Genomic DNA, 229,903 nt, shown 5'->3' with positions numbered 1-229,903 from the left:
TGTCCGAGAAGTTGATGAAGAACTGTGAGTTGGCCGAGTTCGGATTCATCGAGCGGGCAGCCCCCAGCGTGCCGCGATCATGCGGAATACGCGAGAATTCTGCGGGAAGGTCGTCATATTCGGACCCGCCGGTGCCTGCGCGGCCCGGATTGTAGTCTTTTTCCATATTCGCATTCGCCACGTCGCCGGTTTGCGCCATGAAACCGTCGATCACGCGGTGGAAGGCCACGTTGTCATAGGCACCGTCGCGGGCCAGCTGTTTCATACGCTCGGAATGCTTCGGCGCGATTTCGGGCATCAGCTCGATAACAACGGGACCATCCTTCAATTCGATGATGATGGTGTTCTCGGGGTCTTTATATTCGGCCATGAGGTCCTCCTGGATTTGGCCCGCAATCTACACGACAGGGCCGCTATGGAAAGCCGAAACCTTCGTTTTTCGTTTTCACGCCTTCTCACGCGCGGGTCATGTCCGGTGATTGCGTGTGTTGACGCCATTTCATGGACGGTGCAAGTTGCAGCACAACGGGCACCCCATCCCCTGATTTGGTGCCGGAATGAGGAGATAACGCATGGCATGGAAAACCCTCGACGATCTGGAACTGGAGGGCAAGGTTGCCCTTGTTCGCGTCGATATCAACGTTCCGGTCGAGGACGGACGTGTGACGGATACCACGCGGATCGACAAGATCGTTCCGACCGTCAAGGATATTCTGGCCAAAGGCGGGAAGCCCGTCCTTCTGGCCCATTTCGGCCGCCCCAAAGGAAAAGTCGTGCCGGAAATGAGCCTGAAACCGCTGGTTCCGGCGCTTGAGGCCGCATTGGGCGTTCCGGTGCATTTTGCCGAGGATTGCATTGGCGGTCCGGCCAAGCGGGCTGTGGCGGCCCTGCCTGCGGGCGAGGTTTTGCTGCTGGAAAACACCCGTTTCCACGAGGGCGAGGAAAAGAACGACCGCGAGCTGGCGGCGGCGATGGGCGCGCTTGGATCGGTCTATATCAATGACGCTTTCTCGGCGGCCCACCGTGCGCATGCCTCGACCGAGGCTCTGGCCCGTGTTCTGCCCAGTGCTGCGGGGCGTCTGATGGAAGCGGAGCTGAAGGCGCTGGAGGCCGCGCTGGGGGATCCGGAGCGTCCGGTGACAGCGGTTGTCGGCGGGGCGAAAGTGTCGACCAAGCTGGATCTGCTGGGCAATCTGGTGAGCAAGGTGGACAATCTGGTCATCGGTGGCGGCATGGCCAATACCTTCCTCGTGGCGCAAGGCATTTCTGTCGGAACCTCGCTGGCCGAGCGCGATATGGCGCAGACTGCTCTGGAGATTCTCGAAAAGGCGAAATCTGCCGGTTGTACGATTGTGCTGCCCTCGGATGTGGTCGTTGCCCGCGAGTTCAAGGCCAATGCGCCGCATGAGACCGTTGCCGCCGATGCCTGCCCCGAGGATGCGATGATCCTTGATGCGGGTCCCGAGGCCGTGGCTCGGATCTCGAAGGTCTTTGCAGAATCGCGCACGCTGATCTGGAACGGCCCGCTGGGGGCTTTCGAGATTACGCCCTTTGATGCGGCCACCAATGCCGCGGCTGCCAAAGCCGCAGAGTTGACGCAGGCGGGGCAGCTGATTTCGGTGGCGGGTGGCGGGGACACCGTGGCCGCCCTGAACAAGGCCGGTGCGGCGGAGAAATTCAGCTATATCTCCACCGCAGGCGGTGCCTTCCTTGAATGGATGGAGGGCAAGGTTCTGCCGGGGGTGGAAGCTTTGGAAGACTGATCCGGTCAATAGGGACACTGGAAACGGGGTGGCTTGCGGGCCGCCCCGTTTTCTTTTCACGGTGCCGCCTGACGGGCGAAGCGGGGGGATTTCTGGCCGCTTTCCGCGCAGCAGACCAACAAAATGAAATAATCCAAGTCGGTTAGCGCCACCAAGATTGTCTAACCCCGCGCATCGCGCTAGGTCTGGAACTGGCCCACAATTCAGTCTCCGTATCGGAGGGAGAGATATATGCCGAACGCGCAACAAACCGAACAGATTTCCAAGGGCGAGGGTTTCATCGCCGCGCTCGATCAGTCGGGCGGTTCGACGCCGAAGGCTCTGCGCCTTTACGGTATCGAGGAAAGCGAATATTCCAACGACACCGAGATGTTCGATCTGATCCACAAAATGCGGACCCGCATTATCAAATCCCCCGCGTTTTCCAGCGGTAAGGTGATCGGTGCGATCCTGTTCGAACAGACGATGGACCGCGAGATCGATGGTATTGCGACCGCGACCTACCTCAACGAGAAATGTGGCGTTGTGCCCTTCCTGAAGATCGACAAGGGTCTGGAAGCGGAAGAGAACGGTGTGCAGCTTCTCAAGCCCATTCCGGGTGTGGACGCGCTGCTGGACCGCGCCCGTGAAGCGGGTATTTTCGGCACCAAGGAACGCTCCGTCATTTCTGCGGCCAATCAGGCCGGGATCGCGGCGGTTGTCGCGCAGCAATTCGATCTGGCTGCGACCGTGATCAAACATGGTCTGATGCCGATCATCGAGCCGGAAGTCACGATTTCGATTTCCGACAAGGCCGAGGCCGAAGCCATCCTGCGCAGCGAGATCCTCAAGCATCTCGATGCTCTGCCTGCCGATCAGCAGGTGATGCTGAAACTGTCGCTGCCGACGGTTGCGAATTTCTACAAGCCGCTGGTGGATCATCCGCGCGTGCTGAAGGTCGTGGCGCTGTCGGGCGGTTATGCGCGCGATGAGGCCAATGCGATCCTGTCGAAGAATGACGGGATGATCGCCTCGTTCTCGCGTGCCCTGACCGAAGGGATGTCGGATAAACAATCCGATGCGGAATTCGATGCCGCACTTGCCTCGGCCATCGACAGCATCCATGCCGCCTCGCTGGCGCATGAACCGGCCTGAGGTCGTCCTGTTTTGGAAATGAGAGAGGCGGGGCCGTAAGCGGCTCCGCCTTTTTCGTTTCGAGGTTTGAAAGTGAGGGGGCTGTCTGCCCCCTCTTGGGCCTGCGGCCCAATTCACCCCCGAGGATATTTCGGGCAGCTGGATGCCGGATGGAAAAAGGCGCCTTGTGGGGCGCCTTTGATTTTTAGCCGATTTGTACGAGGGCGTGGCGTTTTTTGCCCGCCGAGAGTTTGACCGGCGTTTCGAAGTCGGATGCGGTGAACATGCGGCCTGCTTCGGTGCAGGTCTCGTCATTCACTTTCAGGCCGCCTTCGCCAATTAGCCGCTTGCCGTCCTTGCCGGTTTTGGCAAGGCCCGAGCGTGTGACAAGCTGGGCAAGGCTGATGCCGTCGCCCAGTTCGTCCGCCGAGAGGGTCAGCGTAGGCAGATCATCGCCGGTGCCGCCCTTCTCGAAGACTTCGCGCGCGGTGGCTTCGGCGGCGGCGGCGGCTTCGGCGCCATGCAGGAGGGTGGTCACCTCGCGGGCGAGGATGATTTTGCCCTCGTTGATTTCCGAGCCTTGCAGCGCGGCCAGACGGTCGCATTCCTCGACCGGAAGTTCGGTGTAAAGCTTGAGGAAGCGGCCCACATCGGCGTCCGTGGTGTTGCGCCAGAACTGCCAGAATTCATAGGGGCTGAGCATCTCGGCATTGAGCCACATCGCGCCGCCTTGGGATTTGCCCATCTTGCGGCCGTCGGAGGTGGTCAGGAGCGGTGTGGTGAGGCCGAAGATCTCGTGGTCGAGCACGCGGCGCGTCAGGTCGATCCCGTTGATGATATTGCCCCATTGGTCCGAGCCGCCCATCTGAAGCGCGCAATCATAGCGGCGGTTCAGTTCGAGGAAGTCATAGGCCTGCAGGATCATGTAGTTGAATTCGAGGAAGGACAGCGATTGTTCACGGTCCAGACGCGATTTCACCGATTCAAACGACAGCATGCGGTTGACCGAGAAATGCCGCCCGATATCGCGCAGGAACTCGAGGTAGTTCAGGCTGTCGAGCCATTCGGCATTGTTGAGCATCAGCGCGCCATTGCCGTCTTCTTCGTAATCGAGGTAGCGGGCAAAAACTTTCTGCATGCCGTCGATATTGGCCTGGATCTGCTCCGGCCCCAGAAGCGGGCGTTCATCCGAGCGGAAGGAGGGGTCGCCCACTTTTGTCGTGCCGCCGCCCATCAGGGTGATCGGCTTATGGCCGCATTTCTGGAACCAGCGCAGCAGCATGATGTTGAGCAGGTGGCCCACATGCAGCGAGGCGGCCGTGGCGTCATAGCCGATATAGGCAGTGACCGTCCCGGAATAGAGTTTCTGGTCCAGCTCCTGCAGGTCGGTGCAGTCGGCCAGGAATCCGCGCTCGATAATGGTGCGCAGGAAGTCCGATTTGGGATGGTATGTCATCTGGCTTGTTCCTTTCTTATGGGCATGCGTATATCCTTGTGTCACGTAAAGGGGAAGCCATGTTGAAAGCAGGTCCTGTCTGGGCAGTGGGCGCGATGTCGGGCACGTCACTTGATGGCGTGGATGCGGCGTTGCTATTGACCGATGGTCTGCGGATTCTGGATTTCGGGCGCTCCGATTACCGGCCCTATAGCGAGGCCGAGCGGGGCGTTCTGCACAGCGCATTGGGGGCATGGCAGGGAGAGGCTGCGGTCGAGCCTGCCGCAGAGGTCGTCGAGACGGCGCATGCCGAAATTCTCAGTGCCTTTTCCGAGGCCGAGATCGTGGGCTTTCATGGCCAGACGCTGGCGCATGAGCCGCGCGGGCGGGGGACCCATCAGGCAGGCGATGGGGCGGTGCTGGCGGAGGTGCTGGGCAAGCCTGTGGTCTGGGATTTCCGCACGGCGGATGTCCGGCTTGGCGGGCAGGGGGCACCGCTTGTGCCCTATTTCCATTTTGCCTGCGCCAAATGGGCGGGGCTGGACGCGCCTTGTGTCTTTCTCAATCTGGGCGGGGTCGGCAATGTCACATGGGTCGATCCGCGCCGCGCCGCCCCCGAGGAGGAGGCAGCGGTGCTGGCCTTCGATACCGGCCCTGCCAATGCTCCCATCAATGACCTGATGCGGCTGCGCTTCAATCTCGGTCAGGATGAAGGTGGCGCGCTTGCCGCGCAGGGCAAGGTTGACGAGGCGGTTGTCGAGGCGTTTCTTGCCCATCCGTATTTTCTGAAAATACCGCCGAAATCTCTGGACCGGAACGATTTTCATGGCGTGCTGGAACTGGTTTCGGGGCTGGGCGATGCCGATGCGGCGGCCACGTTGACGGCCTGTTCTGCGGCATCGGTCGCCCGCGGGTTCGAGCATTTCAGGGAGATGCCGCAACATCTCTATCTCTGCGGCGGCGGGCGGCTGAACGAGGCGCTGGTGGCAGAGATCGCGAGGCGTGTGCCCTGTGCGGTGGCCCCTGTCGAGGATCTGGGGCTGGATGGCGATATGCTGGAGGCGCAGGCGTTTGCCTATCTGGCCGTCAGGGTGGCGCGGGGGCTGCCGACCTCGGGTCCGGCGACCACGGGTGTTGCTGCGCAAGTCGGGGGCGGGCAGATCAACTACCCCGTGTAAAGGCGCGATTTTCCGGCAACAGAATTAATCATTCATTAACACCTTCGGGATCTCGGGTTTGTGAGCCCGCGTGATCGGCATAAATTTGCCCGGCTTTTCAACGATAAAAATACGTAAAGGCCGAGTGGATGAACAAGTTTATGATTTTGTTGCCCTTTCTTCTTTGGGGGTGTGGGCACACACCCGAGATCGCCTCGCGCATCGCGCCGCCCAATTTCCTGCCACATCTTCCCGATCTTCCCGCTTTGCCCGATCTTCCCAGACCGGCCCTGATGGCGGGGCAGGAGGCTCCGGGCTATATCTATAACGGCCAGATGATCACCTTCTCGGAGATCGATCACGACTTCGACGAAGACGCGCCTGCGGGCGAGAATTATGCGCAGGCGCGCGGCCTATGCAGCGATCACGGTTTCGATTTTGTCGAATACTGGGGGGTCACGGATACGGGGCAGCGGTTTTTCTGCACCAACTGATCAGCCGCGCGCGATGTCGAACCCTTCGGGCGCCAGCGTGAAGCCCTCGAAGCGGAAGCCGGGGGAAACGGTGCAGCTGACAAGGCTATAGCTGCCTGTGCTGCGGGCGGCCTGCCAGTGATGGGGCGGCACAATCACCTGTGGGCGGTCGCCCGACAGAATGTCGGGGCCAAGCCGGTGGTCGGTTGCAGGCCCCGCGTCGCTGGCCGAAAGCGACAGCGTCAGCGGTGCCCCTGCATGCCAGAGCCAGATTTCGGTGGAATCGATCCTGTGCCAGTGGCTGGTCTCTCCGGCTTTCAGCAGGAAATAGATGCAGGTGCCCGCAGCACGGCCCGTGCCCTCGGCGATCCATGTCTGGCGGTAATGGCCCCCTTCGGGATGGGGGGCCAGATCCAGGGTTTTGATGATTTGATCGGCAATGCTCATGATGCGATTGGGCCGCGGGACGGGCGTGCTGTCAAGCGCGACAGGCGCATTTGCGTCAGGGCGACACCGAGGATCGTGATGGCCGTGCCGAGGATCTGCAGCGGCGCGGGGGCTCGGCCGATGCCCCAGCCGATCAGCATGGCAAAGACCGGCACGAGATTGAACAGGATCGCCGTGCGCGCCACGCCCCGTCCTGCAATCGCGATCGTCCAGAAAATATAGGCCAGCGCCGAGCCCACGATCCCCATCCAGAGCGAGGCCAGCAGCGCGTCGGGAGCGGCCCGCCACGCGGCGCGGAGCGGGTTTCCCTCTGTCAGCGACGTCAGCACCAAGGCAATCGTGCCGAACAGCATGGTCCAGCTTGAGATGGCCAATGGCGAGGCGTCCTTTACGAAGCGTTTGCACCCCACACCATAGGCCGCCCACGCCAGAGAGCCTGCAAAGATCACCAGATCTCCCGGTGTCAGCATTGCCCCTATCGTCGCGAAATGGCCACGGCCAAGCACCAGCGCCACCCCGAACAGGCTCAGCGCCATACCGCAGAAGGTTTGTACCGCAGGCCATTTGCGCGTCAGAAGGCTTTCCAGAAGCGTCGAACTAAGCGGCGTTGTGGCCATGATCAGAGCCCCCGTCAGCGGGCTGGAGCTTTGCAGCCCGATACAGAGCGCGGCATTGAACCCTGCCACCCCCAGAATGCCCAATGCGGGGAAGGCCAGAAGATTGCGGCGCAACGGGGCCAGTGCCAGCCCCTCGGTGCAGGCCAGAAGGGTCATGATGGCGATGGTCGCAATGACAAATCGCAGGCTGGCGGCGGTCAGGGGGGCAAGGCTTTCAAGCGCGATGCGGGTGGCGTCGAAATTGCTGGCCCAGAAGGCGGTGGCCAGAATGCCCAGAAGAAGCGGTCGTTGCATGGGATGTCCTTTCGATCCCCCCGCGCGGCTTTGGCGGGAGGCTGGGAAACGGGAGTGGACGCGACCGGTGCGTGGGGGCAAACTAGCCAGACAAATGCTTTCCGTCTTGCGCGAAAGTGACCTGTCAGGTTTCCGAAAGCGGAAACCTCTGGTCAAACAAACTTGGCCAAAAGAAAAGGCGCGGACAGTGCCGCGCCTTTGGATCTTACCGGAGAGACCGGATTATTTCAGGATCGAGCGGCCCGCGTAGATTGCGGTCTCGCCCAGCATTTCCTCGATGCGGATCAGCTGGTTGTATTTCGCCAACCGGTCCGAACGTGCCAGCGAGCCGGTTTTGATCTGGCCGCAGTTGGTGGCCACGGCGAGGTCTGCGATGGTCGCATCCTCGGTCTCGCCCGAGCGGTGCGACATGACGTTGGTGTAGCGTGCGCGGTGCGCCATATCGACGGCGGCCAGCGTCTCGGTCAGCGAGCCGATCTGGTTCACTTTCACCAGCATGGAGTTTGCCACGCCCTGCTTGATGCCATCGGCCAGACGCTTGGGGTTGGTCACGAAGAGATCGTCGCCCACAAGCTGGATCTTGCCCCCCAGCTTCTCGGTCAGGATCTTCCAGCCCGCCCAGTCATCTTCCGCCATACCGTCTTCGATCGAGATGATCGGATATTCGTTGCACAGCTTGACCAGATATTCGGCGTTTTCTTCCGAGGTCAGCGAAAGGCCCTCGCCCTTCATCTCGTATTTGCCGTTCTTGTAATATTCGGTCGAGGCGCAATCCATCGCCAGATAGATATCCTCGCCCGGCTTATAGCCTGCTTTCTCGATGGATTTCAGGATCACATCCAGCGCTTCCTTGGTCGAGGACAGGTTCGGCGCAAAGCCACCCTCATCGCCCAAGCCGGTCGATAGACCCATCGCGGTCAGCTCTTTTTTCAGCGTGTGGAAGACTTCCGAACCCATGCGCACCGCGTCGCGGATGTTTTCGGCCGAGACCGGCATGATCATGAATTCCTGGATGTCGATCGGGTTGTCGGCATGTTCGCCGCCGTTGATGATATTCATCATCGGAACCGGCAGAACGCGGGCCGAGGTGCCACCGACATAGCGGTAAAGCGGCTGGGTGGTATAATCGGCGGCAGCTTTCGCGCAGGCCAGCGACACACCGAGAATGGCGTTCGCACCAAGGCGGCTTTTGTTCTCGGTGCCGTCAAGTTCGATCATGGCATTGTCAATCTCGACCTGCTCGGTCACATCGGCGCCAACCAGTGCTTCGGCGATCTCGCCATTGACGGCGGCAACCGCGTCAAGCACGCCTTTGCCCATGTAGCGCGACTTGTCGCCATCGCGCTTTTCAACGGCTTCATGCGCGCCGGTCGAGGCCCCCGAGGGAACAGCCGCACGACCCATGGTGCCGTCTTCCAAAATCACGTCGACCTCGACGGTCGGATTGCCGCGGCTGTCGAGGATCTCGCGCGCGTGGATGTCGATGATGGTGCTCATTATACTCTCTTCCCTTGTCATTGCACTTTGGTGCTGTATGGGCCGTGCCAAGCTATATCCTTGGGCGGCAGTGGTGAAAAGGGCGTTGTTACCGCTAACGGCGCTGTTAGCGACGCAACTTGATGAAATTTCTGAAATGCTCCCGTGACGGGGCGACATGCGCAGCCCGCATGAAGCGGCCGCGCAGGGCCGGTCCGCCGGCGCGGCGTGCTTTTGCGATCAGCGTCTGCGACGCAGCCCGCCGATATCGGCCCAGATCGGCAGGTGGTCGGAGGCACGGCGGGTCAGCTGCGTGTCATGCACCGACATATGGGTGATATGGGCGCGGTTGCAGGTGACGATTCGATCCAGTTTGCCGACCGGTGCGACCGAAGGGTAGGTCGCGCCGGGCGCATGGACGGTAAACCCGCCCAGGGCCTCGAAGCCGTTGCGGCCCGACCATTCGTTGAAATCACCGATGGCCAGTGCAGGCGACGGAGAGGCGGCCAGCATTTCCTTGGCAATCCGCGTCCATTGCGCACGGCGGTCGGTGCGGCGTAGCCCCAGATGGGCGGCAAAGATCGAGAAGGGCAGATCCTCCTCGGCCTTGAGGCTCAGATGCAAGGCTCCGCGCGGCTCCAGCCCCGGCAGTTCGATCCCTGTGCAGGACAGCATCTCGACCCCGCGCTTGACCAGAAACGCCTGCCCGTGCCAGCCCAGACTGTCGGGGCCGGTGCGGGGTTGCTCGATGGTGCGGAAGTCGGTTTCGGCCTCGATCAGGCTTGCCGACAGGGCCGCAGGGCGCGCGCCGCGCCGCCTGTCGACTTCCTGCAACGCGATGACATCGGCATCGAGCGTATTGAGGACATCGATGATGCGATGCGGATCCCGACGGCGATCAACACCGACGCATTTGTGGATATTGTACGAGGCTATTCGGAGAGTCATTGGTTATCAGCATGCCTATCTTGAGGCCCGATATAGAATGCCGGTTCTGTTTGTCACCCTGTCTGCGGAAAAAAATCTCGTTTCGTGGCGGATTGATCCGAAATTTTTTGTGATCGCGTGGGGTCGGGCGGCACTGCGGTCTTTCCGAACCGGTGGAGTTGTCCCATATTTCGCGTATGACACGCAAGACGCCCCTCGATATCGCCCGTATGCAGCCTTGGCCGGTCAAGGTCATCTGGGGGATGCTGGCCTTTGAATTCCTGCTTGCGCTGTTCGAGCGTCAGTGGCCGCTGGCGGGGGTGGCCCTGTTTACCTTCGTGCTGACTCTGGTGCCGCTTTATGTCAGCTCGCGCATCGGGATCTCGATGCCCACGGCGCTGGTCGTGGCGGTGACGGGCTTTATCTTCGCCACCATCTTCCTCGGTGAGGCATTCGATTTCTACAACCGTTTCTGGTGGTGGGATATCGCGCTGCATGGGGGCTCGGCGCTTGGCTTCGGGCTGGTGGGATTTGTGTTCGTTTTCATGCTGTTCGAAGGGGACCGCTATGCCGCTCCCCGTTGGGCGATGGCGCTGATCGCCTTTTCCTTCGCGGTGACGATCGGGGCGCTATGGGAGATTTTCGAATTCGGCATGGACCAGATTTTCGGCACGAATATGCAGAAATCGGGCCTGATGGATACGATGGGCGATCTGATCGTCGATGTGATCGGTGGCGCATTGGGGGCTTTGGCGGGCTGGGCCTATCTTTACGGGCGCGGCCCCGGCTTTACCCGTGCCTTCTTCGAGGATTTCGTGACCCGCAACCGCCGCTTTTTCCGCAAGATCGGTAAGCGGCGGCGCGGGCGCGGGCGCTAGGATCAGGTGCCGCAGAAGGTGCGGATGACCCGTTCCGAAAGCGCGGGCGCTGCCTCGAAAGCGGCAAATTCAGGGGCCTCGCCATAGGGCTGCGCCAGAGCCTTCATAAGCGTCTCGAAGCGGGTCAGGTCGCCATCTTCTGCGGCCATAATCGCGGCTTCAACGCGGTGGTTGCGCGGAATACGGAGCGGATTGGCGGCGGCCATCACGCCCTGCGGGTCCGCCTCCTGCGCCAGACGTGTCTGCCAGCGCGGGGTCCAGGTCTCCAGCAGCGCTGGATCGCTGAGTTCCTGTGCCGCATCCCCGCCGCGTCGCAAGGCGGTAAAGCTGCGGGTGAAATCGCCCTGTCCCTGTGCCAGGGCCGTCAGGAAGTCCTGAATCAGCGGAAGATCTTCGGGCTGTGCCTCGGCGATACCGATCTTGCGACCGAAGCGGCCCAGCCATTCGGCCTGATAAAGCGGTGTGAAGGTGTTGATGGCTGCGGTCGCCTGTTCCACTGCGGCCTCCTGTGGCCCCATCAGGGGCACGAGACAGGTGGCGAATTGCGCCAGATTCCACAGCGCGACCTGCGGCTGCGCGCCATAGGCATAGCGGCCATACTGGTCGATGGAACTGAACACCATCTCGGGATGGTAGATATCGCTGAAGGCGCAGGGGCCGTAATCGATGGTCTCGCCGGAAACTGCCATATTATCGGTATTCATCACGCCGTGAATGAAGCCGAGGCTCATCCATCCGGCGATAAGGCGCGCCTGCGCCGCGACAACGGCCTGTAGCAGATCCAGCGCGTTCTCGCAGTCGGGATAGAGCTTGGCGATGACATGATCGGTCAGGATCTGGAGCGCCTCGACATCGCCACGGGCCGCGAAATACTGGAACGTGCCGACGCGGACATGGCTGCGGGCCACCCGCGCCAGCACCGCCCCCCGCCGCCGCTTCATATCGCGCAGGAGAGTGTCGCCGGTAAAGGCCGCTCCCAAGGCGCGGGTGGTGGGCAGGCCAAGGGCGGCCATTGCCTCGGAGACCACATATTCGCGGAGCACGGGGCCAACCCATGCCCGACCGTCGCCACGGCGCGAGAAGGGCGTGGGGCCTGCTCCTTTGAGCTGGATGTCATAACTGCCCTGCGGTGTGGTGACCTCGCCAAGCAGCACCGCACGGCCATCGCCCAGTTGCGGCACCCAGCCGCCAAACTGGTGGCCCGCATAGGCCTGAGCAATCGGCTGGGCGCCTTCGGGCAGGTGGTTGCCCGCCAGCATGGCCACGCCCTCGGGGCTGCGCAGGAAATCGGGGGCGATGCCAAGCTGGCGGGCCAGCGCGTCATTGACGGCAATCAGCGCGGGCGCAGAGACCGGCGTGGGGGCTTGCGGCGCGAAAAACCGCTCGGGCAGATTGGCATAGCTATTGGTGAAGGGAATGGGATGGGATGCGGTCATGGGGCCTCCTGTTGACGCAGATATAGGGGCAAGGCCGCCTTTCGGGAACCCCGCGCGTTTTCGGGAACTTCTTGCGGGCCATCCCGTTGGCGTTGCGCAGGCAGCAAGAGGAGAGAGGCGATGGGGAATGCGTTCCGGACCGGCCAGTGGGTCACGTGGAGCTGGGGGCAGGGCGAGGCCAGGGGCAAGATTGCCAGCCGCCATGAGACGCGGGTAGAGCGCCAGATCGATGGCAGCACGATCACCCGCAATGGCAGCGCCGAAAATCCCGCCTACGAGATCCATCAGGAGGATGGGGCGCGGGTGCTCAAGCTTGGCTCCGAACTGGAGGCGGGGTGAATGGCAGGGGCGGCATCAGCCAGCCCGCAGGAGACGTCATTGCAGGCGGCCTGCGGACCGCAGATGAAAATGCGGGCTGCGCCGGAAGATCTGCCAGAGGGGCTGTGCTTTTACCCCGACAGCCGTCCCGGCATCGCGCGCAGGCGCTGCGGGCGCGGGTTCAGCTACACGCTGCCCGACGGCACCACGCTGGCCCGTGGCCCCGAACGCGCACGTATCGAGGCTCTGGGCATTCCGCCCGCCTATGAGGAGGTCTGGATCTCGCCGCGCGAGAACGGGCATTTACAGGCCACGGGGCTGGATGCTCGCACGCGCAAGCAATACCGCTATCATCCGCTCTGGTCCGAGGCGCGGGCGGCAGAGAAATTCGAGACCCTGACCGGTTTCGGCCATGCCTTGCCGCGTATCCGGCGCGCGGTCACCCGTGATCTGGCCGAGGGGCCGGGCGAGATGTCCTTCGCCCTTGCCGCGGCGGTGCTGCTGATCGACCGTCTGGCGATGCGCGTGGGCAATGCGGCCTATACGCAGGCCAATGGCAGCTACGGGGCGCTGACCCTGCGCCGTCGCCAGATGCGGCTTTGCGAGGACGGGCTGCGATTGAGCTATACCGCCAAAGGCGGCAAGAAAATACGCCGGCGCCTGACCGACCGCAAGCTGCTGAAAGTGCTTGATCAGGCGCGCGATTTACCGGGGGCGGAGCTGATCACCTGGATCGACGAGGACGGAGCGCCACGCGCGCTCGGCTCTGACCAGCTGAATGCCTATCTCTCTGACTTGGGTCAGGGAAATTTCACGGCCAAAACCTTCCGCACATGGTCCGGCAGCCTTGCCGCTTTCGAGGCCGCCGAGGCGGGCGGGCGGACGATCAAGGCGCTTTCCGGCGCGGCGGCCGCGCGTCTGAACAACACCCCGACAGTGGCGCGCAACAGCTATATCCACCCGAAGGTGATTGCCTTGGCCGAGGCGGGGCGGTTGCCCGATCTGGAGCCCGTCAAGCTGCGCGGGCTGTCTGCGGCAGAGGCCCGTCTGCTGGCCTTGCTGGAAAGCCCTGAAACGCGAGGCTAGAGGCGGGCGATCCGGTCCCGTATCAGGGCAAAGAAGGCATCGCGCCTGACCTCGTTCATGAACATCACATTGGGGGCGCGTGACGTGACGCGCCACCAGTCGGCCACGGTCATGCCCAATGTCAGGGGCGAAAGCACCTCGACCTCGACATTGATATGGCGCCCCGCAAAAAGGCTCGGGTCGATGAGGTAGCCGATGGTGCAGGGGTCGTGCAAAGGCGCGCCTTGCGATCCGTATTTCTCCTTGTCGAAACGCTCGAAGAAATCGGTCCAGGAGGCCACAGCCTCGCCCAGCAAGGTGCCAAGATCGCGCAGGCTCTGCACCCAGTCGGCCGAGGTCAGGGCCTTATGGGTCACATCCAGCGGCATCATGGTGATCGGAACGCCGGAGGCCAGCACGATCTGCGCCGCCTCGGGATCGACATAGATGTTGAACTCGGCCGTGGGGGTGATGTTGCCGACCTCGAAATAGGCCCCGCCCATCAGCACGATCTCCTGAATTTTACAGGCCAGTTCGGGGGCGCGGCGCAGCGCGGTTGCGATATTGGTCAACGGGCCCACCGGCACCAGCGTGATGCTGGCATCCGCCGCATTGCGCAGGGTCTGCACGATGAAATCCACCGCATGCATCTCCTGCACGGGCATCGTGGGGGCGGGCAGGTCGATCCCGTCAAGCCCCGTTTTGCCATGCACATGTTCGGCGGTGATCAGGGGCCGCGCGAGTGGCGCGTCGCAGCCCGCAAAAATCTTCACCTCCCGTCGGCCGGCCAGTTCGCAGATCTTGCGCGCATTGGTGACGGTCAGCTCCAGCGGCACATTCCCCGCAACGCAGGTGATCCCCAGAACCTCCAGTTCCGGACTGGCCAGCGCCAAGAGGATGGCCACCGCATCGTCTTGCCCCGGATCAGTGTCGATGATGATCTTGCGTGTCATGCCCTGCACTCCTTTTGGAAGCAGAGTGCGGGGCGTCTGCGGGAATGTCCAGCGGGCAGGCGGATCTGCGGCAACGGGTCTGCGGGGCCAGACCCGTCAGAACAGGCCCGCCCGGACAGACGCGCCGCTTGGCTCAACCGTCGAAATTCACCGCTTCGATCAGCTTGAGCGCAGCGGGGCGCATTTTCGCGATCTCGACAAGATCCAGCCCGTCGGGGGTGAAGCCCCCCCAGCTTTTGACCAGTTCCGAAGGGGCCACGCCCTCTTTTACCGGAAATTCGTGATTGGTTTCGGCATAGATATGCTGCGCCTCGTCCGAGACCAGAAACTCCATCAGCGCCCGCGCGTCGTCCTTGTTCGGGGCGGATCTGGTCATGGCGACGCCCGAAATGTTCATATGGGTGCCACCGCCCTCGAAGACCGGAAAGCGGATCGACACGCTCTCGGCCCATTCGGCGCTTTCGGCATTGGCCAGCATCTGGCCCATGTAATAGGTGTTGCCCAGACTGATATCGCACTGCCCCGCCCAGATGGATTTCACCTGGCTGCTGTCATTGCCCGAGGGTTTCAGGGCCAGATTGGCCTTGAGACCGGTCAGCCAGTCGCGGGTGGCTGCTTCGCCATGATGGATCATATAGGCGGCGGTCAGCGCGACGTTGTAATCCGAGGTGAAGGGACGGGTGCAGATGCGGCCTTTCCATTTCGGATCGGCGAGATCCTCATAGGTGGTGATTTCGCCCTCGGCCACGCGCTCTTTCGAGGCGTAGATGATCCGTGCGCGCGAGGTCAGGCCGAACCACTGATGATCGGGGTCGCGGAAGGCGGGCGGGATCGCCTCATCCAGCGCGGGGTCCGCGACCGGCTGCGTGACACCGCCATCCACCACCTGCGTCAGGCGGGCGATATCGACCGTCATCACCAGATCGGCGGGCGAGCGCCGCCCCTCGGCCTGCAGACGCTCGACCATGCCCTGCGCGATATAGGCCACATTGACCTTGATGCCGGTTTTCGCGGTGAACGCATCCAGAAGCGGTTGCACCAGTTCCGGCTGGCGGTGCGAATAGATATTCACATCGGCCAAAGCGGGCAGCGGCAGGACTGCCAGAACGGGCGCAAGCAAAGAAAACGGGCGCATGGGAAACCTCCTATAGACCGTCCGAGATATGCCAATTCCGTGATCACCGGTCAATGGTTGATCATTTTGATCAAGGAAACGGGCCGGTTTCGCGGGCGCAGGAGGGCGTGATATATCCATGCAACAGTTTCGCGGGAAATTGATTGCAGGAGTGGCAAGTTTGGCGATCTGCTTTAATATCTGCGCAAATTATCGACGGGCCGCGCGATGCGGAACCAAGAACGAGGGAATCATACCGTGACCCAGATCACTGCAAAAATCGCCGCAGCTTCGGTTGCCTTGCTGCCGCTTCTGGCTCCTGTTGCACAGGCCGAAACCAGCCAGTCCGAAGGGTATAATTTCTCGACCCCGCGCGTTTCGACGCAATCCTCCGGCGCCGGAATGAAGTTCACGCTTGGCGCGGGTGTTTCGGTCAGCCCGGAATATCCGGGATCGGATGATTACACCGCAGGCCCCGATATGGTGTTCCGCATCCATGCGCTGCAATATGGCGGCCTGACCTATGGCAATCCGGATCCCTATGCCGAGAAATCGGGCCTCGGGGTCTCGGGGTCGTTCCGCTATATCGGCAAGCGCGATTCCAGCGATTATGACGAGCTTGCCGGTCTGAGCGATGTGGACGCCTCGTTGGAAATGGGGCTGGGGCTGAGCTATGACACCGATTATTACAAGGTTTACAGCGATGTGCGTTATGGCGTTATCGGTCATAACACCTGGGTCGGGGAGGTCGGTGCCGATCTCAAATTGCATCCGACCGAGCGCCTGACCCTGACCATGGGGCCGCGCGCCTTCTGGGGCACGGAACGTTATGCGCAAACCTATTACGGCGTGTCGGCGGCGGAAGCCGCAGCCTCGGCTGCCGCAGGCGGTTCGCTGACGGCCTTCGATCCCGATGGGGGATTCTTGTCCGCCGGTGTGGAATTCGGTGCCAAATACCGCTTTGACGGCGGCTGGGGTGTTGAAGGCTCGGTGCGCTATGACAAGCTGATGAACGATGCCAAAGACAGCCCGATCACCAAAGCCGGTTCGGACGAGCAGTGGAGCATGAAGTTCGATGTCACCCGCGTCTTCACGCTTGGCGCGATGTAACGGCATCGGCCTTTGAAACGGCAAAGCCGGTCCTTCGGGGCCGGCTTTTTATTTTGGTAAAGGATTTCTTTGCTTCTTGTCCCGATACTGCAGCCAAGTTCATAGGACAGGGCAGCAGAATGCGTGCAATCAGATATAGCGATACCCGTGCGGAGTTTTTGACCTTTTTCGAAAAGGGGCATTTCGTCAAGGCGCTGCACTTTCTTCAGGATCTTGCCGCACTTCACGGGGACACGCCCGAGTATATCCTCGATCTGGCCGAAACCTTCTGGCAGCTCGGGGAGGAAGGCAAGGCGCTGGAACTGCTGCGTATTCTGGTTGAACGGTTCCCGAAATTCTCTGCCGGCTGGTTCATTCTCGGACAGCGTCTCATGAATTATGGCGCGACCGAAGAGGGGCGCATGTGTTTTTCCCAAGCGCTGGAGATCGAGCCGCAATCGGTCGTTTTGCGCGCGACGATCGGGCAGATCGACCCCGTTAGCCCGAACAGCGCGCAGGCCCGCTATCTGAAAAAATCGCTCCAGACAGATCTGCCGGCTTCGGTCAAAAGCGAAGTCCTGCAAGCGCTTGCACGGGCCGAGGAATGTTATGGCAGTCCGGCCAAAGCGTTCGGCTACTGGAAGCAGATGAACCGGCTGATCAAGGGCGAGTTCGATGTGGACCAGCTTGCGCGCTATGTCGACCTGCTCGACGAGATTGCCGCCGATCTTCCCAGCGCCGATCCTGCCTGGCAAATGCCGAAGGTTGTCTTTATCTGCGGCATGCCGCGTTCCGGCACCACCATCACCGAGACCTTGCTGGCGCAGCATCCCGACACGTTCGCGATGGGGGAGCATCTGTGTCTGTGCGGTCCGGCCCTGCTGTCCGGGCTGCCGGATTTCTCGCATACCGATGTCGCGCGGCTGGAAAAACTGCGCAAGCTCGACCGCCCTATGGTCGAGCAGCTGCGCTGGCATTTTTTAGGCAGTCTTCCCAAACACACCCCCGCCGGTAAGGTTCTGGTGACCAAAATGCCCGCGGATGCGTTCAGCCTCTGGGTGGCGCGGGCAGTGCTGCCCGATCTGCGGATCCTGCATATGGAGCGGCACCCGATGGATGTGGGGCTGTCGAATTTCAAGCTCCACTTTACCACCCTTGTGCCCTATCACACCCATCTCGACAAGATCGGCGGGGTCATGCGGCAGACATGGCGGATGCGCGATATCAACAAACGGATTTTCGGCGACCGGATGCGGGTGCAATCCTACCGCGCACTGGTCGAGGATCGTGAGGCCCAGATGGGCGAGATCCTGTCTTTTGCGGGTCTTTCAGCCGCATCCGACACTCCGGCCACGACCGAAGAGGTGCGTTCGGTCCGCACCGCGTCGGTGATGCAGGTGCGCGAAGGGGTCAATACCAAGGGGCTTGATAAATGGCGTATCTATGAACGCCAGCTTGCGCCGCTTCTTCAGGCACTGGGGGGGCAGGCGGCTGTGGCGGATTGGGAAGCGCAGGACCGCGCGCGGAGCTTCCGTTTGCCTTAAGGAAAAGGCCCCTTAGGGGGCCTCTGCCGTTTCCAGCTTTTCCAAAGCGTCCATCCAAAGCGCTTCGGCACGGTCCATCGCCTCGCGCAGCTCCGCATATTTGCGGTTCCATGTTTCAAGCTCTCCGGCGCGCCCGTCCTCATACAGCGCGGGATCGGCAAGTTTGGTGGACAGCTTTCCGGCCATTTCCTCCAGCTTCTGTACCCGTTCCTCGCATTTGCGGACCTCCGAACGCAGCGCCAGCACCTGTTCGCGTGGTGCGCGTTTGGGCTTGGGTTTGGGCGCTTCGGGGGCGGCGTCCTTTTTGGGCGGGGTCAGAAGCTCTTGCCGGTAGGCATCAAGATCGGCCTCATAGGGGGCCACGCGCCCTTCCTTTACCAGCCAGAGCCGGTCGGCCACCATCGACAAAAGATGCATATCGTGGCTGACCAGAATCACCGCGCCGGTATAGGTGTTCAGCGCCTCGGTCAGTGCCTCGCGGCTTTCGATATCAAGGTGGTTGGTCGGTTCGTCGAGGATCAGCATATGCGGCGCGTCGATGGTTGACAGCAGCAGCGACAGCCGTGCTTTCTGCCCCCCCGACAGCCGCCCGACCTCGGTTTCGGCCTGATCCGCGCCCAGCCCGAAGCCCGCAAGCCGTGCGCGCAGCTTCGATTGCCCCTCATCGGGGCGGATGCGTTGCAGATGCAGCAGCGGCGAGGCCCCCAGATCCAGCTCGTCCACCTGATGCTGCGCGAAATAGCCGATGCGCAGCTTGGAAGATTTCACCATCGAGCCGGTCATCGGCGCAAGCTTTCCTGCCAGCAATTTCGACAACGTCGATTTGCCCTCGCCATTGCGCCCCAGCAGGGCGATCCGGTCGTCCTGATCGATGCGCAGGTTCAGCCGTTGCAGCACCGCGCGGCCGTCATAGCCCACAGAGCCCCCTTCAAGGGCAACGATCGGCGGGGAAAGCTGTTCGGGTTCGGGAAAGGTGAAAACCTGTTTGGCCGCATCTTCGGGAGCGGTGATGGTTTCCATCTTCTCCAGCATCTTCACGCGGGCCTGCGCCTGTTTGGCCTTGCTGGCCTTGGCCTTGAAGCGGTCGACGAATTTCTGCAGATGGGCGCGGCGCTCGTCCTGCTTTTTGGCCGCCGAGGCCTGCTGTTCGCGATTGGCGGCACGCTGGCGCACGAAACTGTCATAGCCGCCCGAATAGAGCGTCAGCTTCTTGCCCTCCAGATGCAGGATCGAGCCGACCGCGCGGTTGAGGAGCCCGCGGTCGTGGCTGATGATGATCACCGTATGGGGGTATTTCGCCAGATATTGCTCGAGCCAGAGCGCCCCTTCGAGGTCGAGATAGTTGGTCGGTTCGTCCAGCAGCAACAGGTCCGGCTGGGCAAAAAGCACCCCCGCCAGCGCCACACGCATCCGCCAGCCGCCCGAGAAATCGGAGCAGGGCATCAGCTGTTGCTCGGCGTCAAAGCCCAGGCCCTTCAGGATGGACGAGGCGCGTCCTTCCGCCGACCATGCATCGATATCGGCCAGTCGGGTCTGGATCTCGGCAATGCGGGCCGGATCGGTGGCGGTTTCGGCCTCGGCCAGAAGTCCTGACCGTTCGGTATCTGCCGCCAGCACCGTATCAAGCAGGCTGGTCGCGGAGGAAGGCACCTCCTGCGCCACACCGCCCACCTTGGCGCGCGAGGGCAGCGAGATATCGCCCTTTTCCAGAACGGCCTGTCCGCGGATCAGCCGGAACAGCGTGGTTTTCCCCGCACCATTGGGGCCGACAAGGCCGACTTTATGGCCGTCGGGGATGGTGGCGGAGGCATCCTCGAACAGAGGACGGCCTTCGATGGAATAGGTGATATCGGAAATTTTCAACATGCCCGAGCCATGCCGAAAGCCGGGCGGCGCGTCAACGGAAATCTCGTTGGCCTGCCGGTTGTCGGGGCGCGGCGGATGTCAGGCGGGTGCGGCCAGCAGCACGATGGCGATAAAATGCGTCACGGCGGCGGCCAGCACATGGCCATGCCAGATCGCGCGCGAAAAGGGGATGCGCTCGATCACATGGAAAACCGTGCCTGCGGTATAAATCAGGCCGCCCGTCACGATCAGGATCACGGCCGTCAGCGGCAGGGAGGTGACAATCGGGTAGCTCGCGACCAAGCCGATCCAGCCCATCGCGAGATACATCACAAATCCCAGACGGTGCCAGCGGTTGAAAAAGCCAAGCTTCATCACCAGCCCGATGCCCGCAATCACCCAAGAGGCAATCGCCAGCGCCCATCCGGTCCGGCCCTCAAGGCCCAGCAGGGCCATCGGGGTATAGGTGCCGGCGATGAGCAGATAGATCGCGGCATGGTCGAAGCGGCGCAGAACGGCGCGGGTCGGGGCGTGAAGCGTCAGGTTATAGGCTGCGGAAAAACCGAAGCTGGCCAGCAATCCGCCCGCGTAAATGGCCAGAGGCCAGATATGGGTGACAGGGCCGGTGAGTGCCGCCCAGACCAGCAGTCCGCTGATCCCCGCAATCACGGTGACCAGCCCCAACACATGCATGACCCCGTCGGCGACATGTTCGCGCAGACTATGGGGCAGTCTGTATCTGTTCATGAGAGACATCCCGAATGGCTTCGCATCTGCAGCATAGCGCATATCGGGTGACATGGGGATGACACGGAGCGTTTCACACCCTTAGCACGGATGTTCACGCGAATGTGGCCTTATCCTTCGGCAGATATCCCGAAAATCGCGATCGCCGCGCCCAGCACCGCAAGCCCCGCATAGCGCAGGCGTTGCCCGCCTTGGGCCCGCAGCGCCGCCAAGGCCGACTGGAGTGCGTAATAGGCCGCAAAGGCGCGCGAGGCATAGGAGATGATCGCGAACAGATCGACCGTCCATGTCAGCGCGATGCCAAGGGCCACCAGCATGACATAGGCAAAGCCCGGACGCAGGCGGTTATGGCTCAGCTCTGCGGCCAGCCCGCCCGCGCCGCCGGTATCGGCCACCGCTGCCGAAAACTGTGCCGCAAGTGCTGCGGCCACCAGCATGACCGGCAGGATCGGTGCGACCACCCGCATCATTTCGATAATGGCGGTTTCGGTCAGCTTCATCTCGCCGGGCGGGAAGACATAGGCCAGAAGCACGATATACACCATATAGATCCCCGCCGAGAGCCATTGCGCCAGCTTCATCGCACGGATGCGGGTCGGGGCATCATAGTTGCGCCCCATATAGCGGGCGGTCTCGAAGCCCTGCACGGTGACAATCAGACCAAAGCCCAACCGGACCGCTTCCAGCGGCCCCAGATCGGGCGGCAGCAGATAGAGCGTGCCTTTCGAGGTTTCCGACAGGAAATAGACCGCCAGCCCCAGCAGCAGTCCCGCAATGATGGCCAGTTTCAGCGAGACACTGGCATATTCCATCCGCTCGAGCCGTTTGAACCCGCCCGACAGGCCCGCCGCCGCAATCACCACAAACACCACCGTGGTCACGATTTTGGCGTTCAGGCTGGTGTCCCACGGGGTCAGCGACACGGCGAAAGCCCCGAAAAGATTGAGGTAATAGGCGACAGAGATCACATAGGCGACCCCGAGCGCCACCGAAGACAGGGTTTCAAGCCCGCGAATGCCATGCGCGGGGGCCGTCTCGTGTTCGAGGCAGGCGATATTGTGACGGATCGCGCTGCCGAAGGCCCATGCAAGAAGGCAAAGCGCGGCCATGACCGCCGGGGCCAGCCAGCCATAACGGACCTGAAGGATCGGTCCCAGAACCAGAAAGCCCGAACCGATGATCGAGGCCAGCGGCGTGATCATTGCCCGCCATCCGGGGCGCGCGCGCATCCTCGGCCAGAACATGAACAGGCCCATAGCGGCGGCGAAGGCGAGGATGGCAATATCGAGTATCATATCGCCTATCTGGGCCGCGTGGGGGCGGAAGGAAAGGGGTTTTTATACCTCGGGGCTGGCCATTGCGCGCCAGTGTTCAATTCGTGCTGCAATATCAGGCCCATGTGTGGCAATCGCATCCTGCGCGAGCTTGAGCCGGTCCACCGCCTTTTCCAGCCGCGCCGAGATTTTCCGGATCTCGCTTTCGAGGATCGGGCAGAGTGTCTCGTTTTGCGAGATTTTACGGCGGCGGAGCAACCGGTCCAGATGGGTCTGCCACATCTCGACGGTGCGCATCTGGGCATGCAGCGTATCGGCCAAAACCTTGGCATGGGTGGTTTCGGCGCGAATAATCGCTTCGACAGATCTGTTTTTAAGCTCGGCGCTGCGCAGGCTTTCAAACCGGCTTCTCTGACCGTAGCCGGGCTGGTTGATCCCGCCCATCACAGGCGTGTCTATGCCACCGGATTCCGGCATAATCGCGATTTTGAACCCATATGTCACCGAACTGCCTACTCTGTATCACGAGACCTGCGCCTCATTGGGTATAGTTAACACAACAACTGTTGCGTGCAGTGGTTAACAGATCGTTAATCCGCGGGCAGAGCGTTACGTTCATATCAGAATTTTCTGATATATGACATCAAAGCCACGCCCCGGGGTCTGAAAAGGGGCCTCCATACAGCCCATAAAAAAAGCCGCCCTCGGCGGGGCGGCTTTCGCGGGCTTGCAAGGGTGGGATCAGAACCCGGCCTTGATCTTTTCGAACTCAGCCAGCTGACGTTCGCGCATCTGCGGGTCATTGGGGGTCTGGGCAAGGATCGGGGCATCGACATGGCCAAGACCTGCGGCATCCAGATCCTCTTTCGAGAACTGCTCCATCGCCTTGACGTTGGTATGGCCATATCCGATGGCCTCCATCAGGGCAGGGGCTGCCGCGGGGGCCAGCCACGAATTGATGAAGTCATAGGCCTGATCTTCCGAACCGGGGCCATCCTTGAGGTTGACATAGCCGCAGAAGAAGGTGGACGAGCCTTCTTTCGGGGCGCGCTGGAAGGCCACCGGATAGCCATCGGCCTTGAGATAGGTCACGCCATCATTCCACGACCACGAAATGAGCACTTCGCCCGACGCCATGGTCTGGGCCTGTTCCGAAGGGTCGGTCCAGTAGGATTGCACATTCTGGTGGGCTTTGCGCAGCCATGCCGCCGCTGCCTGGAACTGGTCTTCGGTCACATTGGTCCAGTCCGACACGCCGGTGGCCAGATAGGCCAGCGCCCAGACATCATCCGAGCTGTCGGGCAGCGAGATACGGCCCTGATATTTCGGGTTCAGGAAGACATCCAGAGAGGCCACATCCTCGGCAGGCACTTTCTCGGGATTATAGGCGATGGCGGTCGCGCCCCAGTCGGTGGGGATATACCACACGCCCTGATCATCCTTGAAGATCTTGGAATTGAGGAATTTCGGGTCGATATCCTTGAAGGCGGGAATGCGCGAGACGTCCCACGGCTCGATCAGACCGGCATCGCGATATTTCGACACCATCTGCGAACAGGGATGGGCTACATCGGCTTTGAAGCCCGAGGCAAGCTTCTGGTAGGCCTCGTCGTCATCGCCGTAGAAGGTATAGCTGGGGCCGGCGCCATATTTCTGGGCATATTGCGCAAACAGGCCCGGCACTTCAAAGCCCGACCAGTCAAAGACCAGAAGATCGGGGCTTTCAGCCTGTGCCTGCAGACCGATCAGACAGGCCGCGCCTGCGAGCAGAGAGGTGAAATGTTTCATGGAAGTCCCTGTTTTATGTGTTCTCCCCCGACGCTAAAACGCAGCGTCCGACGCGACAAGAGGGATTTTCACATTGCCGTGCCGCGTCGTGAGCGGGTTTGGGGGCTGGACGTGGGTCATTTGCCAGCTATTTAGCCCTTTCAATGGCTTGACGGAGGGATTCATGGGGTTGAAACCGGTTATTCTATGGCTCAGACGCGATTTCCGTCTGCATGATCATCCGGCGATGGTGGCTGCCGAAAAAACTGGCGCTCCCGTGATCTGCGTCTTCATCCATGACGAGATCGTGGCCGGAACGGGGGCTGCGGCCAAATGGCGCTGGGGGGAGGCCATCGCCAGTTTTGCGGCACGGCTTGAGGAGATCGGGAGCCGTCTGATCCTGCGCAAGGGGGCGGCGCTGGAGGTCCTGCAGGGGCTGGTGCAGGAGACGGGGGCCACGCAGGTGCACTGGTCGCGCGCCTATGATCCGGCCTCGATTGCGCGCGACAGGGCGGTGAAGGCGGCTTTGAGGGAGGGCGGCATCGGGGCGCATAGCCATAAGGGCCATCTGATGTTCGAGCCGTGGGATGTCGCCACCGGCAAGGGCGAGCCCTACAAGGTCTACACCCCCTATTGGAATGCCGTGAAGGGACGCGGGGTGGACACCCCCTGTGACACGGTGCGCGCGCTGGCCGCGCCCGAGACATGGCCGGACAGCGAGACTCTGGCTTCATGGCAGATGGGGGCGCAGATGCGGCGCGGGGGGCCTGTGCTGGCGGAACATGCCTGCATTGGCGAGGCCTCGGCCCAAGGGCGCATGGCCTCTTTCTTCGGGAACAAGATTGACGATTATAAGACTGCCCGCGATCAGGTCGACCAGAAGGGCACCTCGAACCTGTCGGAGAATCTGACCTATGGCGAGATCAGCCCGCGCAGCCTCTGGCATAGCGGCTGGGCGCGTATGGAAGCCGGTAGTGCGGGGGCCGAGACCTTTCTGAAGGAACTCGTCTGGCGCGAATTCGCATGGCATCTGCTCTATCATTTCCCCACGCTCGATCACGAGAACTGGCGGGCCGAGTGGAACGGCTTCGGCTGGCGGCGCGACAATAACGATGCCGAGGCGTGGCGGCGCGGTCGTACGGGCGAGCCCTTTGTGGATGCCGCGATGCGCGAGATGTTCGTCACCGGCCAGATGCATAACCGTGCGCGGATGATCGTGGCCTCTTACCTCACCAAGCATCTGATGACCGATTGGCGGGTGGGGCTGCGCTGGTTCGAGGACTGCCTGACCGATTGGGATCCCGCCTCGAATGCGATGGGTTGGCAATGGGTGGCGGGCTGCGGCCCCGATGCCGCGCCCTATTTCCGCGTGTTCAATCCCGAGACGCAGGCCCAGAAATTCGACCCCGATGGCCGCTACCGCCGCGCCTGGATCGCCGAAGGACAGCCGCAGCCCGGCAAAACGGCGCTGCAATATTTCGATGCGATCCCGAAATCATGGCGGATGTCTGCGGATGACCGTTATCCGCCGCGGCTGGTGGATCTGAAAGAAGGGCGCGAAAAGGCGCTTGCGGCCTATGAGAGGCATAAAAAAGGCTAGGCTTTCCCGCGCCTTTCCAATTTTGGACATATTCCTGCGCGATGGTGCTGCCGATCTTGGTGACGGGCAGGGGGCGCGCGATGCAGCGTATCGGCTATGACAATGCAAGGGCGCGGATGCCAACCGCCTCGCGGGCGGTTGCCGCGCTCGCGCTGGGGGGGGTGGCCTGGGCCTGTGCCGAAGCGGCGCTTGGCCTTCTGCCCGTGTCCACCGTGACCAAGGGATATGTGCCGGTGCTTGGGCTGACGGGGCTTCTGGGCGGCTGGTACGGGCTGGGCCGCGAAACGCTGCGCACGCCCTACCGTACCGTGCTGGCGGGGCTGCGGATGGCGCTTTATCTGGCAGCGATGACGGTGGTCTATCTGGGCGCACTCGATATGTTCCGTCATGCGCATATGGTCAAAAGCACCAATGTTTTCGGCGCTTTGCTGGATGGTCTCAGCTTCGGGTTGCGGGCTGCGGGGGAATTACTTTCTGTTGACATGCTTGGCATGGTCATTGTGGGTTGCGTTACCGCTGCTATCTTGACATGGCTGACACAGCGGCGCTGGTCCTGACCCTCGGTCCGGCAGGCCACGCCCCTCCGGCTGGCAAGACTTGATAAGGTGATCGCGTGACCAAAACGTATTTCTTCTACGGAACCCTTAGCTATCCGCCCTTGCTGGAACGCGTTCTGGGCCGGATGCCGAATATGCGCCCCGCTTTTCTGGATGGCTACGAGCCGCGCGTGGCGCGCCGCAATGGCGAAGACCTGCCCTTTCCCATTCTGGTGCCCTCGGATCTGGGCGTTCCCGGCATTCTGATCGATACCGAAACTCCCGAAGAGGATGCCCGCCTTTACGCCTATGAGGGCGGATATTGCCTGCATGCCTGCGATGTCAGTGCCGATGGAATTGGCGGCACGGTTCGGGCGCAGGTCTTTTTGCCGGACGAGGGCGCGTGGCAGACGGGTGGCGCATGGGACCTTGCCGACTGGGCCGAGACTTGGGGCGAGCTGGCGACCGAGGCTGTCGAGGATACGATGGCCAGCCTGCAGGATCTGGATTTCGACCAGATCTATGACCGCCGCGAGGCCATGATGGTGCGGGCTGCGGCGCGTGTGCGCGCCCGCGAGACCGGCCCCGCCACACTCCGGCGCCGTGCGGAACGCGGCGATATCGTCGTGTCCGACCGGCGTATGCCCTATGCCAAGTTCTTCTCGGTCGAGGATTACCGGCTACAATTCCGCAAATTCTCGGGTGCGCTGTCCGCCCCGATGGAGCGCGCGGTTTTCGTGTCCTGCGATGCGGCGGTGGTGCTGCCCTATGATCCGGTGCGCGACAGGGTGCTGCTGATCGAACAGTTCCGCGTGGGGCCGATGGCGCGCGGCGATGGCAATCCGTGGCTTCTCGAGGCGATTGCGGGCCGTGTCGATCCGCTGGAAACCCCCGAGCAGACCGCCTTGCGCGAGGCGCAGGAAGAGGCGCATCTGAGCCTGCGCAAGCTGGTGCCTGCCGCGCAGTATTATTCCTCTCCCGGTGCCAAAAGCGAATATGTCTATAGCTATATCGGGATCGCTGACCTGACGGATGATGCCGCCGCGCCGGGGGGGCTGGCGGAGGAGGGCGAGGATATCCGCCCGCATCTGGTCAGCTTCGACGAGATGGTGGCGCTTCTGGATGCGGGCGAGCTGAACAATTCGATGGTCGTGATCTGCGCGCAGGCCCTGATCCGCCACCGCGATGCCCTGCGCGCCGAATTCGGCCAAGCCTAGGGCGATCCCGTCCGGACGCGGCGGCCAAGCCCGAGACCCGAGGCCCGTGCAAAGGGGGGGGCTGCCTGTCCCTGCATGCGGGCTACGTTCGGGGGCCATGCACGGGAGGGGGCACGGGTGGATAAGGACATTTACACAGCTTTGGCAAAGCGGCCTTGACGGCGGTCCGCCTTTTGCAAGGACCACGAACGCGCGTTTTGCAAATTGCCGATTTCGCGCGAGAATTTTCGCCTAAATTCGGCTTGAGGGCCCGCTTGCGCGACGAATATGACTTGAGGCCGCCAATCGCCCGTCCTAAGTCTGGGGCCGACAAGTGGCGCTGCAATCGATTGGAGAAGATCATGAGAGTATGCGAGGATCTGGCACAGGCGGTAGGGAATACGCCCCTGATCAAGCTGAAAAAAGCTTCCGAGCTGACCGGCTGTGAGATCTTGGGGAAGGCCGAATTCCTGAACCCCGGCCAATCGGTGAAAGACCGCGCGGCGCTGTTTATCATCCGGGATGCGGTCGCACGCGGCCAGCTCAAGCCGGGTGGCACGATTGTGGAAGGCACGGCGGGCAATACCGGCATCGGTCTGGCACTGGTCGGGGCCTCGATGGGGTTCAAGACCGTGATCGTGATCCCCGAGACCCAGTCTCAGGAAAAGAAAGACATGATCCGCCTTGCAGGTGCCGAGCTGGTGCAGGTGCCTGCCGCCCCCTACAAGAACCCCAATAACTATGTCCATTACTCGCGCCGTCTGGCCGAGGCGCTGGCCAAGACCGACCCCAACGGGGTGATCTGGGCAAACCAGTTCGACAATACCGCCAACCGCGAGGCCCATATCCAGACCACCGGTCCGGAAATCTGGGACCAGACGGGGGGCCGTGTGGATGGCTTTATCTGTTCGGTCGGCTCGGGCGGTACTTTTGCGGGCACGGGCATGGCGTTGCAGCCCAAGGGCGTGAAGATCGGCCTTGCCGATCCCGATGGCGCCTCGCTGCACAGCTTCTACACCACAGGCGAATTGAAAGCCGAGGGCTCGTCGATCACCGAGGGCATCGGTCAGGGGCGCATCACCGCAAATCTCGACGGGTTCACCCCGGATATGTCCTATAACGTGCATGATGACGAAGCCCTGCCGATCATCTTCGATCTGCTGCAGGAAGAGGGGCTGTGCCTTGGCGGGTCTTCCGGCGTCAATATCGCCGGTGCGATCCACATGGCGAAAGAGATGGGGCCGGGCCACCGGATCGTCACGATCCTGTGCGACTATGGCAACCGCTACCAGTCCAAGCTGTTCAATCCCGAATTCCTCAAAGAGAAATCCCTGCCGGTTCCCGAATGGCTGGACCGCGCCCCCGCAGCGATGCCCGAGGTTTTCGAGGGATGATACAACAGGTCCTGCGCGCTGCCGCCACCGTCTTCTTCCTTTTGGTCGCAGGCATGGTCTGGGCGCAGGACCAAACTGCCCCTGATTATAAATCATGGGAAAAATTTGCCGCATCTGCCCAGACCTCGATCAATCAGGATACGGCGCAGATCAGCGAACAGGATCTGGAAGACCTGCGAGCAACGCTGGTCACATGGCGCGATAAATTCAATGCCGCCCGTGACACGAATGCCAGCCAGATCAAGACGATACGCGACCAGATTGAAGCTTTGGGTCCGGCACCTGCCGAAGGCGACAGCGAAGACGCGGCCATTGCCAAACGCCGCAGCGACCTGAATGACCAGCTTTCCAAATTGCAGGCCCCGTCGATCACCGCCACCGAGGCGGCCACACGCGCCGACGGGCTGATCCGCTCGCTTGATAGCGAGCTGCGCAGCCGGTCGACGGACAAGCTGCTGCGGCTGTCGCCGTCGCCGCTCAATCCGGTCAACTGGGCCTCGGCGCTGAAAGTGGCAGGGCAGTTGACGGGCAAGCTGTATGAGGAAAGCAAGGCCCAGCTTGAGGGCACCACCCGCTTCGAGGAACTGCGCGAGAATGGTCCGGTAATTGCCGGTCTTGTGCTGGTGGCCCTGGTGCTGCTGGGGCGCGGGCGGCGCTGGATGGAGGATCTGTCGCAATGGCTGCTGGGCCGGTCTTCCATGCGGGCGCGGATGGTGATCGAGATGATCGTCTCGGTGGGGCAGATCCTTGTGCCGCTGGGCGGGATCGTGCTGCTGTTGCAGGCGCTGCAGATTTCGGGACTGTTCGGCGCGACATGGCAGGATTTCCTGCGTGTTCTGGCGGGCGTGGCCACCGTCACGCTGTTCTCGGCATGGCTGGCGGGGCGGTTGTTCCCGTGGAATGACCGGCAGGCCAGCCCGTTCAACCTGCTCAGCGAACGCCGCGCGGAAGGGCGCCTGCTGGTGGTGTCGATGGGCTTCCTGCAGGCCCTGTGGGACCCGTTCGGCCATTGGGTTGTCGAACAGGCGATGGCGCTGACACGCGCCTCGGTCAGCTCTGCAACGGCGGATGCGGCCAGCACAGCGGCCACACAGCTTGATGCGGCGCTGGCGGCGCTGACCCTGCCGTTGCAGATCTTGGCGGGGCTTGCGCTGTTCCGCACGGGGGCGGTGCTGCGCCGCCATGTGCGCAATGAAGACAAGCAGTCGGTTGACCGTGCCTTCGGTGACAGCCTGATCCTGCTGATCGGCAATGCGGTGATCGTTGTGGCGGTTGTCGGCCCGCTTCTGGGGGCGATCGGCTATGTCAATGCGGCCAACCAGCTGATCTGGCCGATGATCAAATCGCTGTTCCTTGCGGGGCTGGTGCTGACCCTGCAGCGCTTTGTCGCCGAGGTCTATGTGGTGCTGACCAAGCGCGAGGATGACGGGCGCGACAGTCTTGTGCCGATTCTGATGGGGTTTGTGCTGGTGTTGCTGGCGCTGCCGGTTCTGGCGCTGAACTGGGGCGCAAGGGTGGAAGACCTGAGCGAGGTCTGGACCACGTTCAGCAACGGGTTCGATATGGGCGGGGTGCGGATTTCTCCGAGCATCTTCCTTGTGTTGGCCATCGTTTTTGCCATCGGCTATGCGATCACCCGTGGGGTGCAGGCGGCCCTGCGCAGCACCATCCTGCCCAAGACCAATATCGATAAGGGCGGGCAGAACGCGATCCTGTCGGGCATCGGCTATATCGGTATTTTCCTCGCGGCTCTGGTGGCGATCTCTTCTGCGGGGATCGACCTCAGCTCGCTTGCCATCGTGGCGGGGGCATTGTCGGTGGGGGTGGGCTTTGGTCTGCAGACCATCGTGCAGAATTTCGTCTCGGGCATCATCTTGCTGATCGAACGCCCGATTTCGGAAGGCGACTGGATCGAGGTCGGCACGCAGATGGGGGTCGTCAAGGCGATCTCGGTGCGTTCGACGCGTATCGAGACCTTCGACCGGACCGAAGTGATCGTGCCCAATGCCGATCTGATTTCGGGTCAGGTGACCAACTGGACGCGCGGCAATATGACGGGGCGGCTGATCGTGCCGGTGGGCGTGGCCTATGGCACCGATACCCGCAGGATCGAGAAACTCCTGATGGAGATCGCCGAGGACCAGCCGACAGTGATGATGGACCCCGCGCCCAATGTGGTGTTCGTGGGGTTCGGGGCCGATAGCCTGAATTTCGAAATCCGGATGATCCTGTCGGATGTGAATTTCAAGCTGCGCGTGATGTCCGAGGTGAACCATCAGATTGCCGCCCGCTTTACCCGTGAGGGGATCGAGATTCCCTTCGCGCAGCGCGATCTCTGGCTGCGCAACCCCGAGGCGCTTTCGGGGCGCTACGAGGACCGGCCGGCGCGTTGGCGTGATACGGAGGAGGAAGGCCATAGCCGCCGCGAGGCCAAGCTGAAAGAGAACGAGACGCCGCATGATCTTGGGCAGCCGATGCCCGGTGAAGGGTTCGAGGATGCCGATGCGGATGGTGGTGGGGACGCCCGCTGAGCCGCGCGGCTCAGCTGGGGGACGCCTCCGTAAGGGCTGCAATATCTGGACCGGAACATGAAAACCGGAGGCCGTCCCGCCTCCGGTTTTTGTCTTTCTGTGGGGTGAGGGAAAGCGTTTCTTCTGTTCCGGCTTGTCCCCCGAAACGTGAACAGGCCCCACGGATGGGGCCTGTCGACGGGCAAGGACCGGTAACGGTCAGTGATAATGTTTGTTGCGCGATTGCTTGCCCAGACCGGGATTGAAGCTGTTGGTCGGGTCGCAGTCGCAATAATGCGCGGCCAGAGCGGGTTTGGCTTTGTAGAGATGCCCGACATTGTGCTCTGCGGGATATTCTGCGCCCCGTTGGTCGAGGATTTCCAGCATCTTGGCTTTCAGCGCGTGAGAATCCACGCCCTTCTTCACGACATAGTCCTGATGCAGGACATGGCAGAAGAAATGCCCGTAATAGAGCTTGTGCTCGATCTGGGCATCCAGTTCGGGGGGCAGATGCTCGAACCAGTCCTCGTCATTGCGGCGCAGGGCGATGTCGAGCGGCAGGATATCGGCCACGTCCTTTTCATGCAGGGCCATATACCGCACAGCCGCACCCGCTGCCGCAAAGCGGTGCAGACCGGCGATTTTCGTCTCGCGGGCATCGCATTCGAAGAAATCCGCATCCTTGCCGTCGCAGAGTTCGGAGAGCGTTTTCTGTGCCGCTTCGATCCCCTCATCGCGCATCTTCAGGATCAGATGGTGCTCGAAGCGGTGGCGATATTCGGTCAGGCGCTTGGGCAGGATCGCGGGCCAGAGATTGGCGACAAGTTGCAGGAATTTGTCGGTCAGGTGGCGGGTGGGGCCGAAGCGGTTCAGCCGCCCGTCAATGGCCCCTTTCAGCGCGAAGAATTGCGGCAGGCGGTCGGTGCCCAGCTTGTCGATGGCCAGCACCGTATCCTTGCCGTATTTCTCGGTGATATCATAGGCATCGCGGTGCATATATTCGCCGGAGATCGGCAGTACGGGGAAGTCTTTGAGGATGATCCGCCGCAGTTTTGTCAGCGTTTCGGTCGAATTGGTGCCGATATAGAATGTCTTCTGCCGTGCCGGGCGCGCGAAACTGTCCAGACGCACGGCGAAAACCGCAAGTTTTCCCGCACAGCCCGAGGCTTCATAGAGCCGCCCCGGATCGGCATTGAACCGCGCGGGGGTGTCAGCTTCGATATCGCGGACGCGCTCGGCATAGCCCTGATCGGAGGCATGGCGATTGCCTTCATGGTCGATCGCGCCCCAGTCGCCCTTCTCGACACGGGTCAGAATCTCTTCAGGTGTCGTGCCAAGGTCGATCCCTAAGTGATTAATAAGGTGTAAATTTCCTTCGGCATCAAGCTGGGCGAAAAGCGCCATTTCCGTGTAGGACGGGCCGCGTTCGACCAGCGCGCCGCCGGAGTTGTTGCACACGCCGCCAATCACCGAGGCCCCGATACAGCTGGAGCCGATCACCGAATGCGGGTCGCGGCCTTTCGGGTCCAGCGCCTTTTCCAGACGGAACAGCGTCGCCCCCGGCAGGGCGACCACCTGCCGCCCGTCATCCAGCAGGTGCACACGGTCCATCCGCCGCGTCGAGATGATCACCACCTCGCGGTCATAGCTCCCCTTGGGGGTGGAACCTTCGGTCAGGCCGGTATTCGAGGATTGCATGATGATGATTTTATCGGCCTTCACGCAGGCCTGAATCACCTTCCACTGTTCCAGCACGCTGCCGGGGCGGACAACGGCCAGCGCCTCGCCTTCGCCCGAACGGTATCCCCGCCGGAACCGTTCGGTTGCGCGGGGATCGGTCAGGACATGACGATGGCCGACGATGGATTGGAGTTCGGAAATTAGGGATGTATCGGCCATCATAAGGGTCCTTCCAGTACAGGGTCGCGACGAATTGTCTCAGACAATAGGCGGGCAAGGCGGCTGCGTCACCTCAAAAATGCGATATTGGTAAGAAAACTGATCCAATATGGGAAAGGCTGCTTTGGAAATGGCAGATCCTCTTGACCGATGCGGCGAAAACCGCGACAGGCGATGACATGATACCGACAGACCGCCTGCACCAGATCCGCGACCGATACGGTTATCTCGAAGCCCAGCTTTCGAGCGGGCCGGACCCTGCCGAAATCGCGCGGATTTCCCGTGAATATTCCGAGCTGAAGCCCGTGGTCGAGCAGATCGAGAACTGGCTTCAGGCGCAGGCCGATCTGGCCGAGGCCGAGGGCTGGCTTGCCGATCCGGAGATGAAGGATCTGGCCGAGGAAGAAGTGCCGCTGCTGCGCAAGAAGCTGCCCGAGCTGGAGCAGGCTCTGCGTCTGGCGTTGCTGCCCAAGGATGCCGCCGATGCGCGTCCGGCCATTGTCGAGATCCGGCCCGGAACAGGGGGCGACGAAGCGGCCCTTTTTGCGGGCGACCTGCTGCGCATGTATCAGCGCTATGCCGACATTCGAGGCTGGCGGGTCGAGATACTGGATTATGCCGAAACCGAACTTGGCGGCATCAAGGAAGTGATGCTGCGGATCGAGGGCGAGGGTGTTTTTGCCCGTCTGAAATACGAATCGGGCGTGCATCGCGTGCAACGCGTGCCGGAAACCGAAGCCGGTGGCCGTATCCATACCTCCGCCGCGACCGTCGCGGTGCTGCCCGAGGCCGAGGAGGTCGATATCGACATTCCGGCTTCGGATATCCGGATCGATACGATGCGGTCGTCGGGGGCCGGTGGCCAGCACGTCAATACCACCGATTCTGCCGTGCGGATCACCCATTTGCCCACCGGTCTTGTGGTGACCTCTTCGGAAAAATCCCAGCACCAGAACCGTGCCAATGCGATGGCCGTGCTGCGGGCAAGGCTTTATGATATGGAGCGCGCGCGCATGGATGCGGAGCGCTCTGCCGCGCGTAAGGGGCAGGTGGGCTCCGGTGACCGCTCCGAGCGCATCCGCACCTATAATTTCCCGCAAGGGCGGCTGACCGATCACCGCATCAATCTGACGCTATACGCGCTGAGCCAGATCATGGGCGGTGATCTGGACGAGGTGATCGACGCACTGGTGGCGGATGATCAGGCGGCCCGACTGGCCGAGATGGAGGGGTAAGGCGCATGCAGGGCGGTGTATTGTTGCGCGAGGCCGTGACCAAGCTGCGGGAGGCGGGGATCGCATCGGCTGCGGGGGATGCGCGACGCCTGCTGGCCCATGCGCTGCGGGTCTCGCCCGAGCGGCTGACGCTTGCGCTGCATGATCCCGTGGCCGAGGAAGCGCAGGCCAGATTTGCCCGCTTTCTGGCGGCGCGCATGGACTTCCAGCCGGTGTCGCAGATCACGGGGGCGCGGCTGTTCTGGGGGCGCAAATTCAAGGTCACTCAGGATACGCTCGACCCGCGTCCCGAGACCGAAATTCTGGTAGAGCGCGCCTTGCAGCAGCCTTTCCGGAACGTGCTGGATCTGGGCACGGGCACGGGCTGTATTCTGCTGAGCTGTCTGGCGGAAATGCCCAAAGCCACGGGCGTCGGGGTGGATCTTTCGCCGCAGGCTCTGGCGGTTGCGCAAAGCAATGCCGATAATCTGGGCCTGAGCGAGCGGGTGCGCTTGACGGTCTCCGACTGGTTCGATGCGGTGGATGGCATGTTCGATCTGATCGTCTCCAACCCGCCTTATATCGCGCAGGACGAGATGGCCGGTCTGGCGCGCGACGTGCTGGATTGGGAGCCGCATAGCGCCTTGACGCCGGGGGGCGACGGTCTGTCGGCCTATGCCAAGATCGCGCGCGGCCTGCTGGTGCATCTGGCCCCCGGGGGGCGCATCCTGTTCGAGATCGGGCCGACTCAAGGGGCTGCGGTTTGCGGCTTCCTGGCCGAGATCGGTCTTGACGGCTGCCGGATATGGCCCGATCTTGACGGGCGGGACCGTGTTGTGGAGGCGCGGCGTCCGCTTTAGGCCGGACTCCGGCCCTGAAATATGCCGATCCGCCAGTGTCCTGTGGCTCGTCTTCACTAAAACTTCACGATATTTCGGCGACAATACCCCGAAAAAAGAGCATAAAGGGAAAATCTAGCTTGCGAGATCCGTCGTGACGTGCTTATCAGGGGACGTGCACGGAGAAACAAGTTTCCCGGCATGGCTCAGCTTAACACTGCGGGCTTGGTTGAAGGGCATAGACCCCTTATGCAACCAGACTGTCCCGCGCGGCCCGGTTGGATCGTGACGGATCTGGCCTAGACCTTGTCAAAACCGCTCGCTTTTAAAGGCGGATAAATTGAACGAAAGCAGATGAGATCATCCAAATCACGTTCGCGTTCCAAGTCGAACCGGCAGCGTTCCATCGGGAATATCATCAACCGGGTTTTTGAAAGCTCGGGTCCTGAGGGCAAGGTCCGCGGGACGCCCCAGCAAATCATCGATAAATATCTTGGTCTTGCACGGGATGCGCAGCTGTCGAACGACCGCGTGGCAGAGCAGAACTTTCTGCAGCATGCCGAGCATTACACCCGCCTTTTGCACGAGGCGCAGCGCGAGATGGCGCAGCGTCAGCCCAACGGGCAGGGCAACGGTAACCAGAACGGCGCAGGCCAGGGCAATGGCCCGTCCGGTGCCGATATGGACCAGCCCGCGCAGGCGGCGATGTCCGATGCCGCTTCCAGCCAGAATGACGGCTATGCCCAAGCGTCCGCTCCGGCCACTCCGCAGGGGGAAACCGGCGGGTGGCGCAAGCGCGACACCGCACGCGATGTCGAGCGGGTAGAGGCCGAGGATTCCAATCTGGTCGAGACGCCCGAAAGCCGCAGCGATCTGCGTGTCAGCCGCGAGAGCGAGCCTGCGCCGGTCGCAAGCGCCGAGCCGCAGCCGGAACGCCAGCCCGAGCCAGCCGCAGCCCCTGCGGCCGAAGAGGCCCCTGATGCGGCTGAAAAGCCCAAGCGTCCGCGTAAGCCGCGCGCCAAAAAGGCCGACACCGCCGATGGTGAAAAGCCCAAAGCGCCGCGCAACCGTCGCAAGCCGAAAGCGGCAAGCGAAGAGGGCAATGGCGAGGCCGGTCCCTCCGAGGATACTCCGAAAGCGGCAAACGGCTAAGTTACGAGACTGACAGAAAAACCGCCCGTGCAGCAGATCTGCGCGGGCGGTTTTTTATGGTCTGTGCGGTCAGTTTGTTTCGAGGCTGCGGGCGAGGCGGCACCATTCCTCGATCGTGACCCGTTCGGCGCGTTGGGTGGGCGGGATGCCGACCGCTTCCAGCTTGGCCTCGATATCGGGCGCGACAGATTTCAGCGAGGCACGCAGCATCTTGCGGCGCTGGTTGAAGCCCGCCGCTACAACGCGCGACAGAATCTTGGCATCCGCCGGATAGCGCGGCTCGGGCAGGGCTTTCAGATGCACCACGGCAGAATGCACTTTGGGCGCGGGGGTGAAGGCCTCGGGCGGCAGCGACATCACAATGCGTGCGGTGGTGCGCCATTGCGCCAGAATGGCGAGCCGTCCGTAATGGTTGTCGCCCGGCTGTGCGACGATCCGTTCGGCCACCTCGCGCTGGAACATCAGTGTGAGGCTGTCCCATTGCGGCGGCCAGTCCTTCGGCGTCAGCCAGCGCACCAGCAGTTCGGTGCCCACGTTATAGGGCAGGTTCGCGGCAATCTTGTAGGGCGTGCGCAGATGCGCCGTCACATCGACTTCGAGCGCGTCGCCATTGATCACCTCAAGGCGGCCCGGATAATGGTCGGCGATCTCGGCCAGTACGGGCATACAGCGCGGGTCTTTCTCGACAGCCAGCACCTTGCGCGCCCCCTCGGCCAGAAGCCCGCGAGTCAGACCGCCGGGGCCGGGGCCGACCTCAAGCACATCATGCCCGTCAAGATTGCCCGCCGCACGCGCGATTTTGGCGGTCAGGTTGAGGTCGAGCAGGAAGTTCTGGCCAAGCTGCTTTTTCGCGACCAGTTCATGGTCACGGATTACATCCCGCAGAGGCGGAAGCCCGTCTATCGCTGCCATTGCTCTATCCTGTCTGTCTTCATATGCAAAAGGTCCGGATGCGGCATCCGGACCTGTCAGGGGATATGTGAGCCGCGCGCGCGAGGCAAGCCTCTCGCTGCGCCTCGAAGGGGTCATCCGCGCGCGCGACCCATCGTATCGGCCATTTCCAACGCGGCGATCAGGCTGGCGGGGCTGGCTTCGCCCGTGCCCGCGATATTGAAGGCGGTGCCATGATCGGGCGAGGTGCGGACAAAGGGCAGGCCCAGCGTGACATTGACGCCCGCATCGAAGGCCAGCGTCTTGATCGGGATCAGGGCCTGATCGTGATAGGCGCAGATCGCCGCATCATACTGGCTGCGGGCGGCTTTGTGGAACATGGTATCGGCGGGCAGAGGGCCGGTCAGCGCATAGCCCTCGGCCTTGAGCCCCGCAATCTCGCGGATCATCCAGTCCTGTTCCTCGCGTCCCATCGCGCCGCCTTCGCCCGCATGGGGGTTCAGACCCGCAATGGCAATCTGCGGATTTTCCAGCCCGAAATCCCGCGTCAGCCCTTCATGGGTAATGCGCACGACCTGCCGCAGCACTTCGGGGGTGAAGGCGGTGGGCACATCTGCCAAAGCGATATGGATCGTGGCAGGCACGACGCGCAGCTCGTGGCAGGCCAGCATCATCGCAACCTTACACCCGCCCGCCAGATGGGCCAGATATTCGGTATGGCCGGGGAAGGCAAAATTGGCCCCGTCCTTGAGCACTTTCTTGTTGATCGGTGCGGTGCACAGGGCCGAGCCCTCGCCGCGCATCACCAGATCGACACCGCGCGCGATCACATCGATCACCGAGCGGGCATTGTCCAGGTCGGGGGTGCCGGGAATGGCGGCTTTGGGAAAGTCATGCACCAACACGGGCATTGCCGTGCCGGCATGGGTGATGGCCTCGGCCGGAGTGCCGATCTCGCGGATCTTGGTGCCCCGCGGCAGATGTGCGGGGTCGCCAAGCCATGCAAAGGGAAGCCTTGCGCCAAGCGCCTCCCATGCTTTGACGGCGATTTCCGGACCAATTCCGGAAGGTTCACCACAGGTGAGAATGACAGGTGCTTGAGGCATGGGATTTACCCCCTATTTCCAATATGTTGGAGCGTCAGATAAGTCTGGCGCCACCAAAATCAAGGCCGTGTGATTACGGCTGCGTCGCGCAGATCGGCCAAAAGACCATCCGCCTGAATCTGGATCTGGCGGTTTTCAAGGCTGGTCATGGCCGCGTCACGGTTGGGGGTCTCGACCTTGCCATCTTCGCCCTTGCGGCTCATTTCGCGGCTGCACAGCATCAAAAGCGCGCTATTGCCGCCCTGTTGCAGCACCTGATATTCGCCCGGGTCCAGACTGGACAGCCCCACCGAGATGTCGCGCGGCAGGCTGTCGGGGGTGCCGCTTTCACGCAGCAGACGGCTGGCGGGCAATGTGCGCGCCAAGGGATAAAGCGCATCGCAGCTATGCGGGCTGGCCTGCACCTGACCCAGACGGGTTGCTACTTCCTCGCTGCCCGTCGCGCCCAGCGTGTAAAGCGCATATTCCACCGTTTGCGGGCTGGCCTGTTTTGCCCCGTTCTCGTCGATTGCGCGCAGGCGGAACACGGCCACGGCATTCGGGATCTTGATCGGGCCGGTGGCCTGACCGGGTTTCAGCGCCAGAATACGGGCGCGCAGGGGGCCGGGCAGGTTGGCCACGGGCATCCAGTCGATGGCACCACCGTTCTCGCGCGAGCGCGAGGCCGAAACATGGCTGGCGATATCGGCAAATTGTGCCGCACTCCCGCGGGTGGCCTGTTCGGCAAGCTGCATGGCCTCCTGTTCATGCCCTTCCGTCGGGATGATCAGCTCGGAGAGCAGCACGCGTGTGCCCTGACCCCGTTGGGATTCGGGGGCAAGCGCGCGGTTGATCTGCAGATCGGAAATCGAGATCCGCCCGCCGAACTGCGCGCGCACGACCTGACGCCACAACAGACCGGACTTGGTGAAATCGCGGAAGGTTTCCTCGTCCACGCCTTCCTGACCGATTGCCGCGATGAACTGCTTGGCGCTGAGATTGGCCCGCGAGGCGAATTCTTCCATGCCTTTCTGGACCGCCGCATCCGAGACGCTCAGCCCCAGACGCTTGGCTTCCCATGTTTGCAGACGATCCGAGATCAGCGCGTCGATCGCCGCCTGATGGGGGTCGGATTCGGTGGTGCCCAGCACCTCGATCATCCGCTCGCGCTGGCTGATTTCATAGGCAGAGATTCCCAGACCGTTGACGGTGATCACCGGCGAGAACATGCCGCCCTGCGCAAAGGCCGAACCGGCAGGTCCCATGAGGGCAAGCGCCAGAACCGAGACACAGCCGAGCCGCGTTACCTTGCTGCGCAATGCGTTGAAGCCTTTGCTTTTCGCCATGCCTGAAAGTGCCGTCATCATTATACCTGCTTTGTCGTCATTGGCCGCGATACGCAATCTGCATCGGGCGTCTGTCTTACCTTACACAGACCTTACTGGCCGAGGTTCCGTCATTGGCACCGCCAAATCCGGCCAAAGCCACGGAAAGTCCGACGCTTGTTTCGGGGTCCACATTAGTCGAGGAAGTGAAGCGGCGCGAGAGGGAAAGATCGACGCTCACGCAATCATTTACCCATGTCACGCCCAGTTTCGCCTTTGCCGCCCGCTCTGCGATAAGGTCGTAGCGGGCATCGAATGTGCCCGACCAGCCGCGCCCCCAATGCCATGCGCTGTCAAGCTGCAATTCGGAGATATCCTCCGAGGTGCCCGCCAGAATGGCGCTGTCCATCCACAGATAGCCCGCCGCCAGATCATAGGTCGCGCCCGAATAGGCAAGGCGCAGCTCTTCGCGGGTGGTGTTGAAATCATCGTCGAACTGCGCACGGTTCGACACGGTCAGTCCGCCCGAGGTTTGCAGGTTGCTGGCCAGAAGCCAGTCCGAGCTATTGCCCGAAAGCGAGCTTTCCGACGAGAACTGTTCGAGATCCTGCGCATAGAACACGCGCCCGACAGTGGTACCCAAAGACCATCCCGCCGCGTCATAGCGGGTATAGCTGACGCCGACATTGGCGCGCAGGCCGCGTTCGCGTGCATCCAGCCCCGGATAGCGCGACAGGCTGAACAGGTTGCCTTCGTCGAACTCGCGCAGCGTGCTGTCCTCGTTGGGCGCGCGGGTGAGGTTGTTGGGGGCCCAGACGATCTGCGCGATGGGCTCGATCACATGGGCCGCGCGACCGGTGCTGCGGGTCCAGGGCCAGCGCAATTCGGTGGCAAGCTGCGGCTGGGCGCGCAGGATGGTATCGTCATAGGAGTCATCCTGACGGATCACGAAGGCATCGGCGGCAAGCTGGGCCTGCGTGCTGGCCATGATGCCGTAAGACAGCAGCCAGTTGCGCCGCCAGTTGGCGGTCAGCGAGCTGCGGGTCATGTCGCGCCCGTCGGGAATATCGTCCCAATCCGGCCCGTCCGTGGTCGAGCTGGAATTGCGGCGGAAGGTCTCAAGATCCCAGCTTGCCGTCAGCTCGCCGCCGATACGGGCAGGGTGATAGACCCGTGTCCATTCCGCATCGCCTGCCAGCATCGGCTCGGTATTGTTGTCCTCGTCCTCGCGCAGCGAATGGGTGCGACCGGCGCGGGCCCAGATCAGCTCGTCCGAGCGGACCCGTTCAAGGGTCAGCCCCGACCACAGCCGGTCGGCATCGCTGACATCGTAATTCAGCAGATAGGCATCATCGGACACCATCCGCAGTTGCAGGCCCAGCTTGAAATCATCGGGCAGGGTGAAGCTGCCATCGGCAAAGAGATAGCCGCGATTGGCCCCTTTGATGATGCTGTCATTGCTGAAGGCACCGGAAATGCTGATCTCGCCGTCATTGAAGGCGCGGCGGTAGCGCAGCCCCAGCGTGCGGGTCCAACCGCTGGAGATATAGGGCTCGACCAGCAGATCCTGACTGGGATCGATCGCGAAGAAATACGGGATCTTTATGCCCATCCCCAGACTGGAGGTGCTGCGGAAGCTCGGGGCCAGAAAGCCCGACATGCGCGTGACGGTGGGGTCGGGCAGGCGCAGCTTTGGCACCCAGACCAGCGGCACACCGGCGACGCGGAACTGCGCATCCTCGAAGCTCAGCTTACGCTCCTGCGCGTTATGGGTGATCTTGCGGGCGCGGATTTCCCACAGGGGGCGTTCACCGACCACGCAGATATTGCATGACGAGGCCACCACATTGGTCATGGTGGTGACATTGCCGTTCTCGCGCTCGATCTTGGCGGCGGCAAGCTGCAATTCGCGCGCCATCACCATGCGCGCGCCCAACAGGATGCCATGTTGCAGATCGCGCGAGAGTTCGGCCTGATCGGCCACGATCACCGCACCGGCCTCCTGCGGCTCGGTCAGGCGGATCGGCCCGTCCATCTTGATCGTATCGGCCTTCTGGTCATAGGTGACGCGCTTGGCCGTGACGCGGTTGCCCTCGTAATAGATCTCCACCGCGCCTTCCGCGACCAGCGTGTCAGACCCCGAAAGCGAGATCCGGTCGGCCATCAGGCTGGCGGGCACATTGCTCAGGCTGTTCTGCGAGGCGTTGCTGTCTTGCGCGTAGCCGCTTGCCACAAGGCCGAAAGTGCCAAGCGCCGTGCCAAGGGTGAGGGCGGCGAGCAGCGTCCTTGCAGGAGAGCAGGTCTTGGGCAGGGTCATGGCTCAGCCATCCTCCAGATGCAAAAGCAGGGCAATCGAAAACATCAGTGCAATCACCGGCGGTGCCCATGCCGCCAGCAGAACCGGAATCTGGCCGCTATCGCCCAGAACCTGCGCGACATTGCGCAGGAAGAACACCGCCAGACCGGAGACCAGCGCCAGCAGCACCCGCTGGCCGATGCCGCCGAACCGCGTCGGGCGCATGGTGAAGGAGGCCGCCAGAAGCACCATTGCCACCATCATCAGCGGCTGTGCAAGTTCCATCTCGAACCAGACGCGGTGGCGCAATGCCGAAAACCCTGCCGCGTCCAGCGTTTTGATGAAGGCGGGCAGCTTCCACAGCGGAATGGCCGAGGGCGCGCCGAAGCTGTCGCGGATCGAGGAGGCGGTCAGACTGGTGGCGATGGTCAGTTGCGACGAGGTGGTGGCGTCGCGCTCGGGATTGGTCGAACTGCCAAGCGGCCAGTCCTTGGCGTTGAACAGCCGCCATTGGGCGGTCTCCAGAATGGCACGGTCGGCCACCACGCGGCGCACGGCATTGCTGTCGCTGTCAAGGATCAGGAAGCTGACATCATAAAGGGTGGTCGCATCGCCATTGGCCCGCGCCGCCGAGATCACGGCCTGTCCGGTGCGGATCTTGCCGCTGCTGTCCTTATAGGTCGCGCTCTGGCGCATCCAGACGCCGTTGCGCCCGACCGAGACGGTGGTCTGCATGCCGACATCGCTGCGCAGTTCGTCATAGCGGTTGGACGTGGCCGAGACCAGCGGATTGCCGACGCTGATCAGCAACCCGCCCAGCACCAGAGCCGTCAGAACGGGGCTGACCAGAATGCCAAGCGCCGACCGGCCCGAGGCGCGCATCACCACAAGCTCCGAGCTTCTGGCAAGGTTGAGAAACAGCACGACCGCCGCAAGCAGCATGATCAGCGGCATGATCGTGTAAAGCGTTTCGGGGATATTGAGCAGCGACAGCAGCACCGCCCGCCCGAAGCTTGCCTCGGCATCGAGCTTGCGGACCTCTTCCACCAGCCCGACCAGAAACAGGATGCCCCAGAAACTGGCCAGCACCAGCAGGAAGCTGCGCAGGAAACGGCGGGCAACATAGCGACCAAGGATCATGCGGCACCTTTTGCGGCCAGACGCCGTCCGGTGAATTTCCGGCGCGCGGAGAGATGCAAAAGAAGGAGACTGGCCAGCACCCCGACGGCGGCAGGCGCAAAGAGCACCGGCCAGAGGTCGGGTCGGCTGCGCGCGATGGTCTCGGTGACATTGGTCAGCACCTGCACCAGCACCAGAATGACCACCGCCAGCGTGATCTGCCGCCAGATGCCGAAGCGCGAGAAGCTGCCCACCATCAGCGCGGCAAAGCCCACAAGGGCGGCCACAGGCGCCAGCAGCGGCTGCACGAAGCGCATTTTCAGCTCCAGCCCCAGTTCGGTCGCGCTTTTGCCGGTTTCCTCCAGCACGCTTTGCGGCGCGCGCAGCAATTCGAGGCTGGAGATCTGTTCGAGCTTGCGGTCCACCTCGGTCGAGCCCTGAATGAGGCTGCTCAGGTCATAGGTGAAGTTCGAGAACCGCGTGACCGAAAGATTGCGCCCCTCGGTGCGCAGGCTTTGCGCGATACCGTCGAAAAGCACCAGTTTCGGCCCGTTATCGGTGCGCACGATAACCGCCTTCTTGGCCAGATAGCTCATCCGGTTGGTGGGGGTGCGGCTGTCCCAGAGATAGAAATCCTGCAATTCGCCATTATCGCTGATCGCGCGGATATAGATCGAAATGCCGTCGACCGGATGCTGGAACCGTCCCGGTGTCAGCAGGCTGGCGGTCACATTCTCGGCCAGCTGTGCCTGCCGCGTGGCCAGTTGTGCGCGCGATTGCGGCACCAGAAAATGGGTCAGCACCGCCATCATCAGCCCGACCAGCAGCCCGAAGACCAGAACCGGACGGGCCAGCCGCCAGGGCGAGGCTCCGGTGGCCTGCATGGCCACCAGCTCGGATTCGCTCGACAGGCGGTTGAGGGTGTAGACCGTGGCCGCGAAGGCGGCAATCGGCAGCACCACGCGGATCACATAAGGCAGGGTCAGCGCGGTGAATTCCAGCACCACAAGCGCGGTCTGGCCATCCGAGATAAGCTGTTCGAACAGGCTGACCGCCCGGTTGACCCAGTAGATCGAGACCAGAATAAGGGCGAAAAACCCGAAGATCGCCAAGAATTGCGACAAAAGATATCGGTCCAGCCGGCTCACAGTGCTGCTCTTTACTCCTGATCACGCCGCGCTGAACGCGGTCTTGTCTCTGTCTCTATCGTCTTGCGGGGCGCTGGAAAAGCCCGCATTCCGAATTTCCCCGCCAAGCGGGTCTTTTGCCGTGCAGGAATCCGCCCGTGGCTTTCCAAATCCCTTATAGCTTTGTAGGGTCGGGCCAGTCGAGCATATTGGACCATAGGAACAACACAGATGACCGAACCCCTTGCCATCAGCTTTACTGAAACCGATCTGGAGACCGTGGTCGAGGCCAGCGGTGTCGTTGTCGTCTTTGCCGAAAGCGGGCGCAATCTGGGGCTTGCGGGGCGGCGGGTCAACCGTCTGACGCATGGCGCGCTTAAACGTGCCGTCGAGTCGGAGACCTTTGCCAAGCTGGATCACGGATCGGCGCTGCGGCTGGAATGGCCGGCGGGAATGGCTGCGGAGCTGGTGTTGCTGGTATCGCTGCCGCGGCGCTGCGAAATTTCGGTGGCGCGCAAGGCAGGGGCGACGATTGCCCGTGCGCTGGGGGCCAAGGGGGGGCTGGTGCTGGCAGAAAGCCATGCCCGCGCGGCCGAGGTTTCCTTTGGTCTGGCGCTCAGGGCCTACCGCTTCAATTATCATAGCGCCGAGACGCCCGCTTACGGGCCGGTGCGTTTCATGGCCAACAACCCCGAGAAACTGGCGCAGGAGGCACAGCCGCTGGCCGCGCTGGCCGAGGGGGTGTTTTTCACCCGTGATCTGGTCAATGAACCGGCCAATATCCTGACCACCTCCGATTTTGCCGCCCGTCTGGCGGCTATGCAGGAACTGGGGCTGGATGTCGAGATTCTCGAAGAGGCCGATCTCGAGGCGCTGGGAATGCGGGCGCTGCTGGCGGTGGGGCAAGGCTCGGAAAGCCCCTCGAAGGTTGTGGTGATGAAATGGAATGGCGGCGCCGAGGAGCCGCCTCTGGCGCTGATCGGCAAGGGCGTGGTGTTTGACACCGGCGGGATCTCTCTCAAGCCCGGTGCCGGTATGGAAGAGATGACGATGGATATGGGCGGTGCGGGCACGGTGGCGGGCGTGATGCGCACGCTGGCGCTGCGCAAGGCGCGGGCCAATGTCGTGGGGATCGTCGGGCTTGTCGAGAATATGCCCGATGGCCGCGCCCAGCGTCCGGGCGATATCGTGACCTCGGCCAAGGGTGTGACCATCGAGGTCATCAATACCGATGCCGAGGGGCGTCTCGTTCTGGCCGATGTGCTGTGGTATGCACAAGAGCATTTCGCCCCGCGCGCCATGATCGATCTGGCCACTCTGACGGGCGCGGTGATCGTGGGGCTCGGTCATGACAATGCGGGGGTTTTCAGCAATGACGACGGTTTCGCGGGCGATCTGTTGAAAGCGGCGAAGCAAGAGGGAGAGGGTGCATGGCCGCTGCCATTGCAGCCCTCTTATGACCGGCTGATCAAATCGCGGCTGGCCGATATCAAGAATTCTGCCGGACGTCCGGCAGGTGCGATCACCGCCGCCACCTTCCTCAAGCATTTTGTTGCGCCGGAGGTGCCGTGGTGCCATATCGATATCGCAGGCGTGGCGCTGCCGCCCACGGAAACGGAGCTTGCGCCGAAAGGCCCGACCGGCTGGGGCGTGATGACCCTCAACCGTCTGATTGCTGATAAGTTCGAGGGCTGAAGCATGGGCGCTGCGCTGTTTTATCACGTCACCGAAAGCTCGGTCGCGGAGGTTGTCGTCAACCTTCTTGGCCGCGCCTTGGAACAGGGCTGGAAGATAGAATTGCGCGGCACCCTGCCGGACCGGATGCACTGGTATGACCGCAGCCTGTGGGAAATGGGCGGGGCGGAGAGCTTTCTGCCGCATGGTCTGGCGGGGGGCGCGCAAGATGCCCTGCAACCGGTCCTGCTGACCACGGCCAGCCAGCCCGCCAAGGCCGGGCGTGACGCGGTGTTGAGCATCGACGGCGCAGAGGTGGTGCCCGAAGAGCTGGAGCGCCACGAGCGGGTCTGGATCCTGTTTGACGGGCATGACCACGAGGCGCTCTCGCGGGCGCGGGTACAGTGGAAGCAGTTTACTGCTGCAGGTGCGAAGGCGCAGTACTGGTCGGAAGAGTCCGGCCGGTGGCAAAAGAAGAGCGAAAGCGGATAAATCATCCTTGAGTTGTTCTCAATATAACGCCAAGTTTATGGTTTTATGGATAAATTGATCTGATATTGGCGAAAATGTGCCTTTTATTTGCACCTTTGGCGGGAATTTGCTGCATCGCCGCATTCCCGACGTTACGCTCCTCTTGATCCGTTGCCTGCCGCCCCGACATGATGATGGAACCACATTGCATCATCCGTCATTTGCGAGGCCTCCCCATGCCCATCCGATCCGCATTCCGTCGTCACCTCTCTGTCCGTGCCATGCGTCTTTTCACCTCGCATCGGCGTGCCCCCGAGGCGGATCGCTGGCTGGGGATCGTGCTGGCCGTAATCGCCGGATCGCTGAATGCCGGTGTCTTTCTGATGATGAGCCAATATGCCTCGCATATGACGGGGCATCTGTCCCAACTGGCGGGCAGCCTTGTCGGTGCCAATCTTTCGCTGGTGCTGCTCAGTTTCTGCGTGCTGTTTTTGTTTGTGGCAGGGGCGGCGCTGGCCTCGGCGATGATCGCGCGGGGCTTTGCCCGCCATTCTCGCCTGACCTATTATATGCCGCTGGCCTTGCAGGGGATCTTGCTGGCCGTGCTGGCCACCGCCGAATTCTTGCCGCAGCCTTGGGAAGGGCATCTGGGGCTGGGTCTGCTGGCCTTTATCATGGGGCTGCAAAACGCCACCATCACCCGGATCTCCGGCGCACGTATCCGCACCACCCATGCGACGGGCCTGCTGACCGATATGGGCATCGAGATCGGGCGCGGGCTGTACGGGCGGGGCCGTGACAGCGGCGATGACGGTTATGACCATGCGCGGCTCATGCTGTTCGTGCAGCTTGTCGCGGCCTTTGTTCTAGGCGGGATCATGGGCGGGCTGGGGCATGGGGCCTTTGGCTGGGCTTTTGCCTTCCTGCCGGCTGTGGTCCTTTTGGGGATTTCGGCGCTGACGGCCCCGCGTGCCCTGCGCGCGGTCGGACAGGGGGCGGCCTGACCCGTTTCGGGCCCTCTCTGCCGCGCGCTTGCGCCAAGCACCGTTCTGCCTGCGCTTTGGGAGCTTGGTGGGGGAGAGCGGGTAAAATCTGTCATGCGGGGCTGTTTTGGCCCCGCTTTTGCATCCGCTAACCAACTGCCGCCTTTCCAAACAGCCGGTTTCATCCTATGGGGGCTGCGCAAGGAGACAGGTGATGACAGAAAAATTCAGCTTCGAGCTTCAGGCCACGGATGGCGCGGCGCGCAAGGGTGTGATCCATACGCCGCGCGGCGATATCCGCACGCCCGCCTTCATGCCGGTGGGCACGGCGGCAACCGTCAAGGCGATGATGCCGGAATCGGTGGCCGCGACGGGCGCCGATATCCTGCTGGGCAATACCTATCACCTGATGCTGCGCCCGACGGCGGAACGTGTGGCCGCCCTTGGCGGATTGCATAAGTTCATGAACTGGCAAAAACCCATCCTGACGGATTCGGGCGGGTTTCAGGTCATGTCGCTGGCGGGGCTGCGCAAGCTGACCGAAGAGGGGGTGACCTTCTCCAGCCATGTCGACGGGTCGAAACATATGCTCAGCCCCGAGCGGTCGATGGAGATCCAGAAGCTTCTTGGCTCGGACATTGTCATGTGTTTCGACGAATGCCCCGCGCTGCCTGCGACCGATAAGGAAGTGGCCCGTGCGATGGAACTGTCGATGCGGTGGGCTGTGCGGTCCAAGGAGGCCTTTGGCGACCGTCCGGGACATGCGCTGTTTGGCATCATGCAGGGCGGCGTCACGCAAGAGCTGCGCGAGCAATCTGCCAAGGCCCTGACCGATATCGGCTTTGACGGCTATGCCATCGGCGGTCTGGCCGTGGGCGAGGGGCAGGAGGCGATGTTCGGCGTGCTGGATTACGCCACCGGTTTCCTGCCCGAGGACCGTCCGCGCTATCTGATGGGCGTCGGCAAGCCCGATGACATCGTGGGTGCGGTTGAACGCGGTGTGGATATGATGGATTGCGTGTTGCCCTCGCGCTCGGGTCGGACGGGGCAGGCATGGACCCGCCACGGTCAGATCAACATCAAGAACTCGCGCCACCGAGATGACCCGCGGCCTCTGGATGAAAACTGCGGCTGCCCTGCCTGCCGCAATTATTCGCGCGCCTATCTGCATCACGTCTTCCGCGCGAACGAGATGATCTCGGGGATGCTGCTGACATGGCACAACCTGCATTACTATCAGGATCTGATGCAGGGCATGCGCGATGCGATCGAGGCGGGGACCTTCAAGGCCTATGTCGCCGATTTCCACGCTAAACGTGCCGAAGGCGATATCGAACCGCTTTGAGGTCATAAAAAGGGGGGCTTCGGCCCCCTTTGTTCTGGTCTTCAGGATCGGATGATCAGCTGTAATCCAGCACCCGCAGATCGGCGGCGCGGCCTTCGGTCAGGATCAGCCGCCCGTTCGGCAGGTCGTTTTCCTCGACGCGGCGGGTGATTTCCGCCGGATCGATGCCGCGTTTTTCCCAGCGGCGGATCAGGCGGGCGCGCAGTTCGTCTTCGGGCACATGCAGGCGGATCGTCAGGTCGAATAGCGGAAACAGATCGCGCCAGCCTGCACGGGTCAGCAAAAGATAATTGCCCTCGACAAGGATGAAGCGGGTCCGTGCCTCGATCTCGTCACCATCGGGGATCACGCGGTCGCGGTCGCGGTCGAAGGTCGGCACATGCAGGGCCTGACCGGCGGTGCGGGCCTGCTGCAAAAGCGCGGCGAAGCCCTCGGTGTCGAAGGTTTCGGGGGCGCCTTTGCGTCCGCGCAGGCCCCGCGCGTCCAGCCAGTCATTCGAGCGGTGGAAGCCGTCCATTGGCAGGATGGCGGCACAGGCGGCAGTATGGGCATTGAGCTTTTCGCAGATCTCGCGCGCCAGCCGCGATTTGCCAGACCCCGGCGCACCGGCAACCGCCACCAGAACCCGCGCCCCTTCGATCTGGCGGATATGGCCCGCCAGATCGGCACGGTCGACGCGCAGCTCCGAATGCATGAACGCGCCCCAATCGCCCATCGGGCCGTCGCGCTGGATCGTGTTGTCTTCGGTGCGCGTTGCCATTGTCTGCCCTTTCCTGCACTCGCCGTTCTGGCGGGGATCAGCCCATTGCGGCGACAAGTGCGCCCAGAGTGGCGACCGGATCTTCGCTCTTCCAGATCTCGTCCCCAAAGGCGAACCAGTCAGAGACCGGCGCGAACTGCCTGACCAGATCCAGCGTCAGCGCGCCTTCGGCCACCACCGGCACCTCGATCATTTCGGACCACCATTGGAAGAGGTCGAATTCGGCGCGCTCGCCCGTGCCAAGGGCGCTTTCGCCGATCGGGCCGAAACAGACATAATCGGCGCCGGCTTCACCGGCATTCATCCCGTCATGGCGCGAATTGCCGCAATAGGCCCCGACAATGGCATCCTCGCCCAGTTCCTTGCGGGCATGGCGGATCGAACGGGCCCCATCGGTCAGGTGCACGCCGTCCAGCCCGTGGCGTTCGACCAGATGGATATGGCTGTCGATCACCAGCGCCACGTCGCGGGCATGGGCGAGTTCGCGGATGGCATCGGCGATGCGGCCCAGCTCCAGCTCGTCTTTCGAGGCATGGCACAGGCGGATACAGGCGATCTCATGCGCCTCCAGAACGGCCTTGAGTTTGGGCAGGAATGTCTCCGGCTCGAAGCTCGTGGGCGTCAGCAGGTAGATTTGCGGGCGATCTTCGTCTGCCATGATATATCCTTGACTGCGGAGGCCTTTGCAGGCCGGAATGAGGTGTTTGCGTTCTCATAGCGCAGGCGGCGCTTGCTTGAAAGAGCTTTGCGTTGTGCTTATGGAAGGCTCTGCAAAAGGAGCCCGTGATGATTGACCAGCCTGCCGACCCCAGTAACGCCCCGAAATCCAGCCAGCCGCATATCGTGCTGGTGCGTCCGCAGATGGGCGAGAATATCGGAGCGGCCGCGCGGGCGATGCTGAATTTCACGCTGTCCAAAATGCGGATCGTCGAGCCGCGCGACGGCTGGCCCAACCCGAAGGCTGTGGCGATGGCCTCGGGGGCGGCGGGTCGTGTGCTGGATCATGCGGGGGTGTTTGACAGCGTGGCGGAGGCTGTGGCCGATTGCGATTTCGTTTTTGCCACCACGGCGCGGGGGCGCGAGCTGCCCAAGCCCATCTATACCCCCGAGACCGCGATGATCGAGGCGCATCGCCGGATTCAGGCAGGGCAGAAGGTGGCCGTGATGTTCGGCCCCGAGCGCACGGGGCTGGAAAATGACGATATCATCCGCGCCAATGCCATCATCACCATTCCGACCAATCCCGAGTTCTTTTCCCTCAACCTTGGTCAGGCTGTGCTGTTGACCTCCTACGAGTATTCGCGCCATGTTCTGGAGGCGGAAGATATTGCAGAAGGTCTGGCGGGCCATGAACCGGCCAGCGCGGGCGATGTCGAGGCGTGGGGCGATCACATCGAAGGGCGTCTGGAGGAGGCAGGCTTTTTCTATCCGCCCGAGAAAGCCCCGATGATGAAGCGCAATATGCGCAATATGTGGACGCGCTTCGCGATGACGCGCTCCGAGGTCCAGACGCTGCACGGGGCGCTCAGGCAGCTTCTGCGTGGTAAGGGCTAGGACGACAAAGGCTGTAACCGGCCCGGATGTGGCCCCGACGAAAGGACTGCCGTGACCGCTTCCCTGCTTTCGATGCTTGTCCATCCGGCCTTCTGGGCGGTTCTTTGCGTGCTGGCGCTGGTCTTTGATCTGGGCGTGCATGTCTGGATGATGCATCTGGGGCGGCAGGGGCGTCTTCAGGCGATGTTTGACGGGCTGTCACGCTGGCAGGCGCGGGGGCTGCATCTGGGGCTGCTGGTTTCGGGCAAGCTGATGGTGTTCTTCGGGGGCTGTACGGCGGTGGCTATGCTGCACCAGATCCTTTAGGCGCATCTGTCGCCCCTCGCACAGCCTCTGGGCCGGGCCCGCGCCGCCTCTTGCGGGCATCGACGATGCGGGCATCCGGCCACTCTCCACGCGCGGGTCTCCGCGCGCGGGCGCGCCCGGGCAGGGGTCACCTTCGCGATAGGCTGCGGCAATCGGCGGAATGATGCTTGAACGCGCCCGCCCGCGCGCCTAGTTTGCGCGGCGACTGAAGGAGAGCCCCGATGAGCCAGAAACGCAGCATCTTCGAGGATGTGGCCCAGCCCACCCAAACCCGCGCCGAGCCGAAAGGCGGCATGATCGACCGCCAGCCGAAAGGGGCGCGTAAATGGATCCGCGCCTGGCTGATCGTGATTTTTGCGCTGGTCGTGTGCATGATCGCCTTGGGCGGCGCGACCCGCCTGACCGATAGCGGGCTGTCGATCACCGAATGGAAGCCGATCTCGGGGGCGCTGCCGCCGATGAATGAGGCCCAATGGCAGGCCGAATTCGAGAATTACAAACAGATCCCGCAATATGCGCTGATCAACCCGAATATGACGCTGGAAGGCTTCAAGGGCATCTTCTGGTGGGAATGGGCGCATCGCAACCTTGGCCGCCTGATCGGCATGGTCTGGGCGCTTGGTTTCCTCGGGTTTCTGGTCACGGGCCGCATCCCCAAGGGGTGGGTGCCGAAGCTTCTGGGGCTGGGAGCGCTTGGCGGGCTGCAAGGCGCGATTGGCTGGTGGATGGTGTCTTCGGGGCTGGGCGGACAGATGATCGCCGTGGCCTCCTACCGGCTGGCCACCCATCTGGGCATCGCCTTTATCATTCTGGGCACGATCGCATGGTTCTGCCTGCAGCTTTCGCGTCGCGAGGGCGAGCTGTTGCAGGCCCGCCGCATGGGCGAGCGCAAACTGTTCGGCATGGCCACGGGCGTGATGCATCTGGCCTTCTTGCAGATCCTTCTGGGCGCGCTGGTTGCCGGAATCGATGCGGGGCGCGGTTATATCGACTGGCCGTGGATGAATGGCGAGTTCTTCCCTTCGGATGCGCTGAATTACGACCCTCTGTGGCGCAATTTCTTCGAGAACCCCGGCATGGTGCAATTCGTGCACCGGATGGTGGCCTATACGCTGTTCGTGTTTGGCATGGTGGTTGTGCTCAAGGCGCGTAAATCGGCCCATCCCAATACCAAGGGCGCGTTCATGGCGATGGGGGCGATGCTTCTGTGTCAGGTGATCCTTGGGATTGTGACGGTGATGCATGCGGCCCCGATGCCACTTGGGCTTGCGCATCAGTTCGGCGCTGTGATCTTGTGGGTGTTGATCATCCGTGCGCGTTTCCATGCGCGTTATCCGGTGGTGCAATCCGTCAGAGGAGCCTGACCCAATGTCTGCCTATCAAGACCTTACCGCCCATCTGCGCGAAACCGCAGCCCTCGAGAAGATCGCCCAGCGGCTGTCTTGGGATCAGGAAACGGTGATGCCGCGCGGGGCTGCCGATGACCGCGCGGAAGAGACGGGGGCGTTGGAGGCAATCCTGCATGCCCGCCGCACCGACCCGCGGATCTCGGACTGGCTGGTGCGGGCCGAGGCGCGCAACGAGACAGAGGCGCGGGTGCTGGATATGGTCGCGCGCGACTATAACCGCGCGATGCGTATTCCGGCGCGTCTGGCCGCAGAAATCGCGCGGCTGACCTCGCTCAGCCAGGGCATCTGGGCGGATGCGCGCGCCGCCGAAGATCCGTCGGCTTTTCTGCCGACCTTCGAGGAGGTCGTGCGGCTCAAGCGCGAAGAGGCGCAGGCGCTATCGGACGGGCGCGACCCCTATGATGCGCTGCTGGAAGCCTATGAGCCCGGCACCTCGGCCAAGGACATCGGCAAGGTCTTCGACCGGATGCGCCCGCGTCTGGTGGATCTTTGCGACCGCGTGGCGGGGTCGTCCGTCAAGCCCGCAGCGCTTGACCACACCTTCCCCGAGCAGGCGCAGATGCGGCTGTCGCGGATCTGTGCCTCGGCTTTCGGCTATGACTGGACGCGGGGACGGATGGATATTGCCGTGCATCCGTTCTCGACCGGATCGGGCAATGATGTGCGCATCACCACCCGCGTGGTCGAACGTGATCCCTTCAACAATATCTATTCGACGATCCATGAAACGGGCCATGCCTGCTATGAGCAGGCCATCGATCCCGCCTATAATTTCACGCCGCTTGGGGCGGGTGTGTCGATGGGCGTGCATGAATCCCAAAGCCGGATCTATGAAAACCAGCTGGGCCGCTCGCGCGCCTTTACCGGCTGGCTCTACCAGCGCATGACCGAGATGTTTGGCGATTTCGGTGTGTCTGATGCTGACGCCTTCTTTGCCACTGTCAACCGCGTGGCGCCGGGCTATATCCGCACCGAGGCCGACGAGCTGCATTACAACCTGCATATCATGATGCGCTTCGATCTGGAGCGGGACCTGATTTCCGGCAAGCTGGAGGTGACCGACCTTGAAGAGGCATGGAACACCCGCTTCAAAGCCGATTTCGGGCTGACGGTCGATAAGCCCTCGCATGGCTTCCTGCAGGATGTGCATTGGCCGGTGGGGCTGTTCGGCTATTTCCCGACCTATGCTCTGGGCAATCTCTATGCGGGCTGCCTGATGAAGGCGATCCGTGGCGCGGTGCCCGATCTGGACGGGGCGCTGGCCGAGGGGCATACCGCGCCCGCCACCGACTGGCTGCGCGAGAACCTGCAGCGTCACGGGGGGCTACGTCCGCCGGTCGAGACCATCACCACCGCCTGCGGGACAGCCCCTGACGAGACCGCGCTGCTGGATTATCTCGAAGAGAAGTTCTCGGCCATCTACAAACTCTGATCTTTTCCGGTTTGTAAGCAAATGTAACAGAGCCGGCATTTTTTGCCGGCTTTTTCGTGGTTTTGCGCCACAGACCAAAGGCGACCCTTCGTCCGCCGCTTGACCTTGCCCTGTCTCACATCATGTGAACGGACAGATATCCGACACATGAAAAGCAGATCAGGCAAGCGCCGGACATTACGGCGCAGGAGGGGAATATGGCGGAAATTTCGGATGACGGGGTGATGTCCGGCAGGCTTTTGATGATCGCCTGCACAGCGGCCTTGGGCGGTTTTCTGTTCGGCTATGACAGCTCGATCATCAATGGCGCGGTGGATGCCGTGCGCGATGGCTTCGGACTTTCGGCCTCGGGCATCGGCTTTACGGTCTCCTGCGCGCTTCTGGGCGCTATGGCGGGGGCTTGGTATGCGGGGGTGTGCTCAGACAGGTTCGGGCGGGTGAAGACGATGATCATCGCCTCCGCGCTTCTGTCCATCTCCGCGCTTGGCTCGGGGCTGGCTTTCGGCCAGTGGGATCTGATCCTGTGGCGCTTTGTCGGCGGGATCGGGGTGGGCTTCGCCTCGGTGATCGCGCCCGCCTATATCGCGGAAGTTGCCCCCAAGGACGAGCGGGGCCGCCTTGGCACCATGCAGCAGATGGCCATTGTCTCGGGCATCTTCGTGGCGCTTCTGGTCAGCGCGATTGTCGCCCGTGTGGCCGGTGGCGCGGCGGGGACGCTTTGGATGGGAATGGAAGCATGGCGCTGGATGTTCCTTTCGGAACTGATTCCGGCGGTGCTTTATGGTGTGCTGGCGCTGCGTCTGCCGGAAAGCCCGCGTTATCTGGTGGAGAAAGACCGCATCAGCGAGGCGCGTGACATCCTCGAGACGATCGTCGGCGTTCGTCGCGTGCGTCTGGACAGCAAGATTGCCAAGATCCGCGAGACCATGAAGCGCGAGGACAGCAAGAGTTTCCGCGACCTCACCGGCGGGGCGTTCTTCTTCCGCCCCATCGTCTGGGTCGGCATCCTGATCGCGGTGTTCCAGCAGTTGGTCGGGATCAATGTGATCTTCTACTATTCCACCACGCTCTGGCAGTCGGTCGGTTTTCAGGAAAGCGACAGCTTCATGATTTCGGTCTTCTCGTCGGTCGTGAATATCGTGGCGACGATCATCGCGATCCTGCTGATCGACCGTCTGGGGCGCAAGACGCTGCTGCTTTGGGGTTCGGGGCTGATGACCGTCTCGCTTGGGGTGATGGCACTGGCCTTCAACCATGCGGTGGTCACGGCAGATAGCGTCTCGCTGCCCGCGCCTTGGGGTCCGGTGGCGCTGGTGATGGCCAATGTCTTCATCATCGGCTTTGGCGCCAGCTGGGGTCCGGTCATGTGGGTTCTCTTGGGCGAGATGTTCCCCAATAAGATCCGCGGCATGGCGCTTGGCGTGGGGGGCGCGGCGAATTGGCTGGCCAATTTCGTGGTGTCGACCACATTCCCCGTATTGGCCGCAATCGGACTGGATCTGGCCTATAGCCTCTATGCGGGCTTTGCGCTGATCTCCTTCTTCATCGTCTGGAAGATGGTGTCGGAGACGCGCGGTATGAGCCTTGAGGATATGGTCGAGGGCAAGCCTTCAGGCCAAATCCCCGAGGCCGAACGGGTCGCAGGAGAATAAGCTGAGACCGCCCTTCGGGGCGGTTTTTCATTGGCGCGGCGTAAGGGTCAGCCAGATGCCGTTTTTGCTGCGCACGGTCAGCTGGGCGGCAGGCCGGGGCGGGCGCTCGGGCAGGGCGGTCAGGTGGAAGTCGCGCAGGATCATCGACAGGAGCAGCACGCCCTCGGCCATCGCAAATCCCGCACCGGGGCAGACGCGCGCACCGGCTGAAAAGGGGATATAGGCCTGACGCGCGCAGCTTTTGCCGTTTTCCGTCTCCCAGCGGGACGGGTCAAAGCCATCGGGATTGTCCCACAGCAATTCATGGCGGTGCAGATGCCAAGGCGAGATCACCACCTGCGATCCGCGTTTAACGGGGCGCTTGCGGAAGGTCTCGGGGCAGGTGGTCTCGCGCACGAACATTGGCACGGGCGGATATAGCCGCATGGCCTCGCGGAAGACGGCGCGCGACAGTCTCAGCTGTTTCAGCAGCGCCATATCGGGGGTGGCGGTCGCAGGCAGGCAGCGCGCCTCCTCGGCCAGTGTTTCCTGCCACTCGGGATGGGTCGCCAGCAGATAGAGCGCCCAAGCCAGCGCCGAGGCCGAGGTCTCATGCCCCGCAAGAAAGAAGATCGCCACCTGATCGACCATCTCATCGGTGCTGAAACGGGTGCCGGTTTCGGGATCGGTCATGGTCATGATCTTGGTCGCCAGATCATTGGGGGCCACGCCCTGCGCGATTTCTTCGGCGCGGCGGCGTGTGAGATCTTCGATCAAGCGCCGGATCTGGGTCGCCGTTTCGCGGGTCTGGCGCGAATGCGGGCGCGGCAGCCAGCGCGGCAAGGGCAGAAGGGCCGCCAGATTGACCACAGGGGCCGACATCTGATGGGCGCGGAAGGCGGTAAATACCTGCGCGGCAGTGCGGTCCTCGATCGGTAGCGAAAACAATGTGCGAAAGATGACATCTGCCGCCACATGCGAGGTTTCCGGTTCTATATCAATAGGCTGTCCGGCACTCTTGTGAAGGCGCTTCAGGCAGTTCAACCCTGCTTGCCACATATCGGGCAGGCTCTGATGCAGCTTGCCGCCCTCGAAGGCGGGGTCGATGATGCGGCGCTGGCGGGCCCAGACCGCACCATTCGTCACAAAGACCGAATTGCGCAGCAAAGGGGCCAGACCTTCGCGGATACGGTCGGATTTCGGAAAATCCTGCGGGCGGGCGCGCAGCACCAGATCCACCAGCTCGGGCGTGTTGCACAGATAGGACCGGAAGAAGGGCGTGCGGAATTCCGCCATCTTGGCGCGATAAAGCCGTGCCGGTTGCGCCGAGAGGATATCCTGTTTGAACAGCCGGATATAGCGCCAGAGCGAGACCTTATCGGGGCGCGGTGCGGGTTTCGGCGGGGTCATGACATGGACCGGAAGCGGTTGACGGGCGTGGCAAGCCTGCTGGGCGAAGGTGCGCGCGTGGCATAGCGTTGGGCCAAGGTCAGCGGGCCTGCGGTGATGCGGAAGTAATCATAATCCTGCACGCGATCAAAGGCGCATAAGTATTGGAAATGCAATCTGAAAAAGCGCCGGCGCTCAGCCTTCCAGCGCGCCTCGCTCAGGCTTTGCCGGAATGCGGCCGAGAAGATCAGGGGGCCGGTCTGTCGGGCGGGGGCAACCCCGCTGACCCCTGCCGGATCGCAAAGCGCGAAACAGCAGCCGTCGCCCATAGCCGTGACATCCACCCAAGTGACCCTGTGGCTGGCGGCAAGCCTGTGCAGGTCGCCACGCAGCCGCTCTGCCTTGGGCAGGAAGCTGACCATCGGCACGACATGGCCAAGCGTCAACAGGGCCAGAGGCGTGTCAGAGGCGGGCGCGCGCCGGTCCAGCTCTGCCAGAACCGAGATTGCCACATGCGCTCCCGAACTATGGCCGATCACCAGCACCTCGTCCCAATCCTCGTGCAGGGCATGGGCGATCCGGTCTGCGAATTGCTGGATGCGGCTGTCGAGCGTTGCGGGATAGGCCCCGTTCCAGCGGGCGGTGAAGGCATAATCATGCAGCAGGTAATAGGCATAGAAGCGGTTATCATGGGCGCGAAACCAGCGCAGGATCACGCCCAGCACCGCGCCCGCAGGCAAAAGCGCCAGCAAGGCGAGCGGGTGTCGGCCAAGCCCCAGCGCCTCGCCCGCCCAGAATGTGGCCCCATAGACCGCCGTGGCCGCCAGAAGGCCCAGCAGCAACTGGGTCAGCAACGCCACCACCGGATAAAGCGCGGCAATCACCGGCCCAAGGCGGAGCCGCATCAGGCGGAACAGCGCCGCGCTGCCGATATAGCGCCACGCGGTCTGGACCAGTTGCAGATAGGTGGCGGCGATAGAGCGCCCCATCGACGCGCGCACGATATCCGACCAGAGCAGCACCTCGATCACCGCCTCGACCTGTTGCCCGTCTTGCGTCGAACTTACCTGCCAGCCGTATTTGCCCGCGCTTCCACTGGCTTTCTGGCTGATCTCGTACCCCGAGATCGCTGCCTGCTGGGCGCTTTCGCGGCGATAGAGCTCGCGGTAGCGGCGCGGCGGAAACGGATCATAGCCGGGGATGTAGAACACCCGCCGCCTGCGCAGCCCCTGATCTTGTGATTGCTGGTGCACCATTGACCCTGCCTGATCTCTTTGCGGCACGATAGCGCCTAAATCCTGCGAAAGTAAGAATTATTGCAGGCGGCCCGAAGGCGGGGCCGATGGCGACTTTGATCCCGTGCCCGTCCATTTCGCAACATTCCGGCGGATGGTCTCGACCCGCAGGCGGGTCTCGGGATGGGTCATCAGCCATGCGGGGGTGCTGCGTGGTCCCTGCCGGGTCAGGGCATCGAGCTTTTCGAAAAGCCGGATTTGCGGCTCGGCCCCGTAGCCCGCCTTGATCATCAGCGCGGTGGCGAATTCATCGGCCTCGTATTCGTCCTGCTGGCTGAGGCGCGCGGCCAAAGCCCGCGTGGCCAGATTGGCCAGCAGCGGACCGAGAAACGGCACCATCCGCCCCAGAACCGAAAAGATCAGCATCCGCACAAGGTTCTGTCCCGCGAAGTCGATCATCCGCCGCTTCGAATGCCCCAGTGCCACATGCCCCAGCTCATGCGCGATGACCGAGAGTAACTCTTCGGTGCCGACCTCGCCGCTTTCGTAGCGCCGCAGGAAGCCGCGTGTCAGGAATACCCGCCCGTCCGGCGCGGCAAGGCCGTTGATCGTGGGCACTTCCTGCACATAGACCGGAATGGCGCGCAACTCCATCGCGGCGGCCAGTCGGTCGACCCCTGCCAGCAACAAAGGGTCCTTCAGGCGTGTCGCGCTTTTATCAAGGCGCCGCGCAAGGGACCATGCGGAGACCTGCCACATCACCACTGCGGCCAGCACCGGCAGCAGAAGAACCAGAAGCCGTATCATTCGGACACCTGCGGTAGGCCCTCGACGGGGACCTCCGGCAGCATTCCCTCAGCATCAGAGATCTGATGCGGTGCCTTGCGGCGGACACTGCGCCATAGCCAGCGCCCCAGAAAAATCGCGACCGTGGCGGCGGCAATCGTGCCGATGATGCTGCCCGCCAGATCCGACGCCGCCGAGAGATTGGTCCCGAACACCATGCCCAGCCCGATATAGAGCGAGACCCAGACGCTTTCGCCCGCAACCGAGGCCAGCCAGAAGCGGTGGCGCGGATAACGGGCGGTGCCTGCGGCAAAGTTGACATAGGGGCCAAGCGGCGAGAACAGCCAGCGCGACAGGAAGATCGCCCAGCCGCCATTGCGGTCCAGACGGGTCAGCGCCTTGGCCATAAGGCGCGCGCGCTTGCTTTCGGGTTCGGGCAGGTGGCGGGCCACGATCCGCCCGATAGCATAGCCCAGCCTGTCACCGCAGACCGCCCCCAGCAGCGCCGCCGGAAACAGTGACCACAGATCCAGATCGCCCGAGGCCACAAAGGCGCCGCCTGCCAGCATCACGAGCGAGGCGGGCACGGGCAGGGCAAGGCAACTGCCGAAGGTAACCAGTGCAATCAGCCACGGCCCCCAAAGAGGAAGCAGCGCCAGAAGCTGGTCTGTCAGCTGCGCCATCATGGGCTCTGCTCCGCGCGGACCATAGCGGGCAGACCTGTTTTTAAACGGTCAATCAAGACGGATACCGGTACTCCTTCCGCGCGCGCCAGATCGCGCAATCTCGGTTTATGCCCCAGCTCGGTCTGATCGGACAGATCCAGCAGGACCTCAACCCGATCCTGCGGCAGGTCCCATGAGCGGGCAATATAACGCGGTGTCATCCAGCTTTCCGGCGTTCTTTCGTGATGCCCCGGATCGGCCCAGTAAACCGCGCGGTCGATCGTGTGCCAGGCAAAGACCGCCGTCAGGCCGACCGCCAGAACGAAGACCAGCGAGAGTAGCCGATGGCGGCACCAGATACGGTGGCAGCGGATGAGATTGGAGTTCATGAGAGTGCCTTTACCCCTTGGGAGATACCGTCCAAGGTCAGGGGATACATCTGGTTTTCGAAGATCTGCCGGATCATCTGGGTGGAGTGGGTCCGGGCCCACAGAGACTGCGGCGCGGGGTTGAGCCAGATATGGCGCGGCCATTGCTGGCGGGCGCGCTCCAGCCAGATCTGGCCCGGCTCGTCGTTCCAATGTTCATTGGCGCCACCCGCAACCGCGATTTCATATGGCGACATGGCCGCATCGCCGACAAAGATGCAGCGGTAATCGTTGCCATACTGGTGCAGGATGTCCCATGTCGACAGCCGCTCCGTGAAGCGGCGGCGGTTCTCTGTCCAGACATATTCGTAAAGACAGTTATGGAAATAGAAGTGACGGAACTGCCGGAACTCGGTTTTCAGGGCCGAAAACAGCTCGTCCACCAAGGTGATATGGTCATCCATCGAGCCGCCCACATCCAGAAACAGCAACAGTTTCACACCGTTGCGCCGCTCGGGACGGGTTTTGACATCGATATAGCCCGCATCGGCGGAGGCGCGGATCGTGTTGGGCAGGTCCAGCTCGGTGGTGGTGCCCTCGCGCACCCATTGCCGCAAACGACGCAACGCGATTTTCATATTGCGCGTGCCAAGATCGAGACCATCATCGAAATCCCGAAATTCCCGCTTGTCCCAGACCTTTACGGCACGTCTTTCACGCGATCTATCTTGCCCGATCCGCACCCCTTCGGGATTATAGCCATAGGCCCCGAAGGGGGACCGACCCGCCGTGCCGATCCATTTGCTGCCCCCCTGATGACGGTCTTTCTGTTCGGCCAGACGCGCGCGCAGGGTGTTCATCAGCTCTTCGAAACTCCCCGCACCCTCCATCAAGGCCTTTTCCTGCGGGCTGAGCGTGGCCTCGGCAAGGGCTGTCAGCCACTCTTCAGGCAGATCGAAGGCGGTAAGGACATCGTCTAAAGAAAGCGTCTCAAGTCCTTGAAAAGTGGCAGAGAAAGCTTTGTCGAACCGGTCGATATGGGCTTCGTTCTTTACCAGCGCGCTGCGGGCGAAATAATAGAACGCCTCGCTGTCATACAGACATAAACCGCGCGAGAGACCTTCCAGAAAGGCCAGATATTCCCGCAAGGATACGGGCACCTGATGCTGGCGGAGGCAAAGAAGGAAGGGACGGAACATCTCGGGTATCTTTATGGGCGGGTCGGGAGCCAGTGTGGCATATCCGGTTGCAAAAGACAGCCGTAATAGACGGGGCCGCTACAGGAAAATGCAGCGGCCCCGTCGGGATCATTCCGCGAAAGCCATCATCGCGCCGCCGCTCTGTCCCAGCGTTTTTTGCGCCTGCTTGCGGATCGTTTGCAGCTCGTAGGCCAGCTTTCCGTTGCCCGAAGCGCTGGAATTCTGCAATCCGCGTGTGCTGAGGCGGATGGCCTGATCGGCGCGTCCGGACCCCAGCGCAAAGGTCGCAAGCTGCATATCGGTATGCGCTGTCTGCATATAGGCCCGTGGCGTGATCGCAAAATATTCGCTGGCTTTCAGATAGGCCTGAAGCGCCTGATTGGGATCATTGGGCGACAGCCGTCCCAGAAGATACCATGCAAACCCCATGCGGGTATCCGTCCAGCCCTGCGCCGCCGCGATCTGGATCGCCTGCCGCGCCGCCGCCTGCCGACGACCGGCCCCGCCCGAGGCCATCGCGCGGTTCACGGCATCCTCGTAACTGCGCGGTGTCGGGTCCGACAGCACGCGGCTGAACTGCCCGCCCGAGGGATTGATCCGCGACAGCACAGCGGGCAGCGCCGCCATGACTTCGGGCTGGCTCATGCCCGAATGCAGTGCCGGATCATACCAGGCCCGCAGGATCGTCATGTCATGACGGGTGAGGGTGGAGACGAAGTTATCATCATTCCAGACCGAATCCGGAATGCGATACAGATCGTTCAGCGGCCCGAGCCCCTGACTGATTTCCTCGTTCAGGCAGTCATGCAGCTCTTGCGCGGACACATCTGCCGGAATGAACACCGCCGCACGGGTCCGCTGCTTCACGCGTGTCCAGTCCGAGACCGCGGAACGCCGCGTTTTGCGGTATTCCTCCCAGGAGGTGACATTGGGCGTCACGAAACAGGCGACACTTGGCACCAGGCTGCGCATCTCGCGTCGTGGCACAAATTCGACCGTTATCCTGTTGGAATTACCGGTTTTAGCCGAAATCGGTATGCCCGCTTCGCGTTGTAGCCGCGAGATCAGCGTGCCCAGCTCGCTGGGCGCTCGCGCCGGAACCTTGCCGGTGAGAACCACCGAAATCGGCCCCTCGAAACGCGTGAACTGTGCCAGAGGCCGCCCCGATTCAAGTTCGAACCCGAGTTCGAGGAAATCGGTGGCAAGCTGGCTGTTGCTGGCCATATTGCTGGATGACACACGCGGCGCGACCTGTCGTGACAGGTCATCATGCGAGGCCGCAAATGCGGCAGTTGAAGCCCGCGCGGATGGCGTGACTTTCGGGTGATCGACCGTGCATCCCGAAAGAAGCGCAGCCGTCGTGCCAGCGGTCAGACCCGCTAGAACACGTTTTGTAAAGTTGCTCTTGGGCATAGCCAATGAGCGCAGTGGACACGACCCCTCGTGTCTCACTGCATTACGCAGAAATTGGAACCGCATGGCAGTGCGTTCCCCCAGTTATTTTACCCCACTACACGCTAAAACGTGCATCTTCGTGAGTAAACGTTTGGTTTACGATTGTATAAACTTTAAGGCAAATTTGGACGAAATCCGTCGGTCGCATCTTCATTTTGCCGCAATGAGACCATCTTTTCCGATGATGCCCCTGAAATCGAGGGTTTTGGTCACATTCCCGCCATAAAGCCCTTTGATCCTTGGGTGAAATCTTGGCAATTCAACGGTTTGTTTCTCAAACTTAAGCTAATATTTAACGATCAGAGCCATAGATTTCCGCTTTTTCACGGGATGCAGGCTGGCCGTTTTATGAGCAAGCTCAAAATGTTCCGTTTACGTTCCTGATGGGCCTTCAGAATCAAGACGTTCATTCCCGCCCGAACAGGCTGCCATCAAGTGCGGGCGGGAATGAGAGCGCTTCGACGGATCGCGTAATGGGGTGAAGAGCGACGCCGGAACGCTTTACGTAAGGAGAAGATCGCGCATATCGGTTACGGTATTATAAACATGCTTATTGTGAGTTGATCTTTCCTGTTAAAATACAATTAAAGGTTTAGTTTCCCTAGGGGCCGGAAGTCAAGCGGTGCCTGCGGATCGTTTGCGCAAACAAAAACGCGCCCGAAAGGGGGCGCGTTTTTTCTCACTGTGAAAGCCTGCTCAGCCGCGGCCACGATAGGGCGGAACGCCCTGATCGGGGATCCAGACGCCCTCGGGCTGGGGGCCGGTCTGGAAGAAGACGTCAATCGGAATGCCGCCGCGCGGATACCAGTAGCCACCAATGCGCAACCATTCGGGGTCCAGTGTTTCGGCAAGGCGCTTGCCGATGCCGACGGTGCAGGCTTCGTGGAAATCGCCATGATTGCGGAACGATCCCAGAAAGAGCTTGAGCGATTTCGACTCTACCAGCCAGTCGCGCGGAATATAGTCGATCACCAGATGCGCGAAATCGGGCTGCCCTGTCATCGGGCAGAGCGAGGTGAATTCGGGGGCGACAAAGCGCACGGTATAGCGCGTGCCGGGATGCGGGTTGGGCACGCGTTCCAGAACCGCCTGATCGGGCGAGAGCGGCAGCTTGGTCTCGCCGCCGAGCTGTGTGAGATGGCTATAGATGTCTTCGGTCATGTCAGATCTCCTGTTGGTCTTTTTCTACGGGATGGGCGGCTGAATGGGAATATCGCAGCGCGGCCTATTCGTGATTCGATGCGCGGACCCGCGGATCGCGCCTGAGGATCACGCAAGAGATCCGGAGCCGGACAGGCCACTGCCGCATTCGGGGCCGTATCCAGTGTCATTTCAGGTGTAGACGGTCTGGCTATTCGCGGGGCGGATTTGCTTTGGCTCTCTTGATACTCCGGAGGGGAGTGGATAGATTGGAGGCAACTTGAAATCGGAGGGCGTGACCATGACGCCCAAGCGTCCCAGGGCTGCGGGCGCGTTCCCGAATATATCGGTAGAGCACCCCGTGCGCCCGAGTCCAGACTCCAACGAGCTTTATGCTGCGCTGGATCTGGGCACCAATAGCTGCCGCATGCTGATTGCCCGTCCGAAGGGCTCTCAGTTCCATGTGGTCGACAGCTTCTCGAAAGCTGTCCAACTCGGTCAGGGGCTGGAAGCCTCGGGTCGGCTGTCGCGCTCTGCGATGGCGCGAACGGTGCAGGCGTTGCAGATCTGCCGCCGCAAGATCGAGAAACACCGCGTCAAGCGGATGCGGTTGGTGGCCACCGAGGCCTGCCGCCGCGCCCGCAACGCGCGTGACTTCATCCGCTATGTCCGGCGCGAGACCGGCCTGCCGCTGGAGATCATTCCGGCGGAAGAAGAGGCCCGCCTTGCGGTGATTTCTTGCGGATCTTTGGTGCGGCCCAATACCGAGCAGGTGCTGGTGGTCGATATCGGGGGCGGCTCGACGGAACTCGTGTGGATCGACCTCGAGGATGTCCCGCCCGGAGATCGGGCGCGGGCCATCATGCGGCTGGCGAACGGATTTGACCAAAGCAACATGCCGGGGCCTGCCGCGCGGGTGGTCGACTGGATTTCGGTGCCTTTGGGGGTGGCCACGCTGAAGGACCAATATGGCGATGTCGAGGATGATGCGGCGCGCTTTGCCCTTATGAGCTGGTTTTTCGAGGAAAAGCTTGCCGATTTCACGCCCTATGCCTCGGGCAGCCCGCAGGAAGGCTTCCAGATTATCGGCACCTCGGGCACGGTCACCACGGTTGCTGCTTGCCATCTGGGCCTGCGTCGCTATGACCGCAATCGGGTTGACGGGCTGATGATGAACACCTCGGAGATTGACGGGGTGATCCGGTCCTTCCTGCGGCTTGGGCCTGACGGGCGGCGGCTTGACCCGCGCATCGGGCGGGACCGTCATTCGCTGATCATGTCGGGGGCGGCAATCCTGCAGGCCCTGATGCGGGTCTGGCCCACCAACCAGCTTTCCGTGGCCGACCGTGGCCTGCGCGAGGGCCTGTTATATGCACAGATGGCCGCCGATGGCGTCCTTGAAGAACTGGAGTAGAGTATGGTCAAGACACCTACGGGCAAGAACACCTCGGGTCGGGGCCAGCGCGATCTGCGCGTGCGGGTCAAAACGGCAAAGGGCCGCAAGCTGAGTTCGACGCTCTGGCTTGAGCGCCAGTTGAACGACCCCTATGTCGCGCGGGCGCGCAAGGAAGGCTATCGCGGGCGGGCGGCGTTCAAGATCCTCGAGCTTGATGACAAATACCGCTTCCTCGTGCCGGGGGCGCGGGTGGTTGACCTTGGCTGTGCGCCGGGGGGCTGGTGTCAGGTGGCGGTCAAGCGTGTGAACGCGCTTGGCGAGAAATCGGGCAAGAAGGTGGGCACCGTTCTGGGCGTCGATCTGCAGGAGGTCGATGCGATTGCGGGGGCCGAAGTGCACCAGCTGGATTTCCTTTCCGAGGGTGCTGACGATAAGGTGAAGGCGTGGCTGGGCGGGACGGCCCATGTGGTGATGTCCGATATGGCGGCGGCTTCATCGGGGCACCAGAACACCGACCACCTGCGCATCATCGCCTTATGCGAAGCGGCCGCCTATTTTGCCTTCGATGTGCTGGAAGAGGGCGGCACCTTTGTGGCTAAGGTCTTGGCAGGTGGGGCAGAAAACGAATTGCTGACCATCTTGAAAAAGAATTTTACGAAGGTTGCCAATGTCAAACCTCCGGCGTCCCGCTCGGATAGTTCGGAGAAGTTCGTGGTGGCGCAAGGCTTCCGCGGCAAGCGCCATGAAGGCGAGGATGACGAAGACGGAGAGCTTTGATCTCCTTGACTTCGGGTCTGAGCGGCGCCCATTGCTCAGACAGCGTTTGCATTGAAAAGCGCTTCCGGCCTATCCTTCGCTTGTGCAGGGAAGAGAGGGGAGGCTTTTCAATTTGCGTATTATGCAAGAGTCCATGAAAGACCGTCATAGCGATCGTATTCAGGCTGTGATTGCGTCGAATTCTGCGGCAGGACGTTCGGGCGTCGCTGCAAGCTGGCGCCGTTCGTTTATTCACCACAAACTGGACCCTTCGGTTGCACCGGGCCGCGAACGCCTGACATCCAACGAGATTCGTGACCGGCAGGAGATCGTCGGCCCGATGATCCGGCTGGCGGCCTCGCATCTGGACCGGCTCGCCGCGACCGTGGCCGATAGCGGTTGTAGTGTCTTTCTGTCGGATGCGCATGGTGTCGTGCTGGATGAACGTATCCGCAGCGCCGATATCGACGGGTTCCAGTCCTGCAATCTGGTCACCGGCACCGATTGGTCGGAGCAGGCCGAAGGCACCAATGGCATCGGCACCTGTGTGGCCGAGGAACGCCCCGTCACGATCTGGCGCGAGGATCATTTCCGCGAGAGCAATACCGTGCTGTGCTGTAGCGGGGCCCCGATTTTCGGACCGAGCGGGCTGTTGTCGGGGGTGATTGATGTCAGCTCCGCGCGTCTGGATCTGGATGCCTCTTATGCGCGGCTGCTGGCGGTCAGCGTTCAGGACACCGCGCAGCGAATCGAGACGGCGCTGTTCCGGTCGCAATATTCCGATGCGCGGATCGTGTCGCTGGCCGAAGAGGAAAGCGGTGGCCAGAGCGTGGCGTTGCTGGCGCTTGACCGCGATGATCTGGTGGTTGGGGCAACCCGCGCGGCACGGCGCAGGCTGAACCTGAACTGCGGTGTGCTGGGGACGATTCCCGCCGCCGATCTGCTGGATCTGGCCCCCAAACAGGGGCTGGATGCCGCCCAGCGGGCCGAGATGTCGCGTGCTCTGGCGCGCAGCGGGGGCAATGTGACCGCTGCCGCCCGTGCCTTGGGGATCGGGCGCGCAACCTTTTATCGCAAGGCAAAATTTCTGGGCCTGAAGGTCTGACGCGGCCGCGTGTCTGACCGCGTGTCTGGCGGCGGGCAGAAGGCGGGCTGTCTCACCTGTGAGACATCTACGACTTTCTTCCTATGCATAGCGCCTATGCAAAGCGGTTGTTTGTTGTAAAGATACATCCAGACCGGCGCATATGCCGGAGTTCTTTGGGAGGAGACAAAAATGGCCAATGATCTGGCATCCGAATTCAAAGGCGTGATGGTTTCGCCTTTCCGTCAGCGTTATGACAACTTCATCAACGGTCAGTTCAAAGCTCCGAATGCGGGCCGTTATTTCGAGAACATCACGCCCCTCACCGGCGGTGTGATCGGCGAGATCGCCCGCTCCGACGCTTCGGACGTCGATGACGCGCTTGATGCCGCCCATGCCGCAAAAGAGGCTTGGGGTCACAAAACCTCGCCCGCGCAGCGCGCCGCTGTCCTGCTGGCCATCGCGGACCGCATGGAAGCCAATCTCGAACTGCTGGCAACGGCAGAGACCTGGGATAACGGCAAGCCGATCCGTGAAACCCGCGCGGCAGACGTTCCGCTGGCCATCGACCACTTCCGCTACTTCGCAGGCGTCCTGCGCAGCCAGGAAGGCACCATGTCCGAGATCGACGAGGACACCGTGGCCTATCACTTCCACGAGCCGCTGGGCGTTGTCGGCCAGATCATCCCGTGGAACTTCCCGCTGCTGATGGCGGCATGGAAAATGGCACCGGCACTGGCGGCAGGCAACTGTATCGTTCTGAAGCCGGCAGAGCAGACCCCCGCGACCATCATGGTCTTCGCGGAACTGGTCGCCGACATCCTTCCGCCGGGCGTGCTGAACATCGTCAACGGGTTCGGCCTCGAAGCCGGTAAGCCGCTGGCGTCGTCCAAGCGTATCTCGAAGATCGCCTTCACCGGTGAAACCACCACCGGCCGTCTGATCATGCAATACGCGTCGGAAAACCTCATTCCGGTGACGCTGGAGCTGGGCGGCAAATCGCCGAACATCTTCTTCTCCGACGTCTGCCGCGAAGATGACGCTTTCTTCGACAAGGCGATCGAGGGCTTCGTTCTCTTCGCGCTGAACCAAGGCGAGGTCTGCACCTGCCCGTCGCGTGCGCTGATCCAGGAAGACATCTACGAGCAGTTCATGGAGCGCGCCATCAAGCGCACCCAGGCGATCATCCAGGGCGACCCGCGTGATGCGGCGACCATGATCGGTGCGCAGGCTTCGGCCGAGCAGAAAGAGAAGATCCTGTCCTATATGGATATCGGTCGTAAGGAAGGCGCGGAAGTGCTGACCGGCGGTGCGGCGGCAGAAATGTCGGGCGAGCTGGCCAATGGCTACTACATCCAGCCGACCATTCTGCGCGGTCACAACAAGATGCGCGTCTTCCAGGAAGAGATCTTCGGACCGGTTGTCTCGGTGACCACCTTCAAGGATGCCAATGAGGCGCTTGAAATCGCCAATGACACGCTCTTCGGTCTGGGTGCGGGCGTCTGGTCGCGCGATGCGAACACCTGCTACCGCTTCGGTCGCAACATCCAAGCGGGCCGCGTCTGGGTCAATAACTACCACGCCTATCCGGCGCATGCGGCCTTCGGTGGCTACAAGCAGTCCGGTATCGGCCGCGAGACCCACAAGATGATGCTCGACCACTACCAGCAGACCAAGAACATGCTGGTCAGCTACAACCCGAACAAGCTGGGCTTCTTCTAAGCGCCGCTTGAGGGTAAAATGTTCCGGATCGCCCGGCCCGTGAGGGTCGGGCGGTCTGCCAAGAAGGGAAAGAGCATGACACAGGTCAGCGCAACCGAACCCGCCCTGACGCTTTTGGCGGAGATCGTGGCCGAGCATGGTCCGGTTCTGTTTCACCAATCCGGCGGGTGCTGTGATGGCTCTGCGCCGATGTGCTATCCGCAGGGCGAATTCCGGCTTGGCGAGAATGACGTGAAGCTGGGCGAGATCGGCGGAATGCCCGTTTACATGTCCGGCAGTCAATACGAGGGCTGGAAGCATACGGACCTGATCATCGATGCGATCCCCGGTCTGGGTGGCGGCCAGTTCAGCCTTGATAACGGGCGCCCGATGCGGTTTCTGACGCGCTCCGATATCTGTCGCCTGCCCGAAGACTAGGCAGCGCGGCCCGGAAATGCACGTTTGGCGAAAGTAAGTTTTCGTCATAACGGGGTTGGGCTGAAAACTGTTAAATGCTTGTTAACTGTTTCATGTAACCTCCTGACTGTAACCAGTTGAAACTGGCTTGCAGTAGGGAGGAAGTGTGTATGTACCAGTCCCGTATCTTGTCGCGGGAGAGTGCGACAGATCCTGTCTTGGAGGATGACCGGTCCTGTGTGGATCGCGAGACCCGTTCCCATGACGATCATGGCCGCGCTTTGCGCCAGATTACCCATCATACCCGCCGTATTCAGGCGACAGAGCTGCATGTCGATGCGCAGCGCCGCAAGATCAGCCTTGAGTTGGGGCTGATACAGCAGGGGCTAGGGCTGGGCATGGGCACGAAACGCTAGGTCACGCGAGACCTGCGCCCCTAGGGGCGTGGTGTTTCTGGTTCTTTCCGGAGCCATGCCTCCGTTGAACATGCTCCCTGAAAGGGCCGGGCAGGCAGGGGAACGCCTTGGCAGAGCCTTTTTGCAAGGTGTTCGCCAAAGAGACCCGCCAAGGGCGGGGGCAGCCGTTTCCCTCTCTATCGCCACTGGAGTGATATCCGGTCAAGCGCGTTGAAGGGCGCAAGATGTAAGGGCTGGCTCATTGCTCTGCGCTATGCCGAGGGCAAAATGGCCGAGGTGTCAGGGCCTTGTCTGCCGGAAATGACTGGGCGTGCTCCCGGTCTGGCTATGGAAACTGCGCGCGAAATAGGTCTGGCTGCGGAACCCCAGCCGCGCGGCGATGTCCTTGATGGGCATGTCGGTATCGTGCAGCAGTTTGCGGGCCTCGTAAAGCCGCCGCTCCTGCAGCAGATCCGAAGCCGGACGGCCACAGGCATCACGGCAGGCACGCGACAGATGGGTGGGCGTGACCCGCAGCTTCATCGCGTAATCCGAAACGCTTTGGGTCGCGCGGAAGTCGCGCTCCACAAGGGCGGTGAAACGGTTGACCAGTTGCCGCGTGGCCTTGCCGCGCAGATCGTCGCGCGGTGACAGCGCGATCTGACGCTCCAGCCAGACCGATAGCAGGCCGAGATAATGCTGGGCGGCGCGGGGTGCGGCGGGTCTGGTAGAGCACGTCTCGCGCCCGAGATTGTCCAGCAGGCCCGTCAGTTCGCTCTGGTCCTGAAGGTCGCGTATACGCAGGTGGTGGGGATGCGCCGGAAAGGAGGGATCGTGATCTTGCCCGAGAAACAGTACAAGCCCTTGTGTTGTATTGCTGATTTCCAGCCCATGCATGATACCGGCTGGCAGATAAAGCGCGTTATGGGCCCCATAGCCTCGTTGGATGCCGCCGATTGTCACACGGCCCTGACCGCGGGTGATCCAGTAAAGGCAGGGTTCGGACAGGGCGCGCAGGGCCTCCATCCGCCAGCGTCCGGCCTGCGACAGATGCGCGATGGGCTCCAGCCGGTAGGGCGGCGGCGCAGAGGATGTGCCGGAGAGCGGGGGAGAGCGGAGATCTGGGGGATCAATCGGTAAAGAACGTCCGGTTGCAGAAAACGGCCTTGCAGAAAAAATTGCCATAACAAACTCCGAGCACTCGGATACACCCCGTCTGGAAGACTAAGACCGGTGTCGCGCTTTGACCAAGCGTTTTTTGCATTTCGGCAGGGCTGGGAGGTCAGCGGCGCGGTATCTTGTGCCAGAGCTTCATCCGGCTACGAAACCATGTGCGCTGGCGTTTGGCATATTGGCGCGAGGCCGCCTGCGCCAGTGCGCGCGCCTCCTCTAGCGTCAGGCGACTCAGCAGATGTTCCACCAGTTCGGGCGCACCGATGGCTTTGGCCCAGAGCGCCTGCGGGTCCCAATAGGGCAGCGCGGCGCGGGCCTCGTCGATTGCGCCCTGTTCCAGCATCAGATCGAACCGGCGGTCGATCCGCTTGGCAAGCCAGTCGCGATCGGCCTCGATCACCAGACAATGGGCCTGATCACGCGGCAGCAGAGGCGGCGGGGTGTCATCCTGCCATGCGGCCAGTCCGCGCCCTGTGCTGCGCTGCACCTCCCATGCGCGCTGGATGCGCATCGGGTTGAGCGTATCGATGCGGGCGGCAGTGGCGGGGTCCAGCTCGGCCAGAAGGGCTTCGGCGCCTTCGGTTGCGCGCCGCTGGTTGGCTTCAAGCCGGATGGCCTCCGGCGTTGCGGGAATATCGGCCAGCCCCTCGGTCAGCGCGCTCAGATAAAGGCCCGTGCCGCCAACGATGATCGGGCGCGGCCCGCCCGCACGATGCGCGTCAAGGATCTGCGCCACCTCCCGCAACCAGTGCCCGACCGAGTAGTTTTCTCCCGGTGTCTTATGGCCGTAAAGCAGGTGAGGGGCCTCGGCCTCTTCTGCGGGGCTCGGGCGGGCCGATAACACGCGCCAGCAGGACCAGACCTGAAGCGCATCGGCATTCACCACCACGCCCCCTTGCGCCTTGGCAATCGCGATCGCCAGCGCCGATTTTCCGCTCGCAGTCGCGCCCCCAATCACAACCGGACGATTTTCTTCAAGATTTTCCACGATATCGCCCGTCTGCACGAAGTTACCTCAAGTCGGATGTTACCAAATATCGCCGAAACCGCCATTCGGCGCATTTCCCGAGTTGAACCCGACGCGCATTTGCGACATTTTGCGCCCCGATGACAACTGACAAATGAGGAACCCGAGATGTCTGCGGACCAACACCCGGCAGCGAAGTATAAACGTGTCCTCTTGAAAATCTCGGGGGAAGCCCTGATGGGCGACCAAGGCTACGGCCTGCACCCGCCAACCGTTGCCCGTATCGCCAGCGAAGTGAAATCCGTCCATGATCTGGGCGTCGAGATCTGCATGGTGATTGGCGGCGGCAATATTTTCCGCGGTCTGGCAGGCTCGGCCCAAGGCATGGAGCGCACCACCGCCGACTATATGGGAATGCTGGCCACCGTGATGAACGCGCTTGGTATGCAGGCGCAGCTTGAGGCGCTTGGTATCCATACCCGTGTGATCTCGGCCATCCCGATGGATGAGGTCTGCGAGCCCTATATCCGCCGCCGTGCCGTGCGCCACCTCGAGAAGAAACGCATCTGCATTTTCGCGGCCGGCACCGGCAACCCCTATTTCACCACCGATACCGCCGCGACGCTGCGCGCCAACGAGATGAACTGCGAAGCCATTTTCATGGGCAAGAACGGGGTCGACGGGGTCTATGACAAAGATCCGAAGAAATTCGACGATGCCAAACGCTATGACCATGTGACCTATGACGAGGTGCTGCAAAAGAACCTCAAGGTGATGGATGCCTCGGCGATTGCGCTGGCACGCGACAATAACTTGCCGATTATCGTCTTCCCGCTGGACGAGCCGGGCGGCTTCAAGGGGATACTGGCAGGTCAGGGGACCTATACGCGCGTGCAGGGCTGACCCGCCCGCACCCGCGCGGCCTATACATTTGCGTGATTGCGCGCTAGATACTGTTCAAGCAAGACAAAGAAGCAGACGGAGACGACATGTCTGACGATTTCGAAATCGACACCGATGATCTGGAGCGCCGCATGGAAGGCGCAATGGGCGCGCTGAAAACCGAATTTGCCTCGCTGCGCACCGGTCGTGCGGCGGGCTCCATGCTCGACCCGATCACGGTTGATGCCTATGGTCAAATCACCCCCATCAACCAGCTTGGCACGGTCAACGTGCCCGAGCCGCGCATGGTCACCATCAATGTCTGGGACAAGGGCATGGTCGGCAAGGTTGAAAAGGCCATCCGCGAATCCGGTCTGGGCATCAACCCGCAGCTCAACGGCACCATCATCATGCTGCCGATCCCCGAGCTGAACGAGGAACGCCGCCGCGAGCTGACCAAAGTGGCCGCCTCCTATGCGGAATCCGCGCGTGTGGCCGTGCGCAACGTGCGCCGCGACGGGATGGACCAGATCAAGAAAGCCAAGGGCAATGGCATGTCGGAAGACGATGTGAAGCTCTGGGAAGGCGAAGTTCAGGACCTGACCAACAAATATACGGCGATGGTCGACAAGGCGCTTGAGGGCAAGCAAGCCGAGATTATGCAGGTCTGAGCCTCGACGGAATGCAGTGCGAAAGGCGGCCCAAATGGCGCTGAGCAAGCGAAAGCAGGGCAAGGACCTGTCGGCTTCGACGCAAGGTGGCGACATCGATTACGGTGTACGCCATGTTGCCATCATTATGGATGGCAACGGGCGTTGGGCCAAAAACCGGGGCTGGCCGCGTCTGGCCGGTCACCGGCGCGGTGCGGAACGGATCAAGGAAATCACCAAGATCTGTCCCTCGCTCGGCGTGCGCTACCTGACGGTCTATGCGTTTTCGACAGAGAACTGGAAACGCTCGACCGAGGAAGTGCTGGGCCTTATGGCCATTTTCTCGCGCTATATCGAGAAAGAGGCGGATTCGCTTTCGGCGCTTGGTGTCAGGATGCGCTTTATCGGTGCGCGCGGGCGGCTGGATGGCAAGCTGGCGCGGCTGATGGCCAGTATCGAAGACCGCACGAAACATAATGACCGCCTGACCATGACGGTGGCGATCAATTATGGCGGACGGCATGAACTGGGCCGTGCGGCAGCGCAGATGGCGCGGGATTTTGCTGCCGGTCTGATTTCCGAGGAGGCGCTGACAGCCGCCGCAGAGGCCACGCTTGAGGCCCGCCTCGATACGGCGGGGCTGCCCGATCCGGATCTGGTGATCCGCACCTCCGGCGAGACCCGTACTTCGAATTTCCTGCCTTGGCAGGCCGCTTATGCGGAATATGAATTCACCCAGACACTCTGGCCCGATTTCACACCGGCAGAGCTGGAAGGGATTTTGGCGCGGTTCGGCAATCGCGACCGGCGCTTTGGCGGGGTGAAGGCATGACCCAGACGGCTGGACGCTGGGGGGATCTGCGCAAGCGGGTCGCATCCGCGATTGTCATGGCGGCGATCGGCGCGGTCGCGGTGGGCTGGGGCGGTCTGGCCTTTGCCACCGTCTGCTGCATCGTGACGGGACTGATGATCTGGGAGCTGTCGGCGATGACGGCCCCCGACCGCACCACACGCGCCATCCTTCTGGGGCTGATCGCAGCGGGGACGCTGGCGCTGATCCTGTTCATGCATTCGCCCTTCTACCTGCCGCTTCTGATCCTGCCGCCCATCGCGGGGCTCTGGCGTCCGCGCCGCGACCGGCGCTTTTTCACCAGCTATGCGCTGGCGATCATGCTGACGGGCTACGGGCTTGTGGCTCTGCGTGAAGGGCAGGGTGTGGGGGCGATCACCTGGATCATCTGTGTGGTCGTGGTTTCCGACGTGTTGGGCTATTTCGTGGGCCGCATGGTTGGCGGGCCGAAATTCTGGCCCAAGATCAGCCCCAAGAAAACATGGTCCGGCACCGTGGCAGGCTGGGTCGGGGCGCTGGTTCTCGGCTTCGGCTTTGTGCAGCTGGGCGGAGGCGCCGCACTGATCTGGATGTCCCCGCTTCTGGCCTTTGCCGGTCAGCTGGGCGATATTTTCGAGAGCTGGCTGAAGCGGCGCTCGGCGGTCAAGGACAGCTCGTCGCTGATCCCCGGTCACGGGGGGGTGCTGGACCGTTTCGACGCGCTGATCGGCGTGGTGCTGGTGCTTCTTCTTCTTGCACAATTCGGAGAGCTGCCGCTGACGGCAGCCGGTTAAACAATGCGCATTTCAGTTTTCGGGTCGACGGGGTCTATTGGCGAAAGCACTTTCGATCTCTTGCAGCGATCCGATCATCAGGTCGTGGCGCTGACGGGCGGGCGCAATGTGCGGCGTCTGGCCGAACAGGCCATCGCGCTGAAGGCCGAACTGGCGGTGACCGCCTATGACGACTGTCTTCCCGCGCTGCGCGAGGCGCTTGCAGGCACCGGCATCGAGACCGCCGCAGGTACACGGGCCCTGATCGAGGCTGCCGAGCGCCCTGCCGACTGGGTGATGTCGGCGATCGTGGGGGCTGCGGGTCTTGCACCGGGGTTCCGCGCCCTGAAACAGGGGGCCACGCTTGCGCTGGCCAATAAGGAAAGCCTGGTGACCGCAGGGCCTTTGCTTCTGGCCGAGGCCGAGCGTCACGGTGCGCGCATCCTGCCTGTCGATAGCGAGCATTCTGCCGTGTTTCAGGCGCTGGTGGGCGAGGATATCTCGGCGGTCGAGCGCATTATCATCACCGCTTCGGGCGGGGCGTTCCGTGACTGGCCGATGGAAAAGCTGGCCACCGCGACGGTGGCGCAGGCCTCCAGCCACCCGAACTGGAATATGGGGCAGCGGATCACCATCGATTCCGCCTCGATGTTCAACAAGGCGCTGGAAATCATCGAAACGCGCGAGTTTTTCCGCGTGGCTCCCGAGAAGATCGAGGTGCTTGTCCATCCCGAAAGTATGGTGCACGCGCTGGTCGGGTTTCGCGACGGGGCGCTGATGGCGCATATGGGCGCGCCCGATATGCGCCATGCCATCGGCTATGCGCTCAACTGGCCCGAACGGGCCGAGCTGCCTGTCGAGCGTCTGGATCTGGCCAAGCTCGGTGCGCTGACCTTCCGTGCGCCCGATGCCGCGCGCTATCCGGCGCTGCGGCTGGCCTATGAGGTCATGGAGATCGGCGGCACGGCGGGGGCGGCCTTCAACGCCGCCAAAGAGATCGCGCTTGACGGGTTTATCGATGGCCGGATCGGTTTTCTGGATATGGCCACCGTGGTCGAAGAGGTGCTGGACGAGATGTCGGCACGTCAGGGGCTTTGCAATTCGGCGCTAAGTCTGGATACCATCGCTTATACCGATGCCGAGGCCCGTGCGCTGGCGTCGCATTACCTGACCAAAGTCACCAACTGACGTAAAGCAAGGAATTGATCGCGTGGATTTGCTGCCGGATCTGGGGAATTTCGTCTTTACGGTCGTGAGCTTCGTGGTCGCCCTGTCGATCATCGTCACGATCCATGAATTCGGGCATTATATCATCGGACGCTGGTCGGGGATCAAGGCCGAGGTGTTCTCGCTGGGCTTCGGGCCGCGTCTGATCTCGCGCACCGACAAGCATGGCACACGCTGGCAGATCGCGGCGCTTCCCTTTGGCGGCTATGTCAAGTTTCTGGGCGATGCCAATGCGGCCTCGGCCAAGGCCAATGACGCGGAAATGGCGCAGCTCAGCCCCGAAGAGCGCCGTCACACCATGCATGGCGCGCCGCTCTGGGCGCGGGCGGCGACGGTGATCGCGGGGCCGCTGTTCAATTTCATTCTGTCCATCGCGGTGATTGCGGGGCTGATGCTCTACACCGGCACCGCCACCGATAAGCCGGTGATCGGGACGCTGTTCGAGCTGCCTGAAGGCACGGGCGATCTGCAAAGCGGCGACCAGATCCTGTCGGTTGCGGGCAAGGCCACGCCCGATTACCCCGCATTCAGCGAGGCGCTGGATACGGCGCCCACCGGTCCGGTGCTGCCGATGCAGGTGGACCGCAACGGCCAGACGATCGATCTGGACGGGCCGCAGCTTTTCCCGCCGCGCTTTACCGGCGTGACCCCCAAATCCGCCTCTTATGCAGCAGGGCTGGGCGAGGGCGATGTGGTTACCTCGATTGACGGCACGCCGGTCTGGACCTTCGAGGATCTGCGGCAGGCGGTCGCGGGTTCGAATGGCCGGACACTGAAGCTGACGGTCTGGCATCCGGCAACGAAAGAGACCACCGAGGTGGCCCTGACCCCCAAACGCACCGATATTCCCGCGCCCGATGGCGGCTTCGAGACGCGCTGGATGATTGGCGCGACCGGCGGGTTTGTCTTTGCCCCCGAAACCCGCCCGACGCGGCTGGGCGAGGCGCTGAACGGAGCGGTAAGCCAGACATGGGGCATCGTCACGCAATCGGTCTCGGGGCTGGCCAATATGGTGGCGGGCAATATTTCCTCGTGCAACCTGCAAGGGGCCATCGGCATCGCGCAGGGCTCTGCGGCGGCGGCCAAATCGGGGCTGGAGAATTTCATCTGGTTCATTGCGGTGCTCTCGACCGCCGTGGGCTTTCTGAACCTCTTCCCGATCCCCGCCCTGGATGGGGGGCATCTGATGTTCTATTGCTATGAGGCGATCGTCGGCAAACCGCCCTCAGACCGCATTATGAACGTGCTGATGTCGATCGGGATCGCCGCTGTGCTGAGCCTGATGGTCTTCGGTCTGTCCAACGACATTTTCTGCCCCTGATTGACGGGAACCGGCCAAGGCTCGGGCGCTGGGGCAGCCGAAGCGCCGAATTGATGAAAACCGTCTGGACAAAGGGGTTCTTCGCTTTGACAACCCCTCACAGACTCGGTATCGACAGATTAACAAAGAAGGCTGCCGAAAGGGTGGAGAGGGCGATGTTGAACAGGCAAGAAGGCCGGCAAGGTCTTGGACAAATTTCCGGTATTCTCGCACCAGCGGCCCTGTCGCTTGCTGTGGCACTGACAAGCGTGGCACTGCCGGACTCGGTTCTGGCGCAAAGCTACAGCTTCTCGTCGGTGTCGATCTCGGGCAACGAGCGCGTGGACAACGCCACCGTTCTGGGCACCGCAGGCATCAAGGCGGGCGAAAGCCTCAGCGCGGGCCAGCTCAATGAAGCCTATCAGAAGCTGCAATCCTCGGGTCTGTTCGAGAAGGTCGATCTGGAGCCGCAAGGCAGCACGCTGAAGATCACTGTGCAGGAATATCCGACGATCAACGTGATCAGCTTCGAGGGCAACCAGCGGATGAAGGACGAGGCGCTTGCCAAGATCGTCCAGTCGCAAAGCCGCCGTGTCTATAGCCCCGCCACCGTCGAGGCCGATGCCCAGCTGATCGCCGAAGCCTATGCTCAGGGCGGTCGCGTCAATGCCCGCGTCGAGCCCAAGGTCATCCGCCGCTCCAATAACCGCGTGGATATCGCCTTCGAGATCAAGGAAGGCAAGGTCACCGAGATCGAGCGGATCTCCTTCACCGGCAACCATGCCTTCTCGGATCGCCGTCTGCGTCAGGTCCTGCAAACCAAACAGGCGGGCATCCTGCGGGCGTTCATCCAGCGCGATACGTTCGTGGCCGACCGCGTCAATGTGGATCGCCAGCTGCTGACCGATTTCTACCGCTCGCGCGGCTATCCGGATGTGCAGGTCAATGGTGTCTCCTCCGAGATGACCCGCGAACGCGACGCCTTCTTCATGACTTTCAATATCAGCGAAGGCCAGCAGTTCAAATTCGGCAAGATCTCGACCGTCTCCGAAGTGAACGGGGTAAGCGCGGACGAGTATTCCAAGCTGAGCAAGATCCGCGCGGGCGCGATCTACACGCCCACCGCCATCGATCTGGCCGTGACGCGGATGGAAGAGAAAGCCCGTCAGGCCGGTCTGAACTTCGTTCGGGTCGATCCGCGTGTGACCCGCAACCCGCGCACCGGTACGCTGGATGTGCAGTTCGCGCTGGTCAAGGGTCCGCGTATCTTTATCGAGCGCATCGATATCGAGGGCAATACCGCGACGCTGGACCGTGTGATCCGTCGTGAATTCCACTCGGTCGAAGGCGACCCCTATAACCCGCGCGAGATCAAGCGCTCCGCCGAGCGTATCCGCGCCTTGGGCTATTTCTCGAATGCCGATGTGAACACCCGCAAGGGCACCAATGATGATCAGGTCATTGTTGACGTGAACGTGACCGAGCAGCCGACCGGCTCGCTGACCTTCGGTGCAAGCTATGGCGCCTCTGCCGGTTTCGGGATCAATGCCTCGCTGAACGAGCGCAACTTCCTCGGGCGTGGCCAGCAGCTTTCGATCGGCATCGGGACGACCTCGGATAACCAGACCTCGGTGATCAGCTTCACCGAACCCTATCTCTTCGGGCGCGATCTGGCGGCAACGGGGCGGCTGTTCTATAGCACCACCGATAACGACAATTCCGATTACTCGACCATGCGTGCGGGCATCCAGCCCTCGATCGAGTTCCCCGTGGCCGAGAATGCGCGCCTGAAACTGCGCTACGAGTTCAGCCGCGAAGAGCTGTCCGATGTGGACACCTATGATGCAAGCGAGGCAACCGGCTCGTCGCCGATCCTGTCGCGCGAAGAGGGGGCCCGCTACAAATCGGCGGTGGGATATACCTATACCTTCGACACCACGGAGACCAATATCGACCCGCGCTACAGCTATCTGCTGCGCTTCGATCAGGAATTCGCGGGTCTGGGCGGCGATGTCGAGGCGGTGACGACCACGGTTCTGGGCCGCGCACAGCGCAAGGTCTGGAATGACGAGGTGACGCTGCGTGCCGAGCTGGAAGGCGGCGCGATCATTGCCTCCTCCGGTAACACCACCATTCTGGACCGCTTCACCGGAAACGGCAAAATCCGCGGCTTCGAATCCAACGGGATCGGCCCGCGCGATACGGCCGCGCCCAACGAAGACGCGCTTGGCGGGAAATATTTCGCAGTCGCCCGCCTCGAGGCGCAGTTCCCGCTGGGTCTGCCCGAGGAATATAAGCTGGGGGGCGCGGTCTTCCTTGATGCCGGCTCTGTCTGGGGTCTGGACGATACCGATGGTGTCGAAGAGGTCGATGACGGGTTCCACCTGCGCTCGGCCATCGGTGTCTCGCTTCTGTGGGACAGCTTCATCGGCCCGCTGCGTCTGAACTTCTCCAAGGCCATCGTCAAAGAGGATTACGACGAAGAGCAGAACTTCGACCTGACCGTGTCGACGAAGTTCTGATCCGATGCGATGGGCGTGGTATAGGGCGGGTGCTTCGCGGATGATCGGTGCTGCGGCGCTGTTTGTCCTGCCCGCCTGTATCCTGCCGGTTGCTGTCATGGCGCAGGACGCCAAAGGGGTCACCGTCTCGCGCGATGGGGCGGTGGCGGCCAATATGCCGATCCTGACGCTTGACTGGGAAGAGCTTTACCAGAAATCGGCCTGGGCGCGGCGCGTGAAGCAGCAGCTTGCGCAAGAATCGACGCGGCTCGCAGCCGAAAACAAGCGCATCGCCGATGATCTGATCGAGGAAGAGAAGACGCTGACGCGGCGGCGTGCCACCATGACCCCCGAGGCTTTCCGAAGTGCGGCCGATGCGTTTGACGAAAAGGCCACCGGCATCCGTGCGGCGCAAAAGGCCAAGGCCGAGGCGCTGGCCCGTCAGGTCGAGGCCGAGCAACAGGCCTTCCTGAAGGCGGCGCTGCCATTGCTGGATGATCTGCTGCAGCAGAAGGGCGCGCAGATCGTCATCGACCGGCGGGTGATCATCCGTGGCCTTGCGCAGATCGACGTGACCGATGACATGCTGGAAATCGTCGATAGCAAGCTGGGCACCGGAGAGCCGCAGCCCGTGCCGAAAGAGCTGGGCGGGGATGCGCCCGATCCGCCTGCACAGCCTGCGCCGGCGCCAAATTCCGGCACCGCGCCCGATCTTCTGGAGGAAGAGCCGCTGCCATCCGGTCCGAGCGCGCCATAAACGGCCGACCACCCGCAATCCGGAGGCGGGTATCGCTTTCGCTTTTCTTGCAAAGTTCTGATTGGCTTGCTAATCCATGCTCCCGGCCTCATTGGCTAACTATGTCGTCGGCAAAAGATAAAAGGGACAGAAAATGACCGAAGCCGCCCCCTATACCGAGGCCGATCTGGCGCTCATCAAACGCATGCTGCCGCATCGCTATCCGTTCCTGCTGGTGGACAAGGTCATTGACATTGTCCCGATGGAAAGCGGCGTTGGCATCAAATGTGTCACGTCCAACGAACCGCATTTCGAAGGCCATTTCCCGCAAGAGCCGGTGATGCCTGGGGTGCTGATCGTGGAAGCGATGGCACAGACCGCTGCTGTGATCACGGGCATTTCGAAGAACCTGATCGACAAGGATATGTCGGTGTATTTCATGTCGATGGATGGTGTGAAATTCCGCCGCAAGGTCGTGCCCGGTGATGTGCTGCGCATGGAGCTGACGCTCAAGCGTGGCGGTGGCAAGGTCTGGAAGTTCGAGGGCCGCGCGCTGGTTGATGGCGAGCTGGCCTGCGAGGCGCAGCTGACCGCCATGATGGCGACGGCGAAGTAAGGAGACAGGCATGGCGATCGATCCTACCGCCGAGATCCACGCATCTTCCATCGTGGAAGAGGGGGCCGTCATCGGCCCGGGCTGCAAGATCGGTCCTTTCTGTCTTATCGGCTCCGAAGTGGTTCTTGCGGCCAATGTCACGCTCAAGAGCCATATCGTGGTCACCGGTGCGACCGAGATCGGCGAGGGGACAGAAGTGTTTCCCTTCGCCTCTCTGGGACAGATCCCGCAGGATCTGAAATTCAAGGGCGAGAAAACGCGGCTGGTTATCGGCAAGCGGAACCGCATCCGTGAATATGTGACGATGAATACCGGCACCGAAGGCGGTGGCGGTCTGACCAAGGTGGGCGATGACGGGCTGTTCATGTCGTCCTGCCATGTCGGCCATGACTGCATCATCGGTGACCGGGTGATCTTGGTCAATTCGGTCGCTGTGGCGGGGCATTGCCATATTGATGACGATGCGATTGTCGGCGGGCTTTCGGGGGTGCACCAATGGGTGCGGATCGGGCGCGGTGCTATGATCGGGGCGCTGTCGATGGTGGCCGCCGATGTCATGCCCAATGCGCTGGTTGCCGGTCCACGGGCACAGGTCGAGGGGATGAACCTTGTAGGACTGCGCCGCCGTGGCACGGACCGCACCGAAATCAATGCCTTGCGCGATCTTTATAAGGCGTTGGGCGAGGGTAATTTCCGCGAGGTGGCCCGCGAACATAACGAGGCCGGACCGGAGAGTGAACTTGTGCGTGAAGTGCTTGATTTTATTCTGGGACCGTCGGATCGTTCGTTCCTGACGCCGCAACATAAATAAGGCCCGAAAGAGGATGGACGGACAGATGAACCCCAAGACGATTGCGCTGATCGCCGGTCAGGGAGCCGCACCGAAGCTGCTGGCGCAGGCTGTGCCGGGGCTGACGGTCTGCGAGATGGACGGGTTCCCCTGCGAGATCGGCGGCGAAGAGGTAATCCGCTTCCGCTTCGAGCGGCTGGTGCCCTTTCTCGACGAGCTTGTCGGGCGCGGGATCACCCATGTGGTCTTCGCGGGCGCGCTGAGCCGCCCGAAGATCGAACCCGAGATGTTCGATCTGAAAACCGCGCAACTTGTGCCGCGGATGCTGGGGGCTATGCAGCAGGGCGATGATGCCACGCTGCGCGCGGTCATCGAGCTGTTTGCCGAATGGGACATCCAGACGCTGGGCATTCACGAACTTCTACCGCAGCTTCTGCCGCCTGCCGGATTGCGCCTCGGCGCGATTTCCGAACGCGACGAGAAAGACGCCGCGCGGGCGGCGGCGATTGTCGCGGCGATGGGCGCTGTGGATGTGGGGCAGGGTTGCGTTGTGTCGAACGGGCTCTGTCTTGCGGTTGAGGCCCAGCCAGGCACCGATGCGATGCTGGATTTTGTCAGCCTGCACAAGGCACTGAACCCCGGTGGCGGGGTCTTCTACAAGGCGCCGAAGCCGGGTCAGGACCGCCGGATCGACCTGCCGGTGATCGGTCCGCAAACCGTGGCGCGGGTCGCCAATGCGGGGCTTGCGGGGATTGTCATCGAAGCCGGCGGTGTGATGGTGCTGGATCAGGCCGCCACGGCGGATGCCGCGACCAAAGCCGGAATCTTCCTCTGGGTGCGCCCCTGATGCGGGTGTTCGTCATCGCGGGCGAACCGTCGGGCGACAAGCTTGGCGGCGCGTTGATGGCAGGGTTGAAATCGCTGGTGCCCGAGATTTCTTTCACGGGGATCGGCGGGGTGCATATGGAAGAAGAGGGGCTCGGGAGCCGCTTCCCGATGGAAGAGCTTTCGGTGATGGGGATCGCCGAAATCCTGCCCAAATACCGCGAACTCAAGCGCCGGATCCGTGAAACCGCCGAGGCCATTCTGGCGGAGGCGCCGGATGTGGTGATTTCGATCGACAGTCCCGATTTCTGCCTGCGCGTCCACAAGATCGTCAAAGCGACGCGTCCCGCCCAGAAGGTCGTGCATTATGTCGCGCCCTCGGTCTGGGCATGGCGGGCAGGGCGCGCGGCCAAGATGGCGAAGACCGTCGATCATGTTCTGGCGCTTTTACCGTTCGAGCCGCCCTATATGGAAGCGGCGGGGATGAGCTGCGATTTTGTCGGGCATCCGGTGGTGACCGAACCGCGTGCCACCGCCGAAGAGGCCGCAGCCTTCCGCGAAACCCATATGATCGGCCCGAACCAGCCCTTGGTGCTGTGTCTGCCCGGATCGCGCAAATCCGAAGTTGCGCGTCTGGGGGCACGGTTTGACGAGGCGCTGATGCAGCTACGCGACCGCGAGCCGGGCCTGCGGGTGGTGGTGCCGACGGTGCGGGGGGTCTCGAAATTCGTGCGGCAGATGACGGCCCGCTGGCCGGTTGCGCCCATCGTTGTCGAAGCCAGCGAGGACAAGCGCGCGGCTTTTGCCGCGGCCGATCTGGCGCTGGCGGCCTCGGGCACGGTCTCGCTGGAACTGGCCGCCAACCGCACGCCGATGGTGATTGCCTATGATGCCTCGCGCATCACATGGCATATCGTCTGGAATATGATGAAAATCGACACGGTAACCTTGGTCAATCTGGTCTCTGACACCCGTCAGGTGCCCGAATTTCTTGGCCCCAACTGTCAGCCGCGTCTGATTTCGGAAAAGCTGTTGCAGCTGCTGGAAGATCGCGAGGCCCGCGCCGGTCAGATCGCGGCGATGGAGCTGACCATGCAGCGTCTGGGCGAGGGGGGCGATCCTCCCGGTCTGCGCGCGGCGCGCTCGGTGCTGGGCTTTCTGGATCGCGCCTGAACGGATTCGGGTTTGATTGGGCCATAGACCTGCCAAACGGGAAAGGTCTCGGCCCTGAACGTCCTCGGCTTTGCCCGCATCCCTCTTCCCTATGGGCGCGGGATTACATCGACCGCTTGCGTGGTCGTGGCCCCGCCCATAGACCGTAGTGCGCCGCGCACGGGGGCCACATCGGCATAATCGCGCCCGTAGCCCACCACGATATAATCGGTCCCCGCGAACTGGTTATTGGTCGGGTCGAACTCGACCCAGCCCATTTCCGATCCCGCCCATGCCCGCACCCAGGCATGCATCGCATCGGCCCCTTCCAGCCGCTCCTGTCCGGGCGGGGGATTGGTGCGCAGAAACCCCGACACATAGCCTGCCGGAATGCCAACCCCGCGCAGCGCGGTGATCATGATATGGGCGAAATCCTGACAGACCCCGCGCCGTGCGGTGAAGGCTTCGGTAGCGGATGTGTCGACGGTGGTGGCGCTTGCATCAAATTCCATCTCGCGGTGCAGAGCATGGCCGATCGCCTCGATGGCCTCAAGGGTGCTCATCTCGCGGATCAGGCAGTCCTGCCCGAAAGCGGTAATGGCGGGGCTGCGCAGGATACGCGCCGACGGTTGGGTGAAATGATGCGGCGCGAGGGGGGCAAGGCTTGCCTGCTGCGCCAGCTCGCGCGGGAGAGTCTGCAGGCTTGCCGAGACATCCATCGCGCGCGGATCCTCTTTGCGCTCGACCTTGGCTGTGACCTCGAACCGCAGCGCCGAGACAGGGCGCGCCCATGCCACCTGACTGGCGGATGTGCCGAAATAATCGGTGAGATCATGGCGCTCGTCAGGGCGGGGCGTAACGACAAGGGCGGCGGCCTGCACCTCTTGCAGACCCGCCAGCCGCGCAGGCATCAGCCGCAGCATATTGCGGGCGCGATCCGTGGGGTAATCGTAATGGTATTCGATGACAAGTTTCAGATCATAGAACATCGGTCATCTCAGATAGGCGGTGGTCAGAAGGTCGGAGACCTGTCCCAATTCATGGCGCAGGTGGCGCAGGCGCTCGGGGGTCAGATCGTCGGGTTCGGCACAGCTGAATTCGGTTTCAAGCTGCATCAGCGCCCGCATCAGCGCATTGGGGCGGCCATGATCCATCGCATGGGGCATCCGCCGCGCCAGATCGCACATGCGCGTCATCAGAAAGGCCAGCGCGCGCGGGTTGTCGCCATCCAGCGCCAGCAGGTCCAGCACGGTGTCGCGGCTGGTTTCCACGCGGAAGCGCCGTTGATGGGTGATCACGCTGTCACAGACCTCGACCGCCAGATCCAGCCCGCCTTCGGGGCTGTCGGGGGCGGCGTAGAGTTCCAGCAGGGTGGTCGTGGCATCAGCGCGTTCCAGCGCCCGCCCGAAGGACAGGAAATGCCATGCGGAAAAGCGATACATATTCTCGTGCACCAGCCCCGAAAAACCGGTGATCTTGCGCAGGAAAACCGACATGGCGCGGGCGGCATCATCGCCCGGCTTTGCGGTTTTCTGCAAGCGCCGCGCCGTGGACAGAAGATCGCTAAGCGCGTTCCAGCCATCGGTGGAGAACCGGTCGCGCACCTTGGCCGCACAGCCCTGCGCCATCTCGAAACGTCCCAGAAGCGTGTCGGGGATCGCTTTCTCGAATGTATAGCCCACCGAGGCAAGGTAGCTGCGCATCAGCTTGAGCCGCGGATCGGCGCTGTTTCCGGTGGCCGCCAGCCGCAGATGATAGGCGCGAAGCAGACGGATCGCGTCCTCGGTCCGTTCGATATAGCGGCCCAGCCAATAAAGGTTGTCGGCAGCGCGTGCCGGCAGAATGCCCGGATCGCTGCGCAGGAAACGGCCGGTCTTTTCGGGGGCAAGGCTCTCTTGCGAGACCGGATGATCGGCCACGATCCAGACATCGGCCACCGAGCCGCCCCGCTGCATGGCCAGCGCCGTGGGGTCTTCGGAGCGTCCGATACGGGCATAGCCGCCATGCAGGAAGCGCCAGCCGGTTTCGGTGCGCGCGGCAAAGACCCGCACGGTCATCGGGCGGGGGGTGATCTGCGCCTCTCCTGCGGCATTGCGCGACCATGCAGGCGTGGTGGATAGCGTCACGGCTTCCTGTCCCACAAGGCTGCGGCCTTCCTCTTCAAGCCATTTTGTCACCGACTCACGGGCCGAGCCGCGAAACTGCCCGCCCAGAGCCGTGGTGGCATTCAGGTCAAAGGGCAGGTTCACCGCATAGGCGGAGCCGATCATCATCCGCTTGGCATTGGCGTTGACATAGGCACGGGCATCGGCGGCCCCGCACCACCATGTCGCGATATTGGGCAGGGTCAGCGGTTTGCCGGTCAGCACCTCGCAGATGCGCGGCAGGAAAGCCAGCATGGCGCGCATCTCCAGAATGCCCGATCCCAGCGCATTGGCCATACCAAGATGGCCCTGCCGGATGGCCTCCATCAGCCCCGGCGTGCCGATCTGGCTGGTCTCGTCCAATTCGATCGGATCGGCAAATCCGGCATCGATCCGCCGCCAGAGCGCCCCGAGCGGCTGTGGCCCCGAGATGGTGCGCACTTTGGCCCGCCCGTCCTCGACGACAATATCTTCCCCCTCCAGCAGCGGGATGCCCAGATAGCGGGCGATATAGGTATGTTCGTAATAGGCTTCGTTCGAGGGGCCGGGGGTCAGGATTGCCGGTGTCGCGCGCAGGTGCTCGCGATCTTCGGCCAGCCGTTCGGACGCTTGCAGAAAGGCCCCGAAAAATCCGGCATGACGATGGATATAGGCGCGCGGGAACCGTTCGGGAAAGGCGCGCCCCGTGGCCATGCGGTTTTCCAGCGCGAACCCCGCCCCTGAGGTCGCCTGTGTCCGATCGCCCAGCACAAACCACGACCCGTCCGGAGAGCGCCCGATCTCGAAGGCCAGAAAATGCAGGTAATGCCCGCCCTTGGGCTTTACCCCCACCATCGGGCGCAGGAATTGCCTGGACCCCGCGATCAGTTCTGCGGGCAGGTGGCCTTGCGTCACCAGATCGGCAGGCCCGTAAAGATCGGCCATCACCTGTTCCAGAAGATCGGCACGCTGGGTCAGCCCCTCGCAGATACCGCGCCATTCCGCCTCGTGCAGGATGACCGGAATATGGCTGAGCGGCCAGCTACGTTCGGTCAGCGGGTCATTGGAATATTGCCGGTAGAACACGCCCGCATCGCGCAGATACAGATCGGCGCGTTCGAAACGGGCCTCGATCTCCTCGGGCGAGAGCCGCAGGAACCGCTCGACAAAGCGGCGCCAGACCGGTCGCATCCGGCCTGTCGCGTCGAAAAGCTCGTCCGCCACCCCCTTTACGGGTGTATACCCTGCCAGCAGCGGGCTGGCAGGCGGGTTTGGTCTATCGGCCATCGCTTCGCCCTAAATGTTCTGCGCCTAGATCAGCCCGACTGGGCGGCGCAGGTCAAGCGTGAGCGGAAATTCGGGGTGGGGCTGTTCCACCTTTGGCACATAGGCGCCGGGTGTGTGGCCGAAGGGCTGGAAGCGCGCGAGACGCCGCGCCTCGGCCTCATTGGCATTGACGGGGAAAGTGTCATAATTGCGCCCGCCCGGATGGGCCACGTTATAGGTGCAGCCGCCAATCGCACGGTTCGACCAAGTGTCATAGATGTCAAAGACCAGAGGCGCATTGGTGGGCAGCGTCGGATGCAGCGATTCCGGCGGTTTCCACGCCTTATAGCGCACCCCCGCGACCGAAGTTCCCGAGGTGCCCGTGGGGGTCATCGGCATGAAGCGCCCGTTACAGGTGACCTTATAGCGGTCCTGATGCAGAGAGGTCATCTTGACCTGCATCCGCTCGACCGAGCTGTCGGTATAGCGGACGGTACCGCCAATCGCGCCGGTCTCGCCCAGCACATGCCACGGCTCCAGCGCCTGTTTCAACTCCAGATGGACGCCCTCGACGGTGATCTGCCCGCAGAAGGGGAAACGGAATTCTTCCTGCGCCACAAACCACGCGGGATCGAAGTCATAGCCATGCAGGCTGAGGTCTTCCAGTAGCGAGAGGAAATCCTGCCAGATGAAATGCGGCAGCATAAAGCGGTCATGCAGCACGGTGCCCCAGCGCACGGGACGGCCCTCAATGGGCGATTTCCACGCGCGGGCAATGATCGCGCGGATCAGAAGCTGCTGGGCCAGCGACATGCGCGGATGGGGCGGCATCTCGAAGCCGCGGAATTCGACAAGCCCCAGACGCCCCGTGGGACCATCGGGGGAATAGAGCTTGTCGATGCAGATCTCGGCGCGGTGGGTATTGCCCGTCACATCGATCAGGATATTGCGCAAGAGGCGGTCGGTCAGCCAAGGCGGCACCGACATATGCGGCTGGATCTGGTGGAGCGCGATCTCAAGCTCGTAAAGACTGTCATGGCGGGCCTCGTCGATCCGTGGCGCCTGCGAGGTCGGGCCGATGAACATGCCCGAGAAGAGATAGCTGAGCGAGGGGTGACGCTGCCACGTCAGGATCAGCGATTTCAACAGATCAGGGCGACGCAGGAAGGGGCTGTCATTGGGGGTCTCGCCCCCCACCACCACATGGTTGCCGCCACCCGTGCCGGTATGACGCCCGTCGATCATGAATTTATCAGCCCCAAGCCGCGAGAGGCGGGCCTCTTCATAGATCGCTTCGGTCGTGGCCACGCAATCCTCCCATGAATGGGCGGGATGGATATTGACCTCGATCACGCCCGGATCGGGGGCCACGCGGATCACATTGAGACGCGGGTCATTTGGCGGCGCATAGCCCTCGATATGGACCTTCAGCCCCAGATTGGCGGCGGCGGCTTCGGCGGCCCGCAGAAGGTCTAGGTAATCCTCCAGCCAGACCACAGGCGGCATGAAGACACATAGCCGCCCGTCGCGCGGCTCGACCGAAAGGGCGGTGCGCACGAAACCGTCGATCTCGGGCGAGCCCTGCGGAACAAAGCCCTGCGTCACAGGCTCGGACGGGATGAAAGAGGCCATCGGCTGGCTGAGCCGTTCGGCCGGTTTCACCGGATCGCGCTTGGGCAGGGGCGGGCGCGGAATCGTCGGATCGGCGGGGTTGTGATAGGGGTATTGCGCAGCGCTCAGATGCGGCAGAGAGGCCAGCGGCAGGCGGTAGCCTGCGGGGCTGTCACCGGGTGCCAGCAGCATCGCACCGCGCCGCAGCTTCCATTGTTCAGAGCGCCAACCCGCACCGCCCGCCTTGGCCTGCCAACGCTGGACCGGCAGCACAAAGGCCGTGGGCGTGGTCAAGCCGCGATCAAAGACGCGGGCGATGCGGTGGCGCGCCTCGGCATCTTCCAGTTTCGAATTCTTGGGCGTCACATTCTCGGGCAGCTGGGCTTCTTTCACCAGCCATTCGGCAGGGTCCTCATAGGCGGGGATGACATAGTTTTCATCGACATCCAGCTGATGGGCGATCTCGCGCATCAGTTCTTGTGCCTGATGGGGCGTGGCATCCTGCGAGGTGCCTTCGGGGGCGATCAGGTCATTATTGGACCAGACCGGCTGGCCATCATGGCGCCAGTAAAGCGAAAACGTCCAGCGCGGCAGGGTCTCGCCCGGATACCATTTGCCCTGACCGTAATGCAGGAAGCCACCGGGGGCAAAACGCGATTGCAGCTTGCGGATCAGCACATCGGCGCGGTCGCGTTTTTGCGGGCCGACGGCGGCGGTATTCCATTCCTCGGACTGGAAGTCATCAATCGACACAAAGGTCGGCTCGCCGCCCATCGTCAGGCGCACATCGCTTGCGACAAGATCGCGGTCAACCTGTTTGCCCAGATCATTCAGCGCGTCCCAAGCCTCGTCGGAAAACGGCTTGGTGATCCGGGGATGTTCGGCCACGCGCGTGACCTGCATGTCGAAATCGAACGCGACCTTGGGCGTGCCATCGGCGGTGAAGCCCCCCGCAATCGGCGCGGCGGTGCGGTAATGGGGGGTGGCCGCCAGCGGGATATGGCTTTCGCCCGTCATCAACCCCGAGGTGGGGTCCAGCCCGATCCAGCCCGCGCCGGGCAGATAGACCTCGACCCAGGCGTGCAGATCGGTGAAATCATGCTCGGTCCCCGAAGGGCCATCCAGCGCCTTTACATCGGGTTTCAGCTGGATCAGATAGCCCGAGACGAAGCGCGCGGCAAAGCCCAACTGACGCAGCACCTGCACCAGAAGCCAGCTGCTGTCACGGCAGGAGCCCGACTTCAGCGTGAGCGTTTCCTCGGGCGTCTGCACGCCCGGTTCCAGCCGGATGGTGTAATCGACAAGGCCGGAAATCTGCGTATTCAGCCCGACCAGAAAATCCACCGTACGGGTCTTCTTGCGCGGAATGCTGGCGACAAAGGCATCCAGCAGCTTGGTGCTTTTTTCGGGCGTGCGATAGACTGCCAGATCGGCGGCATAATCGGCGGGGTAGTCGAAGGGCCAATGCTCGGCGGATTCCTCGACGAAGAAATCGAACGGGTTATAGACCGTCATATCGGCCACAAGATCGACCTCGATCTTGAATTCGCGCACGGGCTCAGGGAAGACAAAACGCGCCAGCCAGTTGCCATAGGGGTCCTGCTGGAGGTTCACGAAATGCTCGGCAGGCGTCACTTTGAGCGAATGCGAAATCACCTTGGTACGCGAATGGGGCGCAGGCCGCAGCCGGATGATCTGTGGCCCAAGCATGACATTTCTGTCGTATTTGTAATGGGTAAGATGATGAATGGATGCATAGATCGCCATGACGCGCTGTCCTTCCAAGGCTGTTAAGACAACCTAGGCAAGCCATGCGCGCAAGGGCCAGCGATTTCGGCGGGCCGCTGGAAGTTTCCCGCCGCCCGCCGGTGTGCGATTATTTTTTAGGCAAATTCAGATCAGTGCCATAAGGCCGATCCAGCCCATGATTTCGGCCACTTGCTGGCTGGCCCCCAAGACGTCGCCGGTCTGGCCGCTGATCTGGCGCCGCGCCACGATGGCGACAGCCCCGCCGCCTGCCAGAACGCATAGCGCCACAACCGGTGCCATCCAGCCGGTCAGGCTCAGCCCCAGCGCGCCATAGAGCAGCGCCAGTGTCAGTGCCGACCGTGGTACCCCATGCGCGGCATGGCCCATCCCGTCCGTGCGGGCAACCGGCATGACATGCTGCCACAGCGCGATCTGTGCCCGCGAGGCCATCGACAGCGCGATCAGGGCTGCCGCCGCCAGATGCGGCCCGTGGGTGTAAAGCGTGGCAATCCCGCAGGCGCGCAGACCATAGGCCAGCACCAGCGCGGTCACCCCGTAGCTGCCGATCCGGCTGTCACGCATGATCTCCAGCTTCTTCTCGCGGTCGCGCCCGCCGCCCAACCCGTCGGCCAGATCGGCCAGCCCGTCCTCATGCAGCGCCCCTGTAAGAAAGGTCAGCGCAACCAGACAAATCAGCGCGGCGGCAAAGGCGGGCAGCCCCAGAAGGGCCGATAGCCAGAGGCTGAGCGCACCGCCAACCCCGATGACCAGACCGGCAATCGGATAGGCCCAGACCGTATGTCCCAGACTGATCCGTTCTTCGGGCAGGCGCCCTGCGGGCAGGCGCGACAACAGCATGATGGCAAGTTGCAGCTCGGCCAGACGTGCGCGGATCATTGTGCGGACACCGCCGGTTCTTCCGCCCCGTCGACCCCCGCTTCGGCAAAGGTGGCCATTCCGTTATGGCATTCCAGCGCCGAGCGCAGGATCCCCAGCGAAAGGGCCGCGCCCGTGCCCTCGCCAAGGCGCATGTCGAAATTGAGGATCGGTTGTTTATCAAGCGCCGCCAGCAGCTTGCGATGGCCCGGCTCGACGCTGACATGCCCCACAAGGCAATGCGCCAGAAGGGCGGGGTCTACGCCGTGAAGCGGGGCCGCCGACGCGGTGCAGATAAACCCGTCCAGCAGCACGGGGATACGATACATCCGCGCCGCCAGCACCGCACCGCAGATCGCGGCCTGTTCACGCCCGCCCAGTGCCGCCAGAATATGTTTGGCAGACAGTCCCTTATGGCGCTCCAGCCCGCGGCTGATGGCCGAGACCTTGCGCATCACGCCCGCATCATCCGATCCGGTGCCGCGCCCGACCCAATCGCCGACCTCACCGCCAAACAGGGCCGCCGCCAGCGCCGCGGCAATGGTCGAGTTGCCGATCCCCATCTCGCCCAGAATCAGCACATCCGCTTCGGGGTCCACCGCCGCCGCCCCGCGATTGAGCGCGTCCAGCGTTTCGGCCTCGGTCATGGCTGGCGCTTGCGTAAAATCCGCCGTGGGCGTGTCCAGATCCAGCGCCACAGCCGAAAGTTCGGCCCCGTTGGCACGGCAAAGCTGGTTGATCGCCGCCCCGCCATGTTTGTAATTGGCCACCATCTGCGCGGTCACCGATTGCGGGAAGGGATTCACCCCTTGGGCACAAACCCCATGATTTCCGGCAAAAACAAGGGCCTGCGCCTTGCGGATATGCGGGCGCTCGCGGCGTTGCCAGCCCGCCATGAAGATCGCCAGATCCTCCAGCCGCCCCAAAGACCCCGGCGGCTTGGTCAGCTGTTCCTGACGGGACTTGGCCAGATCGGCCGCAGCATGATCGAAGACCGGCAGCTTGTCGGCCAGAACGTCCAGTTCGGACAGGGCGGAAAGAGGAAAGAGGCTCATTGCGGTTTGACCTTTAACGCATAGCCGCAGGTGACCAGATAGACCTCGTCTGCTAGCGCGGCTATTTTTTGATTAACGTGCCCCTGCGCGTCTCTGAAACGGCGCGCAAGAGCGTTTTCGGGGACGATTCCCATACCAACCTCGTTGGTGACAAAAACCACCGGAGATGTCAGGCGAGACAAAGTGGCAAGAAGCGCGTCCAGCTCCTGCGCCAGATCGCGGTCTTCCATCATCAGATTGGTCAGCCACATGGTCAGGCAATCGACAAGGCGCGGGGCGGTGCCATCTGTCTCGCGCAGGGCTCGGGCAAGATCGATCGGGGCTTCGATATCGCGCCAGCCCGTCACGCGGCGGGCACGGTGTTCATCGACACGCTCCTGTGTCTCGTCGTCCCAGATTCGGGCGGTGGCAATATAGATCGCGGGGGAGCCAAGGCGCTGTGCCTGCTCCTCTGCAAGGCGGGATTTGCCCGAACGGGCCCCGCCGGTCATTAGTATGATCTTGCTCATCGAGCGATGACAAAGCAGAAAAGGGCTGAAAAGCAAAGAGGAAGATTCATGTCGATCACGCCCGCGTCAGAGGCGACCGAGCTGGTTCTGATCCGGCACGCGCCTGTTATCGGGGATGGCTGCGTCTATGGGCGGCGCGATCTGGCAGCCTGCCTGCCCGCGCCCGAGCAGCTGGCGCGGATCGCCCTGACGGTGGGGGCGGTGGACCGGATCGTGGCCAGTCCCGCGCTGCGCTGCCAGCAGACAGCCAAAGCGCTTTGGCCCACAGAACCGATCACCCTGAACGCCGATCTGTGGGAGCAGGATCTGGGGGCATGGGAAGGGCGCGCCTATGCCGAGCTGCCCGATCTGGGGCCGCTGCCGCTAAAGGATCTGGCGGCGCATCGCCCCCCTGACGGGGAAAGCTTTCTGGATCTGGGGCAGCGGGTCATCCGCGCGATCGACACGCTCGCGGCGTCACCGGGGCGGATTGCGGTGGTCGCCCATGCGGGCAGTATCCGTGCGGTTCTGGGCTGGGCCACAGGCGCGCTGCAGGGTGGATTGCGCTTTGGCATCGACCCTTTGTCGCTCAGCCATGTGACAGTCCTGCGGCCCGAGGGAGCGGTGATTACCGCCGTGAACCGATGCGTCTGAGCGACCGCCCGATGCCGCGCCACGCCGCCGTTCGGGTCAGTGGCCATTTCGGGGAATTCCTGCAGGGGCGGCTCGGGCCTTCAGGGCCGGTGGCGCTGGTGTCGGTGCCTTGCGCGCCACTACAGGCGGTGCTTTCGGTGCAGCCGTCCCGCGTCTTCGGGCTGCATGATCCGATACGGCTTTTGCCACGTGACGCGCTGCGCCGGCTTGGACAGTTGCTGCGCCCGTTACGGGGTGGCCCGCTACGGGGAGGCAGGCTTCGGGGGCGGCTTAGGCTGGCCACCAATATGCTGCCCGGCGCGGGGACGGGGGCCTCGACTGCGGCCTTGGTGGCGGTGATTCGCTATCTGGCCCCCTGGCTGGCCCCGCAGGAGGTCATGCGGATCTGCTGGCAGATCGAGGGGGCAACCGACCCGCTGGCCTTTGCCGAACCCGCAGCGCAGCTTTGGGCTTCGCGCTTGGGGCAGGGGCTGGTGCCGCTTCCGGCCCCGCCGCCGATGCGCATCATTGGCGGGCTCTGGGGTGGGCCCGAACGGACCGATCCGGCAGATAGCCACTTTGCCGATCTCTGCGATCTGGTGCCACAATGGCACGGCGCGGCGCAGCGGGGCGACTTGCCGGAGATTGCCCGTCTGGCATCGTTGAGTGCGGCGCGCACGGCAGCCATCCGGGGCCCGACCGCCGATCCTACCGCACAGATTGCAAGCCAGCTTTCCTGCCTCGGCTATCTGCGCGCGCATACCGGTTCTGCCCGCGGGCTGATCCTCGAGCGGACGGCGCCGCCTGCGCAACGTCAGGCGGCACATGACAAATTGCGTGCGGCAGGATATGGGCGGGTGATGGAATTCACCCTTGGGGCCATGTCGCCGCAAGACGGGCGGAGAGAATGATGACAGGCGCGCTTTTGATGGTGATCGGGCTGGTGGCGGATGGCCTCTTTGGCTGGCCGCAGGCCGTGTTCCGCCGCATCGGTCATCCGGTCACATGGATCGGGGCCCTGATCAGCGCGCTCGAGCCGCGTCTGAACCGGTGCCACTGGTCCGACCGGCAGCGGTTCTGGTGCGGGGTGACGACCTCTGTTCTGGTGATCGGGGTCACCACGGGCATGGCCTGTCTTGTGCAATGGATGCTGCCCGAGACGTGGATCGGCACGCTTTTGCTGGGGCTATGCGCGTGGCCGCTGATCGCGGCGCGTTCGATGTATAGCCATGTGGCCGCTGTGGCGCGCCCGCTTTGTGCGGGCGATCTGCCGCAGGCACGGATTGCGGTGTCGATGATCGTCGGGCGCGATCCCTCCCGTCTGGACAGGGCGGGGGTCGCCCGTGCCGCCCTCGAGAGCCTCGCCGAGAACACCTCCGACGGGATTGTGGCACCGGTCTTCTGGGGTGTCGTGCTGGGCCTGCCGGGGATTGCGGCCTATAAGGCGATCAATACGCTGGATTCCATGATCGGCCATCGCAACGCGCGGTATGAGTGGTTTGGCAAATTTGCGGCGCGGCTGGATGATCTGGTCAATCTTGCGCCTGCACGGCTGAGCGGGGGGCTTTTTGCGCTGGTTTCCGCGCCGATGCGCGCGCTGCGGGTGATGCGCCGTGATGCGGGGCTGCACCGTTCGCCCAATGCGGGCTGGCCCGAAGCCGCTTTGGCCGCAGGGCTTCAGGTGCGCCTGTCCGGTCCGCGCATCTATGGCACCCATATGGCCGACGAGCCTTTCGTGAATGCCGCGGCCCCCGATCCCGTGCCGCAGGATCTGCAACGCGGATTGCGGCTTTATCTGCGGGCGATGGGGCTTATGGGGCTCTGTCTTCTTGCTCTGGCCTTTGTCTGAAACGGCCCCTGTTCTGAAAGGTATCCTATGCGCGATCACGGCGGAAATCTCGATCAGGCGATGGCCATATTCGGGGGCGATGACTGGATCGATCTCTCGACCGGCATCAATCGCGTGCCTTATCCCGTGCCCGCTCTGCCGTCGCAGGCCTATACCGATCTGCCGACGCGCAGCGCGATGGAGGGCCTTCTGGCCGTGGCGCGCCGGACCTATGGCCTGAAAGACGCCGCGATTGCCGCGCTGGCCGGTGCGCAGGCCGCCATCCAGACCCTGCCGCATATCATCGGCGGGCCGAAACGGGCGCGGGTGCTTGGCCCGACCTATAACGAACATGCTGCCAGCCTGCGACAGGCGGGCTGGGAGGTGCAGGAGGTCACCACGATCGCAGAGCTGCGCGGGGCCGATCTGGCGGTTGTGGTCAACCCCAACAACCCCGACGGGCAGAGCCATCCCGCCACGACATTACTGGCGCTGCGTCAGAAGGTCGGCGCGCTGGTGGTCGATGAAAGCTTTGCCGATCCGCGCCCCGATCTGTCAGTGGTGGCCCATCTTGGTGCGCCGGATCTGTTCGTGCTGCGGTCCTTCGGGAAATTCTACGGTCTGGCCGGGCTGCGCTTGGGCTTTGTGCTGGGGGCAGAGGCCCAGATTGCGCAGATCCGGCAGATGGCGGGTCCGTGGCCGGTTTGCGGTGCGGCGCTGGCGATCGGGCAGCAGGCGCTGGCCGATACCCGCTGGCAGCAACAGACCTGCGCGCGGCTGCATGAGGATGTCATCCGTATGGACAGCCTCGCACAGCGCGCGGGCTGGCAACGGGCGGGCGGGGCCGAACTGTTCCGGCTATACGAGACCCCCGATGCCACAGGCGCGCAGACCTGCCTTGCACGCGCGCGCATCTGGAGCCGGATTTTCCCGTGGCATCCGCGCTGGATCAGGCTGGGCCTGCCCGGTTCCGCGCAGGAATGGGCACGGTTGGAGGCGGTCCTAACGGGCGAGGGCCAGTAGCCCCGCCACATCCAGATGCGCTTCCAGATGGTCGGCAAGCCGGTCAAGCGTCGCCTCGACCAGCGCGCCGTGATTCATGCCGCTAGACTGTGCCCCCAGCGCGCGCAGCCATGCGCTGCGGAACCCGTCATCACCGAACATCCCGTGCAGATAGCTGCCGCTGACCCGTCCATCCGCCGATATCGCCCCCTCGGGCGTGCCCTCGACATAGGCAAAGGGGCGCGCCCTATCGGGGCCATCACTGCGCCCGATATGGATTTCATAGCCGGAAAACATCGCGCCCGAGGCGGCATGACGGGCGCTGACGCGGGTCAGGCGCTTTTGCGCCACCATCTGCGTATCGACCTCCAGAAAGCCCAGCCCCGCCTCGGTGCCCGCAGGCCCTTCCAGCCCGTGCGGGTCCTGAATGCTGCGGCCAAGCATCTGGTATCCCCCGCAAATCCCCAGAATATGCCCGCCGCGCCGCAGATGGGCCTGCAGGTCGATATCCCAGCCTTGCGCGCGCAGGAAGGCCAGATCGCCGCGCGTCGATTTCGATCCGGGCAGAATCACCAGATCGGTGTCTCCGGGCAGGGCCTGACCGGCCCGCAGGATCGAGACCTGAACCGAAGGCTCCTGCATCAGGGGATCGAGATCATCGAAATTGGCAATGCGCGACAGCCCCAGACAGACCACTTTCAGCCCCGCCCCTTGCGAGACTTTCGGCAAGTCCAGAGCATCCTCGGCAGGGAGGCGACCGGCCTCGGCAAACCACGGCAGAACGCCGAACCCGCGCCATCCGGTACGTGTCTCGATCAGCCGGTAGCCCTCATCGAAAAGCCGTGGATCTCCGCGGAACTTGTTGATCAGGAAGCCGGCAATCTGCGCCGCATCCTGCGCGGACAGAACGGCCTGTGTGCCCACGATCTGCGCGATGACCCCGCCGCGGTCAATATCGCCCGCCAGCACCACCGGCACATCCGCGGCACAGGCAAAGCCCATATTGGCAATGTCATTGGCGCGCAGATTGACCTCGGCAGGGCTGCCCGCGCCCTCGACGATCACCAGATCATGGCGGGCGCGCAAACGGTTGAAACTGTCCAGAACCGCGCCCATCAGGGACGGTTTCAGCGCGGCATAGTCCCGCGCGCGCACGGTGGTCAGGCGCTGGCCCTGCACCACGACCTGCGATCCCGTCTCGCTTTCGGGCTTGAGCAGGACAGGGTTCATATCGGTGACGGGCTCCAGCCCGCAGGCCAGTGCCTGAAGCGCCTGCGCCCGACCGATTTCGCCACCATCCGCCGTGACCGCTGCGTTATTGGACATGTTCTGCGGCTTGAACGGGGCCACCGTCAGCCCGCGCCGCCGTGCGGCCCTGCAAAGCCCTGCCACCAGCATCGATTTGCCGACATTGGAGCCCGCGCCCTGAATCATCAGCGCCACCATCACGCAGCCCTCCGGCCTGTCACGTCACGCTGCGCCGCGCCAGGGCAGCCCCGTCCCCAAGCCGCCGAGCACGGGCGGGACTGCACCGCATCTCGACCAAGACAGTGGCAGCTGGCTTCGGGAAATGCGGTGCGCCCACCTTCTGCCAGCTTCGGGACCCTGCCGAATGTGGCAGGAGCATCATGGCGTAACATCGTTAAAATAACCTTGTTTTCCCTCATCCCGAAAGCCCCGCATGTAAACTGGTCCGGCAGGGCTTCCCAAGGACGATGCGTCAAGCAAGCCTTTTCGCAAAAACGGCCCGCGATCGTTCAGAATTCCACGCCTTTCTGGCCCTTGATCCCCGAGCGGAACGGGTGCTTGACCAAGGTCATCTCGGTGACCAGATCGGCGACCTCGATCAGCGCGTCCTTGGCATTGCGCCCCGTCAGCGCCACATGGGTCATCGGCGGTTTCTCGTCGCGCAGGAAGGTCACGACCTCGTCGATATCCAGATAGTCATAGCGCAGCGCGATATTGATCTCGTCCAGCAGCACGAAACGGATTTCCGGATTGCGGATCAGCTCTTTCGCTTTTTCCCACCCGCGCTTGGCCATCGCGACATCTCGGGCGCGGTCCTGCGTTTCCCAAGTGAAACCTTCCCCCATCGCGTAGAACTGGCAGATATTGGAGAAATGCTCTTCGATCAGACGACGTTCGCCCGTATCCCATGCGCCCTTGATGAACTGCACGACAGCGCAGGGCATTTCATGGGCGATACAGCGCAAGATCATCCCGAAACCGGCAGAGGATTTGCCCTTACCTGCGCCGGTATTGACGATGATCAGACCTTTTTCGCCTTCCTTGGTGGCCATGATCTTGTCACGGGCGGCCTTCTTCTTGGCCATCTTGCTGGCATGGCGGTCGGCCATATCTTCGGGCGAGGGGGTCGTTTGCGATGTCTCGGGCATCGGGATCTCCTTCCTTGACAAAGGCGGGGCACTCACGTCTTTTAGCCCTGCGTTCAGGTTCCTGTCTATGACAGGTGAAAAGGGAATGCGATAGGGACGGTGCGACACGGTCCCAAGCGCAGCCGCCCCCGCGACCGTGACCGAAGAGGCCGCATGCCACTGGAGCCATCCGGGAAGGCGCGACCGGCAGGAGGAGACTCTCTTCCTGACTTCGCAAGCCGGGAGACCTGCCTGAGACGCGGATGAGAACGGGCGATCGGGGTGTGTCGTGGCCGGACGGAAGGGGAAACCGGTGGTTTCGGCTTTCGGCCAGTGCTATGCGCCCTGTAAGGGAGAGCATATGACAGATGTAACCGTGACAATCTGCACCACCTGCCGCCGCGCAGGGGACGAGGCCGATCCGCGTCCGGGAACGCGGTTGCATCAGGCGCTGCAGCACGCCGACCTGCCGCAGGGCGTAAAGGTGCGGGCTGCCGAATGTCTTTCGGCCTGCACGCGGTCCTGTTCGATGGTTCTGGCCGGAGGGGCGCAGCGTTGGACCTATGTCTATGGCGATCTCGATCCCGATCTGCATCTTGAGGATATCCTTAGCGGGATCCGCGCCTATAAGGACACCACCGATGGTCTGGTGCCTTGGCGCGCACGCCCGGTAATCTTTCGCAAACAATCCATTGCGCGTATTCCGCCGCAAAATGATCCGCAGGAGTGATCAATGACCAATCTCGCAAAGGTTCCGGTAACGGTTGTCACAGGGTTTCTGGGCGCGGGCAAAACCACGCTGATCCGCCATCTGATGCAAAACCCGCAAGGCCGCCGTCTGGCCGTGCTGGTCAATGAATTCGGCACCGCAGGGGTGGATGGGGATATCCTCAAATCCTGCGCCGATGAAAACTGCCCCGAGAATAACATCCTCGAACTGGCCAATGGCTGCATCTGCTGCACCGTGGCCGATGAATTCATTCCCACCATCGAACGCCTTCTGGCGCTGCCTGAAACCCCCGACCATATCCTGATCGAGACCTCGGGGCTGGCGCTGCCCAAACCGCTTCTGAAAGCCTTCGACTGGCCTGCGATCCGTTCGCGGATCACGGTGGACGGGGTGATCGCGCTGGCGGATGCCGAGGCTGTCGCCTCCGGCCAGTTCGCGCCCGATCTGGGAGCGGTCGATGCACAGCGCGCCGCCGATCCCTCGCTTGATCATGAAACGCCGCTGTCGGAGGTCTTCGAGGACCAGATCGCCTGCGCCGATATCGTGCTTCTGTCCAAAGCCGATCTGGCGGGCGAGGAGGGGCTGGCAAAAGCCCGTGCCGTCATCGAGGCCGAGGCCCCGCGCAAGCTGCCGATCCTGCCGATGACCGAAGGCGAAATCGACCCGCAGGTTATCTTGGGGCTGAATGCGGCGGCGGAAGACGACCTTGAGGCGCGCCCGTCCCATCATGACGGCCACCACGACCATGAACATGACGATTTCGACACGATTGTCGTGGATCTGGGCGAGATCGAGGATATCGCAGGGCTTGAGGCACGCATGATCGCGATGGCGGAGGATCTCAATATCCTGCGGATGAAAGGCTATCTGGCGGTGAAGGGCAAGCCGATGCGCTATCTGGTGCAGGCGGTGGGCACCCGCCTGCGCGGCCAGTTCGACCAGCCTTGGGGCAGCCGTCCGCGTGCCTCGCAGCTGGTGGTGATTGCCGAGCATGATCATATCGACCGTGCGGCGATCGAAACCGCTTTGGGACTGGTATCGGCCTAAATCATGCATGTCGTCTTTCGCGAAACTCACGGGCTTGATCAATCCGATCAGCCGCAGGATCTGGCGCAGGCCCCTGCGGATCTGGTGGTGCTGTCTTTTTCCGATAGTGATCTGGGCGCGTTCGCGGCAGGCTGGAAACGTGCGCAGGGGGGCAGCCCGCTGCCCTCTTGCCGACTGGCCAATCTGGTCGCGCTGAAACATCCGCTTTCGGTCGATACCTATGTCGAACAGACCCTTTCGGGGGCAAAGGGCGTGCTTGTGCGGTTGATTGGTGGCGAAAGCTACTGGCCTTACGGGCTGGCCTGCCTGCAGGATCTGGCGCGGCGCAAGGGCATCGCACTGGCGGTCCTGCCTGCGGATGGGCGCGAGGATGCGCGCCTTGATGCGCTTTCCACGCTGCCGGTCTCGACATTGCGGCGCTTGCAGGCGCTGTGCGATGCGGGCGGGGCGGTGGCCGCACAGGCCGCGCTGGCCCAGCTTGCTCTGGCTGCGGGGCTGTATGCGGGGCCGGTGGCGGGGCTGAAATCGGTGCCCGATTACGGGTTCTACCTGCCCGAAAAGGGCGTTATTGCGCCGCCCGAGGACACCGGGCCGGTGGCCTTTGTGACCTTCTACCGGTCCTATCTGACGGCGGCCGATACCGCCCCTGTCGATGCCTTGATCGAAGCGCTTCGGGCGCGGGGATTTGCAGCTTTCGGGGTCTTTGTGCCCTCCCTGAAAGCGGCGGGTGTGCCGGATTGGCTGCGCGGTGAGATTGCGCGGCTCAAACCGGTTGCAATCGTTAATGCCACCGCGTTTTCGGCGCAGGGTGCCGAAGGTGGCTCGCCCTTGGATCAGGCCGATGTGCCGGTGGTGCAGGTGGCGCTTTCCACCGCGCAGCGCCGCGATTGGGCCGCCTCCGAGCGCGGTCTCGCCCCTTCGGATCTGGCGATGCATGTTGTGCTGCCCGAGGTGGATGGCCGCCTGTTTGGTGGCGTGATCTCATTCAAAAGCCCCGGCAAACGCGATCCGGATCTGCAATATTCCCGTTTCGCCCATCGCCCCGATCTGGGGCGGGTCGCGCAGGTTGCCGAACGGGTTCTGGCGCTGTATCGGCTCGGTCAGATGCCTGCCGCGCAAAAACGTCTGGCCTTCGTGCTTTCGACCTATCCGGGCAAGAGCTACCAGATTGCCCATGCGGTGGGGCTGGATGCCTTGGCCTCGGTGGAACATCTGGTGGCGACGCTTGCGGAAGAGGGATATCCCCTGACCAAAGTCAGCGATCTGGGCGCCGTCTTGCAGCATGCCGTGCTGCACTATTCGCTGGATGACTATCGGCTGGCGCTGGCCAATCTGCCCGACAGTCTGCGCGATGATCTGGCCGAGGCATGGGGTGCCCCCGAGGACGACCCCGCCTGCCGCAACGGGCAGTTCCAGTTTCCGGCGATCCGCTGTGGTAAGGGGGTCGTGGCGTTGCAGCCCGAACGCGCCGATCGTGCCTCGCGCGAGACGGATTATCACGATCTGTCACGCGTGCCACGTCATGCCTATGTGGCCTTCTATCTCTGGCTGCGTGGCCAGACCGATGCGGTCCTCCATATGGGCGCACATGGCACGGTTGAATGGCTGCCCGGGAAATCTGTCGCCTTATCAGAAGCTTGCTGGCCAGAGGCCCTGCTGGCCGCCTGTCCTGTCATCTATCCGTTTATCGTGAATGATCCGGGCGAGGCCGCACAGGCCAAGCGTCGCATCGGCGCTGTAACGATTGGCCATGTACCGCCGCCCTTGGCGCAGACCGCGATGCCTGAAAACCTGATGCGGCTGGAGGCGTTGATGGATGAATATTCCACCGCCGACGGGTTGGACCCCGCCCGCCGCGACCGCCTTATTGCCGATATCCGTGCCGAGGCACAGGGGCGCGGGGTAGAGGCCGATCTGGGGATCGCAGAGGCCGCCTCGGCCGCCGAGGCGATCACCCGTCTGGATGCGTTCGTCTGCGACATCAAGGAAAGCCAATATGCCGAAGGGCTGCATGTGTTTGGCACCGGCGCCTGCGGCACGGCGGAGACGCAAGGGGTGATCCGCGCGCTGGCGGGGCGTTTCGTGCCGCCCGGTCCTTCGGGCAGTCCGCATCGGGGGCGGGCGGATGTGCTGCCGACGGGGCGCAATCTCTTTACCACCGATCCGCGCGCAGTGCCGTCGCGGGCGGCCTATACCCAAGGGGTCAAGCTGGCCGAAGAGCTGATCCGCCGTCACCTGCAGGATCACGGGGATTGGCCACAGGGGCTGGTTGTCGATCTGTGGGGGTCGGCCACGATGCGCACCGCAGGCGAAGAATTTGCGATGGCGCTGCATCTTGCCGGTATCAAACCGGTTTGGGATAGCAATTCCGAACGGGTTTCGGGGTTCGAGCTGCTGCCGCTGGCCTTGCTTAACCGTCCGCGGATCGATGTGACCTTGCGGGTGTCAGGGTTGTTCCGTGACGTGTTTCCGGGGTTGGCGCAGCTTTTCGAACTGGCGGCAGAGGCTTTGGCACAGCGCGAGGAAGCGGCAGAAGACAATCCCTATCGGGCCAGAACCCCGCGCGTTTTCGGCCCCAAACCCGGTCTTTACGGGTTGAATATGGGAGAGGCGCTTGAGGATTATTCCGATGAGGGGCGTGTGATGGCGGGGGAGGCATGGCTGAATGCTTCGTCCCATGCGATTGATGCCAAAGGAAATATCATGCCCGCCCGTGCGGCACTCGAGATGCGGCTGGCAGAGGCGGATACATTCGTGCATCTGCAGGATCTGCCCGAGACGGATCTTCTTGTGGCTTCGGATTATGCCGCGCATGAGGCGGGCTTTGCGGCGGCAATGGCGCGTCTGGGGCAGGCGGCCCCGAAATCCTACCATCTGGATGCCACCCGTCCCGATCAGCCCCGTGCCCGTGCCTTGACGGAAGAAATCGCCCGTGTGGTGCGGGCGCGCGCCGCCAATCCGGATTGGGCCGATAGCATGATGCAGCACGGCTTTCGTGGCGGGGCTGAAATTGCCGCGACACTGGATCATCTTGCCGCGTTCGCGCATCTGTCACGCGCTGTGCCGAGCCATCTGTTCGACCTCTATTTCGAGGCCACTCTGGGCCGCAGCGAGGTGGTCGATTTCCTTGAAAAGGACAATCCGCAGGCACTGGCGGCGATGTGGGATAGGTTTCGGGCCTTGTCTGATGCTAACCTCTGGGTTACGCGGCGCAATTCGATTCAGGATGCGCTGGCTCAAACCGCTTTGGGAGCAGATGAATGACACAGGCCACAGGGCAGCCGCAGGCCCCGCAAGGCAATGCAGCGCAGATCAGGGGGTGGTGCCCCGGTGCCCATAGACCGATGCTGTCGGGCGACGGGCTGGTGGTGCGGGTCCGGCCTTGGTACGGGCGGCTGACGAAAGGGCAGGCAGGGGCGCTGGCGGGCCTGTCCGCGCAATTCGGCAACGGTCTCATCGACCTGTCCTCGCGCGGCAACCTGCAGCTGCGGGGGATCCGGCCCGAAGATCACGAGGCCGTGCTGAAGGCGCTGGCACCGTTGGGGCTGCTTGATCATTCGCTGGCTGCCGAGACGCGGCGCAATGTCATCACCCAGCCCTTCTGGCAGATGGGCGATCTGACCCAGCGGCTTGGCGATGCGCTGAGCGCGGCGCTGGCCGGTGAGGACGGCCCCGCGCTTCCGGCGAAATTCGGCTTTGCGGTGGATTGCGGCGAGGTGCCCCTGTTGCAGGACGCCTCTGCCGATATCCGGCTCGAACGCGGGCAGGCGGGGTTGATCTGCCGTGCGGACGGGGCCAGCGCCGGACGTCCCGTGACCGTGCAAACGGCTGTGGCGGCCTGTCTGGAGATGGCCGAATGGTTTCTGTCCAGCGGCGGCATGACCGAAGGGCGTGGCCGGATGCACCGGCATCTGGCGCAGGGGGCGGATCTGCCGCCTGCATGGCGCGAAAGCCCCAAACAGAAGGGGGCGGCGCCCCCCGCTCCGGAGCTTTTGCCACAGGGCGCGTTTTTTGGCGTGGCCTTCGGGCAGATCAGGGCCGAGGAACTGGCCGAGATTGCCAGCTATGGCAAGCTGCGTCTGACGCCGTGGCGCATGGTTCTTGTCGAGCAGGCCCGTGAATTTCCGCATATTGCCAGTGCTGTGACCAGGGCCGATGATCCGCGCCTGCGGATGTCTGCCTGCACGGGCGCGCCTGCCTGCCCGCAAGGTCTCAGCCCGACACGGCCTCTGGCACAGAAGATCGCCAGACAGGGCCTGCCGGCTGGCGGGCACCTGCATATCTCGGGCTGCACCAAGGGCTGTGCCCACCCGCAAGACTGCGACATGGTGGCGGTGGCGACCGCCAGCGGATGGGCCTTTGGCCGGAACTGCCGGAGTTCGGCGCTGGCTGCGGGGCATTTGAGTGAAACCGAATTGACCAAAGAAATCAGAGAAGGCGCGGGGGACTAATGCCGCATTTATACGAAACCGACGGGGCCAAAATCTACGCGGAGAGCTTTGCGACGATCCGTGCCGAGGCCGATCTGGCACGGTTTGACACGGATGAAGAACCGGTTGTGGTGCGGATGATCCACGCCGCGGGGCTGGTGGGGCTGGAACGCGATGTGATATTTTCGCCGGGCATGGCCAGCATTGCCCGCGCCGCCCTTCAGGCGGGGGCCCCGATCCTGTGTGATGCGCGGATGGTCTCGGAAGGCATCACCCGCGCGCGGTTGCCTGCGCAAAACGAGGTGATCTGCACCTTGCACAGCCCCGATATCGTCGAGCGTGCGAAGGCGATGGGCAATACGCGTTCGGCGGCGGCGCTGGAGCTGTGGCGCCCGCATCTGGCCGGTGCGGTGGTGGCCATCGGCAATGCGCCCACGGCCCTGTTCCATCTGCTCAATATGCTGGAAGACCCCGACTGCCCGCGTCCGGCGGCGATTATCGGCTGCCCTGTCGGCTTTGTGGGGGCGGCGGAATCCAAAGAGGCACTGATGCAGGATCTGCCCGTGCCCTCGGTCATCGTGCGCGGACGCTTGGGAGGCTCGGCGATTACCGTGGCGGCCGTCAACGCGCTGGCCAGCCGGAAGGAATAAGATGGGCAAGCTTGTCTGTGTGGGGCTGGGCCCCGGCGATCCCGATCTGATGTCGGTTCGGGCGCATCGTCTGGTGGGAGCGGCCCGTCATGTCGCCTATTTCCGCAAGAAGGGGCGGATGGGGCAGGCGCGCCGCATCGTCGAGGGCCTGTTGCCGGACGGGGTCACCGAATATCCGATGGATTATCCGGTGACGGTCGAGATCCCTTTTACCGACCCCGAATATAACCGCCTGCTTTCGGAATTTTACGACGATTGGGCCGAGCGCCTTGCCATGCTATGTCAGGGGCAGGATGTGATCGTGCTCTGCGAGGGCGACCCCTTCTTCTACGGCTCGTTCATGCATCTCTATACCCGCCTCAAGGACCGTATTCCCGTTGAGGTGGTGCCCGGAATTACGGGGATGTCGGGCTGTTGGACGGCGACCGGCGCGCCGATCACATGGGGCGATGATGTGTTGACCGTTGCGATGGCGACCCTGCCCGAGGCCGATCTGGCGGCACGGATCGCGCAGACCGACGCGCTTGTGGTGATGAAGATCGGACGCAATCTGCCGAAGCTGACCCGCGCGTTGCAGAGCGCCGGTAAATTCGGGGATGCGTGGATCGTCACGCATGGCACGATGGACAACCAGACCGTGCGACGGCTTGACGAGGTCACCGGCGAGGTGCCCTATTTCTCGATTGTTGTGGTGCATGGGCAGGGGCGCAGACCATGAGCGGCTGGTTGCAAGTGGCGGGGCTTGGCCCCGGTGACGAGGATCTGGTGACGCCACAAGTGCAGGCCGCGCTGTCCGAGGCCACCGATATCATCGGCTATATTCCCTATGTCCGCCGCGTGCCCGACCGTGCGGGGCTGACCAAGCATGAAAGCGACAATCGGGTCGAGCTGGACCGCGCCCGCCATGCGCTGGAACTGGCCGCCAAGGGCGCGCGGGTGGTGATTGTCTCCTCCGGCGATCCGGGGGTGTTTGCAATGGCTTCGGCGCTGTTCGAGGCCCTTGAGGCGGGGCCGCAGGGCTGGCAGGATCTCGATATCCGTATCCTGCCGGGCATTACAGCGATGCTGGCGGCCAGTGCGCGGATCGGGGCACCGATGGGGCATGATTTCTGCGCCATCAACCTGTCGGATAACCTCAAACCGTGGCCGATCATCGAGAAGCGGCTGCGGCTTGCGGCACAGGCCGGATTTTCGATGGGCTTCTACAATCCGCGTTCGGCCTCGCGCCCGCACCAGTTCGGTCAGGCTTTGGCGATCCTGCGCGAAGAGTTGCCCGCAACGGTGCCGGTTTCCTTTGCGCGCAATGTCTCGCGCCCTGACGAACGGATTGTGACGGTGCCTCTGGGGCAGGCCCGTGAAGACATGGCCGATATGCGCACCGTCGTGATTCTGGGCACCGCCGAAACACGGCAGGTCGGGCGGTTCACCTATACGCCGCGCTCCTATCCCGAGGCATCCTGAACGCCATGATCTCCCGCGGCCCCTGCACCGGTGCTTTCAAGCCAGCCCAGAACGTCATCGGCGTGATGGAAGATCCGGCGCCCTGCAAGTTTGGGGCGTTCGATCATGATCACCGGAATCTGCAACTGCCGGGCCGCCTCGATTTTGGCTTCCGCCCCGCGTCCTCCGGCGTTTTTGGCCACCACAAGCGTGATGCGATGCTTGGACATCAGAGCCAGATCCTGCGCCGTCTCGAACGGTCCGCGTGCCAGCACGACCTGCGCATCGGGCAGCGGCAGCGGATCGGTGGGCGGATCGACAAGACGCAGCAGGTAATGATGCTGGGGCGCCCCAGCGAAAGCCGCAAGGTTCTGCCGTCCGATCGCCAGAAAAATGCGGCCGGGCGTGGCGGGCAGCGCGGCGGCGGCGGCTTCCATATCGGGCACGGATCGCCAGCGGTCGCGCTGCCCCGCCTGCCAGGGCAGCCGCTCGAAGCTGCACAGTTGCACAGATTCTGCCGCACAGGCATGCAGGGCGTGGCGGCTCATCTGCGCGGCAAAAGGATGGGTCGCGTCGATGACATGGGTGATGGTCTCGTGCCGCAAATAGTGGCGCAGCCCTTCGATACCGCCAAATCCGCCCACCCGAAGCGGCAGCGGCTGCGCCACCGGCGCGCGGGTGCGACCGGCATAGGAATATACCGCGCTCTGGCCCGAAACGGCCAGAAGGCGCGCCATTTCAGCGGCTTCGGTGGTGCCACCCAGAAGAAGGATACGGGACATGGGTAAGCCTTGGCTGCACATAATCGGTTTGGGCGAGGATGGACCAGCGGGACTGTCGGATGCAAGCCGCGAAATTCTGGCACGCGCGGCGGTCATTTTCGGCGGGCCGCGCCATCTGGAGCTGGTGGGGGCGGGGGCGCGCGGGCGCGCGTGGCCGATCCCCTTCGATCTGGCCCCCGTTCTGGCGCTGCGCGAGGGACGGCCTGCAGATCTGGAGGTGGTGGTTCTGGCGTCGGGCGATCCGTTCTGGCACGGGGCGGGCGGATCTCTGGTGCGCCATCTGTCGCCGCAGGACTGGATCTGCCATCCGGCGGTCTCGTCAGTGTCATGGGCTGCGGCGCGGCTGGGCTGGCGGCTGGAAGAGGTGACAAGCTTCGGTCTGCATGCCGCTCCGCTGGCCCGCATGCGCGCGGATTTGCAGCAGGGCGCGAAGTTGGTCGTGACGTTGCGCGGCGGTGCACAGGTGCCCGACCTCGGGGCCTATCTGACGGGCTTGGGCTTCGGGGCGTCGGAGCTGACGGTCTTCGAGGCGCTGGGGGGGGCGAGAGAGCGCCGTCACCGGATGCGCGCCGATCAGGTGGCAGGTCATTTCGGCGCACCGGTTCTGGTGGCGATTGCCGTTGCGGGCGGGCGGGGCCTGCCGCGTGGCTTCGGCCTGCCCGATGATCTTTTTACCCATCACGGCCAGATCACCAAACGCCCCGTTCGGGCGCTGACGCTTTCGGCGCTGGCCCCGCGTATGGGCGAAAGGCTCTGGGATCTGGGGGCGGGATGCGGCTCTATCTCGGTGGAATGGGCTTTGGCAGGCGGGCAGGCCAGCGCGCTGGAGCCGCGCCCGGACAGGCTGGCGCAGATCGGACAGAACGCCGCGCAATTCGGTGTCGAGCACCGTATCGATATCCATGAAGGGCACTGGCCCCAGACCCTGCCATCTGCCGCCCCCGATGCCGTTTTTATCGGCGGCGGGCTGTCGCGCGAAGGGTTCGAAGCGCTTTGGGCGCGGATACCCGCAGGCACACGTCTGGTGGGCAATGCGGTGACGCTGGAAAGCGAGGCGCTGTATCTGGCGCTTCAGGCCGAATGTGGCGGGCATCTGCTGCGGGTCGAACTGGCCGAAGAGGCCCCGCTGGGGCGCATGCGTGGCTGGAACAGGGCACGACCGATCCTGCAATGGAGTGCCATCAGATGACGCGGGTGCTGGGAGTGGGGCTGCAATCGCGTGCCGAAAGCGCGGCCCTCGCGGCGCTTCTTGATGCCGCCCGCGAAGCTGCGCCCGATATGCTGGCGATCCTTGCGGATAAGGCCGATCATCCCGCGCTTCAGACCGTGCTTCAGGCCGTGCAAGCCGCTGGTTTGCCGGTCTGCCTGATTGCGCGCAGCCGTTTGAACGGGGTTGCGACCCCCACATATTCGGCCCGCGTGGCCGAGAGGTTCGGCACCGGCTCGGTGGCCGAGGCACTGGCGCTTGTGGCGGCAGGGCCGGAGGCGCGGATCGTGCAGCCAAGGGCCATCTCGCCCTGCGGCACAATGACGACCGCCCTTGCCGACAGCCTGAAGGGAGAGAAGAAGGAATGACCGTTTATTTCATCGGCGCGGGCCCGGGGGCCGCCGACCTGATTACCTTGCGCGGGCGCGATCTGATTGCCGCCTGTCCGGTCTGCCTCTATGCCGGATCGCTGGTGCCCGAGGCGCTGCTTGCGCATTGCCCGAGCGGCGCGCGGATCATCAATACCGCTCCGCTGTCACTGGACGAGATCATCGCCGAACTCCGTAAGGCGCATCAGGCCGGGCAGGATGTGGCGCGGCTTCATTCGGGGGACCTGTCGATCTGGTCGGCGATGGGCGAACAGCTGCGCCGTCTGCGTGCCGAAGCCATCCCCTACGAGATCTGCCCCGGCGTGCCCAGCTTTGCGGCGGCGGCGGCGGCACTTGAAACCGAACTGACCCTGCCCGGTGTCGCGCAATCGCTGGTGCTGACGCGCACCTCGGGCCGCGCCTCGCCCATGCCGGAAAACGAGACGCTGGAGACCTTTGCACGCAGCGGCGCGACCTTGGCGATCCATCTGTCGGTGCATGTGCTTGACGAGGTCGTCGCGCGGCTGACCCCGTTTTACGGGGCGGATTGTCCGGTGGCCGTGGTCTGGCGCGCAAGCTGGCCCGACCAGCAGATCCTGCGCTCGCATCTGGGCGAGGTGATTGCCGCCAGCGACGGGTTGCGCGGGCGCACGGCACTTATTCTGGTGGGGCGGAGCCTTGCGCAGGAAGGCTTTGCCGAGAGCTGCCTTTACGCGGGCGATTACGACCGCCGCTACCGCCCCGTGGGCACCGCGCCGCGCTTTCCGGAGGGGCAGGAATGATCCCCGACGGGCTGATCGTCTCGGCCACCGGATCGGGCACTGGCAAAACCACGCTGACATTGGGCTTGCTCCGCGCCTTCCGGCGGGCGGGCGTGGTGGTCCGCCCGTTCAAGGCGGGGCCGGATTACATCGATCCGGGCTTTCATCATGCGGCCGCGGGCATGGCCTCGGCCAATCTTGACAGCTGGGCGATGCCGGCGGGGCTGATGGGGCAGATCATCGCCACTGCGCAGGGGGCCGATCTGGTGATCGCGGAAGGCGCGATGGGGTTGTTTGACGGGGTCACCGCGATCGGGGCTACGGCGCGCGGGACGGCGGCGGATCTGTCGGCGCTGACAGGCTGGCCCGTGGTGCTGGTGATCGATGCATCCGGTCAGGCACAATCGGTCGGCGCGGTGGCCTTGGGCTTTGCACGGCTGCGCGCCGATGTGCGGGTGGCGGGCGTGGTGGTCAACCGCGTGGCCAGCCCGCGTCACGAGGCGATGGTGCGCGAGGGTCTGGCCGCAGCGGCTGTGCCCTGTCTGGGCTGCCTGCCGCGGGTCAGGGGGCTTGAAATGCCCTCGCGCCATCTGGGGCTGGTTCAGGCCAGCGAGCGCCCCGAGCTTGAGACACAGATTGACGCGATGGCTGATCTGGTGACCGCCCATCTGGATCTGGCGCAGATCCGTGAACTGGCCGCACCGACGCAATGTCCCGCAGGGGCCGGACGCCCCGTTCCCCCGCCCGGACAACGCATCGCGCTTGCGCAGGATCAGGCATTTTCCTTTCTCTATCCGCATCTTGTAACAGGATGGCGCGCCGCAGGGGCCGAGATCATGCCCTTCTCGCCGCTGGCGGATGAGGCCCCCGACCCAAGCGCCGATTGCGTCTGGCTGCCCGGTGGCTATCCCGAATTGCATGCAGGGCGTCTGGCTGCGAACGGGCGTTTTCTGGCGGGTCTGACGGCTTTGGCCGGAACCCGCCCCGTGCATGGCGAATGCGGCGGCTATATGGTGTTGGGGCAAGGGCTTGTCGATAAGGACGGGCACCGCCACCAGATGGCAGGATTGCTGGGGCTCGAGACATCCTATGCGGCGCGCAAGATGCATCTGGGCTACCGGCTGGCCACCTTGGCCGCGCCCATCCCCGGTCTGGCGGCAGGCCAGAAGCTGCGCGGGCACGAGTTCCATTTCTCGACCATCCTCGCGCAACCCGATCTGCCTTTGGCCGAGGTGGTGGATGCGGCGGGTGCATCGGTGGTGGAAACCGGCTCGCGCAGGGGCTATGTCAGCGGGACATTCTTTCACCTGATTTCGGAGGTCGCATGAGCGGTTTCGTCAGTTTCGTCTCGTCGGGTCCGGGGGATCCGGAGCTTTTGACCCTGCGCGCCGCCGACCGTATCCGGCAGGCCGACGCCATCCTGTTCGATGATCTCTCTGCCGGACCGATCCTTGATCTTGCACGCCCCGATTGTGACCTGATCGGCGTTGGCAAGCGGGCAGGGCGCCCCTCGCCGAAACAGGACCATGTCAGCCGCCTTCTGGTCGACCATGCCCGCAGCGGCGGCAAGGTGGTGCGGCTGAAATCCGGCGATTGCGGTATTTTCGGGCGGCTGGAAGAAGAACTGGCCGCCTGCCGTGCGGCGGGGATCGCCTTCGAGATCGTTCCCGGGGTGACGGCGGCCTCTTCGGCGGCAGCGGCGGCGCAAATCCCGCTGACACGGCGGTTGACGGCGCGGCGGCTGCAATTTGTCACCGGCCATGATGTCACGGGGGCTCTGCCCGACGAGATGAATATGGCCGCGCTGGCCGATCCGCAGGCCGTTACGGCGGTCTATATGGCACGCCGGACCTTTGTTGCGCTGTCCGAGCGGCTGGCCGAGGCGGGGCTGGATCTGGACACTCCGGCGCTGATGGCCGAATCGATTTCCCATCCCGACGAGGTGATCTGGCGCGGCACGATGCGCGCGCTGGCGGCCAAGATAACGGCGGAACTATCCGCCGGAGCCGTGTCGCAAAAACCGGCATTGATCTTTTACGGGGCGCTTGCCCCCGCCTGAGACGCGAATCCGAGACAGCTATAGAGAAAAAATTTCCGCTCGGGGCTTAGGTCTTATTGACCTGAGCCCTTTGCTTATTCAAAACCGGAGAGACGGTTTCCGGCAGCCAAGAGGTGTTGCCGGATGAAAAGGGAATCCGGTGCGGTGTAGCCATCAGGCGCCAAATCCGGAACTGCCCCCGCAACTGTAAGCGGCGAGTCCGCGCCTGACAGCCACTCCGGTCCGAAATCGGGGGAAGGCGGCGCGATGGCGATGAACCGCAAGTCAGGAGACCTGCCGTGCGTCGGGGCGCAAGCCCTGTCTGTTCCATCAATCACGCCGTCGGGGTCGACGGCAGGGAGATACCGCTATGCATATCGAACCGGGCGTCGTTACGGGCGCCAAACTGTTTCTGAGCTATGCCACCGCCGCAGGCGCGGCCACCTATGTCACCCGCGAGGCGATCAAAACCCTCCATCTTGGCGATCTGCCGGTCACGCTGGCACGCGCCGTTGCGGCCACCGCTGCCGTTTTCGTGTTTTTCGAAGTCTTTCCGCATCACGCGGTCGGCGTGTCCGAAGTCCACCTGATTCTGGGCTCGACGCTGTTTTTGACTTTGGGCCTTGTGCCGGCGGCCATCGGTCTGGCAATGGGGCTGCTGCTGCAGGGGCTGTTCTTTGCCCCCTTCGATCTGCCGCAATATTTCATGAACGTCACCACGCTGCTGGTCCCGCTTTTTGCGCTTTCGGCACTGGCCAAACGTCTCATCGCGCCTCACACGGCCTATGCCGATATCACCTATCGTCAGGCACTGGCACTTTCGACCGCCTATCAGGGGGGCGTTGTCGCCTGGGTCGCGTTCTGGGTCCTTTATGGCGAGGGCGTCTCGGCGGCGTCTTTGGCAAATGTGGCGACCTTCGGCATTGCCTATATGTCGGTGATCCTGCTGGAGCCGCTGATCGATCTGGCCGTTCTGGCCGGTGCCAAGGCGATCGGGCGCAACCGTTTCGTGCTTTCGCGGGTCTATACCGCCTGAGGCCGCGCGACGGTTTCGCAGAAGAAACGGGGCGAAGAACTGGTGAGCCCCGTTCCAACCTGTTAAAGACAAGGCGCGTTCCGCAAGGGGCGCGCTTTTCATCTTTCGGGGGAGTAGGATGTTCCATCTGTCGCTGATCGGGATCGGGGCCGGTAATCCTGACCATCTGACCTTGCAGGCCATTGACGCGATCAGGGCCTGCGATGTGATCCTGATCCCGCTCAAGGGCCCCGGGAAAGACGATCTGGCCGAAGCGCGCCGCGCGATCTGTGCCAGGGTCACCGGCACGCAGGGGCCACAGCTGCGCGAATTCCGGTTGCCGGTGCGCGACCCCGCCCAACCCGATTACCGTCGCAGGGTCGATGACTGGCATGACGACATTGCCCGTATCTGGGAGCGCGAATTGCACGCGGCCTTGCCAAAAGGCGGGCGCGCGGGGTTTCTGGTCTGGGGCGATCCGTCGCTTTACGACAGCACCCTGCGCATTGCCGAAAGGGTGGCGCGCGCTACCCCGCTCGAGCTGAGCGTTGTGCCCGGGATCACCGCGATACAGGCGATGACTGCGGGCCACGCGATCCCGCTGAACGAAATCGGTGCGGCCGTGGCCATCACCACCGGGCGCAAGCTGCGCCAGGAGGGCTGGCCCGAAGGCATCGGGACAGTTGTCGTAATGCTGGATCAGGGCGGAGCCTTCGAGGCTCTCGACCCGGAAGGTCTCGAGATCTGGTGGTCCGCCTATGCCGGTATGAAAGAAGAAATCCGCCTGAGCGGCCCGCTCTCGCGCATGGCACCGCAGATCATGAAGGCCCGCGCCGAGGCCCGCAGAACCCACGGCTGGATCATGGATATCTATCTGATGCGCAAAACACGGCACAGCGCCTGAGGCAGGAAGGCGGGAAACTATCGCCCCCGGGCGATTGGCGCGTGGTCCCTGCCTGGCATGGGCCACGCTCGAACCGCGCTCGACACCGCATATCTGAGGGACGCATATCGGAAGGATCAGGAAAAGGTCGATACCGCAGGCCGACTGGCCCAACGGTACGAACCCTGAGAACCTGCACTCGTAAAACACGCTACTGTGCTTGGCCGCGTCATCGAAAGGGCATCCACTTCTGGAACGAGAGGAGCCGATCCCGAAGCCAAGCAACCGGATTTTCGAACAGTATCCGGATTAAAAGGAAACTCGTTACGCTTTCAGCCTACTTTCGTAAGCTAGGCCGTTTTATAAATTGATCTGCCTAACGCACAATCCGCATTTGCGCGCAGGCGATATGCGGAGATATCATAAGACAATTACACATATTTGTGCTAAGGGGATAAATAGACCCAATATACTGATCAAAACATATTGGATTTCTTTTTCTAACCATAACAGGGCCGATCCCCCGCCTTCTGCTAGTGCAGGTCCCGCCATCCTTTGCGCTCTGACCGCCGAGGGCGAACATCCGCTTTGAGCCCGTCCGGCTTCCGAGTTCCTCGACGGCGGTTTGTGCGCTTCCCCGAATTGCCCCAATCCCCCTTAAGAAGCCCCCCCGTGAAATTCACCCTCGCAAAGACCGTACGCTACTGGTGGCCTGTCGGTGCAAGGTGATGTCTGTCGGTGACAGTTTCACGAGCGGGTGTACGACGGATGGCAGCGGGGTGTCCGCTCTCGTCGAAAGCACATCGTCTCCTATCTCATGTCGAAGTGCCTGACGGACGTTATCGCAACTGCTGATGCGATTGTCGGCAGTAACGGGTATGATGACGGTGCTGCTTACGAAACCTACTGACCTGACGTGAGTGTGCAGGGTAGGCATTCGGCAGCTTCGCCTTGGTGCCTATGTGGACGCGTTCCACCACGACTGATCCTGTCGTTATGATATTCTGCGAAGTCTATGACACTGTTGACACTCTCGAAGTCATCACGGCCTGTGAAGCTGCGGGCGTGATCAGTGTCGTAGGCCAAGAGTTCATGTCGACGGTCGGCGTATTGCAGCGGATTGCCATCAGCTTCTCGCGGACCTCGGATCCTCTTTTCTTCGCACGAGTTTCGGGCGCCATCCAGATTATGAGAGTCCAGTTTTACGATAGTGAGACACCACGCATTGCTATTGCCAATAGCGGACAAAAGGGACGCATGCGTGGGCACAGAGGTCGAATTAATGAAAAAGAGAGTGAAGAAAATTTTCTAACACTCTGTTTTATAATTCATTCTTGGAAGAATGGCTCCGGCGGTAGGGATCGAACCTACGACCAATTGATTAACAGTCAACTGCTCTACCGCTGAGCTACGCCGGAACACGGTATTTCATCTTGACCCAGATGACGGGATGTTGGCTCCGGCGGTAGGGATCGAACCTACGACCAATTGATTAACAGTCAACTGCTCTACCGCTGAGCTACGCCGGAACATGTGGCGCTGTATAGCGACGGGTTTTCGGGCATGCAAGAGGCTAAATGACGTTTTTTTGGCAGAAATTCATCTTCGTTGAAAAATCGCCTGATCGGTGATGGGACCTGCCACCGAAAGCTCATCTTTTTCCATCATGTCAATGAGATGGGCCAGACAATTCCGGGTTGCGGCTTGCAGGATGCGGGGAGGCAGATCGCCATAGATCTGCCGCGCGAGCGTTGTGGCGCAGACGGGGGCTGCGTGTGTGGCCTCGGCAATCTGGGCATGGCGGGCAAGGCGATGGGCGCGCAACTGGCCGATCCGTTTGCGCGGGGCAAGGATTGGCGCGCCATGTCCGGCCAGAAGCTGGTGCGGGGCAAGTGAATCGAGCCGGTCGAGCGCGGCGAAATAGGAGGCCAGATCGCCATCGGGGGGAGAGATCACCGTCGAGGTCCAGCCCATGACGACATCACCGCTAAACACCGTCGTGCCGAATTCGAAACTCAGATGGTTGCTGAAATGACCCGGTGTGTGATGGGCGGTAATTCTTGCCCCGCCCACAGTGATCTGCGCCCCGTCTGCCAGATTGTGGTCGGGCAGGAAGTCATGATCGATACCTTCGCCCCCTCCAAGCTGGCCTTCCTCGGCCAATCGCTGCATCAAAGCGCTTCGACCCGCTTGGGGCGCCCCGAATCCATAGGTGGCCGCGCCCGTTTTCGCGGCAAGCGCCCTGGCACCGGCGCTATGATCAAGATGGGCATGTGTCACCAGAATATGGGTGATCCGCTCATCCGGACCCAGCGCTGCCAGAATCGCCGCAAGATGAGCCTCATCCAGCGGCCCCGGATCGATCACCGCCACATCGCCTTGCCCCAGCAGATAGCTGTTGGTGCCGTTCTGTGTCATCGGCGAGGGATTGGGGGCCAGCACGTGGCGGATGCCATAGGCTCCCGTGGTGCCATTATTTTCGTCGGAACACGGCATCTTGGCTTTCCCTTTCTACGGCTGCTCGCTACGGTTTTGGCATGAAATTCCAGTGGCTGAAACAAATGATGCCGCGCGGGCTCTATGGTCGCGGCGCGCTGATCCTCCTGCTGCCGATCGTTACGATCCAGCTTGTGGTATCTATTGTCTTTATCCAGCGCCATTTCGAGCGTGTGACCGAGCAGATGACCGGCTCGATGCTGCTGGAAATCGACCTGCTGATTGATGCCGTGGATGAGGCCCCCGATCTGTCCGCCGCGCGGGCCGAGGTGGAGCGCCTCGGGACACCTTTGCAGATGACCACCGATCTGCCCGCGATTCTCGACGAGACACGCGGCGACCATCGCAAGTTCTATGACCTGACCGGATTGGTGGTCATGGACGTTCTGCACCAGCTTGTCCGTCCGGTGCGGGCCATCGATCTGACGGACGGGGATCGGGTGGTGCTGTGGGTTTCAACCGACAAAGGTCTGATGAAGATAGACTTTTCCCGTCAAAGGGCCTCTGCGTCGAACCCGCATCAGCTTCTTGTGCTGATGCTGGTGGTCGGGCTGCTGATGACGGTCGTGGCGTTCTTGTTCCTGCGCAACCAGCTCAAGCCGATCCGGCATCTGGCGTTGATGGCCGAAGCCTTCGGGCGTGGTCAGTCTGTGCCCTACAAGATTTCGGGGGCGACGGAGGTGCGCTCGGCGGGGGCGGCCTTTCTGGATATGCGCAACCGGATCGAGCGGCATATCGAACAGCGCACGATGATGCTGTCGGCCATTAGCCATGACCTGCGCACCCCCCTGACGCGGTTGCGTCTTGGCCTGTCGATGCTGCCGCGCGACCCCGAAGATGCCAAGGATATCGAGGATATGGAGATGGATGTGGCCGAGATGGGCCGTCTGATCGACGCTTTCCTCGAATTCTCGCGCAATCAGGCACAGGCCGCCGCGCCGGATGACACCGATATCGGCCAGCTTGTCCGCGAGGCGGTGCACTATGCCCAACGCAGCGGGCGCCCCGTGATTCTGGGTGATTGTCCGGAGGCGGGAGAGGTCATTGCGAAACTGCGCGGCGACGATATCCGGCGCGCACTCGACAATCTGATCGGCAATGCGCTGCGCTATGGCGGGCAGGCCGAGATTGGTGTGAGTTTGGGAGAAAAGACCATCAAGATCGCGGTCGAGGATCCGGGGCCGGGCATCGCGCCCGAGCGCCGCGAAGAGGCCCTGCGCCCGTTCACGCGCCTAGATCCGGCGCGCAATCAGGATTTGGGGCAGGGCGTGGGCCTCGGGCTGTCAATCGCATCCGATATCGTGCGCGCCCACGGTGGCAATCTCAATTTGCGCGAAAGCCCGTCGCTTGGCGGTTTGATGGCCGAGATCGTGCTGCCCCGTTAAGGGGCGGCACCTGCTGCGTTCAATGGGCCGACCAGATCGCCAGCGCCACCAGCAGATAGCTTGCCAGACCCAACCCCGCACTGGGTAGGACCCACCATCCCGAAGGCAGGGTGACCGTTGCGGCATGCGCCATGCATCCCTTGATCGAAGAGACGCGGAGGAATTGCCGAAGAGCGGCTTGCGCGGGACGTTGCTGGGTATTCATGGCGCTTATCCTTTAGGTTATTCTCACCTATCCACGAATTAAGATTACCGAATGCAATTCACATACGCAACAATATTTCACGAAAATACTGAAAAATATATTCGCACTCTTGCGATCCATATATCGCTTTCCGCCCGTGCTTGACGTAACATTTGCGTAACGCAGAGGTGGTTGAACAGGCACGAGACGCCGCCTATCTATTGCTGGACTAGGGAAGAGACGGGGTTGCCGAAACGGGGCCGGTTCTCTTTCGCCATATAAGGAATGACCATGACCGAAATCTCCTCGCAAACCCATCCGGTTCTGCCGCTGCGCGATATCGTTGTGTTCCCGCACATGATCGTGCCGCTGTTCGTGGGCCGCGAAAAATCGGTACGTGCGCTGGAAGAGGTGATGGCCGAGGATCGTCAGATTCTTCTGGCCAGCCAGATAGATCCCAGCGTGGATGAGCCCGATACCGATGGTATCTTCCGGACCGGCGTTCTTGCCAATGTGCTGCAACTGCTGAAATTGCCCGATGGCACCGTTAAAGTGCTGGTCGAGGGCAAGACGCGCGTGCGCATCACCGAATTTGTCGATAATGAGGATTTCTTCGAGGTTCGCGCCGAGCTTCTGGAAGAGGTGCGCGGCGACGAGGAAACCATCTCGGCGCTTCTGGGGTCGGTCGCCGAAGAATTCGAGCGTTACGCCAAGATCAAGAAGAATATCCCCGAAGAGGCGCTGACCGCCGTCTCCGATACGCGCGAGCCGGCAGAGCTGGCCGATCTTGTGTCGGGTCATCTGGGGCTGGAAGTCGGGCGCAAGCAGGAACTGCTGGAAACGCTGGACATCTCCGAGCGTCTGGAAAAGGTATATGGCCTGATGCAGGGCGAGGTCTCGGTTCTGCAGGTCGAGAAAAAGATCAAGACCCGCGTCAAGAACCAGATGGAGAAGACGCAGCGCGAATACTATCTGAATGAGCAGATGAAGGCCATTCAGAAGGAATTGGGCGATGGCGAGGACGGTCAGAACGAGATCGCCGAGCTGGAAGAGAAGATCGCCAATACTAAACTGTCGAAAGAGGCGCGCGAGAAGGCCGATGCCGAGGTCAAGAAGCTCAAGAATATGAGCCCGATGTCGGCAGAGGCGACCGTCGTGCGCAACTATCTCGATTGGATGCTGTCGATTCCGTGGGGCACCAAATCGCGCGTGAAGAAAGATCTGGGCCGCGCCGAAGAGATCCTTGATACCGATCACTACGGTCTGGAAAAGGTCAAAGAGCGGATCGTCGAATATCTCGCCGTGCAGGCGCGTTCGGCCAAGCTGAAAGGCCCGATCATGTGCCTTGTCGGCCCTCCGGGCGTGGGGAAAACCTCGCTGGGCCGGTCGGTCGCCAAAGCCACGGGGCGCGAGTTCATCCGCATCTCGCTGGGGGGCGTGCGCGACGAATCCGAGATTCGTGGCCACCGCCGGACCTATATCGGCTCGATGCCGGGCAAGATCATTCAGGCGCTGAAAAAGGCCAAGACCACGAACCCGCTGATCCTCTTGGACGAGATCGACAAGATGGGGCAGGACTTCCGTGGCGACCCGGCGTCGGCTATGCTGGAAGTGCTTGATCCGGAACAGAATTCGACCTTTGTCGACCATTACCTTGAGGTCGAATATGACCTGTCGGATGTGATGTTCCTGACCACGGCCAATAGCTATAATATGCCGGGCCCGCTTCTGGACCGGATGGAGATCATTTCGCTCTCGGGCTATACCGAGGACGAGAAGCTCGAAATCTCCAAGCGTCACCTCGTGCCGAAACAGGTGAAGGCGCATGGTCTGAAGAAGTCCGAATTCGAGATCGAGGATGAGGCAATCACCGATATCGTGCGTTACTATACGCGCGAGGCCGGTGTGCGGAACCTTGAACGCGAAGTCGCGAAAGTGGCGCGGAAGGCCGTCACCGAGATCATCAAGTCCAAGGGCGAGATCAAGCATATTGACGTGGATAGCGCGAAGCTTGGCGACTATCTGGGCGTGAAGAAATTCCGCTATGGTCTGGCCGAGAAGGAAGATCAGGTGGGCGTGGTGACCGGCCTTGCGTGGACGCAAGTGGGCGGTGATCTTCTGCATATCGAAGCGCTTCGACTGCCCGGTAAGGGCCGGATGAAGACCACCGGTAAGCTGGGCGATGTGATGAAGGAATCGATTGATGCGGCCTCCAGCTATGTCCGCTCGATCGCGCCGGAAATCGGGATCAAGCCGCCGCGTTTCGAAAAGTGGGACATCCACGTGCACGTGCCGGATGGGGCAACCCCGAAGGACGGGCCTTCGGCTGGCCTTGCCATGGTGACCTCGATTGTGTCGGTGTTGACGCAGATTCCGATCCGCAAGGATATCGCGATGACGGGCGAGGTCTCCTTGCGCGGCAATGCGATGCCGATTGGTGGCTTGAAAGAAAAGCTGCTGGCCGCTCTGCGCGGGGGCATCAAGACGGTGTTCATCCCCGAGGAGAACGAGAAGGATCTGGCCGATATTCCGGAGAATGTGAAGGAAGGCCTGAAGATCATTCCCGTGACCCATGTACGCGAGGTCTTGGAACAGGCGCTGGTGCGCAAACCCGAACCGGTCGAATGGGATGAAGAGGCCGAAGAGGCCGCCGCAGCGGCTAAAGCGGCGGCAGCGGCCCAATCGGGGCAGGGCGCTGTGACCCATTAAGGGGCATGGTCTTTATTTGGAACGGGCGTGGGGAAACCTGCGCCCGTTCTCTTTTGTGGGGCCCTTCCGATTCGACCATAGAGCCGCTAGTCTGAGGGCGCACCATCTCGCAAGAAAGGTTGTTAGAGCATGTCGTCTGATACTCCCGAGCCGGGCGCTGGCCTTGAAGCCATGCCGGTCGATACCGAGGCCGCCACCCCACCGCAGGCCCAGATTGCCTTGCGCAAGAAAGACCTGATCGAACGGGTCGTGGCGCGGAGCGGGTTGAAAAAACCGCAGGTGAAAGCGGCGATGGATGCGCTGCTGGAAGAGCTGGGGGAGGCTCTGTCGCAGGACGTGCCGCTGATCTTGCCGCCGCTTGGGAAACTGCGCGTCGCGCGGCGCGACACTAAGGGGCAGGGCGAGGTTATGGTCTTGAAATTGCGACGCAGTTCTGCCGCGCAGGGGCCGGAAACGGCTGATGAGGAAGAAGTTTAAAAAACTTCATATAGCCTCTTGCACCTGCGCGCGCGGGAGGCTAAACACCGCCTCATGGAGGGCGATTAGCTCAGTGGTAGAGCGCATCGTTCACATCGATGATGTCGGGGGTTCAAATCCCTCATCGCCCACCATCTTCCTCTATATGGAAACATGCTTTCTGCGTGACCTGTGCCCTTAATTGGGGAAGATGCGGGTGACGGCGGCAGAATTGCGTATGCCGTCCGTTGTGATCACAGCCCCATCCGCAATCGCGTCCCAACAGGCAGCTTTGGTGGTGATGCCGCTTTCAGGATGGCAGGCCGGATTTGCGCGCCAGTCCTGCAGCAGCAGGGCTTTGACCGCATCGCTTCGGGCCGCGACTTTCCGCAACGGCACAAGCGGACCAAGGTCAACGCCCGCCGCAAGCGCCGCGCGATAGGGCAGTTCGGCATTATAATATCGCCCATTGCCCAACTGCATCCACGGGTCAAAAGGCGCTTCATAGGCCTTACGCAGCGCGAATTTCGCAATCGGCCCCTGTTCCATCTGCTTGCCCGTGCGGTTGGGATCGAGCGCCTCGATCCGGTAGACGGCATAATCCCCCTCGTCCAACCCATCGAGAAACTGCTCGACCATAACTTCGGTCACGCCCTCCACCTCATCGGCATAGACTACGCGCGGGCTGCCGCTGGAGGCCCGCATAATGCCGACCGAAGCCCATTCCGCACCCTGTGCCTGCCGCAACGTGTCGTCGAAGGCATTGAGCCCATTGCGGAAAACAAGATCCCCCGGATGCCAGTCCCAAGCGGTTTCGGCCATAATCGCCGCCCAGTCCGTTTCTTGCGCAGCAAGCGCAGAGGCGAAAGTCATCGGTAATAGAATGGCAAAAAGCGGAAAAAACCGATTCATAAATTCTGCTCCAAATGCATTTGGGCAGATCATCGTCCTTGTCCGGTAAAGGATCAACCCTGTCCTCAGGACGATAGGTGATCCGCCTCCATCCCTGCACGCGCGGCAGGGCCGCCCGAAGGCTGCACCCCCGAAGAGACCTGTCACATAGCCGTTGTTTTCGCCAGACAGGCAGAAAACCGCGTAAAATCCGTCCATCATTACGCAAAGTCATGACAGTTTTGAATCATTTGTGATCCATCTTTCCTAGCGCGATTATGGCATCATTAACCCATAATCCGATAAGGTGCCCGCGAGCGAAGACTTTCTAAACCTCCTCTCTTAAAAGGACGCAAGGAATGGTCTTATACATAAAATCCGGTACCTCATCGGAAGACATTCAGAAAATCGTCTCGGGCGCAGAACCTGGGACGGTGATCGAACTTGAGGCGGGGGAATATACCTTCACCTCGACCGTCAAGATCGAGACGGATAATGTCGTTTTGCGTGGCGCGTCGGATGGTCAGACGGTGATCACCCTTGATGCTTCCATGAAGGGCGACCCCGCATTTCAGGTTGGCGACGATCTGTTCAAAGAAGATCTCGGGCCCGATATCGGTGTGACCTCGGGGGTGAAAGGAAGCCAGAGCCTGACACTTGCCTCGACCGACGGGGTTCAGGTCGGGGATGTGCTCTGGATCGAGACCCCGAACACCGCGGCGCTTTTCGCAGAAATCGGCGATACGCAGTGGCAGAAGGACAAGCCGCTGCAGACGCAGATGGTGGTGGTCACCTCGGTTGACGGCAAGACCGTCGGGTTCGATTCCCCCCTGCAATTCGATTTCGGCAAGGCCGCCACCGCGCAGGTTGTGGACACCGTCGATAATGTCACGATCTCGAATCTGACACTGAAGGGCGATTACGGCACCTCCGATCCGACCGATTTCACCAATACGATTTCGGCGGAAGATGACGGGATGATGATCCTCGTCAACACCTCGCGCGGGTTCGCTCTCGAGGATGTGTCGATGATCGAACCGGGGTCGAACGGGCTGGTCGTGGCAAAATCGATCGATGCCGATATCGACGGGCTGTCGGTCTCGGGCGCGCACAACAAAGGCGATTCCGGCAATGGCTACGGGCTGTGGATCCGCGATGTCTATGACAGCTCGTTTACCGACCTGACGATTGTCGATACGCGCCACGCGGTCCTGTTTGCGTCTTACACCTCGGCCTCGGGCAATGAGGTACAGGTCAGCTATACCAATCGCGATATCAACTTTCATGGCGGGCTGGATCAGGACAATACCATCAGCGTTGACAATTCCATTCGTGACACGCTGGCCGAACAGAAGGCGCTCGGTTTGACGCTTTTTGTCAACGAAGAGGGGGCAAGCTATGGCCCGCCGACCGAGCGCGAAGCCAATACCGTGCTTTTCACCACGGTCGAGGGCAGCGTGCGCGCCGAAGAGATCACCCTGTCGGACAAGGGCGGGCATGTGCAGATGTATGGCAGCGCCGATACCGTCACCGGCGGGGCTGGAAATGACTATATCGACATGGGGACGGGGACCGATGTGATCGTGCTTTCGGCGGGCGAGGATACGCTTCAGGGCGGATCGGGCACGGACACGCTTGTGGTCAATGGCGGCTTGGCCGATCTCAAACTGGTGCAGGAGACGGAGGGGCTGTGGCTGTACCATGCGGGCGGGCGCTCGCTGCTGGAAAAGGTCGAGGTGCTGCAAACCACCGATGGCACCTATTCGCTGTCCGATGATCTGGACTATCTGCTGAAGGCAGGGGGGTATAGCGCGACGCAGATCCCAAGCGATGCGGATGTCAGCGCCAAAGATCCCGCGCCGCAGCAGGAGGTTGTGCAGGACACGGTGCCGGCGGACGCGGTCATCGCTGACGATACCGCCCCGACGGCGCTGGTCGCCGCGCCAGAAGAGATCCCAGCAGCCCCCGTCACCGCCGAAACCAGCACCGAGACAGGCACCAAGACCGATGTCACGCAAGCCGATGCCGATGTTCTGGGCACGGCCTCAAAGGATTCGATCTCTCTGAGCGGAGGCGACAGTATCTGTTTCTCGCTTGCGGGCAATGACACGGTCAAGGCCTCGGATGCGGGGGCCTATATCGATCTCGGGGCCGGTGCCGACAAGGGAAACGGTGCCTCGGGCGATGACACCATTCTGGGCGGCGATGGCAATGATGTGCTGCGCGGCAACAAGGGTGTGGATGTCCTTTGGGGCGGTGAGGGCAATGATACGCTGTACGGAAATAATGATGACGACCTCCTCTATGGCGGGGCCGGAAATGACAAGCTGAACGCCGGAAGCGGTTCGGCCACCTTGGAAGGCGGCACGGGGGCGGACAAGTTCATCCTGACCGATGGCGACAACCTGATCCTCGATTTTTCCTTCGAGGAAGGCGACAGCGCCTATCTCAACGGTCACAAAGCCGACGAGATTTTCAAGGCGGCGCTGCTTTGGTCCAAAGACGGGGTGGCCTCCGACATCTTCTCCTTCTCTGTCGAAGACGATGGCAGCCTGACCGTTGCCACACCGGATGCCTCGATCGAATTCAGGGGGATTACGATGGATGTCGTCTCGGAGTGGTATGACCACGGGTGAGGCGCCACGCAAAGGGGCGGACACGCCCCTTTTTCCCCACCGGCCCGTGAGCATCCGGTGACTGTCTGGTGGACAGCACTCGGCGAATAATCGCTTGGGTTGAAATTCCCCCGTGCAGCACTACCTTAGCCACGGCAAAACTCGCATTCTGTTAAAAAATAATCACGCACAGATATTCTTATTGGAAATCATCGTGCTAATATTGACGCGACGTAAGCATTGGTCGGGGTTTCAATGAAATCTCCGCGTCGCATCGGCAAGAAAGTTGCATTCACGGATCGACTCTCCATAATTTGAATTAGCTAGATAAAGGCAGAATACGATTACGGCGAAAAATTGCCGAATGCTTCGTCCATTTACCGCCGAGCGCGGTAAATCCCCTTTAGCTTCAAATCCACAGATCGTGGTAGCCAAGGACCACATATGTTCAGAGACGATATCGTTCAGGTCGTTCTCGCCATCGACAGTAACCCGCTTCTTGCAAGAGGAATTTCCATGCTGCTTTCGGAGGAAAGCTGGCTGGAGGCGCGGTCTTTGTCTTTGCCGGGAGATTGGTCAAAACCGGAAGGGCTGAAGCGCGAGCATCTGCCCTGTCTGCCCAATGTTGTCATTCTTGATCCGTCCCAGTTTGAAATGGATGTCTCCACCATCGTGGGGCGGCTCAACGCGATCATCGGCAAGCCGCCGCTCTATATTGCCTATTGCGAGGCCCCCGATGACGATCTGATCGAGAATTTCTTCGATGTCGGATTTCGCGGCATCATCTCGAAACATCTCAATCTGGAAGCCGTGAAAGTGGCGGTGGCCTCGGTCTGCCACGGCTTCATCCATCTGGAAGAGACCTTTGCCCGCGAGGTGCTGGCAAAGGGGCGAGAGGTCGGGCCGCCCGTATCGGGCCGCGGCGGCAGATCCGACCCTCCGCAGCCGATCTTACTTGAGAAAGACGGGGGCGATCTGGCCGAAAGGATGAAAGACCGGCTGACGGACCGCGAAGCTTTCGTCGTGCAATCCATCGCCTTGGGCAAAAGCATGAAGGAGATTGCCCGAGAGCTCGACCTGTCCTCGAAAACCATTGAAACCTACAAGGCACGCGCGGCCAACAAACTGCAGCTGAAATCCCGAAGCCAGATCGTCGATTATGCGATGCGCAACGGTCTCGTTTAAGACTATCCACCTGATTTTATGACGAAACGAGCAGCCGAGAGGCTGCTTTTTTAATGCGCGTCTCCCAGCGGAAAATCCCCTACGACCCCGAGGTTCCGCCTGTAGGAAACCGATCAGTTCAGCGGCTCTTTTCCTGACAAGAATAGGCTTTTTTACGGACTATTTTTTCTTCCGCAGCGGCGCAAATCTTAACTTGTCATTAACGAAATTGATGGTCGGCCTCCCCGCCGATCTGTCTGGCCGAAGACCGGAACCGGCATGGCATTCGGTTTTCCTCCAAGGGCAGACACGGCTTGTAAGCTTGATGAAAGGAATGGGTATGGCGAATATCGCTGTGATCGGAATTGGATATGTCGGGGCTGTTTCGGCAGCATGTCTGGCACGGGACGGGCATGTTGTGGTGGCCGTGGATGTCGATCCGGGCAAAGTGGCGGCCATCAATGCGGGCAAGTCCCCGATTGTCGAAAAGGGCCTGCCCGAACTCATCGCGCAGACCGTGGCCGAGGGTAAGCTGAGCGCGACCACCGATATCGCCGAAGCCGTCGCCAGAACCGAGGCCTGTTTCATCTGCGTGGGCACCCCCTCGGCGCCGGATGGCTCTATCGGGCTCGATTACGTCAAATCCGCCTGTGCCCAGCTCGGGCAGGCCATCGCCCATGAGCGCAAATGGTATTCGGTGATCATGCGCTCGACCATTGTGCCCGGATCGATGGAAACCACCTGTATTCCGATGCTGGAATCCGCCTCTGGCCTGACTGCGGGGGATGCCTTTGGGGTTGGCTATTACCCTGAATTCCTTCGCGAATCTACCGCCATCGAGGATCACAAAGAGCCGGGTCTGATTGTCTTCGGCTCGCTTGATGCGCTGACCGGCGATTTCCTGACCGAGCTGAACAAGAACACCATCGGCAAAATCCATTCGGTCGATCTGCGCACCGCAGAGATGGTCAAATACACCTCGAACAGCTGGCGCGCCGTCAAGGTGACCTATGCCAACGAGATCGGCAATATCGCCAAGGCCTCGGGAATTGATGGCCAGCTTGTGATGCGGATCCTGTGCTCGGATAACAAGGCCGCCATGTCGCCCTATTTCATGCGTCCGGGCTTTGCGTTTGGCGGGTCCTGCCTGCCCAAGGACGTGCGTGCGCTGCGGGCACTGGGCGATCAGCATGCCGTCGAGACCCCGCTTCTGGACGCGGTTCTGGTGGCCAATGACGAACAGATCGCCCGCGCCGAGAAGATGCTGGAGGAGGGCGGTCATAGCCGGATCGGCATGGTCGGGATTTCGTTCAAACCGGGCACCGATGATCTGCGCGAAAGCCCGCTGGCCACATTGGCCGCACGGCTGATTGAGAAGGGCCGCGAGATCAAGGTCTATGATCCCTATGTCAACGAAGCCTATTCCAATGACCATTCCGCCGCAGGACGGGGCAATGATTACGGCATCGAATTGCGCGACCGTCTGGTGCCCTCGATCGAGGATCTGCTTGCGGAGACCGATGTGATTTTGGTCGGCAACAGCTATGCCGAGACGCTCGAACCGCTGACCCGCGCGATGGACCGCCCGATCATCGATCTGACGCGGATCTCTCCCGAAGCCCGCTCGAATGGCGTCTATGAAGGGATCTGCTGGTAACATGCAACGGATCGCTGCGCATTTTCTTTATCTCGCGGTCATGGTCTGGCTTATGACCCTGGTGGCCAGCGCCGACCTTCAGGCCGTCTCGAAAGGGCTGCTGGTGATCGGCGTCATCGGGATCTGGCGCTATAGCTGGGCCGCGTTGAACTTCACCCGCGCAGCGATCTATCTCAACTATGCCTTTCCGCGCCTGCGCGCCCGTGCCGAGCAGGCCTATGCCGCCCGTCCCGCACCGGCCCATGCATGGTTTCTGGTGACCTCCTTCAAGATCGAACCCGAGGTCACCGTGCCGGTCTACCGCTCCATCTTCCGCGCGGCGGCGGCATCGCGCGGCGGCGCCTCGGTGGTGGTTTCGGTGGTGGATCTGGCCGATCAGGCGCTGATCCAGCGGATCTACGACACGATGCCGGTCGCTATGGGCAATGTCGCGCTGCTGATCGACCGTATTCCGGGCACCGGCAAGCGCGACGCGCTGGCGCGGTCGTACCGGCTGATTGCGCGCCAGCACCCGACACGCCACGATATCGTGGTGGTGGTCGATGGCGATACCTGCGTGCCCGAAGATATCGTCGAGACCTCGGCCCCGTTTTTCACCGATCCGCGGGTGGGCGCGGTCACCACCGACGAGATTGCCGAAACCCCCGAACCCGGCCTGTTCCGTGACTGGTATAACCTGCGCTTCTCGCAACGTCAGATGATGATGTCCTCGCAAGGGCTTGCGGGCCGCGTGCTGACCCTTACGGGACGGATGTCGGTTTTCCGCGCCGATCTTCTGATCGAGCCCAGCTTCATTGCTCAGGTGCAATCGGACCATGTCGAGCACTGGCGGCTGGGGCGCGTGAAATTCCTGACCGGCGATGACAAATCGACCTGGTTCTGGCTGCTGTCGCATGGCTATCTGATGCGCTATCTGCCCGATGTCGCCTCTGTCTCGATGGAAAGCCAGCCCAAACCCGGCTTCATGGACAGCGCGATAACCCTGATGACGCGCTGGTTCGGCAATATGCTGCGCACCAATGGCCGCGCCTTGGCACTGCCGCTGCGTGTGACGGGGCTTTACACATTCTGGGCGCTTCTCGACCAGCGCATGGGGATATGGACAACGCTTGCGGGGCCGATCTCGGTGCTCTTCGGCACGGTCTTCGTCAGCCCGATGGTGCTGCCCGCCTATATCGCGTGGATCCTGTTTACCCGCTACATCTTCTGCTGGATCCTGTCGCTGGTCCGCAAACCGGGCTTCCCGATCACCTATCCCTTCCTGCTGTATTTCAGCCAGATCGTCGGGGCCTCGGTCAAAAGCTTCATCCTGTTCCGCATCGACCGCCAGAAATGGACCCGCCAGCCGGGCGGTGCGAAAGGCAAACTCAAACCCACCCCCAGACAGAGACTGCGCGCATGGTCCTCGACCTATGTCCATGCGCTTGCACTTGGCTGGCTGGCTCTGGCGACGCTGATTGCCTCCGGTTCTCTGTGACCCGCCAGAATCTGCCCGACCCGAAGATCACGCCCCCTTTTTCGCGCCAACTCAAGGAGCCTTTCCCCGATGTCCACGATGGCCGATCCGCATAGATCCAACCTGACCACCCGAACCGCCCAAAGCGCCTTTCCGCCCCCCGACCTCACCCCCGATCTGGCGCTGCCGGGCGATCACCCGCTGCTGGAACTGCCCTTTTCCGCCGAAATCGACGGACGCCAGTTTCAAGGCCAGTCCATCTCGCTGATGCGCGCCAAACTCGGCGGTCTGGCCGACCCCCATATCGTGGGCGAACAACGCCTGCTGCGCGTGATCTTCCCCTTCGAGGGGTTCAACCTGACCCTGCCGATCCCTGCGCTGGTAACCGATATCGACCCCGGAAAGGGCACGATCGCGGTTGATTTCATCGACCCTTCCGGCAGCCATCTGCCACAGCTCCGCCATGTGCTGAACAGCTATATCGCGGGGGATGTGATCTCGCTCGGGCGGGTGCTGGGCGTGGCCTTGCAACCGATGCAGGTCGCCGGTGCCAAAGGCCATGCCGCCGCAACCGGCGGGACGGGCCTCGGGCGGCGTCTGGTCAATGGCACGCTGATGCTGCTGGCCACGGCCCTTCTGGTCGGAGGCGGGGCATGGCTCCTGCGCGAGCGCCTGTTCACCCTTGCCATTCCCGCCCCCGCACAGGCGCTTGCCGCAGGGCCGCAACTGAACGCCATCAGCGCGGGCCAGATCGACTATATCGACCCCAGCGCGCAGATGGGCGAGGTCGCGTTCTCGATCCGCTCGACCACCGGCCAGACCCTTGCGGTCGCTATGCCCTGCGACTGTAACGCGCGCTCTGTCGGGCCGCAGCTTGGGGCCACCGTGCAGGAAGGCCAGCCGGTGTTCCAGCTCTCGGAGGCGGACGCTCCTGTTGTGCTGAAAGCCAATATCGCCTCCGACCAGCTTTATGCGCTGGCGCAGGCCCGCGAGATTACCGCGCAATTTCCGGACGGGACGCGCATCGCGACCCATGCCGATGCCGCCTCTCTGGCTGCGGCGGCCGCCCTTGGTGCCAACCGTCAGGTTCGCGTGGATCTTGTGCCCCAGACACCGCTGCCTGCTGACCGCGAAGGTCAGTTGGCCCAGTTGACCATTCACCGCGCCACACCGCTCGACAGCCTGGTTGATCAGTTCACGCGTAAATCTGTATCGGAGGAGTAATTATGTATAATGCAATCCGACCGACCGTTCTTTGTGGCGGCATGGGATCACGTCTTTGGCCGATGTCCCGCGTCGAACAGCCCAAACAGTTCCAGTCCGTCAACGGGCGCGGAGGGGCCACCTTCTTTCAGGAAACCGTGCAGCGCCATACCGGCAAGGAATTCGGCGACCCGATCGTGGTGACCAACGCGCGCCAGACGGCGATTGTCAAACGCCAGTTGCGCGACATCCAGAAGACCGGCCAGATCATCGGGGAACCGATGGGCCGCAACACCGGACCGGCAGTGCTGGCGGCGGCCCTTTATGCCCTGCGCGATGACAGGGATGCCAAGCTGCTGGTGCTGCCCTCGGATCATATCATCTCGGGCGATATCAACACCATCATCACCGCCATGCTGCCCGCCGCAGAGGCCGGACAGATCATTACCTTCGGCGTGATCCCCACCTATGCCGAAACGGGCTATGGCTATATTACTGACGGTGGGGCCTATGACCATTTCAGCGGCCTGCACCGCGTGCTGCGCTTCGTCGAGAAGCCTCCGGCGGAGGTGGCGCTGAAGATGCTCGAGGACGGGCAATCCTACTGGGCCTCGGGCATCTCGATGCTGCGCGCCGATCTTCTGGTCGAGGAATTTGCCAAATTCGATCCCCAGACACTGGCCGCCGTATCGGACGCGCTGGCCCATGCCTCCGAGGACCAGCTCGGGGCCAGCGTGCTGGAGGAAAACGCCTTTGGCAAAGCCGCCAACGAGCCGACCGAGCGGCTGATTTTCGAACGCTCGGAGCATATCTCGCTGGCGCCGCTGCCGGGGATCGACTGGAATGATGTCGGCGCTTGGAATTCGGTCCATTCGATTTCCGACCAGAAGGAAAACGGCAATGTCACCTTTGGCGATGTTGTCACCCATGACACCGCCAATTCGCTGATCCGTTCCGAAGACCGGCTGGTGGCGGTGATCGGTCTGGATGATGTGATCGTGGTGGACACGCCCGATGCGCTGCTGCTGGCCAATCGCGAACGCTCGCAGGATGTCAAACTGGTGGTCGAACAGCTCAAGAAAAACAAGCGCAACGAGGTCATCAGCCACCGCCTGCGCGATGTGACATGGGGCCAGAGCGAGACATTGCGCAGTCAGGGCGATTGCGAGATGGAAATGATGCGGGTGGAAAGCGGTGCCAAGCTGACGGTGAATGGCACGGGCGAGGGCCGCTCGATCCTGACCATGATCTCGGGGCAGGGCGAGTGCACGCTGCCCGAAGGCGAACGCACGTTGTTCGAGGGGTGCTCGATCATGATCGATGCCGATTACGCCATGCCGGTCAGCAATATCTCGGGCCGTGCGATCATCATGCTGCATGTCAAGCTGACCGAGCTCGAGAAGGTCCGGCAGGCGGCACTGGCCGAAACCCGCACCGAGGATGCGATCCGCAAACTTGTCGCCTTGGAGGAAGAGGTGGCGCAGGTCACGCTGGCCGCCAATGTCGCCGATATCCGCTGAACGGAGCCTGCATCCATGATCCGCCTCCCGCGCCCGCGATCCGCCCGTCCCGCTTGTCCGCCCCGGCACTTCTGGCCCAAGACCCTGCCGCTGGCCACTGCCGTGGCTTTGTGGGGGCTCGGGGGGGCGCAGCTCTCCGCTCAGGATATGACGGTCGGCAAGGGGTCCTTACGGCTCGGGGGGCTGGCCGCACCAAGCTCGTTGCTGCGGCACGCCCCCACGGCCATGCCTGCCCCGCAGCGCGGGCGCGCGGGGCTGTCGCTGGACAGCCATGACGGGCTTGGCGGGCTTGGGCAGGCGGCCCAAGACGCAGACCCGACCCTTCTTTATGCCGCCTTCCGCAAGGAGATCGGCGCGCCCCTCATTCCACAGGCAGAGGCCGCCCCACAGGCAGAGGCCGTTCCAGCCCCGGCTGTGGCGCTCCAACGGCCCTCCGCGAAAGCGGAGCTGAGCGAAGGCTCGCTGAACACCGCTTTGACATGGCTTGCCGTGATGGCAGGGCCGTCGAATTTCGCCCCGATCATGGCCGCCCGCGCGGGAGAGGATACGGCGATCTATATAACTGGCGGCACGGCCGATCTGGCAACGCTTGCCAAAGCGGGCCTACCGGGGCTTTACGCGGTCGAGGACGGGGTGGTTGTCGAACGTCCGCTGGTGTTGTGGAACGACGCCGCGCTGCGGATGGCACCAGGCGAGACGCTTTATCTGTCACGCGCAGCCGGAGCCTTCGTGCTGGCCTTCGGAACGCTGGAATTGCAGGGCGCCACCATTGCCAGCACCCGACCGGTCAATCCCCATCTGGCCAGCTATGAACCCTTCGTGACGGTTGCGGGGCAGGGTGTGCTGCTGGCCGAGCATGCGGCCTTTATCGGGCTGGGGGCGCAGGGCAGCACCAATGGCACAGGCAGCGTTGGCACAACGGGCATGGGCGCGATGGCCGGCCTGTCGATCAGCTCCGGCCTTCTCTACCATGCCGAAGAGACCTCGCGCATCAGCGAGAGCCAGTTTCTGGATGTCGCGGAATTGCGCGTCGAAGGGGTGGACGGGTTTTCCCTGACCGATAGCCAGTTCGAAGGCCGCACCCGCGAAGGGGTCGTTTTGCGCAATCTGGCCAAGGCAGAGATCCGCAATGTCGCGTTCCGCACCACCGGCAGCGCCTCGGCGCTGGAGCTTGCGGGGCTGCGCCAGAGCCGGATCGAGCAGAACAGCTTTGCCGCCGGATCGGGGGGAATTCTGGTCAGCGGCGGATCACAGGCCCTGCGGTTGCGCCAGAACATGCTGTTGAAGCCCCTCGCCACCGGCCTTGAAATCCGCGACAGCCGCTGTGTGCTGGTCGAGCAAAATCTGGTGGTAGGGGCCGGAACCACGGCCCTGCGCCTCAACCATGCCGATGCGGTCACAATCCACCAGAACGGTTTCCTGCAGGCCCGCACCGCAGCGGTGGAGCTGGTGGATATGGCGGCGGGGGGGCTGTCGCTTTCGGACAATCTGATGGCTCATAACCGCGAGGGCCTGCGCGGGGATCGGCCTGCGCGCCTGCATCTGCAGGGCAACCGGCTGGCGGCGCAATTTCCCCGCCTGATGAGCGGCCCCGTTGCCAGCCAGCAGCCCGCGTGGCTGGCGGCGCAAAAGGCCCATACCGCACTTTCTCTCACCACGCCGACAGCGGCGCCATCTGTCGCGCCCAGCTGCGAAGGGATCTGATCTATGGTCTTTGCCTCCGAAACGTTTCTGTTTCTGTTTCTGCCGCTGTTCCTGCTGGCCTATTTCCTGACACCGCGCCGCGGCAAGAACCTGACCATCCTGCTGGGCAGCTATCTGTTCTACGCATGGTGGCGGATCGATTTTCTGGGCCTTCTCGTGGCAACCACCGTGTTCACATGGGTCTGTGGCCGTGGCATCGCGGCGCATCTGGGCCGTCGGCGCGGCAAGGCATGGCTGGTGGCGGGGCTTGGCGGCAATCTCGCGGTGCTGGGCACGTTCAAATATCTGGGCTTCTTCATGGACAGCCTTGCCGCCGCCTTCGGTACCACGCCGGACCAACTCGGCTTTCACTGGCAGATCATCCTGCCCATCGGCGTCAGCTTCTATGTCTTCCAGTCGATTTCCTATCTTGTCGATGTCTGGCGCAAGGATGCGCCCGCCGATACCGGACTGATCGATTTTGCCGCCTTCATCGCGTTGTTCCCGCAGCTGATCGCCGGACCGATCCTGCGCTTCAAGGATCTGGCCGACCAGTTCCGCGACCGTCGCTCGACGCCCGAAATGGTGGCCGACGGCTTTGCCCGCTTTACCATCGGGCTGGCGAAAAAAGTGCTGCTGGCCGATGCCATCGCGCCTCTGGCCGATCTGGCCTTCACCACTGCCGATCCGGCGAGCCCCGTGGCGTGGCTTGGGGCGGTTGCCTATATGCTGCAGCTCTATTTCGACTTCTCGGGCTATTCCGATATGGCCATCGGTCTGGGCATGATCATGGGGTTCCGCTTTACCGAGAACTTCAACACCCCCTATGTCTCGCGCTCGATCACCGAATTCTGGCGGCGCTGGCATATCTCGCTTTCGGTCTGGCTGCGCGATTATCTCTATATCCCGCTGGGCGGAAACCGCTTTGGTACGGCGCGGACCTATTTCAACCTCTGGATCGTCATGGTGCTGGGCGGGTTGTGGCACGGGGCAAACTGGACCTTCGTGATCTGGGGCGCATGGCATGGCACATGGCTGGCGCTGGAGCGGGCAAAAATCGTGCCGCAGGGCAACGGGGCGCTATCGGTGCTGCGCACACTGCTGACGGTGCTGGTCGGCTGGGTCTTCTTCCGTGCCGCCGATCTCGATCAGGCGCTCGGGGTGCTGGCGGGCATGGCAGGGCTGAACGGCACCGCCATTCCGTTCGACATCGCCGTGCAGATCCGCAACGAGGCACTGGTTTTCCTTGCCCTGGCCATCATGGTCGCAGCCCTCGAACCCCGCCTGAAGGATCTGGTTCGCCAGTGGCGGGCACAGGACATCTCAAGCGGCACCGCCGCGGGTCTTGCGGGGACAGAGAGCGGGACCTCCGGTATGGTCTCCGTCATGGCCCCCACACGCAGCGCCACGGCGGCAGCGAGTTCTCTGGCACTGGCGCTGTTGTTCACCGCCTGTGTTTTGCGGATCTCCGAGGCCGCCTTCACGCCCTTCCTGTATTTCCAGTTCTAAGAGGGTGCCATGATCTCCACCACCATCCGCCTTGTCTTTCCCGCAGCTGTTCTGGCCTATGCCGCCTATGGCATTGCCGGTGCCCTTCCGGCGCTGGACAGAACCACACAGGACCACCGCTGGACGCTGGCCGACTGGATGCAGGGCCGCGCCAGCGCCACCATCAACGACACATGGCGCGCCGCGCTGCCGCATCACGATTTTGCCGCAGGGGTCGTGGGGGCCGGACGCTGGCTTGCGCTGAAAGAAGGGCGCAAGGGCGTGGTTTCGGGCCGCAATGGCTGGCTGTTCACGCAAGAAGAGGCCCGCAAGATGGACGAGCCGATGGAGGCCGTCTTTGCCCGCACCGAGATCCTGCGCGAGACTCTGGCCGATAAGGGCATCGATCTGGTGGTGGTGCCGCTGGCGGGCAAGGCCGATATCTATCGCAACGAACTGGGCGGCAGCGGAATGGCCCGCGATCTGGAAGAACGCTACGCGACCTTCTTCGCAGGGCTTCAGGCGATGGGCATCAAAGTGGTCGACAGCCGCAGCGCCTTGCTGGATGCCGCCCGCCACGCGCAGGTGTTCTATAGCTCCGACACCCATTGGACACGTGCAGGCGCCGCCGCAGTGGCCGAGGCCGTCGCGCAGGTGGTGCCGCAAGGATCGGCCAACGTGAGCGCACAAGAGGAACCCGCGCAGCAATTCCACGGCGATCTGACGAAATTCATCACCTCGGCGGAATGGACCCAGCGGGTCGGGCTGCCGGAGGAAACCGCAAGGCCCTTCGTGACGCAGGTCGCGGAGAACGGGGACGATCTGTTCGACACGCTGCTGGGGCCTGCCTCTGTCGAGACGGTGCTGGTTGGCACGTCCTATTCGGCCAATCCCAATTGGTCCTTCGCGGAAAGCCTCAAGCTGGATCTGCATCAGGATGTGCTGAATTACGCCAAAGAGGGACAGGGGCCCGTCAAACCCTTCCTGGAAATGCTGGCCGATCAGGCCTTCCAGCTTTCGCCCCCCAAACAGGTGATCTGGGAAGTGCCCGTGCGCTATCTGGCCGACCCCGACATCTGGACCGCCCCCGAAAACCTGCAGGACGCGCCGCTTCTGGCCGGCCAGCGCGCCGCGATGGTGCTGGCGCATATCGGGGCCGACCAGTCGCCCGTGCGCAGTGCCGATCTCGCGCTGACCTATCCTGCCCGTTTCGCCGATCTGGGCGCAGGGCCGGACCTGCCGAAAGGACCGACATTCAATGACAAATAATCCCCGTCTGCATCCCGAAGTGACCACTCATGGACAGGACTGCCCGTCAGTGCAGATGGAACATGCCCGGCTAAAGCCACGGAGGTATCCGTATGGTCTTCGCTCACCGTCGGGTATGGTGCTTCTCCTCGTCGGTGCGGTGCTGGGCCTCGGCCTTGCACCGGCTGGCGGGGAGAGCATTCGATCCCCGTTCGGGGTCTCCGCCACGCGCCAGTTGCCCAGCGCGCAGTTGCGCCATACCCGCCGCGCGATGATCGAGGACCGTCCGGTGACCATCAACCGCCTGCGTGCGCTGGCGGATGCGGGCGACGGGCTGGCGGCCTTCAACTTTGCCAAGATCCTCGAAGCCGAGCACCGGCCCGACCTGCGCGCAGATATCGCGCATTACTACGCGATTGCGGTGCATACGGGGCGCGTTTTTGCAGTCAACCGCCTGATCGAGACCACCGATCGCGGTCTGGCCGAGGGGGCCTTCGAGGGAGCGGCGACGCGGCTGAGACAGATCGGGCAGGCGCTGGAATTTGCCGCGGTTCATGGCAATGCCAATGCCGCCTCGCGCGTGGCGGAGGCGTGGCGGACAGGCGATCTCTTCGGCACGCAGGATGCGGAAAAAGCCACCGAATACGGGCAGCTCGCGATTGCCAATGGCAACCTCAATCTGGCGTCCCAGATGATTGTCGAGAAGGCAAAAGCCAAGGATAGCGACGGGTTACAACAGGTTCTCGAGTTGGTTGGTCAGAATGCAAATATTGGAATGCTTGCCTTGGGGCAAAATGTTGTGCGCTTGGAAACTGACAGGAATTGAGAGGCAACACGCATGAAGGCTGACAGAAAGACCAGCGGATGCAGATGGGGACTGGCTGTGGCGCTTGCGGTCTGGGCGGCACCGGCTTTAGCCCGCGATGTTTCCGAATTCGGATGCTACGGGCTGAAGGAAGAGGCCGTTGTACCCGCGATGGAGGGCAAGGACGGGGTATTCTACCGTCTGGCCACGGATCTGACCTTGGGGCAGGATCTTTCGCCCGCCGCCGTCGAGGCCGTGGCGCGTCTGTCCGCCGCTCTCGAAGAGGCGGGCACGACGCTGATTTTCGCGCCCGTGCCGACCAAGGCTGAGGCCATGCCCGAAGCCCTTCCCGATGATCTGAGCGCCTTGGAATACGATTGGGCCAGCGCGCAGCAGGAATACCGCCAGTCGATCCGCGCGCTACGGGCGCGGGGGGTGATCACCGCCGATCTGCTGCACGGGATGCTGGAGGATATCGGCCCCGAGGATGTGGCGCGATATGGCACGGGGCAGGTGCCGCTTTTCTTCCGCTCCGATTATCACTGGACATCCGAAGGTGCGCGCCGCGCGGCCCGCCAGATTGCTGGCCAGATGCGCCAGCAAGCCAGCTATGACGCCCTGCCGAAAACCACTTTCGAGACCGTGTCGATCGGCGCGCGCGAGGGGTTCTCGACCATGCGCCGCACCATGCAGATGCGCTGCCGTCAGGCGCTGCCCGAGGTCGAGACGATGGGATTTGACACCACCCCCGTGGCCGACCCGTCGCAAACGGCCGACGAGCCTCTGGATATTTTCGCCGACGCCGACGAGCAGGTGCCGGTCGTGCTGCTGGGCACCTCTTTTTCGGACAATCCCACCAATAATTTCGCCGGCTGGATCGAACAGTATAGCGATCTTGAGGTGCTGAATTATGCCGTCACCGGCGGCGGGCAGTTCGGCGCGCTGCTATCTTACCTGACCAGCGATGACTATGCCCGCCAGCGTCCCGCCTTCATCGTGTGGGAAAGCCCGATCTATGCCGATATCATGCAGTTCGGCTCCGGCCCGATGGAGGAACTGGTGGCAGCAGCGGATGCCAAATCCTGCAGCCACAAGCTGGTCTTGCACGATGTCGACGGCACGCTTGAGGCCCAGCTGAACGGGTCCACCTTCGGCACATCCGATGCCATTTTCGCCCGCTTCGGTGATGAGGGCCCGCGCAAGGCAACCTTCGTGCTGCGCACCGAAAGCGGCATCGAACGACAGTACCATTTCCGGCGCGGCGACCGCCTGCGGGCCACCGGAAATTTCTGGCTCAGCCTCGCTCCCTATTCGCAAACCCCGCTCAATTCGGTGCGGGTCACCTTTGACCGCCCCGTCAATAACGGCTCGTCCCTATCCCTGTGCTTCGATATCGGAGAATGACCATGCGCAAGATTATGCTTTCCCAAGCCGCTTTGCCCAAAGCCGCTCTGGCTCAAACCGCTTCGATGGCGCGGCACAGACCTTTGGCCATCGCGATCCTTGGTCTGGCCATGCTGGGCCTGCCTGCCGCAGGCTTTGCGCAGGATGCCAAGCTTTATGCCGATGCCGTCAATCCCGATGCGGGCTATCTGCGGGTGATCATGCCCGGAAAATCCTCGGCCATCGTGGCGGGCGACAGTTTCTCGGAGCTGGATGACGGGGTCTCGCCCTATGTGATGATCGACACGCCCGGCACGATTGCCGTCAGCGCGGGGGCCGCGCAGGGCGAGGCCGAGGTCGGCAAGGGCAGCTGGAACACCTATCTGATCACTGCCAGCGGCGAAGGGCATATGGTGACCGATCCGCTGACCCATAGCCCCGCACAGGCCGATGTCACCTTCTACAACATCTCCGATCTGGATGATGTCGATCTTTACGTGCCAGCCGCCAAACGCGCGGCCATGACCGATATCGATACCGGCACCGGCGAATGGATTGCCCTCAAGGCCCCGTTATCGCTGGAGTTTCAGGTGCGACACGGGGAAGACGTTCTGGCCTCGGTGGCCGATGTCGCGCTGGTGCGGCGCGAGGGAACCACGCTGGTCTTCCGTGGCCAGTCCGGCCGCTACGAATTGGTGGCCCTGAAAGCCGCGACCAAAGCCAACTGAACAGAACGAGGGTTTCCATGACATATCGCGTCCATTCTCTTGCCGCCTCCTTGCGATTTCAGCCTTCGTCCGCTGGCCTGTCAGGACCCTCTCCAAGGGCCGGTCTCTTGCATGGCCGGTCATGGGCCAGATACGGTCTGCGCGCGCTGGCTGTCGGGACGCTCTGGGGACTTGCGCAGACGGCCTCGGCCAAAGATCTCGTTGCTGTGGATTTCGAGCCGCCGGTGATCGAGATGCAATCGGTCTGCGCCCCGCGCCTGAGCGACGAGCAGATCGAGGATCGCTGGAAAAGCTGGGACCGCAAGACATTGGCGGGCAGAAATGCCGAGGAGGTGCGGGGCGATATGCGGCGGCTGATGGAGGTCGATGCCGCCGAATGGAAGCCGGTCTATGCACGTGTGATCGCGCTGCTGCCGCAAATCGACCCCAGCTTCGACGCGGATAAGCAGCTTTTCGAGACCATCGCGATGCGGGTGGCGGCCGGAGAGGCGGCTGCGGTGAAATCGGAAGGGCTGGTGCGCAAGGCGCTGGACACGCCCGGTGCGAAGCTGCCGCATAACCAGCGGCGTCTGGGCGAGTATCTGGTATCGGGACAGGGGATCGACAAAGATCGCATGCGCGGCATCGGCCTGCTTGTCGAGGCCGCGCGCGGCGGTGACGCACAGGCGCTGTTGACCCTTGCCGATTTCCAGAACCGTGGTGTCGCGCTGCCCAACTGGACGGTGGATCCGCAGATGACAATCATGCTGGGCTTTGCCGCGCAGGTCGGGGCGATGAACCCCACGATCTGTGACCGCGTCATCAATATCGCCCGTGCCTATAACAATGGCGAACTGGTCCAGCCCGATTATGCTCTGGCGGAGAAATGGTATCGCTTTGCCGCCGATCTCGGGGATGGGAACGCCGCCTATGCGGTGGCCGAGATGCATTTGCGGTCTGAAAAGATCAAGAAGAACAACGAGGTCATGCTGAAATACCTGCATCAGGCTGCCAAGAACGGTTCGCCTTCGGTGCTGATTGCCTTGGGACGGCTTTATGAAGAGGGCGCGCTGATCGGGCAGGATCTCGGCAAGGCCGAGGCGCTCTATGATCAGGCAGCCGCCAGCGGGGCGCGCGGGGCGCTGGTGCGTCAGGCGCTGTTTCTGGAAAAACGTGCCGATGTGAATCCCGGCTACAAGCCGCGGTTCGAGGCCGCCCTGACCCACCTTCTGGCGCGCGATGATGCCCCCGGTTGGGCCTATGCGCGGGCGGGTCAGATGGCGCTCGAGCGCAAGGGCCGCTGGGCAGGGCAGGACGAGGCTCTGGCGCTGTGGGAGAAGGGGGTCGCCTTGGGAGACGCCGAGGCCATTCGCGGGCGCGCCAGAGTGGCAATGAGCCTGAATGACAAGATGGACACGTTCTATTCCGGCGTGGATGACCTGATCTTTGCCGTCGAACAGATGGGCAAGACCGGCGCGGTTCGGGAACTGGTCGACGCCCATCTCTGCCTTGCGCCGCAGGGGCCTTTGCCCGAACAGGCCGATTACTGGTCCTCGATGGCCGATCCTGCCGCGCTTGGTGCCAGCGAAACCCTGACGGCAGTGCTTGGACGCGTGGAAGAGGCGCAGGTGCCCGATCTGCCGCGCGAGATAGCGCGCAAGGTGATGGCACATGCGCAGGACGTGCTTCCGGCAAGCCCACAGCTTGCGGATCTCGCGACGCTTGCCACCAATCCCGCGCTGTCAGATGCGGAACAGGCCTATTGGACGCGCGTAGCGGGGCTTTTGCAGGTGGCCGCACCGCAATCGGTTCAGGATTATGTGGCGCTGCTGCAACCGCGCCTTCTGATGCAATTCGCGCAGCTCTATCCGGCAAGCGCCGATACGCCCGCCCTCTTGCTGGCTCTGGCGCAGCAGGGCAATGGCGTCGCGATGGAGGCCCTGATGACCGCCGATCCCGCACATTATCCCGATGAGGCCTCGCTCCTTGCCGCCTTTGACGATGTGATCCGCGACAGGGGGGATTTCGACGCAAGCCTTCTGGCGCTGGCCCATGCGGCCCCCGAGGATCAGGCCCTCTGGCTGCGTCACGCCAAATCCGAAATGGCCTGTATCTTTCCGCAGGCCCGCGAACTGGCGATGGTGGCGGGGCGGGTGCACAATACCGCAGCCCTCAAGCATTGGATCGCCGTCAGCGAGGCGCTGGCCCGTCATGAAAAACCGTGGGCCCGTACCCAGATTGCCGACCTCTACGCCATTTTCAAAGACCAGCTTGGCGAGGATGCGGCCCTGACCGCGCAACAGATGTATCTGGCCGCCTATGAGGCCGGAGACCGCACCGCGATCATGCGCCTGCTGCCCAAAGTCGAGAAACCGGGCAAGCCGGGCTTTGATCCGGCACGGGCGGCAGAGCTTTATGTGGCTTTGGCGCAGCGCAGCGACGGGGCAGGGCTTTCGGATGTCGTCGCGCGGATCAACGGGGCCGAGCCTGCCGTAAAACGCGCCATTGGTGACCAGATTGACCCGCGGGCGCTATATTTACGGGCAGCCGAGGCGGGCGATACCTTCGCGATGTATCAATATGCCGCCCTGACGCGTGACAAGGCGCGCACGCCAGCCGATATTGCGGATGCGGAACTATGGCTTGGGCGCGCGGCAGAAGGGGGCAATGTGGATGCGATGATTGATCAGGCACGCTCGCTGGCCTTCGGCATCACCGGAACACCGGACCCCGACGCCGCGCGTGGCTGGTTGGTCAAGGCGGCGGCACTGGGTAACGAAGAGGCCAGCGGGTTGTTGAATTCCATGCAACTGGGAAAGGTGCCGATGCAATGAAGACCGCTTTGACCCTTCCCGCAGGCTGTCTGCTGCTGGCGCTTTTCCCCGCCACAGCGATACTGGCCGAAACCGCTCCGGCAATGCCGGTCGCGCCAGACAGCCAGACAGGCGCTCAAACCGGTACGGATACGGCGGATTCCCCCGATACGGCCCCCGATACCGAAACTTCCGACCCGAAGGCGCAACAGGCCGAGACCTGCTTTGACGAAATCGCACCCGTTGTCAGCCTCTCCTATGGCAGCCGCTATACCGAAGACAGCGAGACACGCTCGGAGTTTGACGAGGCCTCGAACAAGGAGGTAAACGAGGCCCTGAAGCCGGTGGACATGTTCATCTCGAAGCTGGCGCGCGAAAGCAACCGTGCACTCAGCCGGAAGGGCGAACGCGGCGAGGCCTCGGCCCATTGTGTCTTCGACCGGCTGGAAACATGGGCGCAGGCCGACGCCCTGTCCGATCTCGGCAGCATGAATGCGCAGATCTCCGTGCCAAGCCGTCTGGGCGGGATTGTCTTTGCCTATCGCAACGCACTCGAGGTCGCCACGCCCGATCCCGTGCAGAAAGACCATATCGATAACTGGCTGAAAGCACGGGCACAGGCCCATATGACCTATTTCGACACGGACGCCCCCGAACGGGCCTCGCGCAACAATCTGCGCCAATGGGCAGGGCTTGCGGTGGCGCTGGTCGGGCTGACGACCGAAGACGAGGCCATGATCGCCTGGGCCAACGAGACTGTCGACTACACGGCCTGCCATGCCGACCCAGATGGGGCGCTGCCGCTGGAAATGGAGCGGGGCGAATTGTCGCTGCATTACCAGATGCATGCCGTCACCCCCTTGGTGGTCACGGCGGCGCTTCTGACCGAAAACACGCCCCTTAAACCTTTTGACGCCTGTGAGGGGGCCATCTCGAAAATCGTCAATTACACGCTTGCGGGCCTCGAGGACCCCAGCGCCATCGAGACCCGAACCGGCGTGGCACAGAAAATGGACGACGATCTGAAAAGCTACGATTTCGCTTGGGGGGCCGCCTATCTGAAATACGAGGATTCCAGCGAACTCAGCGAGATTGTCTCGGAATTTCCCGGGCTAAGCAATTCCAAACTGGGTGGCGATCAGAGCCTTGTGTGGTAACCCGCATATCGCATTGGCGTTATTGCTCCATAGCAGATTGCAGATGATCCTTGATAGGTTGCCGCTCGACAACCCATCCGGTTAGGCCAAGCCGGAGGTGCGCCACATCAAATCCTGTCATTCCCGGGCCATGAACCCCTTGCCGAAGTGACCCGTTACACGGTTCAAACCGACCGAAAAGAACTCGCGGTGGAGCGAAGCGCTCTCAGCCGCATAAGCGACAGCTCCGAAAGACATTGCTCCAAAACGTGTGTCGGATTATTGTCATACTGACGGCGTGGCCTTCCAATGCAGGACCGTTGAGCCCTTGGGCCAGCACCTCGGAACGTGATCCATCCATCATGAACCGCTCGCCGTCACCCTCCCCATCTGCCGCCCACAATCGAATTGCCGAATTGGTCGACGCCGCCGAACGGCCTCCTGCGGCGATTTACATGATGAAAAATGATGAAGTCGAAATTGGTTTTCAGCGCGAGCACTTCGCTGGAATGTTGAGGTCGATTTCGAAGTTTCAGATATATTTTCCAGCTTTACAGCCTCTCACCGCGTCCGAATTGGGGCACAAGGCGCAAATTCCAATGAAAGTCTGCAGCTAGCTGCGATTTACCAATATACTTGTCGCAGATGAGGCTGTTCAGCGGCCTTCCATTTCGTCACCACGCACGATGCTCAGCAACCTGCGGAACTCGCCATCGTCCGAGGCTTGCTTCCAGAAATTGATGAACTGGCAGACAAGTTGGAGGTTGCCCTTGGCATAATGCCCACTGCTGTCGATGCGGTCCAAGGAGGGCAGCATGTTATCGTCCGTCTGTGCGCCCCGAAACTGGAACGGCAGGCCGGTGATGGCGCAGCGGTCTTCCTGAATGGTGAGCAAGTCCCGGATCAGCTTGTCCAACTCTACGTCGGACATGTGTAGTTCCTTGTTCTTGACGGTCGTCGGGACTACTTGCCCGTTGGAGCTGAAGACCGTCTTGCCCACCGAGTACTTGATGTCCGCAATGGATTTCTCCCGGGCACCGAGGTAACGCGCATCGGCCTTTTCGCCCTTGTCCAAGGCACCCTCGGCTTCCTTGCGCAATAGGTTCGAGAACAGCCACAGTAGGGAATGGGCGTCGATGAGGCGGACGTAGTCCAGTTTGGCCAGATCCGCAATTGGCTCGCGCAGGGCATTCAGGATCCCGTTGAACTGGCTGTATTTCTCCCAGGTGCAATTGCGCAAGGTGCGGAAATTCACGCCGATCTCGCCAAAGACACGGTCGAAGCCGGTCGGTTGGATCGGCATGAAGCGGTCCATGTCCTTGAGGAAGAACAGATAGGCCATCAGCGGGTACTTTGCGCCGGTCGCCTCGCTCAATTCGTCGAACAGCGCACCTTCGTCTCCATCGGTGCAATAGAGCTGGAACAGCAGGCGTTCGAGGGTTTTCAGGCCGGTGCCTGTTGTCGTCGCTTCGATCAGGGCGCGGTGGTCGCGGTTGGCGTGGCCAAACCGGTTCTGCCAGAACACCATGTTGTTGTTCAGGTCACCATGCGTCGCCTGGATTTCGATGGCATCGATAACCTTGGCGACGATGGCGCCGGAGCCGACTTGGTCCTGCATCCAGCTATCGGCCCCGAGGCGAGTTAAGGCTTCGGCGCGGACGCGGGGCTTGTAGCTTTCCCAAGCGGCGATCAGACCTTCGTCAAACCGCGTGAAGGGCGCGTCGAAGGCGGTGATCAGGGATTGGAAGCGGGCGAAGACGCTGGCGAAATCGACGCCTTCCAGCAGATCAGGCGCTTTCGGTGCCTTGGCAGGCGTGCCATCGTACCAGTCGAGGAAGCGTTGAAGGGCTGTGGGGCTGTCGATTTCGGCTCGCTGGGTGTCTGGTCGCTTCAATGGCGCAAGAGGGCCGTTGATGTTCGAGTTGCCGTTGTTGGGTTCGGGCAGAAGCGCGACGCCGTCCAGATGCGGTGGTGCGGGCGGCTGGAACCAGACACGGGTTGTCTGGTTCGTGCGGTGGATGGCAAGGACCCGCCCGACCGGATTGCGGAAGCCGATGATGTAGTCGGTCGGCGCTTTTGCAGGTTCGCCGTAACGGGAACGGAGGAGGCGTTCTGCCTCGGCGGGGGAAAGCGTCATTCTGCGGCTTCCTTGCTGTCGGTGGCGGGGTCCAGCGTCTCGTGGAGGAGCGCTTCGAGGAGGCGAGTGCGGGTGGTGTCGGTGGTGGTCAGGGCGGCCTCCAGCCGGTCGCAGAGGGCCATGAAGTCCTGCAGGCTTTCGGTGATGAGCTTGCCGTCGGCATCGAGGTATTCGACACGCTCCTTCAGGATAGTGGCGCCGACGCCATCGACGTAGATCTTCCGGATCGGGCCGTTTGTGCCGGGCGTGTCTGGGGGCATGGCAGGCGGTGTTTCGGGGCCGCCAGTAGTTTGGTCGGTGCCCGTCTCGTCGTCATCGACTGTCGACGCTGTATCGGTGCCATCCTCAGGTGGTGTCATCGTTCCGTCATCCGGTGGGACGTAAATCTGAACCGGATCGCCATCGAATTCTGGATCCGCGAAATGGTTGGTCGCCCCACGGAAATCGATCAGTGTGAAAAATTTCTTGCCGCTGTCCTCATGCACGCGGGTACCACGACCAACGATCTGCTTGAATTCGGTCATGGAACCGATCTCGCGGTCGATGACGATCAGGCGGCAGGTCTGTGCATCAACCCCAGTGCTGAGAAGGCGCGATGTCGTGACGATGACTGGGTAATCGGATTCCGGATCAATGAAGTTGGGCAGTTCGTTCAGCCCATCCTTGTCCCCGCCGGTGATCCTCATGACATAGCGATGATCCTTTGCCACGAGGTCGGCGTTTTCGTTGATGAGTGCCTGCCGCATCCGTGCGGCGTGCTCCTGATCCACACAAAAGACGATTGTCTTCTGCATACGGTCGCCGCTTTCCTTTAGGAACTGCGTGACGCGTTTGGCGACTAGCTTCGTCCGGTCATCCAAGACCAGCGTACGGTCGAAATCCTTGATGTTATATTGGCGGTCTTCGACCTCGTTGCCCTCACGGTCCAATTGGCCGGGCGTCGGTCGATACCCTTCCACATCCCTGTCGATATGGCTCTTGATGACCTTATAGGGAGCAAGGAAGCCGTCGCTGATCCCTTCTTTGAGGGAATAGGTGTAAATCGGTTGCCCGAAGTAATCCATGTTGGATGCGTATTCGGTCTCCTTAGGCGTGGCAGTCATGCCGATCTGGGTCGCGGAAGAAAAATGTTCGAGAATCTCCCGCCAAGCGGAATCCTCGGCGGCGCTGCCGCGATGGCATTCGTCGATGATGATCAGGTCAAAGAAATCCGGTGAGAGTTTCTTGAAGATTTTCTGATGCTCTTGAGGACCGGTCAGCGCCTGATAAAGGCCAAGGTAGATTTCATAGGCGGCATTGATCCGGCGCTTTTTATCAATGGCCAGTGTCAAGCTTTCTCGCGTGCCATCAGCACGTTCGATAGTCTTCGCATGGGTCGACAGCTTTGCCATAGCTCCTGTGAATGGCCGGAAGTCGTTGACCATTGTCTGATCGACGAGAACATTGCGATCCGCGAGGAACAGGATCCGCTTCTTGGCGCCAGATTTCCATAAACGCCAGATGATCTGGAACGCTGTAGGTCTTACCCGTGCCTGTCGCCATGACCAAGAGCAGCCGCTGTTGTCCCTTTGCGATGGCTTCAATGGCTGAGTTGATAGCGTTGATCTGGTAGTAGCGCGGCGTCTTGCCCATGTCGCGGTAATCATGGAATGCAATTGTTGAGGCTTCTGGCGACAGGCCTTTCCAAGCTTCGTATTTAGACAACAATTCAGCAGGGGAAGGAAAGTTATCAAGACCAAGTGTGGTCTCCACTAATGGAGACTGGCCGGTCGCGTCGTGAAACAGAAAACCGTCACCGTTAGATCAAAAAGCGAATGGCACTCGTAGCATTTGCGCGTAGGTGAGGGCCTGCTGCATGCCGTCGCCGATGGCGTGTCGGTTATCTTTAGCCTCTATGATAGCGATCGGTATATTCGGCTTTACATAGAGAACGTAATCCGCGCGCTTGCGCACTCCCCGCGTTGTGACGCGTCCCCTTACGGTTATCCTGCCATCTGTAAGCGTTTTCTCTTCAGAGACCTGTGTTAATAAATCCCAGCCCGCACTTCGCAAAGCTGGTGTTATCAGCTTGCTGCAGACATCGCGCTCGGTGAAATCTCTTTTTCGCATATTGGCCACTTATCAATTTCCAGAAATTCTACCGGCTATTTTGATGGGCGCAATGCACTAAGCTGAGTTGGCAGCGCCGCTTAGTTTTGGTTCTTAAACACTGAGCGGTATCCCATGCAGCAAGCATGACGAATTTATATACCAGCACGTTCTGGCATGTGCCGAGATGAATTGGGGGAATTAAAGGGGGAAGAGCTAATGCACCACGCTTAATTTGCTAATGTATTTATGTGCTTGCGTGGGTGGTGTGGCGGAGGAGGTGCGCTTCCAACTAGACCGTCTCCTGTGACCCATGTGGAAGCTCCGGCAGGATTACGAGTCTTACGGACTTCTAGGGAACTTTTCGCAATTTGGCGCCGGGTCACTGGGTAATTCGCTGCTGCGCCCAATGTCCGAGGGACGCAGCCCGAAACGCGCAGATCCCCGCAACACACTGACTTGAATACGTTTTCTTTCTACGCATTCGTTGTCTCGCGACCACGGTGGTCGTTCGAAAGGAAGCGAAAATGCGAGAAGTATGCCTCAGTCAAATCGATCTGGCTGCCCGATGGAGAATTAGCCCGAGGACACTTGAGCGGTGGCGGTGGTGCGGCGAAGGACCGAGCTTCATGAAGCTCGGTGGGCGCGTGATCTACCGTCTCGAAGATGTGCTGGCGTTCGAAAATCAAGAATTGCGCGACCTGGAGGAGATAAAGGCCGGGCGCTGAATCCCGCGCGGGCATCGTCAGCGAAACCCTGCGCGAAGCATCGTGTTGGACGCGCAGGGAATTTGCTTTTCGGCCGTTGAGGTCGCACGAAAGGAAACGAAAATGATTGACACACGTCTGACCCAAATTGAGCTGGCAGCACGATGGAGGATCAGCCACAGGACCCTCGAATACTGGCGCTCCCTTGGTGACGGGCCTCGCTTCATCAAGATAGGACGCCGCGTTGTCTACCGGATGGAGGATGTCGTGGCATTCGAAAACCGGGAGCTGAGCGAGATCCCAGCGGACAAGGCCGGGGGCTGAACCATGCAGCCTGACGTCCCCTGTGCTGCGTGCCGCAGGTAAGCTGAGCAGTGAGGACAGCCATCAATGCCTGATCGGTGACTGCGCAGTCCCTGCTGAAACTAGGCCTCGCCCACAAGCCCCAGCAATATCAATCGCTTTACGCGCAATTTCGATTGCGCGCGCTCACCCCGTCGGATAGCGTCGGCTAGAACCCAATAATTGGGCGCGCATAGTAATCGTGCGCATCGACCAAGGCGGGAGCGCGTAGTGGAAATCGACAGGTCGGAACTTCGCTGGGGCGTCGAGCAGCGGCTCGAGTTCATCGAGTTTCGCCTGTTCTGGGAGGGGCATGTGAACCGAAGCGATGTCATGGAGCAGTTCGGGCTGTCGGTGAACCAGGCTTCATCCGACCTGAATCGCTACATCAGCTTTGCCCCCGACAACATGACCTACGACAAGAGCGCGCGCACCTATGTGCGCGGCCCGGGCTTCAAGTCTGTGTTCGGAAAGCTGGACGCTGGCCGCTACCTGGCCCAGCTGCGCTCCCTTGAGGATGGGCTCCTCGACCGCGATGATTGCTGGACCAATGACCTGCCGGCCTTTGCCTCGACGCCAACTCCTGTGCGCGGCGTTCATCCTGAAACCTTACGCGCGGTCGTTGGTGCCATTCGCCGCACCGAGGCGATAGAGGTCAACTACCAATCCCTGTCCCATCCCGAGCCGCGCTGGCGCTGGATTGCGCCCCACGCCATCGCTTTCGATGGATTTCGTTGGCATGCGCGAGCCTTCTGTATGACGGACGATTGCTTCAAGGACTTCCTGCTGTCGCGGATGCTGGAAGTGCGCGGGGCTGCTGAGGCTGTAACCACTGCCGCGGAAGATGCCGATTGGCATTCGGAGGTCACGCTGGAAGTGGGGCCCCACCCGGGCCTGTCCGATACACAGGCCAAGGTGATCGCGCTCGACTACGGCATGCAGGACGGTAAAGCCGAGATCAAGGTTCGCCGCGCGCTGCTCTATTACACGCTCAAGCGCCTAGGGTTGGACACCGATCCATCCGCTAGGAAGCCGCAGGATCAGCAGATTGTGCTGTTGAACGCAACCCCGGTGTCTTCCAGCACGCGTGCTCCCAGTGATAGCGGGAGGGACGCATGATCGATGAACTTGAACGCAAGATTGCAGATACAGCGATTTTGAACAGTAAGCTGATACTTCTGATCGGACCGCCACGAAGTGGAAAAACCGCGCTCCTAGGCCGGCTATCAGATCGCGTGAATGTGCCAATTTTGAATGCTGGCATTGCCCTCGGGCGGGCATTGTTAGGGCTTCCGAGGACGCGACGACACCTACAGGTATCAGAGCTGTTCAAGGCGGTGGCTTATACGCATGTCGGCCAAGACCTGCTGCTCGTCGACAACATAGAGCTCCTGTTTGACAGAACACTCCGGGTTAGTCCGCTCGAAGTGCTAAAAGCACAGGCCCGTGTTCGGCCAGTGGTGGCAGCTTGGCCTGGCGAGCTGCGCGATAACCGCCTGTCCTACGCCGTGACAGGTCACCCAGAATATCAGGATCACGGCTCAGATGGCGCGATCCTTTTTAAAGTGCATTGAGAGGAAATGAATATGCCCATGCATTATGGCGATCTCATTCAGTTCGAGCAGATCGAGTCGGTCATTCAGCTTCTCGATGCCAACCGGCCCGAAGAAGCAAAGAAGCTGGTTTCTACTTACGTCATATCCGACGAGATGGCCGAACGAATTGCGAACCAGATGATCACACAGCTTTCGTTCGACGAGAGCGTGGACCACAAAGGGGTGCTGGTCGTCGGTAACTACGGGACTGGTAAGTCTCACCTGATGTCCGTGCTGTCGCTCGTGGCAGAAGATGCGGCTTATCTGCCTATGATCCGGCATCCGAAGGTGGCGGAAGCTGCCAACGCAATTGCGGGCAAGTTCAAAGTCCACCGGATCGAGGTATCCAGCCAGATGTCTCTCCGGGACATCATCACCCAGCAGCTCGAGCTGTTCCTCGAGAAGCACGGGGTGAGCTACTCTTTCCCCGCCGCAGACAAGGTTGTGAACAACAAGTCTGCGTTTGAAGAGATGATGGCCGCGTTTTCGGAGGTGCATCCGGACCATGGCGTTCTCCTCGTGGTCGATGAGTTCCTCGAATACCTACGATCCCGCCGTGACCACGACCTTGTGCTCGACCTGTCGTTCCTGCGTGAAATCGGCGAGGTCACCAAGCATCTCCGCTTCCGTTTCGTCGCGGGCGTTCAGGAGGCAATCTTCGATAGCGGTCGCTTCCAGCATGTCTCGGACAGCCTTCGGCGCGTGAAGGACCGGTTCACACAAGTGCTGCTCGCTCGTCAGGACGTCAGCTTCGTCGTCGCCGAGCGCCTGCTCAAGAAGACTGCAGACCAGCAAGACAAAATCCGAGCCTATCTGACTCCATTCGCCAAGTTCTACGGATCCATGAACGAGCGCATGGACGAATATGTTCGGCTTTTCCCGGTTCACCCGGATTACATCGGGACATTCGAGCGGCTCGTCTTTACCGAAAAACGCGGTGCATTGGTCACATTGCGAGACCAGATTCAGGCCGTGCTGAAGGATGAAGTGCCCCAAGATCGACCAGGGCTTATCGGCTATGACAAGTTCTGGGAAACTGTCGCCTCCAACGGTGCGCTGAAGGCCGACCCGAACATCGGCCCAGTGCTGAAGGTTTCCGAGGTGCTGTCGGAGCGTGTCCGCAAAGCGTTCACGCGGCCTCAATACCGGCCTATAGCGCTGAGGATTATTGATGGCCTTTCTGTCCACCGCCTGACGACAGGTGGGGACATCTACGTTCCCGTCGGTCCCACGGCGGAGGAGTTGCGCGATACGCTTTGCCTCTACCAGCCCGGTATCGAAGACATGGGGGGTGATCCCGAAGCCGATCTTCTTTCTCTCGTTCAAACTGTCTTGCGAGAGACAATCCGGACAGTCAACGGGCAGTTCATCTCCAAGGCCGCAGACACAGAGCAGTACTTCCTCGACCTTAAGAAGGACGTGGACTACGACGCACAGGTCGAGAAACGAGCTGATGTACTGTCCGATGACGCCCTAGATCGCGCATACTACAGCGCCATCCGGCAGCTGATGGAACAGACGGACGAGACGTCCTACGTGACGGGGCACCAGATCTGGCAATATCAGATCGAATGGCAGGATCGCCGCGTTGAACGCAATGGATACCTCTTCTTCGGCGCCCCTAACGACCGCCCAACCGCGCAGCCCGAACGCGATTTCTACATTTACTTCATTCAACCGTTTGAGCCGCCGCGCTTCCGCGATGATCAAAAGGCTGACGAAGTATTCTTTCGTCTGAGAAACCCCGACGACGCTTTCCGTCGCCATTTGTCATTCTACGCTGCGGCTCAAGACTTGGCGTCGACTGCCAGCGGAGGAGCGAAGTCTGTCTATTTGGACAAAGCCAAGGATGCTCTGCGCGAAATGAGCAAATGGCTGCAAGAAAAACAGATGTCGGCATTCGAGGTTACCTATCAGGGTAAGTCTAAGGCGTTGCAGGAGTGGACCAAAGGCGTCTCGCTGCGAGACAAAGCGCGCCTAGGTCCGGAAGAGCGGATCAATTTCCGTGACGTGGTGAATGCGATTTCCGGCCTAGCGCTAAACAACCAATTCGGCGAGGTTGCGCCCGAGTACCCGAGGTTCTCGGCACTTGTGACCGAGTCCAACCGAAAGCAGCTGATTGGAAATACGCTTCGCGTCCTGGCCGGGGCCAACCGGACCAAGGATGCTGTCATCATCCTTGATGGGCTGGAGATGCTAGACGGCGACCGCATCGAGCCAACGCAGTCGCGTTATGCGCTGGAGGTCCTGAACCGGTTGAAGGCCAAGGGCCATGGCCAAGTGCTGAACCGCAGTGAGCTGATAAGCGGTGACGCCGAGGTCGAGTGCTTTGCTCCTATCAAGTTTCGCCTCGAGCCGGACCTGCTCGCGGTCGTTCTCGGCGGGTTGGTCTATTCGGGCGACATCGTCCTTGCTGTCACAGGGGAAAAGATCGACTCGAGCAGGATTACAGCCCTTGCCGAGCGTCCGCTCGATGAACTTAAGCAGTTCAAGCATGTCGAGGCCCCCAAGGAAATCAACGTGGCGGTCCTTCGCTCTTTGTTCGAGGTCTTGGGGCTGCCTCCTGGTCTGGCGCAACAAGCTACCCAAGGCAGCGATGAGCCGGTGAAGCTGCTTCAGGAAGAGGTGGGAAAGCTCACCAAGCAGGTTCTCGCCTCCTCGCATGACATGTCGGGTCGCCTCAGCTTCTGGGGCCAACCGCTTCTGCGGGAGGAAGAGATCCGCGAATGGCGCTCGAAACTCGACGAGCTCAAGTCTTTCTCGGAAAATCTTGCCCCCTACAACACGGTTGGCAAGCTCAAGAACCTGCGCATCGGCTCAGACGATATCGCCGCTCAGAGCAAGAACCTCGACGTGCTCAAAGCGGTCGAGGCTATGCTGGATCTTATCGCAGATCTTGGCGCTGTGGCTGCCTACCTCTCTCAGGCAGAAATGGTCCTGATGCCGGACCATCCTTGGGTGAAGCAGTCGCAGGAAGTCCGCAAGCAGCTCCTCGAGAAGCTGGCCGGCGATCGCACGGCCCAGCACGCGGCCGAGTACCGTCAGACCCTGGCCAAGCTCAAGAAGGACTACATCGCTGCCTACATTGCTCAGCACAGTCGGGCGCGTCTTGGTGTGGCCGAGGACAAGACTAAGGCGTCACTGCGAAAAGACCCACGTCTTGCGTCGATGCGGACGCTGATGAACGTGTCTCTGATGCCTACCAGCCAGCTCACCGGCTACGAAGACAAGCTCGAGAGGCTGAAAAGCTGCGCGTCGCTCTTGGAGGCGGAACTGTCCGCCAGCCCGATGTGCCCGCACTGTAGCTTCAAGCCCGCCAACGAGCAGGGTGACATGCTGCCCGCAGCGAATGTCTTGAAGCAGCTTGATGAAGAGCTGGATCGCCTGATCGACGGTTGGCGGCAGACGCTCCTCGACAACCTCGAAGATCCGACGATCCAGGAGAACCTCGATCTACTGAAGCCCGCCGCCCGCAGCTTGGTCGAGGCGTTCGTATCGACCAAGGCCCTTCCGGATCCGGTAACAGGCGACTTTGCCTCTGCCATCCAGGACGCTCTGTCCGGTCTGGAGAAGGTCAATGTCGATAGCGACGACATCAAGGCGGCGCTGCTGCAAGGTGGGTCTCCGGCAACGCCGGAAGATCTGCGCAAGCGGTTCGAAGCCTTCCTTGCAGACCGATGCAAGGGCAAGGACACCACCAAGCTGCGCTTCGTGGTGGAGTGAAGATGTTGGTGGGAACCGGTCTTTCAGACGTCGACTCTCTCGCATTGGCAGTCAGGGATAGGGAGTCCCGTCGACTCATCGGCGAGGCGATCACCGCGTACCGTGGGGGCGCGCTACGATCCTCACTGATGTCGACATGGATCGCGGTTGCCTACGACATCATCGCAAAAGCCCGGGAACTGGCTGCACAAGGTGAAGCCGGTCCAAAGGCTTTTGTGAAAGAACTGGACGACGCCATCGCCGCTAAGGATGTTCGAAAGCTGCAACTCATTGAAAGCGAGCTTCTGACCAAAGCCAACGCGGATCTTCAGTTACTCGCACCGCACGAGCATGCTGCGCTGGTCAGGCTGCAGGAGGATCGGCATCTGTGTGCCCATCCGGCCTTCGTTGTCGAGGATCAACTGTATCAGCCGACGCCAGAGCTGGTTCGCGCGCACATCGTGCATGCCCTTCAGCACCTGCTGGTGCACGCTCCGCTACAGGGCAAGAGTGCCATCGCGCGGTTTGATGCGGACCTTATGGGGCCCGCGTTTCCGGCAACGGCAGACGAAATCGGTACCTTCGTGCGCACGAAGTATCTTGATCGGGCGAAGGATGTGCTGGTGATCAACCTGATCAAGGCAATCATCAGCATGCCGTTTGGCGCGGAACGTGCTAAATACGCCAGCAAGACACGCACACTCGCCGTCATCCTGCGTGAAATCTTAAAGGCCAAGACCGCGATCTATGATGCGGTGATGCCAGCCTATGTGGCCGAGAAGATCGAACAGGTGCCGGGCGAAGTTCTTTTGAGCATCTGCCCCTACCTCGAAAACGATCCCCGCATCTGGGATTGGCTCAAGGAGCCGGATCGGACGCGTATCCGGCGCCTTCTTGAGACATCGACGGCTGACGAACTCAAGGAACACGCTGCCTTGGATGCCTTTGCAATTCCCGCGATGGCTGGCGTGTTGCTCGACCGGTTCAACGGCTTTGACGATCCGACCAAACTCAACATCATTGCGGAACATCCGCGCAAAGAGCTCGTCGGGCACGGGATCGCGCTCTTTCAACACGCAGGGAGTTTCCGATACGCCGAGCAGCTTGGGAAGTCTGTGATCCTGCCGCTGGCTCCTTGTTTCACAGCCGCCGATCTTCAGGCCGTGCTGGAAGCTGCGGCGGACAATGGCCAGATTTGGGATGCGGCGGAGACGCCTAGCATCCTTGACCAGCTGTTCGACCGGACAAAACCCCTGCTTCCAGCCAGCCGCCCCCATTGGCAAGCGTTCCTCGCCACGTTGTCGGGCAGACAAGTTCTTCGCTACTCCGGGCTGCAAGAACGCCTCGACCAGAATCTTTAAGGAATAGAAAATGAGTGACTTATTTGAAAACCAAGAGGCCTCGGGTCCTGTCCAATGCTTGGGCGTCACATTCCCTGACGACGATGCCCGGCGTGACTATTTTCTGAAGCTGTTGGCTGAGAAGCTGAAGGATCCTGCCTTTCGGGAGCAGGAGGGATTTCCTTTGGCAACGGATGATGCAATTTTGGCATTGTCGAATCCGCCGTATTATACTGCCTGCCCGAATCCGTTCTGGGACGACGTGGTAGAGGATAAAGTATCTGCATCAACGCAGGATATTCCCTATCATAGGGAGCCCTTTGTCTCTGACGTTAGTGAAGGCAAATACGATCCCCTGTATAAACTTCACCCTTATCACACGAAGGTGCCACATCGCGCGATCATGCACTATATATTGCACTACACAAATCCAGGCGACGTCGTCCTCGATTCTTTCGCTGGGACGGGAGCGACTGGAGTTGCAGCAAATCTATGTGGAGATGAGGCAGCGGTTCGTGCCCTCGGTTATAAAATTCTTCCAAGCGGAATAGTTTCAAGAAAAGAGAACCAAGAAGAGTTTTCTAGAGTTGGACAGCGCCGAGCGTTGATTGCAGATTTGTCCCCCGCGGCAACCTTCATCTCAAACGCCTACAACTCGCCGGTCAATTTACAAAAATTTTACAGCGATGCGAAAAAAGCAATCTGTGACGCAGAGCGAGCGTACGGTTGGGCCTTTAAGACGCTCCACCATCCGAGTGAGGAAGTAATTAACTCCTCCCTCAGCGAGATATCTGACAACGAGCGCCCCGATCTAGAAAAGATTGGTGCCACTGGAGTTATCAAAAACGTCATCTGGTCTGATGTTTTTCTGTGCTCGCAGTGTCAGGGTGAGATCGTATTTTGGGAACACGGGGTCGATATAGAGGGAGGGAAAGTTAAGTCGAAGTTCAACTGCCCCACATGTGGTTCAGAGGCCAAGAAATCCAGCCTAGAGCGGAAATGGTCCGAAATTTTTGATCCGTATTTGCAAAAGGTTATCAGGCAGGCTGTCCAAGTCCCGGTAAGGATATCGTATACCTATGCCGGAAGTAAGTTTCAGAAAATACCTGATAAAGTTGATTTTGCCATCGCACTGAAAGCTGATGCAACAATTTCAGATTATTGGTGTCCTCACTACGCGCTACCGCCCGGACACAACACAAGACAGCCTATTGAATCCCATGGTTTCACTCATGTTCATCATTTTTACTCAGGTAGGAACAGGCTGGCATTGTCCGCATTTAATGCGCTTTGCGCTAGGCCGGAAGTTAAATCCCTTCTAACTGTCGTAGCGCTTAGGATTACGAAGCGCTACGGGCTGACTTATCAATCTGGCGTTTGGGGGGCTGGCGGAGGCCCGACCAATGGCACTTTGTATATTCCCTCTCTCGTTAAGGAGCTTAATATCCTCGAGATGCTGTCGGGTGCCATCTCGAAGTTTGATGCAAAGTCCAACTACAAGGGTCGCTCCTCTTTTGTTTCAACGCAGTCTGCACAAGTTTTGAATTTGCCAGACAACTCAATCGACTATGCATTTATAGACCCGCCCTTTGGGGCCAACATAATGTACTCTCAGATGAATTTTCTTTGGGAGGGGTGGCTCGGGGCGCGGACCAATACCACCACTGAAACAATTGAGTGCAAGGAGCAAGGCAAGGACCTAAACGATTATCGCGGACTTATGACTCGGGCTTTGAGGCAAGTTTACCGCGTCTTAAAGCCTGGAAGATGGCTAACTGTCGAGTTCTCCAACACGCAGGCAAGTGTATGGAATGCGATCCAAATCTCAATTCAGGAGGCCGGGTTTGTCGTTGCTAACGTGGCGGCTCTTGATAAGCAAAAAGGAAGCTTTAAGGCCCTGACGACCACGACTGCGGTAAAGCAGGACTTGATTATTTCCGCTTACAAACCTTCCGAAGATTTGGAGAAAATGCTGGAAGCCAAAGGCTCCATCGAAGCTTCCGTATGGGATTTTGTTCAGGCTCATTTGCGTCAACTTCCCATTATTCGTAAGAGCGGAAATGAATTGGAATTCTTGATTGAGCGCGACCCTAGAATCTTATTTGATCGAACAGTTGCATGGTTCGTGCGTCATGAAATTTTGGTCCCACTTTCGAGCCAAGAGTTCCAAGACGGACTACGTAGCAAATTTCCCGACCGCGATGGCATGATTTTCCTGCCCGACCAGATCCCCGAATATGATCGCAGGCGCGCCCAGGCGTCCCAGCCGCCCCAGATGGAAATGTTCGTCGCCGACGAACGCAGTGCCATCGATTGGCTGACGGACTTCCTGCGCAAGCGACCCTCGACCTATCAAGAGGTGCACCCGGAGTTTACCGCCCAGCTTGGTGCGGGCTGGAAGAAGCATGAGACCCGCCCCGAACTGTCGGCGCTGCTGGAGGACAACTTCCTGCGCTATGACGGCTCGGCCGATGTGCCAAGCCAGATCCATACCTACCTTTCGACGAACTACCACGATCTTCGCAATCTCGAGAAATCGGACCCGCGGCTGAAGGCAAAGGCCAAGGATCGCTGGTTCGTGCCTGACCCGAACAAGGCGCAGGACTTGGAGAAGAAGCGAGAAAAGGCGCTGCTGAAGGAGTTCGAAGAATACCGCAACGCGTCCGGCCGCAAGCTCAAGGAGTTCCGCCTGGAGGTCCTGCGGGCAGGCTTCAAGGCAGCATGGGCGAACAAGGACTATCAGACCATCGTCACCATCGCCAACAAGGTGCCCGAAGAAGCGCTGCAGGAAGATGAAAAGCTGCTCTTCTGGTACGACAGCGCCGTGACCCGGACCGGGGGCTGAGCTGTGGTGGACGGCGGAGTATCCTTTGGCGTGGGTGAATGGTGCTGGCATGCCTGCCATGCTGCACCCTGCCGCGTCGTGGACCGCGAGACGGTCTGGGGCGAGACCACCTATCGGGTCTGGCTGCCCGGCCGGGATGCCGTCGTCCGCGCCAGAGCGCGCGATCTGGGCCCGCTTGACGCCGTCCAGCCATCGGTCGAGCAAGTCCTTCACACGGCCGCCTCGGCAAAGCTGCTGGACGCGCTGGAGGAGAACCTGCTCCTGGCCCCTATCCAGTCGAGCGTGGTGCCGCTGCCGCATCAGCTCTATGCGCTCGGCCGCGCCATGAGCCGCGACAGGATCCGCTATCTGCTCGCGGATGAAGTCGGGCTCGGCAAGACGATCGAGGCGGGTCTGATCCTTCGCGAACTGAAGCTGCGCGGCATGGCCCGCAGGATCCTGGTTGTCGCGCCCAAGGGGCTGGTGCGGCAATGGCAGGCTGAGATGCGCCTGCATTTCGGAGAGCAGTTCACGTTTGTTGAACCGGCGGAGCTTTCCGCCTTTCGGCAGTGGCGGAACGACGAGGAAAACCTCTGGCGCGTGCATGACCAAGTGATCTGTTCGCTGGACTCCGTGAAGCCCATGGAAGGCCGGCGCGGGTGGAGCGTCGAGCAGCTCCAAACATATAACCGCGAACGGTTCGAAGATCTTATCTCCGCATCGTGGGATCTGGTGATCATCGACGAAGCTCACAGGATGGGCGGCAGCACGGACCAGGTTGCGCGGTACAAGCTGGGTGCGGCCTTGGCCGAGGCGGCGCCGTATTTGCTCCTCCTCTCTGCGACGCCCCATCAAGGCAAAACCGACCAATTTCACCGCCTGATGCAACTGCTTGATCGGGACGCTTTCCCCGATGTGAACAGTATAGTGGCCGATCGGGTGAGACCCTTCGTGGTCAGGACAGAAAAACGCGCAGCTATCGACGCCGAAGGAAAACCTCTTTTCAAACCGCGCATGACACGGTTGCAGCCGGTCACCTGGCTGGATCGCCATGCGGCGCAAAAGAGCCTATACGAAGCCGTCACAGAGTACGTTCGCCACGGATACAACCAGGCGATGGCGGCAAAGCAGCGCCATATAGGCTTCCTGATGATCCTGATGCAGCGTCTAGTGACCTCGAGCACGGCAGCGATCCGGACGACGCTCGAGAAACGAATGCTCGCGCTCGAAGACGATCATGCACAGCTGAAGCTTTTCCCATCCGAGCGTGCAGAGGACTGGCACGAACTCTCTGGCGAAGATCAGATTGACTTGGCGGTCGCGTTTGAGGCGCTGGCTGACGAGCGCAAAGACGTCGAAGCGCTGTTGTTCCTCGCGCGGGAAACTGAAGTCCACGGGACCGATGCCAAAGCGGAAGCCTTGCTGGAACTGATTTACAAGATCCAGCAGGAAGAAAATGATCCGGAGCTGAAGGTCCTGGTCTTCACCGAGTTTGTACCGACACAGGCAATGCTCGCGGACTTCTTGCAAAGTCGCGGCTTCTCGGTCGCGACATTGAACGGAAGCATGGACCTTGAAGCGCGGTCGCGGACCCAGAAAGCGTTCTCGCAGGACGCCCGCATCCTGATATCCACGGATGCGGGGGGGGAAGGCCTTAACCTCCAATTCTGCCACGTCATCGTGAACTTCGACATGCCGTGGAACCCCATGCGGGTTGAGCAGCGGATCGGCCGTGTTGACCGGATCGGACAGCCGTTTGTCGTGCGCGCCATCAACTTCGTGCTCGAAGACACGGTTGAGTATCGTGTTCGCGAGGTTCTCGAAACCAAGCTGGCCATCATCGCTGAAGAGTTCGGTGTCGACAAGGCGGCCGACGTCATGGACTCGGTCGAGGCAGAGCCGCTGTTCGACGAGCTTTTCGTCAATGGCCTGCAGAACCCGGATGCAATCGAAGCTGAATGTGAAACGGTTTTGTCTCACCTCAGATCGGCGATTGCGGAGCATAGCCAAAGTAGCCAGATTCTGTCTGCTGAGCATGAACTTGACGCGACAGACGCTCAAAAGTGGCGGGACCATCCTGCACAGTTCTGGCTCGAACGGGCCATTACGTCGGGCCTGCCGAGTCACGGCGGCCAAGCCACCAAAGAAGGTGATGCTTGGCAGGTCCGCTGGGCAGGAGACAGTGAGGCAACTCCTGTGTGTTTCGACGCAAGGACTGCAGAGGGGCGCCCTGACCTAGAGTGGCTTACGCTCGAAGATCCCAGAGCCCGAGCCTTGATTTCAGATTTGCCTAGGTGTGTTGCGGGACAGAATGTGCCCTCCGTCCGAATCTCGGGGCTTCCTGAAACCGTCAGGGGCGTGTGGTCACTCTGGGAAATCACACTGTCGGCGGATGCCTTTAGCCGCCGACGTTTCCTGCCAGTCTTCCTCAGCAAAGAAGGCCGGGCATTCCAACCGACCGCGAAACGAATTTGGGATCTGCTTCTCACCGAACGCGTTGAGACAATAGAACTCTCGAGCGCAGCCATCGGCGTCGAGCTTTTTAGCAAATCCAAGGACGCAGCCGTCACCCAGGGCGAACGCATGTTCACCGAACTGGTCGAAGAGCACATGACCCAGCTAAGGGAAGAACGGGACCGTGCAACTTACGCTTTTGATGCGCGCCAGCAGGCGATCGGGCGGGTCGGACTTGCGACGGTGCGCGACTATCGTAGGAAGCGTCTGCAAGTAGAACATGATGCGCGTCTCGCTCGTCTGGACGCCGCTGAAGCCTTCGTCCCAGATCTACACTGTGTCCTCGTCTTGCGCGTCGGTCAGCAATCGGATGCAAGCACATGACGCCTTGGACAGAACGGATAATTCAAGCCTTCCCAGAGGATCTTTCATCATTTTGGATCGCAAACGATCCAGACAACCTCCTGCTGGATGAGCATATCCTCCGGGTCCTGCGAGATCGCGGCTTTGAGGTGCTTCCTTTCGACGATCCGATCGTCTTTCGGGTTGAATACGAAGAACGCTATCGTGCCGTCTGGGATAATGGCGGTACGGGAACTTGCAAAGCGCTTATCCTTCAATACTCTGGAACGGACCTGAACATTCTGCCTTGGGATTACCTGCAGCATGCTCGAAGGGTTGACCTGAGCCTCGCCGATTTGATGCCCAAGCTGAACGCCAGCGTCATCCGACAGGTCGATAGCGCCTATCTCGAAACGCTCTTTGAAGCTCACAATAGCTTTGCTTCCCAAGTCTTGGGCGAGAGTTTGACGAAAGAATTCCTTCTGACGCATCTGTTCGAGATCAGTCCACATCTCCTGCGGAAGCCGGAGACCTTCTGGCGCGAGGCATTTGGGTTGCTTTATCGCGGGGTCATGTTGCCCCCCATTCTCGCTCAGCATGTCGCTAAAATCCTGTCAGACACGGTCGTTGGGCATTTGCCGATAGAGGATTTTCTGTCGTCGAGGACCACTATGGTCCGCGCGATCCAATCGGCTTGGGGCCGATTTCTGGAAGAGCAAGGCGTTGAGATCGATCCATCGGATCGCGATACGGCATCAGAAGTTGTCACAGACGTCGAGATCCCTTTCGAGCATGCCGACATCCGCGTCATCGTCGATACGCTCTTCCTTGAAGGGGCACTTCAGCCAGTAAACGTCCGGACTGCACCAACAACGTTGCCGGATTGGATCAAGCTCGGCGCTATTCAAAGCTCGACCAACCTGCGCGACTTGGTCAGCGGTGGGATTAGGTCCGTCGCAGCAAAGCTTCCTGCGCCGGACGCTACTCATCGTGATTGGATCGATGCAGCAAAGCGGTTGGCTGAGACCATCTACCGTTTCCATGAACTGCCAAGTGATGACGCGGCGGTCCTTCGGCCCGCCATGCGTGCGCTGCAACTCGATGCTGACACCAGGCTGGGAGATTGGGTGCAAAAACGGTTTCAGGATCTGCCATCGTTACCTGTCGCCAAGGCGCCGGTCATGGTGCATCACATCCCGCGTTTCCTGTCGATGCGACGGAGCGCTGGCGAAGACAAGATCGCTCTCTTGGTGTTCGACGGGATGGCACTCGATCAATGGGTGCAAATTCGAGAGTACTTGAGCTCGCGCGCACCAGATCTCATCGCGTACGAGAACGGTTGCTTCGCATGGCTTCCAACCCTGACGTCCGTCTCCCGGCAGGCGCTGTTCTCGGGTTTGAGGCCGCGTGAGTTCCAGGCATCAATTGAAACAACCGCGCAGGAACCTTCACTCTGGAGCCGCTTCTGGTTGGAAAACGGTCTGCGCGGCGGAGAAGTCTATTACCGCAAAGCTATCAAGCGGACCGAACAAATGTCGGAGCTTGAGGCGGCTGTTTCAAGCCCGTCGATCAAGATCGCCGGTATCGTTGTTGATATGATTGATGAACTCGTTCACGGGGCCATGCTCGGCAAACGAGGGCTTTCAAGCCAGATCCAGGAATGGTGCGAAACCGGCTTCGTTGAGCAACTGCTGAACCTACTTATCGGCAAAGGCTTCCATGTTTATGTGACCGCCGATCATGGGAACGTCGATGCAGAGGGCATCGGGCGACTCAATCAAGGCGTGATCGGTGAAGTCAAAGGGGAACGGGTCCGCACGTATCGCAACGAGACGTTGGCATCGTCCGTTCCGAAAGCAACCGACGCCTTTCAGTTTGTAGGCCAAGGTCTGCCGTTGGATTTTCTGCCACTCTATGCGAATGGTCGCGGGGCCTTTGTCCCCGTTGGCCAACAGGTAGTTGCTCATGGAGGGATGTCAGTCGAGGAGCTGATCGTGCCATTCGTGAAGATGGGAACAAAAAAGGAAGATAATGCAGCCTAAAGCTCCTCAGATTGGATTTGACCGCTTCATCCGCCTTGATTGGGCGGCAGCAGCTTTACGCGTGCGGTCGGGCGCTGCGGATATCACCGAGCTCGATCAGCTTCTCACTGATGCGCATGCCGGACAAGAAGCGAAAAAGAAGACAAGGACCGTCTTGAACCGACTTTGGCTCGAACCTCGCGAAGAGCTCTCTGGCTTGGCTGATAGGGGCGTCGACATTTATCGGAGGGTGTCGGATCCGCAGGTAGCAGTTCTCACTTGGGGTATGGCGCTGGCAGTTTATCCATTCTTTGCGAAAGTCGCTGAGATTGTGGGGCGGCTAACGTCCCTTCAAGGAGACTGCACCACGGCGGAAGTCCACAGAAGGATGGCTGAGATCTATGGCGAGCGAGAAGGTACTCGTCGCATGACAAATATGGTCCTGCAATCACAAGTCGATTGGTCCCTGCTCAACAAGAGCGACAATGGCAAGAAATTAACCAGAAACGCTCCTATGGCAGTGCAAAGCCCGGATACGGTCCAGTGGCTTTCAGAAGCCTTGCTCATGCATGTTGGTCGCCCCCTCACTCTTGACGTTCTTGCTGACCAGCCGACGATGTTTCCGTTCTCTCTCGGAGATAACCTTGGCTATGTTCTTTCATTGTCTCAAGCACTTGAAGTCCGAGCAGACAGTGCTGGAACGCGAATTATCTGCCTTACTGCTCCCTAAATCCGACCACGCCTTTCTTGGTATTTTGGGGAAGCAAAGAGGACGGAATTTCCGCTGACGAGGTCAAGCGTGGTGCGACCCGATGGTCACCCGTCGGGGACTGGAAGGCCCGTCAAAGACCGTGCTTGGCGCTCAATAATCCGTCTCGACATACACCCCCGAGCAATCGTAGGCGACCGCCGCCGCCGTGGCGCCGTTGTTCATGAAGTTGCGCGGGCTCAGGAGTTGCGTGGCGGCGGGGATGTCGGTGTCGAGCATCACCTCGACCACTGCCCCGCTGACCTCCTCGACCACCCGGACGCCGATCTCGCTGCTGTTCGGGGCGGCGAGGAGCGTGAGGGTCAGGACGTTCGTCGTGCTCGCCACCGGGAAACTCGCCCCGAGATCGGTGAGCGTGGGCGCGCCGGAGGCGTCGTTCTGCACCAGCTGCCAGTTCGTGTGGGTGCCGCGTTGGAATCCGATGCCGATGCAGTTGACGACGGCCGACAACGTCAGGGTCGTGGCCAGCGCTGTTGTCGATCCGTAGAGGCCGAAGAAGCCCGTGCCGGTCGCCTGCAGGGTGACGAGCGAAAACCGGTTCACATAGGTGAAGCCGCCTAACCCATCCGCATTGCCGCGCCAGCAGACCCAGCCGGCCGAGCGTTCCTCGGCCGCCGCATCGGCGGTGGCGGCGCTGGTGACGCGCCAGCGGCGCATCGAGGTCGAAAGGTTCGTGGTGGCGAGCGTAGGCGTTGACACGGTCCCGACCGCCGTGCGCGGCATGCCATTGGTGTTCACGGTCGTGCCAGAGGAAGGCGCCCAGATCGCGATGCGGTTCACCCCGAAATGCGGCTGCAGCGGAAAGAACCGCCCCGAGGGCCGCTGGACGTCGAGCCATCCGGCCCCGGCACGGTCGCGGGCATAGATGGCCAGCTTTCCGCTCGGCGGCGGCGCGGGAACGGCGCTCACCGCCGGGAGCACGACGGGTTCGGGCATCTCGACCCGGCCGCTCGAGCGGTCGATGCGGAGCGCCTCGTAAAAGGCCGAGCCATCCGGGCTGACCTTGAAGCTGAAATCGTCGCTGCCCAGAAGTCCGATCAGCGCCCGGGCCGAAAAGCCTGTCTTGAAGGCGAAGGCGGCGTCGTTCCCGGCTGCGGTCTTGTTGACCGTCGCCTCGATCCCGGCGCCTGCGTTGTTCAGCAGAACCGCGGGCGTGTTGACCGAGAGCCGATTATAGCTGTCGGCCGTCGCGCCACCGAGGCCCAGAAGTTGCGCGGTCAGGTTCGCCTGGGGCATGCCGACCTGCGTGACGGCGTTGGCGAAGGTCACGGTCGGCGTGTTGACCACCGTGGTGCCGTTCGCGCCCGAGGTCGCGGGGCCGATGTTGACGACCGTGTTCGAGCCCGACACGCCGCCGGTGCCGAGGTTCACGGTCTTGGTGATGCCGGTGGTCGTCGCCCCGGTGCCCATCCCGTAAGTCGCGCTGCCCGTCGCCGTGCCGATGGTGGCCGTCGCGCCCGAGACTGTGACGGTGCCAGAGGCCGTCAGCGTGCCCGAGAAGGTCTTGTTGCCGCTGAAGGTCTGGGTGCCCGCCAGGATCGCCAGTTCCGACGACGTATTCGGCAGGGTGTAGCTGCGGGTCGCGCCGGTGCTGATACCGGAGAGCGAGAATACCGCCTTCTTCGTGGGATCTGCGTCGTTCACGAGGCTGAAGACGGCGTCCGAGATGTCGCTTGGCTCGCCCACGACCTCCCAGGCAGCGCCGGTCCAGACGAGCAGCACGGCCTCGTCCTCGACCCATGTCCGCCAGCCAGTTCGCGGTGGCAGGCGCAACCAGGCGCCGTCGGTCCAGAGGGCGATGTTCAGGTCCCAGCCCGCCCAGTCGCCGGTCGCGCCCGAAGCGACGATATAGCGGTCGCCATCGGCGGGACTGACTGGCGGCGCGGTCAGATCCCGGTCGAGAGCGGAAAGTTGGACGAGCCCGTCGAGGATCCGCAGCGCCTCGTTATGGGTGACGTGCTTCTGGGCCTGCGCTGCGAGGATGTAGGGTAGCAGGAGATGGATCGAGGCGTCGGACATGGGATGGCCTTCAGAAGATCAGCGTGACGGATTGCGGCGCGCCCCGCCCTACGAGGGCAGACAGCTGGTAGATGCGGATGTCGAGCGTGTCGCCCGGGCCGAGCAGCACGCCCCAGTCGGCGGTCTGACCGGCAGCGGTGTAGACTACGGTGGTGGTGGCCGCGCTCAGCACCCGCTTGACGGTGGCGCCGTCGAGGATCTCGACCTCATAGGCCTCCAGCTCCTCGGCCAGCGGAACCTCGAGCCCGCCCCAGCTGTCGGCCGCGAGCGCGCGGGACCGGCGCGTCCAGCGGATCGTCAGGTCGCCCGGCGCTCGCGGTCTGCGCCATGGCTGTTCGACATGCGCGACGGAGAATGGTCGCAGCCCCACGCCTGCGGGCGTGAAGGACTGCGCGACATACGTCTCGTCGCTGACCGGGCGGCTTGCCGGGCCGATGCGCCAGTTCCACGGCAATCCGAGATCGGCCTCGGCGATAGGCAGTGATGTCAACGCTGCGTCGAGCACCACGACCCGCGCGCCGGCGGGCGCCGGGTTGCCCATGGCACCTTCGGTCCCGCGCTGGCCGCGAAGGAGTCGGGTCAGGCGATACCGGCCGGGGGCGATCAGTTCGGCCGCGCCCGCCTGCACGATCTCCCAGACACCGGGCGCGCTCTCGATGGCGATGGCATTGGCACCGCCGAAGAGGGTCAGGTCGGTGACGCTTTCCAGCGTGCCGGTCAGCAGATCGACGACCAGCACGTTGCCAAGGTCGAACCGCGACGTCGGCCCGGCGTAGAAGTCCGAGACCAGCGTGCCGATCCGGGAGCGGCTGCCAAACGTGGTCAGCAGGTCGAACCCGTCCGAAGAGGGGCTGCGGTAGACCGCCATCTCGCCCGGCCACGGCAGTGCATGCGCCGCTGCGAAGGGCCGATGCGCGGGCTGATCTTCTTTCAGCTGCGGCAGGTCGAGGAGGACCGCCTCGGGCGCACCGAAGACGACGGCCTGCGACAGCGCCGAAGGTCGCGGCGCGCCGGGCGGCAGATCGTAGGCCTCCCGATCCTGACGGACGGCCTCGATGCCGCGTGCGTCGGCGTCGGCAATGGAGACGAGCCGCAGCGGGACGGACCGGCCGTCATGAGCGAGCATCATCACATCGGCCGGATCGAGCGCGAGCCGCGAGGGCGGCAGGCGGAACGCCGCGCTTTCCCGACCCGTCCAGGCTTCCATCAGCGCGCGGCGACAGCGGCGCTCGGCCTCCTCGGGGGGCACCGCCATCGGAAAGCTTTCGGAGGCAATGCGCGTGGTGTCCACAGTGATGCGCCGCGCCTCGACGAGGGCCGCGTCGTAATCTTCGTCGGCCCGGGCGACCTGCCATTTCAAGGCCTGCGGCAGTTCGGTCTCCTGTCCGCGCGTCAGCTCCAACACGTCGCCCTCGCGGGCGGCGACCAGATCGTCGGGTACGACGCTTGCCACCGCTGCCCGACCGCGCATGACGAAGCGGATGACGCCTTCGGTCTCAACGGCGTCGAACCCGAAGTGCCGCGCCAGCGTGGTGATCGATGCGCGCGGACTTTCCAACGCGCCGATGGCATAGCCCTCGACCGCGCCCCAGAGACCGGTGACTTCGATGCGATCCTCGGGCAGCCCGGCGCGCAGGCAGAGATGCCGCACAAGCGCGGCGAGCGACACCGCCCCGAGCCGCCCGGTCAGCCAATGGCCGAGCCGCCAGTTGGGGCCATCGGTCCAGACATCGGTCAGTTCGGGGAAGAACGGATACGGCCGCGCGTCCCAGGTCCAGGCCGCGCATTCCGGCACATCGACCATCGGGCCGCCGTAGACCGAGGACAGCGGGTTGTTCGCAGCCTCACCCCAGAAGAGATAGGTCGCCTCGAGATAGGCGCGCTGGATCGTGTCGTCGCGCCAGCCCCGCGAGAAATACGGCGTGAAGCTCTCCGACGACTTCGGGTCGAAGAAGACGTTGGGTTGGTTGGTGCCTCGGTCGATGGCCGGGCAGCCGAGTTCGTTGAAGCGGATCGGCTTCGATTGCGGCACCCATGCGGTCGGCGTGCTGCTCTCCACCCCGCCCGGGCGGTCGTAATGCGCGTTCGACCACCAGGCGCGCAGATCCTTGTAGCGGAAGACCCATGGCTTGCCGGCTGCGCCATCCGTGATCGGGGCCCGGACTTGCGCAGAGCGGTCGGCGGCACTGGCATAGAACCAGTCGAACCCCTCACGGCCCGCGATGTTCGCCTGCAGATAGGCCCGGTCGTAGATCGCGGGCCAGCCCTCGGCCGCGTCGGCGTGCCCGAAGCCGTCGCGCCAGTCCGACAGCGGCATGTAATTGTCGATACCGACGAAATCGATCTCCGGATCGGCCCAGAGCGGGTCGAGGTGGAAGAACACATCGCCCGAGCCGTCGCCCGGGTGATGCCCGAAGTATTCCGACCAGTCGGCTGCATAGCCGATCTCCGTGCCCGCGCCGAGAATGGCACGAACATCGGCGGCGAGTGCCTTGAACGCGGTGACGGCCGGATAAGTGCTGGCACCCGAGCGGATGGTGGTCAGCCCGCGCATCTCCGAGCCGATCAGGAAGGCATCGACCCCGCCCGCCGCCGCGCAGAGATGGGCGTAGTGCAGCATCATGCGGCGCAGGCCCCAGTCCCCGGACGAACCGGTCCAGGAGACGGTGTCGCCCGAGATCGTGAAGTCAGAGGGGGCCGCGCTGCCGAAAAAGGCTGCGACCTGGCTCGACGCCGTGGCTGTCTTGTCCACGCTCCCGGCATAGCCTGCCGCGGGCGAACATGTGATCCGGCCGCGCCAAGGGAATGTCGGCTGTCCCATCTCGGCGGCGTTGTCGGAATACGGGTTCGGCAGCGTGTTGCCGGGCGGGACGTCCATCAGGGTGAAGGGATAGAAGGTGACGCGCAGCCCGCGCGCCTTCATCTCCCGGATCGCCTGCACCACCGCGAAATCGGCGGGCGTGCCGCCATAGACGGGGCGATCCTCGGCGTCGCGGCTGACGAGGATGGCATTGGCGCGGCTGACGCCATTGACCAACCAGCCAACCGGCGTGGTGGATTTCGCCGAGACCTCGACGCCGGGGCGCAGTTTGCAGGAACCCGCCTGCAGGTCGTCGCCGAACCAGGCGACGACGAGGCTGACGCTCTCGACGGCCGGTGCCATGGCCTGCAGCCGGTCGAGCGCGACGACCATGTCGGCGGTCTCGGGCAGCGCGTTCAGGTTTTCGGCCTGCGTCGCGCCGCCAGAGGATTTGCGGATGGCCTGCGTCGCATAGGTGAATTCCCCCGAAGCCGGGATCAGGGTGACGGCACGGGTCAGTCCCTCGGCGGTGTCGGAATCGGCGAGCGGTCGGAAGACCTCGAAGGAGAGCTGCGGCAGGCGGTTGCCGTAGCTCGACAGCGGCAGTTCCTCGAAAACGACATAGGCGGTGCCGCGATAGGCGGGCGTGTTCGCCGCGCCCATCTTCGCGGCGATGAACGGATCGGCCGCCTGCGCCTCGTCGCCCGGATACCAGCGCCAGGTGACGCCGGAGAGGTCCATCGGCTTGCCGTCCGCCCAGACGCGCCCGATGCCGGTGATCGGCCCCTCGCAGAGCGCCACGGCGAAGGAGGCATAGTAGAGATACTCGGTGGTCTTGACCTTGCCGCCCCCACCGCCCTTGCCGCCACCCTGCGTGGTGGTCTTGGTCTCCTCGCGGAAATCGGTGGCCCAGATGATGTTGCCGCCGATGCGCATCCGGCCGTAGAGGCGCGGGATCACGGCCCCCTCGGTGGAGGAGGTGATGCGCAAGCTGTCGAGCCGCGCCCCTTCGATCCGCTGTGTCGGTGCGAGCGAAGACACGATCCAACTGTCGACGGCAGAGCCGATGGTGGAGCCGATGAACCCGCCGATCGTCGCACCACTGAAACCGAGGATTGCACCGCCGAAACCGCCGCCGATGGCGGCACCGGCGGCGCCGAGAATGAGGGTGGCCATGTCGGGGTCTCAGCGTTGCGGGAACAGGAAGGCGAAGGCGATGCGCCGCCGCCAGGCTGACGTGAGCGGCTCCTCGATCACGCCGAGCCGCTCGTAGGCATGGAGGAAGCTGTCCGGCCCGGTGAGGATCCCGACATGTTTGGCGATGGCGCGCGGTTTCATCCGAAAGAGGACCAGCGCGCCGGGACCGGCATCGGCCGGAGCGATCTCGGGCATCATGAGGCGCGCGCCTTCGGCCAGCACCTCGCGCGGGCCCGTCTCGCCCCAGTCGCGGCTGTAGGGCGGGATCGGGAAAGGCTCGGGGCCGACAACCTCGCGCCAGACGCCCCGGGCGAGCCCGAGGCAGTCGCAGCCGACGCCCTTGAGGCTCGCCTGGTCGTGATACGGCGTGCCAAGCCAAGACCATGCCGCCGCGATAACCCGATCCGGATCGGCGTGCTTCACAGCACACCCCCGTCGTGGCCACCGTCCTTGGTGGCATAGCGCAGCACGGCGTCCTGGCCGGGGATATGCGGAAAGCCCCGGAAACTGGCGGTGTTGGCGAACTTCCCGCCGCAGGTCTCGATCCGCTTGTCGCAGCCCGCGCGGATGGTGAAACCGTCGCTCTCAGCAATTGCGCGCACCGGGGCCTCAAGCAGGGTCAGCACAGCGATGCCGTCCGTCACGCCATGGCCCAGCACCTCGGTGCGCCGCCCTGCGTTCGCGCCGCTCGTCCAGTCCAGCGTGCCGAAGGTGAACCAGCCGACCTCGAATCCGCCGAGGCCCGAGGCAGTGAATGCCCGGTCGCGCAGGAGATCGATCACGGCTCCGGTTTCCTTGAAAGTTGGGTCCTCCAGATCGACGCCGCAGCGCGCATCGCCGAGCGCCGCGTCGCAACTCGCCTGGAAAGTCCGCCCGACCGTCTGGCCCAGCACATGGGCCAGCGAGCGCACCTCCGCGACGAAGGCAAGCCGCCCGCGCCGGATCTGCCCGATGGCTCCGCGCCGCATCAGCACGCGCTGAGCGGTGTCGGCCCAGTTCACCCGCCAGACCTCGACCGCCGCGTTGTCCCAACGGCCGTCGAGGATGTCGGTCTCGGTGATGCGGTCCGAGGTCAGCACGCCTTCCGCGTCCTGCGCATCGACCGACAGGTCCGAGCCGGAGCGAACCTCGGACGCCGTCAGCCCGCTTTCCGGCTCGAAATCGGTGCCGTCGAAGCTGAGCGTCCGGTCATGGTCGGTGAAGCCGAAGGTGACGCCATCGGCCCGGGCGATCCGCCAGCACCAGGCCAGCGTCGTCGTGCCCTCGTCGAGATGGGCCTGCAGCGCGGGCGAGAGGGATTTCACTTCCGCCCCCAGCCGCGAAGCAACGCCAGAGAGGCCAGTGCGGACGAGACGACACCGCCGCCAGCGCCGGTCAGCGCGTAGAGGTTGAAGGGCCTCAGGTCGAAGGTGCCGGTCGCCAGATCGAAATCAGCCAACCCGGCCATCGCCAGACCAGAGGCCGCCAGACAGGCAAGGTAGATCAGCCCACGCGCGAGGTTCCAGTTCATGATGTTGCCTTTCCTTTGAAATGGTCCAAAAGCCTCCGCCACCAAGACGGAGCGACAATGGATGGTCTAGGTATCGGCACGCTTGCGGGGCGCAGCAGCGCCAGCGTCTCGTCCTTGGTCAGGCGCCGGATCGGACGCGAGAAATCGACCCGGCCGTTGCGATCCACCGACCAGACCGGGATGGTACCGGCGGGATAGCGGCCCGTGGCGAAGAGATCGCGTTCGGCCTCACGGCGCGGGCGGATCGCGACGGGCTTGAGCCAGCCCATGAAGGCCGCTGCAGCTGCAGCCCGGTCGCCCGCGTTCAGGTGCCGTGTCAGCGCGGCCTTGGCGATACCGCCAGTGTTGTAGTGAAACGAGACCAGCGCATCGAACTCATGCGGTTCGAGCGGCACCTTCACGGTGCGCAGGACGGCGGCCTCGTAACGCGCGAGGTCGGACCGGAAGACCCGGAACGCCTCGCGGATCCCGGCATCGAGATCGGCGGGCATACCGCGCGGCATCGTGGCGGGATCGGGTGCCCCGGCTGCGGCCGTGTGGCCGATGCCGAACGTCCAGACCTGTTTCACATCGAGATAGGGTCCTGGCACGATCCCTTCGTGCCGGACGAGGGCCAGAAGCCCCCGGTCAGTCATCTGCATGGCAGTTACCCCAGAAGCGAGAGGATCAGGATCAGCGCGGCGACGGCGATGCCGATGCCCAGGCGGTGGCGGAAGGCCTGGCCGGGATCGGCCGGGTCGCAGCGCAGGGAGCGCGCGAGGCGGAGAAGGTCATGCATCGCCATCGCCTTTCCCGACATGGCGCAGGCGGGCAAGCAGCACCTCGATGAAGGCTGGACCGAAGACGCCGACCAGATAGGCGGCGGAACCCGCCGCGCCCCCGGCCGGGATCGCCTCGGGCGGCAGGCCTAGCCAGCGGGTGATGACGGCCATGGAGAGGCTGCCCATCCCGGCCGCGATCAGACCGCCGAGCAGGATGTGGCGCAGCGCATCGCGCAGCCGCATTTTCGTGGTCAGCGCATTGGTCGCTCCCCCGAGCGCGCCCCAGGCGGCAAGGATCACCGCCGTGGAGGCGAGCAGTTCCTTCAGCGCCGCCGCCAGAAATCCGGTTTCATCATTCATCGTCGGATCTCCAGAAGCGGGATGGAGGTGATCGAGCCCAGCCGCTCAAGGTCGAGCGTCACGTCGAGCACGTCGGTGTCGAAGCGTACGGGCACGTCGAACTCGAAGCCTGCGGTGATGGCGACGCCAGCGCCCGGCTCGGTGGTGAAGGTGATGACGCCGGTCGTGGTATCGACGGACCAGCCGGAGGCCTGGGGTGCGCCATTCAGGGCGACAGTGACCGAGCCCGCGACCGGCTTGGCGATGGTCCGCACCCATGTCTGGCTGCCCGAGGCGTAGCGCTTCACCAGTTGAAATGTCGTCGTCGCACCGTCGCCGGTGCCGATCGCCTGGTCGGTCGGCGCCGGTGTGCCCGAGGGCAGGCAAGACTTATGATCGCCCCAGTCCTTGAACCGGAAGCCATGCAGGCGACCGTTCCGCGCCTCGAAGAAGGCGACGACCGACGCCAGATCGTCTGCCCGGCGGATACCGTAGGCGACGTCATAGCGGCGGCGCGAGTTGGCCCAGCTGGCGTTGCGCTCCTCGTCGCCCGAGGCCAGCTCGACGATCTGGGTGCGCCGCTCCGGCCCGCCGCGCGCGCCCCGGCTGATGTTGTCCGGGAACCGTACCTCATGGAACGCCATGGCTTACATCCCCCTCCGCCCCAGCGAGACGGCCCGGGCGATGTCCGCCGCGACCTGCGTGCGGGACTGCCGGAAGCTCTCGGCGTCGCGGGCCATGATGGTGACATTGATCCCGCCGCCCGTGCTGTAGCTTTGGGCCTCGCGGCGCGAGAGCACCCGCTCGCCCCGTTTCAGGATCGCGGGCACCTCGTCGTGCCGAAGACCGACAGCGCCACCCGAATGCATCCGGGGAGCAGCGGCGAAGGCCATGGCCGGGACCATGCGCGAGGGGCCGGACGAGCCGACCATGCCGCCCGCGTGCAAGATGTTGGCGAAGATCCCGCCGGCGCCGCCGAGCGCGCCCGAGAGCGCGTTGGCGATGGGGCCGAGGATGAAGCGCCGCGCCGCCAGCTTCGCCAGATCGGCGATCACCGAGGTGACCAGATCGCGGAAGTTCAACTTGCCGGTTTTGACAAACTCACCGACCGCGTCCTCGGCGGATTGGAAGGCGCTGACGAGGCTCTGGCCGATATCGCCACCGATCTCCCGGGCCCGGCTGGCATAGTCCGAGAGCGCCGCCGTCACCGCCTGCCAGCCGGTCAGCGCACGCTCGGCCCCTTCGCCTGCGGCGGTTCCGGCATCGCGGGCATCGCGGGCAGCGCCACCGGCGCCATTGGCAGCGACTGCAGTGTCGTCGAGCCCGGCCGCCAGTGCATCGGCGGAGGTTGCGGCATCCGTCAGCGCGGTCTCGGCTTCCGTGCCGGAGCCGATCACGGCATCCTTCAGCGCCTGCCAGGCGGCAAGCGGCCGGGTCGCGGCATCGGTCAGCATGCCAGCGGCCTCGCGATAGGCATCGGCCCGGGCACGCGCGTCATCCGCCATGGCGCCGAGCCCAAGATCGGGCGGTGCGATGTACGTCCGCGCAAGCGCCGCCGAAAACGCATCGGCCGCCGCAGTGCCGGCCGCCGTTGCTGCGCCCTCGAACGGGTTGTCGATCCGGCTCAGGTCCACCGCGTCGAGCGTGTCGATCCGCACGCCGCCTTCGCCGGTGGCCCATTCGGGCAGCAGGGCCAGCGCGGCGTTCAGGGCCTCGATGAAGCTGTTGATCCGCGTGACGACGCCGTTCAGCATCGCCTCGACCCCGCCGATCAGCCCGTTTGCGGCCTGGTAGGCGAAGTCGCCGATGGCGCCCGGCAGGCTGCCCCAGATCGCCGCCGCGCCGTCATAGGCGCCCTGGAAGATCGCCACAGTGCGGTCGCCGAAACCCACGACGCCCGCGACGGTGCCGTCGAGTGCCGAAAGCGCGGCAGCCTTCAACCCCTCCCATCCAGCCGCCATGCGGGCCAGCGCGGCATCGAGCGCGAGCCCGACCCGCGACCAGACCTCGGAGGCCAGATCGGAGAGCAGCCGGAAGGCTTCGCCGACCCCGCCCACGCGTGCGACGAGTTGGGAAAACTGATAGATCAGTTCGCCGACGCCGACGATCAGAGCGCCGATGCCGGTGCGGATCAGAGCCCCGCGCAGCACGACAAGTGCGGTGGCGAACCCACGGACCGACAGTGCGGCGGCGGCCAGCCCGGCGACCCAGCGGCCCGCGAGGAAGGTCGCGAAGGTCACGGCATAGGTGGTCAGGCGGCCGATATTGTCGAAGAGACCGCGAATGGCGATGCCGAGCGGACCGGTGCGGCTGGCAATGGCGGCCATCGCGTTGGCGACCGCTTCGAGCGCCGGGGCTGCGGCGACGGCCAGCTGGTTCGACAGCCCCCGCCAGATCAGCCCAAGCCGGGAGATGGCGTCGTTCGTGCGCTCGATCTGGTCGGCGTCCTGTTCGGAAACGACGACGCCGAAGGCAAGCACGTCCTCGGTCGCCTGGCGCAGTGTCGCAGTGTCGATGCGCGACATGGCGATGGAACCTTCCTCGCCAAAAAGCTGACCCGCGACGGCCGCACGCTCGGCGGCAGGCACGAAATTCTCGATGGCGGCGTTGATCGCGCCGACGCGCTGGTCCAGCGGCAGCGCGATCAGGTCGTTGGCCGAAAGACCCAGCCGGTCGAGCGCGTCGGCCGCGGGACCGCTCCCGGTGGCCGCCTGGCTGAGACGACGCGTCAGATCCTTGGTGGCCTGCTCGATGCCGGACATCGAAACGCCCGCCAACTCGCCCGCGCGCTCCAGCGTCTGGATCGAGGCGACGGTGGTGCCGAGGGACTGTGCGAGCTTTGCCTGTGCATCGACGGTCTGGAGGCCAGAGCGGGTCATCGCCACGCCAGCGGCGGCGGCCGCTGCAACGGCGGCGGCTGCGGCCACGCGCACACGGCGCGAGAAGGCCGCGAGCCGGGCGTTCGCAGCGTCCATCTCCCGGCTGAGCCGTCCGAAACCTCGGGCACCGGCTTCACCGACGCCTTCCAGTTCGGCGCGCACCTGCCGACCACCGACCGCCGCAAGGCGGACGCTGACGCGTTTTTCAGCCATTTGGGCGTTCCATCTGTTCGTTGAGTTTGGCGACCATCACCGCTTCGATGACGGGCAGAAGTTCGGCAGCGACGGCGGGCGGCACACCGAGGGCGTCGCCAAGAGAGAGCGCGGCAGTCAGGTCCCAGCCAACGATGGCGCCGGGGGTCACCCGCAGCTGCCCCCCGAGGCGGCCGACGAGGTCCCAGACCTGCCAGCCTTCATGCGTCAGCGGCCGGTTCAGCCGGCTTGGGCAGTCTTCGCACGCTTGCGCGCAGGCTTGGCAATATCGGTCGCCCCCGCCGAAGGACCACTCGGCAAGGGCGCGGAGCCGTTTTTTTCCTGCTCCAGCAGCAGGCCCTTGGAGACGTAGCTCAGCTGGAAGGCCTCGAAGATCGGCCAGACATCGAGCAGGGCGTCGATGGCCTCGGGGCTGGGATTGATCGGCTTGCCTTCCGCATCACCGATACCCTCCCAGGCGAGCACCGCCCGCCGCGCCAGCGCCTTGGCGAAGGCGACGGCGCGTTCCTCGTCCGAGGCCTCCTCGGGCACGGCTTCCACGGCGGGATCGCTGCGCGTCGCGACCATCAGCGCGGTGGTCAGCGGGCGCAGCTGCACGCGGACGCCAGGGGCGAGGTCATGCCAGCGGGGCGCATTGGTCAGGTCGAGCGTCAGCATCAGTAACTCTCCACGTCGTTCACTAGGGTGGCGGTACACATCCGGCCGACCACGCTGTCGCGGGCAGCCTGCCAGTCGAAGGTGGCCTGCACGCCCTGCGGCCCGGAGATCTCGATCCGGGGGCGCGGCAGGTAGACGGCATGCACGGTGAAGGTGAAGCTCTCGCCCGAGGGTAGAACGTAGGCGAACTCCATCTCGCAGGGATCGCCATTGATCGCCTGCGTCACCAGTGTGCCGTCGGCGAAACGCACCTCGATGGAGCCGGTGAGCGCCGCGATGGACGGGTCTGCGCCATCGATGCGCCCGTCCGAGCGGATCGTCTCGATGCGGTCGAGGTTGTTGGCGTAGGTGATGTCGGCCGAGACCACGTTGCCGAGGGCCGAGCCGTTCCGCGTGATCGACCCGTTGAAATGACCGAACCTCTTCAGCTCCAACGCGGCGGGCGTGCCGGCGCTCGTCGTGGTCCCGACCGTTTCTCCCTGTGCCACTAGTCGAGCGGTGGCGGTCAGCAGGCCAGACCGCTGCATCTGCCAGGTGATCTGGTCGAGCACGCAGCCCGAATACATCGCGTAGCGCGGCACCTCCGGCATGCCGGTCTCGATGGAGAGGCTCGGCAGGGTCCAGGCGCCGGACCGGAACTCGTGCGTCCAGGGGCCGGTTCCGGTGGTAGTCGGCGCCCCGAAGGCGGCTTTCAGCCAGAAGCCAAAGGCCTCCGCGTCGAGCGGCACGACGACATCGCCGTCGGCCGTCACCGCATCCTTGATCGGCGCCAGCGGATCTCGGCCGTAGCCGAGAAGCTCGGAGTTCAGCAGCGGCTGCTCAGCGCCGAGAGAGGTGCTGGCGAAGGGCATGCGGGTGAAGCCGCTCGCGGGCGGCGTTCCATAGGTCGTCTCGAACGCAAGCGCCATCAGCGCCCGCGCCCCCTGGGCTCGTGCCATGTCTCAACTCCTGTTGTCGGTTGGATCAGCCGAGCGGGTCGGCCGTGGAATAGTGCAGGACCACTGGGATCACGGCGGCCTTGAGGCTGGCCGCGCCTTCGACCGGCAGATCGACCGGCCTCGGCGCTTCCGCCTCGACCCAGTCGCAGAGCCCGCCCAGCGTCCGGTCGGCGGCGAGTGCCGCGCCGATTCTGGCGGTCAGCGTGTCGAAGGCGGCGTCACGGGCGGGGCCCTGCACGACCGCCTCGATCTCGGCGCGGTGCTGGTAGTGATAGCGCAGCGGCGAGAGCGTCACCTCGGGTTCCCCCGGCTCGCCGTCGCGCAGGATCAGCAACCCCTCGGCCGGGACGCGCTCGGGCAGTACCTCGCCGCGCAGGGCTGTGGCGGGCAGCGCCGAAAGCCGCGCGTGCAGCGCGGCGAGGATAGTTTCGCGGGACGACGACATGCAAGCAGTCCATTCCGAAGATATTGGCCAGAAGACCGGCTATGCAATCGCGGCGGGGTAAATTTAAGCCGACAATCTCATAATTTGCGCTTTACTGATCATTGCGCCCCGAATGAATGAGATCCCTTGGGCAAAACAAGCGAGCGCGCTCCAAATCCGACAGCTCATTTCTGAAATTTTCAACGCAGTAACACCTGCTACCGCATTCTCTGTGTTGCACCAAGCTTCGCAGGCTTCTGAAGCTCTCAGTCGCCGCGAACAATGCATGCTCTGCAACAGTACCGGCATGGAGACCTTGTTCGGCATAAACGTTGCCATCAAAGTAATCTATAATGACGGCATCCAGATACGGAAAGAGAACAGGGCCTCCAGGTTTTCTTACCGTGAACATTCTTTGTTGCGAGCTCGGCTTATCCCAAGATTCGATTAATTCAGATACACTTTTGAAATAACGCTCTTCGGCTTCTTGTGCCTCCCGCCAATATATTGGATTGCTCTTCGTAATCCATACATCAAGATCATCTTTCAATAAGAACCCAATGTCGAACTTGAATAGTACTGGACCATATTTATTTTGGCGTCGAAATTTTTTATGCAAATCCTCAGTGTCGAGAAAGACGTCATCCCAGACGTCGAATTTTCTGTCATCAACATCCGAAGATTGGGGTGTCTGAAAGATGTTGCGGCGCTCGACATCACCTCTCGACAACAGCCCTCCGGCCAAGATGAACGACGTGCTCGTCGCCACAGTATTCGCATGATAGAGGTGCGTTACGCCTTTTGAAATAAGAGCTTCGTGCAATTCGACGTTTATTAGTTTCATGAAGGGTCCAACGCAAGTCTGTTCTAGAATGAAGAACACACAACATATCTCGCGTTGCAAGTCGTATCTGAAAGGGAAGCGCGCGACGGATCTGCACAAGCAAACAATGCGCGGTACCACCACTCAGCCGAGTTGCCTCAGATGCAAGACAGAACTTTAAAACTCATATCGTTCCACTACTCAATTTAGCCCCTAACCAGTTCGCCACGATCAACCCCGGCACGCTGTCCAACGCCCGGTCCGCTTCCCGTGCCAGGTCCAGCCGCTTCGGCAGCTTCACCTGCGGCACCAGCAGGAAGATCGGCGCGGTGACCTTGCCGCGCCCGGTCCTCGAGCGCGACACCACCGCCTGACCTTTCGTGTTCAGCCGGCCCTCCGCCACCAGCAAGCTCGGACCTGTCCGGCGATAGACGAAACGCAGGCGCAACCCGCGTCGTCGTTCCCATTCGCCGGGCGTGATCCGGCCGCCGCGCAGGGATTTGCCTGCAGCGGGCAGCGGGATTGCCAACCAGAACCCGTTCTTCGAGCGGATCAGCGGGCCGGTGTCATGCGCACCGACGATGACCGGGGCCTGGGACCAGACGAGCGCGGCGGCGTCGAGGCTTTCGCCCGCCTTCGGAAACGTCTGGCTGCGGATCGTGTTGGCAAGGCGTGTGCCGAGCCCTGCGCCGGTGATCTGCAACCGCCACGCCGACTTCAGCCCGGTCCCGGCCTCGCGCATGGCAGCGGTCACCGCGCGCTCCCCCGCCGCTACCTCGGCCTGCATCATCGCGACGGTGTCGGGATCGATGTTGAGCTTCAGTTTCACGCGGGCCTCAGATCCACGGTCCAGACCAGCCGCTCGCGGTCATGGACCGGCTCGCCCTGGATGATGAAGGCGTCTCCGTCGATCTCGATACGGTCGCCGGGACGCGGGTTCGCCACCTCGGCGACGCGCAGGTCGACGCGGGTGGTCTCGGACCAGAGCCGCGCGTCGCCAAAATCCGTGACAGCGTCCGCGCGCCGGGCGACGACGCGCACCAGAACGGGCGCGCCGCCCTCGGGCGTGTAGATCGCATCCCGGCCGATGTTCGGATCCGCAAAGAGCGCTCCCACGGCGGCGGCGAAAGCACTCATCAGAAGCTGCCGTTGAGCCGCACCCGGCCGATGGTGTCACCGGCTCCACCCGCGACCGCCTCGGTGGCGACGCCGATCAGCGTGTTCGAGGTCGCCACATTGGTGGTGCGCTTGTTGGTGTCGTCCCAATAGATCCTGACACCCGCGGTCCAAGCCTGCGAGCCGATCTTGGTGAGGTCGAAGACGCCGGTGAGCGCGGTCTCGACGGGCTCGCCTAGGGCGGCGGTGCCAGCAGCGACGCCGAAGATGGAACCGACGAGCAGGCCATCGCCGGAGGCGACGGCGTAGGGGGCGATCAGGGTGAAGGTGTTGCCGGGCTGGACGAAGTTTTTCATGGGGGTGATCCTCGTGGAAAGACGAAGGGCGGCCCGTCAGGACCGCCCACGTATCAAGGTTCAGGATGTGGGCATTACGCGCCCGGGTTCTTGTAGAGGCCGCGCCAGTCGATGGCCTTGGCGCCGAAGTCGAGGCGGCACTTGATCTCGACGCCGTCGACATCGAAGCCGTTGCGCGTCTCGATATAGGCGCCCTGCTGGCCCTCGAGATAGGCGTATTCGATGGTGTCGATCTGGTTCGGGCTCGCGGCCAGATACCAGGCGGTGGCGCTGGCGGCATCGAGGCGCGGCTCGCTGATGGGCGAGAGCGTGCGGATCGACTGCGGCACCACGCTGGAGGTCGCAGCGGGCACGAGGTTCTGGGCGACCAGCTGTTCGGCCTTCAGCTCCAGCGCGGCGGGCACGATCAGGAAGGCGGGGCGGATGTTCAGCACCGTCTTCTTGTCGAGGCCCGTCTGGAGCGCCATCGCCGCACGGGCCGCGCCCACCGCATCGACGGCCAGCGCCGCGCCGGTGCCCGCGAGGTTCTTGTGGTTGGCGTGAAACAGCGCCGTGCCATCGGCCATGGCCGGGTTGGCGGTGATGATGCCCCAGACCACGTCCGACTCCAGCTGGGCGATGGAGTTGCCGTACATGGCCGGGATCCGGGTGAAGGCGTCGAGATCATCGTTGATCAGCACCTGCCGGGTGATCGCGACCACGCGACCATAGGTCTTGACCTTGTAGCTTTCCTTGCTCTCGCCCAGCGTCCCGCGCTTGAACTCGCCGCTTTCGCCCACTTCCAGAAGCTGCGGCGCTTCGCCGAGTTGGACGCGGTGCATCGACTTGAAGTCGGTCGCCAGCACCTGGCGGCAGAAGAGCGCGAAGGTCCGGGGATAGGCGTCATAGGCCTGCCGCAGGGTCTTGTTGGTGACCGCCGAGAGGACCTCGGGGAAGTCCGAGGTCGAGTGCAGCGCCCGGGTCGCCACCTCATCACGCGACAGGCCGCGCGTGTTCACCCCGGCATTGCCGAGGCTCTCGCGGGCCAGTTCCAGAAGCGTCATGCCGCGATACTGGCGCGCGGCATCCTCGAGCGGGAACAGCGTCGGGCTGTAGCGGTGCAGCAGCGCATTCGCCACCGCGTCGCGGCGGGTGACGCGTTCATCTCGGCCGCCAAGGGGGACCGAGACATGCGGGAAGGTCCGGGTCTCGTCGGATTTCGCGGCGACCTGGTCGAGGATCAGGCGGCGGGACTCGTCCACGCTGATCCCGCGTTTCACCAGATCCTCGGCGAAGCTGCGCTCGAGGTTCAGGCGGCCGGCCAGATCATAGATGGTCGACACGCGGCCGCGCTCGGCCTCGCGGGCACGGGTCGCGATGGCTTCGGTATCGGGGGCCTCGGGCTTGGGGGCCTTGGGCAGGCTGCGCGTCTCAGCCGTGCGCGTTTGCGCCTCGGTCGCGCCGGTCTTGTCGTCGGGCATGGTGATCTCCTCGGTCGCTGCCGTGTCGTGGGTGTCGTCGGCCGGGGCGGCCGGGGTCGTCTTGTCGGTCATCGGGGATGTTCCTTGCGGTGTGGGGGCGTCCCGGCGATGGAGGACGCAGTCGTGATGTTCGCCCTTGGCGCGGAAGCCCGCGGCGGGATCGGCGCCGACCGGCACAGCCGAGATCTCGAACGGGGTCCAGTCGACCGCCCGCCAAAGCTCGCGCCCGCCATCGGGTTTCGAGATGTCGAAGCGGTGGACCTGATAGCCGATCGAGACCGCGCGTATGTGCCCGGCCTGGATGTCGCGCCAGATCGGCTCGACATCGGCGCGCTCACTGATCCGGACCTGCGCGATGCCGCGCCCGTTCTCGATCCGCACTGAGCCGGGCACGACCGAGCCGATGACGGCGTCGAGCGTGTCGATCTCATGGACCTTCAGGAAGGGCGCGCCCGCGTTCAGCCGTTCGAGACGGACATGGGTGGGATCAAGGCTCAGTTCCTCGTCATAGGGTTCGCCGAAGAAGCTGGCGCGACGAACGCGTGCGCCCGCCGACCAGATCACCTCGACGGTGCGCGCGTCATTGTCGACGCTGTTCGGCGCAAGCTCCGCCGACCGGCGCAGGGCCGGCAGTTCAATCATTGTATCCATGGGGTCAGTCCTGTTGGTCGGCCTGCGCCGGGTCATCGTCCGCGTCGGCGGCCGGGTCGTCGACGGTGGTGTCGTCAGCGGCGGGATCTTTCGCCGGGTCGCTGGTCTGCGCGCTGCCAGTCTTGGTGACGCGGCGCGGGTCGCTGTCGAGCACGAGGCCGAGGTCGTCGAGCTTCGCGTTTGTCGCGGCGATCTCGGCCAGCACGGCGTCGGGGTTGCGGCCCTGCCGGGCGATGGCCTGCGCTAGCGTCATAGTGCCCGAGCGGATGGCCAGCAGGTCGGCCATCGCATCCTTCTGCGGATCGACCGCCTCGAACTTCGGCGGCTGCCATTCGACCGGCACATCAGGTGTCGGGATCTGACCCGCCGCCCATGCGGCTTCCGTGAACCAGCGCCAGACCGGAACACAGAACATCGGGATGAAGAGCTGCCACTGCACGGCGTCGATCATCCGGCGGAACTCGACGAGGCCCGCCCGGATCGAGGAATAGTTGACCTGGCTGAGATCGCCGGTCAGTAGCTCATAAGGCACCCGGAACCCGGCCGAGATCGTGTGCAGGCTCGCCCGCTTGTATTCGCCGTAGCCCCCCGTCGCCGATGGCTGGTTGAAGCGGATGTCCTTGCCGCCGCGCGCATAGGCGATCAGCCCCGGCTCGAACTGCTCGACCCGGTTGCCGTCGGCATCGACGACCGATGGCGCGATGCCCTGCTGCGCCTCGTCGTCGCCGAAGACGATGGCGGTGACGCAGGCCTCGGTCTTCTTGCGGACCAGCTCGGCCACCTCGTAGTCGTCGAGATCGCGCAAGCTGCGGATCACCGGCGCACCCCAGGGAACGCCTCGCGCCTGTGTTCGCTGCTTCTCGTAGATATGGGCGATCTCGGTCGCCGGGACTGGGCGCGACCCGAGCCCACCGTTCAGCGCACCCCAGACATCGCCGGGATGTTCGGCATGGAGCCAGTAGGCTCGCCGCTTGCCGAGCGGGTCGAACTCGATCCCCTGCACCAGCCGGCCCGCGCCCAAGGCGCCGGATTTCGTCGCATCGAGCAAGTCCGCCTCCAGCACCTGCAATTGCAGCGGCACCGGCAGACCATCTGACGACCGCCGCAGACGGCGGCGCACCAGCACCTCGCCCGCTTCGACCATCTCGCGGCAGATCAGCGTCTGCAGCCCGTAGAAGTCGAGCTGGCCGTCGGCGTCACATTCCGCTGTCCAACGCTCGAAGAGCGCGTCGACCTTGCGGTCCAGCTTGTCATCGCCACTCGCGGCGCGCGGCATGATCCCCGCGCCGATGATGTTGTTGACCAGCACCGCGACGGCTTTCGACGCATGCGGGTTGTTGCGCACCAGATCACGCATCCGGTCGCGCAAGAGCGCCCCGGCCACGCCGATCTCGGTGTCGGCCGAGGATCCCGGCGCGCGCCAGCCGTCCGTCCGTCGCCCTTTCGCGGCCCCGTCATAGCCGCGCGTCAGGGTCTCGAAGGCCTGACGGGCCAGCACGCGCCTGGCGGCGGCCCGAGGGGCGACGGAGGCAATGGCCCTGTCGAACCAGTTTGCCGACATCAGCGATCTCCGCGACTGAAGCCAGCCAGTCCGGCCACCGGCAGTGGCCGGGTGGTGCCCGCAATTGCGCGTTCGATGGTGCGGATGCGGGCCAGAAGGTCTTCGGCCGAGCCATAGTCCACCGACTTGCCGTCGTAGCTCACCCGGGTCGTGCCGCTGGCATAGGCCCGGCGCAGCGCCGAGAGCTCGGTTTCCGTCCAGTCGGTCATGTTCAAAACCATCCTTCCCGCCGTCCAAGCCAGTCGGAGCGGCGCTTGCCCTGCGGGGCTTGTCCTGGCCGGTGAATTTGCCCGGCCGGATCGGTGTCACCGTAAGGAGCAGACCCGAGCTGATCCTCAAGGTCGCGCCATTTCTCCTCTGACCAGCGGTCCGCGCCCGCGATCCAGGCGGCGGCGCGGGCATAGACCCGGCAATCCAGCGCCTCGTTGCGTTCGCGCAGCTTCTGCCATTCGAGCTTGGCGAAGCCACGTTTCGTGCGGACGGTGACCAGTTGCTCGGCCACGACCTGCTTCAGCCATTCACTTTCCACCCATGTCGGTAGGTGGATCGTTCCGGGCGCAAAGCCCGCGCCCTCGGCCCGTTCTTCGGTCGTCGGCCGTTCCAGCCGCAGAAAGCGGTATGTCTCGGCCTTGAAGGTCGAGACCGCCACGGTCCAGAGCCGGGCTCCGCGCCGCAGCCGTTTGCCGCCCTCGGTCGCGTCGACGAATGTCGGCCCCGACACCGGGCTCGAGCGGTTGAACCCCTCGACGCCCTTCACCGGCGACACCTGCGCAGCGCCTTGCGCCCGCGACCAGGAATAGACCGCCGGGGCCTCGTAGCCCGTGTCGATGGCGAGCCGCGCGATCCTGAGATGCGCGCCGCGCTCATGCGGCCAGCTTCGGTCGAGCAGCGCGGTCAGCTCCGACCATGCGTCGTGCCGGTTGGGCCCGCCCTCGATCACGACGTGGTCGACGAGCCAGCTTTCCAGCCCGCGGCCCCAGGCCCAGATATCGACCTCGATCCGGTCCTTCTGCACGTCGGCCCCAGCGGTCAGGAACAGCCCGCCCGCAGGCACCGTGCCCGGCTTCCAGGCCTCGCGCCGGTCGTAGAGACGCTGCCAGTCTGGGGCTTCCCCGGTCTCGACCCATGTCTCGCCCAGCGACGTGTTGACGAAGGTCTTCATCGTCTCGTCCCCGCCGGAGCGCGCCGAGAGAAAGGCCCGCACCATCGCCTCCAGTCTGACCCAGGGCGAGTAGATCTCGTTAAGGTGGAAGCCCGCCACGCCCGCGAAGGGCTGCTCCGCCACCCAAAGTCCTTTTGAGACGGCCGCCCAGCGGGTCTCGTCCCGCCACGCCGCATCGCATTCCGCGCAGTGGTAGCGCGCCGTTTCGGGCCGGTGGTCGCCCTCGGGCCCCTTGCTCCAGCGCACCTGTGCCCAGGTCAGCACCTGTTCCGCCCCGCAGTCCGGGCATGGCACCCAGAACTGGCGCTGGTCGCTTTCCTCGAAGGCTGCCTCGATCCGGCTGGTGCCCTTGTTCGTCGGCGTCGAGACCAGCACGATCTTGCGGTTCCAGAAGGTCACCGTGCGTTTCCTGGCGAGGTTGACAGGATCACCCTCGGCGCCCGCGCTGAAGGGGTAGCGGTCCACCTCGTCGCACAGCAGCAGGCGGATCGGGCGGCTGGCCAGACCTGAGGGCGCGTTCGCGCCGACGATGGTCAGATGCCCGCCCGGAAACCGCTTGTGCAGGATCTTGTTATTGCCGTCGCGCGAGCGCGGATCGGCGATCTTGCCCTGCAGACAGGGCGTGTCACGGGCCATCGGCGAGAAGCGGTCCTTCGACCAGGTTTCCGCGTCGCGCTCGGTCGGCATCACAACCATGATCGGCGCGGGATCCTGATCGATGTGATAGCCGCAGGCGTTGTTCAGCACCTCGGTCTTGCCGACCTGGGCGGAGGACATGATGACCACCGTCTCGGTCGAGGCGTCCGAGATCGCCTCCATGATCCCGCGCTGATATTCGGCCCGGCTCGTGCGCCATTGCCCGGGTTCGGCGCTGGCCTCAGAGCTCAGCCGTCTGTTCTGGTCCGCCCAATCGCTGATCGTCAGTTCCGGCGGCGGGCACAGCACCTTCAGCGCCGTCTCCACCGTCCGCTTCAGGATCGGCGAGCCCGTCAATGTCAGCGCTGGCTTCGAGTTGGACATCTGGCTGCGCGAGATCATCGAGCACCTCGCGGATGGTCGTTCGGATCAGGTTCCGGGTGTCTCCGACGGTTGATTGTTCAAAAACCTGCGGCGCCAGCCGGTCCGGAAGCGCGAGCAAGCGGGTGCGCAGAAGCGCCAGGACGGCGATCCAGGCGGCCTCGATCTGCTCAGCCGCGATCAGCGCGCCGCGCTTTTCCTCGGCCTCCATCTCGGCAAGATCAGCCCGCGCCCGAATGAAGCGCGCCCGCTCAGCCGCGTAATCCGGCGCGCCGCCCTGCGCCTTCGCGGCCTGATCGCGCAGGTAGCGGACGTAGCCGCGAACCGATCCGATCAGGTCGTATTGGCCGCGTTCGGCCTTCGGGATCACGCCCTCGCGGCTCAGCTGCTGGACCCGGCGCTCCGAGAGATCGAGGAGCCGCGCGATCACGCCGATGGGTTGCGTGGCTGACGACATGAGATGATCCGCGCGCTCCGATTAAAGCCATGTAATTGCTGCGATTATACTGGATGATGTGCCCCGGCAGAGCGAAGCTGATCTTACGAAAACGATGCACCCTACGGAGCCTGCCATGACCCTCGCCGAACGCTACAACCTCGAAGCCGCCCGCCTGCTTCCGCACATGGCCGCCGACCTTCAGGTCGATCCGGCCATCACCCGCGCGACCGAGATCGATGAGATCGTCTTTCGGCGCGGCGAGTTTGTGGGCGGCATGGCCTGCGCGATCCTCGCGATGATCGAGCAGAAGAACTGAGGGGGCAGGATGATGACCGACCGCCACCAACTCCGCGCCGAAAAGGCCCAAAGGAACCAAGAAGCCGCACTGGCGGCTTTCATCGGCAAGAAGGCCGAGATCGACGCGATGCTCGCCCGCCTGCAGGGGCTGAGCGATGACCACTTCGAAGCCCAGCCCGACGAGATCAACTGGGGCCACGTCGGCACCCTCGAACACTACGCGAGCCTGTTGAAGCGCATCACCGACAGCGCGTTCGGCGAAGGCGAATTCGCAGACTGACCTCCGGCATCTCCGGACCTCTGTCGCGCGCGGGCGCGGCTTGGGGTCGTAGCAGGGATCGCGACAGACGCGACCCGAATACGGAGACGACCCCATGACCCAGCTTTCCGATACCCAAGCCATCATCCTCAGCGCCGCCGCGCAGCGACCCGAGCACATCGCCCTGCCGCTGCCCGAGAGCCTGCGGGGTGGCGCCGCCGTCAAGGTGGTCGGCGCAATGCTCGCAAAGGGCTTCCTCGAAGAGGTCGAGGCGGGCATGCGCAAGGGCGAACCCGTCTGGCGCGAGACCGGCGATGGCCACGGCGTCACGCTGGTCGTCACCGACGCAGGCCTTGCCGCCATCGGCATCGAACCGGACACCGCCGCTGCCCCCGAACCCGCGCCCAAGACGCGCACGCCGCGCGAGGGCACCAAGCAGGCCACGCTGATCGCCATGCTGCGCGCGCCGGGCGGCGCGACCATCGAGGAGATCATGGCCGCGACGGGCTGGCAGTCGCACACGGTGCGCGGCGCGATGGCAGGGGCGCTGAAGAAGAGGCTCGGACTCGAAGTTACCTCGGAGAAGGTCGAGGGGCGCGGACGCGTTTACAAACTCCCCGCCGCTTGTGGCCACCTACCCAAGAAATGAATGACCGCCGTCCTTCGGGGGCGGCGGTCAGCAACTTGGGTTCTGCACGAAGCTTACAGTTGACTTTCCGACTGTTTCAACGAGCTCTGCACCCACAATTTGGACTGCGCCTCAGCCTCCTCCCGATCCATGATCTCAGGATCAAAAATCCAATAGATCGCTCCGTAGCCATCAAAATATCGCCCGGCACTTTCAAGGCTACCGTTGTATCCAATCGCCCGAAGGTCTGCCAAAATATCGGCTTCTCGATGCTCAAAGGCAGTTGAACCCAGGCTTCCATGTCCTACGCCGAAGTCCTGCTCATCGTTCGCGTAACCTTCAAGCTCCAACTGGTTCTTAAGACCCTCGATGATCGCCTTGTCAAAATTCATTATCGATATGCCCTCGTGCGTTATCTGCCACATGCTCGACTTTCGAGCATGAACACACGGACATTAGACTGATCGGATCGCCTCGAACACCCGCCGCAAGACGTAGGACCGTACAATGCTCACCACTGTGAACACCGCGCCCATCTTCAGGTTCTGCGCCAGCGTCGTGTGCAGGCCAAAGATCGGGAAGATCAGGATCTGCGTCACGACCGCAACGCCGTAGCCCACGATCACGTTGGCGACGGCCTCGACCAGCGACATGAGGCGCGACTGTTTCATACCGTCACGTCATCCATCGGACAGCAGTTCAGCCGCCAAAGTTCTGAGCGCATGCGCCGCAACCAGGGGGACCACGCCGTTGCCACAGAGGCGAAGCCGGTCCACCCGGTGGGCCAGCCCATCAGCGCCTCGACGAACAGCGGGTTCAAGGTTCGGCGCACATCGGAGGTATTCGGCCCAGCCATCGGCGTCACCAGGACCTGGCGGCCAAGCAGGCCGTTCACCGGCGTATTCGCCAGCGTCGTTGCGCCGTCCTTGTGATCCCGCGCTGTCGGAGTCATCCACATCTGACTGGCATGGGTAAGGTCTGCCGTCCGGCGATTGCCGGCGCTCGGCTTGTTTCCGTCCGTTGCCATCGGCGTCGGCCAATCCCGCGCCATCTGGTCCAGACCTTTCTCGTCGCGCCTGTCGCAGCCCCGGCTCCGAAAGCTGTCGGTCTGCGGCGTCGGCCACATCGAGGCCGTCGTCGCGAGATTCATCCCGTGCTGACCCGCCACCTGTGACGGCGAGGGCTTCGTCTGCCTGTTCTCGTTCGCGCTGGCCCGGGGCGTCGGCCAGAGCCGCAGCAGTTCCGTCCGGTTCCCGCCACTCGAGCGGGTTCCAGAGCAGGCGCGCGGGGTCGGCCAGCTCGTCTCCCTCGCGGATGGCGAGGATGAACAGCCGCTCCCGCTTGTGGGGCGCGCCGACTTCCGCCGCCGTGAAGAGGCCTGCCGCAAGGCGGTAGCCCATGCCGACCAGTCCGCTGGCGACTTCGGGGAAGCCGAGGCGGAGATGATGGGCGACATTCTCGAGGAAGATGAAGGGCGGTTTGATTTCGCCGATGATGCGGGCGACATGGGGCCAGAGATGGCGCGGGTCGTCCGCGCCCCGGCGCTTGCCCGCGACGGAGAATGGCTGGCACGGATAGCCCGCAGTGACGATGTCCACCGCGCCGCGCCACGGGCGGCCGTCGAAGGTGGCAACGTCGTCCCAGACAGGCGCGTGATCCAGGGTCGCGTCCTCCATCCGCGCCACGAGAGTGGCTGCGGCGAAGGTTTCCCGTTCGACATGGCCCACAGTTCGATATCCGGGCAAGGCGATGGTGAGCCCGAGGTCGATGCCACCGGCGCCGGAGCAGAGCGAGAGGCCGAAAAGGCATGCGTCGCCTGTTCCGTCAGGCAGGCCTGCGGAAGATAAAGCCAGGTCATCCATTCCTCAGCGGTCTTTGGTGTTGAGGTCGTCGTAGGGCGTTCCATCCCCATCAAGGACGGCCTGTTTCCCGGTGAATTTCTGCCAGCGCTGGACGGCTACATCGACATAGGCCGGGTTCAGTTCGATGCCGAGGCAGACGCGGCCCGTGGTCTCGGCTGCGATCAGCGTGGTGCCCGACCCCATGAAGGGCTCGTAGATCGCCTGACCCGGGCTGGAATTGTTGAGGATCGGCCGACGCATGCATTCCACCGGCTTCTGGGTGCCGTGGACGGTCTTTTCGTCCTGATCCTTGCCCGAGATATGCCAGAGCGTCGTCTGCTTGCGGTCGCCCGCCCAATGGCCCTTGCCGGATTTGCGCACGGCGTACCAGGCGGGCTCGTGCTGCCAGTGATAATCGCCCCGGCTCAGGACCAGCCGCTCCTTGGCCCAGATGATCTGGGACCGGATCGTGAAGCCCGCGACATCGAGGCTTTCGGCCACGGTCGCCGCGTGCAGCGCGCCGTGCCAGACATAGGCGACATCGCCCGGGAACAGTGCCCAGGCCTCACGCCAGTCGGCGCGGTCGTCGTTCAGCACCTTGCCAGTGCGCTTGGTCTTGGCCGCCCCTGCCTGGTTGCGCCAGCCCGGGTCGTATTCCACGCCGTAGGGCGGATCGGTGACCATCAACAGCGGCTCCACCGGGCCGAGCAGACGCTCGACATCCGTGGCGACCGTGCTGTCACCACAGAGAAGCCGGTGGTGCCCGAGCAGCCAGAGATCGCCGGGGCGGCTGACGGGATCTTCCGGCGTTTCCGGGATCTCGTCTTCGCCCTCCTGCGGACCGGTGCCCGCATCAAGGCTCGACATCAGCGCGTTCACCTCGTCCTCGGTGAAGCCGGTCAGGCCGAGATCGAAATCCGCCTCCAACAGGTCCGCCAGTTCGAGGTTCAAGAGGTCCTTGTCCCATTCGGCATTCTCGCCCGAGCGGTTGTCCATGATCCGGAAAGCGCGGGCCTGCGACGCGGTCAGCCCCTTGGCGACATGCACCGGCGCGGTCTTGAAGCCGAGCTTGCGCGCAGCCTCCAGCCTTGTGTGCCCGGCCAGCACGACCATCGCCTCGTCCACGACGATGGGCTGACGCCAGCCGAACTCCTGGATCGAGGCCGCGACCGTGGCGATGGCCTGCTCGTTGCGCCGGGGATTGCGCGCATAGGGAATGATCTGCTCGAGCGGCAGGTCGACGACGTCCATGGGAATGTCCTTGGGGTGCCGGGCGGCGAAATGGGGGCGTGAACCGAAATGCCCCCGCGGGGCCGTTTCGGTTCAGGCATGGGGTGTCGGGCCGTCAGGCCCTTCGCGTGTTGCCGCGTGGGCCCAAGCGAAACGAAACGGCTATTTTCAGGGGCGTTACTGGGAAACCCTCGCGCTTCGCCCGCCCGCATAGGATGGACGCCGGGAAGGACCCGCCGATTTCAGGGAAATGCGCTCCGCTGCGGCCCTGCCGTCGCCGGTCCGTGCGAACGGAAACGGGGAGAGCCGTCTTCCGACGCACTCTCCCCATCATATCCTTCAGATAGCACGGATCTGTTGCAGCTGTCGAAGACCAAAGTGTTGCAACACTTCATGCAGCCGCAGCATTCAGCCGCGCGGCGATCTTGGTGAGCGCGAGCTTGTGCTGCCGCCACGCGGTGCTGCGGTCGACGCCCAGCTCATGGGTGATCTGCTTCCACGGCCGACGGGCGGCACGCCACCAGATCAGGCGGCGTTCACTCTCGCCAAGCCAGAGCACCCAGTCGAAGGTCTGCTCGAGCCGCGAGATCGCGGCGGCCGAGGGCCAGACCCGCATCGGTTCGGGCTCCATCGCGAGGATCTCGCGCTCTGTGCGGATGACCTGCGGCCAGGCGTTGAAATAGCCCTGAACCTTCACCGGCGGCAGTTTGCGCAGGGTGCGGAATGCCTCTTCGAAATGATCGGCGACGTCCTCGGCGGTCCAGATGTGCTCAGCCATGGCGCAGATCCTCGACCGGTCGCGGACCATAGAGCCGCGTGCCCAGCTGCTCGACGAGTTCACGCTCGGGCCAGGTCAGGCGCTGGTCATCCACGCTGACGGCCAGCAGGCCCTGTTCGCGCCAGCCGTCGCGCTTCACCTCATCAGGCGACCGGCGCTGGCCGCCATAGCCCTTGGGATGGAACCTCATGCTGCACCTACCCGGGCGTCGAGGGCCCACAGCAGGATGGCGATGGCATCCGCCTCGTTGTCGTCTTCGGGGCTGAAGCCCTTTGCACGGGCTGCATCGATCATGGCCTGCTTGGGCGCATTGCCCTTGCCGGTAGCGTGGCGCTTGATCGTGCCCACCGGCACGCCCTCGTAGGGGATGCCCCGCAGCTCTCCCCAGCTGGTGAGCGAGGCCATCAGCCCGCCATAGACATGGGCCGCGTCGGTTCCGGCGTGGCGACGGACCTCCTCGAACCAGATCGCGGCGATGGGCCCCGACAGGCGATCCAGCTCGGTCAGCCAGTTGGTGAAGCGCAGATAGCGCATGCCACCGCCGTCATAGCGCCCGGGCCGAAAGCTGGCGGTGCCGCTGGTGATCAGCCCGTCGTGGCTGCGCAAGGCCCAGCCGGTGGTGGTGCCGAGATCGAGCGCCAGGATGCAGCGCGGGTGTTCTTTGGATTGGGTCATGAGAGACCTCCTCTTCGCGTTTGCGAGCGAGGCGAGCGGGCTGGCCGGTGAAGGCTGCGATCTCGCCAGGCCCCGAAGGGTGGTCTGGTCAGTTCATGGCCTGGGCGGCTGGGCCGCCCGGCAAATCCTTCAGAACCTTCAGAGGGGCGTCTTGAAAGATTTCCGCCCCTAAGTGGTTGTCCTTTATGTGTAATATATAATCTTTCAATTATTCAATATTTCAATGGGTATCTCTCTCCCAATGTTAAACCGCGCGCGTACACGTATAGGGGAAAGGGATCCTCTTGAAAGATTGAAGGATTTGAAGGATTCGGTTTTTCCCTTTTGTTTCTGCTGCTTGTCGGAATTTCGGCTTCAAGGACCGTTTCAGGCGGATTGAAGGATCTCCGGTCACCCGCCCCACCGCGCCATCCGGTAGACCATGGCCTGCTTGGTCGAGGAGCCACGCATGCCCGTCGTGATGTCGCCGCTCTCGATCAGCGTCAGCAGGATTTCGTCGCGGTCGCGCGATTTCAGCCATTGGGAGGCGCGGGTGATCTCGGATTTGGTGATCCCCTTGGGTCCGGCCGCGCGGACGATCTCCTTGAGCCGCTTCAGATGCGCCTCGGTCTCGGTATCCGCCACATGGCGCTCGACCGCCTCCATGGTGCGCCTCGCGTAATGGCGCACGAAGCCGATGGCCCAGTCCGCCGCGGTAATGTCGATCTCGGGGCGCACCGGATCGCGCCCGACGGCGACGATCAGCGCCAGCTTCAACGCGTTCTCTCCGATGCGGGCGAGAATGGCCGTGAAGGCCGTCCCGGCCGCCGCCCGTAGCTCCTCGGTCAGGGCGTCGCTGAGATCGGCGAACCGGGCGCGCGCCGCATCCGTCATCGGCACGGTCATCGGGTTCACTGCGGTGTTCTGATCGGCGGTCTTGCCGGTCAGGTTGCCCTTCACGGCCCCGCCGCCTTTCGCGACCAGCTGAAGCGCCTGGATCAACGCGGGCGGGGCCTGCCGGATGCCGACGGCGAGGTTTTCGTCGGGATAGTCCTCATCGCTCGGCAGGATCAGAAAGCGCGCAAGCGAGCCGTCGACTACATTCGCGCCCTGCAACGCGCCCCAGAAATGCAGCGGCGTCGTGGTGCCATAGACGCAAAGGCAGGGCTGGTTGATGTCGCGCCGCTCATTGGTGCCGTCGCGGTTCGCATATTCCGCCCCGAGGAAGATCCCGCCCGCGGCCGTGAACAGCTCGGTCATGTTGTCGAGGATCTCAGTGATGTGGCGCGGGCTGCGCTTGCGGTCGGCAGCGGCCGACAGGAACATCCCGAATTCGTCGATCTGGAACAGGATCGCGGGTTGCCGATGGAGCGCCGTCAAAAGCCCCGCGCCGGAGGCGATCTTGTTGCCGCCGAGATGGTGGGCGAGACCCGCCTCGAAGAAGACCTCGTTGATGATCTCGCGGGCGTGGTTCTTGCCCGAGCCGCTGTCAGCGATCCCCACGACATAGAGGTTCGAACGCAGGTTGCTGGTCGTGCGGTACCGCCGCCCCATCAGCGCGCCGATGGCGCAGAGGCTGGCCCCGAGCGACAGAAGCGGTTGCGGGCGGCGCGCGGTGGCCAGCATGTAGCCGGTCAGCTCGCCGACAAGACCGTCGGGGATGTCCAGGCTGAGGGTGGGCTTTTCCGGGTCGGCGACGGTGGGCGCGCGTCCCTCCAGCCGGGCCAGCAGATCGGCGGCCGGATGCGGGCCGTCCGGATCGACGCTGCCATCGAGGCGCAAGGCGGCATCGGGCTGCCAGCCGCGTTCCATGGCGAGGTGATAGATCGTGCCTGCACCGATCCGGTCGGGCTTGAAGCTCGCCCAGGCGCGGGCCGTGGTCGCGGGCACATCCTTGGCCGCCTGGGCCGACCAGGTGGCAAAGACCTCGCCGCCCTCATCTCCAAGCGCGCCTTTCAGCGCCATGCCGATGCGCATCCAGCTATCGTAATCGAGCTCGTCATTCGGCAGCCAGTCGAGCGCCGATCGGATGGCGGGCAAAGTGCCGATCTGCCCGTGGCTGCGCAGCACTGTGGCCGGTGCTGCCGAGCGTAGCCTGCGCTGACGCAGGGCCTCGGGCAGGATCGCATAGGCTTCGTCGAGAAAAGCCGTCGCCGCTTCCGCCGTGATTTCCGGAAGGTCGCTGATATCGAGATCGGCCAGCCCCTCGTCGGGCCAGACATAGGGCGCGCCGGTGTCGGGGTGGTCGGCATAGGCCAGAAACTGTTGCCCGAGGCAGAGCACTTCTAGCGGATGGCGCTTAATGCCCCGAAACGGTGCGGCCGTGCGGTAGACCAGCATGCGCTTCGGGGCGCGGCCGATGCGCAGCGCGGGAGTGTCGCCGAGACGCGCCCGGGCCAATGCCTCGATCTGCAACGCGAGGTCGGCATCCGCCGCGATGTCGATATCGACCGCCGCCACCGCACCGCCGACGATGCCGATGCCGCAATCGGGCCAGGCAGCCCAGGTCGCGACCTCGACCTCCGTGGTCGGGCGTTCGGCATGGCGGTTCCATTCCGGGTAATCGGCCCAGCCCCCGCGCTGGAACCGGCCGGGCTTCTTGGTGCCCGGGCCGATCGGCAGGATGGCATAGCCATTGGTGACGAGCCGCGCGCCGAAGCGCGCCATCCAGGATGTGTCGGCCATCAGAACGGCACCTCCGGCGCCATCGCGTCGAGCCGGTTGCGATCCTTCGCCGCCAGCGCGCGCAGGTGGTCGCAATAGCCTGTGACGACCGCATCGAGAAACCGGGCCCATTCCTCCTCGGACAGGGTCGCGAGGTCGGACTTGCCGATAGATTCCAGATATTCGCCCCCCATCTGGCCGCCCGTGGCCATGGCCTCGGTCTCGTTCGGGGTCGGATCGATCATGCCCTTCCTCCCATGGCAGAGGTCTTGGCAGGCGCGGCTGCAGAGCCGCTTGCGGCTGGCGTCACGCCGCGGGTCGGTGCGCCGGAACCCCGGCTCGAACCAGCCAAAGCCGCGAGGTTGCCGGTGGCAGACGGCGCAGAGGCCAGGGTCGGATGGGCGCATGGGGCGAACCTGTAGCCGGAGATCTCAAGATAGCGGCCCGAAGGGCGGACCGAGATGTCGCTGGGGCGCGCAAGCCGGCTCGTCTGCGCGAGGGCTTCGGCCACGCTCAGCGGCACGGGGCATCCGGGCGCGCGCTTGCGCCACCACTCGGCCGCCTTCTGCCGGGCATAGCCCTGATGCTCGAGGCAGACCCATTCGCTGTAGGTGGCAAGGCCGCAGCTATAGGTCACCTTGAGCGACGGACGCCCGCCCGCCTTGTCGTGGCGGCTGTAGGAAACGCCGGTGACCGGAAGCCATCGTTGCTTTGGCGAAAGCACCGGCAGCGTGGCGGCTGTGGGGGCGATCTTCACCTCGCGCGCCGGGAAGACATAGCCGCAATCCGGGCATTCCGTCGCCGAGAGCGCGATGATGCTGTCACAGTCCGGGCAGACCTTGGTCGGCGCTTCGCCCCCACCGCCATCACCGAGGCGTTTGGGGCGCACCAAGTCGATCGGCCCGTGGCGGCGGACATTGCCGGCGAAGTCCAGCACCAGACAGTTTTCCTTGCCCGGCGCGAGGCGGGTGCCGCGCCCGACCATCTGCACATAGAGCCCGGCCGATTGCGTGGGACGCAGGAGCGCGATCAGGTCGACACCCGGCGCGTTGAAGCCGGTGGTCAGCACGCCCATCGAGGCGAGCGCCCGGATTTCGCCGCGCTTGAAGGCGGCAAGGATCGCATCGCGTTCATCCTTCGGCGTATCGCCAAAGATCGTGCGGCAACTGATGCCCTGGCGGCCGAATTCCTCGGCCACATGGCGCGCATGCTCGACACCCGAACAGAATGCCAGCCAGGATTTCCGGTCGCGGCCATGCGCGATGATCTCGGTGACGGCCGCGCGGGTGATGGCGTCCTGATCGACCGCCGCCGCCAGATCGCGCACAATGAAGTCGCCCGCGCGGGTGCCCACCTTCGAGACGTCGAGCCGGGTGGCGGGCTGTTTCGAGACCAGAGGGCTCAGATACCCCGCGTCGATCAGCTCGCGGACCGGGGCCTCATAGGCGATGTCGGTGAAGAGCGCATTCTGCCCCTCATGCAGCATCCCGCAGTCGAGCCGGAACGGCGTGGCGGTCAGCCCGATCACCTTGAGCGCCGGGTTGATCGCTTTCAGCGCGTCGAGGAAGCGCCGATACATCGTGCTCGACTTGCCGGGGATCAGATGCGCCTCGTCGATCAGCACCAGATCGGTGTGGCCGATCTCGGCCGCGCGGCGGTGGATCGATTGGATGCCCGCGAAGAGGATCCGCGCCTGCGCCTCGCGCTTGCCGAGGCCTGCCGAATAGATGCCCGCCGGGGCATCGGGCCAGAGGCCGATCATCTCGGCATGGTTCTGGGCGATCAACTCGCGCACATGGGTCACGATCAGGATCCGCTGATCGGGCCAGGCCTTCAGCACGCCCTCGATGAAGGAGGCCATGACGAGCGACTTGCCGCCCGCAGTCGGAATGACCACCAGCGGATTGCCGGTGTGGGTCTGGAAATAGCCGTAGATCGCGGTGATCGCGGCCTGTTGATAGGGGCGCAGGGTCAGCATGGCGCGGCCTCCGGGGAACGGGCGTCATTGGTCCAGGTCGAGCCATCGGCCATGCGGTAGGTGACGACATCGTCGCCCGCATCGATGACCTCGCCCGGGATGAGATCGGGGATGAAGAGATGGCGGCCGCAGGCGGCGCGTTGCTCGGCAGGCGCCAGCATCCGGTCATACCGCGCGCAGTGCCAACCACCCTGGACGGGCGTCGCATGCAGGCAGGACCGGCAGGTCACCGCAGCGCCACCACCCTCATGGCAGGCGGCATGGTGATCGCAGAACCGGCATTCGAACCAGGCCGGGTCCTCGCTGATCCGCGCGGGCGGATGCTGGGCGAAGATGATGCGCCCGGCCTTTTCGAGAAGACGCTCGACCATGGCGCGGTCCGCCTCGATACGCTCGACATGCAGCGCGTCGGTGTCCTTGCAGACCGCGACGTAGAGGGCGCGCGTGATGCCCGTCAGGTGCATGTAGATCTGCATCTGCGCGGCGTGCTGAGGTTTTGCCAGAACGACGCCCTTGGCGGTCAACTCGTTGAAGCTTTTGACCGAGTGGGTCTTGAACTCCAGCACATGCCAGGTCTTGGGCGCCTCCAGGAGGCCAAGGGCCACGCCATCGAGCGAGCCGCCGAAATGGCCGCCATGGGCTTCGATCCGGAACTGACGGCCGGTCTCGGGATCGACTTCGAGCACGGTCGCGCCGGTGGCACGCAGGTTGCGCACGAGCCGGTCCTCCTCTAGCTGACCCGTCTCGAAAAGGCGCAGCAGGCGGCCGGAATGGCGCGCGGGCGTGATCCAGCGGAAGTCGTACCAGAGCGCCCGGGCACAGGATTTGCCGATGATCGACGCTCCGAGGTGATCGCGGAAACCATCGCCTTGGCGGGCCTCGTAATCGGCATAGATCGCCGTCAGTGTCGGCGTGGGGGCTTCGGGAAGCTCTGCCATCACAGACCCTCCCGTTCGCTGCGGGCTTGGGCCTCGGCCAGAATGCCATCCCAGGTCTCGGGGTCATGGCGTTCGCGCAGGATACCGATCAGTGCGTCCTTGAGCTTTTCGCGGCGACGGCGACCGGTGCCTTGGGCCAAGAGTTCCGCGCGCTCGCGGCACAGGTGACGCAAGGCCGTGCGGGCCCGGTGGAACCAGTCCGGATCGATGGGCTTCTGGCCGCGCTGGCGGGCCAGATCAGCCGTCGCGATCTGCGTGCGGATTTTGGCGATGGCATCGTCGAGCTCGATCAGTCGCCGCTGATCATCAGGCAAGCCGGAGCTGGTCGCAGCCACAGGGGCCGCGTTGGTCATGTCAGTCATGGGAATTTCCTCAGATGGGGTTGCGCGCTGCCCCGTCAGTCAGGGCGCAGGGCAGCGCGAAAGCTCAGCCCTTCTTGTTCCAGGGCGCGGAGGCCATTTTCGGCGGCACCGAGGAGCCGACCGGATCGGGCGCGGGCTTCACCGGACGGGCGGCCGGGGCCGAACCCCGCTCGGGCGGCAGATATGCAATCGCGTTGCTCTCGCCGTAGCCGTTCTTCGGCGGGCGGATTTTCACCTGGATCGTCATCGGGATCAGGTGCAGCTCCTCGCTGTCGCTGACATGCATCCGGCCCGTGGCGTGGCAGATCGCCGAGAGCGTGCGCTGCGCGATTTCCACCGTGGTCGGGTTCGGGTTCACCAGGTTCAGCTGGTCGAAGATCTTCCGCCCCTTGTGCTCCCCCTCGAGGATGTCGAGCATCAGCCAGAGGAACTGGCCCATGCCGTTCTTGGTGACGCGCATCTCGCTCTCGACGATCTGGGCGCGGTATTTGCCTGCGGGCAGCAGCTCGTAGGCGGTGGTGGGCTCAACGCTGGTGGCGTCGAAGGACGTATCGAAACGTGCCATGGTCTTGTCCTTGTTCAGATCATTGGGATTGGGGCATGGCCGCGAGGAACTCCGACCACATCAGCGGTAGGGTGTCCGGCAGGCCGTAACGGTTCTTGGCGAGGAAGGCGGGGCGCTCTTCGGTGTGCATGACGCGTGCACCGGACCCGAGCGCCCGGGTCACCTTCTTGTTGAAGCCGACATCGGATTTCGCGACCGAGATCTGGTAGTTGGCGAAGAGCACCACGTCCGAATGCTCTTGCAGCAGCGCCGAGGCGCGGGTCTGCAACTTGATCACATAGCGGTCGTAGGGCTCGTGCTCGGGGCTGTCGAAACGCTTGATGTCGGTATGGGCGATCTGAATGACCACCATGCCCTTGCGGTCGCGCAGCGCATTGAGCCGGTCGAGATATTCGCGCCAGATGATCAGCGCCTCGGCATAGCCCTTGCCAAACCCCGGCGCCTCGATCGAGGCCCAGCCGTTGCGCTTGCAGGCCTCGGCCCAGATCAGCGGCTCCAGCCAGTCGACGCTGTCAACGACGACCGTGCCGAAATCGTGGTCCTCGTTCAGCAGCGCATCAAGCGCCTCGGCCACCTCCGCATAGCTGGTCGCGAGCGGAAAATGCGGGACCTGCAGCTTGCCCAGACCATCCTCGGTCATGAGGAAGACGGGCCGGTCGGCATCGGCCGCGAAGGTGGATTTGCCCACCCCGGCCACGCCGTGGATCAGGATGCGCGGCGGAGTCAGCACCGAGGTCGTGCGCAGGGACGCGAGCGAAATGGCCATCAGCGCACCTCCTCGTTCAGCACGAGGCGGAACTTCGGCTTGCCGGTGCGGACCGTGCGTGCGGGCTCGAAGCCCTTGCGCCAGCTTTCCGGCAAAGCGCCGTATTTGCGCTCCGAGACCGAGAGCTTGGTCTCGACGAACTCGGCCGGGTCCTCGCCCGCCGAGGCGATGTTCTCGGCGATCTGCGCCAGCAACGCCTGATCCCAATCGATGCGCTTGGGCAGTTCGGCAATCACGGTGACGCCGTCATCCTCGAACCGAATCGTGCCGGTGTCCTTGCCCGCCTCCTGGCGGGTGTCCTGGGCGCGGTCCGCGTATTTGAGGGAGATGGCGCCGTCGAGCCAGTCCGCGACCGACTTCGCCTGCGTCAGTTGCTCCTCCGCCGCGCCTTTCAGCAGCGCGAGCTGATCAGCGGGCAGCGCCGCGATCTGGCCCACCGGCATGCGGTGGATATCGGCCAGGGTGATGCGGTTGGAGATCGTCATGTTCCGCCCCCTCACGCCGACATCGGACGATGGGGTTCGTGATCCACGCCGCGGATCTGTTCGGCCTCGAAGGCCTCGACATCCTCGAGCCGGTAGATCACCCGGCCGCCGAGCTTGATGAATTTCGGGCCTTCGCCCGTCCACCGCCAGCGCTCCAGCGTGCGGTGCGAAATGTTCCAGCGAGCCGCCAGCTCGATCTGGGAAAGGTGCCTGGTCGCCATGTGAACCTCCTTGGGATTGCTGCGAACACTTGCGGGTTCAACATGGCGGAGGGGGTGGGAGGCGCCGGGGAGGTAACTGGGAGGCAAACTGGGAGTTGGCTGAGAAACTCGACCACAAACGAATAAGGCCGCCCCAAAGGACGGCCGTTCACTTGTCTCGGTGAGGCGGTATCAAACTGCAGCTCTGTAGTTCATTCCCGGGTAATGCGCGCCAGTTAACTCGTCGAATCCGAGAGTTTGAGATCAACTGGTTGAACTATGCGCCCCTTTGGCTGCGAGCTTGGATCAAATTTTTTAAAGGATCTACGACCTTTGCTAATGGCATCGGACATCGAGGCACCGCTCCGCAAGGAGCGTAGCGTCGTTAGCAAATTTACAAATGGCTCTTTGGTTCCGACGCACACTGCTAGCAGCGCAGCAAGTTGGTTGGCATCGAATGGCGAGCCCAAGTGGATCACATGCTCTTCACTAGAACCGATACCCTTCTCAAGGTCGGTGCGACATGCTTCTCTGGACGTTGACAGTCGCTGCCGACAAGTATGCGGTCGCACGCTGTACGCCCTACACCTGCCGTCAATTCCCAGGGCCGGGCAAGCGTTCGGGTGCTCATGACCTGGCACATTGCTAGCGAGCATAGCCTCCCATATCCGTTCCGCGTCGGCAGGAGTTGCGTCGATCATTCGATGGGTCGCACAGCAGAACCAGCACCCGTCCCCACAAGGCACCCTTTCGAGGCTTTCGTCCCTCTGATCGCGCTGAGCACGCATTTGGTCGGCGATTTCTTCGGAGATATGCGAGAAATAGTGTTCGCTGATAGTGCTTTCAATTTCTGACGCCCCCAGAATGCCCGCAATATCCCCATGGGCGGCGTACCTTCGAAAAGTCCCGTAGGGCATTTTATTCTTCACGGCTATTTTCAAAAGTAGGCGTAAAGCGAAAACCTGTAGAGACAGTGTGAATATTCTGGCTGGGTCAGCACCAATGTTTGATGTCGCCTCGACTCGGTTGATTTTTGAAGCAAGCGCCCCATAGAGTTTGAGGTCTGCTTTCTGCAAACCTGACTCAGTCAGAGCGGCATCTAAATCCCTTGAGGCGTCAGTGCCTCGTTTAATGTTCATGTTTTTATCCCTACGACTGTCACCTAACAGTGATGGCCTTTGGCAGCCACCCGCTAGATGGCCAAGTTTCTTATGTCGCCTGCAAGTCAACGCTATTGGCCAGATGGCACAGACATAATCTGTTCCGGATCAATCCAGCAATTGCCATCGTCATAGTGGACGAACTGACGCCAATCGTCGCGTTTGCCAAATGCCTTAGCAAGACTGTTGGTTTGATCCCCATACCCTGCCTCGAACAAGACGGCGGAAGTCCGACACTCCGGCAGACCTGACCAATAAGCATCAAAGAGCTGCTTGAGCAACAGCCGCTGCTTATCACCACGAAACGTAATCGTCTGACCTTTGAGCCAGACAATCCCACAGTCTTCCGAATGATCGATCGGGAAACGACGCAGCACTTGTCCGGGGAACACCAGAGCCCCGAGGACTTGGGGTGAGATCGCAAGCTTCGCCGGATCACCCGCAACATCCGCCACGTTGATGATGTGGTTGCGTTTCAGGGCGGTCGCCGGGATACGCTCGTCGGGTGTGGAGGTCAGGATGATACGGATTTCCTGTGGTGGCTTGCGCGCGATCAGCGCCTCGAGCTGCGCCCAGACACCTGGATCCCCGAGCCGCCGGGCAAACCAGACGGGCACCGGGGCCTTCGCTCCGGCGAGCTTGATTGTTCCGACCTCCCAGACGAGATCCGTGACCAAGGGAGTCAGGCGCGAAGGCCCGGCGCGCTCGAACGCCACCAGCATCTTGGCAAGGGCCAGACCGTAGTCGACCTTGCATGCCGCGATGTCCTGATTGGCGACCTTGACCCAGCGGCCGGTGCTGTCGTGATAGCCGAATGATTTCAGCTCGGCCGACCAGGTAGCCTCAATGGGTTCATCCTCATAATCGTCCATCGCGGCGACGACCGGGACATGCCCGCTCGGCACCAGCAGCTTGGCCTTGATCAACGCGTCGGTCGCGCTGCGCGAAACCTGGCGCAGCGCCGATGTCTGAAGCGACATGCTGCGGGCTTCCATGGCCCGCAGCAGAAGGTCGATCGAACGCTTACTCAAGGACGTCGCCTTCATCGTTATCGTCCTTCAGGATGCCCCACAGCCGCAAATACTTCTCGCCGATCAGGCGCTCTTGCGGCGTCATGTCCTTCAGGTTGCAGCCATGCGGCATGGTCACGGTCAGCGACAGCGACTTGCCCCGCCCGCCATCGGGGCCTGGGTGAAACTTGATGGTGAAGCGCGCACGGGTGACCACCCATTCCGCCACGTCGCCGGTGCCACCCAAGACACGCGTGCCGCCACCGATGTCGAGGCCGATCCGGTGTTCCGCCATCTGCCAGATCGTCCGGTCCGCACCCGACATGGATTCGAGCGTGATGCGCTCCTTCGCATCGCCCAGGTCCATCAGGCGCAGTTCCTTGACGGTCACGCCGGCAATCCCGTCGGCCGGGTCAGTCGGAAAGTCGAAGGGCCGCAGCAGCATGCTGAGATCGTACTCGCGCAGCGGCAGCGACTGCTTTTCATCGAGGGTGATACCCAGCAGATCGCGCGCCATGTACCGGGTCAGATCGATCCGGTCCTCGCGCGTCTTGGCCACGACCTCGATCACGCCGGTTGCGGCCTCGTAGGTCAGCGCCGCCTCGAAGACCGGCTTCACGATCCGACGCGACAGGGTGCTGTTGGCGTCGAATCCCAGCGTATCCTCGGGACGCCCCTCCCGGTAGACCGCGACCTGGACCAGTTCGCATTCCTCGCCCTCGAGGATCACCCGGTGGCGGTCGAAGATGTCGACATGGACGTTGGGCGTTTCGAACCGTTCGCGGATCGCGGCCGTAAACGCGACGAGCGAAACCGGGTCCTTCTTCACCGCGAGGTCGGGATCGACGCCGAACCCGCTCCACGACCGCCCGCGGCGGCGCTCGTCATTGTAGCGCACCTCTTCGGCCAGGCGGAACCGATCGTTCTCGTTGAGGAAAACCCAGAGCGAGCGGTTGTTGGCCCCTTCGAGCGTATCGAAGACGGCGCGGTTCAGGACAACGTTCTGCAACGCGTTCTGGCCGGGCTCATCGGCCAGCGCCGCCACACGGGCCGCATCGAGGACGACGCGCTGCTTTTCGTCGTCGGACATGGCGTCGACGGCCTTGATCAGCGGCTCCACCACCTCGGGCTCGGGCTTCGTCCAGTCGATGGGCGCAAGCGAGGTGAACCCGCCAGCAGTGAAGTAATCCTGCAGACGGATCACGGGGGTCTTGCGGAGGAACGCGGCGATGGCGGTCATGAGAGCCCTTTCTTTGGCCGGGGAGGAGGACAGAATCGCGAAAATGCGATACGATGTTGTTCGATATATACCGAACAAATCGCCACGTCCACTTGCGCGGCACAATTTTGTTCGGCATAGCGAACAAACGTCCTGCAACCAAGGAAACCAAGGATGATACGATGACCACGTCCCTCGGCGCGAAGATCAAGCGCCACCGTCAGGAAAAGGGATATTCCCTCGACAAGCTCGCCGAGCTGACCGACTCCAGCAAGAGCTACCTCTGGGAACTCGAAAACCGCGATACGCGAAAACCGTCGGGCGAGAAGCTGACGAAGATCGCGGGAGCGCTGTCGGTCACTACAGATTACTTGCTCGACGACAACACCGAACCCGAAGAAGAGGTCTTCAAGGAGGCGTTCTACCGAAGCTTCAAAAAGCTCGACTTGGATGACCAAGAGAAAATCAAGCAGATGATCGACATGTGGGGAAAGAAGGATTGAGTCTGCCGACGACGCCTCAGAGCTGGGCCAACCGCCTGACGAAAATCCTGTCCGTGCATCAGGCGGTGCACGGGCTGCCGCGTTTCCCTATCGATGTTGCCGCGCTCGCGCAGGACTTCTCGCGTCAGGTCTTTCCGGACGCGCCAATCACGATGGTGCAAGGGCTGAAACTCTCTAAGGGCGTCGAAGGCATGCTGCTACCAAATCCGCATTGCGCGGGCGAGTGGGGCATCGTCTACAACGAGACCATCCGGTCGGCGGGGCGGCGCAACTTCACGCTGGCGCATGAGCTGGGGCACTACCTCCTCCACCGGCAGGCAAACCCGCGTGGGCTGGAATGCACCAGCCGTAACATGGCCGACTGGGATGAGGCCCGGAACAGGATCGAGGCGGAGGCGAACACATTCGCCTCCTACCTGCTGATGCCCCTCGACGATTTCCGCGAGCAGATCAAAGGCCGGATCATCGATATCGACGTGATGACCGAGCTCGCGGATCGCTATGCCGTGTCGCTGACGGCCGCGATCCTGAAATGGATGACCATAACCGACAAGCGCGCGATGATCGTGGTCGGCAAGGAGGGCTTCATCGATTGGGCCTGGTCCAGTGAACCGCTGTTGAAGTCCGGGGTTTTCTACCGGGCACGGCAAGAGGTGATCGAATTGCCGCCCGCCTCGCTTGCGGCGCAAGAGGTGGACGGGGATGAAGGGCGCTACGGTTGCCAACATCCGGCCGGTATCTGGCTCGGCTCCGAGCCGGTGCACGAAATGACCGTGTTCTCGCCAAGCAATGACCAGATGACGATCTCGCTTCTGCTTTACCCCGACCGCGCCCCTTCGCGATGGGAGATGGCCGATCTGGAGGAAGAGCCAGTCCTCGACAGCTTCGACAAGTTCATGGACGGCCGGACGAGTTGATTCGGCGCAGCCGCCCGACAGAAAGGTTGGCGCGGGGACATTTCAGCTACGCAGATTTTCGCCAGGCTGCGCAGCGACCGCACGCGACCGTAACAAACTGATTTACTTGATATTTTTCTGATTTCGCGACACATTTCGCCTATCACAAAAGTCGCGAAAACCCGCCATGTCCATTCCCCCCGAAGACCCGGTTTCCGGGCCCAATCCTCTATGCCCTGAACGCATGACCCCTGATGCCCGGCTTGCCGAGTTGGGTCGCATCCTCGCTGCGGGCGTCGTTCGCCTGACTGCCGGGAAGTCCAGTTCTTTATCGCCCGCCGACGGAGACAGTTCCGTGGACTACCCGCTCCGAAAGAGCGGTGGTCGTCGCAGGAAACGCATCCGCATCGGAGGAATTGATGAAGCATCACAGTAAGATAACGCCGCCCAAACCCGGACAGGAGGCGCGCCTGGATCAAAGCGTCCTGTCGCGCATCGCCGCGCTCAAGGCCATGTCGGTGAAAGAGCTGAAGGCCGAATGGGAACGGCTTCTCGGCAGCGCCGCACCGAACAACAGCCGCGCCTTTCTCGAGGCCCGCATCGCCTATCGCCTGCAGGAACTGACCTATGGCGGGCCCGACCACGAGACCCGTCGCATGCTGGACCTGCTTGCCGATGAGGTCGAGGGCGTCTCCCGCCGCAAGAACCAGATCGCCGATCCCCGCAATCCGGTGGCGGGCACCCGGTTGATCCGGGAATGGAACGGGCTCGAGCACACCATCACCGTGCTGAAGGACGGCTTTGAATGGCAGGGCCGCAAGTACAAATCGCTCTCTGGCATCGCGCGGGAAATCACCGGCGTGCGCTGGAACGGCTATCGCTTCTTCGGGCTGCAGGTCCGATCGCGGGAGGTTTGATCATGGACATGAATACACGCCCCGGCCGCCGCCTGCGCTGCGCCATCTACACCCGCAAGTCGAGCGAGGAAGGGCTCGACATGGAATTCAACAGCCTCGACGCCCAGCGGGAGGCCTGCGAGGCCTATATCGCCAGTCAGAAATCCGAGGGCTGGGTCGCCACCCGCGACCGCTATGACGACGGAGGATTCTCGGGCGGCAATCTGGACCGGCCCGGCTTGAAGCAGCTGCTCGCCGACATCGACGACGGGCTGATCGACGTGGTCGTGGTCTACAAGATCGACCGGCTCAGCCGCGCCCTGATGGATTTCTCGAAGCTGGTCGAGGTCTTCGACCGCAACGGCGTCACCTTCGTCTCGGTGACGCAGTCCTTCAACACGACCACCTCGATGGGGCGGCTGACGCTGAACATCCTGCTCAGCTTCGCCCAGTTCGAGCGCGAGGTCATCGGTGAACGCATCCGCGACAAGGTCGCGGCCTCGCGCAAGCGCGGGATCTGGATGGGGGGTTATGTGCCGCTCGGCTACGATGTGCAGGACCGCAAGCTGGTGATCAACGAGGCTGAGGCCGCCTCGGTGCGCCGGATCTTCGAGCGGTTCATCGAACTCGGCTCGGCCACGATGCTGGCGAAGGAGCTGCGGCGGGAGGGGTTTCGCAGCAAGCAGGGCACGCTGATCGACAAGGGCTACCTCTATCGGGTACTCCGCAACCGCGTCTATCGCGGCGAGGCCGTCCACAAGGGCAAGGCCTATCCGGGCGAGCACGAGGCCATCGTCACCGACAAGGTCTGGGATCAGGTCGACGCCATTCTGCAGGGCAACCGCCACGCGCGGTCCAGCAACAGCCGCATGCAGACGCCTGCGCCGCTGAAGGGCCTGATCTTCACCGACACCGGCGCAGCGATGACCCCGACCGCGACCAAGAAGCGCGGCAAACTCTACCGCTATTACGTGTCGATGGACGTGATCAAGAACCGCACCACGGAGGACGACAGCGGCGGCGATCAAGCACCGGTCCGCCTGCCTGCGGGCATGGTCGAGGACGCCATCGTCACCGAGGTCCGGCGCATTCTGCAGACCCCCGAAGTGGTCACGCAGGTGCTGGCGGCGTTGAAACGCGATCAGGTCTCCGAGGCCGAGGCCATCGCGGCGCTGCATGAGTTCAACACGCTCTGGGCGCAGCTGTTTCCGCTCGAACAGGCGCGGATCATCCAGCTTCTGGTCCGGCGCGTCACCGTCACCGCCGCCGGGCTCGAGGTCGATATCCGGCGCGAAGGCGTCGCGGGCGTGATCCGAGAGATGATCGCCCCGCGCGACATGGAGGCCGCCGAATGACCCGAGGCAATGACACGATCCGCGTGCTGATCCCCCTGAAGCTGCGCAAGAAGAACGGGCGACCCAAGATCATGCCGCCCGCCGACTACAGCCCGAGCGAGGATCAGGTGCAGGACCCGCACATCCTGCGCGCCATCGGCCGGGCATGGGGCTGGCGGCGGCGCATGGAGGCAGGTGAGTTCGCCACGATCCAGGAACTGGCCGAAGCCGTCGGCCTGGCCGAGCGCCATGTCAGTCGCCAGCTGCGCCTCGCCTATCTGGCGCCAGAGGTACTGAAGCGCCTGACCTGCGGCCGCGAGGCGTCGACGATCAGCCTCTATGACCTGTGTTTTCTGGCTGGGGAAACATGGATGGTGCAGGCCGAGCGGGCGTTTCACGATATTTCAGCGGAGCTTTGATTGGACAAATTGCATGGTCAACGTGATCGGCGCATCCTGATCCTGACTACCTTGCCCTGCCTACAAGAAATGAATTCCACCCGGAACGCGTTCGGCTTTTCGTCGTCTTTGCGAAGCAAGAAGGAAGGCGTGTCCCAGAAATCTTCAATGCTGAGCCCCCCTTTTTTCATGGCCTTTTTTGTGAGCGCCAAGTCCAGGCGGGCGCGGGTGCGATGGTTTTGGAAAGTGAATATGTATTGGTCAGCCGCGTCTTGCAGATCGTCGAGGTCGTAAATGTCCAGCGTTTTTCCGCTACGATCCTTTATGACTATTGGGCCACGCACGACAGGCGGGGACTTCAGGGTTTGACTACCATTATCTGTGCAAGGGTGCTTCGGCCAAGGCCAACCAAGATCATCAAAGAATACCCGGCCGCCGTAACGGCTCTGGTAGTAAAACACCTTTTCTCCGCATACCGGACAATAGGCATTGGGGTTCACATAGGATTCAACGGTCCGGAAAAGAGCGTTAGAAGAGGAGCTAGAAGATGTGGCAGCGCACCAGCCACCGTTTAGGTGGATTGGCTTCAGCACGCCATCCACGTGCCGAAAGACGATCGGCTCACCACAGGTCCAACAAGTTGCCAAAGCTAATCCAAGAGTTCATCGCAATTTTCGAGAGTTAATCGCGACATTCGATGGCTGTCTACCTCGTCGTCGACAAGTTCTCTGGCTGAGATCAATGAAAACTCGCCTGAAAGGACGTCGCGGTCAGCGAGACATGCGCGTCCAGCGGCGGGTGCAGCTCGAACGCCTTCGGTTCGCGCGCAAAGTTCCAGAGCCGGAACAGGGACCATTCCGAACGCCGTTCCTCGGCCACGGCCAGCTCGTTGCGGCTGATGTGGAAAGGGGTGCGTTCCCAGCCATTCGTCGTCTTCACCTCGATCAGGCGCGGACGGCCATCCGGCGCGAAGCTCGCGATATCGTAGCCGGCACCATCGCCATCCTCCTCCGACACCCACCTGACCTTGCGCGCAAGATCGTCTCGGCCCGCTGATTTGAGGGCTGCACGTTCGTACGCCAAGACGCGCTCCTCACCGGCACGGCCGAGGGCGCGGTTTCGCTCGTCTCTCGCCGCGACATCGAATTTGCGGGCGATATGCAGCATCTGCTCCAGCTCTTGCGGTGGCGGCTGGTTCGACAGCGTGGGCGGCGGCCCGATCCAGATCGGCCGCGCCTCCGCCAGGCCTGTCGGCGCTCCTACACCCGAATGGCGACCGAGCCACGCCGGGTTCAGCGCCAGCCAGCGCGCCACGGCATCCACCAGTGTCATCTGGAAATTGAAGGCAGGCTTGTAGCCCGGGATCCAGTCCTCACCCAGCCCCTTCAGCACGGCGCTGATGTTCTGGTGCTTGAACTCGACCGATCCCTCGGACCGATCATTCAACAGCGGCATAAGCCCGCGCCGGTGCTCAGCCTTGTTGTAAGGGCGACCACAGACGTCATCGGCCAGCATCGCGAAGTAATCCGCAACGATCAGGTCGTTCTCTTGATCTGTCCAGGCCCCGTTTGACATCGCGCCAGGCTAGGGGCGCAAACTGCGTTTGTCATCAGAGACTTCGCGCAAAACTCCCAAAACATACCAACGACCACGCCGCCCGTGTCGCGCCTTCGTCTGTTTTGAGACAAGCCGGAACCAGCGAAACACGGGCGCAACGCGATCCCGCCAGTTCCTTGAAATGCATGGAGGTTTTGAAAGCGTCTCGCCGAAAGCGAAGGGCGGGTGGAAAGAGACGGTGGGCGTTTGGAGACCGATCTCGCGCAGGCGGCCAGTCTCCGAAGGGCGGATGGTCCGTGCAAACCCCTTTGTCACATAAAGAAAAAGGCCCCGCGAGGGACCTGTTTTCGGGTTTGCAATGTGCAAGTGGCGGACAGGAAGGGATTCGAACCCTCGAGACGGTTCCCCGCCTACACACTTTCCAGGCGTGCGCCTTCGACCACTCGGCCACCTGTCCGAGGGGGTGTCTATTCAAAACCGCAAATGGGTGCAAGCAGCTTTTTGGCTGAAATGTCATTTATTTTTCAAGCCGTCAGAAACCCTCTTTCGGGCTGTTCTTGTTTTGGCGCGTGGGCGAAATTAGGTTGGAACAGGACAGCAGGAAAATCTTGGCCCTGCTGCATGACGCCGCCCTTCAGCCAGCAGGAATACCATGTCAGATCAGAACCTCCCGACGCAGCGCGCGCCCTCTCGACGGGAACCACGCCAGCTTACGAATACCCTGCTTGGCCTCATTGCCTTCGTGCTGGTGCTCTTTTTACTGACACAGGCGCGGTTCGTGCTGATTTCTCTGGCCATCGCGATCATCCTGTTCTCGCTGACCTCCGAAGCGATCAACGCGATCGCGCGCCTGAAAATCGGGCCGGTGCGGATTCCGATGTGGCTGGCCTCGATCTTCGCGATGATCCTGATTGCGACGGGACTGCTTTCCGCCTCGGCCTTCATTCTGGCACAGGCCAATCAGGTGGTGACGCTGGCGCTGACCTATACCGAACCCGCGCAGCGCGCCATTGCCCAGATTTTCGGCTGGATGGGCAGCGATGTCGAGGCCGCCGTGCTACAATACATGCAGAATATCCGCATCGGAGGCTACCTGACGGCCTTGGCGGGGCAGGCATCCTCGCTGCTTTCGGGGGCGATCCTCATCATTCTGTTTGTCGGCTTCCTCTTTGTGGAACGGATCTGGTTCCGCTCGAAGCTGCTCAGCCTCTTCGGCGGCGAGACCGCCCGCGCCGACCGTATCTCGGCGATGGTGGAGCGGATCATGCAGCTGGTGAACCACTACCTGCTGGTAAAAGCCATCGTGTCGCTGGCAACGGCAATCGCAATCTATGCGGTCTTTTTCTTCGGCGGGCTGGAGCTGGCGCTGCCGGTGGCCATTCTGACCTTCTTTCTCAACTTCATTCCGTCGATCGGCTCGATTATCGCGACCGTCATTGCAGGGCTTGCCGCCTATATCCTGACGGGCGATCTGACCTCGGCTTTTGTGGTGTTTGCCATCGCCGGTGGCGTACAGTTCATCATCGGCAATATCATCGACCCGATGCTGATGGGCCATGCGCTGCGCCTGTCGAGCTTCGGCATCATCATATCGCTGGCATTCTGGGGCGCGATCTGGGGCCTGCCGGGAATGTTTCTGGCAGTGCCGATCATGGTGGCGCTGATGATTTCCTGCGCCCATTCCCCGACGCTGCGCCCGCTGGCGATTCTTCTCTCGCGCGAGGGGTTGCCGGATTAAGGCCGGACCGGGGGCGGCGGCAGATAATGTTCTGAAAACGTTCCAATTCCTAATAAAACCCTAAGGCAAAATCTGGTCGCAAGAGCTGCGACCATTTTGCCATTAACCATTTGCACAAAAGCAACACAGTATTTTTTCACAAGCTGAATCATATTGTTACAGGGCGTATCTCAGACCCGCTATGAAGGCGGTTCCATCACATTCTTAACTATGAGCAAAATCCCGCCGAGCTCACAGCAAGTCACTTTCCCTTAACCGCGTTTTCGCGCAAAAAACTGTCGTGCTCCAAGTGGATCTGACGACTGCGCGGGGTGCCCATAATAATTTTCGAGGTCCCGAGCGTGACAGGCGTTCTTTCCACTTTACGTGGGCCGGCTTTGGCAGCCGTAGCCCTGCTTTCTCTTACGGCTTGCTCGTCCAAGGGCGATCTGAGCCAGATGAGTTCGATGAATTTCGCCTCCGCGCGTATGGACCACCAGACCACATTCGGTCTGGACCCCGCGCGCCGGGATGCTGCGGTCGAGATCGCAGCGGCAATGCGAGCCAAGGGCCAGCGCGTCTGGTGCGTGCCCTTCGCCCGCAATGCAAGTGGGATCGAGCTGCGCGGCAATGCGCGCACTTGGTGGGGGCAGGCCGAGGGCAGCTACCTTCGCCGCCACAGCCCCGCACCGGGCGCTGTGATGGTGTTCAAGGGCACCAAATCCATGCCGATGGGGCATGTGGCCGTGGTCTCCAAGATCGTCGATAGCCGCAAGGTTCTGGTGGATCATGCGAACTGGAAACGCAACCAGGTCTCGCTTGGCATGGAAGTCATTGACGTTTCTGCCAAAAATGACTGGAGCGAAGTGCGCGTGCGCTCCAGCAGCGCCGCCTATGGTCGCAACTATCCGGTCTATGGCTTTATCCAGAACATCAATCGCGGCTGATCCGCGCCCCGAGCGTACCCTTTTGAAGGCCTCGTCCGTAACTGGACGGGGCCTTGAATTTTGTTCATGTTGTTCATGACCAATATGAGTTGGATTTACTTTTTTCAGCGAGCTATGTAACGCATCTTGAAACCACAGGAGTAAATTCTGCCGTGTCCCGTACGACTTTGACCCGTTCCGCTGTCTTTGATCACATCGCACATGCCGCAAAAGACCGCATCCTGATCCTTGACGGGGCGATGGGCACGCAGATCCAGAAACTGGGACTGGGCGAGGCCGATTTCCAGATCTCCGCAAAAAGCGGCCCCTTCGAGGCGCATCTGAAGGGCAATAGCCACCCCCAGCAGGGGAATAATGACCTGCTGAACCTGACGCTGCCCGAGGCGATCGAGGAGATCCATTATCGCTATGCGATGGCGGGGGCCGATATTGCAGAAACCAACACCTTCTCCTCGACCACCATCGCGCAGGCGGATTATGCGCTGGAAGGCGCGGTCTACGACCTGAACTATCAGGGCGCGCAGCTGGCCCGCCGCGCTATGGATCGTGCCGAAGCCGAGGATGGTCGCAAGCGGTTTGTGGCGGGCGCGCTTGGCCCGACCAACCGTACGGCCTCGATCAGCCCCGATGTGAACAATCCCGGCTACCGCGCTGTTACCTTTGATGATTTGCGCATCGCCTATACCCAGCAGATCAATGCGCTGATTGATGGCGGCGTGGATATCCTGCTGATCGAGACGATCTTCGATACGCTCAATGCCAAGGCCGCGATCTTCGCCTGTCAGGAGGTTTTCGACGCCCGCGGGATCGAGCTGCCGGTGATGATCTCGGGCACCATCACCGACCTGTCGGGCCGCACGCTTTCGGGGCAGACGCCGACCGCCTTCTGGTATTCGGTGCGCCATGCCAGCCCGCTGACCGTTGGCCTGAACTGCGCCCTTGGCGCCGAAGCCATGCGCGCCCATATCTCGGAACTGGCGGGGGTGGCCGACACGCTGATCTGCGCCTATCCCAATGCCGGTCTGCCCAACGAGATGGGCGAATATGACGAGTCGCCCGAACATATGGCCGAGCAGGTGGCGGGTTTTGCGCGCGACGGGCTGGTCAATATCGTCGGCGGCTGCTGTGGCTCGACCTTCGAACATATCCGCGCCATCGCCGAAGCTGTGAAAGACATCGCGCCGCGGGAAATCCCCCAGCCGCCGGTTCTGATGCGCCTGTCGGGGCTGGAGCCCTTTACCCTGACCTCGGACATTCCTTTCGTGAATGTGGGCGAGCGGACCAATGTCACGGGCTCGGCCAAATTCCGGAAATTGATCACCGCAGGCGATTATGCAACCGCTTTGGATGTGGCCCGTCAGCAGGTCGAGAACGGCGCGCAGATCATCGATATCAACATGGACGAGGGTCTGATTGATTCAAAAGCCGCGATGGTCGAGTTCCTGAACCTGATCGCCGCCGAGCCCGATATCGCCCGCGTGCCGATCATGATCGACAGCTCTAAATGGGAGGTGATCGAGGCCGGTCTGAAATGCGTGCAAGGCAAAGCGATCGTAAACTCGATCTCGATGAAAGAGGGCGTCGAAGCCTTTGTCCATCACGCGCGCCTGTGCAAGGCCTATGGGGCCGCCGTGGTCGTGATGGCCTTTGACGAGGAAGGTCAGGCCGATACCTGCGCCCGCAAGGTCGAGATCTGCCAGCGCGCCTATAAGATCCTCACCGAGGATGTGGGCTTTGCGCCCGAGGATATCATCTTTGACCCGAACGTCTTTGCCGTGGCGACCGGCATCGAAGAGCATGACAATTACGGGGTGGACTTCATCCAGGCGACGAAGATCATCACCGAAACCTGCCCGCATGTGCATATCTCGGGCGGTGTGTCGAACCTGTCTTTCTCGTTCCGCGGCAACGAGCCCGTGCGCGAGGCGATGCATGCCGTCTTCCTGTATCATGCCATCCAAAACGGGATGGATATGGGGATCGTCAATGCGGGCCAGCTTGCGGTCTATGACCAGATCGATGCCGACCTGCGCGAGGCCTGCGAAGATGTTGTTTTGAACCGTTCTCCGAAGAACGGCGGCGTAGCCACTGAAAACATGCTGGAAATTGCCGAGAAATATCGCGGGCAGGGCGGTGCGAAAGGCCGCGAGAAGGATATGACATGGCGCACATGGGGCGTGGAAAAACGCCTTGAGCATGCGCTGGTCAATGGCATCACGGAATTCATCGAGGATGACACCGAAGAGGCCCGTCAGGCGGCCGAGCGTCCGCTGCATGTGATCGAAGGCCCGCTGATGGCGGGGATGAATGTGGTGGGCGACCTCTTTGGCGCGGGCAAGATGTTCCTGCCGCAGGTGGTGAAATCGGCGCGCGTGATGAAACAGGCCGTGGCCGTGCTGCTGCCTTATATGGAAGAAGAGAAGCGCCAGAACGGCACGGCCGATAGCGAGGCGGCTGGCAAGATTTTGATGGCGACCGTGAAGGGCGATGTGCATGATATCGGCAAGAATATCGTGGGCGTCGTGCTGGCGTGCAACAATTACGAGATCATCGACCTTGGCGTGATGGTGCCCGCCGAGAAGATCCTTGAAACCGCCAAACGCGAGAAGGTGGATGTGATTGGCCTGTCGGGTCTGATCACGCCCTCGCTGGACGAGATGGTGCATGTGGCCTCGGAGATGGAGCGTCTAGGGATGGATCTGCCGCTGCTGATTGGTGGTGCGACGACCTCCAAGGTGCATACGGCGGTGAAGATCAACCCGCGCTATAACAAGGGGCAGGCGATCTATGTGACCGATGCCTCGCGTGCGGTGGGGGTTGTGTCGCAGCTGCTATCGAAGACGCAGAAACCCGGCTATGTGGCTGAAATTCAGGCCGATTATGCCGAAACGGCGGAAAAGCACGCCCGCGCGGAACTGGCGAAAAAGCGTCTGCCCCTAGAAGACGCGCGCGCCAATGCGTATAGGGCCGATTTTACGGGCTATACGCCGAAAACGCCCAGCTTCCTTGGTACCAAGACCTTTGACACTTGGGATCTGGCCGAGCTTGCGCGCTATATCGACTGGACGCCGTTCTTCCAGACATGGGAGCTGAAAGGCGTTTATCCGAAGATCCTCGAGGATGAAAAGCAGGGCGAGGCGGCGCGTGCGCTTTTTGCCGATGCGCAGGCGATGCTGGCCAAGATCATTGACGAGAAATGGTTTACGCCCAAGGCGGTTGTCGGCTTCTGGCCGGCGAATGCGGTGGGCGATGACATCCGGCTTTATACCGGCGAAGATCGCAGCACCGAGCTGGCGACGATGCACACCCTGCGCCAGCAAGTGACCAAACGCGAGGGGCGTCCGAATGTGGCGCTGTCCGACTTCATCGCGCCCGAGGGCGGCAAGGCGGATTATCTGGGCGGCTTTGTGGTGACCGCTGGCCCCGAGGAGCAGTCCATTGCCGAGAAGTTCGAAGCCGCGCATGATGATTACAACTCGATCCTTGTAAAGGCCTTGGCGGACCGGTTTGCCGAAGCCTTTGCCGAGCGACTGCATGAATATGTCCGTAAAGAGCTTTGGGGATATGCGCCCGACGAGGCCTGCAACAACGAGGATCTGATTGCCGACAGATATGACGGTATTCGTCCGGCCCCCGGTTATCCGGCACAGCCTGATCACACCGAAAAAGACACATTGTTCAAACTGTTGGATGCTACTTCTCAGACAGGGGTCGAGCTGACGGAAAGCTATGCGATGTGGCCGGGATCATCGGTCTCGGGGCTGTATCTTGGTCATCCCGAAGCCTATTACTTCGGTGTGGCGCGGGTCGAGAAGGATCAGGTTGAAGATTATGCCGCGCGGAAGGAGATGCCGCTTCGCGAGGCGGAGCGTTGGCTGGCACCAATTCTTAACTACACGCCCAAAGCCGCTGAAGCCTAATGGAATTTTCCCGCTATGCCATCTATGCTGTGCCCGAGGGCGAACTTTTTGCCCGTGGCACGGCATGGCTCGGCTGGGATCTTTCACGCGGAGCAGCGGCTGTGCAGCCTGCATTGGGATTTGACTGGGCATCCGTCACAGAAAAACCTGCGCGTTACGGGCTTCACGCCACACTCCGCGCGCCTTTCGCATTGAATGCCAATGCTTTGCCAACCGATCTTGAAAACCTATGCGAAGAGCTATCCCTGTCTCTTCGCCCATTACCCTTAGGAGAGCTACGACTGGCGCGCTTGGGGCGTTTTCTTGCGCTTATCCCAGAACATAACACACAGATCGAAGATTTTGCTTCCTATATTGTCAGGCAGAGTAATCCGCTGCGTCGTCCCTTGAGCGATGACGAAATCACAAAACGCCTGCCCAGAGCCTTTCCGGATGAAGGACGACAAAACCTGGAGGACTGGGGCTATCCGCATGTGATGCAGCGGTTCCGCTTTCATATAACACTGACGGACACACTTTCCAAAGCTCAGATGCCGATAGTAGAGCAGGCGGCAACCCATTGGTTTTCAAGCGTCTTGCACGATCCTGTCACCCTGAGATCGCTTTGCCTTGTCGGGGAAGACGCCACGTCCAAGCGCTTTCATCTTCTTCAGCGTTTCCCGATCCGCCAATAAAAATGGCGCCCGTAGGCGCCTTTTTCAGCTTAGGCACCCCAAGTGCGCACCGGACCGCAATCCATATGGACAAAGTTGGAATTGCTATACTTTCCAACGCCCCCTGCATGGCAAGCCATTGCCGCCTTATACATCTGGTTGACAGAGCGGGATTTCAGGCGAAGATCGGCGGCTTGACCGCGCATATGCAGCGAATTCTTGGCAACACCGCCCGAGCGGGAACGCAGCATCGCATTGGTTTTGGGCGAACGGTATCCGGAGAGCATGATATAGGGTTCGTTAATGCCCATCAGGTTATGGGACGCTGCTGCAATATCGATCGTGCGGCGGTCAATCGTCTTTTTCGTGCCGGTGCGCCAGTCGCGCATGAAATGGGTAATCTCGTTCAACGCTTCGTCGATATATTCGCCATCGATCCAATAGACCGTGTCGATGCTTTCGCCGGTTCGCCCCGAATACATGCGGATCCGACGGACATCGCCTGCACCGCGCAGGAACCCGAACGCATTGGACATGGTCGGTGCAGCGACGACTGCCGTGGCTGCAAAAGCCCCAAGGAGCCCGCGACGCGTGAACAACTGATTGCTTGCCATTTCTTTGCCTGCCTAAGTTAATTGCGCGCCGCTTATCTGCGGCTTAGCGCATGCCTCTCGTCAGATCGCGATCACGTTAGGTCGCCCACGGCATCGCGATCAACTGTGAATTTTCTAGTTAACCGAACGTTAACTGAAATTTGGGCGAAATCTCGCCAATTCAAGGGTCATGAAGGGGCGTTTGTTGATGTTATGCGACATAGTTGCCAATAAAATGGTTAACAAATGCTTGATACTGGACATTTAGCCGCTGTCGCGCGATCCCTGTTTCAGAGTTTTTATTAAGTTCCGACAGGCTGGCCGATGATCGATTCTCTCAAATATGCAGGCATGGCGGGTTTGGTCGCGACCATTCTGGGGTCCGCCGCGTTTGCCCAAAGCGATGTATCGCAGGCAGCGGTCGGGGCGATACAGATGCCCGCTCTGGCGATGTCGGGTTTCATGCAGGCGATTTCGGAAGAGACGGCGGACCATCCCGCTTTGTCGCAATTCTATGCGGCCCGTGACTATCGTCCGCTCTGGACCAGTGGTGAAGATGCCCCCCGCAGGGCTGCGTTTTTCCGCGCCCTAGGGCAGGCACAGGCGCAAGGCCTACCGGCAGAAAGCTACCACGCCCGCGCATTGCAACAGGCGTTTTTCGATCTGAAATCCGAGCGGCAACGCGGCCAGCTTGAAGTGAGAATGTCCGAAGCTTTTCTGCGCTATGCACAGGATGCGTCACGCGGCGTGCTGACACCGTCAAAGGTCGACCCGACGATCGTCCGTGTGGTGGAACGACCCGATAACCTGACCCTGCTGCGTGAGTTTTCGCAAAGCGACAGCCCGCTTGCATGGCTGCACAGCCTCGCACCGCAAGATCCGGCCTATGCCAAACTGTTAAAAGCCAAACTTGATCTGGAACATGAGATTGAAACGGGCGGCTGGGGGCCGCAGGTTCCATCCAGCGTGCTCCGCCCCGGAGATACAGGCCATGCGGTTCTGGCTCTACGGGACCGCTTGCAGCGCATGGGCTATCTCTCGCGCACGGCGACGGCCCGCTATGATGCGCAGATCCAGAAAGCGGTGCAGCAATATCAGGCGGATCAGGGGCTGAGCGCGGATGGTATCGCCGGTGCATCAACCCTTGAAGCGCTGAATGTCGCGCCGGAAGAGCGGCTGAAGTCACTTCTTGTCGCCTTGGAACGGCTGCGCTGGATGAATGGCATGGATCTTGGCAAGCGCCGGATCTGGGTCAATATCGCAGACTTCTCCGTTAAGGTGATAGATGATGATAAAGTCACCTTCCAATCTGTTACAGTTGTTGGACAAAACCGCCCCGACAGGCAGACACCGGAATTTTCAGACAGCATGGATCGGATGGTGATCAATCCGGCATGGCATGTGCCGCGGTCGATCGTGACCAAGGAATATCTGCCGATGATGCAGCGTAACCCCAATGCGGCGGCGCAGATTCAGGTGGTCGATTCCCGCGGTCAGGTCATTCCACGCAACGCGATCAATTTTGCGCAATACACCACAAAGACCTTCCCATTCGCCATGCGGCAAGCCCCATCGCGGTCAAATGCACTCGGGCTGGTAAAGTTCTTGTTCCCGAACAAGTATAACATCTATCTCCATGATACGCCGTCCAAATCTCTGTTCTCGAAGGAGCAGCGTGCTTTCAGTCATGGCTGCGTGCGGGTGGGCCAGCCTTTCGAACTGGCCTATACTTTGCTTGCGCCGCAGGTGACCGATCCCAAGTCCTATTTCCAGCGTATCCTCGACAGCGGTCGGGAGACAACGGTCAAGATTACGCCGCCGGTGCCGGTCCATCTGGTCTATTTTACCGCATGGCCCAATGCGAAGGGCGGGATCGAATATCGCAAGGATGTGTATGGTCGCGATGCGCGTCTTTACGCAGCGCTGCATAAGGCTGGGGTGGAATCTGCAGCCCTGACGAATTAAGTCATTTGGAAAGGGCCCGATCTACGGACCCATCCGAAAGAAAGGCAGTTCGATGGCACATCGCATTGATACGATTGCAAAAGCTCTTGGCGCTCGGTTCGAGGGGGATGGCGCGATCTGCGTTACCGGCGCCTCCGAGCCCGCGACTGCCAGCGCCAATCAGATCGCCTTGGCAATGGACCCGAAATATGCCGCCGGTCTGCAAGAGGGTCAGGCACGTGCTGCGATGTTGTGGGAAGGCGCATCACTTGCAGATTTCCCGCTTGAGGCGGCCATTTTCGTGCCCCGTCCGCGTCTGGCGATGGCCGGCCTGTCGCGCGTCTTCGATCCGGGTCCGGAAATTGCCCCTGGCATCCATCCTTCTGCCGTGATCGATCCGAGCGCCGAAATCGGCGAGGGCGCGGCGATCGGGCCGTTCACCTATATCGGACGCGGTGTGAAGATCGGGCCGCAAGCCCGTATCGCTGCACAGGTTTATATCGCAGAGGGTGCGCAGATCGGTGCGCAGGCGCTAATCCATTCTGGCGTCCGGATCATGGCCTATGTGAAGATCGGCGACCGTTTCATCTGCAACCCCAATGCCGTGCTGGGCGGAGACGGATTTTCTTTCGTGACGCCCGAAAAGTCCGGTGTGGAAGAGATCCGCGATACCGTTGGCAAGCGGGCGGAAATCCGCGAGCAGCATTGGACGCGCATCCATTCTCTGGGCACGGTCGAAATTGGACATGATGTGGAGATCGGTGCCAATAGCACGGTGGATCGGGGCACTATCCGTGCGACGAAAATCGGGAATGGCACGAAGCTCGATAATCTTGTCTGTGTCGGTCATAATGTCCAGATCGGCGAGGACTGCATGCTCTGTGGTCAGGTCGGGATTGCCGGTTCCACCAAGATCGGCAACCGTGTCGTGCTGGGCGGCCAGACCGGCGTTTCGGATAATATCTTTATTGGTGATGACGTTATTGCCGGTGGTTCAACCAAAATCTTCACAAATGCACCGGCCGGACGGGTGCTTCTTGGATCGCCGGCCGTGAAGATGGAAACACAGGTTGAAATCCAGAAATCCCTGCGCCGCTTGCCGAGATTGTTTGCACAATTCGCAGATCTTCGTAAAACTGTTGCAGATCTGAGAGAAAACAAGGGCACCGAGTAATCACCTCATGAGGTCTGACGTGCAAGAGCAAATCATCTCCATCATTGCGCGGGAAGCTGTTATGGCGCCCGCAGATGTGCAACCGGATATGACGCTTGAGGATCTGGGGCTGGACAGCCTTGGTCTGGTTGAAATGATTTTTGCCATCGAGGAAGCGTTCGATATCTCAGTGCCGTTCAACGCAAACGAGCCGAGCCAGTCGGATTTCGACATCTCTTCGGTCGGTGCGATTGTCGGCGCGGTCGAGCGAATGATTTGCGGTCAAAAAGGCGGGGCGCTCGCCTGAGCCATGCAGCGCGTCGTTATCACCGGAGCCGGAACCGTTAATGCGCTCGCGCAGGATGTGCGCGGCACGTTCGAAGCCATGCGTGAAGGCCGTTGCGGGATCGGCACATTGGATATCCCCGATCTTGACCGGTTACAGATCCGGATCGGGGGGCAGGTAAAAGGGTGGCAGCCCGAGGCGCGCTTCACCCGCACAGAACTGGGCCTTTACGATCGCTTTACGCAATTTGCGCTTGTGGCCGGGGCCGAGGCGATGTCACAAGCCGGATTAGAAACGCCTGATAACCCATTGAGATGGGGATGTATCATGGGAACAGCAGGTGGTGGGAACGGCACTGTCAATGATGCGTTTCATGCCGTTTATGCAGAAGCCAAATCCCGCGTTCATCCGTTTACCGTACCGCGGTTGATGAACAATGCCGCCGCCTCCCATCTTTCTATGCGATGGCAGCTTCAGGGACCAAGCTTTTCGGTTGCGACAGCCTGCGCCAGTTCGAACCATGCAATCGGTCTGGCCTATCAGATGATCCGCGCGGGTCTTGCCGATGGTATGCTGGCGGGCGGTTCGGAAGCGATGCTGAATTTTGGCGGGCTCAAGGCATGGGAAGGCTTGCGGGTAATGTCAAAGACCGGATGTCGTCCTTTTGCCAAAAGCCGTGACGGGATGGTGCAGGGCGAGGGCGCCGGTGTTTTCGTTCTGGAAAGCCTTGCGCATGCGCGGGCGCGAGGCGCGCAAATTCTTGCCGAAATCTGTGGTTTTGCAATGTGTTCGGATGCGAGTGATATTGTGATGCCATCACAGGACGGGGCTGCCCGTGCGATCCGTGGCGCTTTGGAGGATGGCCGGATCGAGGCTGGTCGGGTGGGCTATATCAACGCCCACGGGACCGGCACAACAGCCAATGACAAAACCGAATGCGCCGCGATCCAAAGCGCTTTGGGACCGCATGCATCCCACGTTCCGATCAGTTCGACGAAGGCCATGCATGGTCATTGCATCGGCGGCACAGGGGCGGTGGAGCTTTTGGCCTGCCTTCTGGCACTGAACGAGGATACGCTTGCCCCGACGATCAATTATGACGAAGCCGATCCTGAATGCGCCCTTGATATCGTGGTGAATACCGCGCGGCAAAGCAGGGTGGATATCGCCTTATCCAATGCCTTCGCCTTTGGTGGCATGAATGCCGTGCTGGCATTGAAGAGGGCCTAAACATAAAAAGCCGCCCAGAAAGGCGGCTTTTTCGTTCTGTATCAACGGATTACTTGTTGTCTGCCGGTTTTTTCTCGGCTTGGATTTTTGCGTTAGACGCTTTGACTTCGTCAAAGGCAGCCGTAAAGCCAGACAGCGAAATCGTCACATTAACCTTCTGGGTCGGTGCGGCCACCGGAACAATGGTCATCTCAACCTTGTTGCCTTTTTTATACTGGTTCAGCTCTTCGGGGGTCAGACCGATGCGCGCAAAACAGCCCGCCTGAGCACAGAAGGTAAAGGGATAGACCTTCGGCTCGTTCCCATCGAGCTTCATGACCACATTCTGGGTCAGCAGCGTTTCCAGCGGTACCATGATGGTGGCACCAACAGCTGCGCGCGAATTATCGGGCAGCGGGAACATCGAGATATCGGCAACGTTATTGCCGGTCTGATCTTTCAGCAGCTGATAAAGCTGGCAGGGATCCGAACCGTCTTCGGTATGCACGCATTGCACTTTCCAATCGCCATGAGTCGAAGCGATATAGGTCGTGCCGGGGCCGTCTTTAGCAGGCTCTTTAGCGTCTGCAGCAGCGTCACCGGAAGCTGCGGGCGCCTCTGTCGCCGGTGCGGCTTGCGCGGGTGCGGCGGGGGTGTCGGTTGCCGGCGCAGCATCTTGCGCCATTGCGAACGAGGCGGACATGCTCAGCGCGCAGGCGAGCATCAATGTCTTATTCAGATTGGTCATAATGCCTTTCAATCCTTCATTCGGGCCAATCATGGCCGTCGCGGTCAGGCATAGCACGGAGATAAGAGAGTGTCAGGGCAAAATCCTTGTGATCAAAACCAAGCGAGGCAGGTCGTGAAAACGGAACAGGATGGTCTGAAGTAAGAAAAGGGCCCGATTTTTCGGTGCCCTTTTCAAGAGGTTCCCCCTGTCGGACTTGGCCGACGTCGTCATTTAAGGCGACGCTAGAAGCCTCTTGGAAACTCGTCAACAGGCTTTGCGCATGAAACCTGTGTGACACAGTGAATTTTCAAGCGATTGCACAAAAAAAAGCCGCACCTAGATGCGGCCAGTCTGACAGGGAGGAAAAATCAGAAAAAGCGATGCTCAATTCGCCGTCCTGATATCTAGGAGACTAGGGGAAGATACTTAATTTTTCGTTGCCGTCATTGAACGTAGATTTTACCCTCACTCAACTGCCAGAGTTCGAGAGTCCAGCATGAGTGATCTTTCCCGCCCGACACGGCCCAATACGCTGACAGAAACAGGGATTTTCGTCGGCGGCGGCGGTATCGATTATCAAGACGTCCAGTCCCTGCGCCTTGACCACGGCAACCGCCACGGCCTGATCGCAGGTGCGACAGGAACAGGAAAAACCGTTACCTTACAGGTTCTTGCAGAGGGTTTCAGCGATGCTGGCGTGCCGGTTTTCATGGCGGATGTCAAAGGCGATCTCTCCGGATTGGCCCAGGCCGGCAGTGAGACAGCCAAGCTTCACAAGGCTTTTCAAGCGCGCGCCGAAACCATTGGGTTTGACATCCGGTATCGCGCCTATCCAACTGTTTTCTGGGATGTTTTCGGCCAGCAGGGCATTCCGGTACGCACGACGATCTCGGAAATGGGGCCGGTTCTTCTGACACAGCTTCTTGGACTGTCGCCGGCGCAAGAAGGTGTATTGCATATTGCCTTCCATCTGGCAGACCAAGAAGGCCTGGCCCTTCTCGACCTTGATGACCTGCGGGCGCTGCTTCTGTACGTATCTGAAAAAGCGGATGCAATTCAGGCACGCTATGGCAATGTCGATGCCCGTTCCATCGGCGCGATTCAACGCCAGTTGCTTATTCTCGAAACGGAGGGGGCCGGAGTTTTTTTTGGCGAACCCGCGCTATCGCTTCCCGACATGCTGCGGAGCGCATCTGACGGGCGCGGCCAGATCAACATTCTGGCTGCAGATAAACTTATAAATTCGCCAAAGGTTTACGCGACATTCTTATTGTGGCTTCTCTCCGAGCTATTTGAAACTCTTCCAGAGGTTGGCAACCCCGAGAAACCTGTTTGCGCCTTTTTCTTTGACGAGGCCCATCTGCTTTTTGAAGACGCCCCCAAACCCTTGCTGGAAAAAATCGAACAGGTCGCGCGTCTGATCCGCTCCAAAGGGGTAGGCATCTATTTTGTGACGCAAAATCCGACGGATATTCCGGATGATGTTCTCTCGCAGCTTGGGAATCGGGTGCAACATGCGCTGCGCGCGTTCACCGCAAAAGACCAGAAAAATCTGGAACGCGCCGCCGAGACATATCGCGACAATCCGCGCTTTTCGATCCTCGATACACTTCGGGATGTCGGGACAGGCGAGGCTTTGACCTCGTTTCTGGATCGGAAGGGCATTCCGGGCATCGCCGAACGCACATTGATCCGCCCGCCCATGTCAAAGCTTGGGCCGATAGCAGATGTCGATCGGCAGGCGCTCATCCGGTCCTGCGATCTTTTTGAAAAATACCGGCAACCGGTCAACCCCGACTCTGCCTACGAGATTTTGCAACGCCGCGCAGGCCAGAGTCAGGAAAGCGCCCAACCCAGCGAGGAAAAAGCGCATAGCCATGCCCGCCGCTATAGCGGAACCCATTCCAAATCCAGCTCGGGCAGCGCAAGAAGAAGCTCTGATACAATTCTGGAAACATTTGGAAAAAGTTTTGCGCGCCAATTAGGGAGCCGTAGCGGTCAGGCATTGGTGCGGGGCCTATTGGGATCTCTTTTCCGCAAATAGCAAAGCCGCCCATCCCAGGGATAGGCGGCCCGAATGTCATCATGCGCCGTGCCGCTATACCGCTTGCGGTCCGCAGCGCGGCAATTCACACAGAATGGCGGCCAGCACATCGATATGCCGCGCGATGCTGTACCGGCCTGCCTGCAACGGCGAGACCCGCCTGAGCGCGTCCAGTTCGGCCTCCTGCACCAGCAGGGTTTTCAAAACATCCCCTGAGCTCCCGAGAGGCGTGATCCCCGAAATACGCCGCAGATCGCGGTCTCGACGATAGTGTTTTGCGCTGTAACGTGCCGCCTGAAGAAGCAGGCGGGGACGGCGGATATCGATTGCGAGAGAGTCCGATACTGTCACTTTTGCCTCCATTTTTCCCGAAGACAAATGCTAATCAACCTCTGGGTGTGTTGCGTGTTTTTGCAAAGGACCGTGCGCAGGTATTGGTAATCTTTATCAGATTCCGCCCGAACATTCCCTTCCAAACATGGTTAACAAATAGACGGCACAATTCTGTGAATGACACTTATTCAACCTTTGCGTGCCGCCACCTTTTTGGGAGAACCGAAATGCATTCTGACTTGCGTCATGGCTCCGTTCCTAATTGGTTAACAAGCTACGCGAAACTGTATCTCAACCATGTCGAAGACGGGATCTCGATTCGGCAACTGGCCCGCCAAGAGGGCTGTCACGCCTCGACCATTCTGCGGCGTATCCGTCGCATCGAAGAACGTCGCGAAGATCCTCTGGTGGATGCGGCTCTGGAACATCTGCGCGATGGCGGTGCGTGCCTTGCGCTCCAAGATGACACGCCTCCGAAGAGAGACGATATTGTCGATTTCTCCTATGAGTCCCGTCGCGTTTTGCAACGTCTGACCGAATTTGGCGCCTTGCTTGTGATGGCCTCCAATATGGACAAGGCCGTTGTGCTGCGCGGCACCGTGCGGTTGATGGTGGTCGAGGTCGGGCTTGCGGAATCCCTTGCGTTGCGCAACTGGATTGCCGTCAAGCATCAGGGACGTGTGACCAGTTACGAGATCACGCGGGGTGGTCGCGATGCCTTACGGTTGGCGGCGGCGTCCAAGCAGGGCAGCAAGCCGGGCACACATCCTGAAGATCCGGAATGCGAGACAACCGCACGTCGCCCCAGCATCAACACTTCCGAAAGCCCGTTGGGCATTCTTGCGCGGCGGCGTGACAGGGATGGCAAGCCGTTTCTGGGGGCCGAGCTTGTTGCCGCGGGCGAGCGGCTGCGCGAGGATTTCGAACTGGCGCAAATGGGGCCGCGCGTGACGCAGAACTGGGACCGCTTCCTGACGGCGGGCATTTCGGGGGGGCTTTCGGTGCAGGGCAATCTCGAATCCGGATCCGAGGCAGCCAAACTGCGGGTCGGCGCGGCCTTGCAGGATCTGGGGCCCGGACTGGGCGACATCGTGCTTCGTTGCTGCTGTTTTCTGGAAGGGCTGGAGACGACCGAGCGGGATATGGGCTGGTCGGCGCGCTCTGGCAAAATCGTTTTACGCATCGCTCTGATCCGGCTGCACCGCCATTACGAGGAACGCTATGGCGGCAAAAGCCCGTTGATCGGTTGATCCGGCGCCCGAACCTTGGGGCGCGCGCCATGTTGAAGGCCCGAGAGATCTCCATCTCCCGGGCCTTTTTCAGTTCTTACACACTCCGCTACGCGCCAAGGCGAAAAGGCCCGAAAGGCTCTTGCGGCATCTTATCCCTGAAGCGCCTTGCGCACACCCGCCGCATAATCCGGATGCACACGGTTCAGCACGGACAGCCAGCGTTCCGTGACCGGCGTGGAACAGGACGCCATCGCTTCGGCCATATTGTGATGCAGGCGGTCGCGTTCGGCATCATTCATGACCTCCAGATAAAGCGCGCGCGGCTGGATATAATCGGCATCCGCATCTTCTTGCACATAACGATCGGCATTGCCGTCAATCCGCAGCGGCGGCTCCTGAGCCGCAGGGTCCGCAACGGCCGCTTCCTCATACTGGTTGGGCGAATAATAGGCGTCCGGATGACCGGTCTGCTGCGGGAAAAACCGCATCGCACCGTCTTTGTGATAGTGATGCACCGGACATTTCGGCGCATTCGCGGGCAGGGCCTCGTAATGCGTGCCAAGGCGGTAGCGATGGGCGTCGGCATAGGAAAATACGCGCGCCTGCAGCATCTTATCAGGGCTATAGCCAATGCCCGGCACCTTGTTCGAGGGCGAATAGGCCGCATTTTCCACCATCTGGAAGTAGTTGTCCGGATTGCGGTTCATTTCCAGAATACCCACGTCGATCAACGGATATTCCTTATGTGACCAGACCTTGGTCAGATCGAACGGATTGAACGCCAGCGTCTCGGCCTCTTTCTCGGGCATCACCTGGATCATGAAACGCCATTTGGGGTAATTGCCCGCCTCGATCATCCCGAAGAGATCTTCCTGATAACTCTCGCGGGTTTTGCCGATCAACGCTCCGGCCTCGGCATTGGTGTAATGGGCATGTCCCTGCATGGTGCGGAAGTGGAACTTGACCCAGAACCGCTCGCCCGCCGCATTCCACATGGAGTAGGTATGCGACCCATAGCCATTCATATGGGCGGGGTTTTTCGGAATGCCGCGATCGGACATCAGGATCGTTACCTGATGCACACATTCGGGGCTTCGTCCCCAGAAATCGAACATTGCTTCCGGAGAACGCATATTGGTGCGGGGATGGCGCTTCTGGGTGTGGATGAAGTCGGGAAACTTATAGGCATCGCGCACGAAGAAGACGGGCGTATTGTTGCCCACCATGTCCCAATTTCCGTCCTCTGTGTAGAATTTCAACGAGAATCCACGCACATCGCGCTCTGCATCGGCGGCCCCGGCCTCTCCGGCGACGGTAGACCAACGCGACAGGACTTCGGTCTGTTTGCCGATCTCCGAGAAGAGTTTGGCACAACTATATCGTGTAATGTCATGTGTAACAGTAAATGTGCCTTGCGCGCCCCAACCCTTGGCATGGACGGTACGTTCCGGGATGCGCTCGCGATTTTGATGTGCAAGTTTTTCAATCAATTGATAGTCTTGCATCAAAACCGGCCCGCGCGCACCTGCGGTTTCGGAGGTTTCGTTCGACACCCAAGGGGCACCCGCACTCGTTGTTAATTTGCACTTATCGGTCATTTGTTCCTCCGCTTTGCAAATTTAGCCTTATTCCTTACGACGGAACTATCCGGCAGATACGTGATAAAGGGAAATCGGTAATACTTAGATTAGCAATAAGGTAGTCTTATGAATATCACCCTGCGCCAGTTGCAATACATGCTAGCTCTTGAAAAATTTAGGAATTTTTCCAGGGCAGCGGAGTCAGTCCATGTCACCCAGCCGGCGTTGTCGATGCAGGTCCGCGAGCTGGAACAATCACTCGGGCTTACATTGGTGGAACGCCGTCCGCGCGATATCCGACTGACGCGGGCAGGGCGCATGGTGATTGATCACGCACTCCGGATCGATGCCGAGCTGAAATCGCTCGAGGCCGATCTGCGGCGCGGGCAGGGGCAGGTGAACCTTGGTGTCATTCCGACGGTTGCGCCGTATCTGATGCCCTCGGCGCTGCCCAGACTGCAATCTGTCCAATCGGGGTTCAGACTGCGCGAGGCCCAGACGGCAGAGCTTCTGGAAGATCTGCGCAAGGGGCGTCTGGATGCCGCCGTGATTGCCACGCCCGCTCCCGAGACCGAAGAGATCGAGCTGTTCGAGGATCATTTCCTGCTGGCAGGTCTGCCCGAAGCACTGGAGCGCATGGCCGGTCTGGCTCCGGATGCGCTGGATCCGGGCGAGCTTTTGCTGCTGGAAGAGGGGCATTGCCTGGCCGATCAGGCGCTCAAGGTCTGCAATGTGAACCGCGAGGCACAATCGGTCGATCTGGGGGCTTCGTCGCTCTCGACGCTCTGCGCCTTGGCGGCCAGCGGCATGGGCGTGACCCTGATCCCCGAGATCGCCGCGATGGCCGAAAAGAACTCCAGCCCCGATCTGGCGCTCTCGCGCTTTGGCGAGCAACCCGGTCGGGTCTTGCGCCTTGTGCGTCGTGCCGATGCGGTTGATGATGGCGAATGGTTCGAAAACGTGGCCAATATCCTGCGCGAGGCGGGGCAGTCCGTGATCGGCAAGGCGCGTAGCGAATTCCCCGTCGCCGGAAGTTACCGTCGTCCGCGCCTGCAAGCGGCGCAATAAGAACGGGTGCAGGGTGTGCGCAGACCGAAAGGCTGATATGCGCAAGCTGTCAGGCGGGACGATCTGTCGCACTCTCCGTTGCATTCGTCGGAATTTGGGCCTATGTGCTGGTTCAAAGCCGAAAGGATACCCATCCCATGCGCGATCTCAAAATCCCCGACCAGCGCCACCCGGAAAAGGCACACCGCCCCGATAATGCCCAGCCCAAGAAGCCGGACTGGATCAGGGTCAAGGCGCCCACCTCGGCAGGCTACAAGCAGACGCGCGATCTGATGCGCGAGAATAAGCTTGTGACCGTGTGCGAAGAGGCCGGTTGCCCCAATGTGGGCGAATGCTGGTCGCAGGGGCACGCCACCATGATGATCATGGGCGAGATCTGCACGCGCGGCTGTTCTTTCTGCAATGTGGCCACCGGCAAGCCCGACGCGCTGGATGTGTTCGAGCCGGGTCGTGTGGCCCATGCCGTTGAAAAGCTCGGCCTGAAGCATGTGGTGATCACCTCGGTGGACCGTGACGATCTGGAAGATGGCGGGGCAGAGCATTTCGCCCAGACCATCCGTGCGATCCGCCATCGCAGCCCGTCGACCACGATCGAGATCCTGACGCCGGACTTCCTGAAATGCGGGCCGGAAGTGCTCGAGAAAGTCGTCGAGGCGCGTCCCGATGTATTCAACCACAACCTCGAAACCGTGCCGTCGCTTTACCCGACAGTGCGTCCCGGTGCGCGCTATTTCCACTCGCTGCGTCTGTTGCAACGCGTGAAAGAACTGGATCCGGCCATGTTTACCAAATCGGGGATCATGGTCGGCCTTGGCGAAGAGGCCCATGAGGTCCGTCAGGTCATGGACGACATGCGCTCTGCCGATATCGATTTCCTGACGATCGGTCAGTATCTGCAGCCGACGCCCAAACACCATGCCGTGGCAAAATTCGTGACGCCGGAAGAATTCAAAGCCTACGAAAAGGCGGCCTATTCCAAGAGCTTCCTGATGGTTTCGGCAACGCCGCTGACCCGTTCGAGCTACCATGCGGGCGATGATTTCGCCCAGCTGCGTTCGGCCCGTCTGGCGAAACTCGGTCGCGCCTGAGCGCGATGGCACAGGCAGAGCTTTTCGCGCGCCTGTCCCGATCCAGATTCAGATCCCGCTTTCATCTGGGCCCGCGCGAGCGGGCCTATTGCGATGCAAAGGGCCGGTCGGTGATTATACGCCATGCGCAGGATTTCATCGCTATGCGGCTGGCCCCTGCATACCCGCATAAGGACGGCAAACAGACCCCGATGCGGGGCCATCCGGTGTTTATTGCACAACATGCCACCGCCTGTTGTTGCCGTAGCTGTCTGGAAACGTGGCACCATATCCCGCAGGGACAGGCGCTAACGCCTGCGGTGCAGCAACGCCTTGTCGCCATAGTGATCGCATGGGTGGATCGCGAGATGGGCTTTGCCCCCGGCTCTGCGGACGCAAAGCGACAAAATCCTGATTCTATTTAAAAAACCATATATGGCATTAACCAGACATTCGAACATTTGAGACAGGATGGCCTCATCTCTCTGGCCACGTGTTTCATCTGTGAGTTTGTATGTCGACCACCTATACCTTTGTTGGTTACAGCACCAGCGACTTCCAGCTTGTCAGCGGGGGGTACCGGCTCCGGCCGGACTGGGAGGCGTCAACCAACGGGCTGACCTATACCTTCACCGATGATGACAGCCAGCTATCGGGCGATACGGCCACCGATAACGTCAGCAATGACAACTTCCAGCATCTGGAGATCCGCGATTCCAGCGGCACGTTGATTACCTCGGGCACCGCCTATATCGAGGATGCGTTCAACTATACCGATCCTAGCGGCAATCCGCAGGTCTTCTATACCGTCAAGATCGGCAACACGATCGTCGGCTATCTCGCCAGTTCCGAGATCCAGCCGGGCGTCGTTATGTCGCCCTCGTCAACCACCAACACCTCGGGCGTCAACTATTCGGCGATCC

202 protein-coding genes, 4 tRNA genes, 2 pseudogenes and 2 riboswitches (2 of these 210 running past the window's edge) are annotated in these 229,903 nt (G+C 62.2%); of the genes and pseudogenes, 111 read left to right on the top strand and 97 right to left on the bottom strand.

The window, feature by feature from the left end; genetic code table 11:
- Positions 1-370, bottom strand: partial view of a peptidylprolyl isomerase gene (locus AC2ISB_RS06510; RefSeq protein ID WP_339107446.1) — the 5' portion only. 137 nt of this gene lie to the left of the window's left edge; the window shows 370 of its 507 coding nt (coding positions 1-370); it begins with the start codon at positions 368-370; its stop codon lies off the left edge, out of view.
- 202 nt (positions 371-572) lie between these two features.
- On the opposite strand from AC2ISB_RS06510, the gene AC2ISB_RS06505 reads away from it, so the two are divergent.
- Together AC2ISB_RS06505 and AC2ISB_RS06500 are read left to right on the top strand one after the other, a co-directional pair.
- On the top strand, positions 573-1,763 hold the full coding sequence (locus tag AC2ISB_RS06505; RefSeq protein WP_339107445.1) for a phosphoglycerate kinase: 1,191 nt from the start codon (positions 573-575) through the stop codon (positions 1,761-1,763).
- Positions 1,764-1,994: 231 nt separating this feature from the next.
- Entirely contained in the window at positions 1,995-2,897 is a 903-nt protein-coding gene (locus AC2ISB_RS06500) for a fructose bisphosphate aldolase (RefSeq protein WP_339107444.1), read from the top strand.
- A gap of 184 nt (positions 2,898-3,081) precedes the next feature.
- On the opposite strand, the gene tyrS is transcribed toward AC2ISB_RS06500, so the two are convergent.
- On the bottom strand, positions 3,082-4,332 hold the full coding sequence (gene tyrS / locus AC2ISB_RS06495) for a tyrosine--tRNA ligase (protein WP_486576679.1): 1,251 nt from the start codon (positions 4,330-4,332) through the stop codon (positions 3,082-3,084).
- A 59-nt stretch (positions 4,333-4,391) separates the two neighbouring features.
- Between tyrS and AC2ISB_RS06490 the strand changes: the two genes are divergently transcribed.
- Both AC2ISB_RS06490 and AC2ISB_RS06485 read left to right on the top strand, forming a co-directional pair.
- On the top strand, positions 4,392-5,489 hold the full coding sequence (locus AC2ISB_RS06490) for an anhydro-N-acetylmuramic acid kinase (protein ID WP_486576677.1): 1,098 nt from the start codon (positions 4,392-4,394) through the stop codon (positions 5,487-5,489).
- A 128-nt stretch (positions 5,490-5,617) separates the two neighbouring features.
- Positions 5,618-5,962, top strand: a complete 345-nt coding sequence (locus AC2ISB_RS06485; protein ID WP_486576676.1) for a hypothetical protein — start codon at positions 5,618-5,620, stop codon at positions 5,960-5,962.
- Here the strand turns inward: AC2ISB_RS06485 and AC2ISB_RS06480 are convergent, their stop codons facing one another.
- The 4 genes from AC2ISB_RS06480 to AC2ISB_RS06465 all read right to left on the bottom strand — a co-directional run bounded on the left by AC2ISB_RS06480 (position 5,963) and on the right by AC2ISB_RS06465 (position 9,723).
- Positions 5,963-6,388: a cupin domain-containing protein gene (locus AC2ISB_RS06480; RefSeq protein WP_486576675.1), complete on the bottom strand. Its 426-nt coding sequence runs from the start codon at positions 6,386-6,388 to the stop codon at positions 5,963-5,965.
- Positions 6,385-7,299, bottom strand: coding sequence for a DMT family transporter (locus AC2ISB_RS06475; protein WP_406736475.1), 915 nt, complete (start codon positions 7,297-7,299; stop codon positions 6,385-6,387). The genes AC2ISB_RS06480 and AC2ISB_RS06475 overlap by 4 nt, the downstream gene beginning before the upstream one ends.
- Before the next feature lie 222 nt (positions 7,300-7,521).
- Positions 7,522-8,796 (bottom strand): phosphopyruvate hydratase, encoded by a 1,275-nt coding sequence (gene eno, locus AC2ISB_RS06470; RefSeq protein WP_486576674.1) that lies wholly within the window; start codon positions 8,794-8,796, stop codon positions 7,522-7,524.
- Positions 8,797-9,015: 219 nt separating this feature from the next.
- Complete coding sequence (locus tag AC2ISB_RS06465; protein ID WP_339107436.1) at positions 9,016-9,723, bottom strand: endonuclease/exonuclease/phosphatase family protein; 708 nt, start codon at positions 9,721-9,723, stop codon at positions 9,016-9,018.
- Positions 9,724-9,899: 176 nt separating this feature from the next.
- Here AC2ISB_RS06465 and AC2ISB_RS06460 point away from each other — a divergent pair, with 176 nt between their 5' ends.
- Complete coding sequence (locus tag AC2ISB_RS06460) at positions 9,900-10,580, top strand: DUF2238 domain-containing protein (RefSeq protein WP_406720844.1); 681 nt, start codon at positions 9,900-9,902, stop codon at positions 10,578-10,580.
- Positions 10,581-10,582: 2 nt separating this feature from the next.
- Here AC2ISB_RS06460 and AC2ISB_RS06455 read toward each other — a convergent pair whose 3' ends face one another.
- Complete coding sequence (locus AC2ISB_RS06455) at positions 10,583-12,016, bottom strand: protein adenylyltransferase SelO (protein WP_486576673.1); 1,434 nt, start codon at positions 12,014-12,016, stop codon at positions 10,583-10,585.
- 120 nt (positions 12,017-12,136) lie between these two features.
- Between AC2ISB_RS06455 and AC2ISB_RS06450 the strand changes: the two genes are divergently transcribed.
- Both AC2ISB_RS06450 and AC2ISB_RS06445 read left to right on the top strand, forming a co-directional pair.
- Positions 12,137-12,355: a hypervirulence associated TUDOR domain-containing protein gene (locus tag AC2ISB_RS06450; protein WP_339107433.1), complete on the top strand. Its 219-nt coding sequence runs from the start codon at positions 12,137-12,139 to the stop codon at positions 12,353-12,355.
- Positions 12,356-13,420, top strand: coding sequence for a DNA topoisomerase IB (locus tag AC2ISB_RS06445; protein WP_486576672.1), 1,065 nt, complete (start codon positions 12,356-12,358; stop codon positions 13,418-13,420).
- Here the strand turns inward: AC2ISB_RS06445 and AC2ISB_RS06440 are convergent.
- Together AC2ISB_RS06440 and AC2ISB_RS06435 are read right to left on the bottom strand one after the other, a co-directional pair.
- Positions 13,417-14,352, bottom strand: coding sequence for a nucleoside hydrolase (locus AC2ISB_RS06440; protein WP_486576671.1), 936 nt, complete (start codon positions 14,350-14,352; stop codon positions 13,417-13,419). The genes AC2ISB_RS06445 and AC2ISB_RS06440 overlap by 4 nt on opposite strands.
- A gap of 133 nt (positions 14,353-14,485) precedes the next feature.
- Entirely contained in the window at positions 14,486-15,487 is a 1,002-nt protein-coding gene (locus tag AC2ISB_RS06435; protein WP_486576670.1) for a Fe(3+) ABC transporter substrate-binding protein, read from the bottom strand.
- A gap of 237 nt (positions 15,488-15,724) precedes the next feature.
- On the opposite strand from AC2ISB_RS06435, the gene AC2ISB_RS06430 reads away from it, so the two are divergent.
- Together AC2ISB_RS06430 and AC2ISB_RS06425 are read left to right on the top strand one after the other, a co-directional pair.
- Positions 15,725-16,576: a MipA/OmpV family protein gene (locus AC2ISB_RS06430; protein WP_339107429.1), complete on the top strand. Its 852-nt coding sequence runs from the start codon at positions 15,725-15,727 to the stop codon at positions 16,574-16,576.
- A gap of 119 nt (positions 16,577-16,695) precedes the next feature.
- Positions 16,696-18,099, top strand: coding sequence for a tetratricopeptide repeat-containing sulfotransferase family protein (locus tag AC2ISB_RS06425; protein WP_486576669.1), 1,404 nt, complete (start codon positions 16,696-16,698; stop codon positions 18,097-18,099).
- Positions 18,100-18,111: 12 nt separating this feature from the next.
- On the opposite strand, the gene AC2ISB_RS06420 is transcribed toward AC2ISB_RS06425, so the two are convergent.
- The 5 genes from AC2ISB_RS06420 to AC2ISB_RS06400 all read right to left on the bottom strand — a co-directional run bounded on the left by AC2ISB_RS06420 (position 18,112) and on the right by AC2ISB_RS06400 (position 23,753).
- The gene (locus AC2ISB_RS06420; RefSeq protein WP_486576668.1) at positions 18,112-19,965 is read right to left on the bottom strand and encodes an ABC-F family ATP-binding cassette domain-containing protein; all 1,854 of its coding nucleotides are present in this window, start codon (positions 19,963-19,965) and stop codon (positions 18,112-18,114) included.
- Between the two features lie 78 nt (positions 19,966-20,043).
- On the bottom strand, positions 20,044-20,691 hold the full coding sequence (gene trhA, locus AC2ISB_RS06415) for a PAQR family membrane homeostasis protein TrhA (protein ID WP_406720838.1): 648 nt from the start codon (positions 20,689-20,691) through the stop codon (positions 20,044-20,046).
- Between the two features lie 110 nt (positions 20,692-20,801).
- A complete protein-coding gene (locus AC2ISB_RS06410; protein WP_406736484.1) occupies positions 20,802-21,986 on the bottom strand; it encodes a hypothetical protein in 1,185 nt (394 codons plus the stop codon).
- Between the two features lie 42 nt (positions 21,987-22,028).
- A complete protein-coding gene (locus AC2ISB_RS06405) occupies positions 22,029-22,469 on the bottom strand; it encodes a hypothetical protein (RefSeq protein WP_486576667.1) in 441 nt (146 codons plus the stop codon).
- 237 nt (positions 22,470-22,706) lie between these two features.
- Positions 22,707-23,753 (bottom strand): ABC transporter substrate-binding protein, encoded by a 1,047-nt coding sequence (locus AC2ISB_RS06400; protein ID WP_339107423.1) that lies wholly within the window; start codon positions 23,751-23,753, stop codon positions 22,707-22,709.
- A gap of 163 nt (positions 23,754-23,916) precedes the next feature.
- Between AC2ISB_RS06400 and AC2ISB_RS06395 the strand changes: the two genes are divergently transcribed.
- The 5 genes from AC2ISB_RS06395 (at position 23,917) to AC2ISB_RS06375 (ending at position 30,989) form a co-directional block, all read left to right on the top strand.
- On the top strand, positions 23,917-25,332 hold the full coding sequence (locus tag AC2ISB_RS06395) for a cryptochrome/photolyase family protein (RefSeq protein WP_486576666.1): 1,416 nt from the start codon (positions 23,917-23,919) through the stop codon (positions 25,330-25,332).
- A gap of 41 nt (positions 25,333-25,373) precedes the next feature.
- On the top strand, positions 25,374-25,889 hold the full coding sequence (locus tag AC2ISB_RS06390) for a TrgA family protein (protein WP_486576665.1): 516 nt from the start codon (positions 25,374-25,376) through the stop codon (positions 25,887-25,889).
- A 56-nt stretch (positions 25,890-25,945) separates the two neighbouring features.
- Positions 25,946-27,085, top strand: coding sequence for an NUDIX domain-containing protein (locus AC2ISB_RS06385; RefSeq protein WP_486576664.1), 1,140 nt, complete (start codon positions 25,946-25,948; stop codon positions 27,083-27,085).
- 341 nt (positions 27,086-27,426) lie between these two features.
- Complete coding sequence (locus AC2ISB_RS06380; protein WP_486576662.1) at positions 27,427-28,458, top strand: cysteine synthase A; 1,032 nt, start codon at positions 27,427-27,429, stop codon at positions 28,456-28,458.
- Positions 28,455-30,989 carry a DUF3772 domain-containing protein gene (locus AC2ISB_RS06375; RefSeq protein WP_406720834.1) on the top strand — a complete coding sequence of 845 codons (2,535 nt, stop codon included), beginning with the start codon at positions 28,455-28,457 and terminating at the stop codon, positions 30,987-30,989. Before AC2ISB_RS06380 ends, AC2ISB_RS06375 begins: the two co-directional genes overlap by 4 nt.
- A 198-nt stretch (positions 30,990-31,187) precedes the next feature.
- Here AC2ISB_RS06375 and dld read toward each other — a convergent pair whose 3' ends face one another.
- Entirely contained in the window at positions 31,188-32,867 is a 1,680-nt protein-coding gene (gene dld, locus AC2ISB_RS06370) for a D-lactate dehydrogenase (RefSeq protein ID WP_486576661.1), read from the bottom strand.
- A gap of 179 nt (positions 32,868-33,046) precedes the next feature.
- Between dld and prfA the strand changes: the two genes are divergently transcribed.
- The 3 genes from prfA (at position 33,047) to AC2ISB_RS06355 (ending at position 36,072) form a co-directional block, all read left to right on the top strand.
- Positions 33,047-34,102: a peptide chain release factor 1 gene (gene prfA, locus AC2ISB_RS06365; RefSeq protein ID WP_339107416.1), complete on the top strand. Its 1,056-nt coding sequence runs from the start codon at positions 33,047-33,049 to the stop codon at positions 34,100-34,102.
- 5 nt (positions 34,103-34,107) lie between these two features.
- Positions 34,108-34,941 carry a peptide chain release factor N(5)-glutamine methyltransferase gene (gene prmC, locus AC2ISB_RS06360; protein WP_486576660.1) on the top strand — a complete coding sequence of 278 codons (834 nt, stop codon included), beginning with the start codon at positions 34,108-34,110 and terminating at the stop codon, positions 34,939-34,941.
- 333 nt (positions 34,942-35,274) lie between these two features.
- Positions 35,275-36,072 carry a DUF4167 domain-containing protein gene (locus tag AC2ISB_RS06355; protein ID WP_486576659.1) on the top strand — a complete coding sequence of 266 codons (798 nt, stop codon included), beginning with the start codon at positions 35,275-35,277 and terminating at the stop codon, positions 36,070-36,072.
- A gap of 69 nt (positions 36,073-36,141) precedes the next feature.
- Here AC2ISB_RS06355 and rsmA read toward each other — a convergent pair whose 3' ends face one another.
- The 6 genes from rsmA to lptF form a co-directional block, all read right to left on the bottom strand.
- Positions 36,142-36,984, bottom strand: a complete 843-nt coding sequence (rsmA, locus tag AC2ISB_RS06350; protein WP_339107413.1) for a 16S rRNA (adenine(1518)-N(6)/adenine(1519)-N(6))-dimethyltransferase RsmA — start codon at positions 36,982-36,984, stop codon at positions 36,142-36,144.
- A 113-nt stretch (positions 36,985-37,097) separates the two neighbouring features.
- Positions 37,098-38,069 (bottom strand): 4-hydroxythreonine-4-phosphate dehydrogenase PdxA, encoded by a 972-nt coding sequence (gene pdxA, locus AC2ISB_RS06345; protein WP_339107412.1) that lies wholly within the window; start codon positions 38,067-38,069, stop codon positions 37,098-37,100.
- Between the two features lie 59 nt (positions 38,070-38,128).
- A complete protein-coding gene (locus AC2ISB_RS06340; RefSeq protein WP_406720832.1) occupies positions 38,129-39,394 on the bottom strand; it encodes a SurA N-terminal domain-containing protein in 1,266 nt (421 codons plus the stop codon).
- Between the two features lie 76 nt (positions 39,395-39,470).
- Positions 39,471-41,690: an LPS-assembly protein LptD gene (locus AC2ISB_RS06335; RefSeq protein ID WP_339107410.1), complete on the bottom strand. Its 2,220-nt coding sequence runs from the start codon at positions 41,688-41,690 to the stop codon at positions 39,471-39,473.
- A 3-nt stretch (positions 41,691-41,693) separates the two neighbouring features.
- Entirely contained in the window at positions 41,694-42,809 is a 1,116-nt protein-coding gene (lptG, locus tag AC2ISB_RS06330; protein WP_339107409.1) for an LPS export ABC transporter permease LptG, read from the bottom strand.
- Positions 42,806-43,936, bottom strand: coding sequence for an LPS export ABC transporter permease LptF (gene lptF / locus AC2ISB_RS06325; protein WP_486576657.1), 1,131 nt, complete (start codon positions 43,934-43,936; stop codon positions 42,806-42,808). The genes lptG and lptF overlap by 4 nt, the downstream gene beginning before the upstream one ends.
- Before the next feature lie 210 nt (positions 43,937-44,146).
- Here lptF and AC2ISB_RS06320 point away from each other — a divergent pair, with 210 nt between their 5' ends.
- The 4 genes from AC2ISB_RS06320 to tgt all read left to right on the top strand — a co-directional run bounded on the left by AC2ISB_RS06320 (position 44,147) and on the right by tgt (position 48,388).
- Positions 44,147-45,610 (top strand): leucyl aminopeptidase, encoded by a 1,464-nt coding sequence (locus AC2ISB_RS06320; RefSeq protein ID WP_486576656.1) that lies wholly within the window; start codon positions 44,147-44,149, stop codon positions 45,608-45,610.
- Positions 45,611-45,613: 3 nt separating this feature from the next.
- The gene (locus AC2ISB_RS06315) at positions 45,614-46,081 is read left to right on the top strand and encodes a DNA polymerase III subunit chi (protein WP_339107405.1); all 468 of its coding nucleotides are present in this window, start codon (positions 45,614-45,616) and stop codon (positions 46,079-46,081) included.
- A 215-nt stretch (positions 46,082-46,296) separates the two neighbouring features.
- Entirely contained in the window at positions 46,297-47,064 is a 768-nt protein-coding gene (locus AC2ISB_RS06310) for a YoaK family protein (protein ID WP_406720828.1), read from the top strand.
- A 193-nt stretch (positions 47,065-47,257) separates the two neighbouring features.
- Entirely contained in the window at positions 47,258-48,388 is a 1,131-nt protein-coding gene (gene tgt / locus AC2ISB_RS06305; RefSeq protein ID WP_339107403.1) for a tRNA guanosine(34) transglycosylase Tgt, read from the top strand.
- Between the two features lie 55 nt (positions 48,389-48,443).
- On the opposite strand, the gene AC2ISB_RS06300 is transcribed toward tgt, so the two are convergent.
- Both AC2ISB_RS06300 and AC2ISB_RS06295 read right to left on the bottom strand, forming a co-directional pair.
- Entirely contained in the window at positions 48,444-49,148 is a 705-nt protein-coding gene (locus AC2ISB_RS06300; RefSeq protein ID WP_339107402.1) for a nucleoside/nucleotide kinase family protein, read from the bottom strand.
- Between the two features lie 37 nt (positions 49,149-49,185).
- A complete protein-coding gene (locus AC2ISB_RS06295; RefSeq protein WP_339107401.1) occupies positions 49,186-49,806 on the bottom strand; it encodes a thiamine phosphate synthase in 621 nt (206 codons plus the stop codon).
- A 128-nt stretch (positions 49,807-49,934) separates the two neighbouring features.
- Between AC2ISB_RS06295 and AC2ISB_RS06290 the strand changes: the two genes are divergently transcribed.
- The 5 genes from AC2ISB_RS06290 (at position 49,935) to AC2ISB_RS06270 (ending at position 55,501) form a co-directional block, all read left to right on the top strand.
- Positions 49,935-50,702, top strand: coding sequence for an RNA methyltransferase (locus tag AC2ISB_RS06290; RefSeq protein WP_406736495.1), 768 nt, complete (start codon positions 49,935-49,937; stop codon positions 50,700-50,702).
- A 51-nt stretch (positions 50,703-50,753) separates the two neighbouring features.
- On the top strand, positions 50,754-51,008 hold the full coding sequence (locus AC2ISB_RS06285; RefSeq protein WP_486576654.1) for a hypothetical protein: 255 nt from the start codon (positions 50,754-50,756) through the stop codon (positions 51,006-51,008).
- A 221-nt stretch (positions 51,009-51,229) separates the two neighbouring features.
- Positions 51,230-52,372: a heme A synthase gene (gene ctaA / locus AC2ISB_RS06280; protein WP_339107398.1), complete on the top strand. Its 1,143-nt coding sequence runs from the start codon at positions 51,230-51,232 to the stop codon at positions 52,370-52,372.
- A gap of 4 nt (positions 52,373-52,376) precedes the next feature.
- On the top strand, positions 52,377-53,849 hold the full coding sequence (locus AC2ISB_RS06275; RefSeq protein WP_339107397.1) for a carboxypeptidase M32: 1,473 nt from the start codon (positions 52,377-52,379) through the stop codon (positions 53,847-53,849).
- A 197-nt stretch (positions 53,850-54,046) separates the two neighbouring features.
- A complete protein-coding gene (locus AC2ISB_RS06270) occupies positions 54,047-55,501 on the top strand; it encodes a sugar porter family MFS transporter (RefSeq protein WP_486576653.1) in 1,455 nt (484 codons plus the stop codon).
- Positions 55,502-55,528: 27 nt separating this feature from the next.
- Here the strand turns inward: AC2ISB_RS06270 and AC2ISB_RS06265 are convergent, their stop codons facing one another.
- The 8 genes from AC2ISB_RS06265 to queF form a co-directional block, all read right to left on the bottom strand.
- Positions 55,529-56,890: a cytochrome P450 gene (locus tag AC2ISB_RS06265; RefSeq protein WP_486576651.1), complete on the bottom strand. Its 1,362-nt coding sequence runs from the start codon at positions 56,888-56,890 to the stop codon at positions 55,529-55,531.
- Positions 56,887-58,125 carry a hypothetical protein gene (locus AC2ISB_RS06260; protein WP_339109511.1) on the bottom strand — a complete coding sequence of 413 codons (1,239 nt, stop codon included), beginning with the start codon at positions 58,123-58,125 and terminating at the stop codon, positions 56,887-56,889. Before AC2ISB_RS06260 ends, AC2ISB_RS06265 begins: the two co-directional genes overlap by 4 nt.
- A 57-nt stretch (positions 58,126-58,182) precedes the next feature.
- Positions 58,183-58,911 (bottom strand): M48 family metallopeptidase, encoded by a 729-nt coding sequence (locus tag AC2ISB_RS06255; RefSeq protein ID WP_486576650.1) that lies wholly within the window; start codon positions 58,909-58,911, stop codon positions 58,183-58,185.
- Positions 58,908-59,576 (bottom strand): DedA family protein, encoded by a 669-nt coding sequence (locus AC2ISB_RS06250; RefSeq protein ID WP_486576649.1) that lies wholly within the window; start codon positions 59,574-59,576, stop codon positions 58,908-58,910. Before AC2ISB_RS06250 ends, AC2ISB_RS06255 begins: the two co-directional genes overlap by 4 nt.
- A complete protein-coding gene (locus AC2ISB_RS06245; protein ID WP_406720821.1) occupies positions 59,573-59,944 on the bottom strand; it encodes a hypothetical protein in 372 nt (123 codons plus the stop codon). The genes AC2ISB_RS06250 and AC2ISB_RS06245 overlap by 4 nt, the downstream gene beginning before the upstream one ends.
- Positions 59,941-61,122: a vWA domain-containing protein gene (locus AC2ISB_RS06240; protein WP_486576648.1), complete on the bottom strand. Its 1,182-nt coding sequence runs from the start codon at positions 61,120-61,122 to the stop codon at positions 59,941-59,943. The genes AC2ISB_RS06245 and AC2ISB_RS06240 overlap by 4 nt, the downstream gene beginning before the upstream one ends.
- Before the next feature lie 108 nt (positions 61,123-61,230).
- Positions 61,231-62,535 (bottom strand): DUF2927 domain-containing protein, encoded by a 1,305-nt coding sequence (locus AC2ISB_RS06235; RefSeq protein ID WP_339107390.1) that lies wholly within the window; start codon positions 62,533-62,535, stop codon positions 61,231-61,233.
- A 738-nt stretch (positions 62,536-63,273) separates the two neighbouring features.
- Positions 63,274-63,738 (bottom strand): preQ(1) synthase, encoded by a 465-nt coding sequence (queF, locus tag AC2ISB_RS06230; RefSeq protein WP_339107389.1) that lies wholly within the window; start codon positions 63,736-63,738, stop codon positions 63,274-63,276.
- Between the two features lie 280 nt (positions 63,739-64,018).
- On the opposite strand from queF, the gene AC2ISB_RS06225 reads away from it, so the two are divergent.
- The 6 genes from AC2ISB_RS06225 to AC2ISB_RS06200 all read left to right on the top strand — a co-directional run bounded on the left by AC2ISB_RS06225 (position 64,019) and on the right by AC2ISB_RS06200 (position 69,487).
- Entirely contained in the window at positions 64,019-65,131 is a 1,113-nt protein-coding gene (locus AC2ISB_RS06225) for a Ppx/GppA phosphatase family protein (RefSeq protein ID WP_339107388.1), read from the top strand.
- A 3-nt stretch (positions 65,132-65,134) separates the two neighbouring features.
- Positions 65,135-65,890, top strand: coding sequence for an RlmE family RNA methyltransferase (locus tag AC2ISB_RS06220; protein ID WP_339107387.1), 756 nt, complete (start codon positions 65,135-65,137; stop codon positions 65,888-65,890).
- Positions 65,891-66,023: 133 nt separating this feature from the next.
- Positions 66,024-66,974 (top strand): helix-turn-helix domain-containing protein, encoded by a 951-nt coding sequence (locus tag AC2ISB_RS06215; RefSeq protein WP_406720818.1) that lies wholly within the window; start codon positions 66,024-66,026, stop codon positions 66,972-66,974.
- Positions 66,975-67,145: 171 nt separating this feature from the next.
- On the top strand, positions 67,146-68,675 hold the full coding sequence (gene adh / locus AC2ISB_RS06210) for an aldehyde dehydrogenase (RefSeq protein WP_339107385.1): 1,530 nt from the start codon (positions 67,146-67,148) through the stop codon (positions 68,673-68,675).
- Between the two features lie 75 nt (positions 68,676-68,750).
- Positions 68,751-69,092 carry a DUF779 domain-containing protein gene (locus AC2ISB_RS06205; protein ID WP_406736502.1) on the top strand — a complete coding sequence of 114 codons (342 nt, stop codon included), beginning with the start codon at positions 68,751-68,753 and terminating at the stop codon, positions 69,090-69,092.
- A 149-nt stretch (positions 69,093-69,241) separates the two neighbouring features.
- Positions 69,242-69,487: a hypothetical protein gene (locus tag AC2ISB_RS06200; protein WP_339107383.1), complete on the top strand. Its 246-nt coding sequence runs from the start codon at positions 69,242-69,244 to the stop codon at positions 69,485-69,487.
- Positions 69,488-69,766: 279 nt separating this feature from the next.
- On the opposite strand, the gene AC2ISB_RS06195 is transcribed toward AC2ISB_RS06200, so the two are convergent.
- Entirely contained in the window at positions 69,767-70,651 is an 885-nt protein-coding gene (locus AC2ISB_RS06195; protein ID WP_486576646.1) for a helix-turn-helix transcriptional regulator, read from the bottom strand.
- 97 nt (positions 70,652-70,748) lie between these two features.
- Positions 70,749-71,630, bottom strand: coding sequence for a tRNA (adenosine(37)-N6)-dimethylallyltransferase MiaA (gene miaA / locus AC2ISB_RS06190; protein ID WP_486576760.1), 882 nt, complete (start codon positions 71,628-71,630; stop codon positions 70,749-70,751).
- Positions 71,631-71,774: 144 nt separating this feature from the next.
- On the opposite strand from miaA, the gene pyrH reads away from it, so the two are divergent.
- The 12 genes from pyrH (at position 71,775) to lpxB (ending at position 83,908) form a co-directional block, all read left to right on the top strand.
- Positions 71,775-72,509, top strand: a complete 735-nt coding sequence (gene pyrH / locus AC2ISB_RS06185; RefSeq protein WP_339107381.1) for a UMP kinase — start codon at positions 71,775-71,777, stop codon at positions 72,507-72,509.
- 86 nt (positions 72,510-72,595) lie between these two features.
- On the top strand, positions 72,596-73,159 hold the full coding sequence (gene frr / locus AC2ISB_RS06180; RefSeq protein WP_339107380.1) for a ribosome recycling factor: 564 nt from the start codon (positions 72,596-72,598) through the stop codon (positions 73,157-73,159).
- A 34-nt stretch (positions 73,160-73,193) separates the two neighbouring features.
- Positions 73,194-73,970, top strand: coding sequence for a polyprenyl diphosphate synthase (gene uppS / locus AC2ISB_RS06175; protein WP_406720814.1), 777 nt, complete (start codon positions 73,194-73,196; stop codon positions 73,968-73,970).
- Complete coding sequence (locus tag AC2ISB_RS06170) at positions 73,967-74,761, top strand: phosphatidate cytidylyltransferase (RefSeq protein WP_339107378.1); 795 nt, start codon at positions 73,967-73,969, stop codon at positions 74,759-74,761. Before uppS ends, AC2ISB_RS06170 begins: the two co-directional genes overlap by 4 nt.
- A 3-nt stretch (positions 74,762-74,764) precedes the next feature.
- Complete coding sequence (gene dxr, locus AC2ISB_RS06165) at positions 74,765-75,928, top strand: 1-deoxy-D-xylulose-5-phosphate reductoisomerase (RefSeq protein ID WP_486576643.1); 1,164 nt, start codon at positions 74,765-74,767, stop codon at positions 75,926-75,928.
- Between the two features lie 13 nt (positions 75,929-75,941).
- Positions 75,942-77,288 carry an RIP metalloprotease RseP gene (gene rseP / locus AC2ISB_RS06160; RefSeq protein WP_339109509.1) on the top strand — a complete coding sequence of 449 codons (1,347 nt, stop codon included), beginning with the start codon at positions 75,942-75,944 and terminating at the stop codon, positions 77,286-77,288.
- 155 nt (positions 77,289-77,443) lie between these two features.
- Positions 77,444-79,789, top strand: coding sequence for an outer membrane protein assembly factor BamA (gene bamA / locus AC2ISB_RS06155; RefSeq protein WP_339107376.1), 2,346 nt, complete (start codon positions 77,444-77,446; stop codon positions 79,787-79,789).
- A gap of 40 nt (positions 79,790-79,829) precedes the next feature.
- Positions 79,830-80,525: an OmpH/Skp family outer membrane protein gene (locus AC2ISB_RS06150; RefSeq protein WP_406720813.1), complete on the top strand. Its 696-nt coding sequence runs from the start codon at positions 79,830-79,832 to the stop codon at positions 80,523-80,525.
- A 133-nt stretch (positions 80,526-80,658) separates the two neighbouring features.
- Positions 80,659-81,120, top strand: coding sequence for a 3-hydroxyacyl-ACP dehydratase FabZ (gene fabZ, locus AC2ISB_RS06145; protein WP_339107374.1), 462 nt, complete (start codon positions 80,659-80,661; stop codon positions 81,118-81,120).
- A gap of 10 nt (positions 81,121-81,130) precedes the next feature.
- Entirely contained in the window at positions 81,131-81,931 is an 801-nt protein-coding gene (gene lpxA, locus AC2ISB_RS06140) for an acyl-ACP--UDP-N-acetylglucosamine O-acyltransferase (RefSeq protein WP_339107373.1), read from the top strand.
- 25 nt (positions 81,932-81,956) lie between these two features.
- A complete protein-coding gene (locus AC2ISB_RS06135) occupies positions 81,957-82,757 on the top strand; it encodes an LpxI family protein (protein WP_339107372.1) in 801 nt (266 codons plus the stop codon).
- Complete coding sequence (gene lpxB, locus AC2ISB_RS06130) at positions 82,757-83,908, top strand: lipid-A-disaccharide synthase (RefSeq protein ID WP_339107371.1); 1,152 nt, start codon at positions 82,757-82,759, stop codon at positions 83,906-83,908. The genes AC2ISB_RS06135 and lpxB overlap by 1 nt, the downstream gene beginning before the upstream one ends.
- Before the next feature lie 89 nt (positions 83,909-83,997).
- Here lpxB and AC2ISB_RS06125 read toward each other — a convergent pair whose 3' ends face one another.
- The 6 genes from AC2ISB_RS06125 to cobU form a co-directional block, all read right to left on the bottom strand.
- A complete protein-coding gene (locus tag AC2ISB_RS06125) occupies positions 83,998-84,876 on the bottom strand; it encodes a transglutaminase family protein (protein WP_339107370.1) in 879 nt (292 codons plus the stop codon).
- A gap of 3 nt (positions 84,877-84,879) precedes the next feature.
- Positions 84,880-87,297, bottom strand: coding sequence for a circularly permuted type 2 ATP-grasp protein (locus AC2ISB_RS06120; RefSeq protein ID WP_486576640.1), 2,418 nt, complete (start codon positions 87,295-87,297; stop codon positions 84,880-84,882).
- Between the two features lie 24 nt (positions 87,298-87,321).
- Positions 87,322-90,654, bottom strand: a complete 3,333-nt coding sequence (locus AC2ISB_RS06115) for a transglutaminase family protein (RefSeq protein ID WP_406736510.1) — start codon at positions 90,652-90,654, stop codon at positions 87,322-87,324.
- A gap of 126 nt (positions 90,655-90,780) precedes the next feature.
- A complete protein-coding gene (locus tag AC2ISB_RS06110) occupies positions 90,781-91,533 on the bottom strand; it encodes an adenosylcobinamide-GDP ribazoletransferase (protein ID WP_339107367.1) in 753 nt (250 codons plus the stop codon).
- The gene (gene cobT, locus AC2ISB_RS06105) at positions 91,530-92,567 is read right to left on the bottom strand and encodes a nicotinate-nucleotide--dimethylbenzimidazole phosphoribosyltransferase (protein WP_486576637.1); all 1,038 of its coding nucleotides are present in this window, start codon (positions 92,565-92,567) and stop codon (positions 91,530-91,532) included. The genes AC2ISB_RS06110 and cobT overlap by 4 nt, the downstream gene beginning before the upstream one ends.
- Positions 92,564-93,076, bottom strand: coding sequence for a bifunctional adenosylcobinamide kinase/adenosylcobinamide-phosphate guanylyltransferase (cobU, locus tag AC2ISB_RS06100; protein ID WP_339107365.1), 513 nt, complete (start codon positions 93,074-93,076; stop codon positions 92,564-92,566). Before cobU ends, cobT begins: the two co-directional genes overlap by 4 nt.
- Before the next feature lie 48 nt (positions 93,077-93,124).
- On the opposite strand from cobU, the gene AC2ISB_RS06095 reads away from it, so the two are divergent.
- From AC2ISB_RS06095 to cobD, 4 genes are read left to right on the top strand one after another with little or no spacing between them, the layout of a single operon-like run.
- Positions 93,125-93,709, top strand: a complete 585-nt coding sequence (locus AC2ISB_RS06095) for a histidine phosphatase family protein (RefSeq protein ID WP_339107364.1) — start codon at positions 93,125-93,127, stop codon at positions 93,707-93,709.
- Positions 93,710-93,720: 11 nt separating this feature from the next.
- Positions 93,721-94,599, top strand: coding sequence for a propanediol utilization protein (locus AC2ISB_RS06090; protein ID WP_486576635.1), 879 nt, complete (start codon positions 93,721-93,723; stop codon positions 94,597-94,599).
- Positions 94,599-95,537 (top strand): adenosylcobinamide-phosphate synthase CbiB, encoded by a 939-nt coding sequence (gene cbiB, locus AC2ISB_RS06085; protein ID WP_486576633.1) that lies wholly within the window; start codon positions 94,599-94,601, stop codon positions 95,535-95,537. The genes AC2ISB_RS06090 and cbiB overlap by 1 nt, the downstream gene beginning before the upstream one ends.
- 27 nt (positions 95,538-95,564) lie before the next feature.
- Complete coding sequence (gene cobD / locus AC2ISB_RS06080) at positions 95,565-96,539, top strand: threonine-phosphate decarboxylase CobD (protein WP_486576631.1); 975 nt, start codon at positions 95,565-95,567, stop codon at positions 96,537-96,539.
- Here cobD and AC2ISB_RS06075 read toward each other — a convergent pair.
- Both AC2ISB_RS06075 and cobO read right to left on the bottom strand, forming a co-directional pair.
- Entirely contained in the window at positions 96,519-97,964 is a 1,446-nt protein-coding gene (locus AC2ISB_RS06075) for a cobyric acid synthase (RefSeq protein WP_339109508.1), read from the bottom strand. The genes cobD and AC2ISB_RS06075 overlap by 21 nt on opposite strands.
- A 311-nt stretch (positions 97,965-98,275) precedes the next feature.
- Positions 98,276-98,914 (bottom strand): cob(I)yrinic acid a,c-diamide adenosyltransferase, encoded by a 639-nt coding sequence (gene cobO / locus AC2ISB_RS06070; protein WP_406736516.1) that lies wholly within the window; start codon positions 98,912-98,914, stop codon positions 98,276-98,278.
- Between the two features lie 38 nt (positions 98,915-98,952).
- Positions 98,953-99,163: riboswitch (cobalamin riboswitch) on the top strand.
- Between the two features lie 91 nt (positions 99,164-99,254).
- On the opposite strand from cobO, the gene AC2ISB_RS06065 reads away from it, so the two are divergent.
- From AC2ISB_RS06065 to cobJ, 7 genes are read left to right on the top strand one after another with little or no spacing between them, the layout of a single operon-like run.
- Positions 99,255-99,623, top strand: a complete 369-nt coding sequence (locus tag AC2ISB_RS06065; protein WP_339107359.1) for a DUF1636 family protein — start codon at positions 99,255-99,257, stop codon at positions 99,621-99,623.
- A gap of 3 nt (positions 99,624-99,626) precedes the next feature.
- A complete protein-coding gene (cobW, locus tag AC2ISB_RS06060) occupies positions 99,627-100,670 on the top strand; it encodes a cobalamin biosynthesis protein CobW (RefSeq protein ID WP_486576629.1) in 1,044 nt (347 codons plus the stop codon).
- Between the two features lie 3 nt (positions 100,671-100,673).
- Positions 100,674-103,934 (top strand): cobaltochelatase subunit CobN, encoded by a 3,261-nt coding sequence (gene cobN, locus AC2ISB_RS06055; RefSeq protein ID WP_486576627.1) that lies wholly within the window; start codon positions 100,674-100,676, stop codon positions 103,932-103,934.
- Positions 103,931-105,121 (top strand): precorrin-3B synthase, encoded by a 1,191-nt coding sequence (locus AC2ISB_RS06050; protein ID WP_486576626.1) that lies wholly within the window; start codon positions 103,931-103,933, stop codon positions 105,119-105,121. The genes cobN and AC2ISB_RS06050 overlap by 4 nt, the downstream gene beginning before the upstream one ends.
- On the top strand, positions 105,121-105,750 hold the full coding sequence (locus AC2ISB_RS06045; RefSeq protein WP_339107355.1) for a precorrin-8X methylmutase: 630 nt from the start codon (positions 105,121-105,123) through the stop codon (positions 105,748-105,750). The genes AC2ISB_RS06050 and AC2ISB_RS06045 overlap by 1 nt, the downstream gene beginning before the upstream one ends.
- 1 nt (position 105,751) lies before the next feature.
- Complete coding sequence (locus tag AC2ISB_RS06040; RefSeq protein WP_339107354.1) at positions 105,752-106,468, top strand: precorrin-2 C(20)-methyltransferase; 717 nt, start codon at positions 105,752-105,754, stop codon at positions 106,466-106,468.
- Positions 106,465-107,211, top strand: coding sequence for a precorrin-3B C(17)-methyltransferase (gene cobJ / locus AC2ISB_RS06035; protein WP_339107353.1), 747 nt, complete (start codon positions 106,465-106,467; stop codon positions 107,209-107,211). Before AC2ISB_RS06040 ends, cobJ begins: the two co-directional genes overlap by 4 nt.
- Here cobJ and AC2ISB_RS06030 read toward each other — a convergent pair.
- Positions 107,193-107,972 (bottom strand): cobalt-precorrin-6A reductase, encoded by a 780-nt coding sequence (locus AC2ISB_RS06030; protein WP_486576624.1) that lies wholly within the window; start codon positions 107,970-107,972, stop codon positions 107,193-107,195. The two genes, cobJ and AC2ISB_RS06030, sit on opposite strands and share 19 nt — an antisense overlap.
- Between AC2ISB_RS06030 and cbiE the strand changes: the two genes are divergently transcribed.
- The 7 genes from cbiE to cobF all read left to right on the top strand — a co-directional run bounded on the left by cbiE (position 107,971) and on the right by cobF (position 114,265).
- Complete coding sequence (gene cbiE / locus AC2ISB_RS06025) at positions 107,971-109,161, top strand: precorrin-6y C5,15-methyltransferase (decarboxylating) subunit CbiE (protein WP_486576622.1); 1,191 nt, start codon at positions 107,971-107,973, stop codon at positions 109,159-109,161. The genes AC2ISB_RS06030 and cbiE overlap by 2 nt on opposite strands.
- Positions 109,158-109,547, top strand: a complete 390-nt coding sequence (locus AC2ISB_RS06020) for a cobalamin biosynthesis protein (protein ID WP_406736523.1) — start codon at positions 109,158-109,160, stop codon at positions 109,545-109,547. Before cbiE ends, AC2ISB_RS06020 begins: the two co-directional genes overlap by 4 nt.
- A complete protein-coding gene (cobM, locus tag AC2ISB_RS06015) occupies positions 109,544-110,329 on the top strand; it encodes a precorrin-4 C(11)-methyltransferase (RefSeq protein ID WP_339107349.1) in 786 nt (261 codons plus the stop codon). Before AC2ISB_RS06020 ends, cobM begins: the two co-directional genes overlap by 4 nt.
- On the top strand, positions 110,326-111,636 hold the full coding sequence (locus AC2ISB_RS06010) for a cobyrinic acid a,c-diamide synthase CobB (RefSeq protein ID WP_486576620.1): 1,311 nt from the start codon (positions 110,326-110,328) through the stop codon (positions 111,634-111,636). Before cobM ends, AC2ISB_RS06010 begins: the two co-directional genes overlap by 4 nt.
- Positions 111,633-112,367: a uroporphyrinogen-III C-methyltransferase gene (cobA, locus tag AC2ISB_RS06005; RefSeq protein ID WP_339107347.1), complete on the top strand. Its 735-nt coding sequence runs from the start codon at positions 111,633-111,635 to the stop codon at positions 112,365-112,367. The genes AC2ISB_RS06010 and cobA overlap by 4 nt, the downstream gene beginning before the upstream one ends.
- 76 nt (positions 112,368-112,443) lie before the next feature.
- Positions 112,444-112,662: riboswitch (cobalamin riboswitch) on the top strand.
- A gap of 54 nt (positions 112,663-112,716) precedes the next feature.
- Positions 112,717-113,382: an energy-coupling factor ABC transporter permease gene (locus tag AC2ISB_RS06000; RefSeq protein ID WP_339107346.1), complete on the top strand. Its 666-nt coding sequence runs from the start codon at positions 112,717-112,719 to the stop codon at positions 113,380-113,382.
- 118 nt (positions 113,383-113,500) lie between these two features.
- Positions 113,501-114,265: a precorrin-6A synthase (deacetylating) gene (gene cobF, locus AC2ISB_RS05995; RefSeq protein ID WP_486576617.1), complete on the top strand. Its 765-nt coding sequence runs from the start codon at positions 113,501-113,503 to the stop codon at positions 114,263-114,265.
- 1,322 nt (positions 114,266-115,587) lie between these two features.
- Here cobF and AC2ISB_RS05990 read toward each other — a convergent pair.
- The 3 genes from AC2ISB_RS05990 to AC2ISB_RS05980 all read right to left on the bottom strand — a co-directional run bounded on the left by AC2ISB_RS05990 (position 115,588) and on the right by AC2ISB_RS05980 (position 116,740).
- A tRNA-Asn gene (locus tag AC2ISB_RS05990) sits at positions 115,588-115,662 on the bottom strand.
- Positions 115,663-115,698: 36 nt separating this feature from the next.
- A tRNA-Asn gene (locus AC2ISB_RS05985) sits at positions 115,699-115,773 on the bottom strand.
- A gap of 70 nt (positions 115,774-115,843) precedes the next feature.
- Positions 115,844-116,740 (bottom strand): MBL fold metallo-hydrolase, encoded by an 897-nt coding sequence (locus tag AC2ISB_RS05980; protein ID WP_486576615.1) that lies wholly within the window; start codon positions 116,738-116,740, stop codon positions 115,844-115,846.
- A gap of 41 nt (positions 116,741-116,781) precedes the next feature.
- Between AC2ISB_RS05980 and AC2ISB_RS05975 the strand changes: the two genes are divergently transcribed.
- Positions 116,782-118,125: an ATP-binding protein gene (locus AC2ISB_RS05975; protein WP_486576613.1), complete on the top strand. Its 1,344-nt coding sequence runs from the start codon at positions 116,782-116,784 to the stop codon at positions 118,123-118,125.
- Positions 118,126-118,144: 19 nt separating this feature from the next.
- Here AC2ISB_RS05975 and AC2ISB_RS05970 read toward each other — a convergent pair whose 3' ends face one another.
- Complete coding sequence (locus AC2ISB_RS05970) at positions 118,145-118,330, bottom strand: hypothetical protein (protein WP_339107342.1); 186 nt, start codon at positions 118,328-118,330, stop codon at positions 118,145-118,147.
- A 270-nt stretch (positions 118,331-118,600) separates the two neighbouring features.
- Between AC2ISB_RS05970 and lon the strand changes: the two genes are divergently transcribed.
- From lon to AC2ISB_RS05955, 3 genes are all read left to right on the top strand, one after another.
- Positions 118,601-121,018 (top strand): endopeptidase La, encoded by a 2,418-nt coding sequence (lon, locus tag AC2ISB_RS05965; RefSeq protein WP_406720791.1) that lies wholly within the window; start codon positions 118,601-118,603, stop codon positions 121,016-121,018.
- Between the two features lie 129 nt (positions 121,019-121,147).
- A complete protein-coding gene (locus AC2ISB_RS05960; protein WP_339107340.1) occupies positions 121,148-121,495 on the top strand; it encodes an HU family DNA-binding protein in 348 nt (115 codons plus the stop codon).
- Positions 121,496-121,554: 59 nt separating this feature from the next.
- Positions 121,555-121,629: transfer RNA gene (locus AC2ISB_RS05955), tRNA-Val, on the top strand.
- 43 nt (positions 121,630-121,672) lie between these two features.
- Here AC2ISB_RS05955 and AC2ISB_RS05950 read toward each other — a convergent pair.
- Positions 121,673-122,386 (bottom strand): YiiX/YebB-like N1pC/P60 family cysteine hydrolase, encoded by a 714-nt coding sequence (locus tag AC2ISB_RS05950; protein ID WP_486576610.1) that lies wholly within the window; start codon positions 122,384-122,386, stop codon positions 121,673-121,675.
- A 338-nt stretch (positions 122,387-122,724) separates the two neighbouring features.
- Here AC2ISB_RS05950 and AC2ISB_RS05945 point away from each other — a divergent pair, with 338 nt between their 5' ends.
- From AC2ISB_RS05945 to AC2ISB_RS05880, 14 genes are all read left to right on the top strand, one after another.
- Positions 122,725-125,001 (top strand): calcium-binding protein, encoded by a 2,277-nt coding sequence (locus AC2ISB_RS05945; protein WP_486576609.1) that lies wholly within the window; start codon positions 122,725-122,727, stop codon positions 124,999-125,001.
- A 423-nt stretch (positions 125,002-125,424) separates the two neighbouring features.
- Positions 125,425-126,165, top strand: a complete 741-nt coding sequence (locus AC2ISB_RS05940; RefSeq protein WP_339107337.1) for a response regulator transcription factor — start codon at positions 125,425-125,427, stop codon at positions 126,163-126,165.
- Positions 126,166-126,484: 319 nt separating this feature from the next.
- Complete coding sequence (locus AC2ISB_RS05935; protein WP_486576606.1) at positions 126,485-127,801, top strand: nucleotide sugar dehydrogenase; 1,317 nt, start codon at positions 126,485-126,487, stop codon at positions 127,799-127,801.
- A gap of 1 nt (position 127,802) precedes the next feature.
- Entirely contained in the window at positions 127,803-129,278 is a 1,476-nt protein-coding gene (locus tag AC2ISB_RS05930; RefSeq protein ID WP_486576604.1) for a glycosyltransferase, read from the top strand.
- A 69-nt stretch (positions 129,279-129,347) separates the two neighbouring features.
- On the top strand, positions 129,348-130,481 hold the full coding sequence (locus AC2ISB_RS05925; RefSeq protein WP_339107334.1) for a hypothetical protein: 1,134 nt from the start codon (positions 129,348-129,350) through the stop codon (positions 130,479-130,481).
- A 2-nt stretch (positions 130,482-130,483) separates the two neighbouring features.
- Complete coding sequence (locus AC2ISB_RS05920; RefSeq protein WP_406736532.1) at positions 130,484-131,980, top strand: mannose-1-phosphate guanylyltransferase; 1,497 nt, start codon at positions 130,484-130,486, stop codon at positions 131,978-131,980.
- Between the two features lie 15 nt (positions 131,981-131,995).
- Entirely contained in the window at positions 131,996-133,684 is a 1,689-nt protein-coding gene (locus AC2ISB_RS05915; RefSeq protein WP_486576602.1) for a right-handed parallel beta-helix repeat-containing protein, read from the top strand.
- Positions 133,685-133,687: 3 nt separating this feature from the next.
- Positions 133,688-135,172 carry an MBOAT family O-acyltransferase gene (locus AC2ISB_RS05910; RefSeq protein WP_486576600.1) on the top strand — a complete coding sequence of 495 codons (1,485 nt, stop codon included), beginning with the start codon at positions 133,688-133,690 and terminating at the stop codon, positions 135,170-135,172.
- A gap of 9 nt (positions 135,173-135,181) precedes the next feature.
- On the top strand, positions 135,182-136,420 hold the full coding sequence (locus AC2ISB_RS05905; protein ID WP_486576598.1) for an alginate O-acetyltransferase AlgX-related protein: 1,239 nt from the start codon (positions 135,182-135,184) through the stop codon (positions 136,418-136,420).
- A gap of 115 nt (positions 136,421-136,535) precedes the next feature.
- Positions 136,536-137,225: a hypothetical protein gene (locus AC2ISB_RS05900; RefSeq protein ID WP_486576596.1), complete on the top strand. Its 690-nt coding sequence runs from the start codon at positions 136,536-136,538 to the stop codon at positions 137,223-137,225.
- Between the two features lie 12 nt (positions 137,226-137,237).
- Positions 137,238-138,608, top strand: a complete 1,371-nt coding sequence (locus AC2ISB_RS05895; RefSeq protein WP_486576594.1) for an alginate O-acetyltransferase AlgX-related protein — start codon at positions 137,238-137,240, stop codon at positions 138,606-138,608.
- 2 nt (positions 138,609-138,610) lie between these two features.
- Entirely contained in the window at positions 138,611-139,315 is a 705-nt protein-coding gene (locus tag AC2ISB_RS05890; RefSeq protein WP_486576593.1) for a hypothetical protein, read from the top strand.
- A 107-nt stretch (positions 139,316-139,422) separates the two neighbouring features.
- Positions 139,423-142,128, top strand: a complete 2,706-nt coding sequence (locus AC2ISB_RS05885) for a tetratricopeptide repeat protein (RefSeq protein WP_486576591.1) — start codon at positions 139,423-139,425, stop codon at positions 142,126-142,128.
- Entirely contained in the window at positions 142,125-143,264 is a 1,140-nt protein-coding gene (locus tag AC2ISB_RS05880) for an alginate lyase family protein (RefSeq protein ID WP_486576589.1), read from the top strand. The genes AC2ISB_RS05885 and AC2ISB_RS05880 overlap by 4 nt, the downstream gene beginning before the upstream one ends.
- Before the next feature lie 634 nt (positions 143,265-143,898).
- On the opposite strand, the gene AC2ISB_RS05875 is transcribed toward AC2ISB_RS05880, so the two are convergent.
- Positions 143,899-145,380, bottom strand: coding sequence for a hypothetical protein (locus AC2ISB_RS05875; RefSeq protein ID WP_486576588.1), 1,482 nt, complete (start codon positions 145,378-145,380; stop codon positions 143,899-143,901).
- Between the two features lie 122 nt (positions 145,381-145,502).
- Positions 145,503-147,489 (bottom strand): annotated as a pseudogene (hsdR, locus tag AC2ISB_RS05870) (EcoAI/FtnUII family type I restriction enzme subunit R); the annotation flags it as partial.
- A gap of 809 nt (positions 147,490-148,298) precedes the next feature.
- On the opposite strand from hsdR, the gene AC2ISB_RS05865 reads away from it, so the two are divergent.
- The 9 genes from AC2ISB_RS05865 to AC2ISB_RS05825 all read left to right on the top strand — a co-directional run bounded on the left by AC2ISB_RS05865 (position 148,299) and on the right by AC2ISB_RS05825 (position 163,525).
- Positions 148,299-148,499 (top strand): helix-turn-helix transcriptional regulator, encoded by a 201-nt coding sequence (locus tag AC2ISB_RS05865; protein WP_486576586.1) that lies wholly within the window; start codon positions 148,299-148,301, stop codon positions 148,497-148,499.
- A 249-nt stretch (positions 148,500-148,748) separates the two neighbouring features.
- Complete coding sequence (locus AC2ISB_RS05860) at positions 148,749-149,636, top strand: BrxR family transcriptional regulator (RefSeq protein WP_486576584.1); 888 nt, start codon at positions 148,749-148,751, stop codon at positions 149,634-149,636.
- Positions 149,633-150,091, top strand: coding sequence for a BREX-3 system P-loop-containing protein BrxF (brxF, locus tag AC2ISB_RS05855; RefSeq protein WP_486576582.1), 459 nt, complete (start codon positions 149,633-149,635; stop codon positions 150,089-150,091). The genes AC2ISB_RS05860 and brxF overlap by 4 nt, the downstream gene beginning before the upstream one ends.
- 12 nt (positions 150,092-150,103) lie before the next feature.
- A complete protein-coding gene (locus AC2ISB_RS05850; RefSeq protein ID WP_486576580.1) occupies positions 150,104-153,835 on the top strand; it encodes a DUF6079 family protein in 3,732 nt (1,243 codons plus the stop codon).
- 128 nt (positions 153,836-153,963) lie between these two features.
- Complete coding sequence (locus AC2ISB_RS05845; RefSeq protein WP_486576578.1) at positions 153,964-155,175, top strand: hypothetical protein; 1,212 nt, start codon at positions 153,964-153,966, stop codon at positions 155,173-155,175.
- A 10-nt stretch (positions 155,176-155,185) separates the two neighbouring features.
- On the top strand, positions 155,186-157,999 hold the full coding sequence (locus AC2ISB_RS05840) for a DNA methyltransferase (protein ID WP_486576576.1): 2,814 nt from the start codon (positions 155,186-155,188) through the stop codon (positions 157,997-157,999).
- Positions 158,000-158,002: 3 nt separating this feature from the next.
- Positions 158,003-160,816 (top strand): DEAD/DEAH box helicase, encoded by a 2,814-nt coding sequence (locus AC2ISB_RS05835; RefSeq protein ID WP_486576574.1) that lies wholly within the window; start codon positions 158,003-158,005, stop codon positions 160,814-160,816.
- Positions 160,813-162,816 (top strand): BREX-3 system phosphatase PglZ, encoded by a 2,004-nt coding sequence (pglZ, locus tag AC2ISB_RS05830; protein ID WP_486576572.1) that lies wholly within the window; start codon positions 160,813-160,815, stop codon positions 162,814-162,816. Before AC2ISB_RS05835 ends, pglZ begins: the two co-directional genes overlap by 4 nt.
- The gene (locus tag AC2ISB_RS05825) at positions 162,806-163,525 is read left to right on the top strand and encodes a hypothetical protein (RefSeq protein WP_486576570.1); all 720 of its coding nucleotides are present in this window, start codon (positions 162,806-162,808) and stop codon (positions 163,523-163,525) included. Before pglZ ends, AC2ISB_RS05825 begins: the two co-directional genes overlap by 11 nt.
- A 132-nt stretch (positions 163,526-163,657) precedes the next feature.
- Here AC2ISB_RS05825 and AC2ISB_RS05820 read toward each other — a convergent pair whose 3' ends face one another.
- The 22 genes from AC2ISB_RS05820 to AC2ISB_RS05715 form a co-directional block, all read right to left on the bottom strand.
- Positions 163,658-165,583, bottom strand: coding sequence for a DUF2793 domain-containing protein (locus AC2ISB_RS05820; protein WP_486576568.1), 1,926 nt, complete (start codon positions 165,581-165,583; stop codon positions 163,658-163,660).
- Positions 165,584-165,593: 10 nt separating this feature from the next.
- Positions 165,594-169,559: a baseplate multidomain protein megatron gene (locus AC2ISB_RS05815; RefSeq protein WP_486576566.1), complete on the bottom strand. Its 3,966-nt coding sequence runs from the start codon at positions 169,557-169,559 to the stop codon at positions 165,594-165,596.
- A gap of 9 nt (positions 169,560-169,568) precedes the next feature.
- On the bottom strand, positions 169,569-170,003 hold the full coding sequence (locus AC2ISB_RS05810; protein WP_486576564.1) for an NlpC/P60 family protein: 435 nt from the start codon (positions 170,001-170,003) through the stop codon (positions 169,569-169,571).
- Positions 170,000-170,884: a DUF2163 domain-containing protein gene (locus tag AC2ISB_RS05805; protein ID WP_486576562.1), complete on the bottom strand. Its 885-nt coding sequence runs from the start codon at positions 170,882-170,884 to the stop codon at positions 170,000-170,002. Before AC2ISB_RS05805 ends, AC2ISB_RS05810 begins: the two co-directional genes overlap by 4 nt.
- Complete coding sequence (locus tag AC2ISB_RS05800; protein WP_119896236.1) at positions 170,881-171,090, bottom strand: hypothetical protein; 210 nt, start codon at positions 171,088-171,090, stop codon at positions 170,881-170,883. Before AC2ISB_RS05800 ends, AC2ISB_RS05805 begins: the two co-directional genes overlap by 4 nt.
- The gene (locus tag AC2ISB_RS05795) at positions 171,087-171,731 is read right to left on the bottom strand and encodes a lysozyme (protein WP_486576560.1); all 645 of its coding nucleotides are present in this window, start codon (positions 171,729-171,731) and stop codon (positions 171,087-171,089) included. Before AC2ISB_RS05795 ends, AC2ISB_RS05800 begins: the two co-directional genes overlap by 4 nt.
- 5 nt (positions 171,732-171,736) lie before the next feature.
- Positions 171,737-171,868 (bottom strand): hypothetical protein, encoded by a 132-nt coding sequence (locus AC2ISB_RS05790; protein WP_263740042.1) that lies wholly within the window; start codon positions 171,866-171,868, stop codon positions 171,737-171,739.
- On the bottom strand, positions 171,861-172,211 hold the full coding sequence (locus AC2ISB_RS05785; protein WP_486576558.1) for a hypothetical protein: 351 nt from the start codon (positions 172,209-172,211) through the stop codon (positions 171,861-171,863). Before AC2ISB_RS05785 ends, AC2ISB_RS05790 begins: the two co-directional genes overlap by 8 nt.
- Positions 172,208-172,834, bottom strand: a complete 627-nt coding sequence (locus tag AC2ISB_RS05780; protein ID WP_486576556.1) for a phage distal tail protein, Rcc01695 family — start codon at positions 172,832-172,834, stop codon at positions 172,208-172,210. The genes AC2ISB_RS05785 and AC2ISB_RS05780 overlap by 4 nt, the downstream gene beginning before the upstream one ends.
- Before the next feature lie 3 nt (positions 172,835-172,837).
- Positions 172,838-175,282 (bottom strand): phage tail tape measure C-terminal domain-containing protein, encoded by a 2,445-nt coding sequence (locus AC2ISB_RS05775; protein ID WP_486576554.1) that lies wholly within the window; start codon positions 175,280-175,282, stop codon positions 172,838-172,840.
- Positions 175,275-175,433, bottom strand: a complete 159-nt coding sequence (locus AC2ISB_RS05770; RefSeq protein ID WP_486576552.1) for a DUF7697 family protein — start codon at positions 175,431-175,433, stop codon at positions 175,275-175,277. The genes AC2ISB_RS05775 and AC2ISB_RS05770 overlap by 8 nt, the downstream gene beginning before the upstream one ends.
- 68 nt (positions 175,434-175,501) lie before the next feature.
- Positions 175,502-175,939 carry a hypothetical protein gene (locus tag AC2ISB_RS05765; RefSeq protein WP_486576550.1) on the bottom strand — a complete coding sequence of 146 codons (438 nt, stop codon included), beginning with the start codon at positions 175,937-175,939 and terminating at the stop codon, positions 175,502-175,504.
- Complete coding sequence (locus AC2ISB_RS05760; protein WP_486576548.1) at positions 175,939-176,877, bottom strand: phage tail tube protein; 939 nt, start codon at positions 176,875-176,877, stop codon at positions 175,939-175,941. Before AC2ISB_RS05760 ends, AC2ISB_RS05765 begins: the two co-directional genes overlap by 1 nt.
- Before the next feature lie 25 nt (positions 176,878-176,902).
- Positions 176,903-177,322 (bottom strand): RNA-binding protein, encoded by a 420-nt coding sequence (locus tag AC2ISB_RS05755; RefSeq protein ID WP_486576546.1) that lies wholly within the window; start codon positions 177,320-177,322, stop codon positions 176,903-176,905.
- A 91-nt stretch (positions 177,323-177,413) separates the two neighbouring features.
- Positions 177,414-178,145: a hypothetical protein gene (locus tag AC2ISB_RS05750; RefSeq protein ID WP_486576544.1), complete on the bottom strand. Its 732-nt coding sequence runs from the start codon at positions 178,143-178,145 to the stop codon at positions 177,414-177,416.
- A 163-nt stretch (positions 178,146-178,308) separates the two neighbouring features.
- Positions 178,309-178,953, bottom strand: coding sequence for a DUF6441 family protein (locus tag AC2ISB_RS05745; protein ID WP_486576542.1), 645 nt, complete (start codon positions 178,951-178,953; stop codon positions 178,309-178,311).
- Entirely contained in the window at positions 178,950-179,261 is a 312-nt protein-coding gene (locus AC2ISB_RS05740; protein ID WP_486576541.1) for a head-tail joining protein, read from the bottom strand. The genes AC2ISB_RS05745 and AC2ISB_RS05740 overlap by 4 nt, the downstream gene beginning before the upstream one ends.
- Positions 179,261-179,596, bottom strand: coding sequence for a DUF2190 family protein (locus AC2ISB_RS05735; RefSeq protein ID WP_486576539.1), 336 nt, complete (start codon positions 179,594-179,596; stop codon positions 179,261-179,263). The genes AC2ISB_RS05740 and AC2ISB_RS05735 overlap by 1 nt, the downstream gene beginning before the upstream one ends.
- A gap of 74 nt (positions 179,597-179,670) precedes the next feature.
- Positions 179,671-181,707, bottom strand: coding sequence for a prohead protease/major capsid protein fusion protein (locus AC2ISB_RS05730; protein ID WP_486576537.1), 2,037 nt, complete (start codon positions 181,705-181,707; stop codon positions 179,671-179,673).
- A gap of 4 nt (positions 181,708-181,711) precedes the next feature.
- On the bottom strand, positions 181,712-183,268 hold the full coding sequence (locus tag AC2ISB_RS05725; protein WP_486576535.1) for a phage portal protein: 1,557 nt from the start codon (positions 183,266-183,268) through the stop codon (positions 181,712-181,714).
- Positions 183,268-183,477: a phage head-tail joining protein gene (locus AC2ISB_RS05720; RefSeq protein ID WP_028030714.1), complete on the bottom strand. Its 210-nt coding sequence runs from the start codon at positions 183,475-183,477 to the stop codon at positions 183,268-183,270. The genes AC2ISB_RS05725 and AC2ISB_RS05720 overlap by 1 nt, the downstream gene beginning before the upstream one ends.
- Before the next feature lie 2 nt (positions 183,478-183,479).
- Positions 183,480-185,468, bottom strand: a complete 1,989-nt coding sequence (locus tag AC2ISB_RS05715; RefSeq protein WP_486576533.1) for a phage terminase large subunit family protein — start codon at positions 185,466-185,468, stop codon at positions 183,480-183,482.
- 551 nt (positions 185,469-186,019) lie between these two features.
- On the opposite strand from AC2ISB_RS05715, the gene AC2ISB_RS05710 reads away from it, so the two are divergent.
- The 3 genes from AC2ISB_RS05710 to AC2ISB_RS05700 all read left to right on the top strand — a co-directional run bounded on the left by AC2ISB_RS05710 (position 186,020) and on the right by AC2ISB_RS05700 (position 187,091).
- The gene (locus AC2ISB_RS05710; protein ID WP_486576531.1) at positions 186,020-186,202 is read left to right on the top strand and encodes a hypothetical protein; all 183 of its coding nucleotides are present in this window, start codon (positions 186,020-186,022) and stop codon (positions 186,200-186,202) included.
- Positions 186,203-186,211: 9 nt separating this feature from the next.
- Complete coding sequence (locus AC2ISB_RS05705; RefSeq protein ID WP_486576529.1) at positions 186,212-186,463, top strand: hypothetical protein; 252 nt, start codon at positions 186,212-186,214, stop codon at positions 186,461-186,463.
- 94 nt (positions 186,464-186,557) lie between these two features.
- Positions 186,558-187,091, top strand: coding sequence for a DUF3489 domain-containing protein (locus AC2ISB_RS05700; protein WP_486576527.1), 534 nt, complete (start codon positions 186,558-186,560; stop codon positions 187,089-187,091).
- Positions 187,092-187,144: 53 nt separating this feature from the next.
- On the opposite strand, the gene AC2ISB_RS05695 is transcribed toward AC2ISB_RS05700, so the two are convergent.
- From AC2ISB_RS05695 to AC2ISB_RS05605, 19 genes are all read right to left on the bottom strand, one after another.
- Positions 187,145-187,462, bottom strand: a complete 318-nt coding sequence (locus tag AC2ISB_RS05695) for a hypothetical protein (RefSeq protein WP_486576525.1) — start codon at positions 187,460-187,462, stop codon at positions 187,145-187,147.
- Positions 187,463-187,525: 63 nt separating this feature from the next.
- Positions 187,526-187,741: a DUF7220 family protein gene (locus AC2ISB_RS05690; protein ID WP_486576524.1), complete on the bottom strand. Its 216-nt coding sequence runs from the start codon at positions 187,739-187,741 to the stop codon at positions 187,526-187,528.
- A gap of 9 nt (positions 187,742-187,750) precedes the next feature.
- Positions 187,751-188,932, bottom strand: coding sequence for a DNA cytosine methyltransferase (locus tag AC2ISB_RS05685; protein WP_486576522.1), 1,182 nt, complete (start codon positions 188,930-188,932; stop codon positions 187,751-187,753).
- Between the two features lie 3 nt (positions 188,933-188,935).
- Positions 188,936-190,162 (bottom strand): DNA modification methylase, encoded by a 1,227-nt coding sequence (locus tag AC2ISB_RS05680; RefSeq protein WP_486576520.1) that lies wholly within the window; start codon positions 190,160-190,162, stop codon positions 188,936-188,938.
- 370 nt (positions 190,163-190,532) lie between these two features.
- Positions 190,533-190,919, bottom strand: coding sequence for a DUF6362 family protein (locus tag AC2ISB_RS05675; RefSeq protein WP_043869397.1), 387 nt, complete (start codon positions 190,917-190,919; stop codon positions 190,533-190,535).
- A complete protein-coding gene (locus tag AC2ISB_RS05670) occupies positions 190,912-191,109 on the bottom strand; it encodes a hypothetical protein (RefSeq protein WP_154491262.1) in 198 nt (65 codons plus the stop codon). The genes AC2ISB_RS05675 and AC2ISB_RS05670 overlap by 8 nt, the downstream gene beginning before the upstream one ends.
- Complete coding sequence (locus AC2ISB_RS05665) at positions 191,106-191,594, bottom strand: crossover junction endodeoxyribonuclease RuvC (protein WP_486576518.1); 489 nt, start codon at positions 191,592-191,594, stop codon at positions 191,106-191,108. Before AC2ISB_RS05665 ends, AC2ISB_RS05670 begins: the two co-directional genes overlap by 4 nt.
- A gap of 390 nt (positions 191,595-191,984) precedes the next feature.
- Entirely contained in the window at positions 191,985-194,258 is a 2,274-nt protein-coding gene (locus tag AC2ISB_RS05660; RefSeq protein ID WP_486576517.1) for a PriCT-2 domain-containing protein, read from the bottom strand.
- Positions 194,258-194,482, bottom strand: a complete 225-nt coding sequence (locus AC2ISB_RS05655; protein ID WP_043869392.1) for a DUF6511 domain-containing protein — start codon at positions 194,480-194,482, stop codon at positions 194,258-194,260. The genes AC2ISB_RS05660 and AC2ISB_RS05655 overlap by 1 nt, the downstream gene beginning before the upstream one ends.
- Complete coding sequence (locus tag AC2ISB_RS05650) at positions 194,479-196,215, bottom strand: DEAD/DEAH box helicase (RefSeq protein ID WP_486576514.1); 1,737 nt, start codon at positions 196,213-196,215, stop codon at positions 194,479-194,481. Before AC2ISB_RS05650 ends, AC2ISB_RS05655 begins: the two co-directional genes overlap by 4 nt.
- On the bottom strand, positions 196,209-197,153 hold the full coding sequence (locus tag AC2ISB_RS05645; protein WP_486576512.1) for a PD-(D/E)XK nuclease family protein: 945 nt from the start codon (positions 197,151-197,153) through the stop codon (positions 196,209-196,211). Before AC2ISB_RS05645 ends, AC2ISB_RS05650 begins: the two co-directional genes overlap by 7 nt.
- A complete protein-coding gene (locus AC2ISB_RS05640) occupies positions 197,153-197,515 on the bottom strand; it encodes a hypothetical protein (protein ID WP_486576510.1) in 363 nt (120 codons plus the stop codon). The genes AC2ISB_RS05645 and AC2ISB_RS05640 overlap by 1 nt, the downstream gene beginning before the upstream one ends.
- A gap of 64 nt (positions 197,516-197,579) precedes the next feature.
- Positions 197,580-198,080, bottom strand: a complete 501-nt coding sequence (locus AC2ISB_RS05635) for a DUF669 domain-containing protein (protein WP_486576508.1) — start codon at positions 198,078-198,080, stop codon at positions 197,580-197,582.
- Positions 198,081-198,099: 19 nt separating this feature from the next.
- Positions 198,100-198,846 carry an ATP-binding protein gene (locus tag AC2ISB_RS05630; RefSeq protein WP_486576506.1) on the bottom strand — a complete coding sequence of 249 codons (747 nt, stop codon included), beginning with the start codon at positions 198,844-198,846 and terminating at the stop codon, positions 198,100-198,102.
- Positions 198,846-199,331 (bottom strand): hypothetical protein, encoded by a 486-nt coding sequence (locus tag AC2ISB_RS05625; protein ID WP_486576504.1) that lies wholly within the window; start codon positions 199,329-199,331, stop codon positions 198,846-198,848. The genes AC2ISB_RS05630 and AC2ISB_RS05625 overlap by 1 nt, the downstream gene beginning before the upstream one ends.
- An 11-nt stretch (positions 199,332-199,342) precedes the next feature.
- A complete protein-coding gene (locus AC2ISB_RS05620) occupies positions 199,343-199,552 on the bottom strand; it encodes a helix-turn-helix transcriptional regulator (RefSeq protein WP_043869387.1) in 210 nt (69 codons plus the stop codon).
- 215 nt (positions 199,553-199,767) lie between these two features.
- A complete protein-coding gene (locus AC2ISB_RS05615; RefSeq protein WP_486576501.1) occupies positions 199,768-200,670 on the bottom strand; it encodes a YkgJ family cysteine cluster protein in 903 nt (300 codons plus the stop codon).
- Positions 200,671-200,762: 92 nt separating this feature from the next.
- Positions 200,763-201,737, bottom strand: a complete 975-nt coding sequence (locus tag AC2ISB_RS05610; protein ID WP_486576499.1) for a hypothetical protein — start codon at positions 201,735-201,737, stop codon at positions 200,763-200,765.
- Positions 201,715-202,941 carry a hypothetical protein gene (locus AC2ISB_RS05605; protein ID WP_486576497.1) on the bottom strand — a complete coding sequence of 409 codons (1,227 nt, stop codon included), beginning with the start codon at positions 202,939-202,941 and terminating at the stop codon, positions 201,715-201,717. Before AC2ISB_RS05605 ends, AC2ISB_RS05610 begins: the two co-directional genes overlap by 23 nt.
- Positions 202,942-203,102: 161 nt before the next feature.
- On the opposite strand from AC2ISB_RS05605, the gene AC2ISB_RS05600 reads away from it, so the two are divergent.
- From AC2ISB_RS05600 to AC2ISB_RS05580, 5 genes are all read left to right on the top strand, one after another.
- Positions 203,103-203,423, top strand: coding sequence for a helix-turn-helix domain-containing protein (locus tag AC2ISB_RS05600; RefSeq protein ID WP_164612609.1), 321 nt, complete (start codon positions 203,103-203,105; stop codon positions 203,421-203,423).
- Positions 203,420-204,340 carry an ImmA/IrrE family metallo-endopeptidase gene (locus tag AC2ISB_RS05595; protein ID WP_486576495.1) on the top strand — a complete coding sequence of 307 codons (921 nt, stop codon included), beginning with the start codon at positions 203,420-203,422 and terminating at the stop codon, positions 204,338-204,340. Before AC2ISB_RS05600 ends, AC2ISB_RS05595 begins: the two co-directional genes overlap by 4 nt.
- A gap of 359 nt (positions 204,341-204,699) precedes the next feature.
- A complete protein-coding gene (locus AC2ISB_RS05590) occupies positions 204,700-205,236 on the top strand; it encodes a DUF2924 domain-containing protein (RefSeq protein ID WP_486576493.1) in 537 nt (178 codons plus the stop codon).
- 2 nt (positions 205,237-205,238) lie between these two features.
- Positions 205,239-206,570: a recombinase family protein gene (locus AC2ISB_RS05585; protein ID WP_486576491.1), complete on the top strand. Its 1,332-nt coding sequence runs from the start codon at positions 205,239-205,241 to the stop codon at positions 206,568-206,570.
- Positions 206,567-206,968, top strand: coding sequence for a hypothetical protein (locus AC2ISB_RS05580; RefSeq protein WP_486576489.1), 402 nt, complete (start codon positions 206,567-206,569; stop codon positions 206,966-206,968). The genes AC2ISB_RS05585 and AC2ISB_RS05580 overlap by 4 nt, the downstream gene beginning before the upstream one ends.
- Before the next feature lie 17 nt (positions 206,969-206,985).
- Here AC2ISB_RS05580 and AC2ISB_RS05575 read toward each other — a convergent pair whose 3' ends face one another.
- The 3 genes from AC2ISB_RS05575 to AC2ISB_RS05565 form a co-directional block, all read right to left on the bottom strand.
- Complete coding sequence (locus tag AC2ISB_RS05575) at positions 206,986-207,408, bottom strand: hypothetical protein (protein ID WP_486576487.1); 423 nt, start codon at positions 207,406-207,408, stop codon at positions 206,986-206,988.
- Positions 207,409-207,685: 277 nt separating this feature from the next.
- Positions 207,686-208,522 (bottom strand): protein NO VEIN domain-containing protein, encoded by an 837-nt coding sequence (locus AC2ISB_RS05570; protein WP_486576485.1) that lies wholly within the window; start codon positions 208,520-208,522, stop codon positions 207,686-207,688.
- Positions 208,523-208,871: 349 nt separating this feature from the next.
- Positions 208,872-208,961: transfer RNA gene (locus AC2ISB_RS05565), tRNA-Ser, on the bottom strand.
- A 195-nt stretch (positions 208,962-209,156) separates the two neighbouring features.
- On the opposite strand from AC2ISB_RS05565, the gene AC2ISB_RS05560 reads away from it, so the two are divergent.
- The 4 genes and pseudogenes from AC2ISB_RS05560 (at position 209,157) to AC2ISB_RS05545 (ending at position 215,762) form a co-directional block, all read left to right on the top strand.
- Complete coding sequence (locus tag AC2ISB_RS05560; RefSeq protein WP_339107321.1) at positions 209,157-210,242, top strand: AI-2E family transporter; 1,086 nt, start codon at positions 209,157-209,159, stop codon at positions 210,240-210,242.
- Between the two features lie 437 nt (positions 210,243-210,679).
- Positions 210,680-210,958, top strand: a pseudogene (locus tag AC2ISB_RS05555) (CHAP domain-containing protein); the annotation flags it as partial.
- 362 nt (positions 210,959-211,320) lie between these two features.
- Positions 211,321-215,088 carry a methionine synthase gene (gene metH / locus AC2ISB_RS05550; RefSeq protein WP_486576483.1) on the top strand — a complete coding sequence of 1,256 codons (3,768 nt, stop codon included), beginning with the start codon at positions 211,321-211,323 and terminating at the stop codon, positions 215,086-215,088.
- Complete coding sequence (locus AC2ISB_RS05545) at positions 215,088-215,762, top strand: DUF1045 domain-containing protein (RefSeq protein ID WP_486576481.1); 675 nt, start codon at positions 215,088-215,090, stop codon at positions 215,760-215,762. The genes metH and AC2ISB_RS05545 overlap by 1 nt, the downstream gene beginning before the upstream one ends.
- Before the next feature lie 29 nt (positions 215,763-215,791).
- On the opposite strand, the gene mepK is transcribed toward AC2ISB_RS05545, so the two are convergent.
- Entirely contained in the window at positions 215,792-216,355 is a 564-nt protein-coding gene (mepK, locus tag AC2ISB_RS05540; protein ID WP_339107317.1) for a peptidoglycan L,D-endopeptidase MepK, read from the bottom strand.
- 303 nt (positions 216,356-216,658) lie between these two features.
- Between mepK and AC2ISB_RS05535 the strand changes: the two genes are divergently transcribed.
- The 4 genes from AC2ISB_RS05535 to AC2ISB_RS05520 are packed head-to-tail and all read left to right on the top strand — an operon-like array spanning position 216,659 to position 220,947.
- Positions 216,659-218,299, top strand: a complete 1,641-nt coding sequence (locus tag AC2ISB_RS05535; RefSeq protein WP_486576479.1) for a L,D-transpeptidase family protein — start codon at positions 216,659-216,661, stop codon at positions 218,297-218,299.
- 52 nt (positions 218,300-218,351) lie between these two features.
- Positions 218,352-219,452 carry a UDP-3-O-(3-hydroxymyristoyl)glucosamine N-acyltransferase gene (locus tag AC2ISB_RS05530; RefSeq protein WP_339107315.1) on the top strand — a complete coding sequence of 367 codons (1,101 nt, stop codon included), beginning with the start codon at positions 218,352-218,354 and terminating at the stop codon, positions 219,450-219,452.
- A gap of 7 nt (positions 219,453-219,459) precedes the next feature.
- Complete coding sequence (locus AC2ISB_RS05525; protein WP_339107314.1) at positions 219,460-219,738, top strand: acyl carrier protein; 279 nt, start codon at positions 219,460-219,462, stop codon at positions 219,736-219,738.
- Positions 219,739-219,741: 3 nt separating this feature from the next.
- A complete protein-coding gene (locus AC2ISB_RS05520) occupies positions 219,742-220,947 on the top strand; it encodes a beta-ketoacyl-[acyl-carrier-protein] synthase family protein (RefSeq protein WP_486576476.1) in 1,206 nt (401 codons plus the stop codon).
- A 49-nt stretch (positions 220,948-220,996) separates the two neighbouring features.
- On the opposite strand, the gene AC2ISB_RS05515 is transcribed toward AC2ISB_RS05520, so the two are convergent.
- Positions 220,997-221,674: an invasion associated locus B family protein gene (locus AC2ISB_RS05515; protein ID WP_406736554.1), complete on the bottom strand. Its 678-nt coding sequence runs from the start codon at positions 221,672-221,674 to the stop codon at positions 220,997-220,999.
- Positions 221,675-222,152: 478 nt separating this feature from the next.
- Here AC2ISB_RS05515 and AC2ISB_RS05510 point away from each other — a divergent pair, with 478 nt between their 5' ends.
- Complete coding sequence (locus AC2ISB_RS05510) at positions 222,153-223,700, top strand: helicase HerA-like domain-containing protein (protein WP_486576474.1); 1,548 nt, start codon at positions 222,153-222,155, stop codon at positions 223,698-223,700.
- 54 nt (positions 223,701-223,754) lie between these two features.
- Here the strand turns inward: AC2ISB_RS05510 and AC2ISB_RS05505 are convergent, their stop codons facing one another.
- Entirely contained in the window at positions 223,755-224,063 is a 309-nt protein-coding gene (locus AC2ISB_RS05505) for a DUF6477 family protein (protein ID WP_486576472.1), read from the bottom strand.
- A 197-nt stretch (positions 224,064-224,260) separates the two neighbouring features.
- Here AC2ISB_RS05505 and AC2ISB_RS05500 point away from each other — a divergent pair, with 197 nt between their 5' ends.
- On the top strand, positions 224,261-225,283 hold the full coding sequence (locus tag AC2ISB_RS05500) for a DUF6456 domain-containing protein (protein WP_486576470.1): 1,023 nt from the start codon (positions 224,261-224,263) through the stop codon (positions 225,281-225,283).
- 131 nt (positions 225,284-225,414) lie between these two features.
- Here the strand turns inward: AC2ISB_RS05500 and AC2ISB_RS05495 are convergent, their stop codons facing one another.
- The gene (locus AC2ISB_RS05495; protein ID WP_339107308.1) at positions 225,415-226,863 is read right to left on the bottom strand and encodes a catalase; all 1,449 of its coding nucleotides are present in this window, start codon (positions 226,861-226,863) and stop codon (positions 225,415-225,417) included.
- A 108-nt stretch (positions 226,864-226,971) separates the two neighbouring features.
- On the opposite strand from AC2ISB_RS05495, the gene AC2ISB_RS05490 reads away from it, so the two are divergent.
- The 4 genes from AC2ISB_RS05490 to AC2ISB_RS05475 all read left to right on the top strand — a co-directional run.
- Complete coding sequence (locus AC2ISB_RS05490) at positions 226,972-227,913, top strand: hydrogen peroxide-inducible genes activator (RefSeq protein ID WP_486576468.1); 942 nt, start codon at positions 226,972-226,974, stop codon at positions 227,911-227,913.
- 137 nt (positions 227,914-228,050) lie between these two features.
- Positions 228,051-229,001: a lipoyl synthase gene (gene lipA / locus AC2ISB_RS05485; protein WP_339107306.1), complete on the top strand. Its 951-nt coding sequence runs from the start codon at positions 228,051-228,053 to the stop codon at positions 228,999-229,001.
- 5 nt (positions 229,002-229,006) lie between these two features.
- The gene (locus AC2ISB_RS05480; protein WP_486576465.1) at positions 229,007-229,405 is read left to right on the top strand and encodes a DUF4186 domain-containing protein; all 399 of its coding nucleotides are present in this window, start codon (positions 229,007-229,009) and stop codon (positions 229,403-229,405) included.
- Positions 229,406-229,494: 89 nt separating this feature from the next.
- Positions 229,495-229,903, top strand: the 5' portion of a protein-coding gene (locus tag AC2ISB_RS05475; RefSeq protein WP_486576464.1) for a Hint domain-containing protein. Its footprint extends 2,537 nt past the window's final position; 409 of the gene's 2,946 nt are visible here — the first part of the coding sequence; the start codon lies at positions 229,495-229,497; its stop codon lies beyond the right edge, outside the window.

Source organism: Thioclava sp. NS-SX20, from assembly GCF_057380695.1.
The sequence above is the reverse complement of the archived record's forward strand: the minus strand, read 5'-3'. Positions and strand labels throughout refer to the sequence as shown.

Coding starts and splice junctions, on each gene's coding strand:
- AC2ISB_RS06505 (WP_339107445.1), top strand. CDS start 573: ATGGCATGGAAAACCCTCGACGATCTGGAACTGGAGGGCAAGGTTGCC.
- AC2ISB_RS06500 (WP_339107444.1), top strand. CDS start 1,995: ATGCCGAACGCGCAACAAACCGAACAGATTTCCAAGGGCGAGGGTTTC.
- tyrS (WP_486576679.1), bottom strand. CDS start 4,332: ATGACATACCATCCCAAATCGGACTTCCTGCGCACCATTATCGAGCGC.
- AC2ISB_RS06490 (WP_486576677.1), top strand. CDS start 4,392: ATGTTGAAAGCAGGTCCTGTCTGGGCAGTGGGCGCGATGTCGGGCACG.
- AC2ISB_RS06485 (WP_486576676.1), top strand. CDS start 5,618: ATGAACAAGTTTATGATTTTGTTGCCCTTTCTTCTTTGGGGGTGTGGG.
- AC2ISB_RS06480 (WP_486576675.1), bottom strand. CDS start 6,388: ATGAGCATTGCCGATCAAATCATCAAAACCCTGGATCTGGCCCCCCAT.
- AC2ISB_RS06475 (WP_406736475.1), bottom strand. CDS start 7,299: ATGCAACGACCGCTTCTTCTGGGCATTCTGGCCACCGCCTTCTGGGCC.
- eno (WP_486576674.1), bottom strand. CDS start 8,796: ATGAGCACCATCATCGACATCCACGCGCGCGAGATCCTCGACAGCCGC.
- AC2ISB_RS06465 (WP_339107436.1), bottom strand. CDS start 9,723: ATGACTCTCCGAATAGCCTCGTACAATATCCACAAATGCGTCGGTGTT.
- AC2ISB_RS06460 (WP_406720844.1), top strand. CDS start 9,900: ATGACACGCAAGACGCCCCTCGATATCGCCCGTATGCAGCCTTGGCCG.
- AC2ISB_RS06455 (WP_486576673.1), bottom strand. CDS start 12,016: ATGACCGCATCCCATCCCATTCCCTTCACCAATAGCTATGCCAATCTG.
- AC2ISB_RS06450 (WP_339107433.1), top strand. CDS start 12,137: ATGGGGAATGCGTTCCGGACCGGCCAGTGGGTCACGTGGAGCTGGGGG.
- AC2ISB_RS06445 (WP_486576672.1), top strand. CDS start 12,356: ATGGCAGGGGCGGCATCAGCCAGCCCGCAGGAGACGTCATTGCAGGCG.
- AC2ISB_RS06440 (WP_486576671.1), bottom strand. CDS start 14,352: ATGACACGCAAGATCATCATCGACACTGATCCGGGGCAAGACGATGCG.
- AC2ISB_RS06435 (WP_486576670.1), bottom strand. CDS start 15,487: ATGCGCCCGTTTTCTTTGCTTGCGCCCGTTCTGGCAGTCCTGCCGCTG.
- AC2ISB_RS06425 (WP_486576669.1), top strand. CDS start 16,696: ATGCGTGCAATCAGATATAGCGATACCCGTGCGGAGTTTTTGACCTTT.
- AC2ISB_RS06420 (WP_486576668.1), bottom strand. CDS start 19,965: ATGTTGAAAATTTCCGATATCACCTATTCCATCGAAGGCCGTCCTCTG.
- trhA (WP_406720838.1), bottom strand. CDS start 20,691: ATGAACAGATACAGACTGCCCCATAGTCTGCGCGAACATGTCGCCGAC.
- AC2ISB_RS06410 (WP_406736484.1), bottom strand. CDS start 21,986: ATGATACTCGATATTGCCATCCTCGCCTTCGCCGCCGCTATGGGCCTG.
- AC2ISB_RS06400 (WP_339107423.1), bottom strand. CDS start 23,753: ATGAAACATTTCACCTCTCTGCTCGCAGGCGCGGCCTGTCTGATCGGT.
- AC2ISB_RS06395 (WP_486576666.1), top strand. CDS start 23,917: ATGGGGTTGAAACCGGTTATTCTATGGCTCAGACGCGATTTCCGTCTG.
- AC2ISB_RS06390 (WP_486576665.1), top strand. CDS start 25,374: ATGGTGCTGCCGATCTTGGTGACGGGCAGGGGGCGCGCGATGCAGCGT.
- AC2ISB_RS06380 (WP_486576662.1), top strand. CDS start 27,427: ATGAGAGTATGCGAGGATCTGGCACAGGCGGTAGGGAATACGCCCCTG.
- AC2ISB_RS06375 (WP_406720834.1), top strand. CDS start 28,455: ATGATACAACAGGTCCTGCGCGCTGCCGCCACCGTCTTCTTCCTTTTG.
- dld (WP_486576661.1), bottom strand. CDS start 32,867: ATGGCCGATACATCCCTAATTTCCGAACTCCAATCCATCGTCGGCCAT.
- prfA (WP_339107416.1), top strand. CDS start 33,047: ATGATACCGACAGACCGCCTGCACCAGATCCGCGACCGATACGGTTAT.
- prmC (WP_486576660.1), top strand. CDS start 34,108: ATGCAGGGCGGTGTATTGTTGCGCGAGGCCGTGACCAAGCTGCGGGAG.
- AC2ISB_RS06355 (WP_486576659.1), top strand. CDS start 35,275: ATGAGATCATCCAAATCACGTTCGCGTTCCAAGTCGAACCGGCAGCGT.
- rsmA (WP_339107413.1), bottom strand. CDS start 36,984: ATGGCAGCGATAGACGGGCTTCCGCCTCTGCGGGATGTAATCCGTGAC.
- pdxA (WP_339107412.1), bottom strand. CDS start 38,069: ATGCCTCAAGCACCTGTCATTCTCACCTGTGGTGAACCTTCCGGAATT.
- AC2ISB_RS06340 (WP_406720832.1), bottom strand. CDS start 39,394: ATGGCGAAAAGCAAAGGCTTCAACGCATTGCGCAGCAAGGTAACGCGG.
- AC2ISB_RS06335 (WP_339107410.1), bottom strand. CDS start 41,690: ATGACCCTGCCCAAGACCTGCTCTCCTGCAAGGACGCTGCTCGCCGCC.
- lptG (WP_339107409.1), bottom strand. CDS start 42,809: ATGATCCTTGGTCGCTATGTTGCCCGCCGTTTCCTGCGCAGCTTCCTG.
- AC2ISB_RS06320 (WP_486576656.1), top strand. CDS start 44,147: ATGACCGAACCCCTTGCCATCAGCTTTACTGAAACCGATCTGGAGACC.
- AC2ISB_RS06315 (WP_339107405.1), top strand. CDS start 45,614: ATGGGCGCTGCGCTGTTTTATCACGTCACCGAAAGCTCGGTCGCGGAG.
- AC2ISB_RS06310 (WP_406720828.1), top strand. CDS start 46,297: ATGCCCATCCGATCCGCATTCCGTCGTCACCTCTCTGTCCGTGCCATG.
- tgt (WP_339107403.1), top strand. CDS start 47,258: ATGACAGAAAAATTCAGCTTCGAGCTTCAGGCCACGGATGGCGCGGCG.
- AC2ISB_RS06300 (WP_339107402.1), bottom strand. CDS start 49,148: ATGGCAACGCGCACCGAAGACAACACGATCCAGCGCGACGGCCCGATG.
- AC2ISB_RS06295 (WP_339107401.1), bottom strand. CDS start 49,806: ATGGCAGACGAAGATCGCCCGCAAATCTACCTGCTGACGCCCACGAGC.
- AC2ISB_RS06290 (WP_406736495.1), top strand. CDS start 49,935: ATGATTGACCAGCCTGCCGACCCCAGTAACGCCCCGAAATCCAGCCAG.
- ctaA (WP_339107398.1), top strand. CDS start 51,230: ATGAGCCAGAAACGCAGCATCTTCGAGGATGTGGCCCAGCCCACCCAA.
- AC2ISB_RS06275 (WP_339107397.1), top strand. CDS start 52,377: ATGTCTGCCTATCAAGACCTTACCGCCCATCTGCGCGAAACCGCAGCC.
- AC2ISB_RS06270 (WP_486576653.1), top strand. CDS start 54,047: ATGGCGGAAATTTCGGATGACGGGGTGATGTCCGGCAGGCTTTTGATG.
- AC2ISB_RS06265 (WP_486576651.1), bottom strand. CDS start 56,890: ATGACCCCGCCGAAACCCGCACCGCGCCCCGATAAGGTCTCGCTCTGG.
- AC2ISB_RS06260 (WP_339109511.1), bottom strand. CDS start 58,125: ATGGTGCACCAGCAATCACAAGATCAGGGGCTGCGCAGGCGGCGGGTG.
- AC2ISB_RS06255 (WP_486576650.1), bottom strand. CDS start 58,911: ATGATACGGCTTCTGGTTCTTCTGCTGCCGGTGCTGGCCGCAGTGGTG.
- AC2ISB_RS06250 (WP_486576649.1), bottom strand. CDS start 59,576: ATGATGGCGCAGCTGACAGACCAGCTTCTGGCGCTGCTTCCTCTTTGG.
- AC2ISB_RS06245 (WP_406720821.1), bottom strand. CDS start 59,944: ATGAACTCCAATCTCATCCGCTGCCACCGTATCTGGTGCCGCCATCGG.
- AC2ISB_RS06240 (WP_486576648.1), bottom strand. CDS start 61,122: ATGTTCCGTCCCTTCCTTCTTTGCCTCCGCCAGCATCAGGTGCCCGTA.
- AC2ISB_RS06235 (WP_339107390.1), bottom strand. CDS start 62,535: ATGCCCAAGAGCAACTTTACAAAACGTGTTCTAGCGGGTCTGACCGCT.
- queF (WP_339107389.1), bottom strand. CDS start 63,738: ATGACCGAAGACATCTATAGCCATCTCACACAGCTCGGCGGCGAGACC.
- AC2ISB_RS06225 (WP_339107388.1), top strand. CDS start 64,019: ATGACGCCCAAGCGTCCCAGGGCTGCGGGCGCGTTCCCGAATATATCG.
- AC2ISB_RS06220 (WP_339107387.1), top strand. CDS start 65,135: ATGGTCAAGACACCTACGGGCAAGAACACCTCGGGTCGGGGCCAGCGC.
- AC2ISB_RS06215 (WP_406720818.1), top strand. CDS start 66,024: ATGAAAGACCGTCATAGCGATCGTATTCAGGCTGTGATTGCGTCGAAT.
- adh (WP_339107385.1), top strand. CDS start 67,146: ATGGCCAATGATCTGGCATCCGAATTCAAAGGCGTGATGGTTTCGCCT.
- AC2ISB_RS06205 (WP_406736502.1), top strand. CDS start 68,751: ATGACACAGGTCAGCGCAACCGAACCCGCCCTGACGCTTTTGGCGGAG.
- AC2ISB_RS06200 (WP_339107383.1), top strand. CDS start 69,242: ATGTACCAGTCCCGTATCTTGTCGCGGGAGAGTGCGACAGATCCTGTC.
- AC2ISB_RS06195 (WP_486576646.1), bottom strand. CDS start 70,651: ATGGCAATTTTTTCTGCAAGGCCGTTTTCTGCAACCGGACGTTCTTTA.
- pyrH (WP_339107381.1), top strand. CDS start 71,775: ATGTCTGCGGACCAACACCCGGCAGCGAAGTATAAACGTGTCCTCTTG.
- frr (WP_339107380.1), top strand. CDS start 72,596: ATGTCTGACGATTTCGAAATCGACACCGATGATCTGGAGCGCCGCATG.
- uppS (WP_406720814.1), top strand. CDS start 73,194: ATGGCGCTGAGCAAGCGAAAGCAGGGCAAGGACCTGTCGGCTTCGACG.
- AC2ISB_RS06170 (WP_339107378.1), top strand. CDS start 73,967: ATGACCCAGACGGCTGGACGCTGGGGGGATCTGCGCAAGCGGGTCGCA.
- dxr (WP_486576643.1), top strand. CDS start 74,765: ATGCGCATTTCAGTTTTCGGGTCGACGGGGTCTATTGGCGAAAGCACT.
- bamA (WP_339107376.1), top strand. CDS start 77,444: ATGTTGAACAGGCAAGAAGGCCGGCAAGGTCTTGGACAAATTTCCGGT.
- AC2ISB_RS06150 (WP_406720813.1), top strand. CDS start 79,830: ATGATCGGTGCTGCGGCGCTGTTTGTCCTGCCCGCCTGTATCCTGCCG.
- fabZ (WP_339107374.1), top strand. CDS start 80,659: ATGACCGAAGCCGCCCCCTATACCGAGGCCGATCTGGCGCTCATCAAA.
- lpxA (WP_339107373.1), top strand. CDS start 81,131: ATGGCGATCGATCCTACCGCCGAGATCCACGCATCTTCCATCGTGGAA.
- AC2ISB_RS06135 (WP_339107372.1), top strand. CDS start 81,957: ATGAACCCCAAGACGATTGCGCTGATCGCCGGTCAGGGAGCCGCACCG.
- lpxB (WP_339107371.1), top strand. CDS start 82,757: ATGCGGGTGTTCGTCATCGCGGGCGAACCGTCGGGCGACAAGCTTGGC.
- AC2ISB_RS06125 (WP_339107370.1), bottom strand. CDS start 84,876: ATGTTCTATGATCTGAAACTTGTCATCGAATACCATTACGATTACCCC.
- AC2ISB_RS06120 (WP_486576640.1), bottom strand. CDS start 87,297: ATGGCCGATAGACCAAACCCGCCTGCCAGCCCGCTGCTGGCAGGGTAT.
- AC2ISB_RS06115 (WP_406736510.1), bottom strand. CDS start 90,654: ATGGCGATCTATGCATCCATTCATCATCTTACCCATTACAAATACGAC.
- AC2ISB_RS06110 (WP_339107367.1), bottom strand. CDS start 91,533: ATGATCCGCGCACGTCTGGCCGAGCTGCAACTTGCCATCATGCTGTTG.
- cobT (WP_486576637.1), bottom strand. CDS start 92,567: ATGAGCCTCTTTCCTCTTTCCGCCCTGTCCGAACTGGACGTTCTGGCC.
- cobU (WP_339107365.1), bottom strand. CDS start 93,076: ATGAGCAAGATCATACTAATGACCGGCGGGGCCCGTTCGGGCAAATCC.
- AC2ISB_RS06095 (WP_339107364.1), top strand. CDS start 93,125: ATGTCGATCACGCCCGCGTCAGAGGCGACCGAGCTGGTTCTGATCCGG.
- AC2ISB_RS06090 (WP_486576635.1), top strand. CDS start 93,721: ATGCCGCGCCACGCCGCCGTTCGGGTCAGTGGCCATTTCGGGGAATTC.
- cbiB (WP_486576633.1), top strand. CDS start 94,599: ATGACAGGCGCGCTTTTGATGGTGATCGGGCTGGTGGCGGATGGCCTC.
- cobD (WP_486576631.1), top strand. CDS start 95,565: ATGCGCGATCACGGCGGAAATCTCGATCAGGCGATGGCCATATTCGGG.
- AC2ISB_RS06075 (WP_339109508.1), bottom strand. CDS start 97,964: ATGGTGGCGCTGATGATTCAGGGCGCGGGCTCCAATGTCGGCAAATCG.
- cobO (WP_406736516.1), bottom strand. CDS start 98,914: ATGCCCGAGACATCGCAAACGACCCCCTCGCCCGAAGATATGGCCGAC.
- AC2ISB_RS06065 (WP_339107359.1), top strand. CDS start 99,255: ATGACAGATGTAACCGTGACAATCTGCACCACCTGCCGCCGCGCAGGG.
- cobW (WP_486576629.1), top strand. CDS start 99,627: ATGACCAATCTCGCAAAGGTTCCGGTAACGGTTGTCACAGGGTTTCTG.
- cobN (WP_486576627.1), top strand. CDS start 100,674: ATGCATGTCGTCTTTCGCGAAACTCACGGGCTTGATCAATCCGATCAG.
- AC2ISB_RS06050 (WP_486576626.1), top strand. CDS start 103,931: ATGACACAGGCCACAGGGCAGCCGCAGGCCCCGCAAGGCAATGCAGCG.
- AC2ISB_RS06045 (WP_339107355.1), top strand. CDS start 105,121: ATGCCGCATTTATACGAAACCGACGGGGCCAAAATCTACGCGGAGAGC.
- AC2ISB_RS06040 (WP_339107354.1), top strand. CDS start 105,752: ATGGGCAAGCTTGTCTGTGTGGGGCTGGGCCCCGGCGATCCCGATCTG.
- cobJ (WP_339107353.1), top strand. CDS start 106,465: ATGAGCGGCTGGTTGCAAGTGGCGGGGCTTGGCCCCGGTGACGAGGAT.
- cbiE (WP_486576622.1), top strand. CDS start 107,971: ATGGGTAAGCCTTGGCTGCACATAATCGGTTTGGGCGAGGATGGACCA.
- AC2ISB_RS06030 (WP_486576624.1), bottom strand. CDS start 107,972: ATGTCCCGTATCCTTCTTCTGGGTGGCACCACCGAAGCCGCTGAAATG.
- AC2ISB_RS06020 (WP_406736523.1), top strand. CDS start 109,158: ATGACGCGGGTGCTGGGAGTGGGGCTGCAATCGCGTGCCGAAAGCGCG.
- cobM (WP_339107349.1), top strand. CDS start 109,544: ATGACCGTTTATTTCATCGGCGCGGGCCCGGGGGCCGCCGACCTGATT.
- AC2ISB_RS06010 (WP_486576620.1), top strand. CDS start 110,326: ATGATCCCCGACGGGCTGATCGTCTCGGCCACCGGATCGGGCACTGGC.
- cobA (WP_339107347.1), top strand. CDS start 111,633: ATGAGCGGTTTCGTCAGTTTCGTCTCGTCGGGTCCGGGGGATCCGGAG.
- AC2ISB_RS06000 (WP_339107346.1), top strand. CDS start 112,717: ATGCATATCGAACCGGGCGTCGTTACGGGCGCCAAACTGTTTCTGAGC.
- cobF (WP_486576617.1), top strand. CDS start 113,501: ATGTTCCATCTGTCGCTGATCGGGATCGGGGCCGGTAATCCTGACCAT.
- AC2ISB_RS05980 (WP_486576615.1), bottom strand. CDS start 116,740: ATGCCGTGTTCCGACGAAAATAATGGCACCACGGGAGCCTATGGCATC.
- AC2ISB_RS05975 (WP_486576613.1), top strand. CDS start 116,782: ATGAAATTCCAGTGGCTGAAACAAATGATGCCGCGCGGGCTCTATGGT.
- AC2ISB_RS05970 (WP_339107342.1), bottom strand. CDS start 118,330: ATGAATACCCAGCAACGTCCCGCGCAAGCCGCTCTTCGGCAATTCCTC.
- lon (WP_406720791.1), top strand. CDS start 118,601: ATGACCGAAATCTCCTCGCAAACCCATCCGGTTCTGCCGCTGCGCGAT.
- AC2ISB_RS05960 (WP_339107340.1), top strand. CDS start 121,148: ATGTCGTCTGATACTCCCGAGCCGGGCGCTGGCCTTGAAGCCATGCCG.
- AC2ISB_RS05950 (WP_486576610.1), bottom strand. CDS start 122,386: ATGAATCGGTTTTTTCCGCTTTTTGCCATTCTATTACCGATGACTTTC.
- AC2ISB_RS05945 (WP_486576609.1), top strand. CDS start 122,725: ATGGTCTTATACATAAAATCCGGTACCTCATCGGAAGACATTCAGAAA.
- AC2ISB_RS05940 (WP_339107337.1), top strand. CDS start 125,425: ATGTTCAGAGACGATATCGTTCAGGTCGTTCTCGCCATCGACAGTAAC.
- AC2ISB_RS05935 (WP_486576606.1), top strand. CDS start 126,485: ATGGCGAATATCGCTGTGATCGGAATTGGATATGTCGGGGCTGTTTCG.
- AC2ISB_RS05930 (WP_486576604.1), top strand. CDS start 127,803: ATGCAACGGATCGCTGCGCATTTTCTTTATCTCGCGGTCATGGTCTGG.
- AC2ISB_RS05925 (WP_339107334.1), top strand. CDS start 129,348: ATGTCCACGATGGCCGATCCGCATAGATCCAACCTGACCACCCGAACC.
- AC2ISB_RS05920 (WP_406736532.1), top strand. CDS start 130,484: ATGTATAATGCAATCCGACCGACCGTTCTTTGTGGCGGCATGGGATCA.
- AC2ISB_RS05915 (WP_486576602.1), top strand. CDS start 131,996: ATGATCCGCCTCCCGCGCCCGCGATCCGCCCGTCCCGCTTGTCCGCCC.
- AC2ISB_RS05910 (WP_486576600.1), top strand. CDS start 133,688: ATGGTCTTTGCCTCCGAAACGTTTCTGTTTCTGTTTCTGCCGCTGTTC.
- AC2ISB_RS05905 (WP_486576598.1), top strand. CDS start 135,182: ATGATCTCCACCACCATCCGCCTTGTCTTTCCCGCAGCTGTTCTGGCC.
- AC2ISB_RS05900 (WP_486576596.1), top strand. CDS start 136,536: ATGGTGCTTCTCCTCGTCGGTGCGGTGCTGGGCCTCGGCCTTGCACCG.
- AC2ISB_RS05895 (WP_486576594.1), top strand. CDS start 137,238: ATGAAGGCTGACAGAAAGACCAGCGGATGCAGATGGGGACTGGCTGTG.
- AC2ISB_RS05890 (WP_486576593.1), top strand. CDS start 138,611: ATGCGCAAGATTATGCTTTCCCAAGCCGCTTTGCCCAAAGCCGCTCTG.
- AC2ISB_RS05880 (WP_486576589.1), top strand. CDS start 142,125: ATGAAGACCGCTTTGACCCTTCCCGCAGGCTGTCTGCTGCTGGCGCTT.
- AC2ISB_RS05875 (WP_486576588.1), bottom strand. CDS start 145,380: ATGACGCTTTCCCCCGCCGAGGCAGAACGCCTCCTCCGTTCCCGTTAC.
- AC2ISB_RS05865 (WP_486576586.1), top strand. CDS start 148,299: ATGATTGACACACGTCTGACCCAAATTGAGCTGGCAGCACGATGGAGG.
- brxF (WP_486576582.1), top strand. CDS start 149,633: ATGATCGATGAACTTGAACGCAAGATTGCAGATACAGCGATTTTGAAC.
- AC2ISB_RS05850 (WP_486576580.1), top strand. CDS start 150,104: ATGCCCATGCATTATGGCGATCTCATTCAGTTCGAGCAGATCGAGTCG.
- AC2ISB_RS05845 (WP_486576578.1), top strand. CDS start 153,964: ATGTCGACATGGATCGCGGTTGCCTACGACATCATCGCAAAAGCCCGG.
- AC2ISB_RS05840 (WP_486576576.1), top strand. CDS start 155,186: ATGAGTGACTTATTTGAAAACCAAGAGGCCTCGGGTCCTGTCCAATGC.
- pglZ (WP_486576572.1), top strand. CDS start 160,813: ATGACGCCTTGGACAGAACGGATAATTCAAGCCTTCCCAGAGGATCTT.
- AC2ISB_RS05825 (WP_486576570.1), top strand. CDS start 162,806: ATGCAGCCTAAAGCTCCTCAGATTGGATTTGACCGCTTCATCCGCCTT.
- AC2ISB_RS05820 (WP_486576568.1), bottom strand. CDS start 165,583: ATGTCCGACGCCTCGATCCATCTCCTGCTACCCTACATCCTCGCAGCG.
- AC2ISB_RS05815 (WP_486576566.1), bottom strand. CDS start 169,559: ATGGCCACCCTCATTCTCGGCGCCGCCGGTGCCGCCATCGGCGGCGGT.
- AC2ISB_RS05800 (WP_119896236.1), bottom strand. CDS start 171,090: ATGAACTGGAACCTCGCGCGTGGGCTGATCTACCTTGCCTGTCTGGCG.
- AC2ISB_RS05795 (WP_486576560.1), bottom strand. CDS start 171,731: ATGCAGATGACTGACCGGGGGCTTCTGGCCCTCGTCCGGCACGAAGGG.
- AC2ISB_RS05790 (WP_263740042.1), bottom strand. CDS start 171,868: ATGCATGACCTTCTCCGCCTCGCGCGCTCCCTGCGCTGCGACCCGGCC.
- AC2ISB_RS05785 (WP_486576558.1), bottom strand. CDS start 172,211: ATGAATGATGAAACCGGATTTCTGGCGGCGGCGCTGAAGGAACTGCTC.
- AC2ISB_RS05780 (WP_486576556.1), bottom strand. CDS start 172,834: ATGGCGTTCCATGAGGTACGGTTCCCGGACAACATCAGCCGGGGCGCG.
- AC2ISB_RS05775 (WP_486576554.1), bottom strand. CDS start 175,282: ATGGCTGAAAAACGCGTCAGCGTCCGCCTTGCGGCGGTCGGTGGTCGG.
- AC2ISB_RS05765 (WP_486576550.1), bottom strand. CDS start 175,939: ATGCTGACGCTCGACCTGACCAATGCGCCCCGCTGGCATGACCTCGCC.
- AC2ISB_RS05760 (WP_486576548.1), bottom strand. CDS start 176,877: ATGGCACGAGCCCAGGGGGCGCGGGCGCTGATGGCGCTTGCGTTCGAG.
- AC2ISB_RS05755 (WP_486576546.1), bottom strand. CDS start 177,322: ATGTCGTCGTCCCGCGAAACTATCCTCGCCGCGCTGCACGCGCGGCTT.
- AC2ISB_RS05750 (WP_486576544.1), bottom strand. CDS start 178,145: ATGAAACTAATAAACGTCGAATTGCACGAAGCTCTTATTTCAAAAGGC.
- AC2ISB_RS05740 (WP_486576541.1), bottom strand. CDS start 179,261: ATGAGTGCTTTCGCCGCCGCCGTGGGAGCGCTCTTTGCGGATCCGAAC.
- AC2ISB_RS05735 (WP_486576539.1), bottom strand. CDS start 179,596: ATGAAAAACTTCGTCCAGCCCGGCAACACCTTCACCCTGATCGCCCCC.
- AC2ISB_RS05730 (WP_486576537.1), bottom strand. CDS start 181,707: ATGGATACAATGATTGAACTGCCGGCCCTGCGCCGGTCGGCGGAGCTT.
- AC2ISB_RS05725 (WP_486576535.1), bottom strand. CDS start 183,268: ATGTCGGCAAACTGGTTCGACAGGGCCATTGCCTCCGTCGCCCCTCGG.
- AC2ISB_RS05720 (WP_028030714.1), bottom strand. CDS start 183,477: ATGACCGACTGGACGGAAACCGAGCTCTCGGCGCTGCGCCGGGCCTAT.
- AC2ISB_RS05715 (WP_486576533.1), bottom strand. CDS start 185,468: ATGATCTCGCGCAGCCAGATGTCCAACTCGAAGCCAGCGCTGACATTG.
- AC2ISB_RS05710 (WP_486576531.1), top strand. CDS start 186,020: ATGACCCTCGCCGAACGCTACAACCTCGAAGCCGCCCGCCTGCTTCCG.
- AC2ISB_RS05705 (WP_486576529.1), top strand. CDS start 186,212: ATGATGACCGACCGCCACCAACTCCGCGCCGAAAAGGCCCAAAGGAAC.
- AC2ISB_RS05700 (WP_486576527.1), top strand. CDS start 186,558: ATGACCCAGCTTTCCGATACCCAAGCCATCATCCTCAGCGCCGCCGCG.
- AC2ISB_RS05695 (WP_486576525.1), bottom strand. CDS start 187,462: ATGAATTTTGACAAGGCGATCATCGAGGGTCTTAAGAACCAGTTGGAG.
- AC2ISB_RS05690 (WP_486576524.1), bottom strand. CDS start 187,741: ATGAAACAGTCGCGCCTCATGTCGCTGGTCGAGGCCGTCGCCAACGTG.
- AC2ISB_RS05685 (WP_486576522.1), bottom strand. CDS start 188,932: ATGGATGACCTGGCTTTATCTTCCGCAGGCCTGCCTGACGGAACAGGC.
- AC2ISB_RS05680 (WP_486576520.1), bottom strand. CDS start 190,162: ATGGACGTCGTCGACCTGCCGCTCGAGCAGATCATTCCCTATGCGCGC.
- AC2ISB_RS05675 (WP_043869397.1), bottom strand. CDS start 190,919: ATGGCTGAGCACATCTGGACCGCCGAGGACGTCGCCGATCATTTCGAA.
- AC2ISB_RS05670 (WP_154491262.1), bottom strand. CDS start 191,109: ATGAGGTTCCATCCCAAGGGCTATGGCGGCCAGCGCCGGTCGCCTGAT.
- AC2ISB_RS05665 (WP_486576518.1), bottom strand. CDS start 191,594: ATGACCCAATCCAAAGAACACCCGCGCTGCATCCTGGCGCTCGATCTC.
- AC2ISB_RS05660 (WP_486576517.1), bottom strand. CDS start 194,258: ATGGCCGACACATCCTGGATGGCGCGCTTCGGCGCGCGGCTCGTCACC.
- AC2ISB_RS05655 (WP_043869392.1), bottom strand. CDS start 194,482: ATGATCGATCCGACCCCGAACGAGACCGAGGCCATGGCCACGGGCGGC.
- AC2ISB_RS05650 (WP_486576514.1), bottom strand. CDS start 196,215: ATGCTGACCCTGCGCCCCTATCAACAGGCCGCGATCACCGCGATCTAC.
- AC2ISB_RS05645 (WP_486576512.1), bottom strand. CDS start 197,153: ATGGCAGAGCTTCCCGAAGCCCCCACGCCGACACTGACGGCGATCTAT.
- AC2ISB_RS05640 (WP_486576510.1), bottom strand. CDS start 197,515: ATGACTGACATGACCAACGCGGCCCCTGTGGCTGCGACCAGCTCCGGC.
- AC2ISB_RS05635 (WP_486576508.1), bottom strand. CDS start 198,080: ATGGCACGTTTCGATACGTCCTTCGACGCCACCAGCGTTGAGCCCACC.
- AC2ISB_RS05630 (WP_486576506.1), bottom strand. CDS start 198,846: ATGGCCATTTCGCTCGCGTCCCTGCGCACGACCTCGGTGCTGACTCCG.
- AC2ISB_RS05625 (WP_486576504.1), bottom strand. CDS start 199,331: ATGACGATCTCCAACCGCATCACCCTGGCCGATATCCACCGCATGCCG.
- AC2ISB_RS05620 (WP_043869387.1), bottom strand. CDS start 199,552: ATGGCGACCAGGCACCTTTCCCAGATCGAGCTGGCGGCTCGCTGGAAC.
- AC2ISB_RS05615 (WP_486576501.1), bottom strand. CDS start 200,670: ATGAACATTAAACGAGGCACTGACGCCTCAAGGGATTTAGATGCCGCT.
- AC2ISB_RS05610 (WP_486576499.1), bottom strand. CDS start 201,737: ATGAAGGCGACGTCCTTGAGTAAGCGTTCGATCGACCTTCTGCTGCGG.
- AC2ISB_RS05605 (WP_486576497.1), bottom strand. CDS start 202,941: ATGACCGCCATCGCCGCGTTCCTCCGCAAGACCCCCGTGATCCGTCTG.
- AC2ISB_RS05600 (WP_164612609.1), top strand. CDS start 203,103: ATGACCACGTCCCTCGGCGCGAAGATCAAGCGCCACCGTCAGGAAAAG.
- AC2ISB_RS05585 (WP_486576491.1), top strand. CDS start 205,239: ATGGACATGAATACACGCCCCGGCCGCCGCCTGCGCTGCGCCATCTAC.
- AC2ISB_RS05580 (WP_486576489.1), top strand. CDS start 206,567: ATGACCCGAGGCAATGACACGATCCGCGTGCTGATCCCCCTGAAGCTG.
- AC2ISB_RS05570 (WP_486576485.1), bottom strand. CDS start 208,522: ATGTCAAACGGGGCCTGGACAGATCAAGAGAACGACCTGATCGTTGCG.
- AC2ISB_RS05560 (WP_339107321.1), top strand. CDS start 209,157: ATGTCAGATCAGAACCTCCCGACGCAGCGCGCGCCCTCTCGACGGGAA.
- AC2ISB_RS05545 (WP_486576481.1), top strand. CDS start 215,088: ATGGAATTTTCCCGCTATGCCATCTATGCTGTGCCCGAGGGCGAACTT.
- mepK (WP_339107317.1), bottom strand. CDS start 216,355: ATGGCAAGCAATCAGTTGTTCACGCGTCGCGGGCTCCTTGGGGCTTTT.
- AC2ISB_RS05535 (WP_486576479.1), top strand. CDS start 216,659: ATGATCGATTCTCTCAAATATGCAGGCATGGCGGGTTTGGTCGCGACC.
- AC2ISB_RS05530 (WP_339107315.1), top strand. CDS start 218,352: ATGGCACATCGCATTGATACGATTGCAAAAGCTCTTGGCGCTCGGTTC.
- AC2ISB_RS05525 (WP_339107314.1), top strand. CDS start 219,460: ATGAGGTCTGACGTGCAAGAGCAAATCATCTCCATCATTGCGCGGGAA.
- AC2ISB_RS05520 (WP_486576476.1), top strand. CDS start 219,742: ATGCAGCGCGTCGTTATCACCGGAGCCGGAACCGTTAATGCGCTCGCG.
- AC2ISB_RS05515 (WP_406736554.1), bottom strand. CDS start 221,674: ATGACCAATCTGAATAAGACATTGATGCTCGCCTGCGCGCTGAGCATG.
- AC2ISB_RS05510 (WP_486576474.1), top strand. CDS start 222,153: ATGAGTGATCTTTCCCGCCCGACACGGCCCAATACGCTGACAGAAACA.
- AC2ISB_RS05505 (WP_486576472.1), bottom strand. CDS start 224,063: ATGGAGGCAAAAGTGACAGTATCGGACTCTCTCGCAATCGATATCCGC.
- AC2ISB_RS05500 (WP_486576470.1), top strand. CDS start 224,261: ATGCATTCTGACTTGCGTCATGGCTCCGTTCCTAATTGGTTAACAAGC.
- AC2ISB_RS05495 (WP_339107308.1), bottom strand. CDS start 226,863: ATGACCGATAAGTGCAAATTAACAACGAGTGCGGGTGCCCCTTGGGTG.
- AC2ISB_RS05490 (WP_486576468.1), top strand. CDS start 226,972: ATGAATATCACCCTGCGCCAGTTGCAATACATGCTAGCTCTTGAAAAA.
- lipA (WP_339107306.1), top strand. CDS start 228,051: ATGCGCGATCTCAAAATCCCCGACCAGCGCCACCCGGAAAAGGCACAC.
- AC2ISB_RS05480 (WP_486576465.1), top strand. CDS start 229,007: ATGGCACAGGCAGAGCTTTTCGCGCGCCTGTCCCGATCCAGATTCAGA.